The organism is Anaerococcus sp. NML200574, assembly GCF_026131665.1.
Taxonomy (GTDB): domain Bacteria; phylum Bacillota; class Clostridia; order Tissierellales; family Peptoniphilaceae; genus Anaerococcus; species Anaerococcus kampingae.
Genome location: NZ_JAMXSM010000003.1, coordinates 1 through 177458 on the forward strand (window position 1 = coordinate 1; position 177458 = coordinate 177458).

The following is a 177458-nucleotide window of genomic DNA, read 5'->3' on the forward strand; positions in this document are numbered from 1 at the left end:
CAGGAGACAACGCAACATTCAAGATCACACTTCAAAAGCCAATCGCTCTAGAAGAAGGTCTAAGATTCGCTGTTCGTGAAGGTGGTAGAACAGTAGCATCAGGAGTTGTTTCTAAGATAGTTAAATAGTCCCACCATATATAAAGGTTACGGATATATTCGTAATTTCTGAGATAAGGAATGGCCGAGTCCAGAAATTTTATAAGAAGAAGTAAAACTTCTTTAATATGACACCTTGAATAACTAAAAAATAATTTAAATAAGCGGGCCTGTGCTCGCTTTTTTATTTAGGAGAATCTATGATTAAGAAAAAAATTTTTCTTCCATTCTTACTTACTTTAATATTAATACTTACTTCTTGCGGATCTTCTTCAAAAGTTAAAGATGAAAATCCTACAGAAGAAGTAAAAATTGAAGAAAGTAAAAAAATAAGCAAAAAAACTAAGCCTGAAAAAAAGCCAATAGGTGAACCATACGAAATAGGTGTTACCCCTGATGATTATAATATGGATTATGACACCTCTAGACTTTTATCTCTAGAAGATAAAAAAAGTAAGTATTATCCAAAAGATGGGGTAAGGGGCTTATATTTCAACACAGGATCAATAAATATTCCTGAAGTATATGAAGGCATAATGGGAATGATAGAAGAAAGTAACCTAAATGCTGTAGTAATAGATGTCAAAGATGACTGGGGAAATATAACTGTAGATTTTGATACCGATAATGAAGATATACAGTATGCAAATACAAAGCTTATAAATGCTAAAACCTTAATAGATGATCTTCATTCAAGAGGCATATATGTAATTGGTAGAATTACAAGCTTCAAAGACTCAATTATAACCAAAATTCACCCGGAATGGGGCTTTACGAAAGCAGATGGTAGCCTTTGGGCAAATGGCCACCAAGAAGCCTTTATGAATCCATTTTTAAGAGAAGTGCAGGATTACAACATTCATATCGCAGAGCTTGCAGCAGAAGCTGGATTTGATGAAATACAATTTGACTATGTAAGGTTTGCAGAAGGTTTTGAAACATTTGGAGATAGCTTAGATTACTCTAGAGGTGAATATGAGAAAGAAAATATGGATGAAGGAGATAAGAGGGTTGCGGCTATTACAAACTTTGTAAGAAGAGCCAGAGAAAGTATACAAGCTTACGGCATACCAATATCTGTAGACGTATTTGGATATGCTCTACAAGCTGGAAGAGCAAGTGGTATTGGTCAAGATTTCTCTGAAATATCAAATCAGGCTGATATAATGTCATCAATGATATATCCATCCCACTGGGGTCCATATTCATTTGAAATTGAAAAACCTGACTTGGAGCCTTATGAACTAGTTAAAAGATATCTAAAGGAAGAACAAAAAATATTTTCCAAACTTGAGCACAAACCTCAATCCCGTCCATGGATACAAGATTTTACCGCTTCTTGGATAGGAGAGGGAAATTGGATGGAATATGATGCTGATGCTGTACAGGCTCAGATAGATGCGATTTATGAATCAGGTCAAAATGAATATTTGATATGGAATGCAACAAATAAATATTCCAAGGGGGTTGATTATTAAAAAGAGGCTTAGGCCTCTTTTTTAATATAAAAATAAGACTAGTAAACTAGTCTTATAGTCTGTGTTTCTTTCTAAATTGTGAAGGAGTTTCTCCAACTTTTTTCTTAAAAACTTGGTTGAAATAGGACTGAGAATTAAAACCCACTATGGCAGATACTTCTTCCATGGTGTGGTTGGTTGATATAAGAATATTTTTTGAAACTTCAATTCTCTTTAAAATTAAATACTCAATTGGAGTGATTCTATATGATTGCTTAAATTCAGAAATAAGGTGGAACTTATTCATATAAGCCATAGCAGATAGGTCTTCTAATTTGATATCTTCGTGGTAATTAGCATCCATATAAGATTTAATATAGTCAATTTGTCTATTGACTCTCTTATCGTGCTTAACAACTATTTTTTTTCTATATTTTCTGAGTAAATTAATTACTAAAGCACAAGCTAATGAAGAAGCCATAGACCTTGCAAATAAATCGCTTCCCTTATACTCTCTAATTATATCGCTAAATAGTCCTTCAAATTGCAAGGATTTATTTTTATTATCAACGTGGAAATAATTGATATCCATACTTTCATCATTTTTAAGTCCAGCAATTGAAATGCTTTCAATTCCGAAGCCAATAAGCTTGCATGAGCTAATACTTTTATCCACATATAAGGTATGTCCGATATTAGGATTTATTATTACAAGATCACCAGCATTAAAATCTATTACTTCACTTTCTATAGAAAGTTTGCCATATCCTTCAGCTAGATAATAAAAATATGTAAAAGGATGAAACTGAATCCTACTAGCTGCATTTTTGGCAAGAGAATTCTCTTGGGCATCTAATATTCTTATATCAATATTATTTGTTGAATTATCATTTTGTAATAATGGTTGATTGTTATCCATCTTAAACCTCTAATCTTTGATGCAAATTTTATAGAAATTGCGTAAAACACTTCTAAAGTATTAATATTATACTATATTTTTTAGGGATATTTAACAATTTTCATTTCAAAAACCATCACGATTTTAGAAAAAATTAAAATATAAATCATAAAATTTTATAAAAGCCAATTTCTTTAAAATGCTGAAAAAGATAAATTGATATAAAAGCTAATAAAAGTATAGTTTGAATAGGTGATAAGATGAGATTAATATCAGATGATATGGCAAATCAAATAAAGGAAAGTTCAGATATTATAGATATAATTGGCGAATATGTCGACTTAAAAAGAGCGGGCTCCTCCTATAAGGGATTATGTCCATTTCATAACGAGAAAACCCCATCATTTACAGTTGACAAGAAGAAACAATTATTTCACTGTTTCGGATGTGGAGCAGGAGGGGATGTTGTTTCTTTTATAATGCAAAAAGAAGGCCTATCATATCCAGAAAGCTTGGAATTTTTAGCCAATAGAGCAGGAATAAATTTAATTTATCAAAATAACCCTGGGGAAAATAAATATAAAAATCACCTATATGATATCAATAAAGATATAATGATGTTTTTTTATAAAAATTTATTAACCAATAAAGCTCCTCAAGATTATTTAGTAAAGAGGGGATTAAGAAGCAATATAGTTAATACCTTTATGCTTGGCTATGCTAAAGATTCTTGGGATGATTTGCTAAATTATGCAAAATCAAAGGGCTATAAGGAAGAGGACCTTCTATCTTTAGGATTAATAGCTAAGTCTAAAAATGGCAATTATTATGATAAGTATAGAAATAGGGTTATTTATCCTATAATTGATATTTATGGTAGGGTAATAGGTTTTGGTGGTAGGGCAATAGATGATGCCATGCCAAAATATCTAAATTCTCCAGAATCTGAGATATTTAAAAAAAGATATAATTTATATGCTTTAAATAATTTCAAAAAGCAAAATAAAAGAGATTTAATCCTAGTTGAAGGCTATATGGATGTTATAGCTCTCAACAATTGGGGTATAGATATAGCTGTAGCAAGTCTTGGTACAGCCTTTACACTAGATCAAGCAAAACTTGCGAAAAGATATGCTGATAATATCTATGTTTGCTATGATTCTGATGGAGCAGGAATAAAAGCTACTCAAAGAGCTATAGATATTTTTAACCAAGCAGATATAAGCGTAAATATAATTGAGCTTGGAGAGGGTCTAGATCCTGATGATTTTGTAAGAAAATATGGCAAAGAAGCCTTTATCGATAAAATGGATAAGGCCTTAGACCAATATAATTATAGGTATAATCAGATATTAGATTCTTACTCACAAGCAAGTGAGAATGAAAAGTTTGATAAGTTAAATTTATTTATAGAATTTCTTGCAAGCATCAAGCAAGATCTTACACGTGAAATTTTTATTAATAACGTATCAAAGCTATTTGACATTGAAAAATCAACTTTAAAAGAGGCTATTACAAAGTATAATAATAAACAAAATAGAACAAACTTCTTTAATAATAAACCGATTGATAAAAAGGTAATAGTTAAGGAAGAGAAGTTAGATTTTAATCAATATGAATTAGAAATTTTAAGGCTTATTTTTATGCAGCCTGATGATTATAAAGAAGAGTCTGAATATTTTGATAAATTTTTAAAAAATCAAAAATTAATTGATTTTAAAGATTTTTTGATTAATAAAGAACCTAGTAAATTTGACAAGAATGATAAGGATTTTAAATTTATTCTAGCTTATGTTATGAATGATAAGAATCCTATCTTAGTAAATGAGTTAAAAGATAAGATTAGCCTGTATGAAAGGCTCCAAAAGATAAAGAAATTAAGAGAAACTGGGCCTACAATTAGTAAGGGGAGAAATGATGACCAGCGATGATAATAAATTGCTCGAAGATGAAGTTCTTAAAGAAATTGTTGAAGAATTTATCTCGATAAGCGAATCCCAAGATGGGGTAATAACATTTAGTCAGATAAATGAATTCGATGATTTTAATGATTTAGAAATTGAAAATCAAAAGTTTATAATAGAAAAAATTACATCTTCAGGAATAGAAATCGTGGAAAAGTCTGAGACTGAGTTAGACAAAGAGGAAGAAGTTGAAGAAGAAATTGACGATGATGAAGATGAAGATATCGATGAAGAAGAGATTGAAAAGGAAATAGATAAGTCTGTAGATGATTTGGCTGGCCTTAAGCTTGATGATCCCGTAAAAATGTATTTAAAGGAAATTGGTAAAGTAAATCTCTTAACAGCAACCGAAGAAATTATTTTATCAAGAAGGATGGAAGCTGGAGAAATAGCCAGAAAAGCTTTAAATGGTAATAAATTTAACAAGCAAAATAAGACTAAACTTGCCAATGATGTATTTTTTGGTGATTTAGCTAAGATATTGACCAATGCTAGTGATAAGCTATCTATAGGCCAAGAAATAGATTCGGAAACAATCGAAGACTTAGATGGTTTGGTCAATATGGGTCGCTTGTTTAACCAAGTTATGACAGATGACCTTGATAAGGACCAGCTTGAGCAGCTTAATGCGAAAATTTTGATATGCAATATAGCCCAACAATCAGTTAATGATGATGACTTAAGCAAGAGGGAAGCAAATATCTTATGTGACCTTTTCGATTCCTTTGACCATATGTTAAAAATTATCGAAAATTCTGAAGTTGTAAATTTGGTGTACCAATCATTTAATGATTTACTTAAAAAAGCAGCCAACAAGGACTTCATTAAGACAAATGATCAGATGGTAATAGATAATCTAATAAAAATATCAGAACTTGCTGGTCGCCTTGAAAATAAAGATAAGTTAAATGATGATGAATCATCATTTTTAGTCTACATGATAAATAAAAGAGATTTTGCTCTTAAAATGTTAAACAATGAAGAATTTACAAGCCAAGAGATAAGAGAATTAAAAAATCAGATAATAAAGTCACAAAGGGCTAAGGAAAAACTAGCTGAAACAAATTTAAGGCTAGTCGTATCCATAGCTAAAAAATACGTAGGCCGTGGAATGAACTTCTTAGATTTAATTCAAGAAGGAAATATGGGTCTTATGAAGGCAGTCGATAAATATGACTACAACAGGGGTTTTAAGTTTTCAACCTATGCCACTTGGTGGATTAGGCAGGCTATTACCCGTGCTATAGCAGACCAAGCTAGAACAATAAGGATACCGGTTCACATGGTAGAAACTATAAATAAGCTTGTAAGAATTCAAAGGCAATTGGTGCAGGATTTGGGACGTGATCCATCAAATGAAGAAATAGCTGAAGCTATGGGCATAGATGTAGATAAGGTATCAGAGATTAGAAAGATTGCCCAAGAACCTGTAAGTCTTGAAACACCAATAGGTGAAGAAGATGACAGCCACTTGGGAGATTTTATAGAAGATGATAGTGCGATAGATCCAGGCGAGGCAGCAAATTATTCAATGCTAAGAGAGCAACTAAACGAAGTTCTCTCATGCCTGGGTGCTCGTGAGAAAAGAGTCCTACAATTAAGATTTGGCTTAATTGATGGTACCCCACGTACCCTAGAAGAAGTTGGCAAAGAATTTGATGTAACTCGTGAAAGAATTAGACAGATAGAAGCAAAGGCTCTTAGGAAATTAAAATCTCCTAATAAGAGCGAATTATTGAAAGACTTTTTATAAAATGGAAGATAAGAAAAGATTATTAGATATAGTTAAAATACTAGATAAAAATAAAAAAGTCATAGATGTAGGAACCGATCATGGATTGGTTCCTTTATATTTGGCAAAAAATAATATATCAAAAGATATAATAGCAACAGACATCTCAAAACCATCTCTGCAGAAGCTTATAGATAGGTTAGATGATAATACATCAAAGATAATAAAAACTGTCCATACAGATGGTTTTAAGGGTCTTAAAAGCGAACCTAATCAGGTAGCTATTATTGCAGGTATGGGAGCAAACACAATTATTGATATAATAAATGATAGTATAGAATTTGTAAGAAATTTAGATTATCTCATTATAGAATCAAATATTAATACAAGTTTACTTAGAGAATATCTAATGGAAAATGATTTTGATATTGAATTAGACTTTTTAACCTATGAAAAAAGAAAATTTTACGATATTTTAAAGGTTAAAGATAAGAAAACAAGAGATTTGTCATTTGAAGAGTACTATTACGGTTTTACAGATATTGAAAATAAGAGCAAACTTCTTTTAGAAAAGCTAAAAATAGACAAGGATAAAAATAAGAATTTCCTTAATCATATAAAAGAAAATTCTGACGATAAAAAAGCTATTAAAAAGATAGAAGATAGGTTAGAAGCGATAAGAAAGGTGGAAGAAAGGTGCAAATAAAAGATTTAATTAGCAAATTAGAAGAAAAGTATCCTTTTTATTTACAAGAAGAATGGGATAATTCTGGCTTACAAATGGGAAATCCTGAAGATGAATTAAGAGGAGTCGTCTTATCCTTAGATTTAGAAGAGGAAAGTATAGACTTAGCTATTGAAAAGAGAGCGAATTTAATAATTACTCATCATCCTTACTTATTTTCACCAACTAAATCCATTGATTTTAGGAATAGTTTCTATAATAGATTAGAAAAAGCGATTAAAAATGACATCACAATTTTCGCCTTCCATACTAATCTTGATATAGCAGAGGGTGGAGTAAATGATAATCTTGGAGAGATAATTGGCTTAAAAGATATGAAAAGCTTAGAGCAAGGTAAAGAACTTGGCCTTGGAAAGTACGGTAATATTGAAAAAATAAATGCTAAAGATTTTCTTAGTCAAGTAAAAGAAAAGTTGCAAGCCAATGAAATTATTTGCTATGGAGATGTTAACAAAGAAATAGAAAAGGTAGGAATATGTGGTGGTGCAGGTGCCTCCTTATTAGATGATGCTATAAGCCTAAATTGCGACTTATTTATAAGCGGAGACATAAAGTATCATGAAGGTATGGATTATGCAAATAAGGGCCTAATTATTGCCGATTTAGGACATTTTGCAAGCGAGAACCATATAATATACAAATTAGAAAAAGAAATAAAGAAAATAATAGGAGATGAAGTTTTTACCTTTTCAAAAACAGACTCATTTAGAACCTTTATTTGAAATTTTTAAAAATAAAGATAAAATACAATACGGAGTAAATTAGATAATCGCGGGGCTTAGGCCACGAGGAAAGTCCGTGCACCATAGAGCAAGGATGCTTGATAACGTCAAGTAGGAGTGATCTTCAGGCAAGTGCAACAGAAAGTATACCGCCAAAATTTGGTAAGGTTGGAATGGCGAGGTAAGAGCTCACCAGCTGTCCTAGTGATAGGCAGGCTATGTAAACCCCATCCGGTGCAAGAACAAAAGGACGCAAAAGGGCTTGCTCGGTCCTGTCCGCAAAATGGTAGTTCGCTTGAGCTTACTAGCAATAGTAAGCCTAGATAGATGATTATCCACGACAGAACACGGCTTACAGATTTACTCTTTACATAATTACTACAGAATTGGTTACAAAAAACAAAAGAGCTGTAGGAAAAAATTACACTTTAACCGGTTACATTTTATAAATATTGGGTAATTTCGGAATAATCCTCAATAAGTATAAAAAAATCCTTATAAAGTGTAATTTTTTTGTAACTAATTATTGACACTTTTGTAAAAAAGATATAAGATATAGTCAGATTTCAAAATAAAACAATAGATTTAACAATTCATAACAATTATGGAGGAGTTATTAATAATGAATAAGAAAAACATAGGTGCGGCGCTTTCAGTTATAGCTGCATCAGCTGCTGTAGCAACAGCATACGCTACAACAGTTACAGATTTACAAAATGATAAACATACAAATTCTTTAATATCTGAGGAAAACAAAGAAGTTGAAAGCTCATCTTCTTTCGTAAAAAGCGATTATACTAAAGAAGTAAAAAATACAAAAATTGCCGGCCAAAAGAGAAATACAGCTAAGGCTAGCAAAGAAATAAAAGAAAACATACTAATTGAGAAAACTGCTCAAAATTTAGTTAAGCCACAAATTATTAAAGCTGAAAAAATAGCTGAAGAAAAAGCGAATCAAGAAGCAGCTAAAGAAATTGTAAGCTATGACGATAAAGATGAAAATGGTGTAGTTAAATATGATGACTCAGACCTTGACCAAGTAATAGTAGATAATTCTAAAGCTAGCGAAAAAGTAGTAGAATATGATGATTCTGCTATAGAAGAAGATGTCGCAGAAAGCCCAGCTAAAGAAGTAGTTACATATCAAGATGATAACGATGTGGAAACTAAAGAAGAAGCGGTAGAAACACAGTCAACAAAACAAGAAGTTAAGGCTCCAGCCTTAGAAGATAAATTTGTAAATACAAATAGTTTAAATATAAGAACAAGCAAAGATGCTAGTAACAACTCAAATATCCTTAGATCAATCAAGGCTGGGGATAAGATAGTAGGTTATGTAGATGGTGAATGGTTTGTAACAAATGAAGGTTATGTAAACCTAGCTTACCTATCAAACGCATATCCAAGTGCTCTAGTTGAACAAATAAAAGCAGAAGAAGCAAAAGTTGCAGAAGAGGCAAGAAAAGCTGAAGAAGCAAGAAAGGCTGAAGAAGCTAAGAAAGCAGAAGAGGCCAAAGCTCAAGAATCTGCTCAAAAAGCACAAGCACCAGTAGTTAGAGAAGCAATCTCAAATGCTGAAGAAGCTGTAGCAGTAGAATCAACACAAAATACTCCACAAGTTAACCAGAACGCTCAATCAGCAGCAGGAATAGCTAGTCAATACGTTGGGTCTGCTTATGTTTGGGGTTCATCAGATCCAAGTGTAGGTTTTGATTGCTCAGGGCTAACATCTTATGCTTATAGACAAATAGGGGTAAGCTTACCTCACAGCTCACAAGCCCAATTTAACAATGGATATGCAGTAGAATTAGGCAACCTAAAGGCAGGAGACTTAGTATTCTTCTCATTTGGTGGAGGATCTATTGATCACGTTGGAATTGTAACAGGATCAGATGGTACTTTCGTACACGCATCTACTCCAGAAACAGGCGTTAGAGTTGATAATTTATTCAACGGATCATACCAAAGAGCATACAGAGGAGCTAGAAGAATATTCTAGAAAAAATATAAGCATCCAGAAGCAAAAGCTTTTGGATGTTTTTTCATGGAGAAAAATGAATTTATTAAATACTAAAAATTTAAGAGATGAACTTCTTAATAAACTAAAAAATAATAATTTTAAAAATAAAATCCTACTATTAAGTAAAAATCCAAATAAGGAAGCTGTATTTTATAAAAACGTAATAATCAAAAGATGTGAAGAGTTTGGAATATCTTACGTAGAAAAAGAATTTGATAGAGAAAATAATGATGAAATAATTTCCTTTATAAATTCTTTTGACAAAGCGGATGGCTTTATCATCTTAGCACCTTTTGGCTCAGGTGAAGATTTGACATATTTAAAAGAATCAATCAAAATTAGAGACTTAGATAGTTTTACTTTCAAATCTTTAGGCAAGTCTATGGAAGGGTGGATAGATTTTCTTCCTGCTACATCAAGAGCTATTGTAAAATTTTTAGAAAACCAAGAAATAGATTTTAGGGGCAAAAACATAACGATTGCCAATAGGACAAGTGTAATAGGAAAGCCCCTATCTATGTATTTAGCAAGTAGGAGTGCAAATGTAAGTGTAATAAATAGCTCTTGTCAAAATCCTAAAACTTTTATCAAAAACTCTGATATTTTTATATCAGCAATAGGGAGTGCATCTTATTATGATCAAACTTATTTTAAAGATGATAGCTTAATAATAGATGTTGGAACTTCGTATATAAATGGTAAGATAGTAGGAGATGTAGACGTAGAGTCTATAAGTGAAATGAATGTCGATTACCTAGGAAGCAAAAGTGGTATAGGCGCGATTACCACGCTTACCTTGTTGGAGGGAATGATAGATAATGCCAATAGTAAATAATGAAAATGATTTAAAAAGATATAATGAGTTTGTAAGAAATAGTCCTTACGCTAGACCAATGCAAGATACAGCTTGGTCAAAAATTAAAAACAACTGGACAAATGATTATGTATACATAGAAGAAAATAAGCAGATAATTGCTGCAATGTCTGTGATAGGAATCAAAAATACAAACGGTAAACACTTCTTATATGCTCCTAGAGGGCCAGTATGTGATTTTAGGGATACAAAGCTAGTTGAACAATTAATAAAGGAAGCAGAGCCTTTAAAGGACAAATACGATGCCTTTCTTTTAAGAATGGACCCAGAGTTAGTCTTTGATGAGAAATTAGTCTATGATTATAGGAAATTAGGTTATGATTTTAGAAGTGTGGGTCTTGATACTCATTCATTCACCCAACCAAGATACAATATGATAATAGATTTAACTTGTCATAATGAAGATGAAATATTTGAAAGCTTTTCATCAAAGGGAAGGTACAACGTTAGAAAATCAATAAGAGCAGGGATAAAGACAGTTATAAAAACTGACGAAGAAGGCTTAGATATATTCTATGAACTTACAAAAATAATGGCGGAAAGACAAGAAATTGGCCATAGACCAAAAGATTATTACCAAAGGCTAATAGAATATCTAGATGCAGAAATATTTATATCATATTTTGAAGATAAGTCTCTTTCAGCATCCTTATTAATTCCTTATGGAAATAAGGTTTATTACCTATATGCAGCAAGCTCAAACGAGCTCCGCAACAAGATGCCAAACTATAATATGATTTGGGAAGAAATAAAATGGTGTCTAGAAAAAGGTTATGATTATCTAGATCTAGGTGGTACCTTTAGTTTAGATTCAAAAGATGGTCTATATAGGTTTAAGCAATCCTTCTGCTATCCGGATAAGTATTCTAACTTTATAGGTGAATTAGATGTTGTCTATGATAGAGAAAAATACGAAGAATTTTTAATTACAAAATAGAAAAACTCCTCAATGAGAGGAGTTTTTTATGGTTATTATTTACTTAATTGTTTAGCAACCCTAACAGCTTCCTCATATTCAGGAAGATCGGTATTTTGCTCTAAGTATTGGACATATTTTATTGTATTATCCTTATCAACTACAAATACGGACCTATTTAAAAGTTTTAATTCTTCAATTAAGGTTCCATATTTACTTGAAAAATCTCTTGTATTATAGTCTGAAACAAACTTAATTTGGTCAGCTTTCTTATTTTTCTTAAATCTTATTTGGGCAAAAGGTAAGTCATTTGATACTGTTAGGACTATAACATTATCTGGTAAAAACTCAGTTGCTTTTTGAAACATCTTTGTTTGAAGTTCACATACATCCGTATCAAGAGAAGGGACAACAGAAATTATTTTGATTTTTCCATCTTCTTCATCATAAAAATTATAAGGGCTTAGGTCCATCTTATTGGCAACAAAATCAGGTGCCTTATCTCCAACTTTTAGTTCTTCACCTAATACAGTTATATCTACAGTACCGAATTTTCCTCTTCTTGTCATAAAATTCTCCTTCATTTATTCATCCTATTAGCAATATTGTATTACAAGAGCATAAATTATCAATGATTTTAAAATATTAATCTTTAAGTTATTGTAAATAAGGCAAAGATGGAGTATAATTAGCTAGTATGAATTAATAAGGAGGCAAAATGGCTAATTTAGTTTTACAAGCAGAAAAAAGAGAAGCTACTGGTAAAAATAAAGTTAACAAACTTAGAAGTAATGAACTTATACCAGGAGTAGTTTATGCCAAAAATCAAGAAAATGTAAATGTTCAATTCGAAGCTAGAGAATTTGATAAAGTTCTTAGACAAGCTGGAACATCTACAATTATAACACTAGATGTCAATGGAGAAGGTAAAGAAGTACTTATCAAGGATTTCCAAACTCATCCATACAAAAACCAATTTTTACATGTAGATTTTCAGGCTATAGACCAAAATCAAGCAATCAGAGTTACTGTTCCAGTTAACCTAATCGGTAGAGATGACCTAAATGCTGATGCGGGAGTACTAGTACAAAATATAGATGTAGTAGAAGTAGAATGTCTACCAAAATACATCCCACAAACAGCAGATGTTGAAATCAAAGACCTACAAATTGGTGAAAACAAAACAGTTGCTGATCTTGACATCTTCAAAGATGAAAATATCAATGTACTTGCTGATGCAGAAGAAGTTATCTGCTCACTACAAGAAGTATCTGAAGAAGAAATCATTGACGATGAAGAAGAAGCAGCAGATGCAGCTGATGTACCAACAGTTGATGAAACTGAAGAATCTGAAGATAACGAATAATATTTAAAGCCATTGCTCTTTATTATAGACAATGGTTTTTTTATTTGGAAATTTTAAAGAAAAAATACTCCTAGACTTATTTTAGGAAAATATAGTATAATGGATATATGAGCGGAAAATTTATAGTATTTGAAGGACCAGACGGGTCTGGAAAAACAACCATATTAGAAAAAGTTAAGACGATATTAGAAAATGACTCTCATCCTGTAAGCTTCTATAGGGAGCCAGGTGGAACACCCATTTCTGAAAAAATCAGATCAATAATAATTGACAATGAAAATTCCGAGATGTCAGCAAAGACTGAAGCTCTCCTATTTGCAGCAAGTAGAGCTCAGCTTGTGGAAGAAAGAATTAAACCTGATTTAAAAGCAGGAAAAATTGTAATTTGTGATAGATTTGTATTAAGTTCTTTATTATATCAGGGATTAGGAAGAAATTTGGGTATAGATAAGATAAAGAATATAAATAATTTTGCAACAGAAGGTCTTAAGGCTGACTTAAACATATTTTTCAATATTGACTATAAGACAGCTTTAGAAAGAAAAAGAGCCAATTTTTCTGCAGATAGACTAGAAAACGAAGATTTTTCATTTCACAAAAAGATCTTTGATGGCTATATGCAAATGGCTGATCTCTATAAAGACGAAATAGTAAAGGTAGATGCTAGAAAGTCTATAGAAGATTTAACAGAAGATGTAATCAAAATTATTTATGGCTTATTGGAGGAATAAAATGAAATTATTAGTAGCTATAGTACAAGATGCAGACGTTAATTTTTTAATCGATGCCCTAACAGATGAAGGTTATAGGATAACAAAGCTTTCAACAACAGGTGGATTTTTAAAAAAAGGCAACACTACCCTCTTAATAGGTGTGGAAGAAGTTAAATTAGACGAAGCACTTGGAATAATAGAAAAGAATTGTAAGAAAAGAAATACCACTACAACAATAATAAATCCTACAGGTGAAAGCTCACTAATAAGCACAACAGTACCTATAGAAATAAGTGTAGGTGGGGCAACGGTATTTATAATTGATGTTGAAAAATATGTACAAATATGACCATATTAGAAAGGCAATTAGCAAATAATAATTTATCTAATGCCTACATAATAGAAGGAGAGGATGTAGGATATAATTTAAAGTACTCCCTAGATTTTGCAAAGGAAGTATTTGATTCTTACGATGTAAAGTCAAGTATAAATTCTGACTTATCAGTAATAGATAAGGAAATAATAGACATATCTACAATTAGGACGCTAATAAAAGATATGGTAATTAGACCTACAAATGGGAAAATCAAAATTTATATAATCCATAATGCTCAAAATTTGAGGATTGAGGCAGCAAACGCCATGCTAAAAAGTCTTGAAGAGCTTAAGGATTATATACTTATAATTTTCACAACAGATAATAGCGGGAAATTACTTCAAACTATAAGGTCAAGATGTCAAATAATTAGTATATCTAATGGAAATTATAAAAACGATATTGATTTTGAGAGACTTTCCGATATAATTAGAGAGATTTATGAGGGAAATCTCTCCTTTTATTATAAAGAGAGAGATTATTTATTAGCCTATAAGGATAAAAAAGATGAATTAATATCATCAATCCTTGAAATTTATAAAGGATTAATTGATTTAAAATATAAAAGTAAAAAGCCATACAGATCAAGCTATGCATATAATCTAGAAAAACTTAGCCAAATGGATTTAAATGTTATAGAAAGATTAATCAGTAAGCTTGAAGAAATACAAATTGCTTATAGGAATAATATTAATTTTGAATTAAGTATAGAAAATATATTTTTTAATATATATAGAGAAGGCAGGAAAGATAAATGAATGTAGTTGGAATAAGATTTAAAAATGCTGGCAAAATATATTATTTTAAGGCCAATGATTTAAACCTTTGTTTTAAAGATAAGGTGATAGTCGAAAGCTCAAATGGTCTAGAACTAGCAGAAGTAGCGCTTGCAAATATAGATATTGACAAGGATAAGTTTGACAAAGACTTATCAAGTGTAATAAGAAAGGCAAGCTCAAGAGATTTAGAGATAGATGAATCAAATAAAGAAGAAGCCCAAGAAGCAATGGAGCTTGCAAAAGAAAAAGTAAGAGACCATCAGCTAGATATGAAAATTGTAGAAGGTGAATACAGCTTTGATAAAAGCAAAATTACTTTTTATTTCACATCGGAAAATAGGGTAGACTTTAGAGCTCTTGTAAAAGATTTAGCGTCAATATTTAAGAATAGAATTGAGTTAAGACAAATCGGTGTTAGAGACCATGCTAAGCTTAAAGATTTTCATGGCTCATGTGGACAAAAAACTTGCTGCTCTCGTTTTATGACAGAGTTTAATCCTTTATCAATAAAGATGGCCAAAGACCAAGGAATAACCTTAGATCCAAATAAGATATCTGGAGTATGTGGTAGACTTATGTGCTGCTTAGATTTTGAGGAAGATAATTATCTAAAAGCTAAAAAAGAGCATCCTAAAAAGGGCCATAAAGTTTCTACTGTAGATGGAGTAGGTACGGTGGTAGATAATGATTACATTAGAGGTTTGTGTAAGGTTAGGTTAAACCTTGATGAAAGCGATGAGGAAATAGAAGAATTTTATAGGATAGAAGATATAAGCAAAGACAGATGATAATAATTATCATTATGAATAATTAATCAGATTTCTAGAATATTTTAATAAAATTTCATGTTTTACTTGACATATTATGAATATTATTGTATACTAATCATATAATAAACATAGGAGGAAATTATGGCATACAGAATAGATGAAAATACTTGTATTTCTTGTGGTTCATGCGAAGGTGAATGCCCAGTAGGAGCAATCTCTCAAGGCGATGCTGCTTTTGAAATTGATGCAGATGCTTGTATAGATTGTGGTTCATGCTCAGCAGTTTGCCCAGTAGAAGCAATCGACCAAGAATAATTTCATAGTACATAAAGAATAAGAGACCCCTTTGGGGGGTCTTTTTATATGCAAAATATAATTCTTAAATAATCCTTATTTGTAGTAGGTTAAGATAATACTTGAGTAAAGCAAAAATTAAGGTATTATCTATACAAAATATCTTAGTCGAAAAAATATTTTTGATGATTAATATTAAGATACTTTATTTGTAAATTTAAAACTCAAATAATTATATTCAAGGAGTAAGAAGTGAAAAGAGTAGTAGGACTTGCTATACTAGGATATGGTACAGTTGGCCAGGGGATAGTAAAGCTAATTAGAGAAAAACAAGATTCAATTAAATTCTATACTAATGCAGAAATTGAAATAAAAAAAGTTTTAGTTAGAAAAGTTAGAGATTCTTATGGAGTTGATATTGATAAAGATTTACTTACAACAGACTTTGATGAAATAATAAATGATTCATCTATAGATATAGTTGTCGAAGTTACATCATCAGTTGATCAAGCTAAGGATATGATGCTTAAATCTATGAAAAATGGCAAGCATGTAGTATCGGCAAACAAGGCTGCTATTAGTAAATATTTTCCTGAATTAAATGACCTTGCTAGGGATATGAATCTTCACTTCCTTCACGAAGCGGCAGTTGCTGGAGGGATTCCAGTTTTAAAACCCCTTGGGGACCTTGTAATGGAAAATGAAATCACTAGGGTTAGGGGGATTTTAAATGGTACATGCAATTATATTCTATCTAAGATGACTGAAGAAGGACTTGATTATAGCGATGTCTTAAAAGAAGCTCAAGATTTAGGATATGCTGAAGCTGACCCAAGTGCAGATGTTGAAGGTTTTGATACCCATAGAAAGTTAAGAATTCTATCTACAATGGCTTTTAGGCAAGAAGTCAGTGAGGATGATATACTCGTAGATGGTATTTCTAAAATTACAGCAGATGATATTAGAATTCTTAAAGATAATGGCAGGACTATAAAACTAATAGGTGATTCCTATATTGAAGATAACAAGATTAAGGCCTGTGTTGCCCCGATAGGAGTATATTCAGACTCATATTTTGCATCTGTAAGAGGTGCCTTTAACTCTGTTACTGTCTTTGGTGATATGGTAGGAGAACTTAAATTTTATGGCCAAGGTGCAGGCATGCTTCCTACAGCCAATGCTATCATAAATGACATAATAGATATTATTTTTGATAGACAATCCAAGGTAAGACTTGGCGAAGGTCTAAATAGAAAGATAGATAGCAGTGATATAAGGGCTGATTTTTATCTAAGATATGACAGAAATCTTGTAAATTTAGATGATTTTGATGAAGAAGTTATCGATGATAAATTAAAGGCAAGTCTAATAAGGGATGCAAAATATGTTGATTTAAAGGAAAGACTAGATGCTGATCCTAATTCTCTTATAGTTAGACTTGAAGGTAGGAATTACTAATGAAATACGTATCCACAAGAACAGACAGAAGCCAAATAAATCCAAGCCAAGCTATAATTAGGTCTATAGCAGATGATGGTGGCCTGTTTGTGCCAATGAATTTTCCTTCCTTAGGAGACTTATCTAAGCTTATTGATCTAGATTATAGAGAACTTGCTAGCTACATTTTAAAGATGTATTTTGATGATTTAGGAGATAAGCTAGATATCATTGTAAAAAAGGCTTATGATCAAAAATTCCCAGAGGAAGTTGTAAAGATTAAAGAAACAAATGCCTTTATAATGGAGCTATACCATGGTATAACTCATGCTTTTAAGGATATGGCCCTATCAATACTTCCTTTTTTACTTAAGGCTTCATTAGAAGTAAATGGAGATGATAAGAAAGTTTTAATCCTCGTTGCCACATCTGGAGATACAGGAAAGGCAGCCCTAGAAGGATTTAAGGATGTAGATGGGGTAAGGGCAATGGTCTTTTATCCAAAAGATGGGGTATCAGCCATTCAAAAGCTACAAATGATAAGTCAAGAAGGGGAAAACCTAAATGTTTTTGCTATAAAAGGAAATTTCGACAATGCCCAAACAGCAGTAAAAGATGCTTTTAATGACAAGGAATTTAATAAAAAAATCCTAGAAAAAGGCTATGAATTATCATCGGCAAATTCTATAAATATAGGTAGGCTCATCCCACAGGTTGTTTACTATGTTTACACCTATCTAAGACTAGTACAAAATAAAAAAATAAAACTTGGTGAAAAGGTAAATATTGCTGTGCCTACAGGCAATTTCGGAAATGTTCTAGCTGCTTTTTATGCAAAAAACATGGGGCTTCCTATTAATAAATTGATCATAGCTTCAAATGATAATAAAATCTTAACAGATTTTTTTAAAACTGGGTCTTATGATTCAAATAGAAAGTTGATTTTAACATCATCTCCATCTATGGATATATTGATTTCTTCAAATCTTGAAAGACTATTATATCACCTATCTGATGGAAACTATAAAAAAGTGGCCGAAGCCATGGAATCTTTAAACAAAGATAAAATTTATCTTTGGGATAAGAACTATGATGATTTAATCTATGCAAACTTTGCAGGCGAAGAAGATGTAAAAGATGCAATAAAAAGTACTTATGATTCCTACAAATATTTAATAGACCCCCACACAGCTGTTGCTGTAAGTGTTTATGAAAAATATAAAAAAGAAACAGGCGATGATACACAAACAATAATAGCATCAACAGCCAATCCCCTTAAGTTTCCTGACAAGGTTTTAAATTCCCTAGGAATTGATGGAGGAGATGATGATTTTGAGAAGCTTGAAAAAATAGGAGAGCTTATGGCTAATGAAGTTCCTGAAAATCTATCAGCCTTGAAGGATATGGAAGTAATCCATAAGGATATAATCGATCCATCTAAGCTAAAAGAAGAAGTTTTGAGGAAATTAAAATGAAGGGATTTATGATCAAGGTACCTGCAACAAGTGCAAATGTAGGTTGTGGCTTTGATAGTTATGGTTTATCACTTAATCTTTATAATAGTTTTAACTTTAGGGAAGGTGATGAATTTAGAGAGGATAACCTAGTTATAGAAGCCTATAAATATACTTTTTCTTACCTAGGAAAGGAAGCTATTCCTATAGAGGTAGAAATAGATGGGCTAGTGCCAATGACAAGGGGTCTTGGGTCTTCATCAACTTGTATCGTTGCAGGAATTTATGCTGCCCTTTACATCTTAGAAGGAAAAATTGATAAGGATTTAGCCCTTGATATTGCAGTAGAGATAGAAGGCCATCCAGACAATGTAGGACCTGCAATATTTGGAGGACTTTTGCTTTGTGTAAGGGATGGGGAGAGAGTTTATCATAAAAAAATAATACCAAATAAAAATCTTGAATTAATCGGTCTAATTCCTGACTTTAAGCTAAGGACAGAAGATTCCAGAAATGTGATATCTGATAAACTTCTACTAAAAGATGCTATAAATAATATACAAAGAGCGGCTGTTCTTGGCTTTGCCCTAAAAGATTTAGACAAGGATTTAATAAAAATTTGTCTATATGATAAAATCCACCAGCCATATAGGAAATCCTTAATAAAAGGCTATGATAAAATATATAATAAATCATTAGAGCTTGGAGCACTAGGTGTTTACTTAAGTGGAGCAGGTCCTACAATGATGCTAATAGCAGATAAGAGAGATGATATTTTTGATGATATCAAAAAAAATATGGCAAGTGATTTTTCAACTTGGCAGGTAAAAAAACTTAAAATTGACCCAGAAGGGGCATATATAGAAAATTTATAAAAAAGGCTAGCTTTAAATAGCTAGCCTTTGTAGATGGAGCTAGAAACAGGACTTGAACCTGCAACTTCCGGTTTACGATACCGTTACTCTACCATTGAGTTATTCTAGCATAAATACATTTTACTAGTATTTTTTTATTTCGTCTATATAATATATAGTGTTAGAATTAAATAATTAGAATGGAGCAAAAATGGACTATTCAATAATTTTAGAGCAAATTTACAATTTTATAATAAATAATCAATTTATAGGATTTGCAATAGGAGCTTTTCTTGTCCTAATCATTCTATATATTGCATCAAAGACCTTTAGAAAAAGCGGCTTATTTTTACTGACAACAAGCTTTTTAATGGATTTGAGTATAAGGAGTTTGCCATTTGATATATATAACAACTACCCTTATGTTTTCAATATTGTTATAGGCCTTTACATAGCAGCTTTCATAGATTTTTTGATAAGAGTTTTGTTAATTTTAATTAAGCTTAAAAAGAAAGAAAAGCGTGAAGATTCATCCCTAAAGAATTTTGTGAAATTTACTGGGATAAGACCTTTTTTACTTATGCTTATCGTAAATCTTGTTAATTTTAATAATGTCTTACCTAAAAACATTATAAATCTTTTAACAAGTCTTTCTTTTTTGTATATGGTTTTTAAGACCTTATATTCGACTTATCAATATCTGAGCCAAAAAGAAAATATAGTTATAGACGATCAGATGGATTTTTCGGATATAGATGCTTATTTATCATCAGATAATAAAAATTCTAAGAAGCGCCATAGAAGAGTGCTTAAAAATAAAAGTAGTATAGAAGAGGCAAAAGAGAAAATAGATTCAAAAGGGCCTATTCCTATGTCAAATTTCAAAAAGAAATTAAAAGCTGATGAACCAATAGAAAAAATTGAAAAAGATCTCTCTAATACAGATATAATTAATTTGATGGCTAGTTCAAACAACTTAGTAACTACAATGACTCTAACAGATTTGAATACAAAAAAAACAATCTCTTACAAGAGTGAGAAAGCAAAATTTAATTTATTAGAAGATGACTCCTACAGGGTAGATTTAGAATTTGAAGTTATAAATGATTATGACTATGGAAGATTTATGGATATTCTTTTAGCCTATGATGAAGCTAGGGAAAGGTATAAATTCGAGTTAAGTATAGATGATAACAAATCAAGAGAGCTAAAGATGGTTTTCTTTGATCCAAGTCATATTGATAAAGTAAATGAGAAAGATCATAGCTTAGCTGGTAAAACTATATCTTTAATTTTTCCGAAATATAAGATAAACTTCATTAAAGGAAACTACCAATGATAAACAGAGAAGAACTATTAAAATCATGGAAATCTGATAGGAGATTTCTAAGTACAAGTGCTTTAAAGGTAATAGCATCTACAGCCATGCTTCTAAGTCACCTAGCACAATCATTTTTATTATATGGTTTAGGATATATTAAACTTGCAGATACTTTCATGCTAATAGGTAGGATAGCTATGCCAATATTTTCCTTTCTATTAGTCCAAGGGATTATACTAACAAGTGATATTAAAAAATACTTGGCTAGGTTATTAATTTTTGCCTTTATTTCAGAAATATTTTATGACCTAGCCTTTACAGGAACGGTTTTTGACTTTTCAAGGCAAAATGTATTTTTCACCTTATTTTTGGCTGGAACCATGCTTTATATATGGCAAATAGCTGAAGAAATGGATACTTTCAAGAAAATATTACTTATTTGTTTGTCATTTATAAGTGTATCATTAATAGCTATTGCCATAAAAGCTGACTATACTTATAAGGTAATCACAGCTATTGGTCTATTATATTTTGCAAGAAATAGTAAAATAATGACAGGCCTTGCGATTTTATTGTCATTTGCCTTTTCGCGATTCACTAGAGGCTATGCGGTTTATATTCCTTACATGGTTTATTTATCTATACCACTCATATTTTTATATAACGGACAAAAAGGTAAATCTAGCAAGTGGGGATTTTATATATTTTATCCAGCGCATTTATTAATTATATATATATTGAAAATTATTTTATTATAAGGGATTTATGAATATTACAGAAATTTTATCAAAAGAATTAAATATTAAAGAAGACTCAATAGACAATGTTATCAAACTCTTGGATGAAGGCTCAACAGTAGCCTTTATAGCTAGGTATAGGAAGGAAGTTACAGGTAATCTTACAGATGTAGAGATAAGAGATATTGAAAAAAATCTCAACAAGCTAAGAAATATCGAAAAAAGGCAGGAAGAAATAATAAATGCCATTGATAATAAGGGCCAGCTAACAGATGAATTAAAAGAAAAAATCTTAGCAACTAACACCCTTACAATCTTAGAAGATATCTACGCACCTTTCAAATCTAGAAGAAAGACCAGGGCTGATATAGCTAGGGAATTTGGACTTGATAAGTTTTTAGATAAGCTTCTTACAGATATTAGCGATGAAGAAGCAGCCATAAAGGAAGCTATTAATTATAAGCAAGAAAATTTAGAAGATGAAAAGGAAATTATAATAAGAGCTCTAGATATACTTGCAGAAGACATTGCGAATTCAATAGAAGCTAGAAATATTATAAGAAGAGATGGCCTTGTGAGGGCATGTCTAGTGAGCAAGCTTAAGGCAGAAGAAGATAATCTTTACGAAAATTACCATGATTTTTCTAAAAAGCTTAAGGATTTGAAATCTTTTCAAATTTTAGCTATAAATAGGGCTGAAAAAGAAGATATATTGACTGTAAAGATTGAGTTTACTGATGATTATAACAAAAACTTAATCTATAAGCTCATAAGTCAGGATAAGACCTATAATTCTTACCAAGAAGGCTTGGTAAAAGCTACAATCGATGATGCTTACAAGAGACTGATGCTTCCATCAATTACAACTGAACTTAGAAATAAGCTTACAGAAGAAGCTAGCGATGAGTCTATTAGAGTCTTTGGAGATAACCTAAAGCCTTATTTGTTGCAAAGGCCTATCAAAGGTCAGGTTGTAATAGGACTTGACCCAGGCTTTAGGACAGGTTGTAAGGTAGCAGTTGTAGATAAAAATGGAAAATATTTGGATAAGGCAGTAATTTATCCGGTAGAACCCCATAAGAAAGAAAAAGAAGCGATAGCAATTCTTAAAGGTCTAATAGAAAAATACGGGGTAAGTCTTATAGCTCTTGGTAATGCAACAGCATCTAGGGAAACTGAGCTAGTTGTAAATAAACTCCTTAAGGAAGTAGAAGGTGTAAGCTATGCTATAGTAAATGAGGCAGGTGCTAGTGTTTACTCAGCTTCAGCTCTTGGAGAAGAAGAATTTCCAGACCTTGATGTAACAATAAGAGGGGCCATCTCCATGGCAAGAAGACTCCAAGACCCTATGGCAGAGCTTGTAAAAATTGAACCAAAACATATAGGAGTTGGTCAATACCAACATGACCTTGATGGTAAAAAGCTAGATTTAGAGCTTGCCAAGGTTGTTGAAGATGCTGTAAATGAAGTGGGAGTTAGTATAAATAATGCTTCCTATAAGCTTTTATCATATGTATCAGGTCTAAATCAAAATCTTGCAAAAAGAATTGAAGAAGATTTTAAGGATGGAAAGATTAAATATAGGAAGGACCTTTTAGATGTAAAGGGACTTGGAAAGAAAACCTACGAGCTTGCTGCAGGCTTTTTGAGATTTCCATCATCACCCGAGATTTTGGACAATACAGGAGTCCACCCTGAAAGCTACAAGATAGCAAAAAAACTTGAAGGTTTAAACTTAGATGAGATAAACATAGAAGAAACTGCTCAAAAATTAGAGGTAGGAGAACCGACCCTTAGAGATATCATAAAAGAGCTAAAGAAGCCCGGAAGGGACCCGAGAGATGATAATCCCGAGGTTTTGACAAAAAAAGAAGTTATGAGTCTTGATGACCTAAAAGAGGGTATGATACTTAAAGGGAAAGTTAGAAACATAACTGATTTTGGAGCTTTTGTAGATATTGGAGTAGGAACAGATGGTCTAGTCCATATATCAGAAATTTCCGATAAGTTTATAAAAAATCCTCACGATGTTTTGACAAACTCTGAGGTAGTTACTGTAAAAATTATAGAAATAGATAAGAAAAAAGAAAGAATTGGTCTTTCAATGAGGAGTGTTAATTAAATGAGACTATCAAATTATTATATGCCAACCCTAAGAGAAGATCCTGTGGATGCTGAAACAGCAAGCCATAAGCTTCTAACTAGAGGTGCTTTTATCAGACGTCAAGCTTCAGGAATTTATTCCTTCCTACCACTTGGTAAAAAGGTTATAAATAAAATCGAAGCAATAGTTAGAGATGCCATGGATAGCCATGGAGCAATTGAGGTATCAACATCAATCTTACAACCTAGAGAAATTTGGGATGCATCAGGCAGATGGGAAACATTTGGTCCTGAGATGTTTAAAATTAAAGACAGACACGATAGGGAATACGCCCTAGGTCCAACAGCCGAAGAATCTTTCGTAGATTTAGTAAAAGACGAGCTTAATTCTTATAAGCAACTTCCACTTAATATCTACCAAATAGTAGATAAGTTTAGGGATGAGAAAAGACCTAGATTTGGTATAAATAGGTCACGTGATTTCCTAATGAAAGACGCCTACACCTTTGACCAAGACTTTGAAGGACTAGAAAAAGCATATGACAATATGTGGAAGGCTTATGAATATGCCTTTGACAAAATGAAGCTTGACTACAGAATAGTTGAAGGTGATACAGGAGCTATGGGTGGTAGAAAGAGTCACGAATTTATGGCCCTTGCTGAAAGTGGTGAAGGAGTCATCCTTTATACAGAAAATTCTGATAAGGCTTATACAGACGAAAAGGCAAGAAGCATAGTTCCGGTTATAAAAGAAGAAGAAAAAGAATTGGAATTAGTAAAAACTACTGACAAGAAAACCATAGAAGATGTAAGCGAATTCTTAAATGAAGAAAAAATCAAATGTGCAAAGGCAGTAGACCTTTTGGTAGAAGGAGAGCTTGTATTTGTCTTTATCCCTGGTGATAGGGACTTAAATATGGCTAAACTTATTGCCTACCTAGGTGTTCCAGAGCATGAAATTTTCATGGCAGATGATGAAAGTATAGAAAAATATACTGAACCTGGCTATACAGGACCAATCGGCCTAAAGGATGTAAGGGTAATAATTGATAAGTCACTTACAGAAATTAATAACCTTGTAGTGGGAGCTAACAAGGCTGGCTACCACTATATAAATGCAAACTATAAGAGGGATTTTGATGGGGAGATTGCAGAAGATTTAACCCTAGCCAAAGAAGGCGATGATGCTTATGATGGCAGCGGAAAATACTTATCAGCTCGTGGTATAGAAGTAGGAAATATCTTCCAATTAGGAACTAAATACTCAGAAGCGATTGGGGCAAATTTCCTAGACCAAAATGGCGTTTCAAAACCATTCGTTATGGGCTCTTACGGTATAGGTGTATCAAGATCTGTATCAGCAATTGTAGAGCAAAACCACGATGATAAGGGCATAATCTGGCCTACATCTGTAGCACCATTTGAAGCCATAGTTACAATTGTAAATCCAAACAAGGAAGAGCAAAAAGAACTAGGTGAAGAGATTTATAAAAATCTAAAAGATGCTAGGATAGATGTTCTTCTTGATGATAGAAAAGAACGCCCAGGTGTTAAATTTAACGACAGGGACCTAATAGGAATTCCATATAGGATAACAGTAGGTAAGGATGCAAGTGAAGGAATAGTAGAATATTCAAAAAGATCTGATCTTGAAAATATTAACCTAAATAAAGAAGAAGCTGTAGAGACAATTATAGAAAATATCCATAAAGATTTGCAAGACTAAGGCAATAATGGGTATCATAGTAGTAAAGGATATAAATTTTAGGGCATAAGCCCGGAGGAGAAAATAATGTTAGTAAATGCAAAAGAAATGTTAGACTTAGCTTATGAAAATGGTTATGCAATTGGCCACTTCAATACAAACAACCTTGAATGGACAAAGGCAATCCTACTTGCTGCAGAAGCAAAGAAGACTGCAGTTATTATAGCATCAAGTGAAGGTGCTGCAAAATATATGGGAGGCTTCAAAGTTGTAGCTGACCTAGTTAGAAATCTTCACGATGCTCTAAACATAACTGTTCCTGTAGCAATCCACTTAGACCACGGTTCATATGAAGGTGCAAAAGCTTGTATAGAAGCTGGCTTTACATCAGTAATGTTTGATGGCTCACACTTCCCAATAGATGAAAACCTTGAAAAAACAAGAGAAATTGTTAAACTAGCTCACGAAAAAGGCATCTCAGTAGAAGGTGAAGTTGGCGGAATCGGTGGAGAAGAAGATGGAGTTGCATCAGCTGGAGAACTTGCAGATGTTGAAGAATGTAAAAATCTTGCAGCATGCGGCATAGACTTCCTAGCGGCAGGTATCGGTAATATCCACGGTGTATATCCTGCTGATTGGCAAGGACTTAACTTTGAAAGACTACAAGAAATTTCTGATGCAGTTAAAATGCCAATAGTTCTTCACGGTGGTACAGGTATTCCAAGCGATCAAATCAAAAAAGCAATCAGCCTTGGAGTATCAAAAATCAACGTAAATACAGAATGCCAAATCGAATTTGCTAAGGCAACAAGAGCTTATATAGAAGCTGGCAAAGACCAACAAGGCAAGGGCTTTGATCCAAGAAAACTTCTAAAAGACGGTACAGATGCAGTACAAGCCCTAGTAGAAGAAAAAATTGAAATGTTCGGTAGCACAAATAGTGCCAAAAACTAAATAACGATATTAAAAGAAAAAGAATAGGGGCCTTGTGCCCCTTGATTTTTTATAAGACTTATGGATAATTTAAAAGATAAAAAATTAGTTGATTTAAGAGAAATAGCAAAAGACTTAGGCATAGAATCAATTAGTAAATATAGAAAAGATGAACTAATAAAACTTATTGAAGAAGAAAATAAAAATAAGGAAGAAGAAAGCCAAGAGGCAAGAGAAAATGACCTAGGTTCTAAATTTGATTGTGATGGAATACTTGAAATATTACCAGATGGATTTGGATTCTTAAGAACCCAACTTTACGAGTCAGGTGATGATGATATCTATGTCCCACCTAAGCAAATAAAGATGTTTAGGCTAAAAACAGGAGACTACATAGAGGGAATAGCTAGAGAAAAACACGACAAGGATAAGTTTTCTCCTTTAATATTTGTATCAAGTGTAAATGGGATAAAGCCAGGGGATGCCTTTAATAGGCCACCTTTTGAAGACCTAACACCAATTTATCCGAATGAGAGAATAAGTGTGGAGACAGATTCTAAACACTTATCTGGCAGAATAATTGATATAATAAGCCCGATAGGAAGGGGCCAAAGAGGCCTTATAGTTTCTCAGCCAAAGGCAGGAAAGACAACACTAATCAAAGAAATAGAACGAGCCCTAGAAAAAAACTACGATGACCTTAAAATATTGGTCCTTCTAATCGACGAAAGACCAGAAGAAGTAACAGATTTCATAAGATTTGTAAATGAATATAGGGATCCAGAAAATGTCTTGATGAGAACTGAGGTAGCTGCATCGACCTTTGACATGCCACCACAAAACCACATAGACATAGCAGAAATGGTCCTAGAGCGAGCTAAGAGGTTTGTTGAGGAGAAGAAGGATGTAGTGATCCTTCTTGACTCCATCACAAGGCTTGCAAGGGCCTATAATATCATGACACCTCAATCAGGCAGGACCCTATCAGGTGGTCTTGATCCACTAGCCCTTGTTGGTCCAAAGCAATTTTTTGGTGCTGCAAGAAATATTGAAAATGGTGGCTCACTTACAATACTAGCCACAGCCTTAGTAGATACTGGTTCTAGGATGGATGATATGATTTTTGAAGAGTTTAAGGGAACTGGCAATATGGAAATCCACCTAGATAGACGTTTATCAAATAGAAGGATATTCCCAGCTATAAATATCGAAAAATCATCAACAAGACGTGATGATCTTCTTTTATCAAAAAAAGAAATGGAAGCTATTTATAAGCTAAGAAATTCAGACCTAAATACAACAGAATCTATTCTGGAGTTAATCGATTGGATGAAAAGGACAAAATCTAACGAAGATTTTGTTAAACTGATAAATTCATCCCTTAAATAACTTGATTTAAGTATACAAAGCAGGTATAATTTTAATTGCTTATTGAAATGGAAGATAGAGGTGAATTATGAAAAAAGAATTACATCCAGAATATCACCAAGCTAAGGTAACTTGTGTGTCTTGTGGCAACGAGTTTACAGTAGGTTCAACAGAAGAAGAAATCAAAGTAGAAGTTTGCAGCAATTGTCACCCATTCTACTCTGGTAAACAAAGAACTGCTGAACGTGGTGGTAAGGTAGAAAGATTTAACAAGAAATACGGTAGAAAATAATAGAAAGAAATATAAGGTAAGGCAACTTACCTTATTTTTGTGTAAAATAATGAAAATATCAGAATTTTTAAAAAAAGATTACAACACAACACTCATAGCTCTTTCCTATATTTTAGATAAACCCAAATCTTTTATACTCTTAAATCAAAATTTAGACCTAAAAGAAGAAGAATCTAGAAAATTAAACGATATAATAAATATGAGGAAAGAATCTATTCCCCTCCAATACGCCATAGGCTGGTGGGAATTTTATAATTTAAGGCTTAAGGTTGATTCTAGAGCCCTTATACCTAGATTTGAAACAGAGATAATTGTTGATTATATTATAAAATCTAACTTTAATAAGAAAAAAATCCTAGATATAGGAACAGGTAGTGGTGCTATAGCTCTAAGTCTTGCATATAATCTAAAGGACTCTCTTGTCATTGGATCAGATATAGAAGATAAGGCCCTAAGCTTAGCAAATGAAAATAAAGAGTATCTAGATATAAATAATGTCGGCTTTATCAAATCTGACTTATTTGAAAATATTGAAGGCAAATTTGATTTAATAGTATCAAACCCACCTTATATCAATGAAGTAGATTATGAAAGTCTCGATAAAGAGCTTTTTTATGAACCTAAATCAGCCCTTTATGGCGGTGTAGATGGTTTAGATTTCTATAGGCAAATTATAAAAGATGCACCAAATTATCTAAATGATGGAGGACACCTAATTTTTGAAATAGGTTATGATCAAAAAGATGAGATTAATGAATTATTGAAGAATGAAAATTTTATTAAGATAAAAAACATCAAAGATTTTAACGATTTTGATAGATTTATTATTGCACAGAAAGGATAAATTATGTTTGAAAATCTAGAACATGTTAGAGAAAATTACAAACAACTTGAATTAAAACTTGCAGATCCAGCAGTTTTAGCAGATATGGATCAATTTAGAAAAGTTTCTAAAGAATACAATTCACTAAAACCAGTAGTTGAAAAATACGAAGAAATTAAAAACGCAGAAGATACAATAGAAGAAAATCAAGAGCTTCTAAACGAGACAGATGATCAAGATATGATTGCTATGCTCAAAGAAGAAATTGATGAAAACAAAAAAAACCTTGAAGTCTTCAAAGATGAAATGCAAATTCTTCTAATACCAAAGGACCCTAACGATGAAAGAGACGTAATTGTTGAAATTAGACCTGGGGCTGGAGGTGATGAGGCAGGACTTTTTGCTGGAGACCTTTACAGAATGTATAACATGTATGCTGATAAGGCAGGCTTTAAGACTGAAGATATTGAGGTTAACACCCAAGGGGTAGGTGGAATTAAGGATGCTACCTTTGTTGTAAGAGGTGAGGGAGCTTATTCTAAGTTAAAATACGAATCAGGAGTTCATAGGGTTCAAAGAGTACCTGAGACAGAATCTGGTGGTAGGATACATACATCTACAGCAACTGTTGCAGTTCTTCCAGAAGTTGATGAAGTAGAGCTTCACATAGATCCTAACGATATTAGGGTGGATGTTTATAGGTCAAGTGGTAATGGTGGCCAATCTGTAAATACAACTGACTCTGCTGTAAGACTTACCCATATTCCAACAGGCCTAGTTGTAGCCATACAAGATGAAAAAAGTCAGATAAAGAATAAAGACAAGGCCATGAGAGTACTTAGGGCTAGACTTTATGAGTTAGAAGAAGAAAAAAGAAATAAAGAAATAGCAGATAACAGAAAAAGCCAGGTAGGTACTGGTGATAGGTCTGAAAGAATAAGAACATATAACTTCCCTCAAGGAAGAATAACCGACCACAGGATCAATAAGACCGTTTACCAACTAGATGATTTTCTAAATGGAAATATAGAAGATATGATTAACTCCCTAATAGCAGAAGATCAAACTAGAAAGTTAGAAAAAATAGGCGAGGAAGAATAGTTGTTTGATTTCCTCGCTAAAAGATTGGTAAAGGATTATAAAAATACAGATAATCCTGATGTAAGGCTAGATTTAATAAGTGTATCGTCTCTTATTGGCATAATAATGAATATCATACTTTTTATAAGTAAGATTATTTTAGGTTTTGTAAGTAAGTCTACAGCTATCTTAAATGATGCCTTTAACAACCTTTCTGATTCGGTAGTCTCAATAATGGCCTTAGTTGGTTCTAGTTTTTCTAAAAAACCAGCCGATAAGGACCATCCATTCGGGCATGGTAGGATAGAATATGTGGTATCCTTACTTGTTTCGATAGTGATTATCTATGTGGGACTTATGCTTTTTATAAATTCTGCAAAGTCTTTTAATGATAATAACCCCAACGGTCTTAGTTTACTAAGCTTTATAATATTATTTGCCGGTATCTTGATAAAAGTATACATCTATAGGTTAAATGCAAAATTATATAAAGATTTAGAATCAGACCTGAACCTAGGTGTAATGCTTGATGCTAGAAATGATATAATTTCAACCAGCGCAATTATTTTAGGTGTATTTTTGCAAAGATTTGTAAGTTTTAACCTAGATGCTGCAATGGGTATTGTAGTAGCGTTTTTTGTTATAAAGCCTGGTATAGACTTATTTAATGAAACAGTAAAATATTTATTAGGTGAAAGAATTGATGAGCATATAGAAGAAAAGATTTCTGAAATATTATTATCTGGCCAATATATAAAGGGCATGCATCATTTGGATATTCACCAATATGGTAGGGGACAGATAATAGGGTCTTGCCATGTTGAGGTTCCAGGAAATTTGACTGTCAGTGAACTTCATAATGAAATAGACAGGATCGAAAAAATTATTAGGAAGGAAACAGGAGTGATACTTACACTTCACGCTGATCCGACTTATTGTATTTTAGATTAAAGAAGGCTAAATGAAAACAGAAGTTTTAGAGTTAGATAGAAATAACATTGATGAAAAAATAATAAAAAAGGCAGCAAGCTTGATAAATGAGGGAGAACTTGTAGCCTTTCCGACTGAAACAGTCTATGGACTTGGGGCAGATGGCCTAAATGATAAGGCTTGCCAGAAAATTTTTAAGGCTAAACATAGGCCGGCCGACAATCCTTTGATTTTACACATTTCAGATCTAGAAATGCTAGAAAAATTAGTAGATGATATAAAAGAAACGGATAAGGCCCTATTTAAGCTTTGGCCAGGGCCACTAACACTGATTTTTAAGAAATCCAAACTAATACCTGATTCTGTCACAGCAGGAGGGGATACTGTAGCTATAAGATATCCATCAGATAAGATTGCAAATAGGCTAATAGCTACTGCAAATACACCAATTGCAGCCCCATCTGCAAATATATCAGGTAGGCCATCGCCAACTAATGCAGATGATGTATTTTTTGATATGGAAGGCACTATACCTATGATCTTAGATGGAGGAGAGTCCAACATTGGTATAGAATCTACTGTTCTTGACTTATCAGAAGATGTGCCAGTGATACTTAGACCTGGCTTTTATACCTTTGAGTTCCTAAAAGAGATTATCCCTGATGTGAGACTAGATGATAGCCTTGTAGATGCAAGTGTCAGACCAAAATCTCCAGGACAAAAATATAAGCACTACGCCCCAAAGGCTAAGATGAAAGTATTTGTAGGCCAAGGAGCAAAAGATTATATTTATGATCTTGCAAATTCTTATAAAGAAAAATCTTATAGGGTAGGAATATTAGGATTTGGGGATTCTAAAGAAATATTTAAAGATTTTAATTTTATAAGCTTTGGTGATAGGAATGACTTATCTACAATGAGCCATGTTTTATTTTCTGCCTTAAGGCAGATGGATAGGATGGATGTAGATATTATTCTAGCAGAAGGTGTTAAGGAAAATCATTTGGGTAAGAGTATAATGAATAGGATGAAAAAATCGGCAGCAGGCGATGTGAATTATATAGGAGATAAATAACAATGAAAAATGTAAAAGTATTAGACCATCCAGTAATCAAACACAAAATTTCCATTTTAAGAGATATAAATACAGGCTCAAATGAGTTTAGATCTCTAGTTACAGAAATAGCTATGATGTTAGCGTATGAAGCAACATCAGATTTAGAGCTTGAAGAATATGAAGTAGAAACACCAGTTGCAAAGACAACTGGCTATAGACTAACAGGGAAAAAAATCGGTATTGTTCCAATTCTTAGAGCAGGTCTTGGAATGGTTGATGGGGTATTAGAAGTCCTACCAGCAGCTAAAATTGGCCATATTGGTATGTATAGAAACGAAGAAACCCTACAACCTGTAGAGTATTATTGCAAACTCCCTAGCGATGTGGAAAATAGAGACATACTTGTAGTAGATCCAATGCTTGCTACAGGTGGTTCAGCTTGTGATGCTATAGATAGACTAAAAGAATATGGTTGCAAATCTATCAAATTATTAAGTGTAATAGCAGCGCCTGAAGCTTTCAAATTACTTGAAGAAAAGCATCCAGATGTAAAAATATATATAGCTCAATTAGATGAGAAATTAAATGAAAATGGCTATATAGTACCAGGACTTGGTGATGCCGGCGATAGGCTATTTGGCACTAAATAAGGACTTAATATGGCGGGAAAAGAAATTTTAGTAATAAATTCTAATGGACCTCTACAGGGAGAAGTGAATATTTCTGGAGCGAAGAATTCGGCTCTTCCAATACTAGCTGCCTGTGTCTTAGGTACAGAAGAAATAATATTAGATGGTGTTCCTGAGCTTAAGGATGTAGAGATAATGGTCGAAGTCCTTAAGCATTTAGGAAGTGAAGTAAAGTATTTAGACACTAATACCTTAAGCATAAATTCAGCTTCAATTAATACCTGCGAGACACCTTTTGCTTTAATGGATAAGATGAGAGCTTCATTTGTTGTTATGGGTCCACTTTTATCAAGATTTAATGCAGCTTACACAAAGGCTCCAGGCGGATGTAATATAGGAAGCCGTCCAATAGATTTGCACTTAAAGGGTTTTGAGGCTTTAGGAGCATCTAATATAATAAATGATGATGAAATATCTATAGAAGCAAAAGATGGTCTAGTAGGTACAGAGATATACCTAGACTTCCCATCAGTAGGGGCTACACAAAATATTATCATGGCAGCGACTCTTGCAAAGGGTAAGACCACTCTAGAAAACGCAGCCAAGGAACCAGAAATAGTAGACCTTGCTTCTTTCTTATCAAAAATGGGAGCAAATATAAAGGGAGCTGGTACATCAACAATTGTAATTAATGGTGTAGAAAAGCTAAAGGGAACAAGACATACCATAATTCCTGATAGGATAGAAGCAGCAAGCTATATGACAGCTGCAGCAATGACTAGGGGAGAGGTATTGATTAATAATGTTATCGGCAGCCACATCAGACCTGTTATAGCGAAGCTTGTTGAGATGGGCGTTGAAGTAGAAGAGATTGAAGATGAGGATAAGATTATTGTAAGGGCAAATAAGGGCAAGCTTAAGGCTACCAACATCCAAACCCTTCCTTATCCAGGTTTTCCAACAGATGCTCAAGCTCAATTTATGGCGCTAATGACAGTTTGCGAAGGTGAGAGCAGGATTCAAGAAACTGTTTTTGAAAATAGGTTCATGCACGTAAATGAACTATCAAAAATGGGGGCTGTTATCGCAACATCTGGTAATAGGGCGACAATTGCAGGGGTTGAAAAACTTCATGGAGCAGATGTAAAGGCAACAGATTTAAGAGCAGGCGCTGCCCTTGTAATGGCAGGACTTGTAGCTGAAGGCACTACTAGAGTATTTGACATTTACCACATAGATAGGGGCTATTCAAATCTAGTAGAAAAACTTACCAAGCTTGGAGCAGATATTAAGAGAGTTAGAGTAGAATAAATGAAAATAGAAGGCATAGTAACAAACATTAGGTATAGAAATGATGAAAGTGGTTATAGTGTAATGACCCTTGACACTACTGATTCAGATATTACCATTGTTGGTACTATGCCTATTTTTAATGAGGGAGATAGGATAGAAGTAGAGGGAGATTTAACCTATCATGATAAATATGGTGAGCAGATAAATGTTAGAAATGTAAGCCTTAAAAAGCCATCAGATAAAGAATCAATAATTAAATTTTTATCAAATTCAAATATAAGAGGAATTGGACCTAAAACTGCTAAGGCCATCTATCAAAAATTTGGAAATAAGTCTCTGGACATCCTATATGACAATACAGAAAGGCTTATAGAAGTAGAAGGAATTGGCAAGAAAAAACTAAGAGATATAAGCTTATCGGTAGAAGACACTAGAGATTCTAGACAAACTATGGAATTTTTAAATAAGCTAAGGATTTCTTACAATCTTTCTATGAAAATCTATAATAAATATGGTGAAAATACCAGAGATATAATAAGGGCAAATCCTTATAGGCTTATAGAAGATATAAAGGGAATTGGCTTTAATATGGCAGATAGCCTTGCTCGTAGTATGGAGATGCAGGTTAATTCATCATTCCGTATATCAGCAGGACTTTCCTATGTGATTGACTATGAGGCTGATTTTAATGGCCATACAAGCTTAAAATTAGAAGATCTGATAATTAAGACCCAAAATTTATTAAAAGTAGATAAAGACCTAATATCTAGACAAGTTGAAGAAGATTTGCTTTCTGGCAAACTTGAGCTGGTAGTAATAGATGATGTCTCCTATGTATATGCCAAAAGTCTTTATAAGGCAGAAAAATCTGTAGCAATGAACTTAGCCAAAAAAATTGCTGCCTCTTACATATTTGATGTATGTGTAAATGAGGACTTAGATCCATATTCCAAAGAACAAAAAGAAGCAATAAATAAGGCCTTTGAGAATATGCTACTTGTAATAACTGGTGGGCCAGGTACTGGTAAAACAACCATAATCAACGCTATAACAAAGATACTTGATGATAATGATCTATCCTATGCCTTGGCAGCTCCAACTGGTAGGGCGGCCAAAAGAATGCAAGAATCAACAGGTAAGGAAGCTTACACCATCCATAGACTTGTGGGTATCAGGCCAGATATGCCGATAGCTGAATATAACGAAGAAAATCCAATCGAAAAAGACTATATAATCGTCGATGAGATGAGTATGGTTGATATTTACCTAATGAAAAATCTTCTTGATGCGATCGGGGAAAATACTGCTCTAATTCTAGTGGGAGATAGCGACCAGCTTCCATCAGTAGGCCCTGGTAATGTCTTATCAGATATTTTAGAAACCAATATTAATTCAGTGAGGCTTGAAAAAATATTTAGGCAGGCAGGAGAATCTAATATAGTTTTAAATGCCCACAGGATAAATAAGGGTGAATATCCATTTTTAAACCAACCGGGCAAGGATTTTTTCTTTATAAATGCAAATTCTAAAAATTTTAAAGAAAGACTTCTGGAATTAATAAAAGATAGGCTACCAAATTTCTATAAACTTGATCCAATAAATGATATCCAAGTTTTATCTCTATCAAGAAAGACAGCTTGGGGAGTCGATTCTATCAATGAAGCTATCCAAGAAACTATAAATAAGCAAAATATTTTTTTGAAGATCAATAATAAGACTTTTAAACTCTATGATAAGGTCATGCAGGTTAGGAATAATTATGATTTAAAGGCAATAAATATAGTGGAAAATGACGATGGGGTTTATAATGGAGATATTGGCATTATCAAAGAAATAGACACCAATGAAGAAAGTCTTAAGGTTGAGTTTGAAGATGGTAAGGTCATAAAATATAAAAAAGAAGACATAAAAGATCTTGACCTATCCTATGCCATCACAGTTCACAAGTCTCAAGGCTCAGAATTTAAGTGTGTAATAATTCCTATGATGCAGGTGGCACCTATGCTTTTAACTAGAAACTTACTTTATACTGGTATAACTAGGGCTAAGAGCCTTGTAATACTATTGGGTGAGAAGAGATTTATAAAAACAATGGTCGACAATAATAGGTCAAATAAGAGAAATACCAACCTAGCCTATTGGATAGGGGAAATGGAGTCTATACTTGCTGATTGATTTTTTATTTTTAGACCCTAACAAGTGTTATATTTGTAAGGAAGAATATATCTACAAATACCATATCTGTAGAAATTGCTTTGACAAACTAGACTATGTAGACAATGAATTTCTAGTAGGAGATACCAAGGCCTATGCCATGTTTTTTTATGATGATTTTTTTAAAAAACTAATAGGGGATTATAAGTTTGAAAGAAATACATCCCTTTCCAGAGTTTTTTCTGAATTTCTGTATGAATATGGGACTAGGAAAGGCTTATTTGATGCTGATTATATATTGACATCTCCATCTTCAAAATCAACTCTAATAGATAGGGGATTTGATCAAATAAGGATGATTACAGATGACTTTATAGGAAAGATAAGGCCAAGCTATCTGGATGAATTTAGAAAGGTTAAAGACACCAAGACCCAGCATGATTTAGGCAGGGAGGAAAGGAGTCTCAACCTAGTTGATGCTTTTGCTTGCCAAAAAGATTTGACAGGCAAGTCTGTTCTTATTATCGATGATATCTTAACAACGGGAAATACAGCTAAGGAAATCATTAAAGTATTAAAAGCATCTCATGCCAAAGAAATAAAAGTATTGGCCCTTGCTTCAGAAAAAAGGGTAATCTAAAAGCCAAGCACAAGCTTGGCTTTATTTGTGCCCTTAGGCAAGACTTTCTTCTTTTTCAGCTTCCTTAAGGAATTCATAAATTTTTACGGCTAGGGCCATTTCAATTCTTTTTCTAAATAATTTGCAAGAATATTCGTGGGTGTGGTTTAGATCGCCTGTGGCATTGTAGTTATTTGCCGCACAGCCTCCTGAACAATACATATTGGCCCAGCATGACCTACACTCTTCTTTAGAATAGCAGTTGCAGGTTTTAAAGCGATTTACAAGCCCCTTATTTTTTACTCCATCATAGATATTTCCGATTATAAAGTCTTCATTGCCTACAAATTGATGGCAAGGATAGAGGTCGCCTGTAGGGGTTACTGCCATGTACTCTGTACCAGAACCGCATCCAGAAAGTCTCTTGTGGATACAAGGCCCATTTTCAAGATCAATCATATAGTGGTAGAAAATAAATTTATCATCCTTATCGATTGCTTCCATCATTATGTCAGCAAGTTTCTCATATTGATCATAGAGGATATCAAGGTGCTCATCTTTTAGAGCATATTCATTATCAGGTGAACCAACAACAGGTTCAAGGGATGTCCTCTTAAAACCTAGGTCAAGATAAGTCTTGATATCTTCTGTAAAATCAAGGTTATTGGCTGTATAGGTTCCTCTCATGTAATATTCCTTATCACCACGTCTTTCGACAAGTTTTTGGAATTTTGGAACTATAAGGTCAAAGGAACCTGTTCCCTTCATAGTTTTTCTGAAATGGTCGTGCTTTTCGCGTCTTCCATCTAGGGATAAGACAACATTTTTCATGTTCTCATTTAAGTAGTCAATATTTTCGTCGTTTAGAAGTAGGCCATTGGTTGTAAGGGTGAAGTTAAAGTGCTTGTTAAATTCTTCTTCCTTACTTCTAGCATAGTCTACTGTGTATTTTACAACGCTTAGGTTCATCAAAGGTTCACCACCAAAAAAGTCAATATCTAAATTATAGTGGCTTCCAGAATTTTCTAGTAAAAAGTCAATAGCAGCTTTGGCTACTTCCTTAGACATAATCGCATCAGGTCCATGATAGGTTCCACCCTTAGCAAAGCAATAATCGCAGGTAAAATTACAGGTATGGGCTACATTTAGGCAAAGGGCCTTGATAGTTGTAGGTTTTTTTGTTACATCTATGGCAAGGTCCTTGAAATTATCTTCTGTAAACAATTGGCCGCTTTCAATAAGGTCGCTTACTTCATTGAAGGCAGCTTCTAATTCTTCATCTGTCACATTGTACTTAAGGCTTAAATCTGTTTTTAGCTTATCTATGTCAGAATTCTTGTAAGATTCTATTATGTCGTATGTAAGGTCATCTACTAGATGAACAGAACCACTGTATATATCTAAAACAATATTAAAACCCTTAGCTTTATATTGATGTATCATTATTCCTCCTATGGTTTTTTAACCTAATATATTATACTTAATTACTAGGAATATAAAAGTTAAGAATACAAAAAGACCCTCGCAATTACCCAAAAAATCAGATAAGATTTGCAAAGGCCTTCTAATATGTAAGCTCTTATTTATTTTTTTTGCTAACACATTCTTGGTTTGCAACTCCGCAAGATGTTTTGCAAGCAGATTGGCAAGAAGTTTGGCATTCACCACAACCACCATCTTTTTTGCTCTTGTGTAAGTTTCTTGTATTTAATGTAAGAATTCTTTTCATAATACACTCCTTATAATTCATCTTTGTATATAATTATAGCATTTTTATTCACTTTTGTCAATAAGGCAAGAAATTTCATCTTCGATATTTAAAGAACGACCCTTTGATTTCATAAAATCTAGGCAAGCCAAGGTATTTTCATCAATGATTTCTCCTGGTGTAAGGATAGGAATGCCAGGCGGATATGCATAGATAAATTCTCCTGCAATGTGACCTACAGAATTTTCTAGTTTTATCATGATCTTTTCTTTTTCGTAGGCCTCATATAGTTCGTATTTTTTTATAGGCTTTGGATAGGTAAACTTATAAGAATTATTTCCTTTTAAAAGTGCCTTATCAATTTTTATTAAAACTTTTTCTAAATATTTAAAAGCTTCTTCACTATCAAAAATACTTGCTATTAAAAGGGCGTAGGATGGATAGGCCATCTCTATTTCAATTTTATTTTTCCTAAGGATTTCTTGAAGCTCTAAGCCACTTACATTGGCGTCTTTACAGGATATAAGTATTTTTGACCTATCCTTATCCTTATGGTCAATTAGCTTTAAGTTTTTAAGGTCAAGGTCATATAGCTTATCTAAATTTTTATTTAAATCATCCATAAGCCTATAAAATTTTGGGAAATTTTCTATCATTTCATCTATGGATTGTAAAATTAGATAAGATGGGGATGATGTTTGAAAAATCGCCATACTTTCCTTAAGACTTCCTATCAAAGATTCATCATTTACCAAAAGAGCGGCTGATGGGGTAAGGGCTGAGAGATTTTTGTGAAAGGATGTAACAGCTAGGTCAAAGCTATTTTTATAAAGTTCATTTAGGTATAGGTGGCTCCCGTGGGCTAGGTCTACAAAAAGTTTGGTCTCATATTTTTGGCATATGCCATAAATTTTTTCTAAATCTAGTATATAACCTTCATAGGAAGGACTTGTCACCACTACAGCCCCATAGGATTTGTTTTTTAATTTATTCTCTAAAACATTATAATCGATACCTGCTACAGCGCTTACCTCATCTGTTATTATATCGATGTAGTCAAGTTTGCATTTATTTATGAGAGCGGCATTATAAACAGCCTTATGGGATGACCTCTCTATTAGAAGATTTTTATTGTTTTTGCTGAGGCTTCTTATTGCTGCAAGGATGCCATTTGTTGATCCATTTGTAGAAATTATAGCATCTTTTACTCGATAATTTTCGGCAATAGCTATCTGCATTTTTACAAAGATTTCTTTGGGGTCATTGAGGTTATCAAGTCCTTCTATTTCTGTAAAATCTCTTAAATATCCCAGGTCATTTCTTAAAAGCTTCGATCTTTTGTGGCCTGGCATATGGAAGGGATAGGTATTTTCATTTAGATATTCATCAATTTTTTTAATTAACATGATTCCTCCTGTCTTTATTATAGCCTAACTTACAAATATTTTAAGAAAATCTTTTAAAAAGGGTGTAAAATAGTCATAGGTGATAAAATGAAAAATAATATGATAAAAATAATTAAATCGGTACTTGTATTTTTGATGTTTGTAGTGGTTTTTGCTGCAGGTTTTCTCTTACTAAACTTTTTTAAAAATGATGGAGCTGGTGGTGAAATTTTTGATATTTCAAATGACAGAGGGTTTATGTTCTTGCTTGCAGGAGTAGATTCGACTGGAGAAGATACTGGCACAAGAACAGACACGCTTATGCTTGTCAATGTAAATAAGGATAAAAACACCATAGACATGATTTCAATCCCAAGAGATTCCTATGTTTCAATTAGGGGGTCAATGGATAAGATTAATGCAGCCCACTCTTATGGCGGAATTGATTTGACAATGGAAGTTGTGAGAGACTTTCTAGGAATAAATCTGGATAAGTACTTTGTTATTTCATTTGATGCAGTTATTGCAGGGATAAATGCCCTTGGCGGTATGGATGTAGAAGTAAGTAATGAAGTAGCAAGTGCCATGGGCATTAGCCCAGGAATAAGGAAAATGGCAGGTGATGAGGTCTTAGCCTATGTTCGCTTTAGAAAGGGCTATCAAAATGCAGACCTTGGTAGGATAAATACCCAACAAGATTTTATGAAACAGTTTATAAAGGAAGCAACAAAGGCAGAGAATATAAGCAAGCTTCCATCAGTATACAAGGCTATGAAACCATACATTAAGACAAATATAGGTCTTAAAAACCTTTCGTCCTTAGCTTTAGAATTTAAGAGTGTAGACCCTTCAAATATTAATTCTATTCGCCTTGAAGGTGAGCCATTTAATGCAGGTGGTATATCTTATTTTAAGGTTTATCCTAATTCTATAGAAGAAATTAGGCAAAATTATCTAAAATCTTATTTAAGAAATTAATAATAGGGTATAATACAAATGTACAAAGATGGAGGAGATATGGACATAAAATCATTAATCAGGGTTATAGAAGATTATCCAGAAAAAGGTATATCTTTCAAAGATATCACAACCCTACTTAAAAATAGGGAAGGCTTTAAAGAAACCCTAGATAGGTTAGAAGAAGCATTAAAAGATTACGAGTTTGACTATATAGCAGGAGTAGAATCAAGAGGACTTATTTTTGGTGCACCCCTTGCTGATAGACTAAACAAGGGCTTTATTCCAATTAGAAAACCAGGAAAATTGCCTGGAGAAATTGAAAGAGTATCCTATGAGTTAGAATATGGTTCAAACGAGCTTGAAATCCACAAGGATGCCCTAAAAGCAGGGGACAAAATTGTAATAGTAGATGATCTTATAGCCACAGGTGGATCTGCTAAGGCAAGTGCAAAACTAGTTGAAAGCCTTGGAGCAGAAGTTGTATGCTTTGAATTTTTAATCGAACTTACAGGCCTAAAGGGTAGGGAATATCTAAAAGATTACGATGTAATATCAATAGTAGAATACGACCACTAAAATTTGGAGCTTTCTTAGTAAAGCTCTTTTTTATTGGTTAAATTTATATAGAAATTATTGGTCAAAAAGTTATAAATATACTTGAAATGCATATTTAAGTCAGTATAATTAAATTAAGGTCAGAGATGGTCAAACGAAAAAGATGGAGGTAAATATGCAATATAAAGATTACTATGAAGTGCTAGGGGTGGACAAGAAAGCTAGCGCTGATGAGATCAAAAAAGCTTATAGAAAATTAGCTAAAAAATACCACCCAGACCTTCATCCAGATGATGAAAGTGCACACAAAAAATTTACAGAAATAAACGAAGCCTACGAGGTTTTATCAGATCCAGATAAGAGACAAAAGTATGATACCTTTGGTTCAGGAGCCAATTTTACAGGTGGTCAAAATTTTGATCCGAGAGATTTTGGATTTGATTTTGGAAACTTCGGCAATGGCTCATACACATATACAAGTTCAAATGATTCAGGTTTTTCAGATTTTTTTGATACCTTATTTGGAAGCTTTGGATCTAAAAGTCAAAGCACAAGCCACAGTTCAAGGTTTGGGGGTTTTGGCAACGGATTTTCAAAAAAAGAAAAATCGAAGCTAAATACCGAAGTTACTATATCAATAGATGAAGCCATGGAAGGTACATCTAGAAAGATATCTGTTAACTCACAAGGAAGGCTTACCGATATAGATGTTAAGATACCAAAGGGTCTTAAAAACAAAAATAAGATTAGAATTGATGGTTCAAAATACGGCCTTGCAGCAGATATATATGTAAAAGTTAATATAAAAGATGATGAAGACCTTGCTCTTGATGGAATAGATTTAATCAAAAAAATTAAGCTTAGCCCATGGGATGCCTACTTTGGAAAAAAGGTAAAGGTAGATACTAAGTCAGGGGCCTTGCTTGTAAATATTCCAGAAAAGATAACCACAGGCAAAAAAATTAGACTAAAAGATAGGGGCTATGTAGATAGGAAAAATAACAAGGGTGATTTAATCCTTGAAATCCAAATAGATAACCCAGATCTTAATGAAGAACAAGTCGAATTATATAAAAAGTTAAAAGAAATCGAGGGATAATATGGATAACAATAAATTAACACAAAAATCAATAGAAGCAATTAATAATGCAAATTCAATGGCTATAAAAGATGCAAACCCAGAAGTAACTGAGTTTCATCTTGGCCTAGCCCTAGTAGAAAGTTCAGATTCCTATGTATCAATGGTTTTAAAGGACATGAGAGTAGATGTAAATTCTTATAAAAACGATCTAGAGAAAAAGATAGAGTCTTTGCCAAAACAATCAGGTAATGCTAAGACCTATCCATCACAAGTATTTCAAAGAATATTCCTAAAAGCAGAAGATGAAGCACAAGCAATGGGGGATTCCTTTATATCAGTAGAGCACATCTACCTATCACTACTTAAGGAAAAAAGTGAAATCACTGATCTTAACAAGAGATATAATATTACCTATAAGGCCTTCAAAGATACTGTCCTAAAAGTCAGGAATGGTCAAAAAGTTACAAGCGATAACCCAGAAGAAACTTCAAATCCTCTAGAAAAATTCGGTAGAGACCTAACAGCAGAAGCTAGGGAAGGTAAGATTGACCCAGTTATTGGTAGGGATAGCGAAATTAGAAACGCCCTTAGAATTCTAAGTAGGCGTAAGAAAAACAACCCTGTACTAATTGGTCAACCAGGTGTTGGTAAGACTGCTATAGTTGAAGGTCTTGCCCAAAGAATTGTAAATAACGATGTTCCAGAGCCACTTCAAGGCAGGAGGATTTTCTCACTTGACATGGGTGCCCTAGTAGCAGGTGCTAAATACAGGGGCCAATTTGAGGAGAGACTCAAGGCAGTAATTGAAGAAGTCAAAAAATCTGAAGGTCAGATTATAATGTTTATAGATGAGATCCACACCATAGTTGGCGCTGGTAAGAGCGAGGGTGCAATGGATGCATCAAACATCATGAAACCAATGCTTGCCCGCGGAGAAATCAAGGTAATAGGTGCTACAACCCTAAATGAATATAGGGAATACATCGAAAAAGATGGGGCCCTAGAAAGAAGATTCCAAAAGGTAATGGTAGATGAACCATCAGTAGAAGATACAATTTCAATTTTAAGGGGAATCAAAGAAAAATATGAAGTCTACCACGGAATTAGAATTCAAGATAGTGCTGTAATAGCAGCAGCTGAATTATCAGACAGGTATATATCTGATAGGTTTTTACCAGATAAGGCAATAGACCTAATGGATGAAGCTTGTGCTACAGTTAGGACAGAGATAGATACCATGCCTAGCTATCTAGATGAGCAAAAGAGAAAGCTTTTACAATTACAAATTGAAATAACAGCTCTTAAAAAAGAAGAAGATGAGTATTCTAAGAAAAGACTTGAAGAATTAGAAAAAGAATTGGCAGATTTATCTGAAAAATATAATGAAGATTTCCTAAAATGGAAGGAACAAAAATCTGCTATCGATGAAGTTAAGGATATAAAAGAAGAAATCGATAGGGTAAAGATAGAAATTGACCAAGCTGAGAGATCTTACGATTTTGAAAAATTATCAGAGCTTAAATATGGTAAGTTAGTAGCTCTTGAAAATAAACTAAAAGAAGCAAGTGCTAAGTCAGAAAATGAAAATAAAGAAAGCATAAAAGAGGAAGTTACTGATGAAGATGTAGCTGATGTAGTAAGTTCTTGGATAAATATACCAGTATCAAAACTTGTAGAAAGCGAAAGAAGTAAAATCCTCCACCTAGATGAGACTCTTCATCAAAGAGTAATTGGACAAGATGAAGCTATCAAGGCAGTAGCAGATGCTATAATAAGAGCTAGATCAGGTCTTAAGGATGAAAATAGGCCAATAGGATCCTTCATTTTCCTAGGTCCTACAGGTGTTGGTAAAACAGAGCTTGCAAAGAGTCTAACAGAGGCCATGTTTGATGATGAGCATAATATGATAAGGATAGATATGTCAGAATATATGGAAAAATATTCTGTATCAAGACTTATAGGTGCAGCTCCTGGCTATGTTGGCTATGAAGAAGGTGGCCAACTAACAGAGGCTGTAAGACGTAAACCTTACTCAGTAATCTTATTTGATGAGATAGAAAAAGCCCATCCAGATGTCTTTAATATACTTTTACAAGTCTTAGATGATGGAAGGCTTACAGATAGTCAAGGTAGGACTGTAGACTTTAAAAATACCATCATAATAATGACTTCAAACATCGGTAGCCAGTACCTAATTGATGGTCTAAAAGAAGATGGCACAATCAAGGAAGAAAACAAATATCAAGTAGAAGAATCCCTAAGACATTCCTTTAAGCCAGAATTTTTAAACAGGATTGATGATATAGTTATGTTTACACCATTAACTAGCGATCAAGTTTATGAAATAATAGATCTACAAATCGACAATATAAGAAAGAGATTAGCTGATAGGGATATCAAACTTGAAATAAGCCCAGCAGCAAAAGAATATATCCTAGAAAATTCTTATGATGTTGAATATGGTGCAAGGCCAGTCAAGAGATTCCTACAAAGAAACGTTGAAACTATGCTAGGTAAATTGATTATAGAAGGAAAGGTAGCAGAAAAAGATACAGCAGTCTTAGTTCTAGATGAGAATAATAATTTGACCTTTGAAGTTAAATAGCTTAGTTAAGACAAGTAGAAAAATAGACAGAGTGATTTAATAGATTGCTCTGTTTTTTATTTGGCTATTTTGAGCCAAAACTACTATATATAGTATTTAATTGCTATTCGAGCACTATATATAGTGCTAAATATTTTACAGAAAATCTTATTTGTGGTATCATATATACATAAGATTTCGGAGGTAAAAATGTTACAAGTAATAAAAAGAGACGGGACTAAAGTCGATTTTTATAAAGATAAAATTACTCTAGCCATAGAAAAAGCCATGCATTCCCCAAGTGGTATTTATGTGGAAGGTCAAGCGGCTGAGATAGCTAGTGAAATTGAGGAGAGATCTAAAAATAAAAGAGAAATCTCCATTTATGAAATTGAAGACCTAGTTTACTACAAATTAATAGATAGGAAAAACCCTGCAACAGCCAAGGCCTACGAGTCCTACAAGGCAGTTCAAGCCTACAAGCGTGAGCAAAATACATCTGACGATGAAATAATCGGTCTATTAAATCAGACAAATATAGATGTAATGGATGAAAACTCAAACAAAAATCCAATTATTGCCTCAACACAAAGGGACCTAATAGCAGGAGAGGTTGCAAAAGACATAGCAAAGAGAAAACTAATCCCAGCTGATCTTGTAGAGGCTCACGAATCAGGAGCCATACATATCCATGATCTTGATTATCTAATCCAGCCAATTTTTAATTGCTGCCTAGTAGATATGAAAGATATGTTAGACAATGGGACAGTTGTCAACGAAAAGATGATAGAAAGTCCAAAATCATTCCAGGTAGCTTGCAATGTTATGACCCAAATCATAGCCCAAATTGCATCAAACCAATATGGGGGCCAATCAATAAATATATCATGCCTAAGCCCATATCTTAAAAAATCATATGCTAAAAATCTTAAATTATCAAAAGAAATTCTGGCAAATGAGGAAGATATCCAAAAAATGGCCAAGGCTCTTACCCAAAGAGATTTGGAAAGTGGTATACAAACTATCCAATACCAGATAAATACCCTCATGACAAGCAATGGTCAATCACCATTTGTAACCTTATTTATGCATACAGATGAAAATGATCCTTACTTGGATGAGACAGTCCAAATAATAAGAGAAATCCTAAAGCAAAGAATAGAAGGAATCAAAAACGAGCAAGGAGTTTATGTAACTCCAGCCTTCCCTAAGTTAATATATGTCTTAGATGAAAATAATATCCACATAGATTCAAAATATTTTGACCTAACAAAGCTTGCAGCCAAATGTACGGCAAAAAGAATGTATCCAGACTATATTTCAGCTAAGAAAATGCGTGAAAATTACGAAGGCAATGTATTTTCGCCAATGGGATGTAGGGCCTTCCTACCTCCTTACAAGGATGAGTATGGAGATTATAAATTTGATGGTAGGTTTAACATGGGAGTTTGTACAATAAACCTCCCTCAAATTGCAATCCTTGCAGACGGAGATGAGAAGTTATTTTTTGAAATACTAGAAAAAAGACTAGATTTAGTAAAAAGAGTAGGACTCTTAAGATATGAACACTTATCAAAGGTCACAAGTGACTCATCACCAATCCACTTCCAACATGGAGCGATAGCAAGACTTAAAAAACACGAGTCAATAAAACCACTTCTAGAAAATGGTTATGCCACAGTAACCATTGGCTATATAGGAGTCTATGAAGCAACCAAGCTTACAAAGGGAGTATCCCATACCACAAAAGAAGGCTATGAATTTGCCATGAAAATCATGGAACTTCTAAATTCCAAGAAGGAAGAATGGACAGATAAATACCATATAGCCTTTGCAGTTTATGGAACACCAGCAGAAAGCTTAACCCACAGGTTTGCATCAATTGATAGGGAAAGATTTGGAGATATAGCTGATGTAACAGATAAGGGCTATTATACAAACTCCTTCCATGTGGATGTTAGAGAGCATATAACAGTATTTGATAAGTTTGATTTTGAAAGTAATTTCCAAAAATTATCAACCGGTGGTTGTATATCTTATGCAGAAATTCCAAATATGACCAATAACATTGAAGCAGTTCTTACAATGATAGAATATATTTATGACCACATCCAATATGCCGAATTTAATACAAAGAGTGATTATTGTGGCAACTGCGGCTATGATGGGGAAATTCTACTTGATGATGATAACCAATGGTATTGTCCAAATTGTGGTAATCACGATAGGGCAAAACTTACAGTAGTAAGGAGAACTTGCGGATATCTTGGTGAAAATTTCTGGAATGAAGGCAGAACCAAGGAAATAAAAGCGAGAGTGCTCCACATATGAATTACGGTCAAATAAGAAAATACGATGTAGCAAATGGTCCTGGTATCAGGACCACTTTTTTCCTAACAGGTTGTGATAGAAATTGTCCAAATTGTTTTAATAGGGACTATATGGATTTTTCTTTTGGGAAAAAATGGGATAGGGCAGCCGAAGAAGAGGTTATTTCTTATCTTAAACTTAAGGAAGTAGAAGGGCTTACAGTCCTAGGAGGCGAGCCTTTTGAAAATCCCTTAGGCCTTAAAAAAGCTTTAATTAACATAAGAAAAGAAGTAGATAAGTCCATATGGGTTTATACAGGTTTTAAGATAGAAGATCTGATGAATATGAAATTAGCTAGAGAGATTTTAGAGGAGATTGATGTCTTGGTAGATGGTGAATTTATAGAAGATCTCAAGGATCTAAAGCTTAAATTTAGAGGTTCTTCAAATCAAAGAATAATAGATGTTAGGAAAACTTTAGAAAATAATGAGATTATTATCCTAGATGGGTATAAATAGAAAAAGAGTAATTTAGGAGGAAATATGACAGAAAGAAGAAGAGGTTCAGGAAGTAAAGGATTAATTATAGGCATAATTGTAATTATTGCCCTAGGATTATTTATGATCGTTCCAACCTATAACAGACTTGCAGGAAGCAGGGAAAATGTAAATCAAGCCTATGCACAAGTACAAAACGTTGTTCAAAGAAGGGCTGACCTTATACCAAATTTGGTAAACACTGTAAAAGGTTATACAGATCATGAAAATGAAACCCTAACAGCAGTAACAAATGCTAGAGCAGGTATACAAAATGCTAAGAGCCCAGAAGAATTAGCAGAAGCAAATGACCAATTAACAAGAGCTATAGGGGATATTAATGTAGTAGTAGAAGCCTATCCGGAGCTTAAGGCAGATACACAATTTGTTCAGCTTATGGATGAGCTTGCAGGAACAGAAAATAGGATTTCAACAGAAAGAAAGAACTATAACGAAGCAGTTGGTGAATATAATAAAGATATTAGAAGATTTCCAACAAATATCATAGCTAAATTTACAGGCTATGACCCAGCAGAATATTTCAAGGCTGATGCTGGTGCACAAGATGCACCAAAAGTAGACTTTGGTAACTAGGAGAGATATTATGAGAAAGGCAAGATTTAAAAGGCTAGGAATACTAATAGCGGTTCTTTTCTGCCTTTTTCAAATTAAATCTTATGCTAGCATACCAAGCCCAAGCACCGATTATTACCTGGATGAGCTTGGAATACTAGATGAAGCTACAAAAGAAAATATAAATAAGACCAATAGACAGCTAGAAGATAAAACTGGCTCTCAAGTGGTCGTTATAAGCTTAGAGAATCCAGATGGACTCGATGGTTATTCTTATGGAACTGATATCTTTAATGCTTGGAAAATTGGTGATAAGGATAAGGAAAATGGAGTACTAATTTTATTTTTAGGACCAGGACCAAATGGCAAAAGGCAAATAAATATAATTACTGGTTATGGAATAGAAGGTAGGCTTAATGATGGTAAGGTAGGTAGAATAATTGATAACTTCATGCTCGAAAAGCTTAAAGAAGGCGATTATTCACAAGCTCTAAATGAAGGATTTAATGCAGTTGTTGGAGAAATAGCTGCGGAATATGACATTGAGCTTGAAAAGGACTACTCTTCCTACCAGGAAAGACTTGAGCCTGTTGATAGTGACGATGGATTTCCTATTTCAACACTAATAATGCTTTTGGTAATATTTATAATAGTCTCAAATCTTTTAAACAATAATAACAGAAGAGGCGGAGGCGGCTTTAGAAGAAGAGGCCCGGGTGGCTTTGGAGGATTTTATCCAAGAGGTGGAGGCTTTGGAGGCTCATCTTGGGGAGGATCAAGCTTTGGCGGCGGCTCTGGCGGAGGATTTTCCGGAGGAGGAGGATCATCTGGTGGCGGAGGAGCTGGCAGAAGTTTTTAAGGAGAATTAATGAAAGGATATTTAGCAAGTCATTTTTTTAATGATGCTATGTTTAGGTGGACAGAAGATTTAGCCCAGTATATAGAAAAAAATACTAATCTAGAACTCTATGTTCCACAAAGAAATGCAGATATAAATGATAAAAAGACAAATGATGCAATTATCACAGATATAAAAATATCTCAAGCTGATACTGCCAAATTAAAAGAAGCAAATATATTGATAGCCAACCTTGATGGATTGACTATAGATGATGGAGTGGCAGCAGAGATTATGGCCCATGGAGTAATGAGAGAATTTGAAATGGATCATGGAATAGATTTTCCAAGGATGATTATAGGTATAATCACGGATATGAGATACCTAGGCACAGGTGAAAATAAACTATATAGAAATCTCATGGTTGTTGGAAAGGTAAAGGAGCATGGTCACTTGGTAGTAGGCTATGCTGGGGATGATTCCTTCAAAAAAGAAGTAATAACTCATATAAATAAATTTATAGAAGCAAATAAATAAAGGGCTGTTGCAAAACTATGAATAACTATCGTCCCATCATTAGAGGGTTCTCTTAGAAAATTTTTGGCCTAGCCTGCCGGCTCATGGAGGCAAAATTTTCGTGGAGGTTCCTCTAATGATTTGGGACGATTTATTCATTCTGCAACAGCCTCTTATTATTTTAATTTATCTAGTAATTTTGTAGCTATGAAATATAAAAGGAAATAGTTTATTATTCCATCTACTAATACTTTAATAAAACGTGAAACTAACATTGCTTTGTAAGGTGTATTCATCAATTGGCTTAACCATAAGGTATTTAAGAACATATGGCAGATATAAAACACAAAAAAAACCATAAGCCCTACTTGAACCTTCATAGAAATGTTTTTATCCTTTGAGTATTCTGATATTATTCCTGGAATTAGACCAGTCAAAACAGATACTAGGGTAAATCCAAAGTGTGGAGTGCCTCCAGCATTTATAGCAACACCTATTAAGTCGGCTGCAAGTCCAGCAAGAGCTCCAGGTATCGGACCTAATAGCATGCCTGCGACCATCAATGGCAAGTGGCCAAAAGAAAACTTAATTGAAGGTGTGATAAAAATACCAAAAAATCTTGAAAAGATGATTGATAATGCTGTTAGCATAGCAGCTTTCACGAGTGAATCAATACTTAATTTTTTATTCATTTTTTTCCCCTTTCTATCAGAGGGCAGCGGTTGCGATAAAGAATCATGAATCTTCTTCGTCTGGAAACAACAACCCATTTTCCAGCACTTAATGCTCTTTACCTACTCTGATAGAAATATTATAAACTTTTATCTTAAATTTGCAATTATTCTTTTGGGTCTAGGACAAAGCCTTGGTTTTTGAGGGTTTCAAATATCTTATTTCTATTTTTTATAATAGTACCTTGTTTTTTAGGAATTTGTGAAGAAAATGATGCGCTCTTTCTGCCATTTTCCCTAAGGTCGTAATAGGTAGTCATTTCTTTATCATAGTCTGAAATTATATCTAGATATGAGTTATAGGTCTTATAAGAATTTTCAAAAGTTTTTAACTTTATGTCCATTCTTGGTTTGATTTGAGGATTTTGGTTAGGAACTCCAAAGCCAACACCCACTACCGGATAGGTTAATTTTGGCATTTTCAAAAGTTCTATAACCCTGGCTGTGTCATTGTGGATATTTCCAAAATAATTTGCACCTAGACCTAAAGACTCGGCTGCAACTGTAAGGTTTTGGGCAGCTATTACTCCATCAGTAAAACCTTGGATAAATTTATCGAAGCTTATGATATTATCATTTTCAAGATCCATTTCCTTGGCGATTTCATAATTTCTCTTTAGGTCAACTATGAAAATCCATAGCTCAGTAGCCCTTGCCATATAGGCTTGGTTGCCATTATCTGCAAGCTCATCTTTTATTTTTTGGTCTGTAACCCTGATTACAGACATATTTTGCATACCATTGCTTGATGCAGACATATTTACTACATCTAGCAAGGTTTTTATTGTATCTTGATCGATTTTTTCATCAGTAAATTCTCTAATTGTCCTGTGATTTAATAGGTTTTTTATGGTTTCGTTCATACTAGCCTCCTTACCATACCTATACCCAATATGTTATAATATACTTAGGAGAGACTATGAAAATTAAAACATCTGTTAGAAACCTTATTGAATTTGTCATGAGATCTGGCGATATAGACAATAGATTCCGTGATAATACTAGGATGATAGAAGGCATAAGAGCCCACCAAAAAATCCAAGCCCAATATGGTAAAAATTATAAAAAAGAATACAAACTCACAAATACCACTAGCTACAAGGATGTAGAATTTGTAGTTGAAGGTAGGGCTGATGGTGTCGGCAAGAAAGGTGATCTCTACTTAATTGATGAGATAAAATCCACATCTAGAGACCTTGGAGAAATGACAGATAAAAATAAACTCCATTGGGCCCAAGCTAAGTGCTATGCATATTTTTATTCACTTGATAATAATTTAGATAAGATGCTTATCACCCTAACTTATGTTTCCACAGAAGATTATAAGTCAAAGACTTTTGAAAAAGAATTCTCCTTTGATGACCTAAAAGATTTTTATTTTGCCCTATTAGATGATTATCTTGTATTTTCTAAAATATTGGCTAAAAATAGAGAGGCTAGAGATGAAAGCCTAAAAGATTTGGATTTTCCTTTTAGCTCCTACAGGAAAGGCCAAAGAAAGATGGCGGTTGGGGTTTATACCGCGATTCTAGATAAGAAAAATCTCTTTGTAGATGCACCTACTGGAATTGGTAAAACAATTTCAACTCTCTATCCTTCTTTAAAATCTATGCCAAATAATCTGGCAGATAAAATTTTTTACCTCACCAGTAAAAATACCATAGCTAAGGAAGCCTTAAAGAGTTTAAATTTATTGAAGTCTAAGGGAATGTTTATAAAAGCTCTTCAGCTTACAAGCAAGGAGAAGGTCTGTATAAATGATGAAGTTTCCTGCAATCCTATAGATTGTCCATATGCCCTTGGCCATTTCGATAGGGTAAATGAAGCCTTAAAGGACATCCTTTCTGAAAAAGAGATAATGGATTATGACACTATTATTGAATATTCAAAAAAACATTCTGTTTGCCCGTTGGAATTTGAGCTTGATATAAGTTTATATGCAGATGTTATTATTTGCGATTATAATTATGTTTTTGATCCAAATGTATTTTTAAGAAGATTTTTTGATGAAGTTATAGATTCTTATGTATTTTTAATTGATGAAGCTCATAATCTCTTAGAAAGGTCTAGGGATATGTATTCTTTTACGTTTTTAGAGTCAGACTTTACATCCCTAGTTAAAAATTTGGATGAGAAAAAGGAAAAAAAGCTAGTTTCTAAACTTTCTAATATTACAGAAGATTTTTATAAGCTTGGCCAAATTGCAAGAGGTAATACCTATTATTTTACAAGTGATTATATAGACATATTAGATAAGGATTTGATTTCTTTATCAAAAACCATGGAGAAATTTTTGGTAGAAGAAAAGGACCACGCATCTTATGATCAGGTCTTAGACTTATATTTTGATATAAATAAGTATCTTAAGGTGTCAGATTATTTTACAGATGGATTTTATAATATAATATCTTATGATCCAGAATCAATGGAGAGATCTTTTGAGATAAAGTGTGTTGACCCAAGAGAAGTTCTAAAGAATAAGTATAAACTAGCAAGAAGCTCTATATTTTTCTCAGCCACCCTCTCACCGATGCCTTACTTTATAAAGATGCTAGCAGGTGAGGAAGCCTTAAAGTTAAGATTAGATATGCCCTTTAATCCTAATCACCTAATGATTCTTAAAAGTCCTATATCAACTAGGTATAGGGATAGGAACAATAACTTGGCAATCCTTGCTGAGACTATAAATGAATTTGTAAAATCAAAAAGAGGCAATTATTTTATTTTCTTCCCATCTTATTCTTATATGGAAGATGTGGCAGAATATTATAGGGAGAGCTTTGATGATAGTATAATAGTTCAAGAAAGAATTATGGATGAAGCTAAGCGTATCGAATTTCTTGAGGAATTTACAGAAGATTCTGCTAGGGTAGGATTTTTAGTCCTAGGTGGAATTTTTTCTGAAGGAGTTGACTTAAGAGGGGATAGGCTTATAGGGTCTATGATAATATCTGTAGGCATGCCAGGCTTGTCAAACGAAAGAAATCTAATAAAATATCATTTTGACAAAAATCAATACGATGGTTTTGATTATTCCTACACCTACCCAGGCTTAAATAAAGTATTTCAAGCCGCAGGCAGGGTTATTAGGAGTGAAGAAGATAAGGGGATAATTTATCTAGTTGATGATAGGTATTTCTGGCAAAAATATATGAGACTTTTTCCAAAACACTGGAGAAACCAAGCCTTGGTCAATGATAGCCAAAGCTTACAAAGAGCAATAAATAATTTTTGGAGTGATAATGAAAAAAAGACCAACTAAAGAAATAAAAATAAGCGAAATGAAATACCCAAATCTTTCCATAGGATATGATGAAAATGGGAGAAGGGTTGAGTTTAAGGGAGGAATCCTAGGTCAAACTATAAATGTAAAGACTGGCAAGAAAAATAAGGAAAGAATAAGGGCCAAGTACATAAATCTTATAGAGGAATCAAAGCTAGAAAATGCAAGGGAGTATTGCCCACATGCAGGAGTGTGCGGGGGATGTGCCTATCAAAAAATTCCTTATGAAACAGAGCTAATGCTAAAGCATGACATGATCAAGACTCTCTTTAAAGACAGCGGAATCACCTATGATGGAAATATAAAAATAAATAGGTCTGCAGTGACAAAGGGCTATAGAAATAAGATGGAATACACCTTTGGAGATGCTGTAAAGGGTGGTCCGCTTATACTCGGTCTTCACAGGCAGAGGAGGTTTTATGAAATCGTAGATTGCTATGATTGCAACATAGTAGATGATGATTTTAATAAAATTAGGGCTGGAGTTCAAAAATATTTTATGGAGAAAAACACCGACTTTTACCACAAAACTACTAAAGAAGGTCTTTTGAGACATCTTGTAGTAAGAAAGGCCCACCACACAGGCCAAATCATGGTAATACTTGTCACAAGCTCAGATGACAGCTTTGATGATATGAGGTTAAGGCTTTTTATGCATATGCTCCTTGATCTGGACTTGGATGGAAGGATATTTTCAATCTATCACGTCTTAAATGATTCTCTAGCAGATGCGGTAATTCCTGAAAAGATTAAGCTAATCTATGGTAAGGAATATATTACAGAAGAAATGCTTGGCCTATCCTTTAAGATATCACCATTTTCATTTTTCCAACCAAATGTCTTTACAGCAGAAAAACTCTACCAAAAAGCCTTCGACCTTGCTGAAATTAACTCAACTATGAATGTCTTAGACCTATACTCAGGAACAGGAACCATTACCCAGTTAATGGCAACTGTAGCAAATACAGCAACAGGTATAGAAATAGTCGAAGAAGCAGTTGACAAGGCAAGGGAAAATGCTAAGCTAAATGACCTTAATAATGTAAATTTCCTTTGTGGAGATGTCCTAGAAGAGATTGAAAAAGTAGGAGATAAATACGATGTTGTAATCCTTGACCCACCAAGGGCCGGCATAAGTCCAGCATCTCTAGATAAAATCCTAAATATCGATTGCAAGAAATTTGTATACATTTCATGCAATCCAAAAAGTCAAATGGATAACCTAAAGGTATTTTTAGATAAGGGCTATGAGATAAAAGATTATGAAATCTTCGACCAATTTCCAAATTCAAGACATTTAGAGGCAATTGCTTTACTTGAAAGGAGCTAGGAATGGATCTATATAAAATATTATTTTTTGCCTTAATAATTCTTGTTCTGGCTATTTATATTCTTTTAATAGTTAGAAAAAATAAAAATAAAGATCTTATAGCAGCGAGTACAGAAGATAATAATTATATGACTGAAGGCATGACTATAGGAATGTGCTTGGGAATGGCTATCTCAATGCTTATAGATGCTGATAATATGGCGATTGGCTTATCTATTGGTATGATGCTAGGCATGGTAATTGGGATGAACATTAAGAAATGATTTAAGCGAGGTGCGCTTATGTATGATATTTATATTCAATTAGCTATATTTTTGGCCTTTGTCTTTGTCCTTAAAATGTTCTTGCCCAAAATAAAAGGCCACATGGGTGAATCCATAGTTAAAATTAAACTTAATAGCCTAGATAAGGAACAATATAAGGTAATTAATAATCTAGTCTTAGAAAATGCAGGAGGGACTACAAAGTCTACCCAAATTGATCATCTTGTAGTGTCAACTTTTGGGATTTTTTCAATAGAAACTAAAAACTATAAGGGCTGGATATATGGGTCTGAATTTGGAAAAAATTGGACTCAAAATATCTATGGAAATAAGAAAACTTTCATGAATCCAATCTTACAAAATTACGCCCATATAAAGGCTGTAGAAAATATTTTAAAAGATTTGTATCCTAATATGAAATACTTTTCTATTATAGCCTTTTCTCCAGAAGCAGAAATCAAGGTAAAGCTTAAGGAATCTGTAGTTTGTAAGATGTCACAGGTTTCAAAAGAAATAGAAAAATTATCTAATGAAGAGATAATCGGTAAAGATGAATTAGAAAAGATTTTAGAAATAATCCAGGAAAATAGGCTAAATATAAGCAACAGAGACCATGTTAAAAACATAAAAGAAGCTAAGAAAAATAAGCTGAAAAACAAAACAGATTCTACAAGCAAGACAAAAAAATCCCCAAGTAAGAAGATTGAAAAATCGGAAGAATCAAAATCTAAAATAACAAAGGAAGAGGTTAAAGAGAAGGAAGCTAAGCTAGATATGAAAAAAGAAAAGAATGAAAGTATCAAGCTTTGCCCAAAATGCGGAAGTCCTCTTGAAATAAGAACTGGTAGATATGGATCTTTTCTAGGCTGTACTAATTATCCAACTTGTACTTATGTGGAAAGTATTAAGGCATAATTTTTTATAAGATAGCTTGTAATTTTAGTTGTGATACTATTAAATTAAAAAGATTTGTTGACTGAATAAATCCATTTATTCTCAAAAAAACTTTGCAACATATCATATATAAGAAATTTAAGTCCGGTTTTTAAACTGGATTTTTATTTATCTATTTTCGCATACTTTGATGGAAAATGGGTAAACACTAATTGAGATAGTAAATTAATAGGAGGAAAATATGGCAAAAAAGAATGATAAAGGTCAACATGATTTTATTAAAGCACCTTTGACACCAAAAGGAGCTGAAAAGGTAAAACCTGTTAAGGATAATGCCAAGATTAAAGATTTGGAAAAAAATAAGGTTGATAATAAGGGGAAGGCTTTTACAACCAATAAGGGCCTAAAGATGGCTGAAGATGAATTTTCCCTTAAGGCTGGCAGGAGAGGACCTACTCTTCTTGAAGACTTTCATCTAAGAGAAAAAATCATGCACTTTGACCATGAGAGAATTCCTGAAAGAATTGTCCACGCTCGTGGTGTAGGTGCCCATGGGATTTTTAAATCTACCAAGGATATGAGTAAGTACACAAAAGCATGCCTATTTTCAGGCCATAACAAAGAAACCCCATTATTTTCAAGGATATCTACTGTAGCAGGCTTTAGGGGCTCTACAGATACACCTCGTGATGTGCGTGGTTTTGCTATAAAATTTTATACCGAAGAAGGAAATTATGACATAGTTGGAAATAATGTGCCAGTATTTATTATCCAAGATGCAATAAAATTCCCAGATTTTGTCCATGCTGTTAAACCAGAACCAGATACAGAAGTACCTCAAGCCCAATCAGCCCACGATACTTTTTGGGATTTTGTAACTCGTAACCAAGAGTCCGCTCATATGGTTATGTGGCAAATGAGTGATAGGGCAATTCCTTTAAGTCTACGCATGGTTGATGGTTTTGGAGTCCATACTTTTAGATGGATAAATAAAGAAGGCAAGGCATGCTTTGTAAGATATCAATGGAACCCACAACTAGGAGTCCACTCTAGAGTATGGGATGAAACCTTAAAGGTATCTGGTAACGATCCAGACAGTCAAAGAAAAGATATGTATGATGCCATTGATGAAGGCTCTTACCCAGTTTGGGATTTCTGTGTTCAAATTCTTCCTGTTGAAAAAGAGCATGACTTCCCATTTGATATCCTAGATCCAACCAAGGTTTGGCCAGAAGAAGATATTCCAAAGGTAAAAATTGGAGAAATGATCTTTAATAGAAATGTAGATAATTACTTTGCAGAAACAGAGCAAGTTGCCTTTAATCCGGGCAATGTAATACCTGGAATTGATTTTTCAAATGACCCACTGTTACAAGGCAGACTTTTCTCCTACACTGATACTCAGTTATTGAGGCTAGGTGGACCAAACTTTGCACAAATTCCAATAAATAGACCAATAGTTGGAGTTCATAATAACCAAAGAGATGGCTGGCACCAACATATGATAAATAAGGGTCCAGTAGCCTACCATAAATCAACTATAGATGACCAATCTCCATATTATGAAAGCCCAGAAAATGGTGGCTATGAGCACTATCAAGAAAAAATTGATGGTCAAGTAATAAAGGCAAGAGATGATAGTTTTAGAGACCACTTTAGCCAGGCTACAGCCTTCTATAAGTCAGTTAGTAAGGTTGAGCAAGAACATATTATAAATGCCTTTTCTTTTGAACTATCAAAGGTCCAAAGAGAAGAAATTAGGCAAAATGTGGTAGATATGTTTGCCAATGTAGATATGAAAATGGCAGAAGAAATTGCTAAAAATGTTGGAGCAGATAAGCCAGACGCTGATCGTGGTTTTGATCCTGTTGGCATTAAGCCAAGTAAGGAAGCTAAGAAAGTAAAGATGCCAGAATTTGCTCAAGCCAATACAATCTTTAAGCCAGATACCTTAAAAGTTGGTATTTATTCTGATAATGATGATGATTTTGACTTTAAATCTCTAGTAAAGAAGATAAAAGATTCTAAGGCAAAGGCAGAAATTATCCAAGGCAATCTTCAAGATACAAAAGATGGACAAAAGGTAGACCATAGGTATGAGACAATCCATCCAGTTTTAGAAGATGCTCTCATAGTTGTAGTTCCTGAAAAACCTTCTAAAGATTTTAGTAAAAATGTTGGTGAATTTGTAGATGAAACTTTCAAACACTATAAACCAATATGGTTAATAGGAGATCCTGAGGCAATCTTAGATAAGGAGCAACAGAAGGCTCCTGGAGTTATTGTAAGTAAGGACATGAAGGAAATTGATAAGTTTATAGAAAACTTAACTAAGCAAAGATTCTGGGAAAGGGATGGTTCAATATAGCTTATAGGGCTTGGGATTTCCCAAGCTCTTTACATATTTAAATTTTACAAATTATATTAAGATAAGCTGGACAATTAGAAAGGGTAGTATGGTTTTTAAGAATACAGTTAGGAAATTTTTTATAGAAGATGGTAGTCATGACCTTTTTTGCTTTATATTTGGCTTGGTATTTTTATTTATTTTTACATTTTTAATGATGCCTAAATGGATATTCTGTCTGGGAATTGGAGTTCTTACAAGTTCAATTTTTAGATATATTACAACAGATGGTCTTTTTTATAAAGAATTTAAAAATTTAGACAATAGAAATAAAAGATTTGATTACATACTTAGTAAAAATATTTTTACCCTTTTATTTCTTGCGGTTTTTATTTTGATATTATATTTTTTATTGATTTTAGGAGATAAATTTGCCTTGACAAGTTATAGTGATTTTAACTTTAAATTAGTTTTTAAATTTATCATATATATACTAGCTAGCGAAAATATAATTTTAATTTTTAGTCATAACATGATTCCCAATTATAAATCAGGAAATATAAGAAATATTAATAAAGATATAGAAGTTGGAATGAAAAATTTAAAAACTATGATACCTTCTTTGCTTGTAAATATAATCTTACTTATTTTGATTTTTATATACAGAATGAACTTAAATATTGTTGCAGGAATCTTATATTTATTTGTTTCTACAGTTTTATTCAGCATCAATAAAAGATTGAGTTTTTAGTAAATTGATAGTAGGGATATGAAAATGATGAATAAAATAATTAATAAAAAGATAATACTAGAAATAATTTTCTATATACTATCATTTCCTCTTATTTTTTTAATCTTTGTATTATCTGCTAAGCTTGAATTTATACCTATATTTAATAATTTACTTCTTATTTTATCTGAGCTTGGATTTTTTTCTTATCAGATTATTTTTATATACAAATTCACTAATATTAAAATAAATTTTTATGTAAAGATATTTATAAGTTTAGTTTTGATTGGCATAATGCTTTTGTCGGTATACTTTATACTAATAATGAGTATTTTTGCTTTTAAGGACAATGAGCCTTTTTCTTATCAAGGAGAAAAATATTATATCCTGAATGAAGGCTGGCTTGATGATGATTATGAAATTTATAGGAAAAAAATAATCACAATGGATAAGCTTAATTTTGAAGAATCAAAGAAAATTTTTAAGGATATCAGTAATATTTCAAATGATCAAGTAAAAGATAAGTTTGAAATCTATTTTGATAAGGACAAGCAAATTATCAAAGGCCAAAAATCATTAGCATATGACAGGTCCGGGTCTGAACTAAGTGAAAAAGAAATTTTAAAAGATTTTAGCCTAAGAGATGCAAAATTAATAGCAAATTCAGCTTATGGCCTTATTGAAGTAGATAGGGCAGGAGCGAGGTCAAGGTGGTTTTTCATTGAAGTTATAGATAATAAATTAAATTTTATTTCGGAAATTCCAGATACTAGTCCTGAAATTAGCGGGGAAATTTCTGAGGATGGTCTTATTTTACTTAGGTGTGAAGATGTTAATGGAAATATAAATTTTTATAAGTCAGATGACTTAGGCAAAACTTTTAAACTTACTGATTAAAAATATTTGATTTTAAGTTAAATTTGCATATAATTATTTTAGGGAATGAAGTTCTCCCGTGATTATAATCTAAAGAATCTAAAACGCGAAAGCTGATGACTTCTACTTGATTGTAGGGGTGTCAGCTTTTTTTGTTAGGAAATTAAGGAGGTATTATGATTTTATCTTTAGGACTTATCCTACTAGTGGGAATGAGTCTTGCTAGTATTTTTAAGAAAATAGGCTTGCCTGCCATTATTGGTATGCTTTTAACTGGAATTATCCTTGGGCCAGAGCTTTTAAACTTGATTGACCCTAATACATTAGCAATTTCATCAGATTTAAGGACAATTGCCCTTATTGTTATCTTGCTTAAGGCGGGCCTTTCACTAGATATTTCTGACCTTAAGAGGGTTGGTACATCTGCAGTTCTTTTGTCATTTTTGCCAGCATCATTTGAAATATTGGCCTACGCAATATTTGCACCTATGGTTTTAGGCTTGAATCTTATTGATGGACTCCTTATGGGGGCTGTGATGGGAGCTGTTTCTCCTGCCATAGTCGTACCTAGGATGGTTAAGTTGATTGATGAGGGCTATGGTAAAGATAAATCTATCCCTCAGATGATCCTTGCTGGAGCATCTTGTGATGATGTCTTTGTCCTTGTTCTTTTTTCATCATTTTTATCTATGGCTAAGGGTGGAAGTTTTTCAGCTGGATCTCTTATAAAGGTACCTATATCAATAATACTTGGCATAGGAGTCGGAATTTTAATTGGTTTATTGCTTTATTATTTCTTTGAAATGAAATTTAAAAAAGGAGCCTACATCAGAAATTCTACTAAGGTCATTATTATTTTGGGTATCTCATTTTTGCTCGTAAGTATGGAAGGCTTATTAAAAAACCTTGTCCCAATTTCGGGACTACTTGCAGTTATTGCTATGGCTAGCTCCTATAAAATAAAGGCTAGTGATGACCTAGTTAGTAGACTTTCAGATAAATTTGCTAAGTTGTGGATATTTGCAGAAGTGCTTTTGTTTGTCCTAGTTGGAGCTGAGGTTGATATAAAATATATGACTGAAGTAGGATTTTATGGGATAATTTTAATATTTTTAGGACTTATGATAAGGGCTATAGGCGTATTTATTGCTGTAGGATTTTCTGATCTTAATAAGAAAGAAAAATTATTTACCATTTTTTCTTATATGCCAAAGGCTACTGTACAAGCTGCAATTGGATCGGTTGCCCTTGCTAATGGCTTATCATCTGGCCTTGCTATTTTATCTGTAGCAGTGCTTGGGATTTTAATTACAGCACCCCTTGGAGCAATCTTGATAGATAAGACTTATAAAAAACTTTTAGTTAGAGGATAAAATACTGAGTTTTTAAAATGGTATAATAGAATTAGATTAGAAAAGAAAGGTATTTTATGACAGAAGCTAAGTTAAAAGTTAAATTATTAAACTATACACCAAATGGAGAAGAGACAATAGCTCAGGCTGGTAAGCTTTGCTATTCTCCAGTTGGGGTAGATGAAATTTCTAAAAAGCAAGATGAAGAAGCTATCGCCAAATATGTAAAGATGCTTGCGAGCATGGGTCATATGTCTCCAATTGAGCATATTTCCTTTACCTTTGCAGTTGAGGGAGTATCTAGGACTTTAACCCACCAACTCGTCCGCCATAGGCTTGCTTCCTATTCTCAGCAATCTCAAAGATATGTCAAATTAGATGGTTTTGAATACATAATCCCACCCCACATAAAGGAAAACCCTGAAGCAACTGAAATTTATATAAAGGCTATGGAAGAAGATCAAAAAGCCTATGATAAGCTTACAGATATCTTATTTGATAAGCATTTTAAAGATTTTATATCAGAAGGACTGGATGAAAAGACAGCAAAAAGACAAGCTAGCAAGAAGGCTATAGAAGATGCAAGGTATGTATTTCCAAATGCTTGCGAGACTAAAATTGTCTTTACAATGAATGCTAGAACCCTTCTTCATTTTTTCTCCTTAAGGTCATGTAACAGGGCACAGTGGGAGATACGAGAGCTTTCTGATCAGATGATTAAGCTTGTCAAAGGGATTTATCCAAATATCTTTGCCAATGCAGGTCCATCATGCATTGGAGGACCTTGTCCAGAAGGTAAGATGACTTGCGGGAAAATCAATGAAGTTAGAGAAAAATATAAAAATATTTAAGGGCCAGATGGCTCTTTTATATTTGCTAAAAATGGGTATAAATACATATATGATATAGACAGGAAGGAATAATTATGTCTTATATAAGTTTAAAAAATGTGAGCAAAAAATACAAGTCTGGTACCAGCGAGATAGTTGCTAACGACAATATAAGTTTTGACCTTGATGAAGGGAAACTTCTTATAATTGTTGGGGCATCAGGTGCTGGTAAGACTACTCTACTAAATATAATAGGCGGAATGGAGCAAGCAAGTTCCGGAGATATATTAATTGATGGTAAAAACCTATCAAAATTAAATGATAAAGACCTTACCACCTATAGGCGTGATGACGTTGGTTTTGTATTCCAACATTATAATCTTATACCAAATCTCACAGCCCTTGAAAATGTTGAATTAGCTAGCGAATTATCAAAAGATTCCCTAGTGGCAGAAGAGGTCTTAGATGAAGTAGGTCTTAATTCTAGGTATGAAAATTTTCCATCCCAATTATCTGGAGGTGAGCAGCAAAGAGTTGCAATTGCAAGGGCTCTTGCTAAAAATCCTAAGCTTTTATTATGCGATGAGCCTACAGGTGCTCTTGATTATAAAACGGGAAAAAATATCCTAAAACTCTTACAAGATGCTTCAAGAAGGCTTGGAGCAACAGTTATAATAATAACCCACAATTCCCTTATTAAGCCAATGGCTGATGAGGTAATAGAACTAAAAGATGGGAAAATCCTGAAAGCATATAGCAACGAAAACCCAAGACCAGTTGGAGAACTGGAGTGGTAAGATGAATACTTTTTACAAAAATATAATAAGGGATATGAAAACAACCTTAGGAAAGGTATTTTCAATTGGAGTCATGGTTGGTCTTGCAACAATGATAATTGTAGGCCTAAATCTGACAGGCCCATCTATGAGAAAAAGCCTTGACGAGTCACTTAATATCTATAAACATCCCGATATAATAGTAAGGTCAACTTATCCAATGGATTATGAAGATCAGATTCTTTTAGAAAATGACAATGATATTAAGGATATTTCATTTATAAAAATTATTGACTTGGAAAACCAGAATCAGATTATAAGGATAAAATCTTTTGATAAGAATTTTGAAAAAATAGATATGGTCGATGGTCAAAAGTTAAAGGCAAAGAACGAAATAATTCTAGATAAGGCCCTAAAATCTACTTATAAGATTGGTGATTATGTAGATTTTTCCTATATAAATGACAAGCAAAAGGATACTAATAAGCTTAGAAATACAAAATATAAAGTAGTAGGATTTTTTAATACTAGCCAAAGATTTCTTGAAGACATGAAAGAGATTTCTCCAGTTGGCAAAAAAGAAATATCTGGCCTTGCCTTTATTTCAAAAGAAAATTTCGAAAAAGAAGAATTTGATGAAGTAAATATTTCTTATAAAACTACTGAAGATTTAAATAAAACAAGTGACGAATACAAACAAATTGTAAAAGATAAGAAGGATGCTATAGATAAGGTTATCTTATCTAGACCAAAGGAAGTGTTGGAGAAGATAAAAACTGAGGCAAATGATAAGATAAATAAGGCCGAGGGCGACTTATCTGATGCTAGAGAAAAAATATCTGAAACTGAAAAAGAATTAAAAGATGCTAAGATAAAAATTGATGATGGATTTAGTAAATACGGGACAGAAAAAGCGAAGTATCATAGAGAAATTGAAAATGCTAAGGCTAAGCTAACTAAGGCAAGAAATGACTTGATTACAGGTCAAGCAGAGCTTGATAAGGCCAAGCTTGAATTAGAAAATTCAAGAAATAAATATGATGAAGAGATTAAAATAAATGAAGAAAAGTTAAATGAATCCTATCAAAAGATTAAGGCGGGACAAGATGAAATTTCAAGCAAAAGGCAAGAAATAGAAAATGGTCTAAGTCAGATAGATGCTTCTTTTAAGGAATCTTTACAAGTTAATGATCAATTACCAGATTCTAATGAAAATCAGACGGAATTAGGTCTTGATGCATTAGGCCAGGCTAATTCTGATGATTTTGAAGAAGAAATAGCTAAGCAAAAGGCACCCCTACTAGCTGGCCTTGAAGAAATTAAGAAAAAGGAAGTTGAATTAAATAAGGCCCTTGCTTCTTACAAGCAAGGAAAGGCTAAATTTGAAGAAGAAAAAAAATCAGGAGCAGCAAAGCTTGACCAGGCTCTAAAAACAGTAAATAATAAGCAAACAGAAATCAGCAGAGGCTGGACATCATATTATCAAGGCCTTGATGAGCTTGAAAAGAATAGGGTAAAAGGGGCAAATGAATTAGAAAAAGCCTATAAGGACCTTATAAAATCAAAAGCTGATTACGAAAAGGGTCTTAAGGAATTTGAAGATAAAAAATCAGAGTCACTAGATGATATAGAAGAAGGGGAAGAAGAGATAAAAGATCAAAAGGAAACCCTTCTAAAACTTACAGATCCTGAATATAATGTGAGTACAATCTTTGATAATGAGGGCATAGATACTTATTATCAAAACTCCCTAAATATGGACAAATTATCCCTAGTATTTCCTGTGTTTTTCTACATGGTAGCTATGCTTGTAACCCTTACAACCATGAAAAGATATATAGAGGAGCAAAGGCTAATAAATGGTAGTCTAAAATCCTTGGGCTATTCAAATAAATTAATAGCCAGGAGATTCTATATTTATGGTCTGATACCTACCTTGATAGGGTCAATAATAGGTGGGATTTTGGCAAGGTATCTAATAGCAGGGATAATATTTAAGGCCTATTCAACAGGTTTTTCTATAATAAATATGAGCTTCACATCATCGCTTCTTTTGATTATAGGGTCTGTGATTCTTTCAGCAAGTTTAGTAGCCTTAACAGTATTTTTCACCTCTAAGGAAACTGTAAATGAGTCCCCAGCAAGACTACTTCAGGCAAAGGCACCAGAAAAGGGATCTCAAATTCTTTTAGAAAAGATAAAGCCGATTTGGAAGAGACTTTCCTTCATGCAAAAAATAACGGCTAGGAACCTATTTAGGTATAAGTCAAGGATGTTTATGACCCTCTTTGGCGTAGCAGGCTGCACAGCCCTTATATTTTTCGGCTTTGCAATGATTGATTCCTTAAAGGATACATCAGCTATTCAACAAAATGAACTCTTCCATTATCAATCAAAAGCAATCCTAGATCAAAAGTCAGATAGGAAAATTTTCGATGATTTGATAGAAAAAGATAAGAGGCTTGAGATTAGAAATGAAAGTGCAAGCCTAAATAGAAATGGCACAGACCTTGATCTATCAATTATAATACCTAAGGATATGGCTAGGTTTAATGATTTCGTATCTTTAAGAAAAAATATAAATAATCCTATAAATCTAAAAGAAGCTAAGGCTGTAATTACAAAAAATGCTAGCAAAAAGCTTAAATTGAAGGAGAATGACAAGATAAAGGTAGAAGTAGATAAGAAATTAATAGAAATTGAGATAGGATCAATTACAGAAAATTATGTAGGAGATTACCTATATATTTCCAAGGACTATTATGAAGATTTGACCTCTAATAAACTAAGTGTAAATGCTGATTATATAAAGGGGGACCCTGATAAGACTACCCAAAAATTGGAAGATTGCGATGAGGTTCTTGCAGTAATAAATACAAGCGGAGCCTATGAATCAATGGATGCTTTGCTTGCTAATTTAAACTTAGTAATAGTTGTAATAACCTTGGTTTCATCAGTGCTTGCAAGTGTCGTTTTATATAATATAACCGATATAAATGTAAGCGAGAGGAAAAGAGAGCTTGCAACCATAAAAGTTCTAGGCTTTTATCCAAAGGAAGTAACAGCCTATATCTATAGGGAAATATTTATTCTAAGCCTTATAGGCATAGGAGGTGGATATTTGTTAGGTTATCTAATGTTTAGGTATATAATTGACCTGGTTGCCCCAAGAGATATCATGCTTTCTTATAAGCTTCACCCTCTAAGCTTTATAGTAAGTGCGGCCATAACCCTTATCCTATCAATGATTATGCTTATATACGTACACAATAAACTTAAAAATATCGACATGGCTGAGGCCATGAGCAGTGGAGAATAAGGCGGATTTTCCGTCTTTTTTCTTTTTATTCCTAGATAAAATTTGAATCTTTGCTATAATTATAGGGAGGTGAATTATGAAAATTATTTTAGTAAGACACGGATTAACAGAAGCTAATATGAAGATGGTCTACTCTATTGATGAGACAAAATTAGAACAAAGTGGCCTATACATATTAGATAGGACAAAAGAATTACTTAAAAATTATCAAATAGATGAAGTTTACACATCAAACCTTTATAGGGCAAAAGAAACTGCGGACTACCTGGGCTATAAAGATTATAAGAGCGATGGCCGCCTAAATGAGATGAACTTTGGCGACTTTAAGGGCAGAAGCCTTGTTGATGTAAGAGAAAATGAAAAGGAATTTTTTATAAAGGAAAAGTCAGACTATTTTGGCCTAAAATATCCAAATGGAGAATCAAGGCTTGATGTAATAAAAAGAGTAGGAGATTTTCTTGAAGAAAAATCCAAGGAAGATAAGACAATCTTAATAATAAGCCACGGGATTGCCATAAGATCATCACTATTTTGGATATTAAAAGATCTTGATAATTGGCCATCATTTTGGATAGATAATGGATCACTTACAGTTTATAAGATTGAAGATGGCAAAAGACTTATAGAAAGTGTCAACCTAATATGAAATTTATCCATCTAGCAGATGTTCATCTGGCAGATAATTTAAATTTTAAATCAGACCTATCTTCTCTCATCAGAAAGAAAAATAAAGAATCTTTTTATAAAATCTTAGAAGAGAACCAAGATGCTGATTTTATTTTAATTGCCGGAGACCTTTACGAGAGGGATTATTTTACCCTAAATGATTACAAAGACCTATTTGAAAAAATTGGTGCTTTTAAAAAAGATGTCTTTTATGTTGCAGGAAATCACGATTATATAGGAAGGGATAATTATCTTTATCTAAAAAATAAACCAGATAATTTACACATTTTTTGGGACGATGATCTTTCTTATTTTGAGATCGATAATATAAGAGTTTATGGACTTTCATACGTGGATAGGATTTATAATAAGGATTTTCCTTATGATATAGATTTAGAAGATTCATATTTTAATATTTTACTTGTCCACGGGGATGCCTATAATAAAAACTCATCATACTTAAATTTAGATATAGGAAAGCTTAAAAATCTTGGCTTTGACTATGTAGCCTTAGGTCACATTCACAAGAGAGATAAGCTTTATGATAATATTTATTACTCAGGAGCAATCGAGCCTATGGATTATAGCGACCTTTATGACTTTGGTTATATTAAATATGATGAGGGAAAGGTTTCTTATGTAGATTCATCGCTAATGAAATTTTATGATTTAAATATAGACCCAAGTGATTTTAATAATCAAGATGACTTGGTTGATTATATTAATTCTAAGTTAGAAGATAAGATAAATTTTTTAAGACTAAGGACAGACAAGAACATCTCTCTAAATTCTTTTAGAAAAAATGTTAATGCTTACGATATAGATTTAAAAATAAATGAGCAAATTGATTATAAAAAACTTGCAAGTCTTTATCCTAATTCAATTCTTTCAAAATTTTTAGAGAAATTTGAGGGCAAAGATGATGAAATATCTAATAGAGCCTTAGACCTAGGCTTAGAAGCCTTATTTAGGAGCCAAAATGACTGACTTATATATAAAGGAATTAAATATAAAGGCCTTTGGTAAATTTATAAATAAGAAAATTACATTAGATAAGGAATTTAATCTTATTTATGGCCTAAATGAGTCGGGTAAGTCTACTATTAAAAATTTCATTGAGGGGATGTTTTATGGTTTCGATGAGGGCAAGCAGAGAATTAGTTTTTCATCAAAAAGAGAAATATATAGGCCCAAAGAAGCCTATATCTATGCTGGTAGCTTAATTATTTATAAGGATGGGGAGAATTTCAGACTTGATAGGGATTTTGATAGTGGTGCCTACAAGATTTATAACCTTAGCAAAGGATTAGAGCTTGATACTAAAGCCAGTGACCTAGCTTATCCTGGCAAATATTTCTTAAATTTGGATTATGATCTCTATAAAAATTTTATATCTTCCTACCAGATGCAAGTTACATCTGCTGATAGCAAGAAAAAAGTAATAGAAAAGCTAGCAAGCAAGGATATTGACTATAATTTTTCTATTAAAAGCGCTATAGAAATCCTAGATAAAAAGCAAGCAGACCTTGGCACAGAAAGGGCCTACACCAAGCCCTATTACAAAATCAAAGAAAAAATCGCAGAGATTAAAGGGTCCTTAAATGAAATAGGAAGTCTTAAGGCAAAATTTAGAAAAGAATTTCAAAGTTTAGACATAAATAGGGAAAAACTTCAAAAGCTTGAAGTAAAATATAAAAATTTAAAAGATGAGAATGAAATATTCAATTCACTAAGGTCTGACCAAAACTACAAGGACTATAAAAAATGGGCAGATAAGTTATATGAACTTGATCAAGACCTAAAAAAATATGAAGATCTAAAATCCTACAGGAGCGAGGATTTTGAAGACATAGAAATTTATCAAAAAGACCAAGTCTCTATTAGGTATATCTATGTATTTTATATTCTCCTATTATTAATAATCGGTCTTAGTATTTTTACAAAAAACCTCTATTTGCTTTTGCTTATAATTCCTACTTTATTTTTCTTATTTAAGGATAGAAAAGAGAAGGTCGAGCCTGATTTTATACGACTTGGAGTAAATAACTTAGCTGAGTATAATAGGCTAAGGATGAGATTTTTAAAATACAAGTCCTTATTAGAAGAAAAAGAAAAAATAGAAGAAGTTGTATCAATTATAAAAAAACAAGACCTAACAGCTCTAGATCATGACTTAGAATACGATTTTGATTTTGAATCTTACGACAATATAAAAGATCAGGAAGAGATTGATAGCTTAGATAAAGAAATTAAAAACTTAAAAATATTTCTTAACGCTAGGGAGAAAGAACTTTTATTAATAGATGATAAGCTAAGAAAAGAAGTTGATTATAAGGATGAGCTAAAATATTTAGAGGAAAAATTTCAAGAAATTGTAAGAGAAAAAGAAGCAATCGACCTTGCCAAAACTACTATTTTAGCTATAGCTGATGAAAATAAAAATGATATGGCAAAATTAAATAGAAAAATTAATTCTTTAATTACAAGCATTAGCAGGAATAATTTTAAGGTTTCCTATGATTCTGACCTAAATATTGATATTAGAGATAAAAATTTTAATTCTTTTGATCTAAATCAATTATCTCAGGGCTTTTTTGACCAATTAAATCTTGCCCTAAAGCTTAACCTAGTCAACGAGAGCTTTGGACAAGTTTTTATGATATTTGATGATGCCTTTATTAATTATGACATTGAAAGATTGATCAGATTTTTATTCGTTCTTCTTGACATGGCAAGGGATAAGCAAATAGTCTATTTTACCTGCCATAGGAGAGAGGAAGAATTTTTCTTAAATGAAAATATTGAAGTAAAACTAATAAATTTGGAGGATAGATGATATATGCTATCGCAGACTTGCATCTAGACTACACAGAAGAAAAATCTATGGAAGTCTTTGGCGATGCTTGGAAAAATTATCAAGAGAAAATTTTTAATAATTGGAATAAGCTAATAAAAGATGGAGATACAGTCTTAATTCCTGGCGATATTTCTTGGGCAATGGATATTGATCATGCAAAAATTGACCTTGAAAAATTAGAAAAGCTTCCTGGAAGGAAAATTTTAATGAAGGGCAACCACGATTATTGGTGGTCTTCCTTAAATAAGCTCAACCAGCTTGGTTTTTCAACTATCGAATTTTTGCAAAACAATTCCTTTGAAATAGAAGACTATATAATATGTGGTACTAGGGGCTGGATATCAAGAGATTCTAGAGATTTTGATGACCATGATGAGAAGATATTTGCTAGAGAATTATTAAGGCTTCAAAATTCCATAGAATCTTCCAGACAAGATAAAAAGTTAATCATTAACTTTCATTACCCACCAATAAATGGCGATGGAAGTCTTAATGAATTTTTTGATTTGGCAAAAAATTACAATACTGATACAATTATCTATGGACACCTCCATGGAAGTGGTCATAGACTTATAAGAGAAGGGAATATAGATGGCATTAATCTTGTGTGTGCTTCGGGCGATTACATAGATTTTAAGCCAGTGAGGATTAAATAATGCAAAGAGAAATAGAAATAAAGGTATTAGATATAATACCAGAAAAACTTGAACAAGAACTAATTGAATTAGGGGCGGAAAAGATTGTTGAAGAAAAACAAGTAAATTACACTTTTGCTCCAAAAAATTCTGAAGACTTTGACACAGGCTATCTTAGGATAAGGGAAACTTATATTGAAGGAAAGAGAGAATCAATTGAGCTTACCTTCAAAGAGATGAAAGATTCCGAAGATGTAAGGATTAACAACGAATTTACAACAAGAATTGATTCTGTAACTATGATGACCCAAATCCTAGATAGGATTGGCGTGAAGATAAAATATAAGGGCCAAAAGCAAAGAATATCCTATAGATATAAGGGTCAAAGATTTGATATTGACACTTGGGATAAGGCAACCTATCCTCATCCATATCTAGAGATTGAATTTACTAACCAATCAAAAATCGATGAAATACTCGATGATTTAGGCATTGATAGGGATAAGGTCACTACAAAATCAATTTCTGATCTAATAAGCGAGTTATAATTTTGACAGATAAAAATTTCCTGGTATAATTTTAAAAAATCCAAGGAGATGAATATGATTTCTATAAAAAATTTATTAAATTCGCACGATTTGTCAAAAGAAGATTTGCTTGAAATTATAGAACTAGGAAATGATATTTATAAGAGTCCTACCGATTTTTCTCATTATGCAGATGGGAAGATATTGGGGACTCTTTTTTTTGAGCCTTCAACAAGGACAAGACTATCATTTGAATCAGCTATGCTAAGATTAGGTGGTTCTGTAATAGGTTTTTCAGACTCTAGCAATTCTTCAACAACTAAGGGAGAAAGTTTACAAGATACAGTTAGAACTGTAAGCCAATATGCAGATATAATAGCCATGCGCCACCCTCAAGAAGGTGCAGCATATCTTGCTAGTCTTGCTGCTGATTGTCCAATAATAAATGCAGGTGATGGGGGCCACCAACATCCAACTCAAACCCTTACAGACATTCTAACAATTTCAAATTACAAGGAAAGTCTTGATAACCATGTAATAGGTATATGCGGTGACCTTAAATATGGCAGGACTGTTCACTCACTTATCAAGGTCTTAAACCTATTTTCAAATAATAAATTCATCCTTATATCACCTGATGAATTAAAACTTCCTCAATATGTAAAAGAAGAAGTTTTTGATGAAAACAATGAATATGAAGAAGTCAGATCGCTTGATGCTGTAATCGATAAGATTGACATCTTATACATGACAAGGATTCAGAAGGAAAGATTCTATTCAGATGCCCAATATACAAGGCTTAAGGACTCATATCTTTTAAATAAGGAAAAAATGAGCCAAGCAAGAGAAGATATGATAGTCCTTCACCCACTACCAAGGGTTAATGAAATTGCAAAAGAAGTAGATAGAGACCCAAGAGCAGTATATTTTAAACAAGTTAAATTTGGTATGTATGTAAGAATGGCACTAATTATAAAACTTTTGGAGGCAAACAATGCTTGAGATTACTAGTATAAAAGACGGAATTGTAATAGACCATATAAGAGCAGGTCTAGGTATGAAAATCTATGAACTATTAGATTTAGAAGACCTAGATAGCGAAATAGCAATAATATTAAATGCAAGCTCAACCAGATTTGGTAAAAAAGATATTTTAAAGATTGCAAATAATATCAAAATAAATTTAGATGCTGTATCAATAATAGATCCTACAGCCACAGTTAATATCATAAAAGATGAAAAAGTTGTTGAAAAACTTGAATTAAAACTTCCTGAAAAAGCTGTTGATATCTTAACATGTCAAAATCCAAAATGTGTATCAACTAGCGAAAGAGAAGTGTCTAGTGAGTTTATTTTGATAAATAGAGAAGAAAAAACATATAAATGTGCCTTCTGTGGACACATTTACGATGTGGAAGAATAAAATGAAGCAAATTTTTACAAATTTTTATGGATTTGATGATGTAAAGATTACACGTAAAGAAATCTTTGTGGAAGATGGGGTAATCGTAGAAGAATTTGCTAGGGATGAAGCAGATGAAATAATTGACTGCCAAAACCTAGCCCTCATTCCATCTTTTACAGACCTTCACGTACACTTTAGAGACCCAGGTTTTACCTACAAGGAAGACCTAAAGACAGGTTCTCTTGCTGCCCTAAAAGGAGGAGTTACAAATGTCCTCCTTATGGGCAACACCAAGCCTACTGTATCATCAGTTGAAATCTATGAAGATATAATAAAAAGAGCAGAAGAACTTGATTTAATTGGGATAGATCAAGTTTATACCATAACCAAAAATTTTGATGGTAAAAGCTTAGACCATCTTGAAACCATGCCTCACTCAGTTAAGTTTATCTCTGATGATGGCCACGGGGTTGATGATGGGGAAGTTATGTATAAGGCCATGCTTAAGGCAAGAGAGCTTGGAGTAAATATGACTCTTCATGAAGAAGTGGCAGGCGTATCAGCTATAGATTATGAAGTTGCAGAAGAAGCCATGACCCTTAGGGATTGCTATTATGCATATAAGCTTAAAATGCCAGTTCATTTTTCCCACGTTTCAACAAGGGGAGCAATGACAGCTATTAAATATTTTAAGGATTTGGGGGCAAAAATAACTTGTGAAGTAACACCCCATCACTTATACTATAGCGAAAAAGCCAGAGATGAAATGAAGGTTAATCCTCCAATTAGAAAAGAGGAGGATAGGCTATTTTTACTAGAAATGATAAAAGAAGGTTATGTAGATGCAATCGCGACAGACCATGCTCCTCATTCTAAAGAAGAAAAGGAAAATGGAGCCCCAGGCTTTATAGGAATAGAAACATCCTTTTCAACTTGCTATGAAGTTTTGGTAAAATCTGGTCTTATTTCCCTAAACCAACTGATAAAAATTATGTCCACAAGGCCATCAGAAATTTTGGGTATTAAAAAAGGAAAATTAGACCCAGGCTATCTTGCTGATTTTAATCTAATTGATCTTGATAAATCCTATATTTATAAAGAAGAGGATATTAGGTCAAAATCTAAAAATTCACTTATGATTGATAAAAAACTATATGGACAAATTCAAAAAGTCTACAGAAAGGGTATTTTAAAATATGAACATAATTGATAAACTATATGAAAGAATCGACAAATTAGGCTTTGTTTGCGTAGGACTTGACACATCTCTTGATTATATACCTGATGTGATTAAGGAAGGAAAATCAACATCTGATGCCTTGTTTGCCTATAATAAGGAAATTATAGATTCTACAAAGGATGTGTGTGCTATCTATAAGCTTCAAATTGCTTATTATGAATCATATGGCTTAGAAGGCATGCTAGCTTATAAAAATACCCTTGATTACCTAAGGGATAATGATTTGCTTAGCATAGGGGATGTTAAAAGATCAGACATAGCAGCCTCTGCAACAATGTATGCTAAAGCTCACTTTGAAGGAGACTTTGAGGTTGACTTTATAACCTTAAATCCATATATGGGTATGGATTCAATTGAGCCTTACGAAAAATATTTAGCATCCGGCAAAAAGGGAGTTTTTGTTTTACTTAGAACTTCAAATCCAGGAGCCAATGACTTTGAAGTCCTAGATGTAAATGGTGAGGAACTATTTTATACAATTGGCGATAGGCTAAAAGAAATTAATGACAAATATATAGGAGAAAATGGCTACGGACCTGTAGGCCTTGTAGTAGGTGCTACCCATAGCCAAGAGGTAGAAAAAATCAGAGAAAGATATAAAAATATGTTCTTTTTGATCCCTGGTTTTGGAGCCCAAGCAGCTGATTCTATGAATGTATATAAACTTCTAAATGATTTAAATGCAGGAGTTGTAAATTCATCACGTGCCATCCTTAAAAACTGGATGAATTATGATGATGGCAAAACAAATGTAGGCAAATACGCCAGAGAAAAAACAATAGAAACTTATAAGGAAATATCTAAAAATGCAAACATATAGACCATGCAAAGTTATTGAAAATATTGAGATTGCACCAGGTATTTTACAAATTAGCCTAGATGTAAATCTTAAGGGTAAGCCTGGCCAATTTTTTATGTTAAGGGCAGATTCTTTTAGAGATGACCCTATTCTTGCCAGACCCTTTGGCATATGCGACCAAAGGGAAGATAGGTTGGTTTTCCTATGCCAAGTCGTAGGTAAGGCAACTAAGCTTATAGGCCGACTAAAAAAGGGTGATGATGTATCAGTTCTAGGCCCACTGGGAAATGGATTTTCTTTAAGTAGTGAAAAGAAAATCGCCATAGTAGCTGGTGGAATTGGTATTGCGCCACTATTGGAACTTGCTAAAAATCTTGATACTAAAGCAGATTTTTATGCAGGTTTTGCCGATGACCCATATTTTGTAGAAAATTTTAAACCTTTTGTAAATAAAATAGTAACAAGTTCTGAAAGGGATGAAAAAAAGTTTATCTTAGAAAAGATAGATTTAGATGAATATGACATGATTTATGCTTGTGGTCCAAATCCAATGCTCAAGGCCCTTTGGGATCAAAATACCAAGGCTAAAGTCGAAATATCAATGGAAGCTCATATGGCCTGTGGGATTGGGGCCTGCTTAGGCTGTACAGTAGAAAACAGTGAGGGAGCATTTGTAAGAGTTTGTAAAGATGGGCCAGTATTTGATGCAGAAAGGATATATGGATGAGTTTAAAAGTAAATATAGCTGGAGTAGACTTTAAAAATCCTGTAATAGCAGCAAGTGGTACCTTTGGTTTTGGAGAAGAATTTTCTAATTACATAGATATAAATAAGCTTGGCGGCATATCTTCTAAAGGCCTAACTCTTAAGAAAAATCCAGGCAATCCTGGCATAAGAATATATGAAACACCTGCCGGAATTATGAATTCCATAGGCCTTCAAAATCCAGGTGTAGATCATTTTATAGAAAATGAACTTATTTTTATGAGAAAATACCAACCTGTTGTAATTGCTAATCTTGGAGGCCATTCTTATGATGATTATAGAATTGGGGCAAGCAAATTAGAAGATAGCGATGTCGATATGATTGAGCTTAATATCTCATGCCCCAACCTAAAAGAAGGTGGCATGGCCTTTGGAACAGATCCTCACAAAGCAAAAGAAGTCATAAAACAGGTAAGAAAGGCTACAAAAAAGCCTCTAATTGTAAAATTATCACCAAATGTAACAAGCATAGGTGAATTTGCAAAAATTGCTGAAGGTGAGGGAGCTGACAGCATATCCTTAGTAAATACCTTTAATGCAATGGCTGTTGACATAAAAAGGAAAAAATTTGTTTTTAATAACAAAACAGCAGGCCTATCAGGTCCTGCAATTAAACCAATAGCCCTAAGGATGACTTATGAAGTAGTAAATGCTGTAAAACTTCCTGTTATCGCCATGGGTGGAATAATGAATGTAGAAGATGCTCTTGAATTTTTGATGGTCGGAGCCAAGGCCATCCAAGTGGGAACAGCTAATTTTAAAAGACTTGAAACAATGATTGATATAGTAGATGGTTTAGAAAAATATCTTGAAGATAATAAAATATCTGATATAAATGAGATTATAGGAATATTATAGGAGTAAATTATGGATAGAACAGTAGAATTATTAAAAAAATCTGATGCACTTTTAGAAGGACATTTTATTTTATCAAGCGGTAAGCACTCTGATAAATATGTTCAATGTGCAAAACTTATACAAAATCCTGTTTATTGTCAAGAAGTGGCTGAAATAATTGCAGGAAAAATAAAAGAAGCTGGAATTAATGTAGACTTATGTGTAGGTCCAGCTATGGGCGGAATAATTATAGCCTATGAACTAGCTAGAGCACTAGGGGTAGATGCTATATTTACAGAAAGAGAAAACAACGTGATGACTCTTAGACGTGGTTTTGACATCAAAAAAGGCCAAAAAGTAATCATCGTGGAGGATGTAATAACTACAGGTAAGTCTTCTTTTGAAACCGTAGATGTAATAAACAAGTGTGGGGGAGAAGTAGTAGCTCTAACATCCATTGTAAATAGGTCAAATAAGGATGAAATAAATGGACTTGCCTTAATATCAGCTACAAAAATTGAAGTAAATGCATGGGATCCTGATAATATTCCAGAAAATTTAAAGGATATACCAGCTGTAAAACCAGGCTCAAGAAAGTTCTAATCTTGATAATTAGGTCATTAAGGATATAATTTTATTATAATGATATATTAAAGGAGACTTATGATATATAAAAAGAGTATATTTAATAGTTTTATATTTTTAATGGCAATAGTCATATCCTTTATAAATTTTGCAAAAATTTCTTATGCTGATAAGGCTAAAAAGCCTACAAAAGATTCTCTGCTTGATGGTCTTAGGCAAATTTCAGCAGAAACTTACAATCTAAAAGATATGAGAGATATAAGATTTAATAAATTAAAAAAAGACCTTGAAGAATTTAGAGACAAGGGATCAGCAAAAATATCAGAAAAAAATTATTTCTATCTCTTAAATCCTACTAATTTTACAGCCGAAGAATTAGAGTGGGGCCTTGCAGGTACAAACCTAAAATCCTTAGGCAAGGATTTTAAAGAAGTAAGTGAAGATGTAGAAATAAATCCAATACTACTTATGGCCATGGCTAAGCATGAAACTGGAAATGGTACAAGTGAGCTTTACAAGAATAAGAAAAATCTTTTTGGATTCAATGCCTATGATTATGATCCATACAATCAAGCTACAGACTTTGAAAATGATAGAGCATCTATTGATACAGTAGCAAAACATTTAAAAAACGAATACCTCAATAAAGAAGGTAAGTTTTATAATGGTGTTTCTACCTCTGGAATTGGTACACTTTATGCAACTGACAAAGATTGGTCTAAAAAGGTAGATTGGATGATGATAGAAGTAGCCCAGGCTATGATTAAAGCTTATGAAGCTTATGACTGATTATTAAGAAAGGAATAATAATGAATACTAGAGATTATTTAAATGGAATATCTACGGATGGATATGAATTTTTTGGAGCTCATAAGAGAAAATCAAATGATTATATTTTTAGACTTCTAGCACCGAATGCAAAAGAAGCTTATATTGCTGGAGACTTCAATAAGTGGGAGAAGACTCCTATGCGTAAATATAGCACGGGAGTCTTTTCTGTAACAATTGAAAATGCTAAAAATCTTGATGAATATGAATATGAAATTATTGATAAGGATGGTAATTCTTACAAAAAACTAGATCCTTATTCCAAAAAAATCAATCTAGATGAGGGTACATCCTTTATTCTTGATGAAGGCTATAAATTTAAATATAAGAAATCTAAAAATGAAGCTAAAAATATATACCAAATTCATCTAGGAGCTATGTTCAGATCTAACAAGGACAAATCCAAAATCTATGATCAAATAGTTAAACATGCCAAAGAAAATAATTTTTCTCATGTTCAGCTTATGCCAATAAGTGAATATAAAAATTATAAGCAAATGGGATATTCTTCTATAGGGCATTTTGCATTTTCTTCCAGATATGGAGATTTAAAAGACTTTAAAGAATTTGTAGATAAATTACACAAAGAAAAAATCGGAATAATTGTTGAGCTTGATATAGCTGAGTTTGATCCAGACTTTCTTTATCTAGATAGATTTGATGGAACAAACTCATACAACTATGATTATGATAATATCAAATATAATTATTTTGGAGCTATAAATTTTGACCCTACAAAAGAATTGGTAAGATCTTATATTTTATCTTTAGTTGAATATTATACTAAGGTACTAAATATTGACGGAATTTTCTTCCCATCAGCTGAAAATATGATTTTTTGGCAAGGGGACAGGAATAGGGGAATAAATCAAGAGTGGTTAGACCTTATTAACCAAATAAATGATTTAATTAAAGCAAATAAGTCCTTTTCAATAGGTGGAATTAATGGAAGTTATGATGGTTTAGATTTAAGTTTTGATTATATTTTTGATAGTAGATTTAAAAATATGATTGAATTATTTAAAACAGAGCCTATAAATCGAGCAAATTTTCAAGCTTATGTTAGAGCTTTGATAGCAAATGATACTTATAAGATTATCCATGGTTTTTCATATGTAGATAGCATTGTAAATGAAGCTAGTCTTGCAATGAAGATGTATTCTCATGATAGAAAATTTGAACAGCTAAAGACTCTTTTAACCTTCTTATACAGCTTAAAATCCACCAAGACTATCTTTATGGGGGATGAATTAGCAGATTTTGATACTTTTTCAATATATGATGAATTTACTTATGAAAAATTTGACCAATACCAAATCAAATTCAATGATTTTTATAAGGATTTAACACAATTATTTATAAATAATAAATCTTTAAGTAATACAGATTCAGATGTTAATATATTAGATATAGAAGGTTACAGCTTATATGCCTTTGAGAGAACTTATAAGAATGAAATATTACTAGTCATAACAAACTTTACAGATATTGAATATAAGATTAATGCTCCATATGATTTAGAAGAATTGATAAATACTGATGATTTAAAATATATGGGAGATGGCAATACAAATGGGCTTATAAAAAGAGGAGAGGATATCAGGTTAGCTCCTTATAACTCTGCAATTTTCAAAATTAAATAAATTCAAAAACTCCAAATCTCTTTTATTTATATAGAGATTTGGAGTTTATTTTTATAACTTTCTTTCAACTAATTCATATTCTCTTTCTATATTATGAGCAACTTGAGTAAATCTCTCGAGTACAGTTTTTCTAGATATAATTCCTAAAAAATATCCATTTTTAAGGGTCACACATACAAAGTTATTATCTATTAAAAGCGAGATTACATCTTCAAGCTTATAATTATCAAAAACAATTGGTACCTTTTGATTCATAACTTGACTTACCCTAAGTTTATTAAGTTTATCTTCATCAAAAAGAGATAAGTTATCAAAACTAGTTACTATATTTGATATTGAAATAAGACCCCTTACGCAGTTATCATCATCTACAACCGGTATTATTTGGTAACCTGAGTTAGATAAAACAAGAACAGCATGAAGCAAAGTATCTTCTTGATTAACTACTGCTACAAGGGATGAATCTATCATTAAGTTAGGCGTAGGTCTATTAAATAGCTTTTCAAAATTTTTTCCTATCAATTTTCCCTCCTTAGTTTCTTATATAATTATTATATCACTTTTTATGCAAATAAAAAAACTTCAGACCAATCAAAAAGTTTTAGTCTGAAGTATATGTAAGCACACCTAGCATCGAACAATTAACATAATATAGTGTCAAATATATCCGACTCATGATAGGTTGCCTTACGGCACACAGAAGTGGCTGCTTAATGCTGCTAGGTTCCCCTCCTGACATGGTTCGCAGTCTCCTGTTGCGTAAGATCTATCAATCAACACCGCATATATTAGTCTTTTAATCTGCTAAAAGCCCTCCACTAGGAATTAAACCCTGCTGTAGCGGATTGCAGGTTACAAGGCACCGCTAGTTCCCCGTCTAGTGCATGGCGGAGAGCATGGGATTTGAACCCATGATACAAATAAACTGTATACACGATTTCCAATCGTGCTCCTTCAACCACTCGGACAGCTCTCCATACTACAATAACTTACTATACCCCAAAGATCCTACATTGCAAAGTGAAAATATTACCATAAATATAAGAATCTATGGTATAATAAATAAGATAGAAAGGAAAGGTATGGCAAAAGCTTTATATAGACAATATAGACCAAAGACCTTCGATGAAGTTCTTGGTCAAGATAAAGTCGTAAATGTTTTAAAAAATCAGCTAATAAACAATAACTTTTCTCACGCTTATCTTTTTGCTGGAGAAAGGGGTTGCGGAAAAACTTCAGCAGCCAAAATCTTTGCAAAGGCCATAAATTGCCTTCATCCCAAAGATGGTTCTCCCTGCCTAGAATGCGAAAATTGTAAGGCTATAGAAGATGAATCAACACTCGATGTAGTAGAAATGGATGCTGCTAGTAATAGAAGAATAGATGATATTAGAAATCTAAAAGATAATGTGATTTATCCACCTTCTAAACTAAAGTATAAAGTCTACATAATAGATGAGGCCCATATGATTACCAGAGAGGCTTTTAATGCCCTTCTTAAAATTATGGAAGAGCCACCAAAACATTTAGTTTTTATTCTTGCTACTACAGAAATTGATAAGATTCCAAAAACAATTTTGTCGAGGGTACAAAAGTTTGAATTTAACAAGATTGATTCTGTAAAAATAAAAGAACAGATAAATATTATTTTAAAAGATAAAGATATAGAAATGGAAAATGAGGCCATCGACTTAATTATAAGAAAGGCGAAAGGAGCTATGAGGGATGCTTTAAGCATCTTAGACCAGGTCTTATCTTTTAATAATAAAATATTTAAACTAAAAGATGTTGAATTCATTCTAGGGTCTGTAGATTTTAAAAAAATTGATAAGCTGATAAATGAAATTATCATAAAAGATCAAAAATCAAGTTTAAAAACTCTGACACTTATAAGAGAAGATGGAAAATCTAATCTTGATATTCTAGAAGCTCTAATAAACTTCTATAGGGATATGATGATTCTAAAGACTACAGAAGATGAATCTATATTTGAAAATGAAGAAAGGCTTAAATTAATACAGGAAAAGATTGATAAGATTGATCTATCAAGAATTTTAACAAGTTTAGATATCTTAAACGAATATGCTAATAAACTTAGACTTTCATCTAATACTGATATTCTCTTAGATGTGCTTATTTTAAGGCTAATAGATACAGTAGACACTAATAATATAGAAAGCAGAGTGTCAAAACTAGAAAGAAATAGAGAATCAAATATAATAGATTTGGTAAATAATATAATAGAAAATAAATTAAAGAATTATAAACCTGTTATAAAACCTATTGAATCTAGCATAGAAAAACCTACTCTAGATTCTAAAGATGAAGAAAATATTCCAATAACTAATGAAAAAACAGAAGAAAAATCTAATTCTAAATCATATATTAGGCTTTCTAAAGATCAGGAAAATGCTCTGATTGATATCATAGTTGCAAGTTCAGGGACTATGCTAAATACTTTATTTAATCAAGAAGGTCTTAATTATTTGTATATAGGTGAAAAGTTAAGTCTTAATATTAAAGACGAGTTTTATTTTTTCTTTTTAGATAGCAAAAGAGAAGAGATTGAGGAAAAATTAAGAGATTTATTAGAAAAAGATATAAGTTTTAATATTGAAGTAGTTAGTGAACATATTAGCGAAAAAACACAATCTAAAAATCAAGATAAAACTATAGAGAAATTGCAAAATATATTTAATAATGAATTAATAATAAAATAGGAGGAAAATAATGGCAAGAAATTTTAGAGGCGGCATGCCAAATATGAATAACATGATGAAACAAGTTAAGAAGATGCAAGAGGAAATGGAAAAAGCCCAACAAGAATTAGAAGAAAAAGAATTTACTGCAAGCGCAGGGGGCGGGGTAGTAGAAGCTACAGTGACTGGCAAGAAAGTAGTTACATCAATAAAAATTAATCCTGATGTTGTAGATCCAGAAGATGTGGATATGCTTCAAGATTTAATCATGGTTGCTATCAATGATGCAAACAACCAAGCGGATAAATTCAATGAAGAAAATATGGGCAGATTAACAGGTGGCATAAATATACCTGGTTTAATGTAATGGCCATCCTACCCGAATCATTAAACAACTTAATAGAGCAATTTCAAAAATTACCCACAATTGGTAGAAAAAGTGCGGAAAGACTTGCCATGAGTATAGTCGATGAAGATATAAAAAGTGTAAAAGACTTCTCAGACAGCCTTATGGAAGTTAAAAATAGGATTCACCATTGCAAGATTTGCGGAAATTTAACAGAAGATGATGTGTGCTCAATTTGCAAGGATTTTACAAGAGATGAAGAATACTTATGCATAGTAGAAGATGTAAGAAACCTAATAGCAATTGAAAAATCCGGAGCCTATAGGGGAAAATACCATGTTTTAGGAGGACTTATATCGCCATCAGATGATATAGGCCCAGATAAGTTAAACATAGATAAGCTCCTAGAAAGGCTTGATAATGAAGATATTAGAGAGATAATCCTTGCAATTTCTTCAACAATAGAAGGTGAGACAACTATCCTTTTTATCACTAATTTACTTAAAGGTAGAGATATTAAGATAAGTAAGATAGCACAAGGAATTCCAGTCGGTTCACAATTAGAATATTTTGACCAACTGACCCTTGAAAGAGCTCTAGAAGATAGGAGAAATATAAGTGAATAGCTTTAAAAAAATAATAGCACTAATAATTCCTCTTCTAATATTAACATCATGTTTAAAAAAAGATAAGATAGACGAGCAAACACAAAAAGAGATTATAAATGTAGAAAAAAAACCTGTATCAAGCAAGATTGACGTAAAAACCACTAGTTTTGCAGCATCAATAATTTTAGATGACTTGTCAAAGAAAGATAATAATGACTATGCCATTGATCTAGTCAAAGATTATTCATCAATAGAAACACTTGACTTTGATGTAGCTGTCATACCAGCTTATGAACTTGTAAACTTATACAAAAAAACAGATCATTCAATAAAGCTTGCAGCAATTACTTTACTAAATGATATATATATTATAGGTGATAGGCAGGTAAATGGCCCTGCTGATCTTAAAAATTCTACAATAATGATGCCAAATATGAACGAGTCAATGAATAAGATGGTTGAGTCAAAACTTAGTCTAGCGAAGACTTTTTTGAAGGTAAGTGTTGAAACTTACCTAAGTCAGAAAGAGGTACTCAGCAATCTAAAACAAATGGACAAGGTCTTTGCATTCTTATCTGAGCCCTATTATTCAAAGGCTATAGAAGAAAAGAATTATTATCTTTACGATCTAAGACAGATTTTATCTTTCTTACCTAATTCAGATATTGAATCAAGTGGAGATTATTTATCTGAGGTCATTGTTGTAAATAATAATTTCCTAAAAGATAATAAAGAAAGCTTTGATAATTTTCTAAAACAATTTAAGGAAAGTCAAGAAAATATTAGCCAGTCAACAGTTATATCAAAAAATATAATAGACAATTATGATATTACAAATGCTGATGCCATTGATATTTATAATAAAATGGAAAATGTATTTATCACTTCTGATACAATGAAAGGTGTATTCCAGTTATATATGGATAGGCTAGAGGGCCTTGATAAAAATATATTTTCTGGAAATAGACCATCAGATGATATTTATTACTTAAATTAAGACTGCTAGGGATGTAGCTCATCCTTAGCAGTTTTTTAGTTTGAAAATTCCTAAAATAGTGCTTGGAAAGATTTTCCCATAAAAATAAACCTTGAAATTCAAGGTTTAAAATCTTTGGTGGAGATGACGAGAATCGAACTCGTGTCCGTGATAGCCTCACTTAAGACATCTACAAGCTTATTAAGTTTTAAGATTTCGCATAAAAAATAAAAAACTTACAAAAAGCTTTTATGCTAGCTTCATAGTACTAAATATAACTCAAAGCTTTGTTATATCAGTTGTCGTTTAATTATGAAACGAATATTAAACCAACGACAAGCCTAATATTCATTGCTATCCTATTGACTAGGCAGCTAGTGCGAAGTTTGCTTCGCTATTGTTATTTGCGTTTATATTTAATTATCAATTTACGTTTTGATTTACGACTTGCAATCAAAAGCTCTTCAATCACGTCGAAACCAAGGCATCCCCATGTAATACAATTATACTAATAATATAAGTCTTGTCAAAAACAGGGATTTTATGTAAAATATAAGTAGAGAAAAGGTTTTCTAGTTATAATCTTAAAAATTGGGTATAAATAGAAAAAGAACTTAAATCATAAATCTAGGAGGTCTTATGAGAAACGCAAATAATACCGCAGCAATGCTTTTAGCTGGTGGTCAAGGTTCAAGGCTTAAAGCTTTGACAAGGGAAATGGCAAAACCTGTTGTACCTTTTGGTGGTAAATACAGAATTATTGACTTTGCACTTAGTAATTCAACCAATAGTGAGATTAAGGATATCGGTGTTTTAACCCAATATAAACCTCAACTACTTAACGAGCACCTAGGAATCGGTACAGCCTGGGATTATGATAGAAATTTCGGTGGTTTAAGAATCCTAACACCTTACTATACAGAAGAAGGCGGTAGATGGTTTGAAGGAACTGCTTCAGCTATTTATGAAAATATAAATTATCTTGATCAAGTAAATCCGGAATACGTACTTATTTTATCAGGTGACCATATTTATAAGATGGACTATAGAAAACTTCTTGATGTTCACAAAAAGAAGGGTGCAGATGCAACTATAGCTGTAATGGAAGTTGATTGGGATGAGGCTAGCAGATTTGGTATTATGAATACCGATGAAAATGATAAAATTGTTGAATTTGAAGAAAAACCAGAAAATCCAAAATCTAACTTGGCTTCAATGGGTATTTATATTTTCAATTGGAAAGTATTAAGAAAAGAATTAATTGAAGATTACGAAAATAAAGAATCTACAAATGACTTCGGCCATGATATTATACCTAAAATGTTAAACCAAGGATCTCCTCTATATGTTTATAAATTTGACGGATACTGGAAAGATGTAGGTACTGTAAGAAGTTACTGGCAAGCAAACCTAGATCTTATTGACCCAAATAACGAACTAGATATATATGATGATAATTGGAGAATATATACCAAGTCTCAAAACCTTCCACCTCATAGAGTTGGGTTAAAGGCAGAACTAACAGATACACTTGTAAATGAAGCATGTATTATAGACGGAAAGGTTAATCACTCTGTATTATTCTCAGATGTTGTTATAGAAGAAGGTGCAGAAGTTTATAACTCTGTGTTACTTAATGGTGTAAAGGTAAAATCTGGAGTTAAAATATATAATGCTGTTGTAGCGGAAGATATGGAGATTTCTGAAGACATAGGCAAAGAAAACGATGATAAAGTTTATCTAGTCAGCAGTGAAGGCATAGAGGAGGAATAATATGGGAAGCGTTGTAGCATTAGTATATAGTTCAGATTTTAATGAACAAAATTATGGACAGTTGTGTAAATATAGACCTGATTATATGCTACCATTTGGTGGTAGATATAGAATAATTGACTTTGCTTTATCAAACTTAGCAAATTATGATGTAAATAGGGTTGTTCTTTATGCTGGAAGTAAATTAAGAAGTCCTCTAGACCATATAGGCAATGGTAAAAGCTGGGAATTAAATAGGAGAAATGGCGGTTTGATGCTAAATCCAGTAAATCCTGATGCTAAACATCCTTGCAGTGAAGTTGAGACATATTATGACACTATTAAATATTTCCAAGACCATGAGTTTGATTATGTATACATTAAAAATCCTATGTATATATCAAAACCAGATATAAATGATGCAAAGGAAAAGATGGAAGAAGAGAATTTGGATTGTTTAATCTTTTCAAACAAGACAATAGATAAAAATGGTGAGTATTTAAATCAAGCTATTATAAATTCTGACATCGAAGGAAAACCTGAAAATGTGGGTGTGAATTTAGGAATAACCGACGAAATAGATTTATTTTTAGGCTCTATAATGATGAAAAAAGATAGCTTCCTAAGAGTATTAAGACATTCTATGCAAAATAACAGTACAAATTCAATGCTTGCAGCTATCTTTGATTATCCAGGAAAATTAAATATTGATTTCTATAGACAAGAAAAAGAATTTGAAATAATAAAAGATATAAATTCATTCTACGAAGCGAATATGAAATTGCTAAATAAAGAAATTTTTGATAAACTATTCTATGAAGATGGTCTAGTATACACCAAGTCTAAGGATGAGCCATCAACATCTTACACTAAAAATTGCGAAGTTAAAAATTCGTTAGTAGCAAATGGAGCTATAATTGAAGGTGAAGTTGAAAACTCCATCATCTTTAGAGGGGCCAAGGTTGGTAAAGGAGCGATAATTAGAAATTCTATTATTTTCCAAGATACAACTATAGAAGATGGTGCTATCCTAAACTTTGTAATAACTGATAAGGGAACAGAAATTGGACACGATGTAAGGTTATTTGGTAATAGATCAAATCCTTACCTAACAAATAAAAACGAATCACTTGAACTAAGGAGCTAAAAATGAATATACTTTTTCTTACTAGTGAATCAGTACCATTCATAAAAACAGGGGGCCTAGCAGATGTTGCTGGTGCCCTTCCTAAAGAACTTAAGAAAAAAGGCGTAGATATTAGAGTGGTTTTACCTCTCTATAAGAAAATCTCTGAAAGCTACAGAGAAAAGATGGAAAAAATAACTGAATTCTATGTAGATTTAGATTGGAAACACCAGTATGCAGGTGTTTATCAACTTGAATGGGATGGTGTAACATATTACTTTATAGATAATCTTGAATATTTTGATAGGGATGGGCTCTATGGTTTTGGAGATGATGCTGAAAGATTTATATTCTTCTCAAAAGCATGTACCTTATTGCCTAAAGAAATAAACTTCAAACCAGATATTATTCATTCAAATGATTGGCACACAGCCATGGTGAATGTATTTGTAAACGATTATAGAATTGGTGATCCTTATTACGATGATATAAGAACCCTATTTACAATCCACAACCTTAAATACCAAGGTGTATTTGATTCTGAAAACCTAAGATTAGCAGGTCTTGATGGTAGATACTTTAACGAAAATGACCTTAAATTTTATGATGCAATAAACTTTATTAAGGGAGGTATAATCCATGCCACCCATGTAAATACAGTATCTGAAAATTATGCAAGAGAAATCCAATATCCATTCTATGGTGAGGGCCTAGACGGGGTCATAAGACAATATAATTACAAACTAGATGGTATCGTAAATGGAATAGACTTTGATGTTTGGAATCCAAAAACTGACCAAAATCTTGCTAAAAATTATGATGTAGATTCAATTGATGATAAATACGCTAATAAAGCCTATCTACAAGAGCTCTACGGCCTTCCAGTAAGAGAAGACGTTCCAGTTTTAGGGATTGTATCAAGACTTAACGAAATGAAGGGTCTAGACTTAGTAAGGTATATATTAGATGAGTTATTGCAAGAAGATATTCAGCTAGTAGTATTAGGTACAGGTGATTATACTTATGAAGAGATGTTTAAATACTTTGAATGGAAATATCCTGACAAGGTAGCAGCAAGAATATATTATTCTGATAAGGAATCACATGATATTTATGCAGGTTGTGACTTTTACTTGATGCCATCAGTATCTGAACCATGCGGTATTAGCCAGCTCATAGCTATGAGATACGGTACTTTACCAATTGTTAGAGAAGCAGGTGGATTAAAAGATACAGTTATACCTTATAATGAATATACTGGTGAAGGAACAGGATACTCCTTTGAAAATATAAATGCTCATGAGCTATTATTTTCTATTAAAAATGCTATAAATGTTTATAATACAAATAAAGATGCACATAGAAAATTAATAACAAATGCTATGAATCAGAGAAATGATTGGGAGATGTCCTCAGAAAAATACTTAAAACTATACGAAGAGATAAAAGCTTAAGAGAAAAGATGAAAACGAATAAGGAATTAATTATAAAGAGGATACAAAGTTTTTTGTATTCTCTTTATGCGAAAAACATTGAAAATGCAAGAGTTAATGAGGTCTATGATTGCTTATGTAGGTATATGATGGAAGTAATCGGAAAAACTTGGGTTAAATCTAAAAAAATCCAAAAGGATTTAGATTATTATATCCTAAGTTTTGAATACCTACCTGGCAAATTAATCGATAGAAACATTCATAGATTAAAAATTAAAGATGAAATTGTTAAAGCCCTTGATGAAATGGGATTTGATTTTGATGAGGTTCTTGCATGTGAAAAGGAAGCGGATTTAGGTATAGGTGATATAGGAATAGGATCCTCTGCCTTGATAAATGAATTAGCCAACCACAATAAAAGAGCTGTGGCTTATGCACTAAGATATGAAAATGGCAATTTGAAGCAAAAAATTGTAGATGGAAGACAGGTTGAGTATTCTGATTTTTGGCTTGAACAAGGGTCAAACTGGGAACATAAGAAATCTTTCTCCTACATATTAGATATAGATGGTAGAAAGAACAAAACTATTGCTTATGATATGCCAATCTTAAGTGACGATGCAAGTTTTGTAAACACTCTTAGACTTTTTAAGTCAGAGGCGATAGATGCTATAAACATCGAAGATTTTTCTAGAGGTGATTTTTTAAAAGCCTATGATGATTACGTAAATATTAACTCTATAAATAAATTTCTATATATAGATGATTCCACTTATGAAGGAAAACTTCTTAGATTGAAGCAAGAATACTTTTACTCTGTAAGTGCGATTAGAGATATATTTAGAAGGCAAATTAAAAAACACGGTTCTGTTGAAAATATCGAAAAGAATATAAAGATATTTTCGCATGATATACACCCAACTCTTGCTTTGGTAGAATTTATAAGGCTACTTGTAAAAGAATATGACTATTCTTTGGATAAAGCTATAAATATGTCTAGAATAGTTTTTGATCACGTTGCCTTCTCAATTACAGATGATGGGGTTGAAAATTATGATGTAGAAATGCTTAGAAGGGTAAATCCTGAAATAATGGAAATGATTTTTGAGATACAAAAATACCTTCAAATAAAAGATAATGAGGCTAGCATCATAAAGGATGGCAGTGTTAGTTTTAGAAATATTAATAAATATCTATCAAATAAATACAATTACCTTTCAAAAATAATATCTGATAGTAGGAAAAATGATATAAATCATTCTTACCTAAATTATGGGACAGATAGGATATTATATAGTGAGTCCGGCAATACAGACCTTTTATATACATTGAAAGAGTACGGTATTAACTCGCTTTCTTATGAAGAAATCAAGAAAATAAATAAACTTAAAAACAATGAGGACTTCATTAGGTCTTTGGATAAAGTAAAGTATAGTAATAAAGGTAAGCTTGCGAAAATTGCAAAAGAATCAACTTCTGATCTAATTAATCCATACTCTATGGTAGATGTTCAGATATCTCTAATGCATGAAAGTAAAAGACAAATACTAAATTGTTTAGCAATAGCCTACAAGTATTACATGCTAAAATATAATAGCAATTTAAGACTTACACCTACGACCTATGTGTTTTCAGGCAAGGCCAATGAAGGTTATTTCATGGCAAAAGAAACTATAAAATTCATCCTAGCCCTTAAGAAGATGATTGATAAAGATAAATTCATTAGGGAAAAGATAAAGATTGTATTCTTTGAAGATTTGGACGTTGAGAAAGTTAAATTTCTGCTAGCAAGCGCAGATATTTATACTAATCTAACATTAGCAAATCTAGACAATCAGAATTTTCATATATTAAATGCTATATTTAATATGTCAAATATCTTAACTTCAAAGGGAGGCATAGTAGATAATCTTAAACAGAAGAATTCATTTTATCAGTTTGGACCAGAATTTAAAGATTTGGAAAAAATGAATAAAGAAAATTCTTACAATGCAAATGAATTTTATTATAATAGTGAAGTTGTTAAATTTACAATAGATAATCTTCTAAATGAGGACTATTCTAATTTCCCTTATAACTTCAAATTGATCTATGATCAACTTCTTATGTATAATGATTCTTTTAAAATATTTTATGATTTGGAAGAGTTAATAAATACAAGAAAAATCATAGAAAAAGATTATTTGAATGTAAATAAGTGGGTTAATAATGAGCTGGAAAACATATTATGGGCGAATAATTTTAGATTGGATGATGTAATTAATAAAGCCTATGACTTTAACACAAGAAAAAATAAATTTAACTTATGAAGATATAAAAGATATAAAATTAGGAGCAAATTATAATAAATCATACACAGAGTTTAGGGTCTTTGCTCCAAATAGAAACAAGATTGACCTAGTATTAACTGATGATTATAAAAAAGTTAGAAGAGACATTTACCCCTTAAAAAAAGATGATATGGGTGTATTTTCTCTAAGGCTTGAAGGTGATTTTAATGGATATTTCTATAATTATATAATAGAAGATGAATTTGAAGTAACAGATCCATATTCATATTCGGCATCAATAAATTCACTTTATTCAGCTGTGGTTGATTTAAAAGAAACAGATCCCGAAGGATTTAGAAATCTTGATATACCAAATATTGAAGAAAATGATGCTATCATTTATGAGATGAGCATAAAAAACTATACAGCAGATAAGTCAAGTGGAGTTTTTAATAGGGGTAAATATTTAGGACTTACTGAGAGAAGCACTAGCTATAAAAATATTAAAACAGGTCTTGATAATATTCTTGAACTTGGTATAAGTCACGTTCAGATTTTACCTTTTTATGACTTCATAACAGTTGATGAGAGAAGCGATGCATTTTTTGATGACGATAATTACAATTGGGGATATGATCCAGAATTATATTTCGTGCCAGAAGGGTCTTTTGCATCTGGCCCATATGATCCAAAATCAAGAATAAGGGAAGCAAAAAATATGGTTAAATCTTTCCATGAAAATGGAATAGGAGTAATCATGGATGTAGTTTTTAACCACACCTACAAAACCGTAGACTCAAATTTAAATACCCTTGCTCCTAGCTACTACCATAGGGCAAATCCCGATGGATCATTTTCAAATGGATCAGGATGTGGTAATGAAGTTGCAAGTGAGAAACCATTTGTAAGAAAGCTAATAATAGATTCTTTACTTTATTGGGCCAAGGAATATAAGATTGATGGTTTTAGATTTGATTTGATGGCCTTAATTGATTTAGATACAATTAAACTTGCCATTAAAGAACTTAGGAAGATTAATCCAAATATACTAATATATGGTGAGCCTTGGATGGCTTTAGGAACTACTTTAAGCCCTGATTTACAAATCTGGAAGGGGGCACAAAGGTCAAATAAATTTGGTGTTTTTAACGATACTTTTAGGGATGCTATAAAGGGAGATGCAAACTCATACGGTAGAGGCTATATTCAAGGTATCTATTCACTAAAAAAGGAAATTGAATTAGGAATAGCAGGATCAATAAACTATTCAGAAGATAGGATAGGCTTTGCAGATGACGCTAGTGAGACAATTAACTACTTTAACTGTCATGATAATTTAATCCTATTTGATAAATTATCGATATCGCTAGATAGCACAGAAAATATTGATTCTTATGTCAAATTAGCATTGGCTATAGTCATGCTATCTTTTGGCAAACCATTTTTATACGAAGGTAACGAGTTTAATAACAGCAAGAAAAACGACGCAAATTCATATAATTCGCCTTTATCAATAAATGCTATCAACTGGCAAGAGAAGGAAGCCAATTACGACGTATTTAATTACACAAAAGAACTAATAAACTTAAGGAAGTCAATAGATGTATTCTCTCATACAAGTGAGGAATTCATAAGGAAGAAATTAAAGTTCATTGATGATTTAGACGACTCAATTGTTGGCTACCTACTAGATAGTGAGTATTTAATTTTCATTAATGCCAATTGTAATGACATGTATATAAGTGCAGAAACTTTAAAGTCATCTATAGAAGATATAAATTCTAAAAAAATTGAAAAAGTTTTTGATAAAGAGGGTAAGAATAATATAGGTATTGATATAGAAAGTGGACTAAGTTTAGATTCACTATCAGTAAATGTATATAAAATAGGAGAAGCAGATGGACTATAAGAAAAATTTTGAAACTTGGTACAAGGATGATAGGTTTGATGAAGAAACTAGAAAAGAGCTAGAATCAATCAAAGATAATGATGAAGAAATCAAAGATAGGTTTTATCAATCTTTAAAATTTGGTACAGCAGGTCTTAGGGGAAAACTAGGTGCTGGCACTAACAGGATGAATAATTATATGGTAGCTCAAGCAACCCAAGCTTTTGCAGATACAATCTCAGAAGGTGGGGAAGAAGCCAAAAAACGTGGTGTAGCAATTGCTTATGACGTTAGACATATGTCAAAAGAATTTGCGAAGATTACTGCTGAAGTATTTGCTGCTAATGGAATAAAAGTTTATATCCACAAAGAAATTCAACCAACACCAGTATGCTCATTTACTATAAGAGAGCTTAATTGTGTTGCAGGTGTAATGGTAACAGCATCACATAACCCTAGAGAATACAACGGTTATAAGGCTTATAATGAAGAAGGCAGCCAAATAATGGATGAGACGGCTAACAAAATTTTAGGCTATATCGCAGATCACCAAGACTTTTTTGAAATAAAAAGACTAGACTTTGAAAAGGGTCTTGAAGATGGAATAATCGAATATGTAAGTGATGAACTTATAGAAAAATATGTATCACTAATCAAAGATTGTACAATCCATGATGAAGGCATAGATAAAAATATCAGTGTTGTTTATTCTCCATTAAATGGAACTGGAAATAAGCTAGTTAGAAGAATACTTAAGGAAAGAGGATTTACAAATATTCACGTAGTAAAAGAACAAGAAAATCCTGACCCTGACTTTACTACAGTTGGTTATCCAAACCCTGAAGATCCAAAAGCTTTCAAATATTCAGAAAAATTAGGAGTAGAAACTAAGGCAGAATTATTACTTGCCACAGACCCGGATGCAGATAGGTGTGCTGTAGAAGTATTAGATAAAGATGGAAGCTATAAGTTCCTAACTGGTAACCTTATAGGCTCACTACTTACAAATTATGTCTTATCAGGCCTATCTGAAAAAGGCGAACTTCCAGAAAATCCTGCAGTTGTAAAATCAATAGTTACCACAGATTTAGTAGCACCGATTGCTAATAAATATGGAGTTGCTAAATATGATGTTCTAACAGGCTTTAAAAACATTTATGATAAGGCTAACGAACTAGAAAGAGAAAATACAGGTAAATATGTATTTGGTTTTGAAGAATCAATTGGATATAACTACAAAGATTTTGTAAGAGACAAAGATGCTGTTAACTCTGCTATGTTGATAACAGAAATGGCAGCTTACTATAAGAGCCAAGGTAAATCTTTAATTGACGTAATTAATGAAATTTATGAAGAACATGGATATTATTCAAACGAAGTTGTATCAATCACACTTGAAGGTGTAGATGGTCAAGAAAGAATAGCTAGAATAATGTCTGAAGTTAGAGAAAATCCTATCAAAGAAATTGGTGGAGATAAGATTGATAGCCTAATTGATTATCAAAACGATGATACTGGACTACCAAAATCTAACGTATTAAAATACTTCTTCGAAGATGGATCTTGGGTAACACTTAGACCATCAGGTACAGAACCAAAAATCAAAATCTATGTTAACTCTATAGCTTCAAGTATGGATAAGGCAAAAGCTAAAAAAGATACTATTATTAAATTCATGGAAGATATAATAGATTCTATCCATTAAATATAAGGCCTCAGGTTTATCCTGAGGTTTTTTTATTTTATACTTGAAATTAAGATTAAAATATCATAATATATAGCCAAGGAGTATTAAATATATGGAAAACTTTTTTAATCTTATTGATAAAATATTTTCAATAAATGTATTTGGAAATTTAACTTTATATCAATTATTATCAACAATATTAAAGTATCTCTTTGTTTTTGTTGTTTTTTATTTCATATATTCTATTATCAGAATTATATATTACGATGTAAGAACAACACTTAAGAAAGAACAGGAACATGATGCCTATTTAAACCTAATAAATAAATATGATGGCTTTAATTTTGAAGTTCAAGAATATTATTTTTTGGGAGAAAATAACACAATAGGGCGTGATAAGAAAAATACAATAGAAATAAATGATAAATATCTTTCTAAGTTTCACGCTAGAATCTTGCAAGATGAGGATATGTATTTTTTAGAAGATTTAAAATCTGCTAATGGAACATATTTAAATGATGAGAGAATTGAAGATGCCATAGAACTAAAATCGGGAGATGTAATCAGACTTGGCTCCTTAAAATTCTTATTTGAACAGGATGAAAAAGATGTTTAAGAAATTAGATAATCCAGAAAAATCAATGGTACACTCCAGAGCTAAGGCAAACATCTTATTATTTATATTTGAGTTTTTGAGTTTATCTTTGGCTATGATTTTTAATATAGAAAATTTGACTAATATTGATTTTTATACCTATATAGCCATATTGATAGTTACCTTGCTGGTATCATTTTTAGTAGATAAGTTTACAAAGTCTGATAATATATTGTTATTGATTGTAAATATGTTATTTTCAATTGGTGTTGCAATAATTTATAGACTTGACCCAAAGCTTGGTAGAAGACAGTTACAATTTTATTTAGCTGGAGTGGTTTTATTTTTCCTCACCTACTTTATCTTAAAATCATTTAAGTTTTGGGATAAGTTGATTTTGTTTTATGCTGGCGTGTCAATAGTCTTGTTTATTCTAACTCTTGTATTCGGTACTTATTTAGGTGGGGCAAAGAACTGGATTGTTATTAAAAATATAATTACAATACAACCATCAGAGTTTATAAAAGTACCTTTGGCCTTTTTCATAGCTAGTTTTTATGCAAATTTCAATAAAATTAGCTTAAAACCATTTGGAAGATACTTTATGAATTTTATAATTTATGTTTTTATAGGATTTTTATTTCTTCAAAAAGACTTGGGAACTGCGCTTATATTTTTTGGTACACTTATAGTAAGTCAGTTTGTATATGAAAAAGATAGAAGATTAATATTTATCAATATGTTCTTTATGATAATAGGTTCAATAGTGGCTTATTTTCTATTTGGCCATGTTAGGATAAGAGTAAGCACTTGGCTTGATCCTTGGTCAGATATAAATGTTACAGGCTATCAGATAACCCAAGCCCTCTTTGCTACAGCAAGCGGTGGCCTATTTGGTACTGGTATAGGCTTAGGTCATCCTGATTATGTGCCGGTTGCTGAGTCTGATTTCATTTTTTCTGCTATATGCGAAGAGATGGGAATCTTCATGGGTATTGGAGTTGTTTTATTATTTATGATCCTAGTATATAGGGCCTTAAAAATATCCTTAACCCAACAGGTAAAGTTCTACTCGGTCTTAGCTTTTTGCATAGGGGTTTTATTTGCCTTGCAAACCCTAATAATCCTAGGCGGAGTACTTAAGATAATTCCACTTACAGGCGTAACCCTACCGTTTATTAGTCAAGGTGGATCTTCAATGCTTGCAGGTTTTATTCTTTTAGGATGTTTGCAGTATTGTGGGGAAGAAGTAAACATTGGAGGGTCTAAGAATGTCAAATAATAAAAATAATAAGAAAAAAAGATCTTCTAATATATCATTCATTGATAAAATCAAAAAAATAGAGCAAGATCAAAGGATAAAGGATAACTCAAGGTTAAAAGTTTTGTCAAAATCAACCTTAAATAAGAGACTTATTTTTATAATGGTCGTATTTGTCCTATTGTTTATGCTACTGGCCTTATATTTGGTTTATTTTCAGCTGTTTAAGGCGAAAAAAATCGCGGATAATTCTAATAATAGAAGGTTATGGCTAAATGAAGATTTGATTCATAGGGGAAGTATATTTGATAGAAATGAAAATCTTATGGTTTATAGCCAGGATGATGGGCAAGGAAAGCAAGTAAGAATTTATAACTATCCTTTAGCAAGCGCAAGTGTAACCGGCTATTCGTCTAAAACCTATGGAAAGACTGGTATAGAAAAATCATATAATAGACAGTTACTTGCCTTATCTGATGAAAACTTCAGCCAATTTAGAAAAATGGTTGTAAAAAATGACACGGGAAACGACCTTCATTTAAGTTTAGATCAACATATTCAAAATATAGTTTATGCCTATCTTTCAAATTATAAGGCTGCATGTGTAATAATGAAACCTAATACTGGAGAAGTATTAGCAATGGTTTCAACGCCTACTTTTAATCCTAATTCTGTTGATACTGATTGGAATAATTTGATACAAACAGACGATGGTAGACTTATAAATAGGACAACACAGGGCTTATATAGGCCAGGTTCTGCTTATAAAATTATAACCGCAACCTCTATTGTAGATAATAATATAAATCAAGAATATAAAGACACTGGTAGCCAAGAGATTCAAGGCTACGAAATTAAAAACTATGGTGATCAAATATTTGGCAATCTTAATCTAAGAAGTGCTTTTATAAACTCTGCAAATACATATTTTGCTGCCAAAGCACATGATTTAGGTAAAGATAAACTTGCAAAGACGAGTGAAAAATTTATGTTTAATAAACAGTATGACTTTGATATAGACGTAAGCAAATCTATTATACCATTTGATGAACTTAATCAAGCTGACCTAGCTATGACTGGCTTTGGATATGGAAAAACGCAGATGACACCACTTCATATGGCTATGATTACATCTGCTATTGCAAACAATGGGATAATGCAAAAGCCAAGACTTGTGAACCAAATAACAAATAAAGATAAAAAAATAATATTTCAAGCGGAAAACGAAGTTTTATCTAAGGTAACTAGCAAAGATACAGCCGAAAAAATTAGAGATATGATGGTAGGAGTAGTAAATGAAGGAACAGGAACGGCAGCCTATTTAGATTCAATTCAAATCGCTGGCAAGACAGGAACTGCAGATAAGAGCGATGGCAATGTAGATGCTTGGTTTGTAGGTTTCGCTCCAGCATATGACCCAAAGCTTGCTATAGCTCTCTTAATAGAAGATAGCAAGGGCACTGGTGGGGAGACTGCAGCACCCATAGCTAGAAATATCATAAGAGATATTATAAATACAATATCATTTGATTGATCACATAAGCTTATTTTTAATATTAGTCCAATAGTGGTTTTTATTAAGAATAAGCTTGTTTATTTTTTTTGAAGAAACTTTTATCCTAATTTTGTAGTCTTTGGTATTTAATTCCCTACCATCAAAGATAAATATTGTATGGTAGTTGTCTCTTTTAGAAACCACAATATCAATGCTCGCATCATTAGGTAAGACTACTGGACATTTTAGGGAATTGTTAAGATTAGAATATACAGGCGCTACAGGTGTTAGCTGAAAACCATTTAAGGATTGGTGTAATATAGCACCGTTACTAGATAGGTTATAGGCTGTAGACCCATGAGGAGTAGAAATTATTAGGCCATCCCCTGCATAAGATTCTATAAAATTACCATCTATAAAGACCTTAAGTCTTACAATCTGATTTTTATTTGATTTGACAACTACTTCATTAATTGCTTTAAATGATCTATTGTTTACCTTAGATTCTAGAACAGTAAGCTCTTCGATTAAAAAGTCATTTTTGGTATATCTCTTAACAAAATCTTCAATCATGTCTACTTCAATTTCTTGATAGAAACCTAAATGACCAGTATTAATACCAATAAAAGGTATTTCAGAAAATTCTGATTGATGTACAGCACTTAAAAATGTTCCGTCTCCACCGATAACCAAATTTAGAACAGCCCTATCATCGTATGAAGTGCTTACACTATAGCCATATTTTTGAAAAATCTTTTTAGTTTTGTGGAAAATTGCATTACTATATTTTGATTTGTTTTTAAAAATGTTTATAATATTTGTCATATGATGTCCTCTCATATATCATTATAACATAGGAGTAGCCATGATATATATAGAAATTAAGAATATTAACGAAAAAACAATAAAAACCTTATTAAAAAATAATCATTTTTCAAAAAGGGCTATTGATAAGTTGCTAAAAAACGGATTATTACTTAATAATCAAGATATAAAATCAAATGTTAAAATAAAAAAGAATGACCTTATAAAAGTACCGGTTGATAATGAAGAACTCGACTATAAGGCAGTGACAGGAAAACTGAATATAAAATATGAAGATGACAATCTAATAATAATTTCAAAAGACTCTAACATAACGGTAAACTCAAATGGACAAGTAAGTCTTGCAAATTATATTGCTTATTATTTTAAGGAAAATAATATAAAATCAAAAGTAAGATTTATAAATAGACTTGATATGAATACATCGGGTCTAATAATGATAGCAAAAAATTCTTATGCCCAATCCTTTTACCAAAAAGAAATTGAAGATAACAATCTTATAAAAAAATATATTGCTTATGTTGAAGGAGAACTTAATATTAATAAACTCTATAAAATAAAGCTAGCTTATGATGAGAGATCAAAAAGACATGACAAAGCAAAAGATGGAAAACTTGCTATTACTCATTTTAAAACTTTAGAAACAAATGAAAAATATTCAATTATAGAATGCGATATAATGACAGGTAAGACACATCAAATTAGGTCATCTCTTAGATACTTAGGTCACCCAATAATAGGTGATAAATTATATGGTTCAAATTTTGATTATGAAAGATTTTTATTACATTCTTATTATTTAAAATTTAATGTTTTTTTAAAAAAGGAAAGTATTACCATAAAAGATTATCCTGATTTTGAGGGATTTGTTAATAAAATATGAAAATATTTTTCTTGCAAAAAAATTAAAAATATATTATAATAGGGTTATCCTAAGGACAAGGTCCAATTTAAACCTACAGCTTTTATAAGGGATTGCGGAGTTCTAACTTCTATGACAAGCCTCCTTAGAGTGGAAGTCAGATGATTTTAGACAGCTTGCCCACCTTCACATACGGGAAGGTCTTAAAGTAAGGGCCACCTTAGGATAATTTTTTGTTTTAAAAAACTTATATTTGGGTAATAAGTAATAAGACTAAAATACAAAGGAGAATTATATGTCAATAGCAGATTATATTGAAAGCAGAGCGAAAGCTAAACAAAGAGAAATAAAATATGAAATTTGGAAAGCAAAAAACCGTGATAGCAGAATGAGAGGCCAAGGAGCCTTAGCGGGATTATTGGTAGGTGCTGCAGCTGGTTTATTACTCGCTCCAAAATCTGGTAAAGAAACTAGAGAGGATATCAAGGAAGCTTTTAATGATACAGTAGATACTGTAAAAGAAACTACCAGTGATGTTATAGATCAAGCAAAAGATGGATATGAAGATTTAAAATATAGAGCATATACTGATCTTCAACCAATCAAAGATGGTATAGAATATAGCGCAGAAGTAGCTAAAGATACTGGTAGACAAATTAAAGATGCTTCTAAGAATGTGAAAAATTCACTTGCAGAAGGCGCAAAAGATGTTAAAGAAATAGTAAAAGAAAGCGCCGGAGAAATATCAAAAGTTGCTGATGAAAAGAAAGATGAAATCTCTAAAGAAGCATCAGAAACAAAAGAAGTAGTTAAAGAAGACGCTAAAGAAGTAAAAGATGAAGCTAAAGAAACAGCACAAAAGGTAAAAGAAAACGATAAAAAAGCAAGCCAAAACAAGTAAAAAGTCAAGGAGATCATAAATGCAAGTAACGATAGATTTTAATCTTCTCGGCAATATTATCATAACAATCTTAGCTATACTAGCTCTAGTTTTCTTAGTATTAGTACTAGTTAAAGTGAATAAATTGTTAGGAAGCGCTCAAAAAGTTTTAGATAAAAACTCAAATAACATAGATCAAGTAATTGAAAAATTACCTGATTTAACTAACCAAGCACACGATTTAGTAAATAATGTAAATGGCATTGTTACAGATCCTAATCTAAAAATGGCAATAGCAAAAGTAAATGAAACTATGACAAGTGTAAATAGCATAACAGATGATATAAAAGATACCGTCAATTATGTTGGAATAACTGCTGTTGATAGTGTCGATACTTTTGGAGCAGGTGTCGCATCAATTACTGATTATTCATCATTGATAATGGATGTTATCGATATCGTAAGAAACGTAATTGCAGGTTAAGATTTAAGCCATCAAAATTGATGGCTTTTGTGCTGAATGGAGGAGTTATGGGACAACCAACAATTAAAGACGTTGCTAAGCTTGCGGGAGTGTCAATTTCGACAGTCTCAAGAGTAATGAACAATTCAAAACCAGTAAGTCCTGAGGCTAGAAGAAAAGTTGTTGACGCTATTAACAAATTAGACTTTAAACCTAATGAGTTAGCCAGATCTTTAGTAATGAGAAAATCTAATCTAATAGGCGTAATTGTAAAAGACATCGGTATCGAGTATATGGCCCAACTTATTAGAGGTATTGAAGAAATAGGTAGAGTATATAAGTATGATATTATCTTATCATCTTCATATGGAGAGGATAAACAGCTTGAAAACTCTATAGATTTTTTAGCTACTAAACAAGTTGAAGGTTTAGTTATTATAACAGAAGATATATCTACAGAAGTTTTAGTCAAACTTAGGGAAACAAAAATTCCTTTTGTACTTCTAGATAAGTATCATTCTTATAAAAACATAAAAACAGTAAAAATTGATTTTGAATCTGAAGAAAATAGACTAGTACAGTCATTGACTCAACAAGGTCATAAGAAAATATTATTTGTTGCAGATAAGGAACAAAATGTAATTAACGATTCAATGGTAAAAGGTTACGAAAGTGCAGTAGGAGCTGATAATTCTTATATTTTAAGGATTGATGGTATAACAAGCGATGATGGTTATAGAATGGCTGACCAGGCTATAGAATTAATTAAAAAGGAATCTATAACCGCTGTTGCCTGCGTAAATGATGAAATAGCTATTGGATTTATGAACTACTGTGTTGATAATGGAATAAAAGTTCCAGATGACCTATCAGTAGTTGGATTTGGAGACAGTAAAATAGCAAGCGTCTATAGACCAAAGCTTACTACAGTTTCAATTCCTTATTACGATATTGGAGCTATATCTATCAGAGCTCTTATAAAAAGGATAAAGCAAGAAGGTGAGATTCTTGTTGATGATTGGGTAATAGATGCTCAAATACATCAAAGAGAATCATCTAAAGTTATAAATTAATTAATTGTTAAAGTCATAAAATAAAGTACAATATAAATATGAAAAACATTTTAGGAGGATTTTAATGGCAGAAAGAACAGTAGTAGTTACAAATGAAACAGGTTTACACGCAAGACCAGCAGCATCATTAGTACAATTCGTAAAAAACTATCCAGGAGAAGTAACAATCATAAAAGAAGATAAAGAAGCAAATGCAAAGAGTATCTTCAACGTTATGAGCCTAGGCATTGCTAAAGGTACAGAAATCAAACTTGTAGTTGATGGCGATGATGATGAAAAATTCGCTGATGAACTTGTTGAATTTGTAGAAAACTTAGCTGAATAATATAAAATCTATAAAAGGATACTTTCGTAGTATCCTTTTTTTAGAATACGATAAAGGAGAAATAGCATATGACTAAGACATATGAAGGTCTAAAAGCCAGTACAGGCTATGCAATTGGTAATATATACTTATTTACCAGAGAAGAAATTGAAATTGACAAAAGTACTATTAGTGAAGAATTAAAAGCCTCTGAATTTGAAAAGGTTAAGGATGCTATTAATTCATATGTGGAAGAGCTAAGCAATTTAGAAAACCCGACAGAAGCACAAATAAATATAGCAAATGCCCACAAAGAATTACTTCAAGATCCATATTTTTCAGATACAATAGAATCCAAGATAAAAAATGAATTAAAAAATAAAGAACAAGCTCTTGATGAAACCATTAGAGAAATGGTTGAAATAATGAGCGCCTTAGATGATGAATATCTAAAGGAAAGAGCAAGCGATTACCAAGATATTGGATACCAAGTTATGTATAAATTAAAAGGTATAAAACCTAAAGATTTATCTAAGCTTGAAAAACAATCAATAATTATTTCTAAAGAACTAACTCCAAGTGATACAGCTAATATGGATAAAGAAGCAGTGGTAGGTTTTGCAACAGATTTAGGTGGTAAAACAAGTCATACTTCAATAATCGCCCAAACTTTAGACATGCCAGCCTTAGTAGGTATGGGAGATGTTTCTACAAAAGTTGCAGGTGGAGAAAAAGCTATATTAGATGGCAATAAGGGAATTCTTATAGTTGATCCAAGTGATGAAGAGTTGGAAAAATATGAAAGTCTAATTAAAGAACAAGTTGAAAAGAAAGAAAGACTAAAAACTATAAAAGATAAGAAAGCTATCACAAAAGATGGAAAGCATATAGAGGTTTCTGCTAATATCGGAAATATAGAAGATTTGAAACTTGCTATAGAAAATGGTTGTGATGGTGTTGGATTATTTAGAACTGAATTCTTATATATGGAAAATACTAATTTCCCAACTGAAGAAGAACAGTTTGAAGTCTATAAAGAAGCTACTGAAATGCTTGGAGAAAAACCGCTTATAATTAGGACTCTAGACATAGGTGGCGATAAGGGACTTGACTATTTTAAATTCCCTGTTGAAGAAAATCCGTTCTTGGGTTATAGAGCTATTAGACTATGCTTAGATAAAGAAGATATTTTTAAAACCCAACTAAGGGCTCTAGTTAGAGCTTCTGCATATGGAAATCTAAAGATAATGATTCCATTTGTAGTCAATATAGATGAACTTAAGTCATCAATTGAATTAATTGAAGAAATTAAAAAAGACCTAGATAAAGAAGGTACTGCTTATAATAAAGACCTAGATGTCGGAATAATGGTAGAAACATCTGCATCTATAATCATGGCAGATAAATTTATAAAATATGCTGATTTCTTCTCAATTGGTACTAATGACTTAACCCAATATACCCTAGCAGTAGATAGAGGAAATGAAAATATTGCTCATATGTACTCAAACTATAATCCTGCAGTTTTAAGAGCTATAAAACATGTTATAGATGTATCGCATGAAGCAGGGAAATGGACAGGTATGTGTGGAGCCTTTGCTGGTGATACAGAAGCAACAAAATTACTACTAGGTCTAGGTCTAGATGAGTTTTCTGGATCTTCTGCAAAGATTGCAGAAATTAAAGATACTATATTAAAATCAAGTTTATCTGAAGAAGAAGAATTTGCTAAGAAAGCAATTGATCAAGAACTAACAAGCGATGTAGAAAAGATGGTTATTGAACATAATAAATAAATTGAATTAAATGAAGGTGATTTCTCATGCCTAATGATATAAAAAAGATATTAGGGCACACTAATATTTTTAAAGATATAAACAAAGTTGATTATATAGAACAAATAGGATCTAGTAAATATAAAATTATTATAGATGAAAAAGCATATGTATTTTCTCTATATGATTTAGCTGAGTATGACGATATAAATAACGAAACCTTTGTCAATGAAATTTTAGAAAGTGCTGGTTTAAATCCTCTTGATATCTATGAAAAAGGGATTATGCCTGATATTGAAAGATCGTATAAAATATATGAATTTAGGGATGAGGTAGCCCTTAGGGATGTTCTTCAGAATGCAAATAAAGAGTTTAAAGAAGAACTTGGAGAAAAATTTGGAAAGGCCTTAAAAAGGCTACACTCTTTAAAACCTGATCAAAAGATAGATTGGAAGAAGAAGTTTCTAATAAAATCTAACCAAATATTTTATAAGCATGGTCTTGGAGAGATAAAAGATGATGATTATATTCTAACAGATTTTATAAGTGCGAATAGGCATCTTACTGAAAATACAGCCGTTAATTTGCTTTACAAAGATATTAGTGATAAAAATATTAGAGTATACAATAAAGATAATTTAGATTTAAGAGCAATCAAATCTCTAGAATACGGGGATGGAATAGTAGATTTTATTGAAATAAATAAAATTGCAATTAGTCATCCTGAATTTGCAAAAGCTACCTTATATTCATATCACGATTCTAATAAACCACCAAGAAAATTTTTTAGGCTACTAAGTCTATATCAAGCGACTGCTCTTTTAGAAGATTTAATAAACATTAGAAATAATAAAGAATCAAAATTAAAAGATAAAGAGATAGAAGCAATATTCGCTATGTATGATAATTTTAATAATATAGTCCCAAATTGGGCTGTATAAGATAGGTGCTATTGCAAAAAAGAAATAAATAATATCTATAGCAGAAATTTCTAAAAAAGCTTGCTATAAACGATTAAAGTTTAGCAAAGTAAAATGAAAAATGCTTTTAGTCTATTTATTTATCTTGCAGTAGCGCTTTTTCTTATTATTAATTGAATAATTCTTCAATTTGTGATACGATTTTAGTATAATAAATGGAGTTAGAAATGAAAAAATACTTATTAATTTTATTGGGATCATTTTTGATTGCTAGTGGTCTTTATTTCTTTTTATTAAGTAATGATATAGCTGCAGGTGGTTTATCTGGGTTTGCTCTTGTCATATCAACTGCTTTTCCAGTTCTTAACCTTGGTCTAGTCAACTTAATTTTGAATGTCATAGTTTTGATAGCAGGAGTAATATTTATTAGTTTTGACTTTGCTAAAAGATCACTGATTTCATCGCTATCTGTTTCAGGATTCATAATAATTTTTGAAATGTTTATGCCGGATATTTCTTTGAGTGATGACATAATTATTAATATCATATTTGGATCAATAATAGTATCTTTAGGATTGGGTATAGTTTTTCATCACGAAGCATCTTCTGGTGGAACAGATTTAATAGCAGCAATCCTAAATAGAAAATTCGGGTTGGCCTTACATGCATGTTTATTTATGTCGGATTTTGTAGTTGTGTCACTTTCAGCAGTGATATTTGGCACAGAGAGGGCACTATATGCAACTTTGGCAATAATGATTCAATCTGTTGGCCTTGATTATTTTATACAAGGATTCGGAAGAAAAATTGCAATTGTCGTAATTTCTGAAAAATATGATGAAATTAATAATTGTTTAATTAACAAACATGAAAGAGGAGTAACCATATTAAAGGGAGAAGGTGGATTTTCTCATAGAAATCAGGAAGTTATAATGACTGTTACTAATGTCAGACGATTCCCTTCAATTAAAGACGATATATTAACTATTGATGATAGGGCCTTTATATTTACTTATTCAGTTTCTGAAGTACTAGGTGAGGGCTTTACATTTGATTCACTAACATAGGAGAATAATATAAAACAATTTAAAATAAAAAGATTTACAAAAAATAAAGCATATCTTCAGACCAGAAAGGGAGATGCCGTTATTGATAAAGAACAAGTGAAGGGGTTAAAACAAAACGATTCAGTAGAAGCTTTTCTTTATTACGATTTAAATAATGTACTCAGAGCAACAAGAGGTTTAGCCTACAAAATTGATCATATATATTCTTTAAAAGCAGTAGAAATTGATAAAAAAGGGGTCTACTTCGAAATAAAAGGAGGCCACATATTCTTACCATTTGAGGAAAGAACATATAAAATAATTAAGGATATGACTTATCCAGTAGCTTTTAAGGAAAAAGATGGCTATGTTTTTCTGACAAGCAAAATAAGAGACTTATTATCAACCGACCACAATTTTAAAGAAAATGACACAGTGACAGGAAGAATTTACTCAATAAATAAATCAATAGGTGCTTTTGTAGCTATAGATGAAAAATATGATAGTCTCATAAGGATTAAAGAATTATCAGGGGTCTATATAGAAGGTGAGCTTGTTAAAGCTAGGGTAAAAGAAGTAAAAAGTGATGGCAAAATTGAATTATCCTTAAGAAAACGCGCCTATCTAGAAATTGACAATGATAGCGATAAGATATTAGACTATCTGTATGAAAATAAATATGTCTCACTTTCAGATAAGTCATCACCCGAAAAGATTTACTCATATTTTGCTATGAGCAAGTCTTCATTTAAAAGAGCTATAGGTAGGCTTTATAAAAACAAAGATATAATAATATACAAGGATAGGATTGAACTAAACGAAAGGTAAATATGGATAATAATAACAAATTGTTAGCTGAAGTTAATGGCAAAAAGATATATGAGCAAGACGTTTATAACTTCATGGCTAATATCGAACAAAATCAAAGATTTCAAAATGAAGAAGGCATCAAAATTTTAACTGACGAAATGGTTAATCAGGAAATACTATTAGTCGATGCTTATGAAAACAAATTTGAAGAAGATGAAGAATTTAAAAAAGAATTGAACTTAGTAAAAGATAATATGTTAAAAAACTATGCTATGCACAAAATTTTTAGTGATATTAGTGTAGATGAAGAAGAAGTCAAAAAATACTATGAAGATAATAAAAAATTATTTTCTCCCAAAAAGCTATACCAAGCAAGTCATATTTTGATTGATTCTGAGGATAAGGCCAACGACATCTATAGTGAAATCGTAGAAGGTCTTGATTTTAAAGAAGCTGCTAAAAAGTATTCAAAAGATCCTTCAGCAGCTAGTGGTGGCTCATTAGGAAAATTTCCTGAGGGAGTTATGGTTAAGGAATTTCAAGATGGTCTTGATTCATTAGAAGTAGGTGAGATTTCTAAGCCAGTTAAATCTCAATTTGGATATCATATTATAAAACTTGAAGATTTAGAAAATGAAAAAGAAAAATCTTTTGATGAATTAAAAGACCAAGTTTATCAAACATATACTATGATGAAAAGACAAGAAAAATACCTCGAGAAAATAGCAGACCTTGCGAAAAAAGTTGAGGTAAAAAAATATTACTAGGAAGTTCTTATGGGAAACGAAAGTGGAAATTCTAATTTAAAAAATTATATAGATCAATTAAAGGTTGAGATTAAAAACAAAGAAGAACTTCCAAACGTCGTAGATGCAATAATAAAAACGGCTACTGAAAAATTTTGCTCTATTGAAAAAATTGAGGATTCTTATTATATAAAAAAAGGGAATAATCCTCTCGTATTATTGCATCTAAATATAGATAGTTTATCAAAGGTATATTTTGATATTTTTGATGTCGATGATGAGGAATCAATAGTTAGCAAGTCTAATATCAATATAATTACCTCCGCTATATTAATTAATTATTTGCTAATGTATTCAGATGAATCTTTTGATGTCTTAATTACAAAGAATAATATTCAAGATAAGACGTCAGATTATTCTTTGATTAGGAGGTACTTAAGGTGTGATAATATTATAAACCTTAATTTGAGACAGGATGATTGCTTAGCAGATGAATTTTCATCTTTAATTTTATCGGTAATTAAGGTTCCTATAAAAAGATTTAGACCAAGCTATGGATTTATAAGTTATAGATTATCTATAAGTAAGCTCATTGGCGGTAGATCGGGAGAAAACATTAATAAGCTTAGACTTAATTCTATAAAGCTCATTATGAGTATTCTTAGGAAGATGAAGGCGAAAGTTGATCTTGAGATGGTCTCTATATCGGCGGGAGATAGGTATGATAATATCCCATCATATGCAGATATAGATTTTATTATAAATTCTGACTATGAAAATGAGCTGGAAAATATCTTTGATATAATAAAAAATGAAGTTATAGAAAAAAATTTAAGATATGAACCAGATATGCAGATAGAGTGTCAAAAAATTGATGATAAAAATATCGATCCTATTACAACAGAATCTTTTAATCATTTAGCTTCATTAATTGAACTATTACCATCAGGAACTTTTGCTGTAAATAGTATAGATAATCAAACTATATCATCATCAAACTTAGCTACAACTAAATCTTTGAGGCATTCAATAAATATTATTTTGGTATTGAGATCACTTACAGAAGAAAGTATGAATCAGATGCTTGAAAAAACAATTTTAGCCACTAAGATATCAGGATCGAAGTTTAATGAAAAATTGTTAATACCAAGATGGAAAAACTCTAATCACGAACTTAGAGATTGTTTTAAAGAGTCTTACAATGAGCTTTTTGATCAATCATTAGAAGTTGTTAAGACTCAGTATTCGTTAGATTCAAGCATGATATTTGACAAAGTGAATGTGAACATTGTCTCATTAGGGGTAAAATATAAACAAGATGATGAATGTTTTCATAGTCGTATTAATGATATAGAAAAAATCATAGACTTAATTGGAAAAGTGTTATCTAATATGAGAAAAAGTAAGGAGAATGTATGACTGAGGTATTGAATCTTCATGGTCATGAAGTAATCTTTAATAAGAACAAGGGTAAAGCAGTAATTGAAATCGATTTAGGCGATTCTACTGATGAGTGTCTTTTAATAGATATTTTTAGCGTAGATCAAAAAGAATATATAGCTTTATTGTCAGGAGAATCTTCAGATATCTATATATTTAATTATACTGATATATATGATAGCGAGGATATTGATTTATCAATGATTGAAGATGATGATGAAATGGATGAGGTTTATCATTTATTCTCACATTATTGGACAGATGAAATGATTGATGATTTGATTGATGAATATAATGAGGAAATTAACCAAGAAGACGAAGAAAACTAATGGCGAACATTCCTTATTATTCAGTTAGTACTTATTATAAGGATACCTATGGACAAAAAGTATATAAGCTTCCAATTAAGTTATCCTTAACTTGTCCAAATAGAGATGGTGCATGTGGTTTTGGTGGTTGTATCTATTGCTCCGAAAGTGGAGGTTCTTTTGAAAATTTACCCTCATCCATGACTGTAGATGAGCAACTTGAAAAAAACTACAAGTATATAAAAAATAAGTACAAAGCAAACAAATTTATTGCTTATTTTCAAAACTTTTCAAATACTTATATGAGTATTTTAGTGTTTAAAGATATGATTAAGGCTTGCAAAAAAGATTATATCGTAGGAATATCGATAGCTACTAGAAGTGATTGTATAAGTGAAGATAAGCTAAAATTTTTGAAAAGTTTTCACGATGAAACAGGCATTGATATAACATTTGAGTTAGGCTTACAAACAGCAAATTATAGAACTTTAAAAATATTAAATAGGGGTGAGTCCCTGGCAGATTTCATAAGTGCCTGTAAACTGATAGATAAGTACAAATTTAGGATATCAACTCATGTGATTTTGGCAATGCCTTGGGATGATATAGATGATACTATAGAAACTGCCAGAATTTTAAATGCTTTAAATGTTAAAGAAGTAAAAATTCATTCACTTTTTATTATCAAGAATACGAAATTGGCTAAGATGTATGAAAATAATGAAATAAATTTGAAAACAAAAGAAGAATATCAAAAAAACGTAGTTGAGTTTTTAAGATATATTAGCCCTGATTGTGCTATAGCAAGGCTTGTTGGTAGAGCACCTAAAGAAGACTCTATATTTTGTAACTGGGATAGGTCTCGGTGGTTAATAAGAGATGAGATCGTTACTTACATGCAAGATAACAATATTAATCAGGGCGATAAAAGCCAAAAAGAAATTTATAGAAAAATCAAGGAGGAAAATTATGATTTATTTAGTAGTAGGACAACAAGGAATAGGTAAGACAAAATATCTAGTTGAAGAAGCAAACTTAGAAAAAGAAAAAGGTAATTCAAATATAGTATTTGTTGATACTGAAGACAACCAAGTTAGAATACTTGATCATAAAATAAGACTAATTAATGCTAAATCTTACAAGATTAGATCAGTTGATTCTTTAGTTGGATTTATATCAGGTATTTTAGCAAGAGACTATGATATTGGAAAAATTTATATCGATGGTATATATGATATAGTTGATATTAATAATGATAACATTAACGATCTAATTGAAAGATTAAGTAGTCTTTCAGAATATTCTAAATCAGATATTTATCTAGGACTAGATTGGAAAAAAGAAGACGTTCCTCAAGCAGGCCAATCAGAAATCATTGAATTGAAATTAGAGGATTAATTTAGACCGTCTCTTTGAGACGGTTTTTTATTATGTTATTAGAAAAAAACAAATTAGATTTATTTGAAAATTGGAGATTAGACTCAATAGGTTTATTGACAGAAGAAAAAATTGATAAAGACGAGTTTTTAGATAGGAATTATGAATTTATAGTAAAATTAGGTTTAAAGCCTTTTTCTAATATAGTATCACTAGAAGAAGCCGTATATAATTATCAGTACTATAATATAATGGCTAAAATAGCCAACTCCAAGGCTTTTAAATGTCAAAATTCAACTAAAAAGAAAAAAGTATATTCAAAGTTAATTAATGATAGAGAAAATTATTATTATCTCAAAGATCTGGCTACATGTGCTCTACTAGAAATAGTAGGTTATGAAAATATAGATTCTTATTTTATTAATTTAAAATCCAAGAGACTAACAGGTCAAATTTTTGAGATTTCAGTTAAGTGCTGTAAGAATTTAATCCTCCATTCAAAAAGTAAAAAAATACTAGAAGAACTTAGGCGTAATAATGCCTTTGATGAAGAAATTAGGGAATCTTTAATAGATTCTTATGTAAATAAGAGTTATTAGTATGATAGAAATTATTATTAGTAAAAATCAAGGCAATCAAAGGTTTGACAGGTTTTTAAGAAAATATTTTGAAAATGCTCCTTTATCGGTTATATCTAAAAATATTAGAAAGAGAAATTTCAAAATAAATGGCAAAAGAGCGAAGAATAATGATTTTGTATATGAAGGCGATAAGGTTTTAATGTACATTAGCGATGAAAATTATAAAAAATGGCTAAGTAAAACCGATTTTATACCTCAAGATTTTAATTTAGATATAATTTATGAGGATGATAATATAGTGGTTATGGATAAAGAAGCAGGACAATTGACTCACTCTGCTTCTAAGAAAGATTATGGAAATAATCTTGTTGATAATATGCTATCATATCTTTACAAGACAAAATCATTTGATATGTCCGATAAAATATTTAAACCAGCGGTTGTTAATAGACTTGATAGAAATACTGCTGGTCTAGTAATTGGAGCGAAGAATTCAAATGCTTTGAGATTATTAAACAAAGCTATTAAAGAAAATAAATTAGATAAATACTATCTAACAATAGTGGCTGGTGAAGTTAATAAAGATTTTAAAATTGATACAAAAATTTCTAAAAATGAAGATAAAAATAAGGTTAAAAAGTCTTCAGAAGGAAAGGAAATACTTACATATTTTAAGCCGATAAAGTCTAATGGTACTTACTCTCTTCTTGAATGTAAATTAATTACAGGAAGAACTCATCAAATTAGGTTTTCACTTAAAGAAAATAATACACCTATAATTGGAGATCGTAAATATGGAAATCCATCTGTAAATAAGATTTTAAAAGAGAGGTTAAATATAAATAATCAAATTTTATTAGCTTATAAAATAGTATTTCCTAAGATAAAAGGTTTAGAATATTTAGAAGGTTTAGAAGTTGTTTCAAAAAAATATCAAGATATAAAAAAATTATCAGAAAAAATTATGACAATGTGAGGAGAATTATGACAAAAGTAATAGGAATAGATATCGGTGGAACAAAGATAAATACATGCCTTGTTAACGAAGAAGGGATTATTTTAGACATGTATACTACAGATACCCAAGCATCTGAAGGCAGAGAAGTTGTTCTAAATAATATAAAAAAATCAATTTTTGCTATAGACTATAAGCAAGCTAGTGCAATAGGAATTGGCACGCCAGGATTTATTGATTCTGAAAATGGTATCGTAACATTTGCTGGAAATATAACTGGTTGGACAGGTCTTAATCTAAAATCAGCTATAGAAGAATTTGTAGATATACCGGTATTTGTAGAAAACGATGCAAATATTGCCTTGATTGCAGAAAAATGGATTGGTTCGTGTCAATCCTATGATAATGTCGTAATGATTACCTTAGGTACTGGTTTAGGAGGAGCTATTTATACAAAAGAAGGTGGACTACTCTCAGGAGCTCATTTCCAAGGGGCAGAACTAGGCCATATTATGCTTCATCCAGGTGGAAATTACTGTACATGCGGACAATATGGATGTGCAGAAAGTTATTGTGCAGGACCTGCTATAAGTGAGGATTATTTCAGACTTACAGGAAAAAGATTAGATGGTAAAGAGATTTTTTCAAGAATTGAGACGGATGATAAAGCTATGGAAGTTCTTAAAAACTATCAATCAAATCTCGCATATCTGTTAACCTCCTTAAGAAATATTTTTGACCCTGATGCAATAGTAATTGGTGGAGGAATCATCCACTCCAAAGATATTTGGTGGGATGGTATGATAGAGAATTTCAAAAATTACTGCAATAAGCCTTACAACATTGAAATACTCCCAGCTAAGTTTTTAAATGATGCTGGTGTAATTGGTGCAGCAAAAATTGCCTTTGAAAGGATGACAAATGAATAATAAGATACTAATTCTAGATGATGAAGATCCTATTAGACAATTTATGAAAATAAACCTTGATTACCAAGGTTATCAAACTATCGAAGCTTCAAGCGGTGAAGAAGCCTTAAGGTTAGTGGACGAAGAACAACCAGCTGTAGCTATACTAGATATAATGTTACCTGGTATAAGTGGTCTTGAAGTATGTGAAAAAATCAGAGATAAATATCCAATGACTGGAATAATAATGGTATCAGCTAAAAGTCAAGATATAGATAAAATACTTGGCTTAGAAAAGGGAGCAGATGATTATATTATAAAACCTTTTAATCCTCAAGAGCTAATCCTTAGAGTGAAATCCTTAATGAGAAGGGTAAATTTAAATCCAGTTTCAACTGGAAACGAAGATGTCAAAAGTTTAAAGGATGGTCCATTTACTCTTGATATATATTCTAAAACTTTTTACAAAGATGACATTGAAATAGATGTTACTCCGACAGAATTTACTATTTTAGAATATTTTATTAAAAATAAAGGAAAAGCAATGACCAGGGATGAAATAATGAAAGAAACCTGGGGGGATAATTACAGCAATGACACTAAAATTGTAGATGTTAATATTAGAAGAATAAGAGCAAAAATAGAAGAAAACCCTGCTAAGCCAGAATATATTGAGACTGTTTGGGGCACTGGATATAGATGGAAATAGGAAGAAAATTAAAATCAACTAAAGATACAACCAAAGATCTAATTGAATCAAAAAGTATTAAATATACTTTCATAAAGATAATCATGCTTTTTGTCTTAACAACTGTAATAGGATTTGAAATATTTGCCTATAATTCGGTAAAGAATTTTTACGAGTCTTCATTGATTTCATCTATGAAAAATCAAGCTAGGATAAGTCAATTGCAGTATTCATCTTATATGTCAAGATACGATCTTGAGGAAGTAATCATAGGTGATAAAAATCTATTTTATAGACAAAATGACTGCCAAGTACAAATACTTGATAATTCAGGAGTAGTATTATTTGATTCTATAGCATCGTCAATGATTGGCAAAGTTATTGAAAATGAAGACGTAATCGAGGCTAAGGAAGGGTCAACTGGTACTTTTAAAGGGGTAAATGTAGACTCAAAAGAGCAAGTTTTATCTGTTTCTTATCCGCTAAAGGCATCAGATCAGCAAGTAGGCATCCTAAGACTAACAAGTACCATGAATAAAGTAAATAGGCAAATAAATCAGGATATATTGTTTTATTTCTTATTCGGAGTATTCATCAGTGCAGCAGCTTTATTATTGTCATTTTTAGCTGCTAATAGCTTTGTTAAGCCTTTAAAGAAATTAATAGGTGTCTCAGAAGTTTTGGCTCAGGGTGATTACTCTATAAAGGCTGATGATTCTAGTAAAGATGAAATTGGTGAATTAGCCCAAACCCTAAATCTATTAAGTGAAAATATAGTAAAAAGAGAGGATATGAAAAATGAATTTATATCCTCAGTCTCTCACGAACTTAGAACACCTTTAACTTCTATCAAGGGTTGGGCAGTTACCTTACAATCTGAAACTATCCAGAAAGATGCAGACATGGTAAGTCAAGGACTTAAAATTATCGAATCAGAGGGAGATAGGCTTTCAATGATGGTTGAAGATTTATTAGATTTTTCAAGATTATCTTCAAGTAATTTTAAGTATGACAAAGAGAAGATAGACATAGTAGAATTAGTAAAACAAGTCCACACTCAACTATACCCAAGGACACAATCTGAAGGCATTAAATTTACGTTTACCAGTATATACAAGGTCTTATTTGTATACGCTGATAAGAATAGAATGAAAGAAGTTTTTATAAATATAATTGATAATGCTATTAAATTTACAGATTTAGCAGGAAATATTGATATAGTTATCGACCTTAATGGTGATGAAATTGAAATTAGCATAAAAGATGATGGTGAAGGAATCAAGGAAGATGAAATAGCCTTTGTAGCTAGTAAGTTCTTTAAGGGCTCCTCATCAAAGTCCCAAACAGGTTTAGGACTTTCAATTTGTGAAGAAATTGTTAAGGCGCATGATGGTAGATTAATTATTAAGTCTAAATATGGAGTGGGTACTGTTGTAACTGTTGTACTACCGAGGGCAGAAGATGAAAAGAATATTTAAATTTTTATTATTAAGTCTAAGTATGATTTTGCTAAGTTCATGTATAAATTCCAATAAAAATGACCTTTCAGATTTGATTCAAACTCCAAAACAGGATTCACCAATTATTGAAGGAACTTGGCAGGTAGTGGAAATTGCTGGTGAAATATCTGATGATAGTTCGGGAAAAATCAATTTGGGTGATAATTTATATATCAACAAAAACTTAGTTGCTATAAATGGTTCTTATGCTTTTCCACCTAGTTTTAGTTCTAAATTCGTAAAATTATCAGATTATTTAAAAAATAGGGGGATACAAACTAGGCCAGAATTTAAAGATAGGAATGTAATAGTTATAAATGCATCCCAGGGTCAATTATTCTCAAGAGATTTAATAATTACTGATAAAAATAATTTATTTATGATAAAAGATGAAAATCTAATCTCATTAAAGAAAATATCAGATAAAGTAGACTCTAAAGTAGTCGATTCTTACGCTAAATTGGCTTCTAAAGAACGAACCACAACTGAGACAGGGGAAGATATAGCTGAAGATTTATCCTTGCTTCTAGGAGTAAGAGAAAGGATAGATCCAGAAAGTGATAAACCCTTATATAAGTATTACACTTATTTAATAAGAGTAGAACCAGATGAAACAATAAAATACATGAAGTGTGAGGATATTTTTATCAAAAACCAAGATGAATATTGGACAGTAAGCTCTGATATAAATAATTTTACTGATTTATACGATGAGATAAAATCTTATCCTATTAAGTTAGAAAAAAACGAAAATGTTGATGATGTTTTAAAGAAATATACTTTTAAAGATATAAACTTTAATACACGATTAAATTTTGTATCTAAAGATTTCATATCAATTGATTATACTGATAAAAATAACGAAAACCCAATCAGAAAATACGCACTAATGGAAACTGATAACATATCGACGAAGCAGTTTATATCTCTTGAAGAATTTACTGGAGAGGAACAAAGTGATCAGATATTTAGGGAGAAAGTAAAAGAAGAGCTTAAAAAGGCAATCCCTAATGCTAATCCAGAAAAATTTGCATTTGATAATACAAACTTTGGTATAATCAGAAATCAGGGATACTGGGCTTTCCAATCATCAATATTTGCAGGCAAAGGCGATAGCTTTATTCAAAATTTTTTCAATGTGGATATTGCAATTGGAGACTCACTACTTAATCCTACAAATGCTATTATTACAAGAGATCAAGTGTATAATATAAATACACAATTTAAGGACTATGTGGTATTAGCTAATCAAAGGTATATTGCTATTCAAACACCAGATGAAATTTTAATTCACAGGATTAAAGATGGATTAATAGAAAAATCACCAGTATATGCAATTGCAACAAGGATGCCAGCCACAATCATTAGCATTGACCAATACTTAGGTTCAAATGCTCTAGATTTGGAAGAAGCTTTTACTAAATATAACTTAATTATAGAAAAATAAATTTTGACTTAAACTAATGATATTTGTTATCATGTTAATAGGAGATTATATGGAACTATTATTTGCAAGCAATAATGCTAATAAATTAGAGCAAGTTAAATTATTGCTAGATCATGAAAATGTCCTTCTACCAAAAGATATAGGAATCTTGGACTTTAATGTAGTAGAAGATGGAAACACTCTTAGAGAAAATGCTTATAAAAAAGCATACGCTCTTTTTAAGCTATCCGGAAAGAAAGTTTTTTCTGATGATACGGGTCTTTTTGTAAAAAACTTAGATGGAAGGCCAGGTCTTTACTCTCATAGATATGCTGGAAATGATGCTAGTGATAAGGATAATAGAGATAAGCTTTTATCCGAGCTAGAAAATAACGCCGATAGACAAGCTCACTTTTTAACAGTCGTTTGTTTCATAGATGAAAATGGCAGAGACTATTATTTTGAAGGTAGGCTTGATGGAAGAATTGCCGATAAAGAATATGGGACAGGTGGTTTTGGATATGATAAAATATTTTATGTCGATGAATATTCAAAAACTCTTGGACAAATGGATATAGAATTTAAAAATACAATAAGTCATAGGGCAAAGGCAGTGCTAGCATTTAAGAAGTTCTTGGTTGATAATTATGAAAATATTAATTACTAGTGATAGTCATGGAAATTATAATAAAATTTCAGATTTTATACTAGAAAGTGGAGATATTGATCTTATGCTACATGCAGGAGATGGTGTAGAAGATTGCAAATATATTTCTTATGAAACTGGTATAAAATACTATGTAGTTAAAGGGAATAATGATTTTTTTACAAATGAAGCTTATACAAAAATTCTAGATTTAGATGGTGTTAAAATTCTTTTAACACATGGGCATAAATATGGAGTAGATTTCTCTCTCGATGGACTTATGAGAAAAGCTGTTGATAATTCTTGTGATGTAGTTATTTTTGGTCATACTCACACATACACACAAGCAAATAAATCGGGTATATTATTTTTAAACCCAGGTTCTGTAAGCCTGCCTAGAGATGGAAAAGCAAGCATGATGCTAATGACCCTTGATAATGAAAATATTAATATCGAGAAGATATATGTACAATAAGGAGAGACAATGTCTGGTCTAATTAATTTAATAAGCGAATTTTCTTCAAGCCTATTTATCCTACCCATTTTGGTATTGATGAATGTTATTATAACTATAATTATTTACTTTATAAATGATAAGAAGGTTTTAAAATATTTGCCTTCAATTATAATAGGGGTTATATCGATTTTGATAGGGATATATTCAATAATTATCTTTACAACACCTAGAGGATTGAATACATCGTGGATTGCTATATTTTTAATGACAACGGCAATTGTTGGTATAGTGACCGGATTTATAATAGATTTATTTGTATCCTTAAGAAGGGATTTGGGTATTAATAAGGGCAATGTTAAAATAAACACAAGAAAAAATAAAACATTCAAAGCTAAGAGACGAAGAGAAAAGGAAAACTTAAATGACTAAGAATAAAGCAGCCTTTTTTGATATAGATGGAACACTTTTTAGAAATTCACTTCTAATAGAGCATTTTTTAAAGTTAGTTGAAGATGGAATTTTAGATAAAAAAATTTGGACAGATGAGATTGGACCTCTTTACAGTAAATATGAAAACAGACAGGGTGCTTATGAAGATTATTTAGACAAATCTGCTTTAGCCTACCAAAAATCCATGCGAGGTCTTGATAAAAAAATTATAGATAAATATTCTCAGATAGTAATAGAGGAAAATAAAAATAAGGTTTATAATATTACAAAAAATGCTGTAAATAAGCATTTAGAAGATGGATTTTTAATTTTCTTTATATCAGGGTCACCAGACTTTTTAGTAGGTGATTTTTCTAAGCTTTACAGTGCCACCGAGTCTATTTCTACTATTTATGAATTTGATGAAAATAATAAATTTACTGGTAAAGTATTACCTATGTGGGATGGCAAGAGTAAGTTATCAGCGGTAACAATTCTTAAGGATAAATATGACATAGATCTTAATAATTCCTATGCCTATGGTGATACAAATGGAGATATCACCATGTTTCAAATGGTAGGAAATCCACATGCTATAAATCCATCATATGAATTGATAGAAAAATTATATGAAGATGAAGATTTAAGAAAAAAGTCAGTTATTAATATCGAAAGAAAAGATGTAAATTATTCTTTTAAATTAAATGATTTAAAAGTTGACTTTACAAAATTTTAAAAAAAATCCTTTGAATTTTTTTTAATATGATATTTTTAAAAAGCTAAAACAACAAGACATATATACAATAATTAGTTAGTTATGTATATTTTTACTATATTTTTAGCTTTTTTTATTTTCGAGAAAAATATATCTAAATAAAAGACTTTTAATTTGTGGTAAAATAGTAACTGAGGTAAGACAATGAAGGCAGAATTAAGTAAATCTTTTCCAATAATTGAAAAACTTGAATATAATTATCTTGTTGATAAAGATGTATACTCACTTAATACACTTATGTCTTTATTGTATGACAGATGTCTAGCTAGTTTTTCTAAGCATTCTTATTATGCAAAAGATTATTGCTTTAAGAATCTTAAGAAATATTTTTGGAATTTAGTAGATATTGATGAGATAATCAACAGCTTAAGTAGAAATATTGGTAAAGATATAGATAGGTATGAATATTTAATATCAATTAAGGCTCAATATAGGGCGTTTAATTCCAAAAAAGATGTAGATAAATTAGAGCTACTAATGATAGAAACACTAGGGGTTGAATATCTGGTAGAAGGCAGGAATTATTTTTATAATAGAGAAGATAAAAGAATGCTTGAAATAGGAGATAATTTGAAATCTTCTATATTGGATGATAAATTATTGCTAGCTAAACTAAAAGAAGATGTTTATAATTTTTCTGATATAGTTTTAAAGAATAAGATATATGGCATCGATTTATCTACAAATAAACAGCTCACTTTTAATAGAGAAAGTATTTTCACAGAAGACATTACAATAAAACAAACCCAAAAGATATATGAAAAAACTATCAGCTACCTTTCTAGGTCCATAGTTGATATTTATGCTGAGTATTATTATAGGGGTTTGATAAGAGAAGTATTTGAAAGGTATCAATAGGGCTTAATTAGCCCTTTTTATTTTGTTTATGATAGTTTTAGGAATAGATCCAGGTATAGCCATTATGGGCTATGGTGTGATTGAATTTAATGGAAATAAAGTTAAAGTATTAGAAAACGGAGTAATTACTACTTCGTCAAAGACAGAGACTCCAAAAAGATTAGAGATTCTCTATGATAATTTAGATAATATTATAAAAGAATATAAACCTGATGAGTTTGCAATTGAGGAATTGTTTTTTAATCAAAATGTTAAGACTGCTATAACAGTAGGACATGCAAGGGGAATTCAAGTACTCTGCGCTCAGCAAAACAATATTGATATCTACGAATATACTCCTCTCCAAATAAAGCAGGCGATTACTGGTTATGGTAGGGCAAGCAAAAAGCAGATGCAAATGACAATAACAAGCTTACTAAATCTAAGGTCTATACCCAAACCAGATGATGCTGCTGATGCTTTATCAGTAGCTCTCTGTCATGTACTTAGTCAAAGATTTAAAGAACAGTTTAGGATGAAATAATGATTTCTTATATAAAAGGTGATGTAAGAGCTATTAGTGAAGAAGGCTTTATTTTAGAAGCAAATAACATAGGTTATTTTATAAATTCATCACTTACAACTCTTGCTAATATTAAAATAAATAATGAGTATAAAATATATACTTCAATGCAAGTAAGAGAAGATGATATATCTCTTTTTGGCTTTGAATCTGAGGAAGAATTAGAGATGTTCTTACTCTTGATATCTGTATCAAGTATTGGGCCAAAGATTGCTATTGGAATGCTTTCATCGATATCTTCAGATGAAATAAAACTTGCGATAGTAAATAATGACATTGACAAGTTAACAAAAGCTAAGGGAATTGGCAAAAAGACTGCATCAAGAATTATCTTAGAGTTAGTTGATAAGGTTAAGAAAATGGCAATTCCAGAAATACCTGATAGCAAAACTGAAGATAATTTTACTAATGATTATGAAGTAGCAAGACAAGCTCTTAAGAACTTAGGCTATCTCGATAATGAAATTGCAAGAGTTTTAAGAGAATTAAAAGATGAGAACTTAAGTCTTGAAGCATTGATAAAAGAGAGTTTAAAAAGGCTAATATAGGTGATTTTGTATGTATGATGAAAATCAAAGGATTGTAGGAAGTAACGAGCAGATTGAAGATATAGGCCTTGAAAATTCTATAAGGCCTAAATGGCTAAGTGATTATATCGGGCAAGATAAGATAAAAGAAAAGTTAGATATTTTTATAAAATCTTCTTTATCAAGAAAAGAGCCTCTTGACCACGTACTTTTACAAGGACCTCCAGGACTTGGTAAAACTACTCTGTCGACAATTATTGCCAATGAACTTGGTGTAAATCTTAGAGTGACAAGTGGTCCGGCTATTGAGAGGCCATCAGATCTAGCAAGTATACTTACAAATCTCCAACAAGGTGATGTACTATTTATAGATGAGATTCACAGGATTAATCGCTCTGTTGAAGAGATACTTTATTCTGCTATGGAAGACTTTGTTTTAGATATAATAGTAGGTAAGGGTCCTAACGCCCAATCTATAAGGATAGATTTAGAGAAATTCACCCTAATAGGAGCTACAACTAGAGCAGGTATGCTATCAGCCCCTCTCCGTGATAGGTTTGGTGTTTTACTTGCTTTAAACTTATACGATAGTAAAGATTTAACAACTATTGTAAAAAGATCAGCAAATATACTCGATATACCGATAGATGATGAGGGAGCTGTAGAGATAGCTAAAAGATCTAGAGGAACTCCTAGGATTGCAAATAGGCTCTTAAAAAGAGTAAGAGATTATGCGATAGTAAAGGCAGATGAAAAGATCGACTACGAAACAAGTAAAAAGGGTCTTGAGTTACTTGAAATAGATCCGATGGGCCTTGATAATATGGACAAGAAAATTATCTACACCATGTATGATAATTTTGGGGGTGGACCAGTTGGCGTGGATACAATAGCAGCATCAACTGGTATAGAAAATGTAACGATAGAAGATGTTTATGAGCCTTATTTATTACAAATAGGTTTTATTTCACGAACACCTAGAGGAAGAGTTTTAACAAGAAAAGCCTACGAGCACTATGGCTTAAAATATGAGGATTAAATGAAAACAAGCGAATTTGATTATTACTTACCAGAAGAATTAATAGCCCAACATCCTTCAGCTAAAAGAGATGAAGCTAGGATGATGGTTTTAGATAGAAAAAGCGGAAAGACTTGCGATAAATATTTTTATGACATTATCGATTATCTCAAGGAAGGTGATGTCCTTGTAATGAATGATACAAGGGTAATACCAGCTAGATTATTTGGATCAAGACCAGGAAAGTCTGAGAAAATTGAGGTATTTTTACTAAACAACACAGAAGGTGCTAAGTGGGAAGTCTTGGTTAGACCAGGCAAGAAGATGAAAATAGGAACAGAGGTAGTATTTTCCGACGAATTATCATGCAAGGTGATAGATATAAAGGACGATGGAAATAGGATTGTAGAATTTTATTTCGAAGGAATATTTAATGAAATCCTAGATAGACTTGGCAATATGCCACTTCCTCCTTATATAAAGGAAAAACTAAAAGATAATGAAGATTATCAGACAGTTTACGCTAAAAACCCTGGTTCTGTAGCAGCACCAACAGCCGGTTTACATTTTACTAAAGATCTTCTTAAAAGAATAGAAGAAAAGGGCATAAAATTAGCTTATCTTACCCTAAATGTAGGCTTAGGAACTTTTAGACCTGTAAGCGAAGATGACCCAACAAATCATAAGATGCACTCAGAATTTTACACAATCTCACAAGATACTGCGGATATCATAAATGATGCAAAGGATAAAGGAAACAGAGTTATAGCGGTAGGAACAACATCTATTAGGACTCTAGAATCAGTTTATCAGAAGAATAATAAAGTTTGTGAGGACTCTGGTTGGACAGATATCTTTATATATCCAGGTTTTGAATTTAAGGTAGTAGATGCGATTATAACAAATTTTCACCTACCTAAATCAACTCTCATTATGTTAATAGCAGCCTTCACAAGCAGAGAAATTATACTAAACGCCTACAATGAAGCAGTTAAAAAAGAATATAGATTCTTCTCATTCGGCGATTGTATGTTCATAAAATAGGGGGAAAGATGCCTTTAAAATACGAATTAATTAAAAAAGATAAATACACAAATGCAAGGGTTGGTGTGATTCATACAGCCCATGGAGATATTCCTACTCCTATCTTTATGCCAGTAGGAACTCTTGGCACCGTAAAAACAATGACTGTAGATGACTTAAAAGAAATGAAAGCAAGGATCATCTTAGGTAATACCTATCATTTATACTTAAAGCCAGGTATGGATATAATGGAAAAAGCAGGTGGCCTTCATAAATTTATGAATTGGGATAGGCCAATCCTTACTGATTCTGGTGGATTTCAAGTTTTTTCTCTAGCTGATAATAGAAAAATTAGTGAAGAAGGAGTTATGTTTAGGTCTCATATAGATGGATCAAAACACTTCTTTACACCTGAAAAAGCAATAGAAATTCAAAATACTATACATTCTGATATCATGATGAGCTTTGATGAATGTGTAGATGCGAGGGCTGATTACGATTATGTGAAAAATTCAATGGAGAGAACTCTAAGATGGGCAAAACGAGGGCTTGATTATCATAAAGAACATTCTCATCCTGACCAATCACTATTTGGTATAGTACAAGGTGGAATGTTTAAGGACTTAAGAGAAATATCTGCAAGAGAAACAACAGCAATGGATTTTGACGGATATTCTATAGGCGGCCTATCTGTTGGTGAAACAAAAGAAGAGATGATTGATATCTTAAATTTTACAACTCCTTTATTACCAGAAGACAAACCAAGATATAATATGGGAGTAGGTACACCTGATTATTTATTTGAATCATTCCAAGCTGGCATTGATATGGCAGACTGTGTTCTTCCAACAAGAATAGCAAGAAATGGTACAGCAATCACATCTAGAGGCAGACTAGTTGTGAAAAATGCAACCTATAAGGAAGATTTTTCAAAATTAGATCCTGATTGTGATTGTTACACTTGCTCAAATCATTCAAGGGCTTATATAAGACACCTTATAAATGCCAATGAAATCTTAGGGGCAAGACTTCTATCCTACCATAACCTATATTTTTTACTAAAAATGTGCGAAAATATAAGGGAAGCTATAATGAATGATTCTTTCTTAGACTATAAAAAAGAATTTTATAGTAAATATGGTTACTAATGAAATTAGAATATATAATCTTAATTCTCTTAGCTTCAGGATTTTATTATACAAATATAAAAGAATACAGGAAAGAAAGAGAAAAAAATAGGTATATAGAAAATAATTTGAAAGAATCTAATAAAATTATCACTAAATCTGGAATAATAGGTTACGTTACAAATATTGATAAAAATGTTATTACAATAATTACTGGTGAAGGAGCAAAAACATCCTATATCACCATAGAAAAATCATATATCGAAGACATTTTAGATTAAGGGCCAGGGGCCCTTTTCTTTATATAAAGCAATTAAAGAGTATAATTTCTATGAAAGGATTTTATGGCAAACTGGTTTATATACAATAAAAAACAAAATTATATTAATAATTTAAAAATAGAAGATATTACAAAATTGCAGGCATTAATATTAGGAAATAGGGATATAATCGACCCTAAAATAGTAGATATGTTTATAAGGCCAAGTCTTGACAAATTACACGACCCTTTTCTACTAAATGATATGGACAAGGCAGTCGATTTGATTATAAAGACAATGCAAGAAGGTGGAGAAATAAGAATTTTTGGAGATTATGACCAAGATGGTATAGCATCTGTTATGACCTTGATGGATGGAATGTTGTTTTATTACGATAATATATCTTATGATATTCCTCACAGGGTAGATGAAGGCTACGGCATATCTTCAAAGATGAGTGATAAGGCTACAGATGATGGGGTATCTTTGGTAATAACTTGTGATAATGGTATAACAGGTTTTGAACAAATAGATAATTTAAGGGCTAATAATATAAATGTCATAGTGACAGACCACCATCAAATTGAAAAAAAAGAAAATGATGAATGGGTAGAACAAGTTCTTCCAAAGGCCAATGCAGTCATAAATCCTAAAAGATTAGATTCTAATTATCCTTTTGATGATTTATGTGGGGCAGGAGTTAGCTTTAAACTTATGCAAGGTCTTTACCAAAAGCTAGATGGAGATATGTACTATTTGTATTCTTTGCTTGAATATGTAGCCATGGGAACAGTTTGTGATGTCGTCTCCCTAACTGATGAAAATAGGATATTTGTAATTGAAGGACTCAAAAGGCTAAATCAAACAGAGAAAATTGGTATTAAAGCCCTCTTAGATGAAGCAGGTTGGGAAAAAGAAGTAGATGAATACACTCTAGGCTTTATTTTAGGTCCTCTAATGAATACTACAGGCAGGCTTAAATCAGCCAAAATGGCCATCGACCTTTTGATAGAAGAGGATATAGATGATATTTATGATAAAGCTCGTGAATTAGTCAAGCTTAACAACGAAAGAAAGTCGCTGACTGAATCTGCTTATAAGAGAGCGTGTGAAATAATAGAAGAAAATTCCTATGACAAGGATGATGTAATAGTAGTCTATGATGAAAATTTCAATGAATCAATCTGTGGGATAGTAGCTGGTAGGATAAAGGAAAAATACTACAGACCTACAATAGTTTTAACCAAATCTAAAGATGAAAATATAGCAAAAGGTTCGGGTAGATCAATAGAAGCTTATAATATTTATGAAGAAATTTTACCCTTTAAAGACAAATTAGCTTCATTTGGAGGTCACCCTATGGCCTGTGGACTTTCAATAGAAATTACTAATATTGATGAATTTAGAAAATTTTTAAACAAAAATTCAAAGCTTACCGCTAAGGAAAAAGAAAAATCAATCAATGTAGATAGTCAAATAAATATCTCTAACCTATCATTAGAATTTGCCGAAAGCCTTTTAAAATTAAAGCCTTTTGGTAAAGAAAATGAAAAGCCTTTATTTGCAAATAAGGATGTTTCGATTGCAAGCCTTTCAATGATAGGCAAGGATAAAAATACTATGAGGCTATCACTGTTTCAAAATGGCTCCTACTATAATGCTATAAAATTTGGAGCTGAGAAAGAATTTCAGTATTTAAAAGATAAGTTTAATGGCCAAATAGTTGGACAAAAAATAGATATAGTTTATTATCCAGATATAAACGAATTTAGGGGTCAAAGATCCCTACAACTTAAATTAATAGATATCAGGTGATTTTATGGCAACAGATTTTAACAAAGAATTTATAAAATTTAAAGAAATTATACTAAATAATAATCCAAAGGCTGACATTGATCTTATTAAAAAAGCCTATGATTTTGGTGTGAAAAATCATGATGGACAGAAGAGAAATTCTGGAGAAGACTATTTTATCCACCCAATAGCTGTTGCCGAGAATTTATCTAATATGAAATTAGATGATCAAACTATATGTGCAGGTTTGATGCATGATGTTTTAGAAGACACTCCTGTAACAAGAGATGAAATGAAAGAAATCTTTGGCGAGGAAATAACCTTCTTAGTTGATGGTGTAACTAAGCTAAAAAACTTAAATTACAACTCTCGTGAGGAAAAACAAGCTGAAAATATTAGAAAAATGGTAATGGCTATGGCTAGCGATGTTAGGGTTGTTCTAATAAAGCTAGCAGATAGGCTTCATAATATGAGAACTCTTGAGTATATGACAAGAGAAAAACAGATCCAAATAGCTAATGAAACTATCGAAATTTACGTACCTCTAGCCCACAGACTTGGAATTTATTCATTAAAATGGGAATTAGAAGATTTGTGTTTTAGATACCAAGAGCCTGATAAGTATTATGAACTTGCTGAGATGGTAAGTGTAAAAAGACGAGAAAGAGAAGCATATATCAATGAAATAATTGATACTTTGACAAAATCACTTGCTAATACAAAAATAAACTTTGAAATTTCAGGCAGGCCAAAGTCTCTATATTCTATCAACAAGAAGATGGAAAGAAATAAAATTGCCTTTGAGGAAATTTACGATTTGACAGCTATTAGGGTACTAGTGGATACAATTGCTGAATGTTACGCTGTTTTGGGAAAGGTTCACTCAATCTGGAGACCTATACCTAATAGGATTAAGGATTATATAGGTCAACCGAAACCAAATGGATATAGGTCCTTACACACAACTGTATTTGGCGATGATTCAAGACCTTTTGAGGTACAAATCAGAACAAGGCAGATGCATAGAGAATGCGAATTCGGTGTAGCTGCTCATTGGAGATATAAGGAAAATAAAAATACCAAATCAGACTTTGATGATGCAATGAGCTTTTTAAGGCAAATTGTAGAATGGCAAAAAGAAGGTGGCAGAGAGCAAAATAACCAAGAATTTATGGAAACTTTGAAAAACGACTTCTTCTCAAGAGAAATTTATGTTTATTCTCCTGCAGGTGAAGTTTATTCATTGCCAATAGAGTCTTGTACAATAGATTTTGCCTATAAAATCCATACCGAAGTTGGTAATTCTTGCGTAGGGGCCAAAGTCAATGGCAGGATGGTGCCCCTAACCCATAAGCTAAAAACAGGAGACCTTGTTGAAATAATCACAAGCAAAAATTCTCAAGGGCCAAGCAGGGATTGGCTTAATATTGTACAATCAAACCAAGCCAAATCAAAAATAAAACAATACTTTAAAAGGTATGATAAAGAAGAAAATATTGAAATAGGAAAAAGTTCTGTAATAAAGGAGCTTAAAAAATATAAGCAACATTACAAAAGCCTCTTAAAGCCAGAATGGCTAGACGAGATATCTACAGACTTAGGGTTCCCATCAGAGGATGAAATGTATGCATCTGTAGGCTATGGAAGGACAACACCAGAGCAAATAAGCCAAAAACTTATTAGAAGAGAAAAAGAGCTTGAAAACCAAGAAAAAATAGATAAGTCTTTTGAAATTAACAATAGGGAGATTAAAACTCAGGTTACAAACGAGATTAGAGTTTCTGATTTAACGGAAGATGTTGAGGTTAAATTTGCAAAATGTTGTACACCAGTTCCAGGGGACCCATTAGTCGGCTTTATAACCAAGGGTAATGGTATATCAGTCCACGTAAAGACTTGCCCAAATATAATAAATTCTAAGTCACCAGAAAGACTCATAGATGTTTATTGGCAAAATCTAACCACTGACAAATTCCCTGTTAAGATTCAAATAATTTCTCTAAATAGTCCATCAACTTTATTTGAGGTATCAAAGATAATTTCGACATTTGATGTCAATATTCTAAGCATAAATGCGAGAACAGATTCTGATGAAGGAATAATGGATCTTATAATTGAGGTTAAAAGCACGCAAGAATTAGAAGATGTAATAAAAAAATTAAAGACGATAAAAACAGTATCGGATGTATTTAGGGTGAAAAATTAATGAGAGCAATTATACAAAAAGTTACACAAGCTAGTGTTGTAGTGGATGAGGAAAAGATATCTGAGATAAACGATGGTTACTTAATTTTATTAGCTGTTAAAGAAACAGATACAGATGAAGACCTTGCCTATATACAAAGAAAAATAAGCAATTTAAGAATATTTGAAGATGAAGAATGTAAGCTTAACCTAAGTCTCAAGGATAAGGGAGGAGAAATTTTATTAGTTAGCCAATTTACTTTATATGGAGATGTAAGAAAAGGCAATAGGCCATCCTTTACCCAATCAGCAAATTTAGAAAAAGCAAATGATTATTATTTAAAATTAAGGGATAATTTAATTGGAGAGGGATTTAAGGTAGAAACTGGCAAATTTCAAGCCCATATGCAAGTATCTCTTATAAATGATGGTCCAGTAACCATAATATTAGATAGTGAGAGGATTTTTTGATGAAAGTTAAAAGATTTACCCTAGGGCCAGTTATGACAAATATGTATGTGGTTTCAGTAGATGGTAAGGGCTTTCTAGTAGATTGTGCTTATCCATCTCCTGCCGTAGATAAGTATATCGAGGATAATAATATTAAGATTGAATTTATCCTTCAAACCCATACTCACTTTGACCACGTAACAGGACTTAAGTATTATAAAGATAAGTATGGTGTTCCAGTGTATGCTAGCGAAGATGCAAAAGATATAGCTGAAGATAAAAATTATAACCTAGGACATCATTTAGGGAATCTAGAAGTTCCAATTGATATTTATCTAAAAGATAATGATGTATTTATTAAATATAATATTAGAGCAGTTAAAACTCCGGGCCATACGATTGACTCAATGTGTTTTGTAATAGATAAGGCAATATTTACAGGCGATACACTTTTTAGGTTGTCAATAGGAAGGACAGATTTTCCTGGCGGTTCAATGGTAGAAATAATAGATTCTATCAAAAATAAACTTGCAAGCTTTGATAGGGATTATATAATTTATCCTGGACATAACGAAGAAAGCCTTTTGGGCTTTGAACTAGATAACAATCCATTTTTAAATTAATGGGAGGAAATATGGAATTTAAAAGAACAAATATGTGTGGAAGCCTAAGAATTGAAGACTTAGGTAAAGAAGTAGTTTTGATGGGCTGGGTTGGCAAAAAACGTAACCTTGGATCTCTTGTATTTATAGATTTAAGAGATAAGACTGGTATTAGCCAAATTGTGGTCAGAGAAGAAGATGCTGATAACTATCAGATAGCAAAAAGCTTAGCTCAAGAATATGTAATAGAAGTTAAGGGAAAGGTTTTTGAAAGAGAAAGCAAAAACTCTGAGATTCCAACAGGTGATATTGAAATAATCGCTGATAAGATCAATATCCTTGATAAGGCTAAGACACCACCAATTTATATCAAGGATGATGATGATGTTAGCGAAAATTTAAGGTTAAAATATAGATATCTTGATATGAGAAAACAATCTGTTCAAAGAAATCTAAAGCTTAGATCTGATATTGTTAGAACAATGAGAGAATATATGTATGACAATGATTTTACAGAAGTTGAAACTCCTTTTCTAACAAAACCAACCCCAGAAGGCGCTAGGGACTATCTTGTACCATCAAGAATAAACTCAGGTAAATTTTATGCTCTTCCACAATCACCACAGTTACTAAAACAAATTTTGATGATTGGATCTCTAGATAGGTATTTCCAAGTTGTAAAATGTTTTAGGGACGAGGACTTAAGGGCGAATAGGCAACCAGAATTTACTCAGCTTGACCTTGAAATGAGTTTTTCAAACCAAGATGATGTAATAGCAATGAATGAGGGTTTACTAAAGACTTTATTCGATAAGTACACAGACTATGACTTAAAACTACCAATAGCAAGGATGGATTATAGTGAAGCAATTGAGTCATACGGTTCAGACAAGCCAGATTTAAGGTATGGTTATAAAATTCAAAATGTATCTGATATATTTGTAGATAGTGACTTTAAAGTATTTTCAGACAATACATCAGACGGTAGATCTGTAAGGGCCATAAATTTTACAGGTTTAGAAGATAAATATTCAAGAAAACAGCTTGATAAATTAACAGATTTTGTAAAAGATTATGGACTTAAAGGTCTATCTTATGTTAAATTTAACTCAGATATGCAATCATCAATCAAAAAGTTCTTAACTGATGATATTATAGAAGGATTGAAAAATAAACTAGGAGCAAAAGAAGGCGATTTAATATTCCTAGCAGCCGATAAGGATAAAACAGTTCTAGAAGCCTTAGGAGCTCTAAGAGTAAAGATTGCCAAAGATAATAACCTTTACGAAAAAGAATATGCCCTAACATGGGTAGTAAACTTCCCAATGTTTGAATATAGTGAAGAAGAAGATAGGTATGTTGCACAGCACCATCCTTTCACTATGATGAACGAAGAGGACATAGACTTACTTGAAACTCAACCAGAAAAGGTAAGAACCCAAGCGTACGACATAGTTATAAATGGTGATGAGATGGGTGGAGGCTCAGTAAGGATTAATAATTCAGACCTACAAGAAAGAGTCTTTAAAGCTTTAAAACTAAGTAAGGAAGATATAGAAAATAAATTTGGTTTCTTTATTGAAGCCCTACAATATGGTACACCACCACATGCAGGACTAGCTTATGGTCTTGATAGGTTATTAATGCTATTTGCAAAAACTGATAATATCAAAGACATAATTGCATTCCCTAAGACACAATCAGCAACTTGTCCTTTAACAGAAGCACCATCAATCGTTGATGATAAGGCTTTAAATGAGTTAAATATTAAATTGAGGTGATAAGAAATGTCAATGACTAAAGAAGGTTTAGTTCTTGAAAATAATAATGGAAATCTTAAAATTCAAGTTGATAGGAATAGCGCGTGCGGCTCTTGTGCAGCAAATGGCTCTTGTGCAGAAAGAAAATCAACTATAATTGAAATGTTTTCAGCGGATGATATAAAAAAAGGAGATACAGTACTATTAGAAAGTGATGCGAATGAAATCAATAAACTTTCTGCTATTGTATATATATTTCCAGTAATAATGGTGATGATTGGAGCTATAGGCCCATCATTACTATTTAAAAATTCTAACTTGGATTTAAATCTTATTTCTTTATTAAGCGTATTAGTATTTTTAGCTATTTCAATCTTAATAATAAGAGGGATAGATAAGAATTTTAAAAAAGAACAATTAATGAAGATAAGAAAATTATGATAAGCGATATTGAATATTCAATATCAAACAATGGAGTGATAAAATGGCCTTACCAATAGTAACCCTAGTAGGTAGAACAAATGTAGGTAAATCTACGCTTTTCAATAGACTAGTTGGCAAAAGAAAATCAATTACTGAAGATATATCAGGAGTTACAAGAGATAGGATTGTCGATAAAGTAGAATGGCAAAATAATGAATTTCAGCTTGTTGATACTGGCGGTATAGATATATCAAGTAAAGAGATGATGAATGTCGAAATCAGAGGGCAAGTAGAAAAAGCTCTTCTTGAGACAAATTTAATACTATTTGTAGTCGATGGTAAAGAAGGAGTCAATCCTCATGATGTCGATATTGCAAATGAAATAAGAAAATATAATAAGCCAGTTATAATCGTAGCAAATAAAGTCGATAACATGATAATGCCAGATGATATTTATGATTTTTATCAATTTGGATTTGATGATTTGAAAATTATATCAGCAGAACAAGCAAAGGGACTAGGAGACCTATTAGATGCAGTTACGTCTTATATTGACTTTTCTCAGTTTGATTCACCAGAAGACGAGACAAGAATTGCCATAATAGGTAAACCAAATGCTGGTAAAAGTTCTCTTGTCAATCTGCTTTTGAATGAAGATAGGATGATAGTAACAAACATCGCTGGTACAACTAGAGATGCTGTAGATTCTTATTGGCAATACAATGACAAAAACTACGTCTTAATTGATACTGCTGGCTTAAGGAGAAAGGCAAAAGTTAAAGAAAACATAGAATATTATGCCAATCAAAGGACTTTTGATGCTGTAGATAGTGCAGAAATTTGCTTGTTTTTGATAGATGCTACAGTAGGAGTTACAGAGCAGGATGCAAAGATAGCCGGTTATGCTCACAACAATAAAAAAGCAATAATAATTGCAGTAAACAAGTGGGATTTGGTTGAAAAAGAGACTAATACAATGGCTGATATGGAAAAAAAGATCCGAGAGACTCTATCTTTTGCAATGTATGCACCAATTGTCTTTATGTCAGTTAAGGATAATAAAAGAATAGATACCCTATTAGATATGATAGAAGCTGTAGATAATAACTATAGAATGAGAATTAAGACTGGTGTTTTAAATACAATCTTACAAGATGCAATGCTATTAAATCCACCTCCACAAGATAAGGGGAAGAGACTCAAGATTTACTACATGAGCCAGGTAGGAACTATGCCACCAAAATTCTTGTTGTCAATAAATGATAGAGATTTAATTCACTTCTCCTATACTAGATATCTAGAAAATCAAATCAGACAAAATTATGCATTGACTGGTGTACCTTTTAGTTTTGTATTCAAAGAACATAAGGCAAAATCATGAAATATATATTAGTAATTCTGCTATCCTACCTAATAGGATCAATACCAGCTGGTTATGTGATTGGAAAAATATTTTTTAAACAAGATATAAGGAAAATGGGTTCTGGCAATGTAGGAAGTACAAATGCCTTGAGAAATTTCGGGAAATTAGCAGGTTTAGGAACATTTCTATTTGATTTTTCAAAGGCTATTGTTGCTTGCATAATTGGTAAAAAATTTGCTGGGGAAGAAGGAATTTATCTAGCGATGTTTTTTGTCGTCATTGGGCATATGTATAGCTTTGTCCTTAATTTTAAGGCAGGAAAAGGGATAGCAACAATTTTTGGAGCTTTAGTATATATCAATCCTGTATTTGCCCTAACTCTATTTACTGTTTTTTTAGTGGTGATGTTTGCAAGTAGAATAGTATCTCTTGCTTCTATGAGTGCTGCTCTTGTAGCTATTGTATATGGTATATATAAGTTTGGAATTAATAGCTTTACTATATGTTTATCTATTTTGGCATTGATGATAATTTATAAACATAAGGATAATTTTAAAAGACTTATCAAGGGTGAAGAGAAAAAAATATTTTAGGTGATTAAATGACAATATCAATTTTAGGAGCTGGTTCTTGGTCGACAGCTATAGCAAATATTCTAGCAGAAAAAGATGATGTTTTGATATATGCTAGAGATCAAAGATTGGCAGATTCCATAAATTCAAACCATATAAACTGTAAATATTTTCCAGATATAAAGATTAATGAAAAGATAAGAGCTACTTCTGATTTAAAAGAGATTTATGAAAATAAATATATAATCAATGGTATACCAACCCAAAATATAAGGTCAGTCTTGGAAAAATCTAGAGATTATCTATGCAGCAATCATGTTATTATCAACTTATCAAAAGGTCTGGAGCTAAACACTCATAAGAGAATATCAGAAATTTTTAATGATTTTAATAAGGATATTAAATTTGCAGTATTAAGTGGCCCATCACATGCTGAAGAAGTTATTTTTAAGATGCCAACAACAATAGTTTGCGCTTGTGAAGATGAAAGTTTAGCAAAAGAATTACAACAGCTATTTGTTAGAGACTATTTTAGAGTCTACTCATCACAAGATGTAGTAGGTGTTGAATTAGGTGGTGCTATTAAAAATATACTCGCTTTTGGAATAGGTCTGTCAAGTGGATTAGGATATGGTGATAATGCGAAGGCAGCCCTCATCACAAGGGGGATTCACGAAATGAATAGATTTGCGAAAGCATTTGGTGCAAACCCTAAAACTATAAATGGTTTAGCAGGAGTTGGCGACTTGATAGTGACAGCTACTAGTAGACATTCTAGAAATAATAGGGCTGGTATTTTAGTAGGTCAAGGTCTAGGCATAGAAGAACTTGAAAAAGAAATCCATATGGTTGTTGAAGGTATACCTACAACAAAGGCAGTTTATGAATTAGCTAAGGAAAAAAATGTTGAGCTTCCAATAACAAATGAGATATATGATGTTCTTTTTAAAGGTAAAGATTGTGACCAATCGGTTAAAGATTTAATGAATAGAGAAATTAAGAGCGAATATTAATTTTTACATATATTAAAATTAGGATATAATAAATGTAAGAATGAAAAAGAAAAAGGGTGGTTTATATGTTAGATAGGTTTAAAGAATTCATTGGAATTGATGATAATTACGATGATTATGATGATGAGCAAATGTATTATGATGACGAAGATACTAAAGAGGAAAAAAGTGAGCGTAAAACTTATAGTAATCTATTAGATGAAGATAAGACTTCATCATATTCATCAAACACATTTTCATCAGTCTCTTATGGTAAAAATGATACTAATACTTATAAAAGCTCATATACAAATAGTAAGGATGATAATGTAGTTAACATGAACAGCAATAATTTTTCTAGGAGTAATAACTTGAGAATATCAATTCAAGAACCATTAGATTATGATAATGATGGTCCAGTAGTAATAGAAGAAATCCTAAAAAATAGAGTAGTAGTTCTTAATTTAGAAATGGTTGACAATGACCTCAGAATGAGGATATTTGACTTTGTTAGTGGAGCAGTATATGCTCTCAAAGGTAATATGAAGAAAGTTACAAAAGGAATATTTGTAATTACCCCTAATGGTGTTGAGATAGATTCTTTTGTAGCAGATCAAATATCAGAAGGCAATTATAACCAATTATAGATCGATTAATTTCGATCTTTTATTTTTATGGCTTTAATATATAATCTCGACCATATTTTAGATAAACAGACAAAAACAAATATAAGGAAAGCCTTGGCTTTTTTAGAAAAAGCTTATTATAGAAAAGTCGAAACAACAAGCTTTTTCTTAGATCCCTATGAACAAAAAGTGATAAGTGATATTGCTACTAAAAATAATATCGATATTGCCTTTATTGGTGGTAACCCTGATTCTGAAAGAAAGATATTTGTTGCAAACTACTACTATCTACCTCTATATGAGCCTAATTATCTAAGTGTATTAGAATTTGATTCATGCGAAATAAGCCATCCTGATGTACTTGGAGCTTTATTAAGTTTAGGTGTGGATAGAAATCAGATAGGTGATATTTCTATACTAGGTGGCAGGGTAGAATTTGTTATCGATAAGGGCATAGCTTCTTTTGTAGAATTCAATTTAACAAAAATTAAAAATGAAACAATAAAATTAAAAGAAAAAGAGGATGCTCAAATTTCTTTAATTCCTTTAGAGTATGAGTATCACAAAGGCTTTATCTCAAGCATAAGGCTTGATAATCTCGTGGCAGAATTTATTTCTACCTCAAGAGCTAAGGCTAAAGAACTAGTTGCCAACAGGATGGTTAAGGTTGATTTTCAGACTATAGATAATCCATCATATAGAGTAAATGAATCTTCCCTGATTTCTATTAGAAAAAATGGAAGATTTATATATGATTCCATAAGCGGTTTAAGTAAAAAAGGAAACTACCACATAGAATATAGGAGAATTAAATGATATATATATTTATAATAATAGCTGGTCTAATTTTAGATAGACTTAGCAAAATTTACGCAATTAATAATTTTATAGCTAACCCAATCGAAGGTCCAATAATAAATCTCACTTATTTAGAAAATAGGGGAGCAGCTTTTGGGATTTTACAAGATAGGAGGATATTTTTCCTGCTTATTACGGTAGGAATAGTTTGTTATTTAATATATTATTTTATTAAAAATTATAAAAATAATCCTCTCATATTAAATGTAGCCCTATCATTTATTATATCAGGAGCTTTGGGTAATTTTTATGATAGGGCCTTTAATGGATATGTTGTAGATTTTATAGAGATCTCTTTTGTAAATTTCCCAATATTTAATATTGCAGATATCTTTGTCACAATAGGTTGTGCCTTATCAATAATATATATACTTTTTATTCATGAAGAAAATTAAAAACATTATAGGAAATGATTGGGATGAAATATTAGAAGCTGAATTTGCTAAGTCCTATTTTAAAGAAATAACTGATTTTTTAGAAGAGTCTTATAAAGAAAACACTATATTTCCTCCAAAAGATGAAATCTTTAATGCTCTTAGACTATCCTCTTATGAAGATACTAAGGTTCTTATTTTGGGCCAAGATCCTTACTATAATTTTGGCCAGGCAAATGGATTAGCTTTTTCAGTTAATGCAGGTGTAAAGATACCGCCTTCACTTAAAAATATTTATAAGGAATTAAAATCAGATTTAGGCATTCCAATCGCTGATACTGGTTCACTAGTTTCTTGGGCTAAACAAGGAGTGCTTTTACTTAATACAAGTCTAACAGTTGTGGAAAAGAAACCTAATTCTCATAAAAATATTGGTTGGCAAATTTTTACAGATGAAATTATTAAGATACTAAATAAGAAAGAAAGTCCATGTGTTTTCATTCTTTGGGGAAATAACGCCATAGCTAAAGAAAAATTCATAACGAATCCTAAACACTTAATTATAAAATCATCACATCCTTCGCCTTTATCAGCAAGGAGAGGATTTTTTGGATCAAAAGTTTTTTCAAGAACAAATCAATTTCTAAAAAAGAATAATGAAAAAGAGATTGATTGGAAAATAGAGACTCCAGATAGTTTATAGGCTATCGAGAGTCTCTATTATTTTTTTCGCTAAAGCTAAGAGATTTTTATAATTATATAAAAAATCTTGTCTGATAATTAAGAGATTTTCGTTAATTTCAGTATTTGAATTATTTGTAATATTTAAAGTATTAATTGCAACATGACCATTTGACCCATCTGGGAAATTTCCGTATAGGACGAATAGGTTGAGTCTTATCAAATTATCTTTTATTACTATTTGATAGTTGTCTTTAACCAAATATGTTTCATTCAGATTTTTATCTGATATAAATTCTATATTTGCTATGTCTTTATTAATATTAGCATTAGAGATGTAAATATTACCAAACTTTGTAGCAATTCCTAATTTTTCTTTAAGTATTTCTTTTATATCGGCAAGCTCGGCCGTAGCTATTAAATCATTCTCATTGTGCTTTAATATAGGATAAGGCTTATCTCTTTTTTTAAGGTCATCTTTTAGTTTAGAAATTACCTTGTATCTACTTGGATCATTTCTATTAATACCGATTAGTTTTTCTATATCGATAAGCTTCATAGAATCAAAATAGATAAATTTTGAACTTCTTTTAATTATCCTATAAATGTCGAAACTATCATCTACTATTATTGGAAATTTCTCATGAGCTAATAAACGTGAATTTAAAAATTCGAAGTCAAATATTTCCCCATTAAAGCTAATAACTCTTTTATCTTTAATTTCTCGTAAATATATGTTAAGTAATCTTTCTTCCTCACTATCATCTTCTGCAAAATATTGAAAGATATATGTTTTATTATTTATAAGTTTCACAAGACCAAGCAAAACAAGCTTATCCCTTTTAAAATCTAAGCCAGTAGTTTCAATATCCAAAACAAGGTCGTGACTTGTTATTTTATTTGATTTTAAATATTTTTTAATTGTAATCATAACATTATTATACTATAGATTTGTAATCTAACTTACTTCTAATATAATAGAAATATTAAGGAGTATGTATGATCTATTTAGATAATGCTGCGACTACAAAGATGTATGATGAGGCAATAAAAGCGTATGTAAAAGCTCAAGAAGAGACCTTTGCAAATCCAAGTGCCCTCCATTCATTTGGTATGGAAGCAGAAAATTTAATAAAAAAAAGTAGGAAATATATAGCTAGTGTTATCTCGTCTGCCGAGAGTGAAGTATTTTTTACAAAATCAGCTAGTGAATCAAATAATATAGCCATCAAATCTTTTGATGGGGTGGCGTTAACAAGTAAAATAGAGCACTCTTCAGTGTACGAAGCTTTTAAAAAATCTGATTTTGATAAAGTCATTTACCTAGATAACGATAAATATGGTTTTATTGACCTTAATGATTTAAAAAAACAATTAAACAATGATATCAGTTTTGTATCAATAATATATGTAAATAATGAAATAGGTTGTATTCAAGATATTAGAAAAATTTCTAAAATTATAAAATCTTATAACAAAAATATTATTTTACATGTTGACGCAACGCAAGCTCTAGGGAAGATAAACTGTGATGTTAAGTCACTAGGTGTTGATATGATGAGTTTCTCCGCCCATAAATTTCACGGTCCGAAACAAATGGGTGGACTTTATATAAAGAAGGATATAACCGCAAAGGTTAAACCTATTTTGGATGGAGGCTATCAAGAAATAATATCATCTGGAACAAGCGATGCCCCATCAATATATGCTATGGCGATTGCCCTAAGAAAACAAATTGAAGCTAATGAGTATGAATATATTAAAGAAATTAACTTATATTTTAGATCTTTAATAAAAGATAGTATTGATGATTACTATATAATTTCTCCAGAAGAAAATTGTTCTGCATATATTCTAGATGTTGCTTTTGCAAATATTAAGGCTGAGGTTTTACTCCATATGCTGGAAGAAGAGGAAATTTATGTATCAAGCGGCTCTGCCTGCTCAAAGGGTGATGATAGCAGGATTTTATCTGCTATAGATTTAGATGAAAAATATATGGATGGGGCAATTAGATTTTCTTTCAGTGGAGAAATAAGCAAAGAAGACCTTGATTTTACAATAGATATTCTAAAAAGAAGTATTGAACTAATAAGGATGGTAATATAATGGAATGGATGATTGCGGTTAGCTTTGGCGAAATATTTTTAAAGGGTAAAAATAGAAATATTTTCTACAAACAAGCAATTAATAATATAAAAAGAAATATAAGAGAAATCAAACACGGAAAGATTTATACAGAATCTTCAAAACTCTATATTGAAGCTGATAGGCAAGATTTCGACAAATTAAAGGAAAATATCTTAAAGGTATTTGGGATTTCTTATCTTGCCTATGTTTTAAAAACAAATAAAGATCTTGATTCTATATATGAAGCAACAAAAGAGGTTGTTGATAACTCATATGCTGACAATAAATACACTTTTAAGGTAGAAAGTAGAAGAACTGATAAAACTTTTAAGCTAAAAAGTCCTGAATTAAGTGCGAAAATAGGTGGATTTATGCTAAGGGATTTCCCAAACTTAAGGGTGGATGTTCATAATCCTGATTTTAAGCTTTATATAGATGTAAAAGAAAATGTTTATGTATATGCCGATAGGTTTGAGGGCTTAGGAGGCCTTCCAATTGGTTCTTCAGGAAAGGGTCTATTGCTCTTATCCGGTGGAATTGATTCACCAGTGGCTGGGTTTATGGTAGCAAAAAGAGGAATGAAGATTGACTGCTTACATTTCCATTCATATCCTTTTACTTCAAAAAGAGCCTTGCAAAAAGCGATTGACCTAGGAGAAATTTTATCTGCATATACAGGCAAAATGACAATATATTCGATAAATTTAGCTGATATTTATAAGGCAATAAATCAAAACTGTGATAGGAGGGAAACGACCATCTTATCCAGGAGGTTTATGATGAGGATAGCCAATAAAATTGCTGAAAATAAGGAGTATCAAGCTTTAATTACAGGTGAAAGCTTAGGCCAAGTAGCAAGTCAGACTATAGAATCTATTTCTGTAATAAATGATTCATCAGAAAGGCCGATTTTAAGACCACTAGTTGCTATGGATAAGAAGGATATTATTGATATATCATATAAGATAGGTTCTTATGAAAAATCTATAGAACCATATGATGATTGTTGTTCAATATTTGCCCCTGATTCTCCACTCACAAAACCTAAGTTAAAATATATAAAGATGTCTGAAGAAAATCTAGATATAGAAAAGTTAGAGAATGAAGCTATTGAGAAGATGGAAATAATAGAAATATCTTGACAAAACTATTAAACAGAAGTAGTATATATGAGTAGACCGCTCAGCTAGGGCTCTGATCCCCGAATGCTGGCGAGAATTTAAGAAATAGGAGGATTTCCATGTACGCAATAATCAAAACAGGTGGAAAACAATATAAAGTATCAGAAGGTGACTTGGTAAGAGTTGAAAAACTTAATTACGAAGTTGGTGAAACTGTTGATTTTGAAGAAGTTTTATTAGTATCTAACGATGGAGATATCAAAGTTGGTAGCCCAGTTGTTGAAGGTGCAAAAGTATCTGCAACTGTTGAAGATCAAAATAAAGCTAAAAAAATCGTAGTGTTTAAATATAAACCTAAAAAACAATATAGAAAAAAACACGGTCACAGACAACCTTATACTTTAGTAAAAATTAATAGCATAAGTCTTTAATGATTAATGTTGATTTATTAATCGATAATAAGGACGAAATAGTAGGATTTGAAATCAAAGGTCATGCTGAATACGATGAATATGGCAAAGACCTTGTATGTTCAGCTGTAACCATACTTGCCTATACTTGTGTAAATAGTCTTGATAAATATGCTGATGATGTGATTTTTACAGATGATGAAGTTATGATGTCTGTAAATATTACTAGTCCAAATAGGGATACAGATGTTATATTTGATTACTTTAAGACTGGCATAGAGACACTTTTAGGTAATTATAGCAGCTATGTAAAATTAAAATATAAGGAGAAATCATGATATTAAATATTAATTTACAAAGATTTTCAAGTAAAAAGGGAGTTTCATCTTCAAAGAACGGTAGAGACTCAAGAGCTAAAAGACTTGGCGTTAAAAGAGCTGATGGTCAATTTGTAAACGCTGGAACAATCATTGTTAGACAAAGAGGAACAAAAATCCACCCAGGTAACAACGTTAAAAGAGGTGCTGATGATACTCTTTATGCATCATGTGAAGGTGTTGTAAAATTTGAAAGAAAAGGCAAAAGCAGAAAACAAGTATCTGTTTATGCACAATAATTAAGAAAAATTAAGCTTGCCTTTGGCAAGCCTTTTTTTATGAAAGGATAAATATGATAGATTTAGCAAAAGTAAGCTTAAAGGCAGGCGATGGTGGTAATGGCGCAGTAGCCTGGAGAAGGGAAAAATATGAACCAACTGGCGGACCAGCTGGTGGTGATGGAGGAAATGGTGGCTCAATAATTATAAAAGCCACAAGGAACCTCTCAACCCTTGATGAATTTAGATATAAGAAAAAATTCCATGCAGAAAATGGTGAACAAGGCGGAAAAAATAAGAAATTTGGGAAAAAGGGTGAAAATTTAATAATCCCAGTTCCAGTAGGAACCATTATAAGAGAAGAAGAATCAAATATTATAATAAAAGATTTAAACAAAGATGGTGAAGAATTTTTAATTGCCAAAGGTGGTAGAGGTGGTAGAGGTAACGTCCACTTTAAAAACTCTATTAGACAAGCTCCAAGGTTTGCTGAGTCAGGAAGAAAAGGTCAAGAAATCAATGTAATCTTTGAGTTAAAAGTACTAGCTGATGTAGGACTTGTAGGCTTACCAAATGTAGGTAAATCAACTCTTTTATCCGTAATAAGTAAAGCAAAACCAAAGATTGCTAATTATCATTTTACAACAATTGATCCTAATCTTGGGGTAGTCCAAGTTGATAGTGAGAGAAGTTTTATAGTTGCAGATATTGCTGGTCTAATCGAAGGTGCAAATGAAGGACAAGGTCTAGGTCATGATTTTTTAAAGCATGTAGAAAGATGCAGGATACTAATTCATGTTGTAGATATAGCAGGACTTGAAGGAAGAAATCCAATTGATGATTTTAAGCTAATTAATAAAGAATTAGAACTTTATAATGACGATTTAGCTAAAAAACCAATGATAATCGCCCTTAATAAATCAGAATTAGATTCTAATAATAATGCCGAAGAGTTTATAAAAGAATTTGGAAATTCTTATAAAATTTTCAAAATATCAGCTGCTACCACTCAAGGTATAAAAGATATGATTGATTATGTAGCTTTTGATCTAGATAAGAGAAAAGAAGAAGAGTTTGCTCTTATGGAAGAAGTAGACGAAAACTTCTTAGATGAATTTTATAATAAAGAAATTGAATACGATCTTAACTTTACAAAAGAAGATGATATTTATATAGTTTATGGTAAAAGAATTGATAATCTAATAAAAAAAATAGATATAGATGATTATGATTCAAGAATGTACTTTGAATCAACTTTAAGAGAGATGGAAGTATTTGATAAACTAAAAGAAATGGGAATAAAAGATGGAGACAGTGTTGCAGTAGGCGATATTGTTTTTGAGTACTATGAATAGGAGGAAAAATGTTAACAGGAAAGCAAAGAGCTATGCTTAAGCAAGAAGCTCATGATTTTAAACCAGTGATAAATATAGGTAAATTTTCAGTGACAGATCAATTACTAGAAGCAATTGATGAAGCTTTAGAAGCTAGAGAACTAATAAAAATTAAAATATTAAATAATAATCTAGATGATGCTGATGAAATTATTGATACTATAATTAACAAATTAAATTGTGAGTTTATTTCACATATAGGATCAATAATTACAATTTACAGAAAAAACGAATCAAATTCTTATAACTTATAATGAGGATAGGACTTTATGGAGGAACATTTGACCCAATACATTTAGGTCATCTAATAGTGATGGAAAATGTGATTAATTATATGAATCTTGATAGAATTATCATATTACCGTCATCTAATCCTCCTCATAAAAAAGATAAGAAGATTACAGAAGTCAATACTAGAGTTGAAATGGTAAGCGAGGCTATTAAAGACAATGATAAGATAATCTTATCTACCTTTGAATCTACTGATCAGGTAATCAGGTACACCCACGATACAATAAAATATTTTACAGATTCTCTAAAGGAACATGAAATATTTTATATAATGGGTGAGGACTCATTTATGACTATAGATACTTGGAAGAATTATAAATATATATTAGACTCAAATATAATTGTTTTTTCCAGGGAGGGTATAGATCCTCATAGCAAACTTGTTGACAAAGTAAAAAACATTAGGAAAGATAATCCGAATATATTCCTAGTAAATAGTTTAAGTATCAATATATCCTCAACTCTAATAAGGTCTTTAGTAAAGGATGAGAAAAGTATTAAATATCTTGTAAAAGATGAAGTTGACTACATTATAAAACAGAGGAATTTGTATGCATAATCTTGATCATATTAAAGAAAAAATATTAGAAGATATAGGCGAAAAAAGATACAACCACAGTCTAAGAGTAGCTAAAACAGCAAGTAATTTAGCAAGGGTCTTTGGAGTAGATGAAAACAAAGCTTATCTTGCAGGAATCCTACATGATTGTGCAAAATACAATGAAAAGAGAATTATAAATAAGCTAGGAATTGATATTAAAAAGTATCCAGTTAGTTCAGAAAATGACCCAGTTCTTCATTCGTTTTTAGGAGCAGAATTAGCAAAAAAAGTGTATAATATTAACGATGAGGATATATTATCAGCAATAAGTTTTCATACTACTGGCAAAAAAAATATGACCAAATTAGAGAAAATAGTATTTATTGCTGATGCTATAGAACCTAATAGGGATTTTAAAGGAATTGAAGATATTAGAAGAAAATCGGTTGTTGATTTAAACGACACTATGCTTATGCTGCTTGACAGCAGTATAAAGTTTTTAATATCAAAAAAATCAATTATAAATCCACTAAGTATTGAAGCAAGAAATTACTTAATAGAGGAGAAAAATGCAAAAACTAGACATAATAGTTAAAACACTTGAAGACAAATTAGCCGATGATATAAATGTAATAAAATTAGAGGACTCTTCTGTAGCTGATTATTTTGTTGTAGCCACAGGTAACTCTGTAAATCAAACTAGAGCCTTAGCTGATTATATAGAAGAATCTTTGGCAAAAGAAGGCTATGATGTCTTATCGAACGAAGGATTAAGAGAAGGTGAATGGATTTTAATAGATGTAAGTGATGTTATTGTCCATATATTCACTCATAAACAAAGAGAGTTCTATGATATAGATAATCTATGGGAGAATTAACCCCATAGATTATTAGGAGTAAGTATGCCTAAAGATAGAAAAGACAAATTTATATTTGCAGCTATCATAGCTTTAGCCTTTTTAGTAGCCAATGTTTTTTCAGATAATAGTATAATTGATAAATTTACTAAAAAGGAAGAAAGCATAATTGTAAAAGAACCTGACCAGAAAAATAAAAATCAAAAAGAAAATGAAAAAGATGTAGACTCAGATTTAGAAAATCTTGATAAAAAAGTATACATATCTGGAGAAGTATTACATTCTGGTGTTTATGCTATAGAAGATGGTGATAGATTAGATGATTTAGTAAAAAAGGCAGGTGGGCTAACAGAAAGGGCAGATATAAATGCGATAAATCTAGCCTTAAGGTTAGAAGATCAGATGAAAATATACATACCTAATATTGATGAGAATCAAAACATAAATGCTGATAACCCACAAACATTAGGGCAAAGTCAATCTATTTCCAATCAAAGCTTACAGGCTAAAATTAATATAAATATAGCTAGTAAAGAAGAACTTATGACCCTACCTAACATAGGTGAAAAAAGGGCGGATGCTATTATAGAATATAGGAAGCAGAAGCGATTTGAGAAGATTGAAGAGATAAAAAATGTTAGTGGCATAGGTGATAAATATTTTGAGGCAATGAAAGATTTGATAACAGTATAGGGGTATATATGAAATTATCAACAAGAGGCAGGTATGGGCTTAGAGCAATATGCTATATAGCAGAAAATGAAAATAAGGGCTATATACCTGTTTCTGAAATTAGTGAGAATTTAAACTTATCAGAAAATTATTTAGAACAATTAGTAAGAATGCTAAGAAAAGATGACTTGATAAAATCAAGCCGTGGTCCAAAGGGCGGATACAAGATAAGTAAGCCACTTAAAGAAATTTCCATTGGTCAAATTCTAAGGAGCTTAGAGGGTGACTTAACAATGAGTGAATGCGTAAGTGGAAAAGTTGAGTGCGCTGAAAAATGTGATGCATATGATGTATTTACAAAATTAGACAGTCTAATAAATGAGGCTGTAGATTCCATAACTTTGGATAATATTGTCAAACATGAAATTTAAGGAGAACAGATGAAAAACTTAGGAATGAATGAGCTTAGAAAAAGCTACTTAGAATTTTTTGCAAATGAAAAAAAACATACACTTTTAAAATCATTTCCATTAACACCAATTGATGATGATACTCTTTTATTAATAAATGCTGGTATGGCACCTCTAAAGAAATACTTTACAGGTGAAAAAAAGATGAAGAATAACAGAGCCACTTCATCTCAAAGATGTGTTCGTACTGGTGACATAGAGAGAGTAGGAAAAACTGAGCGTCACGGTACATTTTTTGAGATGCTAGGTAACTTCTCTTTTGGTGATTATTTTAAGAGAGAAGCAATTAGCTGGGCTTATGAATTTCTAACTGATAGATTAGGTATAGACAAAAATGATTTATGGGTAACTGTATATAAAGACGATGATGAAGCCTATAATATTTGGCATGATGAAATAAAAATGCCAGCTGAAAGAATTCTTAGACAAGGCAAAGAGGATAACTTCTGGGAATTAGAAGTAGGACCTTGTGGACCATGCTCAGAAATCTTTGTTGATAGGGGAGTTGAAAGAGCTATTGATGAAAATGACAACATGCCTGGCAACGATGATTCAGATAGATTTATGGAAGTATGGAATCTTGTATTTACACAATTTAATAAAGATAACCAAGGCAATTATACAAATTTAGCACATCCAAATATCGATACAGGCATGGGTCTAGAAAGAATTGCAATGGTTCTTCAAGGAAAAGATAATATTTTTGAAATTGATGTAATGACAGAGATAATATCTGAAATTGAGAAATTATCTAACAAAAAATATAAAGAAAATAAAAAAGACGATGTATCAATCAGAGTTATAGCAGATCATGCTAAGGCAATGACATTTTTAGTTTCAGATGGGGTTATTCCATCAAATGAAAAACGTGGATATGTTCTAAGAAGACTTATAAGAAGAGCTTACAGACATGGTAAATTATTAGGTATTGAAGGCTCATTCTTAAATAAAATTGTTGACAAGGTAGTAGAAACATATAAGGCTGAATATGATGAATTAGTAGATAATCAAGATAATATTCATAAAGTTATAAGTGATGAAGAAAATAGATTCCAAAAAACAATAAACCAAGGATTGGATATACTTAATGATCTTATAGCTACAACAAAAGCAAACGGACAAAAGGTATTAGATGGGTCAGATGCTTTCAAATTATATGATACTTATGGATTCCCACTTGATCTTACAAAGGAAATACTTGAGGAAGAAAATCTTGAAGTAGATGAAAAGAAATTTGAAGAAGAGATGGAAAAGCAAAGAAATCTTGCAAGAAATGCTCGTAAGGTTGACAAGGGTTCAAACCATGATAATCTAATTACAGATCATATTGAAAAGACAGAATTTGTTGGTTATGATGAATTTGACGTCAATGCTAAAATAATAGCAATATTTGTAGATAATGAAGAAAAAGAATCGATAAAAAATTCTAACAAAGGTATAGTAATAAGTAATAAAACTTCGTTTTATCCAGAAGGTGGCGGACAAGTAGCTGATACCGGATATATATTAACAGATAATGGTAAGGCAAAAGTCATAGATGTACAAAAGAAAAATGATATAATTTTCCACTATGTTGAAATTGTAGAGGGTGAGCTTGTTGTTAATGACGATGCAGAATTCAAAATTAATTTGGAAAGAAGATATGATATTCAAAGAAATCACTCTGCAACACACTTACTTGATCAGGCATTAATCGATGTTTTAGGAAAGGATATAAAACAAGCGGGTTCTTTAGTTGATCAAAATAAACTTAGATTTGATTTTTCACATAATAAAGCATTAAGCAATGAGGAAATTTTACAAATAGAAAAAATAGTTAACGAAAAAATTAGAGCTGAACTTCCTGTTAAGAAGGAATACATGGATTATAAAAAATCAGAAGAAATCGGTGCTATTGGACTATTTGAAGATAAGTATAAAGAAACCGTAAGAGTTGTATCTATGGGTGATTATTCTAAAGAGCTATGTGGTGGTTGTCATGTTAATAATACATCTGAAGTCTTAATCTTTAAGATAGAATCTGAATCATCTGCAGCAGCTGGTGTTAGAAGAATCGAAGCTATCACAGGAAGAGCTGTTTATGATTTAATATTAGCTCAAGAAAATAAATTAAAGAGTATTGCTGATAGCTTAGATACTAAGGTTAATAATATTGAATCTAAAATAAAATCTATTAAAAATGCTCTGGATAACAAAGATGATGAGATTAAGAGATTAAAATCTCAATCAAATAAAGATTTATTTGGAGAGTTAAAAGAAAAAATCGAAGAAGTAAATGGCATTAACCTATTAGTAGCTAAATTTGATAATGTAAGCGTAGATGAATTAAGAGATTTGGAAAATAGGATTAAAAACCAATATTCTAATTTAGTCATTGTATTTGCAACTGTTACAGATAAGATCATATTCACTGTATCAGTAGATGATAATTTAACAGACAAATATAATGCAGGTCAAATTGTAAAAGAAATGGCAAAAGTTGCCGGCGGTAATGGTGGAGGAAGGAAAAACTTCGCACAAGCTGGTGGAAATGACATATCTGCATTAGATAAAGCCTTAGACAAGGCTTGTGAATTAATCAAGGAGTAATTTTATGACTGATAATAATAAGTTTAATGAAACTATGCTCTTTAAGAGAGAAGATGTAGAGAAAAATGATATTAGAGAAATATTAACTACAGTATATAAAGCTCTTGAAGAAAAGGGTTATAAGCCAAATTCTCAAATAGTTGGATACCTATTATCTGGTGATCCTACTTATATAACAGCACACAACGGCGCTAGAAAGCTTATTAGAGCAGTTGATAGAGATAAGATATTAGAAGAATTATTGAATAATTACATCAATGACTAGAATAATGGCTTTAGATGTTGGAGATAAGACCATTGGGATTGCTCTAAGTGACCCAATGCTTATTACTAGCCAACCATTAGAAACAATAAAAAGAACAAAAGTAAAATTCGATATCGATAGGATAGAAGAGCTTGTTAACGAAAATGAAGTTTCTACGTTAATAGTAGGACTTCCTAAAAATATGAACAATACTATTGGCCCTCAGGCTATGCGAGTTATAAGCTTTGTTGATCTTATCAAGAAAAGATTAGATATAGAGATAATATATCAAGATGAAAGAATGACAACGTTAGAATCTGAGGCAGTTCTTATTGATATGTCTGTAAGACGTGAGAATAGAAAGAAACATATTGATAAAATCGCTGCTAGCTTTATCTTACAAAGCTATTTGGATAGGAGAAATAATGGATAGCATCTTTTTACTGGATGAAAATAATAATGAAGTTGAATTTAATATAGAAGACACTTTCGGAATTGATGATAATAATTATGCAGCTTTAAAAAATCCAATAGACGATATGATATTAATTGTAGAAGTAATAAATGAAGCTGATGAAGTTATATTTAAATCCATAGAAGATCAGAATCAATTAAATGAAATAATTGAATTTTATGAAGAGATGAAAAGAGAAATTAATGAACATTGAACAAGTAAAGAAGATTTTTGAGAATAACAACCAAAAATTTACTAAACAAAGACAGCTGATATTTACTGTTTTGAAAAATTCTTCACAAAAGCATTTAACACCCGAAGAACTTTTCTCTATTGTTCATCAAGACCATAAGCAGGTTGGAATTGCAACTATTTATAGAACTTTAAATATATTTGAAGAGTTGGGTATAGTTAATAAACAAGAATTTACCGACCAAGCTTATACTTATGAATTAATAGACCCAGAAAGTGATCACCATGATCATATCATTTGTACAAAATGTGGGAAAATATTAGAAGATGAGTTTTTATCCGTGGATGAAGTAAAAAACTCATTGAAAGAAAATTATGACTTTGATTTGTCTTATTATTCTTTGAGGATTTATGGAGTATGTTCCGATTGTCAGAAAAATGAGGAGAAATAATGACAAATGAAAAGAAATTAAGAATAATCCCAATGGGGGGATTACACGAAATAGGAAAAAACTGCACAGTGGTAGAATATGGAAATGACATGATTATGATTGACTGCGGTCTAACATTCCCAGACAGCGAAATGTTAGGTGTTGACATAGTTATTCCAGACTTTACCTATGTAGAAGAAAATAAAAATAAATTACGAGGTATATTTGTAACCCATGGTCACGAAGACCATATAGGTGCAATCCCATACTTTCTTAAAAATGTTGATACAAATGTCTATTGTTCTAAGTTGACTAAAGGACTTTTAGGAAACAAATTTAAAGAGCACGGCTTAAATACAAACAAGATTAAAATGGTAAATGTAAATAATACAGTTAAGGCAGGAAGCCTAAGTGTAGAATTTATAAGAGTAAGTCACTCTATACCAGATGCTTGCGCTATAGCTGTTAAGTCACCAGTAGGAACAGTAATCTTTACAGGGGACTTCAAGATGGATTTCACTCCAATTGATAACGATCCAACAGATATACAAAGGCTTGCTGAACTTGGAAGAAAAGGTGTATTAGCCCTATTTGCTGACTCAACAAATGTTGAAAGAGAAGGATTTTCTGTAAGTGAAAAGACAGTAGGAGAAACCTTTATAAAAATATTTGGCCAAGCTAAGTCAAGAATTATAGTGGCTACCTTTGCATCAAACCTTCACAGAGTCCAACAAATCATTACAGCAGCAGAAAAATACAATAGAAAAGTTGCCCTATCAGGTAGGTCAATGTTAAATAACGTCAAGATTGCAACTGAGTTAGGTTTCCTTAAGATTAAAAAGAACACCTTAATAGATATGAAAGCAATTAAAAAATATGCTGATGATGAGCTTGTAATCCTATCTACAGGAACCCAAGGTGAACCTCTCAGTGCCCTAACAAGAATGGCAAATAAAGAACACAGACAGATTAGTTTAAACGAAACTGACACAGTTATTCTATCTTCATCACCTATTCCAGGCAATGAGATGGCAATTAATACAACAATTAACAACCTTACAAAAATTGGGTGTAAGATAATATATTCTTCTCTAGCTCAAGTCCATGCATCTGGGCACGCTTGCCAAGAAGAAATTAAACTTATGTACCAGTTAGTTACACCAAAGTATTTAATCCCTGCTCACGGTGAGATAAGAATGCTTAAAAAACATGCTGATATCGCAGTAGATATGGGCCAACCAAGGGAGAACATCTTTATAGTTGAAAATGGGGATGTAATCGAATTTAGTAAAAAATCTGCCCAAATAAAAGGTAAGGTTCAAGCAGGAAATGTACTTGTTGACGGATCAGGTATAGGTGATGTTGGAAATATTGTATTGAAAGATAGAAAGCATCTATCTGAAGATGGGCTAATGGTTGTATCCATAACCTTTGATAAACATACACAAGAATTACTGGCAGGACCTGAGATAGTATCACGTGGTTTTGTTTATGTAAAAGAAAACCAAGATATAATCGAAAATGCAAGAGATATCGTGTTAAGATCTATAGACAAATGTAAAAAAGACGATATTAAGGCCTTAAGTCAAATAAAATATCAGATTAGAGAAGACCTAAAATCATATATTTACAATGAACTAGGTAGGGATCCAATGATATTACCCGTAATATCTGGAATAGAAAATGGGAAATATTAACTATAAATACAGCTCCCAATTTATAGAAGATTTGCTTGAAGATGTAGATTTTATTGAATTAAGAAAATATGCCAAGGAAAATAGAGTTCCTATTATGAATAGCCAGACAAAAGAATTACTGGTAAGTCTAATAAAAATTGCTAAGCCTAAAAAAATACTTGAAATAGGTACAGCTATAGGATATTCTTCCTTAATATTTTCTAAGTATTCTGATGCACAGATTACAACAATAGAAATAGATGAAGAGACTGCAAAAATAGCAAATAATAATTTTAAGAAATATAAAACAAGCATCAACTTGATAAATAATGATGCTATGAAAGCCTTGAGAAGTATTGATCAAGGCTTTGATTTTGTTTTCATAGATGCTAATAAGTCTAGATACCTAGACTATTTTAAAATAACAAGCAAATTATTAAATGAGGGAGGGATCATTGTTGCAGATAATGTACTTTTTAGAGGTGAAGTTTGTAATGATGATCTGATAGAAAAACGAAAGATAACTTTAGTTAAAAATTTAAGAAAATTTTTAGCCTATATAACAAATAACGAGGATTTCATAAGTTCAATTATCCCCATAGGTGATGGACTTACAATCAGCGTAAGGAGATAAAATGGAAAATAAAAAAGTAGAACTACTTGCCCCCGCGGGAGATTTTGAAAAACTACAGACTGCTATAAAATTTGGGGCGGATGCAGTTTATCTTGCCGGAGATAACTTTGGTTTAAGGGCAAATGCAAAAAACTTTAATGATGAAGAATTAAAAAAAGCTGTAGAATATGCTCATTCTAAGAATGTCAGAGTGCATGTTACTATGAATATAATGCCCCATGATGGTGATATGACAGGTATTGTCCAATACCTTGAACACTTAAATACAATCGGTATTGATGCCTTAATAATATCTGACCCAGGTATATTTAATTTAGCTAAAAAACATACAGATATTGATTTACACATTTCAACCCAGGCTTCTGTAACAAACTCAGCTACTGTTAATTTTTGGTACGAAATGGGTGCTAAAAGAGTAATTTTAGCTAGAGAACTATCTTTAAAAGAAATAACTGAGATTAGAGCGAATACTCCAAAAGATATGGAAATTGAATGTTTCATACATGGGGCAATGTGTATATCTTATTCGGGAAGATGCTTATTATCATCATATATGACTGGAAGAGATGCTAATAGGGGAGATTGCGCCCAACCATGTAGGTGGAAATACTCTCTTCAAGAAGAAACCAGACCTGGTGAATATTATCCAATAGAAGAAGATGGTAATGGTGGTACTTTTATCATGAATTCTAAAGACCTATGCCTAATTGAGGAAGTAGATAAATTAATAGAAGCTGGTATAGATAGCTTTAAAATAGAAGGAAGAATGAAGACGCCTTTTTATGTTGCAACCGTAATTAGGTCATATAGACAGGTAATTGATGCATATTATGATGGCAATTTTTCAAAAGAATTAGCAGAAAAATATTTTAAAGAAATAAACAAAGCAAGCCATAGGCACTTCACTAAAGGATTTTTCTATAATAAACCAGATGAAAATGATCAAATTTATGGTACATCTTCTTATATAAGAAATTATGATTTTATAGGTCTTGTCAAAGCTTATGATAAGGATACTAAAATTGCAACAATTGAACAAAGAAATAGGTTTTTCAAAGGTGATCATATAGAAATATTTGGTAATAGTAAGGATTTCTATGATTTTGAAATTGATTATATGGAAGATGAAAATGGCGAAGAAATTGAAGTTGCAAACAAGCCAAAACAGTTAATTAGAATTAAAATCGACTTACCTTTAGAAGTAGGAGATATTTTAAGAAAAGAGATAGAAAAATAAGATAATTTTCATATAAACATTAAAAAAGACGAGGTTTTGTTTCCTCGTCTTTTTAATAATAAGTATCCGCTATTAATCTTCAGAAGGATTTTCTGAAAAATCTGCTCTTGTTCTTCTTGCTTCAACACCAACGTTTGAATTTTCATCAGCTTCATCAGAAATTGATCTAAGATTTTCTTGGTCAGGACTTAGTTTTTTATCTAAAGATTCACCACCGGTTTCTTTGTTTTCTTCTCTAACTTTTTTATCTAGTTCTTTGTTGCCTTTGTATTGGTTGTCATTTGTAACTTTGTTATCTGCCATAATATCTCCTTTTTTATCTACATTAAGCATTCTTATATTAATATGATAACACATTTAAGAAAATTTTACAATCATTTTCCTAATATGACTTCTCTATTAATTTAATAATTTCGACTATAACATCACTTGCTTTTTGCATATGTTCAATTGGTATAAGCTCATAAATGCCGTGAAAATTCATGCCACCAGTGAAAATATTAGGTGTTGGTAGTCCCATAAAAGAAAGTTTAGATCCATCCGTACCGCCTCTTATTGGACTAACAAGTGGAATGATATCTAGATTTTCCATGGCATTTTTAGCAATATCTACTATATCCATATGATTTTTTATAACATCACCCATATTATAATAAGAGTCTGATAGATTTACATCGATAATATTACCATATTTCTTGTTTAGGTAAGAAGCATTATCTTTAATTTCTTCCTTCATTTTTTCAAAAGTATCTCTATCGTGATCACGAATAATATAGTGCAGTTTAGTAATTTCTGTTTCACCCTTTATATCTAATAAATGGAAGAAGCCCTCATATCCTTCAGTATGCTCAGGACGTCTAACATCACCTAATAGTCTATCAAATTCATTTGCAACGCTTATAGAGTTAATCATAGTGTTTTTAGCAGAACCAGGATGTATAGATTTACCTCTTATAGTAATTTTTGCGTCTGCAGCATTAAATGATTCGTATTCTAATTCACCTAAAATTCCACCATCAATAGTATAGGCAAAATCAGCTCCAAACTTTTCTACATCAAAAGAATCACAACCAGTACCTATTTCTTCATCTGGAGTAAAGGCGATTTTTATATCACCATGTTTAATATCAGGGTTACTTAAAATATAATCAATAGCATGCATTATTGCAGCAATTCCCGCCTTATCATCAGAACCTAAAAGAGATTCACCCCTAGTTGTAATTAGGGTAGTACCTACTAAGTCATTTAAGTAAGGGAAATCTTCAACTTTTATAGATTTTTCTTCATTTAGTTTTATATCTCCACCTTCATATTTGATAATTTGTGGATTGTCAATTTTTCCATACATTTCTGGTGATGTATCCATATGTGATATGAAACCAACTTTTGGTAAATCTTTCTCTGAATTGGATTTTATCTCAGAAAATACAAAACCTTCTTCATTAATTTCTGCAACAAGACCCAGGTCTTCAAGTTCTTTTTTTAATTGCCTTGCTAAAACTAATTGGCCTTCTGTAGAAGGTTTTTGAATTTCTCCTTTTTCTGGGTCGCTTTTGGTATCAAAACTTATATAATTTAAAAATCTTTCTTCTATTTTTTTCATAGCATCTCCTTTGTCACTATTATACTTGCAATTGTAAAATGAGCTAAAATTGGTATACTAAATAAGGAAGGTGATAGGATGAAATTAAAGATTATAACAGACAATCAAGTACCAGCTTATGCTACAGAACATGCCGCTGGTATTGACTTATATTGTAAGACTAAGGATGACATTACCATTAAACCTAATGAAACTGTTAAGGTACATACTGGGTTAAAAGTAGAGATACCTGAAGGATTTTTTGGTGCAGTTTATCCAAGATCATCTACAGGAGTAAAAAGACAGCTTATGCTCGCCAATACATTGGGTGTAATTGACTCTGACTATAGGGGAGAATTAATGATGTTTTTTTATAATTATGGTAAGGAAGAACAAATTATTAAAAACGGAGAAAGACTTGCTCAGTTAGTAATTCAACCTTATTTAAGATGTGAAATTGAAGAAGTAGAAAATTTATCAGCAAGCCAAAGAAATGAAGGCGGATTTGGTTCTACAGGAAGATGATGAATAAGTATTATAAATTATTTAAAAAGAATAAATACAAACTATTTCTATTGGGATTATTTGCTATAGTACTAGTCTTTGTTGCCATATTTATTAAGAAAAAGTATGAAGATATGACAATGTCAAAATATAATAATAATATTGTAATAATAAAGGGAAATGGCGATGAACTAAAGTCTTTTTCGATCAAAGAATTGAAATCTTTAGGCTCGAACAAGACTGAAGTATACATTAATAATGGTCTAGAAAAAGTAGAGATTGAAGGTATATCCTTAGAGAAGCTAATAGGAAACTTAGATTATAACTTTAGAGATAGACCAACTATAGAAATAGAAGACACCAACGGGAGTGCAACAAGATATCCTATGTCAGTAGCGCTTGAAGTAGATAGAATATATTTAGTTTATAAAATAGAGGGACAGCCTCTGCTTGAATTTAATCCTTCATATGGCACTTTAGCAATAATCGATACAAACTCTAAGAGTGCAAGTAGCTGGATAACAAATGTTAAAACCTTAAACTTACAATAACTAAGCTCATGATAATTCATGAGTCTTTTTTCTTAAGAGGTATAGTAGAATAGAGAGGTATAAGATGAAAAGCAAGTTTAAATATGAAAAGTTAACTCCAATGTTAAAGCACTATGTAGATATGAAAAAAGATTTTAAAGATGCCTTACTCCTTTATAGAGTAGGTGATTTTTATGAAACTTTTTTTGATGATGCTATAATAACTGCTAAAGTATTGTCTTTGACCTTGACAGGAAAAGAATGTGGTCACGAGGATAGGGCGCCTATGTGTGGTGTACCTCATCATGTAGTTGATTCTTATGTAAATAAACTTGTGAAAAAAGGATATAAGGTAGCCTTATGTGATCAGGTAGAAGATCCAAAAGAGGCTAAGGGCCTTGTAAAGAGAGCTATAACTAAGGTAATAACTCCAGGAACTTTAACCGATATAGAGTCTCTTGATAGAAAAGAAAACAACTATCTTTTATCAATTTTCGAAAATGAATATGGTATAGCTATGTCTTATTGCGATATATCTACAGGAAAGCTTGTATGTCTTGAAATAAAAGCCTTAAGCAAGAGCTTAGGTAAAAAAGCGATTGATCAAATTGAAAAGATAAATCCAGCTGAACTAGTTATAAATTCAAATTATTCCAATCAAGATTTAAAACAATACTTTAATTTAAATAACAATATTTTTCTTAATTACATTAATTTTACTAGTGATTTTGAAAATAGGATAAAAACCATAGTCAAATATTTGGGTAAGGAAAATTTAGAAAAGATATCAGATAAGAGACTTGCAATAATTTCTTTAGCAAATCTACTTGACTATATATATAAGTACTACAATGAAAAATTAGAACATATTAATAATATTGAACTTTTAAAGATCAATGAATATATGGAAATAGAAGCTAATACGAGAAAAAATCTAGAGCTTACTAGAAACCTAAATAACAACAGCAAGGAAAATACATTAATCTCCCTGTTAGATGAGGCAGATACAGTAATGGGATCTAGGCTAATTCACGATTGGTTAGAAAGACCCTTAATAGATAGAGATAAGATACAACGTAGGCTTGACTTAGTGGATGGATTTTATAAGGATAATATTTTATCTAGGAATGTGTCTAATATTTTTGATAGCATATATGATTTAGAAAGAATACTTGCTAAAATCTCTTATAAAAGAGCAAATGCAAGAGATTTAATTTCCTTAAAAAATTCATTGAAGGATATACCTAAATTAAAGGATATACTAAAAAATTCAAATAATAAGCTAATATCAGCCCTAGGTATAAATTTACCGGATATAGATGATATTTATAATTTAATAGATAAGTCAATAGTAATTGAGCCGCCTATAACAATAACTGAGGGCAATCTTATAAAAGAAAAATATAGCCAAGACCTAGATGATCTTAAAAATTTATCAAATAGCGCAGAAGAAAGACTTTTAACTTACGAGAAGGAACAAAGAGAATTAACTGGAATTAAGAATTTAAAAGTTATTTACAACAAAAATAATGGTTATTCTATTGAGGTTACCAAAGCAAATACAGACAAAGTTGATAAGTCGTATATTAGAAAGCAAACATTAAAAAATCAAGAAAGATACACTACAGAGGAGTTGGAAAATATTAGCTCTATAATTCTTAATGGAAAAGATAAGATAAATACCCTTGAATACCACTTGTTTAATGAAATTATAGATAAAATATTAGAATCGACTTCAAGACTTCAAGCTTTATCAAAACTTATAGCAAATGTTGACTCTCTAAATTCATTTGCAAAAATTGCTTTAAAATACAATTATGTAAAACCGATAATAAATGATGAACCAGTAATAAATATAAAATCTGGAAGGCATCCAGTAATAGAGCGAAATCTTAAAGAAAATGAATTTATAGCAAATGATACAGATATAGGTCAAGATGATAATTTAATTCAGATAATAACTGGTCCAAATATGGCGGGTAAATCGACATATATGAGACAAACAGCCCTTATAATAATAATGGCACAAATCGGTTCGTTTGTACCTGCGAGTAAGGCCCAAATAGGCATTTGCGATAAGGTATTTACAAGGATTGGAGCAAGCGATAATATATCAAAAGGTCAGTCTACTTTTATGCTTGAGATGAATGAAGTTTCCAATATTTTAGAAAATTCAACAGATAGATCATTTGTGATATTAGATGAAGTTGGAAGGGGAACAAGCTCTGATGATGGCCTAAGCATTGCTATGGCCTTGGTTGAATACTTGTCAAAGCATAAAAAGGTTAAAACTGTTTTTGCTACTCATTTTCATGAATTAACTATTCTAGAAAATGAACTTGATAATGTAACAAATCTTAAAATAGAAATACTTGAAGAAAATAATAACTTAGTGTTTTTAAGAAAGATAAGTAAGGGAAAATCTGACAGGTCCTATGGTATAGAAGTCGCTAAACTAAGCGGGTTACCTGATGAGATAATAGATAATGCAAATAATATAATGAATAGGTTATCAAATGAGGATTTCTACGAGGTAGACAAGCAAAAAGAGCTTAAAAATTCAATTGATGAAATAAAGGATAAAAAATTAGAAGATTTAAGAAATCTATCAGAGGAGATAAATATTAATGAACTTACTCCTCTAGAAGCACTAAATAAACTTAACATATTAATAGAAAGAATAGGTGAATTATAGTGCCCATAATTAGACTCGACAAGGATACAATAGAAAAGATCGCAGCAGGAGAGGTAATAGAATCTCCACTTTCTGTTGTCAAAGAACTAGTTGAAAATTCGATTGATGCAAATAGTAAAAATATAACCATTGAAATAAGAAATGGTGGCAAGTCATATATAAGGGTTACTGATGATGGTTCTGGCATCGAAAGTGATCAGCTGGAACTTGCCTTTAAAAAACATGCTACAAGTAAAATTACTGGTTTTGATGATTTATATAGGATTGACTCTCTAGGTTTTAGAGGAGAGGCTCTACCAAGTATAGCAGCTGTAAGCAAACTTACAGCAATCTCTAAAACTGAGCTTGCACCTATAGGTAGTAAGTTAACATTTTACGCAAAGGAAACTAATAAGAGCTCCATAGCAACAAATAAAGGCACAAGTATTATCGTGGAGGATTTATTTTATAACATGCCTGCAAGGAGAAAATTCTTAAAATCTGACCTAGCAGAGTCAAATAAAATTACAAAGCTTCTATATGCTTTTGCTATAGGTTATCAAGATATATCATTTAAATATATAAAAGATGATAGATTACAATTTAGATCAAGTTCAAATACATCATTCAAGTTAAGTATTGCAGACCTTTTAGATAGTTTACTTGAAGAAAATTTGATAGAATTAAGTGATAATAATGATATTTTTAAGATAAAAGCATATATATCAAACTCAAACTATTATCGTGGAAACAGATCGATGCAATATATATTTGCAAATAAAAGGTTGATTGAAAATGATGAAATAAATTGGGCAATAGAATATCAATATCAAGGCTTGATTCCAAGTGGAAGGTACCCAGCCTTCTTCTTATTTATAGATACCAATCCCAAAAATATAGATGTAAATATTCATCCTAATAAAAAAATAGTTAAATTCTCCTACGAGGCAGAACTTATTGATCTCATAACTAATTCAATTAATAAGACTTTTCAAAAAAATAAAGATATAAAAACCATTAGACAGGAAAGTCCCAAGGAAAATAAAAGTCTTGATTTTAGTGATTATAAGGCTATACTTGACAAATACTCTCCAGTTGAAAATTTAATTAGAGAAAGTCCGAGGGATTATTCGACTGAATATTCTGATAACTTTTTTGATGAATCTTTACCATTGGATTTAGGGGATTTAGAAGATAATAATGATTTTCATGAAGAAGTTATCGAAGAGAAATTTATAGACGATATACCAACTTATAAGACAAGTTTATTTTCAAGGTATTCAATCTTTGAAGAAAAAGGTAAAGCCTATATACTCGATCATAGAAGAGCGGATGAGAAAGTTAGGATGTCTAAATATATTAGGGAATTTAAAGAAGGGAATATAGCAAAACAGGTTCTCACAGATCCAATAGTCATAGAACTTAAAGTCGATGATGTAAAAAGAGTTAAAGATAAGGTCCAACTTTTTGAGAATATGGGTTTTGATTTAGATTTTATTACGAATAGTAAATTAATAATAAGAGAAATGCCTTTGATATTTGATTTACCAGAAAATGGAGATTTCTTTTATGATTTGCTAGATCTAGATTATGATGACTCAAATAAATTTTTATATAAAAAATTTAGAAAATTAGCAAAGGCTTTATCATTTAGAAAAGGCCACACAATAAACGAAGAAGAGGCTTTATCACTTTATAAAAAGCTTATGGACGAGGAAAATCCATATAAAAATTACGATGGACAAGCTACTTTAATTATGATAGAAAGTAAAGATTTGGAGAAATATTTTGAAAGATAAACTTATAATAATAACAGGTCCTACTGCAAGTGGAAAGAGTGATATAGCTATAAATTTAGCTAGAAAAATAAACAGCCAAATAATTTCTTCTGATAGTCAACAAGTCTACAGATATATGGATATAGGAACAAACAAGGTTGATGATTTCACGGTGGATCATCATCTAATAAATCTTGTTAATCCAGATGAGAATTTTACAGTTGAAGATTTTAGAAATGAGGCCCTTAACATTATTAGAAAATTAAATGATAATGGTCTTACCCCGATTATGACAGGTGGAACTGGATTTTATATAGATTCTATTTTATTTGATATGAATTATGGGAATGTTAGTAAAAATCAAGAATTAAGAGATAAGTTAGATTCTGAAGCAGATGAATTTGGAAATGATTATTTATTTGAGAAACTAAAGGAGGTTGATCCAGAAAGTGCAAGTAAATATCATCCGAATGAGAGGAATAGAATAATAAGAGCTCTTGAAATTTATAAGGAAACAGGTGTAAAGGCTTCAGTTCAAAGGACTGGAGAAAGAGTCCTAAATAATGATATAGACCCTATTTTGTTTTTCTTAAATTACGAGAGTAGAGATATATTGTATAAAAAAATCAACATTAGAGTTGAGCAAATGATTGACCAAGGCCTTATTGAAGAATTTAAATATTTGATTGAAAGGTTTAATCTTACACCTGATAACCAGTCTATGTCTGCAATAGGATACAAGGAAATATTTCCATATATAAATGGAGAAATAAATAAGGATGAGTTAATAGAAACTATCGCTCAAAATACAAGACGATACGCCAAAAGACAAATAACATGGATGAAAAGATATAAGAATTATCCATTTTGCCACGAGATACTAATGGACAAACTTAGTAAAGAAGACGCAGAAATGATAATAGAAAGCATAATAAAGGATGTTTATGGACTATAATGATATTTACAATAATTATAATTTAGATGATTCTTTTGATAAAATTATAGAAGACTCAGAGAAAGAATTAAGAGAAATATTTGAAAAGCACGAGGCTATTAGTGAATTTAACCAAGCTAAGGTTCTGAGTGCTTTTAATAAGAATGCTTTACAAACAAGTGATTTTAACTCTTCCACAGGTTATGGATATGCAGATACTGGTAGGGATACTATAGAAAATATCTTTTCAAGTATCTTTAAGGCTGAGGATAGTTTGGTAAGACCCTCTATTGTATCAGGTACTCATGCTCTATCTATTGTTTTATTTTCACTATTAAACTATGGTGATAAACTTTTATCTATAACTGATGATCCATATGATACAATGCAGCAAGTAATAGGTATAGCTGGAAATAAAAAAGGAACCTTGCTTGAAAAGGGAATCTTGTATGATAAACTTGACTTAAATGATGATGGATCAATCAAATATGAAGAGATTAAAGATAAAATAGATGATAAGACTAAGGTCATTCTAATTCAAAGATCGACTGGTTACAGCCAAAGAAGAGCCTTTACAATAGAAGAGATAAAAAAGGCTATAGATGAGATTAGAATATCCAACAAAGATGCTATTATTTTTATTGATAATTGTTATGGAGAATTTACTGAAGATAAGGAACCTATAGAAGTTGGCGCTGATATAATAGCAGGATCATTAATTAAAAATCTTGGTGGGGGAATAGCGGTGACAGGAGGTTATATAACTGGGAAAAGTGATCTCATAGAATATTGTTCAAACACCCTTACAGCCCCAGGCATTGGTAAGGATGAAGGGTTAAGTTTTGGAACAAATAGATTGGTTGCAGAAGGTTTATATTTTGCCCCTCATGTGGTGAAAGAATCAATAAAGGTAGCATTATTATTTGCATCTGTATTTACTAAATTAGGCTATAATGTAACTCCTAGATTAGAGGATCCAAGGTCTGATATAATATTGGCTATAAGGCTAGAAGACCCAGACAAACTTAAAACTTTCTGCAAGGCAATCCAAGAAGCTTGCACTGTTGATTCAACCTTTGTACCTGAAGCCTATCCAATGCCTGGATATGAAGATCCGGTTATAATGGCAGCAGGTGGCTTTGTCGAAGGTGCCACATCTGAATTGTCAGCAGATGGACCATTAAGAGAGCCATATATGGCTTATTTGCAAGGTGGACTTAATTACTATCATGGGAAATTAGCTCTAAAGATAGTCTTAAACAGATTAAAAAATAATAATTTAATATAAATTTTATCGCCCAAAGAGCTTCTTGCTTATAAGGGCGATTTTTATTATAAGTTCAGTTTAGATAAAGGGTTCTTATTAATTGCATTCTTAAGATCTTCATCATCTAGGTGGGTGTAAATTTGTGTGGTAGATACTGAGACATGTCCTAAAATATCTTTTAGGGCTCTTATGTCAACATCTCCATACTTATACATTAGAGTTGCAGCGGTGTGTCTTAACTTATGGGTTGAGTATATACTTGTGTCAAAGCCGGATTTCTTGAGGTATTTGTCTATTGTAGCCTGGACAGCTCTATTTGAAATTCTCTTTTTCCTAGTAGATATAAATAGTGCATTTATATTATCGTCTTTAAGATAATCAGACCTAATTATAATATAGGAATTGATGAGGTCTAAGCAATTTTTGGTTAAATAAACCGTGCGCTCTTTATTCCCTTTTCCTATAATATTGAAACTATCTTTATTAACATCAGATAAGTCTATACTTACTAACTCTGATAGACGCATGCCGGTGGTTAAGAAGGTAAAAACCATAGCAAGATCTCTAGATCTTAAAAATTCATTCTTTTCTTTATTTATTTCGTTAAGTAAGACCTCAGTCTCTGCAAGAGTTAAATAAACAGGTTGTCTTTGGCTGATTTTAGGGTTTGTGAGTTTGATGGCGTTGTTAGTATCTATGATTTCAATTTCATTGTACATATATTTATAGAAAGATTTGATAGCTGAAATTTTTCTTGACCTAGTGGTAGCTGAATCATTTTTATCATTGTCTAGATAAGAGAGGAATGCATAGAAATCTTGCATGGACATCTGTTCGAAAAACTTACTATCTATATAGGAATTTATTTTGGTAAAATTAAAATTTTTAATGTAAGAGTCTTTGTCTCCAGAATATATTTTTCTTATAATTTCAAATTCGATAAACATCATAAGATCATATTCATATTCCTTAATGGTAGATACAGAAAGACCTTTAATGGATTTTAAATAGTTTAGGTAATCTATAAGTATAAGGGGTTTAACAAATTTTTCCATAATTACTCCTGATAATATTTATAAAAATCTTAAAAATGACTTCACATTAATATTTATATAGGTATTATACTCAAAGTTTAATCAAAAACAAATTATTGCACAAAATTGTTATTTTGTGCAATAATTATTCGGCTTAAGTACATCCTATTCTCAGACTTTTTTGAAGAAATGTTTCATTGGATAAGGTGATTTTCATGATGCACTTCTACGGATTTTTTAGTATGATTGTATCATTTGTAATTTAAACTTTGATCAAGTTGGAACTTAGATTTGAATTTTTTTATTTTTTCAAGTTAAAATCCTTAAAACTAATTTTCATTAGAGATTGAAAATATACACGCTCTATTTTGACTTCTAAGCGATTTTAAATTTTTAATGGTGTATTTATACCTTTAAAATTCCACTAAAAAACTGCCAAATCACTTGGCAGTTTGTTTAAATAATTAATTAAACATTATTTTGCAAAATCTATCGCTTTGGACTCTCTTAATAAGTTCACTTTGATTTCACCTGGATACTCTAATTCATTTTCGATTTTCTTTGCAATATCTCTAGCTATTACAACCATTTCGTCATCTGATACCTTGTCTGGTTTGACTAATATTCTTAGCTCTCTACCAGCTTGTAGAGCAAATGATTTTTCAACACCATCGAATGAATTTGCAATTTTTTCTAGATTCTCAAGTCTCTTGATATAATTTTCAAGACTTTCACGTCTAGCACCTGGTCTAGCAGCGCTTATTGCATCTGCTGTTTGAACTAGGATTGATTCAACGCAATTTGGTTCAACATCTCCATGATGTGATTCTATAGCGTTAACTACGTATTTGTTTTCGCCGTATTTAATAGCTGCTTCCACACCCAGTGTGATGTGTGTACCTTCTTGTTCTTGGTCTATAGCTTTTCCAAGATCGTGTAGCAACCCACCACGTCTAGCTAATTGAGCATCGGCACCTATTTCTTCAGCTAGCATTCCAGCTAAGAGCGCTACTTCTACAGAGTGATTCAAGATATTTTGACCGTAGGATGTTCTAAATTTCATCTTGCCCACCAGCCTTATTAACTGTGGATGAAGATTCATTATTCCTACTTTTTCTGCAGCTGCCTCACCATCTTCTATGATTCTAGCTTCTACTTCGTCTGTAGCCTTTTGAAGCATTTCTTCAATTCTAGATGGATTTATTCTTCCATCTTGAATTAACTTCTCTAGTGCAACTTTGGCTATTTCGCGTCTTACAGGTTCAAAACATGATATCACTACTGCTTCTGGAGTATCATCTATTATAAGGTCTACTCCTGATGCTTGTTCGAAAGCTCTTATATTTCTACCTTCACGACCTATAATTCTACCTTTCATTTCATCTTTTGGAAGGGAGATTACAGATACTGTATTCTCTGAAACTTGCTCTGGGGCAAATCTTTGGATAGTGGTAGCTAATATTTCTGTTGCAATCTTCTTACTTTCAGATTTAATTCTTTCTTCAGCTTCCTTTATCATTCTAGCTGATTCGTGAATTGTCTCTGATTTTACTCTAGCTAATATAATTTCTTTAGCTTCATTGTTGGTTAGTCCAGCGATATTTTGTAGCTCCAACTCTTGTTGTTCTATTAACTTGTCAATTCTTTCTTCTTTTTGTTTCAATTTTTTCTGATCACTAGAGATTTGATCAGACTTCTTGTCAATCAATAAAGATCGATTGTCTAAACTTTCTTCTTTCTTTATCAAACGTGCTTCTCTTTTGTTAAGTTCGGCTCTTGTTTGATTTAGCATTTCTTCATTTTCAGATTTCAACTTTGATATTTCATCTTTAGCATCGATTAGAGTTTCTCTTCTTAATGCTTCTGCTTGTTTATTAGCGTCATCTATGATTTGCCTACTTAAATTTTCGGCACTACCAATCTTAGATTCACCAATTTTCTTACGATAAAGATAGCCAAAATAAAAAGCTAACAATACGAAGGCGACAACTATGATGAGAACAACTATTGGATTTAAATTATCAAACATCATATCACCTCCAATAATATGGAAAATTCATTCCAATAATTATTATACCCGATTTTTATAATTATACGAAATAGTTTTCATTTGAAATAAAAAAAGCAGCCTAAGCTACTTTTTGTGAGGTATTATCCTTGCAGGAGAGCCAACTGCAGTTGAATCATTTGGAACATCAGTAAGAACAACAGAGTTTGCCCCAATCATGCTGTTATCTCCTATGTGAATATTGCCTAGCAATACAGCACCAGCTCCTATCATTACATTGTTACCGATAGTTGGATGCCTTTTAACTTTTTTATTTGTAATTGCGCCTAGAGTTACTGAATGATATATTAAGACATCATCACCAATTTCAGCTGTTTCTCCAATAACTGTTGCCATTCCATGGTCTATGTAACATCTGCGTCCTATTTTAGCTCCTGGATGGATTTCAATACCAGTTTCCATTCTAGCTTTATAGGCGGTTTCCTCTGCCTCATACAATTTACCCTCTAGATATAAATTATGAGCAATATAATGGGCTAGTAGAGCCTTAATTCCAGCAGAGAAGAGGACTGCCTCCTCTTTACTCTTTAATGCTGGATCTTTTTTTAGGGCGTTTTCTATTAATTCTTCTTTATATTGGTTATAATTTAACATTTCCGTATAACTCAGTTGATAGATATCTCTCACCCGTATCAGGTAGAACAGTTACCACAACTTTCCCCTCTCCTAATTTATCTGCTATCTCTATAGCGCCTTTAACATTGGCACCCGATGATATACCAACAGCTAATCCTTCATTATTTGCTAAAAATCTAGACATTTCTATTGCATCATCACCTTTTACATCTACTATTCCATCGACTATATCAAAATCAAGGTTCTTTGGTATGAAGTTACCACCTATACCTTGGATCTTATGGCCGCTGGCCTTGCCTCCTGATAAAAGTGGACTTTCAGCAGGTTCTATAGCGTATATTTTAGTGCTTGGATTTACTTCTTTTAATTTTCTACCAACTCCTGTTACAGTTCCTCCTGTACCTACTCCTGCTATAAAGGCATCTGGACTAATTTCAGCTAGAATTTCAGGCCCAGTTGTTTCATAGTGTGCTTTGATATTAGCAGGATTTGAAAATTGGTCCGGCATGAAATAGCCGTTTTCTTCAGCTAATTCTTTAGCTTTATCAACGGATCCTTGTAATGCGCCTTCTGTAGTTCTTATGACTTTAGCGCCATATGCCATAGCAAGTTTTGCTCTTTCTATACTCATAGATGCAGGCATAGTTAGGATTAAGTTGTAACCTTTTGCAGCTGCTAGAGCAGCAAGGGCTACACCAGTGTTACCGCTAGTAGGTTCTACAATTGTTCCGCCTTTTTTTAATTCTCCACTTTTTTCTGCTTCTTCTATCATGTAAAGAGCAATCCTATCCTTGATTGAACCAGCTATATTGTTTTTTTCTACCTTTACATAAATATCAGCTCTTCCCTCTTTTTTAAGAGAATTAAGCTTTAGTAATGGTGTGTTACCTATTAGTTCTGTTGGATGATTTTTAATAGTCATAAATATCCTTTCTTTTTATATATAATCATTAACAAATGATTTAAAGTGTTATTTCTTACATTTTTACTATACTTTAAAAAGCAATCTTTTAAAATTTTTATAAAAAAAGAGAGCACAAGGCTCTCTATATTAAGTATTTTAATTTAATTGAGGTGCTTTCCCAGTTTTTCTTAATTTATCTAACTGTTCCAAGGCGAATTTTAATGAGTCTTCAGGTGCTTTTGCTATTTTTTTCATTTTTGTTTTACCAAATAGGTTTGTATAAGAACCATCTGCCCAAAAGATATTTCTTTTAAACATTGCTGTAATTAGAGCATAAATTGGATTTAGAAGATTTACAAATGCAAAAGGGAAGAAGTTTATAGGGCTTACACCTAGAGTTTTCATTTGGTATGCACCGCAAGCAGTCCAAGGAAACATTACAGCCCATAGGGTGCCTGCATCTTCTAGAGTTCTTGATAACATATTACGAGAAAGTCCAAGTTCATCGTACTTATCTTCGTATAAAGGAGCTGGTACTCCAATTCCTAAAAATTGGTCACACATGGTAGCATCACAGAAAATTGATGTAAGCATGGTTAAACCTACTAGACCACCAACTGTATCAATTTTTTCTTTTAAGTGAGAGAAAAGTTTCTCAATTATACCAGCTTTTTCTAATGCTCCTCCAAATGAAACTGCCAGGAGTATGAGATTAACTGTCCACATTTGATTATCCATTCCTCCTTTTGCAAGTGCCTTGTCTACAAAGTCGTTTCCCGTTTCTATACTTGGTCCGTAGTGAAGGATAGTAAATATTTCAGCAAGTGATCTTTGCTTTTGAAAAATCATTGAAAATACTAAGCCAACGCATACAGAAATAATTACTCCAGCAAGACCTTCAATTCTTAAAACACAAAGTAAAATAATTAATAATATTGGCAAAAGAACTAGTGGATTTAAATTAAAATTGCTTACGAGTGCACTTTTTATTCCTTCAGCTATATTTGGATCATAGTTTACAACATTAGCCCTAAGTCCTATTAGGCTATAAAGGATAAGGGAGATTATAAATACAGGGCCTGTTGTAGAAACCATTGCTGTTACGTGATCAAATAATCCTGTCTTAGCAACACCAGCTGCAAGGTTCGTTGTATCTGATAATGGAGAAAATTTATCTCCAATGTAAGCTCCTGATATTACCATGCCAGCAGTTATTGCAGGATTTATTCCAAGGCCTTGGCCTATAGTCATAAAGGCTATACCTATTGTAGCTGTTGCAGTCCAAGATGATCCACATGACAGACTGACAAGAGCTGTTATTATACACCCAATTGGTAGAAAAAGTTTTGGATTTAATAACTCTAAACCATAGTAGATTAGGGCAGGTATCGTTCCAGAAATCATAAAGGATGATATTAATAAACCAACAGTTAATAATATTAAAATGGCATCTAGAGTTGTTCTAATTCTATCTATCATTCCATCAAGCATTTCTCTAAAGCTTCTTCCACACATTAGACCTACAAGAGAAGCTACCATAATTCCGCAGATAAGTGGAAGGTGGGCTGCATCATAAATATATTCCTCACCATTTTTGGCGATTACAAAGACATAAATCATTAGACTTACCATGGTAAATATTGGAAGGAGTGCTTCAAATAAATTTGGAAGTCTAATTTTACTTTCGTTTTTCATAATAACTCCTTAAATACATTATCGTAATAAATTATATATATATATACTACACTTTATTGATAAAAAAATCAACTATTAATTTAATTTATCATTTAAATAATTCGTTACTTAGATTGGTGAAGATCAACGGTCATAAGATTCTTATACTATTTAGGCTGAATTTAGAGGCCTAAGCTTATATTATTTAATAAAAAAATCTCTCACAAGGCATTATTCTACACCTTATGAGAGATTTATTAGAGATATAATCTCCTAATATTAAATTATAGGTTCATTTGACCTGCTACTTCTGCTGCGAAGTCTTCTTCTTTCTTTTCAAGACCTTCGCCTACTTCAAATCTAGCAAATCTTCTAATTTTGATGTTTTCTCCAACACCATTAGCTGTATCTCTTAGTAATTGTTCTATTGTTTGATCAGGATTTTTAATGAATGCTTGATCTAGTAGGCATACTTCAGAGAACCATTTTTTAAGTCTTCCTTCAACCTTTTTCTCAGCTATCATTTGTTTTTTATCTTCTGGCATATTTTCATTTGCCTCATTCATAGCTTGTTTGATTAGGATTTCTTTTTGTTCAGCTACATCTGCTTCGTCAGCATCTGCTTCTGATATATATTTAGGATTGCTTGCAGCAATGTGCATAGCAAGGTCTTTAGCAAATTGCTTAACAGAATCTGTGTTTGCTGAGAAATCAGTTTCAGTATTGATTTCTACAATTACACCAATTTTATCATTGTGGATGTAAGAACCAATAACACCTTCAGCAGCAATTCTACCTGCTTTTTTGTCTAGTGTAGCTTGACCTTTTTCTCTAAGGATTTTTTGAGCCTTATCGATGTCACCGCCGGCTTCTTCAAGGGCCTTTTTACAGTCCATCATTCCAGCGCCAGATCTCTCTCTTAATTCTTTTACTAATTTTGCACTAATTGCCATCTTTTACCCCTTTATTATTCTGCTTCGTTTTCTTCGAAAGCTTGTGTTTCAATTTCTTCAGCTGCTTCTTTTAGTTCTTCTTCAGAAACTTCTTCTTTAGTTTCTATAGAATCATCAGCTTCTTCAGCATCGTCTTCAAATGCTTCCTCGTCTGCTGATGGGTCAAATTCGTTACCTTGATTAGCTTCTATTACAGCATCTGCCATAACTGATGTTATAAGCTTTACAGCTCTTATTGCATCATCGTTTCCTGGTATTGCAATATCAACTAAATCTGGGTCACAGTTTGTATCGACAATTGCAACTACTGGGATTCCAAGAATTTTAGCTTCATGTACAGCTATAGATTCTTCACCTGGATCAACTACGAATAATACATCTGGTAGTTCAACCATATCTTTGATACCGCCAAGGTTTCTTTCTAGTTTATCCATTTCTTTTTGATATTGTAGAACTTCTTTTTTAGGTAGAAGATCAAATGTTCCATCTTCTTCCATCTTTTCATATCTTTGAAGTTTTTCTACACTTTTTCTTATTGTTTTGAAGTTTGTAAGCATTCCACCTAACCATCTGTGAGATACATAGTATTGACCAGATCTCTTTGCTTCAGTTTGGATAGAGTCTTGTGCTTGTTTTTTTGTACCTACAAATAGAACCTTACCTCCATCAGCTACTATATCTCTAATAGCTTTGTAAGCATCTTCTATTTGGTTAGCTGTCTTTTGAAGATCAACTATATAGATACCATTTCTTTCTGTGAAGATGTATTTTGCCATTTTAGGATTCCATCTTCTAGTTTGGTGTCCAAAGTGTACACCGGCTTCTAATAATTTTTTCATTGAAACTACTGCCATATTTACCTCCGTTTGTTCTTCCACTTACTTCAACTGCTTATATAACCTAATAGGCAACGATATAAGCATCCCTAAGTGTGATTGTTGTAGTACTGATATAATATACCCCTAAAAACCTATATTTCAACATTAAAACATAGCTTCTACAAAAGATTTTGAATCAAATTTTTGTAAGTGGTCTATTCCTTCACCAACTCCTATATATTTGACTGGTACTTTAACTTCTACTTGTAGAGGAAATATTACTCCTCCTTTGGCTGTACCATCAAGTTTTGTTAGGATAAGACCAGTTATATCCGTAACATTTTTAAATTCTCTTAGCTGACTTACTGCGTTTTGGCCAGTTGCTGCATCTAGAACCAAAAGATTTTCCCTATGGGCATTGACCGCGTGGGTGTCAATAGTTCTATTTATTTTATCAAGCTCCTGCATAAGATTTTTCTTATTATGAAGCCTACCAGCTGTATCGCATATAAGAACATCCACATCATTGCTTCTTGCAGATTTAATAGCATCAAATATTACTGCAGATGGATCAGCCCCTTCTTTATCAGCAATCATCTCTACATTAGCTCTTTGAGCCCATTCACCCAATTGCTCAATTGCAGCTGCTCTAAATGTATCAGCAGCGGCAAGCATTACGTTTTTGCCTTCTTTTTTGAAATTATTAGCGAGTTTGCCTATTGTTGTTGTTTTACCTACTCCATTTACTCCTATGACTAGGATAACAGTTAAATCACCTTCCTTATAGGTGATTGAATTATCAAGATTGTTCTCATCTAGTTTGCTAATCATTATTTCTTTAAGAAGAGGATAGATTTGCTCACTTTCTTTTATTGATCTTTTCTTTATTTCATCCCTTAGTGTATCAACAATATCAACTGTTGATGTCATTCCAATGTCAGCAGATATTAAAATTTCTTCTAGGTCATCATATAAATCATCGTCGATTTTAACATTCCTTGTGAATAAGTTTTTCAGATTTGATGTGAAATTATCTCTTGTTTTTGTAAGACCTTTTTTTAGCCTTTCAAAGATTGATTCACTTTTTTCTGTAGGTTCATTATCTCCTATAGAATCTGATACTTTCTCATCTTCGTTGGAATTTGAAATGGATTCTGATGTTTTCTCATCTTTTGTTAAATCAATGAATCTTCCTGACTTTTCTTTATCCTCAGTCTTTTTCTCTTGGTTTTGAATTTCTTCTTCAGTATTGAATTTGTTGTATTCATTATAAGAATTATAGGCATTGAAATCATCATTATCTAGATTATTACCAATGGTTTCAGATTCTTCATTATCAGATTTATCCTCAATGGATTCTAACTCTGATTTTTCATCTATTATTTCTTCTTTTTTTTCAATTTTATCTTTTTTCTTTTTTCTTCTTAAAAAATCAAACATTTATACTCCTTAATTTATATTAGCCGGATTGATAGAAACTATAAAAGATGTATCTTTATATTCGTTTATAAAATCATTTCTTATCCACTTTATATGGTCTCTAACTTCATCAAGGTCCTTATCTGAGGCCTTTATAAGAATATTATACCTGAATTTATTATTTATTCTTGATATCTTACATGGGTTAGGTCCGATTATTTCAACATCTAAAAGTTGTTTGTTTACGTCTCTTAGTGTATCAGTCATTTGTTTTGAAATTTCTACTGCTCTTACCCTATCGCTATTTACTACCCTAATAGATATCAAATTTTTATAGGGTGGGTAGGCAAAGGCATTTCTTATATTTAGCTCGCTTTTTAAAAAGCTTGAATAGTCATTATTTTTAACAGCTTGTATAACGAAATTATCTGGTTTATAGGTTTGAATTATCGCTCGTCCTAATTTAGATGACCTTCCTGCCCTTCCAGATACCTGGGTTAGGAGCTGGAAGGCTGTTTCTTGAGCAGAAAAATCTCCTACATTTAAGGAAAGATCAGCTGCTATTATTCCTACTAAGGTTACATTTTCAAAGTCAAGACCTTTAGCTATCATTTGCGTTCCAAGAAGTATATCAATATTACCATTTTTCATATTTTTATACATTTGATCGTATTTGGCTCTGTTGGTTGCAACCATAGAGTCCATTCTGAGGATATTTGCCCCCTTAAATAAGGACCTTACTTCCTCTTCTAGTTTTTCGGTACCAGCTCCAAATTCTTTGATTTTTTTTGAGTGGCAATTTGGGCAAATAGTAACTTGGTTTTTTGTTCGACCGCAATAATGGCAGACAAGTTTATTAACATTTTTATGATATGTCATTGCGACATCGCAGGCTTCACACTTTACGACATAACCGCAAGATCTACAAAAAGTAAAGGAATCATGTCCTATTTTATTTAGAAATAAAATTGTTTGTTCATGGTTTTCTAGATTTTTTCTTATTTCTTCTTGTAATCTCAATGAAAGCATAGAATAATTAGAATTTTTAAGCTCTTCCCTCATATCGATAATTGATAATTCAGGCATGACTTTATTTACCCTTTGTTTGAGAGTTAAGATTTCATATTTTCCATCCATAGCATCTTTCATCGTATTTATCGATGGTGTAGCTGATGCTAGTATTAGTTTGGCATTTTGGTAGTTTGCTCTAAAGTTTGCTATATCACTTGTATGATACTTTGGATCTTGGGCTGATATATATGATTTGTCATGTTCTTCATCTATTATTATGGCGCCCAAATTATTAAATGGAGCAAAGATTGCTGATCTGGCTCCTATGGCTATTTTTACTTCACCATTTTTTATCATTCGCCATTGGTTAAATCTTTCTTTTGGAGTTAGCCTTGAGTGCATAATTGCTATTTTTTGTTTAAATCTACCCACAAATCTCTCTATGGTTTGAGGTGTTAGGGAAATTTCCGGGACCAAAATGATGGCTTCTTTACCTTCTTTAATAGTTTCTTCTACAACTTGTAAAAATATTTCTGTTTTACCAGATCCTGTTACACCGAATAACAAATATTTACCACTAGCTTTTGACTCTATTTTGTTAAAAGCCTTTGCTTGCTCTTCATTTAAAACATGGCTTTTGTAGTCTTCGTGGTCGACTATTAGGGATTTTTCACTTTCTTTTTCAAATTTTTCAATAATATTTTTATCTTCTAGAGATTTTATCGATGAATTACTTGCAGAGGTGGCCTGTAAAAGGATTTTTTGTTCACTTGTACCATTTTCCTTAAGATATGATACAATTTCTATTTGTTTTTTAGCATTTTTAGGCAGTGAAGCTTTATTATCTATAAGCTTAATAAAGGTATCGTAGGATACTTTATGTTTATCTTTAGCATCATATATAAGCTTTACCATATCTTTTTCTAAATAGGAGTAAAGTTTATCTAATTTATCTGGAAACTTTTTGACAAATTCTTCTTTAGATCTTTTGCGTGATAAAAATTTTAGTATTTCATCATCGCTGCTTTTTTTTGTTTGGAAATAAGTGTTTATTTTATCGATCCTAGTTGGTGGCAAAACTTGCTTTAAAGATAGCTGAATTGGAGAAAGATATGTCTTTGACATATAGAAAGCTAGGTCGATTAATTCATCTTCAATTAGCTTATTTTCATCAATGATAGATATAATATCTTTTGTCTTAAAATCCTCATCAAGTTTATCAACAATCTCATAAACAAAAGCAACGCTAGTCTTATTGCCCTTACCGAATGGCACTAAGACTCTCATTGCTCTTTTTAATTTATTATTTAATTTTTCTGGTATATGATAGGTAAAAGACCTATTTAAAAATCGGCTCTTACTATCAATAATTACTTTTGCGTACAATATATCACCTTAACAAATCCAGTATTTTATTTGCTAGCTCACTTTTTGGCATTATATCTAAATTTTTGATTTCATCCTTAGATATAATAGATGCAACATTTGTATCTACATCAAATCCTGCCCCCCATTTTGTTAAGTCATTAGCTATTATATAATCAAGATTTTTCTCATTTAATTTTTTACTAGCATTTTCAATTAAATTATCTGTTTCTGCTGCAAAACCTATAATTGCTTGTTTATCCTTAATTGAACCAAAATATTTTATGATGTCTTGATTTTCAACCAATTCAAGATTGAGGCTATTACCAGTTTTCTTTAATTTTTTATTGCTTACATACTTAGACCTATAATCTACTGGAGCAGCTGACATGATAAGAGCATCTGAATTGCTAAAATCTCTTTCGATTGCATTTTTCATTTCTAAATTTGTTTTTACTTCTATTCTCTTTATGCCATTAACTTTAAAGGGATTTACGGGTCCTGATATAAGTACTACATAGGCTCCACGTTTTCTAGCTTCATTTGCTATATTATAGCCCATTTTACCACTAGAATTATTCGATATGTACCTTACAAAATCTATTGGTTCGATGGTAGGTCCTGCCGTAACTATTATTTTTTTACCTGCTAGATCTTTTTTTGTAAAATAAGAATCTAAGTAGTCAACGATTTCGGATGGCTCTTCCATTCTTCCATCTCCTACAGTATTACATGCTAGTAGACCTGGCTCAGTTTTAATTATCTTTACTCCATCATCTTCTAAGGTCTTTAGATTTCGCTGTGTAGCCTTTGCCTTAAGCATATTGGTGTTCATTGCTGGTGCAATAATTACATCCTTATCACAAGCTAAATAAGATGAGGTAAGAAAATTATCAGCAACACCATTTGCCATTTTTGCTATAGTATTTGCACTTGCAGGAGCTATGAGCATTAAATCAGCCCATTTTACTAATTCTATGTGGTGGACAATTTCGTGGTGGCCTTCAAATAAATCGGTATATACCAAGCATCTTCCCATTGTTTCGAAAGACAAGGGACTTATAAACTCAGTAGCAGATTTTGTCATTATTATTTTAAGATTTACATCTCTCTTTTTTAGCTTTGAGCAGAGGTCTAAAACTTTATACGCTGCTATTCCTCCGCTTACTCCTAAAAGTATATTTTTGCCCTTAAGCATCTTATCTATTTTTCTTAGTAACTTTGCCTTCAATTATTTCATGAAGTGCTTGGGTAACCGGTTTTGCTTCGACTTCTTTTGTAAGTAGAGCAGAACCGTTTACTATTCTTCTTGCTCTTTTTGCGCACATCATACAAATTTCATATCTACTTGGGCTTACTTCTGATAATGTTTTAAATGATGGGTTTTTCATTAATTCTCCTCAAATTCAATATTTTCTTCTCTAAAAACTTTGTGTTTTTCAGCATTGATTATTTCATTTACTGAAGTAATTGCTGAGTTTAAGTGATCGTTTACTACTAAGTAGTCGTAATCTTTGATATGTTCAAGTTCTTTTCTTGCATTAGTCATTCTGATATTTATATCTTCGTCTGTCTCTGTACCCCTACCTACAATTCTTCTTTTAAGTTCTTGCAAGCTAGGCGGTGCCAAAAAAATAAAGACTCCATTATCAGTATTCTTCTTGACATTAAGAGCTCCTTGGACATCTATTTCTAATATTACTATTTTTCCTTCGTTAATTTTATTTTCCACAAATTCTCTGGGAGTACCATAGTAATTGTTATGGACATGAGCGTATTCAAGGAAAGCACCTTTTGAAATCATATCTTCGAATTCTTCATGCGTCTTATAAAAGTAGCTGACTCCTTCAATTTCACCATCTCTTTTTTTTCTTGTGGTTGCTGATACTGAATAAACTAAATTACTTTGTGTATTCATCAAGTCATGAAGGACAGTTCCCTTTCCTACTCCTGACGGACCTGATATTACCAATAAAAATCCCTTTTTCATCGCTCCCCCTTGTTTAAATTATTTTACTTTTATATAGATTTACTTCAAGTATGATGTTATCTTAGTGTATAATATAAATGAGGTGAAAATATGAGTTTTGATGGAATAGTTACAAGAAAAATTGTAAACGAATTAAAAAAAGAGATTCTAGGAGGAAAGATTCAAAAAATTTCTCAGCCTTCTAGATATGATTTAGTTTTAGATATATATTCAATGGGTAAATCTTATAAATTATTGATAAGTGCTAATAATAATGAGGCAAGAATTAATTTTACAAATAAAAAATATGAGAATCCCGAAGTTCCTGATAATTTTTGCATGGTTTTAAGAAAACACCTAAAACAAGGCAAGATTCTAGATATTAAACAAATAGGTCTTGATAGAATTGTAGAAATATCTGTAGGATCTATTGATGAAATGGGATTTGACACTAGCAAGAAGATTATTATTGAAATTATGGGTAGACACTCAAATATTATTTTGACTAACGAATCCTATAAGATAATTGATGCAATAAAAAGAGTAAACCAGGAAATGTCTTCTATTAGAGAGATATTCCCGTCTTTAGAATATCAAAGAATACCAAGTGACAAGATTGATATAACCGATGATAACTTTAATCTAGATATCCTTAGCCTAGATAAAAATATTCCTGATAGCCAAGTACCTTTTAAATTATTTTATCAAAACTACGAGGGTTTTTCTCCTATAGTTGGAAAAGAATTAATTTATAGGGCGGGTATTGACCCTAGAATAAATTGGGGTCTTGTAAGTGAAGATGAGAAAAGTAGGCTAAACACATTGTTTTTAGAGCTTAGAGATGATATTATTAAGGGAAATTTGTTAGCTTTTGATTATAGGGATGATAAAAAAATTAAAGAATTTCATTGTCTGAAATTAACACAATTAAATTTTAAAGAAAATGAATATGAATTTATGAGCCAAGCTATAGATGATTTTTATTCTTTAAATAAAGCGAATGATAGGTTAGATCAGATGAAGTCTGAATTGTTAAAGAAAGTTTCTAGTCATAAAAAATCAGTCAATAAAAAAATTAATATTCTGAATAATAATATCTCAAAGTTACAAAGTGCTGATGAAGCTAGGAAAAAAGCTGACTTACTAGCAGCTAACCAATATAGGATTGAAGAAAAATCTAAAGAAGTAGTCTTGCAGGATTTTTATAACGATAATAAAGCTATTAAAATTAGTTTAGATCCTATGAGATCTCCATGGGATAATATTAATGATTATTATAATAGAGCTAAGAAAATAAAATCGTCTGTAAGCTATGCAAAAAAAGATTTACCAAAACAAGAAGAATTATTAAATTATCTAGAACAACTTTATGATTTCATTAATAGAACTAGCTCAATATCTGACTTAAATGAAATCAGAGAAGAAATGATTGATAATAAACTTATTAAAAGAAAGACTAAAAAGAAGAACAAAGTTAAGTTGTCAAAACCTATGCATTTTAAGACTATAATTGGATCTGATATATATGTTGGTAAAAACTCTAAACAAAATGATTATATAACTCTTAAACTTGCTAGAAAAGATGACTTATGGTTCCACGTAAAAGACCTTCCAGGTTCTCATGTGATTTTAAAAGCTGATAAGATCAAACAAGAGGATATAATAGTTGCTTCCTATCTAGCTGCACTAAACTCCTCGGTTGCTAGTGAAAATAAGGTGGATGTAGACTATACTGAGAAGAAAAATGTTAATAAAGCTAAAGGTGCTAAAGAAGGAATGGTTTATTATGAAAACTTTAAAACTATAACAGTAGACATGAGTTTTGACATAAGTCAAAAAGTTGAAAAATTGGCATAAAAAAAGCGGTTCTTTATGAACTGACCCCCAAAAGTTAGACTAAAAAACTAACTAAAGGAGGTCAGTTTTTAAATGGCAAAATATAGTACAGAATTTAAAATGAAAGTAGTAAAGGAATATTTAGAATCAAGTATCTCATATAA

The 177458-nt window shown here is 31.8% G+C and carries 174 protein-coding genes, 2 tRNA genes, 3 other RNA genes, 1 pseudogene and 2 riboswitches; of the genes and pseudogenes, 152 read left to right on the top strand and 28 right to left on the bottom strand.

The genetic code is table 11. From position 1 onward, the window contains the following. Nucleotides 1-128 (top strand): annotated as a pseudogene (gene tuf / locus NH286_RS01890) (elongation factor Tu); the annotation flags it as partial. Between the two features lie 170 nt (nucleotides 129-298). Next, nucleotides 299-1576 (top strand): putative glycoside hydrolase, encoded by a 1278-nt coding sequence (locus NH286_RS01895; protein ID WP_106460582.1) that lies wholly within the window; start codon nucleotides 299-301, stop codon nucleotides 1574-1576. 52 nt (nucleotides 1577-1628) lie between these two features. Here the strand turns inward: NH286_RS01895 and NH286_RS01900 are convergent, their stop codons facing one another. Next, nucleotides 1629-2474 carry an AraC family transcriptional regulator gene (locus tag NH286_RS01900; protein WP_106460581.1) on the bottom strand — a complete coding sequence of 282 codons (846 nt, stop codon included), beginning with the start codon at nucleotides 2472-2474 and terminating at the stop codon, nucleotides 1629-1631. A gap of 239 nt (nucleotides 2475-2713) precedes the next feature. Here NH286_RS01900 and dnaG point away from each other — a divergent pair, with 239 nt between their 5' ends. From dnaG to NH286_RS01940, 8 genes are all read left to right on the top strand, one after another. Further along, complete coding sequence (dnaG, locus tag NH286_RS01905) at nucleotides 2714-4384, top strand: DNA primase (protein WP_265236473.1); 1671 nt, start codon at nucleotides 2714-2716, stop codon at nucleotides 4382-4384. Further along, a complete protein-coding gene (rpoD, locus tag NH286_RS01910; RefSeq protein WP_265236475.1) occupies nucleotides 4371-6170 on the top strand; it encodes an RNA polymerase sigma factor RpoD in 1800 nt (599 codons plus the stop codon). Before dnaG ends, rpoD begins: the two co-directional genes overlap by 14 nt. Nucleotide 6171: 1 nt before the next feature. Next, on the top strand, nucleotides 6172-6855 hold the full coding sequence (locus NH286_RS01915; RefSeq protein WP_265236477.1) for a tRNA (adenine(22)-N(1))-methyltransferase: 684 nt from the start codon (nucleotides 6172-6174) through the stop codon (nucleotides 6853-6855). Continuing rightward, nucleotides 6846-7616 (top strand): Nif3-like dinuclear metal center hexameric protein, encoded by a 771-nt coding sequence (locus tag NH286_RS01920; RefSeq protein WP_265236480.1) that lies wholly within the window; start codon nucleotides 6846-6848, stop codon nucleotides 7614-7616. Before NH286_RS01915 ends, NH286_RS01920 begins: the two co-directional genes overlap by 10 nt. A gap of 31 nt (nucleotides 7617-7647) precedes the next feature. Beyond that, nucleotides 7648-7987: RNase P RNA component class A (rnpB, locus tag NH286_RS01925), an RNA gene on the top strand. 251 nt (nucleotides 7988-8238) lie between these two features. Continuing rightward, complete coding sequence (locus NH286_RS01930; RefSeq protein WP_265236484.1) at nucleotides 8239-9615, top strand: NlpC/P60 family protein; 1377 nt, start codon at nucleotides 8239-8241, stop codon at nucleotides 9613-9615. A 55-nt stretch (nucleotides 9616-9670) separates the two neighbouring features. Continuing rightward, nucleotides 9671-10471, top strand: coding sequence for a bifunctional 5,10-methylenetetrahydrofolate dehydrogenase/5,10-methenyltetrahydrofolate cyclohydrolase (locus NH286_RS01935; RefSeq protein ID WP_265236486.1), 801 nt, complete (start codon nucleotides 9671-9673; stop codon nucleotides 10469-10471). Beyond that, on the top strand, nucleotides 10455-11447 hold the full coding sequence (locus NH286_RS01940; protein ID WP_106460574.1) for a lipid II:glycine glycyltransferase FemX: 993 nt from the start codon (nucleotides 10455-10457) through the stop codon (nucleotides 11445-11447). The genes NH286_RS01935 and NH286_RS01940 overlap by 17 nt, the downstream gene beginning before the upstream one ends. A gap of 35 nt (nucleotides 11448-11482) precedes the next feature. Here NH286_RS01940 and tpx read toward each other — a convergent pair whose 3' ends face one another. Then, nucleotides 11483-11995 (bottom strand): thiol peroxidase, encoded by a 513-nt coding sequence (gene tpx, locus NH286_RS01945; RefSeq protein WP_106460573.1) that lies wholly within the window; start codon nucleotides 11993-11995, stop codon nucleotides 11483-11485. A 149-nt stretch (nucleotides 11996-12144) separates the two neighbouring features. On the opposite strand from tpx, the gene NH286_RS01950 reads away from it, so the two are divergent. The 9 genes from NH286_RS01950 to thrB all read left to right on the top strand — a co-directional run bounded on the left by NH286_RS01950 (nucleotide 12145) and on the right by thrB (nucleotide 19490). Then, entirely contained in the window at nucleotides 12145-12792 is a 648-nt protein-coding gene (locus NH286_RS01950; RefSeq protein WP_106460572.1) for a 50S ribosomal protein L25, read from the top strand. 107 nt (nucleotides 12793-12899) lie between these two features. Continuing rightward, nucleotides 12900-13523: a dTMP kinase gene (gene tmk, locus NH286_RS01955; RefSeq protein ID WP_106460571.1), complete on the top strand. Its 624-nt coding sequence runs from the start codon at nucleotides 12900-12902 to the stop codon at nucleotides 13521-13523. Between the two features lies 1 nt (nucleotide 13524). Beyond that, nucleotides 13525-13854, top strand: a complete 330-nt coding sequence (locus NH286_RS01960; RefSeq protein WP_106460570.1) for a cyclic-di-AMP receptor — start codon at nucleotides 13525-13527, stop codon at nucleotides 13852-13854. Next, entirely contained in the window at nucleotides 13851-14639 is a 789-nt protein-coding gene (locus NH286_RS01965; protein ID WP_106460569.1) for a DNA polymerase III subunit delta, read from the top strand. The genes NH286_RS01960 and NH286_RS01965 overlap by 4 nt, the downstream gene beginning before the upstream one ends. Then, nucleotides 14636-15448, top strand: a complete 813-nt coding sequence (locus NH286_RS01970; protein WP_106460568.1) for a stage 0 sporulation family protein — start codon at nucleotides 14636-14638, stop codon at nucleotides 15446-15448. The genes NH286_RS01965 and NH286_RS01970 overlap by 4 nt, the downstream gene beginning before the upstream one ends. 123 nt (nucleotides 15449-15571) lie before the next feature. Continuing rightward, nucleotides 15572-15745 carry an indolepyruvate ferredoxin oxidoreductase subunit alpha gene (locus NH286_RS01975; protein ID WP_106460567.1) on the top strand — a complete coding sequence of 58 codons (174 nt, stop codon included), beginning with the start codon at nucleotides 15572-15574 and terminating at the stop codon, nucleotides 15743-15745. A 231-nt stretch (nucleotides 15746-15976) separates the two neighbouring features. After that, nucleotides 15977-17182, top strand: coding sequence for a homoserine dehydrogenase (locus NH286_RS01980; RefSeq protein ID WP_265236488.1), 1206 nt, complete (start codon nucleotides 15977-15979; stop codon nucleotides 17180-17182). After that, nucleotides 17182-18636, top strand: coding sequence for a threonine synthase (gene thrC, locus NH286_RS01985; RefSeq protein WP_106460565.1), 1455 nt, complete (start codon nucleotides 17182-17184; stop codon nucleotides 18634-18636). The genes NH286_RS01980 and thrC overlap by 1 nt, the downstream gene beginning before the upstream one ends. After that, complete coding sequence (thrB, locus tag NH286_RS01990) at nucleotides 18633-19490, top strand: homoserine kinase (RefSeq protein ID WP_106460564.1); 858 nt, start codon at nucleotides 18633-18635, stop codon at nucleotides 19488-19490. The genes thrC and thrB overlap by 4 nt, the downstream gene beginning before the upstream one ends. Before the next feature lie 34 nt (nucleotides 19491-19524). Here the strand turns inward: thrB and NH286_RS01995 are convergent. Then, nucleotides 19525-19599: transfer RNA gene (locus NH286_RS01995), tRNA-Thr, on the bottom strand. A gap of 81 nt (nucleotides 19600-19680) precedes the next feature. On the opposite strand from NH286_RS01995, the gene NH286_RS02000 reads away from it, so the two are divergent. From NH286_RS02000 to NH286_RS02070, 15 genes are all read left to right on the top strand, one after another. Further along, nucleotides 19681-20808, top strand: coding sequence for a hypothetical protein (locus NH286_RS02000; RefSeq protein WP_265236492.1), 1128 nt, complete (start codon nucleotides 19681-19683; stop codon nucleotides 20806-20808). Next, nucleotides 20805-21548: a conjugal transfer protein TraX gene (locus NH286_RS02005; protein WP_265236494.1), complete on the top strand. Its 744-nt coding sequence runs from the start codon at nucleotides 20805-20807 to the stop codon at nucleotides 21546-21548. Before NH286_RS02000 ends, NH286_RS02005 begins: the two co-directional genes overlap by 4 nt. A gap of 7 nt (nucleotides 21549-21555) precedes the next feature. Then, nucleotides 21556-23649, top strand: coding sequence for a Tex-like N-terminal domain-containing protein (locus tag NH286_RS02010; RefSeq protein ID WP_265236496.1), 2094 nt, complete (start codon nucleotides 21556-21558; stop codon nucleotides 23647-23649). Then, nucleotides 23650-25356, top strand: a complete 1707-nt coding sequence (locus NH286_RS02015; protein WP_265236498.1) for a proline--tRNA ligase — start codon at nucleotides 23650-23652, stop codon at nucleotides 25354-25356. 66 nt (nucleotides 25357-25422) lie between these two features. Next, entirely contained in the window at nucleotides 25423-26289 is an 867-nt protein-coding gene (fba, locus tag NH286_RS02020; RefSeq protein ID WP_265236500.1) for a class II fructose-1,6-bisphosphate aldolase, read from the top strand. A 60-nt stretch (nucleotides 26290-26349) separates the two neighbouring features. Continuing rightward, nucleotides 26350-27657 (top strand): transcription termination factor Rho, encoded by a 1308-nt coding sequence (gene rho, locus NH286_RS02025; RefSeq protein WP_265236502.1) that lies wholly within the window; start codon nucleotides 26350-26352, stop codon nucleotides 27655-27657. Nucleotides 27658-27724: 67 nt separating this feature from the next. Beyond that, on the top strand, nucleotides 27725-27928 hold the full coding sequence (gene rpmE / locus NH286_RS02030; RefSeq protein WP_106460557.1) for a 50S ribosomal protein L31: 204 nt from the start codon (nucleotides 27725-27727) through the stop codon (nucleotides 27926-27928). 49 nt (nucleotides 27929-27977) lie between these two features. Continuing rightward, nucleotides 27978-28772, top strand: coding sequence for a peptide chain release factor N(5)-glutamine methyltransferase (gene prmC / locus NH286_RS02035; RefSeq protein ID WP_265236504.1), 795 nt, complete (start codon nucleotides 27978-27980; stop codon nucleotides 28770-28772). A gap of 3 nt (nucleotides 28773-28775) precedes the next feature. Next, complete coding sequence (prfA, locus tag NH286_RS02040) at nucleotides 28776-29852, top strand: peptide chain release factor 1 (RefSeq protein ID WP_106460555.1); 1077 nt, start codon at nucleotides 28776-28778, stop codon at nucleotides 29850-29852. Next, complete coding sequence (locus NH286_RS02045) at nucleotides 29853-30782, top strand: cation diffusion facilitator family transporter (protein ID WP_106460554.1); 930 nt, start codon at nucleotides 29853-29855, stop codon at nucleotides 30780-30782. 10 nt (nucleotides 30783-30792) lie between these two features. Then, the gene (locus NH286_RS02050) at nucleotides 30793-31836 is read left to right on the top strand and encodes an L-threonylcarbamoyladenylate synthase (RefSeq protein WP_265236507.1); all 1044 of its coding nucleotides are present in this window, start codon (nucleotides 30793-30795) and stop codon (nucleotides 31834-31836) included. Between the two features lie 2 nt (nucleotides 31837-31838). Next, nucleotides 31839-32468 (top strand): uracil phosphoribosyltransferase, encoded by a 630-nt coding sequence (upp, locus tag NH286_RS02055; RefSeq protein WP_106460552.1) that lies wholly within the window; start codon nucleotides 31839-31841, stop codon nucleotides 32466-32468. Nucleotides 32469-32477: 9 nt separating this feature from the next. Further along, nucleotides 32478-33758 carry a UDP-N-acetylglucosamine 1-carboxyvinyltransferase gene (murA, locus tag NH286_RS02060; protein ID WP_265236509.1) on the top strand — a complete coding sequence of 427 codons (1281 nt, stop codon included), beginning with the start codon at nucleotides 32478-32480 and terminating at the stop codon, nucleotides 33756-33758. Next, nucleotides 33759-35915, top strand: coding sequence for an ATP-dependent RecD-like DNA helicase (locus tag NH286_RS02065; RefSeq protein WP_265236511.1), 2157 nt, complete (start codon nucleotides 33759-33761; stop codon nucleotides 35913-35915). After that, nucleotides 35905-36534 carry a ComF family protein gene (locus tag NH286_RS02070; RefSeq protein WP_265212415.1) on the top strand — a complete coding sequence of 210 codons (630 nt, stop codon included), beginning with the start codon at nucleotides 35905-35907 and terminating at the stop codon, nucleotides 36532-36534. The genes NH286_RS02065 and NH286_RS02070 overlap by 11 nt, the downstream gene beginning before the upstream one ends. A 33-nt stretch (nucleotides 36535-36567) precedes the next feature. Here the strand turns inward: NH286_RS02070 and scfB are convergent, their stop codons facing one another. The 3 genes from scfB to NH286_RS02085 all read right to left on the bottom strand — a co-directional run bounded on the left by scfB (nucleotide 36568) and on the right by NH286_RS02085 (nucleotide 39627). Next, complete coding sequence (scfB, locus tag NH286_RS02075; RefSeq protein ID WP_265212414.1) at nucleotides 36568-37956, bottom strand: thioether cross-link-forming SCIFF peptide maturase; 1389 nt, start codon at nucleotides 37954-37956, stop codon at nucleotides 36568-36570. Between the two features lie 136 nt (nucleotides 37957-38092). After that, nucleotides 38093-38242, bottom strand: coding sequence for a six-cysteine ranthipeptide SCIFF (gene scfA, locus NH286_RS02080; RefSeq protein WP_106460548.1), 150 nt, complete (start codon nucleotides 38240-38242; stop codon nucleotides 38093-38095). A 44-nt stretch (nucleotides 38243-38286) separates the two neighbouring features. Further along, nucleotides 38287-39627: an aminotransferase class I/II-fold pyridoxal phosphate-dependent enzyme gene (locus NH286_RS02085; RefSeq protein WP_265236513.1), complete on the bottom strand. Its 1341-nt coding sequence runs from the start codon at nucleotides 39625-39627 to the stop codon at nucleotides 38287-38289. Between the two features lie 87 nt (nucleotides 39628-39714). Here NH286_RS02085 and NH286_RS02090 point away from each other — a divergent pair, with 87 nt between their 5' ends. The 9 genes from NH286_RS02090 (at nucleotide 39715) to NH286_RS02130 (ending at nucleotide 49580) form a co-directional block, all read left to right on the top strand. Continuing rightward, nucleotides 39715-40584: an LCP family protein gene (locus NH286_RS02090; protein WP_265212412.1), complete on the top strand. Its 870-nt coding sequence runs from the start codon at nucleotides 39715-39717 to the stop codon at nucleotides 40582-40584. 39 nt (nucleotides 40585-40623) lie between these two features. Continuing rightward, entirely contained in the window at nucleotides 40624-41142 is a 519-nt protein-coding gene (locus NH286_RS02095) for an adenine phosphoribosyltransferase (RefSeq protein WP_265212410.1), read from the top strand. Nucleotides 41143-41296: 154 nt separating this feature from the next. Next, nucleotides 41297-42220, top strand: coding sequence for a DnaJ domain-containing protein (locus NH286_RS02100; RefSeq protein ID WP_265212408.1), 924 nt, complete (start codon nucleotides 41297-41299; stop codon nucleotides 42218-42220). Nucleotide 42221: 1 nt separating this feature from the next. After that, complete coding sequence (gene clpB / locus NH286_RS02105; RefSeq protein ID WP_265236515.1) at nucleotides 42222-44807, top strand: ATP-dependent chaperone ClpB; 2586 nt, start codon at nucleotides 42222-42224, stop codon at nucleotides 44805-44807. 189 nt (nucleotides 44808-44996) lie between these two features. Further along, a complete protein-coding gene (nrdD, locus tag NH286_RS02110; protein WP_265236517.1) occupies nucleotides 44997-47117 on the top strand; it encodes an anaerobic ribonucleoside-triphosphate reductase in 2121 nt (706 codons plus the stop codon). Then, nucleotides 47114-47614, top strand: coding sequence for an anaerobic ribonucleoside-triphosphate reductase activating protein (gene nrdG, locus NH286_RS02115; RefSeq protein WP_265236519.1), 501 nt, complete (start codon nucleotides 47114-47116; stop codon nucleotides 47612-47614). Before nrdD ends, nrdG begins: the two co-directional genes overlap by 4 nt. Nucleotides 47615-47638: 24 nt before the next feature. Beyond that, on the top strand, nucleotides 47639-48226 hold the full coding sequence (locus NH286_RS02120) for a LemA family protein (protein WP_265236521.1): 588 nt from the start codon (nucleotides 47639-47641) through the stop codon (nucleotides 48224-48226). A gap of 10 nt (nucleotides 48227-48236) precedes the next feature. Beyond that, nucleotides 48237-49064, top strand: coding sequence for a TPM domain-containing protein (locus tag NH286_RS02125; RefSeq protein ID WP_106460539.1), 828 nt, complete (start codon nucleotides 48237-48239; stop codon nucleotides 49062-49064). A gap of 9 nt (nucleotides 49065-49073) precedes the next feature. After that, nucleotides 49074-49580: a nucleoside 2-deoxyribosyltransferase gene (locus NH286_RS02130; RefSeq protein ID WP_265236523.1), complete on the top strand. Its 507-nt coding sequence runs from the start codon at nucleotides 49074-49076 to the stop codon at nucleotides 49578-49580. Between the two features lie 155 nt (nucleotides 49581-49735). On the opposite strand, the gene NH286_RS02135 is transcribed toward NH286_RS02130, so the two are convergent. Both NH286_RS02135 and NH286_RS02140 read right to left on the bottom strand, forming a co-directional pair. After that, nucleotides 49736-50251, bottom strand: coding sequence for a folate family ECF transporter S component (locus tag NH286_RS02135; RefSeq protein ID WP_265212403.1), 516 nt, complete (start codon nucleotides 50249-50251; stop codon nucleotides 49736-49738). Between the two features lie 22 nt (nucleotides 50252-50273). Then, nucleotides 50274-50363, bottom strand: a riboswitch (THF riboswitch). A gap of 34 nt (nucleotides 50364-50397) precedes the next feature. Next, on the bottom strand, nucleotides 50398-51153 hold the full coding sequence (locus NH286_RS02140) for a nitroreductase family protein (protein ID WP_265236525.1): 756 nt from the start codon (nucleotides 51151-51153) through the stop codon (nucleotides 50398-50400). A gap of 56 nt (nucleotides 51154-51209) precedes the next feature. Between NH286_RS02140 and NH286_RS02145 the strand changes: the two genes are divergently transcribed. The 25 genes from NH286_RS02145 (at nucleotide 51210) to NH286_RS02265 (ending at nucleotide 79077) form a co-directional block, all read left to right on the top strand. Further along, nucleotides 51210-53552 (top strand): ATP-dependent DNA helicase, encoded by a 2343-nt coding sequence (locus tag NH286_RS02145; protein ID WP_265236526.1) that lies wholly within the window; start codon nucleotides 51210-51212, stop codon nucleotides 53550-53552. Beyond that, nucleotides 53533-54903, top strand: coding sequence for a 23S rRNA (uracil(1939)-C(5))-methyltransferase RlmD (gene rlmD / locus NH286_RS02150; protein WP_265236529.1), 1371 nt, complete (start codon nucleotides 53533-53535; stop codon nucleotides 54901-54903). Before NH286_RS02145 ends, rlmD begins: the two co-directional genes overlap by 20 nt. A gap of 2 nt (nucleotides 54904-54905) precedes the next feature. Beyond that, nucleotides 54906-55166, top strand: a complete 261-nt coding sequence (locus NH286_RS02155) for a DUF2700 domain-containing protein (RefSeq protein WP_265236531.1) — start codon at nucleotides 54906-54908, stop codon at nucleotides 55164-55166. An 18-nt stretch (nucleotides 55167-55184) separates the two neighbouring features. Continuing rightward, complete coding sequence (locus tag NH286_RS02160; RefSeq protein ID WP_265236533.1) at nucleotides 55185-56081, top strand: NERD domain-containing protein; 897 nt, start codon at nucleotides 55185-55187, stop codon at nucleotides 56079-56081. 220 nt (nucleotides 56082-56301) lie between these two features. Then, complete coding sequence (locus NH286_RS02165) at nucleotides 56302-58428, top strand: catalase (RefSeq protein ID WP_265236535.1); 2127 nt, start codon at nucleotides 56302-56304, stop codon at nucleotides 58426-58428. Nucleotides 58429-58516: 88 nt separating this feature from the next. Then, entirely contained in the window at nucleotides 58517-59158 is a 642-nt protein-coding gene (locus NH286_RS02170) for a hypothetical protein (protein ID WP_265236537.1), read from the top strand. A gap of 24 nt (nucleotides 59159-59182) precedes the next feature. Next, complete coding sequence (locus tag NH286_RS02175) at nucleotides 59183-60034, top strand: hypothetical protein (protein ID WP_265236539.1); 852 nt, start codon at nucleotides 59183-59185, stop codon at nucleotides 60032-60034. Between the two features lie 32 nt (nucleotides 60035-60066). Beyond that, a riboswitch (Fluoride riboswitch) is annotated at nucleotides 60067-60146 on the top strand. A 43-nt stretch (nucleotides 60147-60189) separates the two neighbouring features. Then, nucleotides 60190-61386 carry a cation:proton antiporter gene (locus tag NH286_RS02180; protein ID WP_265236541.1) on the top strand — a complete coding sequence of 399 codons (1197 nt, stop codon included), beginning with the start codon at nucleotides 60190-60192 and terminating at the stop codon, nucleotides 61384-61386. Nucleotides 61387-61442: 56 nt separating this feature from the next. Then, nucleotides 61443-62216 (top strand): FAD-dependent thymidylate synthase, encoded by a 774-nt coding sequence (gene thyX, locus NH286_RS02185; RefSeq protein ID WP_106460101.1) that lies wholly within the window; start codon nucleotides 61443-61445, stop codon nucleotides 62214-62216. A 74-nt stretch (nucleotides 62217-62290) separates the two neighbouring features. Continuing rightward, a complete protein-coding gene (locus tag NH286_RS02190) occupies nucleotides 62291-62992 on the top strand; it encodes an ABC transporter ATP-binding protein (protein ID WP_106460102.1) in 702 nt (233 codons plus the stop codon). Nucleotide 62993: 1 nt separating this feature from the next. Further along, entirely contained in the window at nucleotides 62994-66290 is a 3297-nt protein-coding gene (locus tag NH286_RS02195) for an FtsX-like permease family protein (RefSeq protein ID WP_265236543.1), read from the top strand. Nucleotides 66291-66366: 76 nt separating this feature from the next. Continuing rightward, on the top strand, nucleotides 66367-66936 hold the full coding sequence (locus NH286_RS02200; RefSeq protein WP_106460104.1) for a histidine phosphatase family protein: 570 nt from the start codon (nucleotides 66367-66369) through the stop codon (nucleotides 66934-66936). Further along, nucleotides 66933-67943: a metallophosphoesterase family protein gene (locus NH286_RS02205; protein WP_106460105.1), complete on the top strand. Its 1011-nt coding sequence runs from the start codon at nucleotides 66933-66935 to the stop codon at nucleotides 67941-67943. Before NH286_RS02200 ends, NH286_RS02205 begins: the two co-directional genes overlap by 4 nt. After that, nucleotides 67936-69792: an ATP-binding protein gene (locus NH286_RS02210; protein WP_265236546.1), complete on the top strand. Its 1857-nt coding sequence runs from the start codon at nucleotides 67936-67938 to the stop codon at nucleotides 69790-69792. The genes NH286_RS02205 and NH286_RS02210 overlap by 8 nt, the downstream gene beginning before the upstream one ends. Beyond that, the gene (locus NH286_RS02215; RefSeq protein ID WP_106460107.1) at nucleotides 69789-70469 is read left to right on the top strand and encodes a metallophosphoesterase; all 681 of its coding nucleotides are present in this window, start codon (nucleotides 69789-69791) and stop codon (nucleotides 70467-70469) included. The genes NH286_RS02210 and NH286_RS02215 overlap by 4 nt, the downstream gene beginning before the upstream one ends. Beyond that, nucleotides 70469-70996, top strand: coding sequence for a class IV adenylate cyclase (locus NH286_RS02220; protein WP_106460108.1), 528 nt, complete (start codon nucleotides 70469-70471; stop codon nucleotides 70994-70996). The genes NH286_RS02215 and NH286_RS02220 overlap by 1 nt, the downstream gene beginning before the upstream one ends. Before the next feature lie 54 nt (nucleotides 70997-71050). Next, nucleotides 71051-71977, top strand: a complete 927-nt coding sequence (gene pyrB, locus NH286_RS02225) for an aspartate carbamoyltransferase (protein ID WP_265236549.1) — start codon at nucleotides 71051-71053, stop codon at nucleotides 71975-71977. Next, nucleotides 71970-72398: an aspartate carbamoyltransferase regulatory subunit gene (locus NH286_RS02230; protein ID WP_106460110.1), complete on the top strand. Its 429-nt coding sequence runs from the start codon at nucleotides 71970-71972 to the stop codon at nucleotides 72396-72398. Before pyrB ends, NH286_RS02230 begins: the two co-directional genes overlap by 8 nt. Nucleotide 72399: 1 nt before the next feature. Next, nucleotides 72400-73590: a dihydroorotase gene (locus NH286_RS02235; protein WP_265236551.1), complete on the top strand. Its 1191-nt coding sequence runs from the start codon at nucleotides 72400-72402 to the stop codon at nucleotides 73588-73590. After that, a complete protein-coding gene (gene pyrF, locus NH286_RS02240) occupies nucleotides 73577-74440 on the top strand; it encodes an orotidine-5'-phosphate decarboxylase (RefSeq protein WP_106460112.1) in 864 nt (287 codons plus the stop codon). The genes NH286_RS02235 and pyrF overlap by 14 nt, the downstream gene beginning before the upstream one ends. Continuing rightward, nucleotides 74427-75146, top strand: coding sequence for a dihydroorotate dehydrogenase electron transfer subunit (locus tag NH286_RS02245; protein WP_106460113.1), 720 nt, complete (start codon nucleotides 74427-74429; stop codon nucleotides 75144-75146). The genes pyrF and NH286_RS02245 overlap by 14 nt, the downstream gene beginning before the upstream one ends. After that, the gene (locus NH286_RS02250) at nucleotides 75143-76042 is read left to right on the top strand and encodes a dihydroorotate dehydrogenase (protein ID WP_106460114.1); all 900 of its coding nucleotides are present in this window, start codon (nucleotides 75143-75145) and stop codon (nucleotides 76040-76042) included. The genes NH286_RS02245 and NH286_RS02250 overlap by 4 nt, the downstream gene beginning before the upstream one ends. A 9-nt stretch (nucleotides 76043-76051) precedes the next feature. Next, complete coding sequence (gene pyrE / locus NH286_RS02255) at nucleotides 76052-76624, top strand: orotate phosphoribosyltransferase (protein ID WP_106460115.1); 573 nt, start codon at nucleotides 76052-76054, stop codon at nucleotides 76622-76624. 60 nt (nucleotides 76625-76684) lie between these two features. Further along, nucleotides 76685-77395, top strand: coding sequence for a glucosaminidase domain-containing protein (locus tag NH286_RS02260; RefSeq protein ID WP_265236558.1), 711 nt, complete (start codon nucleotides 76685-76687; stop codon nucleotides 77393-77395). Between the two features lie 20 nt (nucleotides 77396-77415). After that, nucleotides 77416-79077 (top strand): GlgB N-terminal domain-containing protein, encoded by a 1662-nt coding sequence (locus NH286_RS02265; RefSeq protein WP_265236560.1) that lies wholly within the window; start codon nucleotides 77416-77418, stop codon nucleotides 79075-79077. Nucleotides 79078-79128: 51 nt separating this feature from the next. On the opposite strand, the gene cbpB is transcribed toward NH286_RS02265, so the two are convergent. The 3 genes from cbpB to NH286_RS02280 form a co-directional block, all read right to left on the bottom strand. Next, on the bottom strand, nucleotides 79129-79599 hold the full coding sequence (gene cbpB / locus NH286_RS02270; protein ID WP_106460118.1) for a cyclic-di-AMP-binding protein CbpB: 471 nt from the start codon (nucleotides 79597-79599) through the stop codon (nucleotides 79129-79131). A 97-nt stretch (nucleotides 79600-79696) separates the two neighbouring features. After that, nucleotides 79697-79963: signal recognition particle sRNA large type (gene ffs, locus NH286_RS02275), an RNA gene on the bottom strand. Beyond that, nucleotides 79963-80053 (bottom strand) — tRNA-Ser (locus tag NH286_RS02280). Before NH286_RS02280 ends, ffs begins: the two co-directional genes overlap by 1 nt. A gap of 106 nt (nucleotides 80054-80159) precedes the next feature. Here NH286_RS02280 and dnaX point away from each other — a divergent pair. The 4 genes from dnaX to NH286_RS02300 are packed head-to-tail and all read left to right on the top strand — an operon-like array spanning nucleotide 80160 to nucleotide 83727. After that, complete coding sequence (gene dnaX, locus NH286_RS02285; protein ID WP_106461111.1) at nucleotides 80160-81797, top strand: DNA polymerase III subunit gamma/tau; 1638 nt, start codon at nucleotides 80160-80162, stop codon at nucleotides 81795-81797. Between the two features lie 10 nt (nucleotides 81798-81807). Next, nucleotides 81808-82143: a YbaB/EbfC family nucleoid-associated protein gene (locus NH286_RS02290; RefSeq protein WP_106460119.1), complete on the top strand. Its 336-nt coding sequence runs from the start codon at nucleotides 81808-81810 to the stop codon at nucleotides 82141-82143. Continuing rightward, the gene (recR, locus tag NH286_RS02295; protein WP_106460120.1) at nucleotides 82143-82748 is read left to right on the top strand and encodes a recombination mediator RecR; all 606 of its coding nucleotides are present in this window, start codon (nucleotides 82143-82145) and stop codon (nucleotides 82746-82748) included. Before NH286_RS02290 ends, recR begins: the two co-directional genes overlap by 1 nt. After that, a complete protein-coding gene (locus NH286_RS02300; protein ID WP_106460121.1) occupies nucleotides 82741-83727 on the top strand; it encodes a hypothetical protein in 987 nt (328 codons plus the stop codon). Before recR ends, NH286_RS02300 begins: the two co-directional genes overlap by 8 nt. A gap of 115 nt (nucleotides 83728-83842) precedes the next feature. On the opposite strand, the gene ssrA is transcribed toward NH286_RS02300, so the two are convergent. Further along, nucleotides 83843-84198, bottom strand: a transfer-messenger RNA (tmRNA) gene (gene ssrA / locus NH286_RS02305). Between the two features lie 147 nt (nucleotides 84199-84345). Here ssrA and NH286_RS02310 point away from each other — a divergent pair. The 9 genes from NH286_RS02310 (at nucleotide 84346) to NH286_RS02350 (ending at nucleotide 97252) form a co-directional block, all read left to right on the top strand. Continuing rightward, the gene (locus tag NH286_RS02310) at nucleotides 84346-85479 is read left to right on the top strand and encodes a glucose-1-phosphate adenylyltransferase (protein ID WP_265236564.1); all 1134 of its coding nucleotides are present in this window, start codon (nucleotides 84346-84348) and stop codon (nucleotides 85477-85479) included. A 1-nt stretch (nucleotide 85480) separates the two neighbouring features. Continuing rightward, complete coding sequence (glgD, locus tag NH286_RS02315) at nucleotides 85481-86605, top strand: glucose-1-phosphate adenylyltransferase subunit GlgD (protein WP_265236566.1); 1125 nt, start codon at nucleotides 85481-85483, stop codon at nucleotides 86603-86605. 2 nt (nucleotides 86606-86607) lie between these two features. Beyond that, nucleotides 86608-88038, top strand: a complete 1431-nt coding sequence (gene glgA / locus NH286_RS02320) for a glycogen synthase GlgA (protein ID WP_106460181.1) — start codon at nucleotides 86608-86610, stop codon at nucleotides 88036-88038. Nucleotides 88039-88046: 8 nt separating this feature from the next. After that, complete coding sequence (locus NH286_RS02325) at nucleotides 88047-90326, top strand: glycogen/starch/alpha-glucan phosphorylase (RefSeq protein ID WP_265236568.1); 2280 nt, start codon at nucleotides 88047-88049, stop codon at nucleotides 90324-90326. Then, nucleotides 90289-92196, top strand: a complete 1908-nt coding sequence (pulA, locus tag NH286_RS02330) for a type I pullulanase (protein ID WP_265236570.1) — start codon at nucleotides 90289-90291, stop codon at nucleotides 92194-92196. The genes NH286_RS02325 and pulA overlap by 38 nt, the downstream gene beginning before the upstream one ends. Next, nucleotides 92186-93880, top strand: coding sequence for a phospho-sugar mutase (locus NH286_RS02335; protein WP_265236573.1), 1695 nt, complete (start codon nucleotides 92186-92188; stop codon nucleotides 93878-93880). The genes pulA and NH286_RS02335 overlap by 11 nt, the downstream gene beginning before the upstream one ends. 94 nt (nucleotides 93881-93974) lie before the next feature. Next, on the top strand, nucleotides 93975-94478 hold the full coding sequence (locus NH286_RS02340; protein WP_106460185.1) for an FHA domain-containing protein: 504 nt from the start codon (nucleotides 93975-93977) through the stop codon (nucleotides 94476-94478). Beyond that, a complete protein-coding gene (locus NH286_RS02345; RefSeq protein ID WP_106460186.1) occupies nucleotides 94471-95739 on the top strand; it encodes an FtsW/RodA/SpoVE family cell cycle protein in 1269 nt (422 codons plus the stop codon). The genes NH286_RS02340 and NH286_RS02345 overlap by 8 nt, the downstream gene beginning before the upstream one ends. Then, nucleotides 95729-97252, top strand: coding sequence for a peptidoglycan D,D-transpeptidase FtsI family protein (locus NH286_RS02350; RefSeq protein WP_265236577.1), 1524 nt, complete (start codon nucleotides 95729-95731; stop codon nucleotides 97250-97252). Before NH286_RS02345 ends, NH286_RS02350 begins: the two co-directional genes overlap by 11 nt. Here NH286_RS02350 and NH286_RS02355 read toward each other — a convergent pair whose 3' ends face one another. Continuing rightward, on the bottom strand, nucleotides 97253-98038 hold the full coding sequence (locus NH286_RS02355) for an NAD(+)/NADH kinase (protein WP_106460188.1): 786 nt from the start codon (nucleotides 98036-98038) through the stop codon (nucleotides 97253-97255). A gap of 40 nt (nucleotides 98039-98078) precedes the next feature. Between NH286_RS02355 and NH286_RS02360 the strand changes: the two genes are divergently transcribed. From NH286_RS02360 to NH286_RS02575, 44 genes are all read left to right on the top strand, one after another. Then, nucleotides 98079-98921 carry an RluA family pseudouridine synthase gene (locus NH286_RS02360; protein ID WP_265236580.1) on the top strand — a complete coding sequence of 281 codons (843 nt, stop codon included), beginning with the start codon at nucleotides 98079-98081 and terminating at the stop codon, nucleotides 98919-98921. A 274-nt stretch (nucleotides 98922-99195) separates the two neighbouring features. Continuing rightward, nucleotides 99196-99801 (top strand): YtxH domain-containing protein, encoded by a 606-nt coding sequence (locus NH286_RS02365; RefSeq protein WP_106460190.1) that lies wholly within the window; start codon nucleotides 99196-99198, stop codon nucleotides 99799-99801. 19 nt (nucleotides 99802-99820) lie between these two features. Continuing rightward, nucleotides 99821-100264, top strand: coding sequence for a DUF948 domain-containing protein (locus tag NH286_RS02370; RefSeq protein ID WP_106460191.1), 444 nt, complete (start codon nucleotides 99821-99823; stop codon nucleotides 100262-100264). A gap of 47 nt (nucleotides 100265-100311) precedes the next feature. Then, nucleotides 100312-101316 carry a LacI family DNA-binding transcriptional regulator gene (locus NH286_RS02375; protein ID WP_106460192.1) on the top strand — a complete coding sequence of 335 codons (1005 nt, stop codon included), beginning with the start codon at nucleotides 100312-100314 and terminating at the stop codon, nucleotides 101314-101316. 64 nt (nucleotides 101317-101380) lie between these two features. After that, nucleotides 101381-101641, top strand: coding sequence for an HPr family phosphocarrier protein (locus NH286_RS02380; protein WP_265212348.1), 261 nt, complete (start codon nucleotides 101381-101383; stop codon nucleotides 101639-101641). A gap of 68 nt (nucleotides 101642-101709) precedes the next feature. Next, complete coding sequence (ptsP, locus tag NH286_RS02385; RefSeq protein ID WP_265236582.1) at nucleotides 101710-103416, top strand: phosphoenolpyruvate--protein phosphotransferase; 1707 nt, start codon at nucleotides 101710-101712, stop codon at nucleotides 103414-103416. A gap of 26 nt (nucleotides 103417-103442) precedes the next feature. Continuing rightward, complete coding sequence (locus NH286_RS02390) at nucleotides 103443-104336, top strand: kanamycin kinase (RefSeq protein ID WP_106460195.1); 894 nt, start codon at nucleotides 103443-103445, stop codon at nucleotides 104334-104336. Between the two features lie 206 nt (nucleotides 104337-104542). Next, nucleotides 104543-105382, top strand: coding sequence for a YitT family protein (locus NH286_RS02395; RefSeq protein ID WP_106460196.1), 840 nt, complete (start codon nucleotides 104543-104545; stop codon nucleotides 105380-105382). Nucleotides 105383-105391: 9 nt separating this feature from the next. After that, complete coding sequence (locus NH286_RS02400; RefSeq protein ID WP_106460197.1) at nucleotides 105392-106189, top strand: S1-like domain-containing RNA-binding protein; 798 nt, start codon at nucleotides 105392-105394, stop codon at nucleotides 106187-106189. Between the two features lie 2 nt (nucleotides 106190-106191). Beyond that, a complete protein-coding gene (locus tag NH286_RS02405) occupies nucleotides 106192-106938 on the top strand; it encodes a peptidylprolyl isomerase (protein ID WP_106460198.1) in 747 nt (248 codons plus the stop codon). Nucleotides 106939-106947: 9 nt separating this feature from the next. Continuing rightward, nucleotides 106948-108336 (top strand): hypothetical protein, encoded by a 1389-nt coding sequence (locus NH286_RS02410; protein WP_265236586.1) that lies wholly within the window; start codon nucleotides 106948-106950, stop codon nucleotides 108334-108336. Then, complete coding sequence (locus NH286_RS02415; protein WP_106460200.1) at nucleotides 108333-108686, top strand: DUF1292 domain-containing protein; 354 nt, start codon at nucleotides 108333-108335, stop codon at nucleotides 108684-108686. The genes NH286_RS02410 and NH286_RS02415 overlap by 4 nt, the downstream gene beginning before the upstream one ends. Next, entirely contained in the window at nucleotides 108686-109672 is a 987-nt protein-coding gene (locus NH286_RS02420; protein WP_106460201.1) for a TIGR01212 family radical SAM protein, read from the top strand. Before NH286_RS02415 ends, NH286_RS02420 begins: the two co-directional genes overlap by 1 nt. Further along, complete coding sequence (locus NH286_RS02425) at nucleotides 109635-110063, top strand: hypothetical protein (RefSeq protein ID WP_106460202.1); 429 nt, start codon at nucleotides 109635-109637, stop codon at nucleotides 110061-110063. Before NH286_RS02420 ends, NH286_RS02425 begins: the two co-directional genes overlap by 38 nt. 32 nt (nucleotides 110064-110095) lie before the next feature. After that, a complete protein-coding gene (locus NH286_RS02430) occupies nucleotides 110096-110641 on the top strand; it encodes a DUF6648 family protein (RefSeq protein ID WP_106460203.1) in 546 nt (181 codons plus the stop codon). 1 nt (nucleotide 110642) lies between these two features. Further along, nucleotides 110643-111599, top strand: a complete 957-nt coding sequence (locus NH286_RS02435) for an RluA family pseudouridine synthase (RefSeq protein ID WP_265236590.1) — start codon at nucleotides 110643-110645, stop codon at nucleotides 111597-111599. An 8-nt stretch (nucleotides 111600-111607) separates the two neighbouring features. Continuing rightward, the gene (locus NH286_RS02440; RefSeq protein ID WP_106460205.1) at nucleotides 111608-112507 is read left to right on the top strand and encodes an ROK family protein; all 900 of its coding nucleotides are present in this window, start codon (nucleotides 111608-111610) and stop codon (nucleotides 112505-112507) included. Beyond that, nucleotides 112500-113195, top strand: a complete 696-nt coding sequence (locus tag NH286_RS02445) for a response regulator transcription factor (protein ID WP_106460206.1) — start codon at nucleotides 112500-112502, stop codon at nucleotides 113193-113195. The genes NH286_RS02440 and NH286_RS02445 overlap by 8 nt, the downstream gene beginning before the upstream one ends. Then, nucleotides 113186-114652, top strand: a complete 1467-nt coding sequence (locus tag NH286_RS02450; RefSeq protein WP_106460207.1) for a sensor histidine kinase — start codon at nucleotides 113186-113188, stop codon at nucleotides 114650-114652. The genes NH286_RS02445 and NH286_RS02450 overlap by 10 nt, the downstream gene beginning before the upstream one ends. Then, nucleotides 114636-116120 (top strand): hypothetical protein, encoded by a 1485-nt coding sequence (locus NH286_RS02455; protein WP_265236593.1) that lies wholly within the window; start codon nucleotides 114636-114638, stop codon nucleotides 116118-116120. Before NH286_RS02450 ends, NH286_RS02455 begins: the two co-directional genes overlap by 17 nt. A 49-nt stretch (nucleotides 116121-116169) precedes the next feature. Further along, on the top strand, nucleotides 116170-116766 hold the full coding sequence (rdgB, locus tag NH286_RS02460; protein WP_265236595.1) for an RdgB/HAM1 family non-canonical purine NTP pyrophosphatase: 597 nt from the start codon (nucleotides 116170-116172) through the stop codon (nucleotides 116764-116766). After that, nucleotides 116747-117220 (top strand): metallophosphoesterase, encoded by a 474-nt coding sequence (locus tag NH286_RS02465; protein ID WP_265236597.1) that lies wholly within the window; start codon nucleotides 116747-116749, stop codon nucleotides 117218-117220. Before rdgB ends, NH286_RS02465 begins: the two co-directional genes overlap by 20 nt. Nucleotides 117221-117229: 9 nt before the next feature. Then, on the top strand, nucleotides 117230-117631 hold the full coding sequence (locus NH286_RS02470) for a hypothetical protein (protein ID WP_265212329.1): 402 nt from the start codon (nucleotides 117230-117232) through the stop codon (nucleotides 117629-117631). After that, the gene (locus NH286_RS02475) at nucleotides 117624-118367 is read left to right on the top strand and encodes an HAD family hydrolase (RefSeq protein ID WP_106460212.1); all 744 of its coding nucleotides are present in this window, start codon (nucleotides 117624-117626) and stop codon (nucleotides 118365-118367) included. Before NH286_RS02470 ends, NH286_RS02475 begins: the two co-directional genes overlap by 8 nt. Before the next feature lie 183 nt (nucleotides 118368-118550). Beyond that, nucleotides 118551-119264, top strand: a complete 714-nt coding sequence (locus tag NH286_RS02480; protein WP_265236599.1) for a hypothetical protein — start codon at nucleotides 118551-118553, stop codon at nucleotides 119262-119264. Between the two features lie 28 nt (nucleotides 119265-119292). After that, nucleotides 119293-119787, top strand: a complete 495-nt coding sequence (gene ruvC / locus NH286_RS02485; protein ID WP_106460214.1) for a crossover junction endodeoxyribonuclease RuvC — start codon at nucleotides 119293-119295, stop codon at nucleotides 119785-119787. Then, nucleotides 119787-120374: a Holliday junction branch migration protein RuvA gene (gene ruvA, locus NH286_RS02490; RefSeq protein ID WP_106460215.1), complete on the top strand. Its 588-nt coding sequence runs from the start codon at nucleotides 119787-119789 to the stop codon at nucleotides 120372-120374. The genes ruvC and ruvA overlap by 1 nt, the downstream gene beginning before the upstream one ends. 10 nt (nucleotides 120375-120384) lie before the next feature. Continuing rightward, complete coding sequence (gene ruvB / locus NH286_RS02495; RefSeq protein WP_265236602.1) at nucleotides 120385-121392, top strand: Holliday junction branch migration DNA helicase RuvB; 1008 nt, start codon at nucleotides 120385-120387, stop codon at nucleotides 121390-121392. Next, nucleotides 121393-122415: a tRNA preQ1(34) S-adenosylmethionine ribosyltransferase-isomerase QueA gene (gene queA / locus NH286_RS02500; protein WP_265236604.1), complete on the top strand. Its 1023-nt coding sequence runs from the start codon at nucleotides 121393-121395 to the stop codon at nucleotides 122413-122415. It begins immediately after the preceding gene. An 8-nt stretch (nucleotides 122416-122423) separates the two neighbouring features. Further along, on the top strand, nucleotides 122424-123542 hold the full coding sequence (tgt, locus tag NH286_RS02505) for a tRNA guanosine(34) transglycosylase Tgt (protein WP_106460218.1): 1119 nt from the start codon (nucleotides 122424-122426) through the stop codon (nucleotides 123540-123542). Beyond that, complete coding sequence (gene yajC, locus NH286_RS02510) at nucleotides 123542-123802, top strand: preprotein translocase subunit YajC (RefSeq protein ID WP_106460219.1); 261 nt, start codon at nucleotides 123542-123544, stop codon at nucleotides 123800-123802. The genes tgt and yajC overlap by 1 nt, the downstream gene beginning before the upstream one ends. 63 nt (nucleotides 123803-123865) lie before the next feature. Beyond that, nucleotides 123866-125596, top strand: a complete 1731-nt coding sequence (gene recJ / locus NH286_RS02515) for a single-stranded-DNA-specific exonuclease RecJ (protein ID WP_265236607.1) — start codon at nucleotides 123866-123868, stop codon at nucleotides 125594-125596. Between the two features lie 4 nt (nucleotides 125597-125600). Beyond that, nucleotides 125601-127781: a RelA/SpoT family protein gene (locus tag NH286_RS02520; RefSeq protein ID WP_265236609.1), complete on the top strand. Its 2181-nt coding sequence runs from the start codon at nucleotides 125601-125603 to the stop codon at nucleotides 127779-127781. Next, nucleotides 127781-128230, top strand: coding sequence for a D-aminoacyl-tRNA deacylase (dtd, locus tag NH286_RS02525; RefSeq protein ID WP_265236611.1), 450 nt, complete (start codon nucleotides 127781-127783; stop codon nucleotides 128228-128230). Before NH286_RS02520 ends, dtd begins: the two co-directional genes overlap by 1 nt. Then, complete coding sequence (locus NH286_RS02530) at nucleotides 128230-128832, top strand: MBL fold metallo-hydrolase (protein WP_265236613.1); 603 nt, start codon at nucleotides 128230-128232, stop codon at nucleotides 128830-128832. Before dtd ends, NH286_RS02530 begins: the two co-directional genes overlap by 1 nt. Nucleotides 128833-128843: 11 nt before the next feature. Beyond that, on the top strand, nucleotides 128844-130592 hold the full coding sequence (aspS, locus tag NH286_RS02535) for an aspartate--tRNA ligase (RefSeq protein WP_265236615.1): 1749 nt from the start codon (nucleotides 128844-128846) through the stop codon (nucleotides 130590-130592). Nucleotides 130593-130598: 6 nt separating this feature from the next. Then, nucleotides 130599-131012, top strand: a complete 414-nt coding sequence (locus NH286_RS02540) for a SoxR reducing system RseC family protein (protein ID WP_106460225.1) — start codon at nucleotides 130599-130601, stop codon at nucleotides 131010-131012. A 43-nt stretch (nucleotides 131013-131055) separates the two neighbouring features. After that, complete coding sequence (der, locus tag NH286_RS02545) at nucleotides 131056-132375, top strand: ribosome biogenesis GTPase Der (RefSeq protein ID WP_106460226.1); 1320 nt, start codon at nucleotides 131056-131058, stop codon at nucleotides 132373-132375. After that, complete coding sequence (gene plsY / locus NH286_RS02550; RefSeq protein WP_265236618.1) at nucleotides 132372-132950, top strand: glycerol-3-phosphate 1-O-acyltransferase PlsY; 579 nt, start codon at nucleotides 132372-132374, stop codon at nucleotides 132948-132950. The genes der and plsY overlap by 4 nt, the downstream gene beginning before the upstream one ends. 8 nt (nucleotides 132951-132958) lie before the next feature. Further along, a complete protein-coding gene (locus NH286_RS02555) occupies nucleotides 132959-133942 on the top strand; it encodes an NAD(P)H-dependent glycerol-3-phosphate dehydrogenase (RefSeq protein ID WP_265236620.1) in 984 nt (327 codons plus the stop codon). Nucleotides 133943-134007: 65 nt separating this feature from the next. Next, on the top strand, nucleotides 134008-134568 hold the full coding sequence (locus NH286_RS02560; RefSeq protein ID WP_265236622.1) for a cell division protein SepF: 561 nt from the start codon (nucleotides 134008-134010) through the stop codon (nucleotides 134566-134568). 93 nt (nucleotides 134569-134661) lie between these two features. Next, nucleotides 134662-135363: a YlmH/Sll1252 family protein gene (locus tag NH286_RS02565; protein WP_321160843.1), complete on the top strand. Its 702-nt coding sequence runs from the start codon at nucleotides 134662-134664 to the stop codon at nucleotides 135361-135363. Next, complete coding sequence (gene lspA / locus NH286_RS02570; protein WP_265236626.1) at nucleotides 135360-135800, top strand: signal peptidase II; 441 nt, start codon at nucleotides 135360-135362, stop codon at nucleotides 135798-135800. Before NH286_RS02565 ends, lspA begins: the two co-directional genes overlap by 4 nt. After that, the gene (locus NH286_RS02575) at nucleotides 135787-136482 is read left to right on the top strand and encodes a uracil-DNA glycosylase (RefSeq protein WP_414826863.1); all 696 of its coding nucleotides are present in this window, start codon (nucleotides 135787-135789) and stop codon (nucleotides 136480-136482) included. Before lspA ends, NH286_RS02575 begins: the two co-directional genes overlap by 14 nt. Here NH286_RS02575 and NH286_RS02580 read toward each other — a convergent pair. Then, entirely contained in the window at nucleotides 136477-137391 is a 915-nt protein-coding gene (locus tag NH286_RS02580) for a ribonuclease H-like domain-containing protein (RefSeq protein WP_265213174.1), read from the bottom strand. The genes NH286_RS02575 and NH286_RS02580 overlap by 6 nt on opposite strands. 68 nt (nucleotides 137392-137459) lie before the next feature. Between NH286_RS02580 and NH286_RS02585 the strand changes: the two genes are divergently transcribed. The 20 genes from NH286_RS02585 (at nucleotide 137460) to NH286_RS02680 (ending at nucleotide 152398) form a co-directional block, all read left to right on the top strand. Further along, nucleotides 137460-138569 (top strand): cysteine desulfurase family protein, encoded by a 1110-nt coding sequence (locus tag NH286_RS02585; RefSeq protein WP_265213175.1) that lies wholly within the window; start codon nucleotides 137460-137462, stop codon nucleotides 138567-138569. Then, on the top strand, nucleotides 138569-139732 hold the full coding sequence (gene thiI / locus NH286_RS02590) for a tRNA uracil 4-sulfurtransferase ThiI (RefSeq protein ID WP_265236628.1): 1164 nt from the start codon (nucleotides 138569-138571) through the stop codon (nucleotides 139730-139732). The genes NH286_RS02585 and thiI overlap by 1 nt, the downstream gene beginning before the upstream one ends. 98 nt (nucleotides 139733-139830) lie before the next feature. Beyond that, nucleotides 139831-140142 (top strand): 50S ribosomal protein L21, encoded by a 312-nt coding sequence (rplU, locus tag NH286_RS02595; RefSeq protein WP_265213177.1) that lies wholly within the window; start codon nucleotides 139831-139833, stop codon nucleotides 140140-140142. Continuing rightward, nucleotides 140142-140459, top strand: a complete 318-nt coding sequence (locus NH286_RS02600) for a ribosomal-processing cysteine protease Prp (protein ID WP_106460236.1) — start codon at nucleotides 140142-140144, stop codon at nucleotides 140457-140459. Before rplU ends, NH286_RS02600 begins: the two co-directional genes overlap by 1 nt. After that, the gene (rpmA, locus tag NH286_RS02605) at nucleotides 140456-140737 is read left to right on the top strand and encodes a 50S ribosomal protein L27 (protein WP_072537410.1); all 282 of its coding nucleotides are present in this window, start codon (nucleotides 140456-140458) and stop codon (nucleotides 140735-140737) included. Before NH286_RS02600 ends, rpmA begins: the two co-directional genes overlap by 4 nt. Nucleotides 140738-140790: 53 nt before the next feature. Continuing rightward, entirely contained in the window at nucleotides 140791-142071 is a 1281-nt protein-coding gene (gene obgE / locus NH286_RS02610; protein WP_265236629.1) for a GTPase ObgE, read from the top strand. Nucleotides 142072-142079: 8 nt separating this feature from the next. Further along, nucleotides 142080-142364 (top strand): ribosome assembly RNA-binding protein YhbY, encoded by a 285-nt coding sequence (gene yhbY / locus NH286_RS02615; RefSeq protein WP_106460238.1) that lies wholly within the window; start codon nucleotides 142080-142082, stop codon nucleotides 142362-142364. Then, on the top strand, nucleotides 142364-142960 hold the full coding sequence (nadD, locus tag NH286_RS02620; RefSeq protein WP_265236630.1) for a nicotinate (nicotinamide) nucleotide adenylyltransferase: 597 nt from the start codon (nucleotides 142364-142366) through the stop codon (nucleotides 142958-142960). Before yhbY ends, nadD begins: the two co-directional genes overlap by 1 nt. After that, on the top strand, nucleotides 142953-143537 hold the full coding sequence (gene yqeK, locus NH286_RS02625) for a bis(5'-nucleosyl)-tetraphosphatase (symmetrical) YqeK (protein ID WP_265236631.1): 585 nt from the start codon (nucleotides 142953-142955) through the stop codon (nucleotides 143535-143537). The genes nadD and yqeK overlap by 8 nt, the downstream gene beginning before the upstream one ends. Further along, nucleotides 143512-143820 carry a ribosome silencing factor gene (gene rsfS / locus NH286_RS02630; protein ID WP_106460241.1) on the top strand — a complete coding sequence of 103 codons (309 nt, stop codon included), beginning with the start codon at nucleotides 143512-143514 and terminating at the stop codon, nucleotides 143818-143820. The genes yqeK and rsfS overlap by 26 nt, the downstream gene beginning before the upstream one ends. Nucleotides 143821-143844: 24 nt before the next feature. Continuing rightward, the gene (locus NH286_RS02635) at nucleotides 143845-144492 is read left to right on the top strand and encodes a DUF655 domain-containing protein (RefSeq protein WP_106460242.1); all 648 of its coding nucleotides are present in this window, start codon (nucleotides 143845-143847) and stop codon (nucleotides 144490-144492) included. Nucleotides 144493-144500: 8 nt separating this feature from the next. Further along, nucleotides 144501-144902: an RrF2 family transcriptional regulator gene (locus tag NH286_RS02640; protein ID WP_106460243.1), complete on the top strand. Its 402-nt coding sequence runs from the start codon at nucleotides 144501-144503 to the stop codon at nucleotides 144900-144902. Between the two features lie 9 nt (nucleotides 144903-144911). Next, complete coding sequence (alaS, locus tag NH286_RS02645) at nucleotides 144912-147530, top strand: alanine--tRNA ligase (protein ID WP_265213192.1); 2619 nt, start codon at nucleotides 144912-144914, stop codon at nucleotides 147528-147530. 4 nt (nucleotides 147531-147534) lie between these two features. Then, nucleotides 147535-147795 carry an IreB family regulatory phosphoprotein gene (locus NH286_RS02650; RefSeq protein WP_106460245.1) on the top strand — a complete coding sequence of 87 codons (261 nt, stop codon included), beginning with the start codon at nucleotides 147535-147537 and terminating at the stop codon, nucleotides 147793-147795. Then, nucleotides 147788-148207, top strand: coding sequence for a Holliday junction resolvase RuvX (ruvX, locus tag NH286_RS02655; RefSeq protein WP_265213194.1), 420 nt, complete (start codon nucleotides 147788-147790; stop codon nucleotides 148205-148207). The genes NH286_RS02650 and ruvX overlap by 8 nt, the downstream gene beginning before the upstream one ends. After that, nucleotides 148200-148442, top strand: coding sequence for a DUF1292 domain-containing protein (locus tag NH286_RS02660; RefSeq protein WP_265213196.1), 243 nt, complete (start codon nucleotides 148200-148202; stop codon nucleotides 148440-148442). Before ruvX ends, NH286_RS02660 begins: the two co-directional genes overlap by 8 nt. Next, nucleotides 148432-148872: a Fur family transcriptional regulator gene (locus tag NH286_RS02665; RefSeq protein ID WP_106460248.1), complete on the top strand. Its 441-nt coding sequence runs from the start codon at nucleotides 148432-148434 to the stop codon at nucleotides 148870-148872. The genes NH286_RS02660 and NH286_RS02665 overlap by 11 nt, the downstream gene beginning before the upstream one ends. Beyond that, on the top strand, nucleotides 148872-150548 hold the full coding sequence (locus NH286_RS02670; protein ID WP_265213199.1) for a ribonuclease J: 1677 nt from the start codon (nucleotides 148872-148874) through the stop codon (nucleotides 150546-150548). The genes NH286_RS02665 and NH286_RS02670 overlap by 1 nt, the downstream gene beginning before the upstream one ends. Beyond that, on the top strand, nucleotides 150535-151161 hold the full coding sequence (locus NH286_RS02675) for an O-methyltransferase (RefSeq protein ID WP_265213201.1): 627 nt from the start codon (nucleotides 150535-150537) through the stop codon (nucleotides 151159-151161). Before NH286_RS02670 ends, NH286_RS02675 begins: the two co-directional genes overlap by 14 nt. Before the next feature lies 1 nt (nucleotide 151162). Beyond that, nucleotides 151163-152398 (top strand): peptidase U32 family protein, encoded by a 1236-nt coding sequence (locus tag NH286_RS02680; RefSeq protein ID WP_265213202.1) that lies wholly within the window; start codon nucleotides 151163-151165, stop codon nucleotides 152396-152398. A gap of 72 nt (nucleotides 152399-152470) precedes the next feature. On the opposite strand, the gene NH286_RS02685 is transcribed toward NH286_RS02680, so the two are convergent. Together NH286_RS02685 and pepT are read right to left on the bottom strand one after the other, a co-directional pair. Then, nucleotides 152471-152701: an elastin-binding protein EbpS gene (locus NH286_RS02685; RefSeq protein ID WP_265213204.1), complete on the bottom strand. Its 231-nt coding sequence runs from the start codon at nucleotides 152699-152701 to the stop codon at nucleotides 152471-152473. Between the two features lie 79 nt (nucleotides 152702-152780). Beyond that, entirely contained in the window at nucleotides 152781-154001 is a 1221-nt protein-coding gene (gene pepT / locus NH286_RS02690; RefSeq protein WP_265236632.1) for a peptidase T, read from the bottom strand. Nucleotides 154002-154079: 78 nt separating this feature from the next. Between pepT and dut the strand changes: the two genes are divergently transcribed. From dut to NH286_RS02720, 6 genes are all read left to right on the top strand, one after another. Next, complete coding sequence (dut, locus tag NH286_RS02695; protein WP_265213207.1) at nucleotides 154080-154505, top strand: dUTP diphosphatase; 426 nt, start codon at nucleotides 154080-154082, stop codon at nucleotides 154503-154505. Then, nucleotides 154505-155035, top strand: coding sequence for a hypothetical protein (locus NH286_RS02700; protein WP_106460255.1), 531 nt, complete (start codon nucleotides 154505-154507; stop codon nucleotides 155033-155035). The genes dut and NH286_RS02700 overlap by 1 nt, the downstream gene beginning before the upstream one ends. A 64-nt stretch (nucleotides 155036-155099) precedes the next feature. Then, the gene (mutS, locus tag NH286_RS02705) at nucleotides 155100-157709 is read left to right on the top strand and encodes a DNA mismatch repair protein MutS (RefSeq protein ID WP_265236649.1); all 2610 of its coding nucleotides are present in this window, start codon (nucleotides 155100-155102) and stop codon (nucleotides 157707-157709) included. Further along, nucleotides 157709-159487 carry a DNA mismatch repair endonuclease MutL gene (gene mutL, locus NH286_RS02710; RefSeq protein ID WP_265236651.1) on the top strand — a complete coding sequence of 593 codons (1779 nt, stop codon included), beginning with the start codon at nucleotides 157709-157711 and terminating at the stop codon, nucleotides 159485-159487. The genes mutS and mutL overlap by 1 nt, the downstream gene beginning before the upstream one ends. Continuing rightward, a complete protein-coding gene (miaA, locus tag NH286_RS02715; protein WP_106460258.1) occupies nucleotides 159477-160421 on the top strand; it encodes a tRNA (adenosine(37)-N6)-dimethylallyltransferase MiaA in 945 nt (314 codons plus the stop codon). The genes mutL and miaA overlap by 11 nt, the downstream gene beginning before the upstream one ends. Continuing rightward, nucleotides 160411-161688, top strand: coding sequence for an aminotransferase class I/II-fold pyridoxal phosphate-dependent enzyme (locus NH286_RS02720; RefSeq protein ID WP_106460259.1), 1278 nt, complete (start codon nucleotides 160411-160413; stop codon nucleotides 161686-161688). Before miaA ends, NH286_RS02720 begins: the two co-directional genes overlap by 11 nt. A 44-nt stretch (nucleotides 161689-161732) precedes the next feature. On the opposite strand, the gene NH286_RS02725 is transcribed toward NH286_RS02720, so the two are convergent. The 12 genes from NH286_RS02725 to gmk all read right to left on the bottom strand — a co-directional run bounded on the left by NH286_RS02725 (nucleotide 161733) and on the right by gmk (nucleotide 175479). Then, nucleotides 161733-162722 (bottom strand): tyrosine recombinase XerC, encoded by a 990-nt coding sequence (locus NH286_RS02725; protein ID WP_106460260.1) that lies wholly within the window; start codon nucleotides 162720-162722, stop codon nucleotides 161733-161735. A 454-nt stretch (nucleotides 162723-163176) separates the two neighbouring features. Then, nucleotides 163177-164733, bottom strand: a complete 1557-nt coding sequence (rny, locus tag NH286_RS02730; RefSeq protein ID WP_106460261.1) for a ribonuclease Y — start codon at nucleotides 164731-164733, stop codon at nucleotides 163177-163179. 102 nt (nucleotides 164734-164835) lie between these two features. Then, on the bottom strand, nucleotides 164836-165363 hold the full coding sequence (gene epsC / locus NH286_RS02735) for a serine O-acetyltransferase EpsC (protein WP_106460262.1): 528 nt from the start codon (nucleotides 165361-165363) through the stop codon (nucleotides 164836-164838). Next, nucleotides 165350-166267, bottom strand: a complete 918-nt coding sequence (gene cysK / locus NH286_RS02740) for a cysteine synthase A (protein ID WP_106460263.1) — start codon at nucleotides 166265-166267, stop codon at nucleotides 165350-165352. Before cysK ends, epsC begins: the two co-directional genes overlap by 14 nt. Before the next feature lie 138 nt (nucleotides 166268-166405). Further along, entirely contained in the window at nucleotides 166406-167944 is a 1539-nt protein-coding gene (gene nhaC / locus NH286_RS02745) for a Na+/H+ antiporter NhaC (protein WP_265236657.1), read from the bottom strand. Between the two features lie 263 nt (nucleotides 167945-168207). Beyond that, entirely contained in the window at nucleotides 168208-168876 is a 669-nt protein-coding gene (gene tsf / locus NH286_RS02750; RefSeq protein ID WP_265213226.1) for a translation elongation factor Ts, read from the bottom strand. Between the two features lie 14 nt (nucleotides 168877-168890). Further along, nucleotides 168891-169730 (bottom strand): 30S ribosomal protein S2, encoded by an 840-nt coding sequence (rpsB, locus tag NH286_RS02755; RefSeq protein WP_265236659.1) that lies wholly within the window; start codon nucleotides 169728-169730, stop codon nucleotides 168891-168893. A 129-nt stretch (nucleotides 169731-169859) separates the two neighbouring features. Further along, nucleotides 169860-171134, bottom strand: coding sequence for a signal recognition particle-docking protein FtsY (gene ftsY / locus NH286_RS02760; protein ID WP_265236661.1), 1275 nt, complete (start codon nucleotides 171132-171134; stop codon nucleotides 169860-169862). Nucleotides 171135-171143: 9 nt separating this feature from the next. Then, nucleotides 171144-173510, bottom strand: coding sequence for a primosomal protein N' (priA, locus tag NH286_RS02765; protein ID WP_265236663.1), 2367 nt, complete (start codon nucleotides 173508-173510; stop codon nucleotides 171144-171146). A 4-nt stretch (nucleotides 173511-173514) separates the two neighbouring features. Beyond that, entirely contained in the window at nucleotides 173515-174687 is a 1173-nt protein-coding gene (gene coaBC, locus NH286_RS02770; RefSeq protein ID WP_265236669.1) for a bifunctional phosphopantothenoylcysteine decarboxylase/phosphopantothenate--cysteine ligase CoaBC, read from the bottom strand. 1 nt (nucleotide 174688) lies between these two features. Further along, nucleotides 174689-174880, bottom strand: coding sequence for a DNA-directed RNA polymerase subunit omega (gene rpoZ / locus NH286_RS02775; RefSeq protein WP_265236665.1), 192 nt, complete (start codon nucleotides 174878-174880; stop codon nucleotides 174689-174691). Beyond that, nucleotides 174880-175479 (bottom strand): guanylate kinase, encoded by a 600-nt coding sequence (gmk, locus tag NH286_RS02780; protein WP_106460270.1) that lies wholly within the window; start codon nucleotides 175477-175479, stop codon nucleotides 174880-174882. Before gmk ends, rpoZ begins: the two co-directional genes overlap by 1 nt. A gap of 90 nt (nucleotides 175480-175569) precedes the next feature. On the opposite strand from gmk, the gene NH286_RS02785 reads away from it, so the two are divergent. Continuing rightward, a complete protein-coding gene (locus NH286_RS02785; protein WP_265213233.1) occupies nucleotides 175570-177315 on the top strand; it encodes an NFACT family protein in 1746 nt (581 codons plus the stop codon). Nucleotides 177316-177458: the final 143 nt, after the last annotated feature.

What these genes read in the sequence shown, in the direction of transcription:
- NH286_RS02310 (WP_265236564.1), top strand. Translation starts at nt 84,346, where the DNA reads ATGAGAAACGCAAATAATACCGCAGCAATGCTTTTAGCTGGTGGTCAA.
- NH286_RS02090 (WP_265212412.1), top strand. Translation starts at nt 39,715, where the DNA reads ATGAAAAATAATATGATAAAAATAATTAAATCGGTACTTGTATTTTTG.
- NH286_RS01940 (WP_106460574.1), top strand. Translation starts at nt 10,455, where the DNA reads ATGCCAATAGTAAATAATGAAAATGATTTAAAAAGATATAATGAGTTT.
- rpmA (WP_072537410.1), top strand. Translation starts at nt 140,456, where the DNA reads ATGATATTAAATATTAATTTACAAAGATTTTCAAGTAAAAAGGGAGTT.
- NH286_RS02195 (WP_265236543.1), top strand. Translation starts at nt 62,994, where the DNA reads ATGAATACTTTTTACAAAAATATAATAAGGGATATGAAAACAACCTTA.
- NH286_RS02555 (WP_265236620.1), top strand. Translation starts at nt 132,959, where the DNA reads ATGACAATATCAATTTTAGGAGCTGGTTCTTGGTCGACAGCTATAGCA.
- rpmE (WP_106460557.1), top strand. Translation starts at nt 27,725, where the DNA reads ATGAAAAAAGAATTACATCCAGAATATCACCAAGCTAAGGTAACTTGT.
- nrdD (WP_265236517.1), top strand. Translation starts at nt 44,997, where the DNA reads ATGTTACAAGTAATAAAAAGAGACGGGACTAAAGTCGATTTTTATAAA.
- NH286_RS02370 (WP_106460191.1), top strand. Translation starts at nt 99,821, where the DNA reads ATGCAAGTAACGATAGATTTTAATCTTCTCGGCAATATTATCATAACA.
- NH286_RS02650 (WP_106460245.1), top strand. Translation starts at nt 147,535, where the DNA reads ATGACTGATAATAATAAGTTTAATGAAACTATGCTCTTTAAGAGAGAA.
- NH286_RS02050 (WP_265236507.1), top strand. Translation starts at nt 30,793, where the DNA reads ATGAAAACAGAAGTTTTAGAGTTAGATAGAAATAACATTGATGAAAAA.
- NH286_RS02190 (WP_106460102.1), top strand. Translation starts at nt 62,291, where the DNA reads ATGTCTTATATAAGTTTAAAAAATGTGAGCAAAAAATACAAGTCTGGT.
- NH286_RS02345 (WP_106460186.1), top strand. Translation starts at nt 94,471, where the DNA reads ATGTTTAAGAAATTAGATAATCCAGAAAAATCAATGGTACACTCCAGA.
- NH286_RS02585 (WP_265213175.1), top strand. Translation starts at nt 137,460, where the DNA reads ATGATCTATTTAGATAATGCTGCGACTACAAAGATGTATGATGAGGCA.
- NH286_RS02180 (WP_265236541.1), top strand. Translation starts at nt 60,190, where the DNA reads ATGATTTTATCTTTAGGACTTATCCTACTAGTGGGAATGAGTCTTGCT.
- yajC (WP_106460219.1), top strand. Translation starts at nt 123,542, where the DNA reads ATGAAATTAGAATATATAATCTTAATTCTCTTAGCTTCAGGATTTTAT.
- rho (WP_265236502.1), top strand. Translation starts at nt 26,350, where the DNA reads ATGGATAATTTAAAAGATAAAAAATTAGTTGATTTAAGAGAAATAGCA.
- alaS (WP_265213192.1), top strand. Translation starts at nt 144,912, where the DNA reads ATGAAAAACTTAGGAATGAATGAGCTTAGAAAAAGCTACTTAGAATTT.
- NH286_RS02230 (WP_106460110.1), top strand. Translation starts at nt 71,970, where the DNA reads ATGCTTGAGATTACTAGTATAAAAGACGGAATTGTAATAGACCATATA.
- NH286_RS02175 (WP_265236539.1), top strand. Translation starts at nt 59,183, where the DNA reads ATGATGAATAAAATAATTAATAAAAAGATAATACTAGAAATAATTTTC.
- NH286_RS02365 (WP_106460190.1), top strand. Translation starts at nt 99,196, where the DNA reads ATGTCAATAGCAGATTATATTGAAAGCAGAGCGAAAGCTAAACAAAGA.
- NH286_RS02380 (WP_265212348.1), top strand. Translation starts at nt 101,381, where the DNA reads ATGGCAGAAAGAACAGTAGTAGTTACAAATGAAACAGGTTTACACGCA.
- NH286_RS02660 (WP_265213196.1), top strand. Translation starts at nt 148,200, where the DNA reads ATGGATAGCATCTTTTTACTGGATGAAAATAATAATGAAGTTGAATTT.
- NH286_RS02405 (WP_106460198.1), top strand. Translation starts at nt 106,192, where the DNA reads ATGGATAATAATAACAAATTGTTAGCTGAAGTTAATGGCAAAAAGATA.
- NH286_RS02005 (WP_265236494.1), top strand. Translation starts at nt 20,805, where the DNA reads ATGATAAACAGAGAAGAACTATTAAAATCATGGAAATCTGATAGGAGA.
- NH286_RS02350 (WP_265236577.1), top strand. Translation starts at nt 95,729, where the DNA reads ATGTCAAATAATAAAAATAATAAGAAAAAAAGATCTTCTAATATATCA.
- NH286_RS02265 (WP_265236560.1), top strand. Translation starts at nt 77,416, where the DNA reads ATGAATACTAGAGATTATTTAAATGGAATATCTACGGATGGATATGAA.
- rpsB (WP_265236659.1), bottom strand. Translation starts at nt 169,730, where the DNA reads ATGGCAGTAGTTTCAATGAAAAAATTATTAGAAGCCGGTGTACACTTT.
- thyX (WP_106460101.1), top strand. Translation starts at nt 61,443, where the DNA reads ATGACAGAAGCTAAGTTAAAAGTTAAATTATTAAACTATACACCAAAT.
- NH286_RS02015 (WP_265236498.1), top strand. Translation starts at nt 23,650, where the DNA reads ATGAGACTATCAAATTATTATATGCCAACCCTAAGAGAAGATCCTGTG.
- NH286_RS02785 (WP_265213233.1), top strand. Translation starts at nt 175,570, where the DNA reads ATGAGTTTTGATGGAATAGTTACAAGAAAAATTGTAAACGAATTAAAA.
- NH286_RS01965 (WP_106460569.1), top strand. Translation starts at nt 13,851, where the DNA reads ATGACCATATTAGAAAGGCAATTAGCAAATAATAATTTATCTAATGCC.
- NH286_RS02220 (WP_106460108.1), top strand. Translation starts at nt 70,469, where the DNA reads ATGCAAAGAGAAATAGAAATAAAGGTATTAGATATAATACCAGAAAAA.
- mutS (WP_265236649.1), top strand. Translation starts at nt 155,100, where the DNA reads ATGAAAAGCAAGTTTAAATATGAAAAGTTAACTCCAATGTTAAAGCAC.
- NH286_RS01970 (WP_106460568.1), top strand. Translation starts at nt 14,636, where the DNA reads ATGAATGTAGTTGGAATAAGATTTAAAAATGCTGGCAAAATATATTAT.
- NH286_RS02085 (WP_265236513.1), bottom strand. Translation starts at nt 39,627, where the DNA reads ATGTTAATTAAAAAAATTGATGAATATCTAAATGAAAATACCTATCCC.
- ruvC (WP_106460214.1), top strand. Translation starts at nt 119,293, where the DNA reads ATGATAGTTTTAGGAATAGATCCAGGTATAGCCATTATGGGCTATGGT.
- NH286_RS02155 (WP_265236531.1), top strand. Translation starts at nt 54,906, where the DNA reads ATGGATCTATATAAAATATTATTTTTTGCCTTAATAATTCTTGTTCTG.
- yqeK (WP_265236631.1), top strand. Translation starts at nt 142,953, where the DNA reads ATGCATAATCTTGATCATATTAAAGAAAAAATATTAGAAGATATAGGC.
- yhbY (WP_106460238.1), top strand. Translation starts at nt 142,080, where the DNA reads ATGTTAACAGGAAAGCAAAGAGCTATGCTTAAGCAAGAAGCTCATGAT.
- coaBC (WP_265236669.1), bottom strand. Translation starts at nt 174,687, where the DNA reads ATGCTTAAGGGCAAAAATATACTTTTAGGAGTAAGCGGAGGAATAGCA.
- NH286_RS02235 (WP_265236551.1), top strand. Translation starts at nt 72,400, where the DNA reads ATGAAGCAAATTTTTACAAATTTTTATGGATTTGATGATGTAAAGATT.
- NH286_RS02720 (WP_106460259.1), top strand. Translation starts at nt 160,411, where the DNA reads ATGGACTATAATGATATTTACAATAATTATAATTTAGATGATTCTTTT.
- ruvX (WP_265213194.1), top strand. Translation starts at nt 147,788, where the DNA reads ATGACTAGAATAATGGCTTTAGATGTTGGAGATAAGACCATTGGGATT.
- tgt (WP_106460218.1), top strand. Translation starts at nt 122,424, where the DNA reads ATGCCTTTAAAATACGAATTAATTAAAAAAGATAAATACACAAATGCA.
- dnaG (WP_265236473.1), top strand. Translation starts at nt 2,714, where the DNA reads ATGAGATTAATATCAGATGATATGGCAAATCAAATAAAGGAAAGTTCA.
- upp (WP_106460552.1), top strand. Translation starts at nt 31,839, where the DNA reads ATGAAAAATGTAAAAGTATTAGACCATCCAGTAATCAAACACAAAATT.
- NH286_RS02680 (WP_265213202.1), top strand. Translation starts at nt 151,163, where the DNA reads ATGGAAAATAAAAAAGTAGAACTACTTGCCCCCGCGGGAGATTTTGAA.
- NH286_RS02145 (WP_265236526.1), top strand. Translation starts at nt 51,210, where the DNA reads ATGAAAATTAAAACATCTGTTAGAAACCTTATTGAATTTGTCATGAGA.
- NH286_RS01975 (WP_106460567.1), top strand. Translation starts at nt 15,572, where the DNA reads ATGGCATACAGAATAGATGAAAATACTTGTATTTCTTGTGGTTCATGC.
- NH286_RS02455 (WP_265236593.1), top strand. Translation starts at nt 114,636, where the DNA reads ATGAAAAGAATATTTAAATTTTTATTATTAAGTCTAAGTATGATTTTG.
- nadD (WP_265236630.1), top strand. Translation starts at nt 142,364, where the DNA reads ATGAGGATAGGACTTTATGGAGGAACATTTGACCCAATACATTTAGGT.
- NH286_RS02635 (WP_106460242.1), top strand. Translation starts at nt 143,845, where the DNA reads ATGCCTAAAGATAGAAAAGACAAATTTATATTTGCAGCTATCATAGCT.
- prfA (WP_106460555.1), top strand. Translation starts at nt 28,776, where the DNA reads ATGTTTGAAAATCTAGAACATGTTAGAGAAAATTACAAACAACTTGAA.
- rpoZ (WP_265236665.1), bottom strand. Translation starts at nt 174,880, where the DNA reads ATGAAAAACCCATCATTTAAAACATTATCAGAAGTAAGCCCAAGTAGA.
- clpB (WP_265236515.1), top strand. Translation starts at nt 42,222, where the DNA reads ATGGATAACAATAAATTAACACAAAAATCAATAGAAGCAATTAATAAT.
- NH286_RS02120 (WP_265236521.1), top strand. Translation starts at nt 47,639, where the DNA reads ATGACAGAAAGAAGAAGAGGTTCAGGAAGTAAAGGATTAATTATAGGC.
- NH286_RS02290 (WP_106460119.1), top strand. Translation starts at nt 81,808, where the DNA reads ATGGCAAGAAATTTTAGAGGCGGCATGCCAAATATGAATAACATGATG.
- NH286_RS02000 (WP_265236492.1), top strand. Translation starts at nt 19,681, where the DNA reads ATGGACTATTCAATAATTTTAGAGCAAATTTACAATTTTATAATAAAT.
- queA (WP_265236604.1), top strand. Translation starts at nt 121,393, where the DNA reads ATGAAAACAAGCGAATTTGATTATTACTTACCAGAAGAATTAATAGCC.
- NH286_RS02390 (WP_106460195.1), top strand. Translation starts at nt 103,443, where the DNA reads ATGCCTAATGATATAAAAAAGATATTAGGGCACACTAATATTTTTAAA.
- dnaX (WP_106461111.1), top strand. Translation starts at nt 80,160, where the DNA reads ATGGCAAAAGCTTTATATAGACAATATAGACCAAAGACCTTCGATGAA.
- NH286_RS02410 (WP_265236586.1), top strand. Translation starts at nt 106,948, where the DNA reads ATGGGAAACGAAAGTGGAAATTCTAATTTAAAAAATTATATAGATCAA.
- NH286_RS02475 (WP_106460212.1), top strand. Translation starts at nt 117,624, where the DNA reads ATGACTAAGAATAAAGCAGCCTTTTTTGATATAGATGGAACACTTTTT.
- ptsP (WP_265236582.1), top strand. Translation starts at nt 101,710, where the DNA reads ATGACTAAGACATATGAAGGTCTAAAAGCCAGTACAGGCTATGCAATT.
- NH286_RS02340 (WP_106460185.1), top strand. Translation starts at nt 93,975, where the DNA reads ATGGAAAACTTTTTTAATCTTATTGATAAAATATTTTCAATAAATGTA.
- NH286_RS02725 (WP_106460260.1), bottom strand. Translation starts at nt 162,722, where the DNA reads ATGGAAAAATTTGTTAAACCCCTTATACTTATAGATTACCTAAACTAT.
- NH286_RS02210 (WP_265236546.1), top strand. Translation starts at nt 67,936, where the DNA reads ATGACTGACTTATATATAAAGGAATTAAATATAAAGGCCTTTGGTAAA.
- rsfS (WP_106460241.1), top strand. Translation starts at nt 143,512, where the DNA reads ATGCAAAAACTAGACATAATAGTTAAAACACTTGAAGACAAATTAGCC.
- NH286_RS02160 (WP_265236533.1), top strand. Translation starts at nt 55,185, where the DNA reads ATGTATGATATTTATATTCAATTAGCTATATTTTTGGCCTTTGTCTTT.
- glgD (WP_265236566.1), top strand. Translation starts at nt 85,481, where the DNA reads ATGGGAAGCGTTGTAGCATTAGTATATAGTTCAGATTTTAATGAACAA.
- NH286_RS02445 (WP_106460206.1), top strand. Translation starts at nt 112,500, where the DNA reads ATGAATAATAAGATACTAATTCTAGATGATGAAGATCCTATTAGACAA.
- rplU (WP_265213177.1), top strand. Translation starts at nt 139,831, where the DNA reads ATGTACGCAATAATCAAAACAGGTGGAAAACAATATAAAGTATCAGAA.
- pyrF (WP_106460112.1), top strand. Translation starts at nt 73,577, where the DNA reads ATGAACATAATTGATAAACTATATGAAAGAATCGACAAATTAGGCTTT.
- NH286_RS02135 (WP_265212403.1), bottom strand. Translation starts at nt 50,251, where the DNA reads ATGAATAAAAAATTAAGTATTGATTCACTCGTGAAAGCTGCTATGCTA.
- NH286_RS02540 (WP_106460225.1), top strand. Translation starts at nt 130,599, where the DNA reads ATGTCAATGACTAAAGAAGGTTTAGTTCTTGAAAATAATAATGGAAAT.
- NH286_RS02480 (WP_265236599.1), top strand. Translation starts at nt 118,551, where the DNA reads ATGAAGGCAGAATTAAGTAAATCTTTTCCAATAATTGAAAAACTTGAA.
- tsf (WP_265213226.1), bottom strand. Translation starts at nt 168,876, where the DNA reads ATGGCAATTAGTGCAAAATTAGTAAAAGAATTAAGAGAGAGATCTGGC.
- rpoD (WP_265236475.1), top strand. Translation starts at nt 4,371, where the DNA reads ATGACCAGCGATGATAATAAATTGCTCGAAGATGAAGTTCTTAAAGAA.
- NH286_RS02375 (WP_106460192.1), top strand. Translation starts at nt 100,312, where the DNA reads ATGGGACAACCAACAATTAAAGACGTTGCTAAGCTTGCGGGAGTGTCA.
- obgE (WP_265236629.1), top strand. Translation starts at nt 140,791, where the DNA reads ATGATAGATTTAGCAAAAGTAAGCTTAAAGGCAGGCGATGGTGGTAAT.
- NH286_RS02430 (WP_106460203.1), top strand. Translation starts at nt 110,096, where the DNA reads ATGTTATTAGAAAAAAACAAATTAGATTTATTTGAAAATTGGAGATTA.
- aspS (WP_265236615.1), top strand. Translation starts at nt 128,844, where the DNA reads ATGGAATTTAAAAGAACAAATATGTGTGGAAGCCTAAGAATTGAAGAC.
- rdgB (WP_265236595.1), top strand. Translation starts at nt 116,170, where the DNA reads ATGGAACTATTATTTGCAAGCAATAATGCTAATAAATTAGAGCAAGTT.
- NH286_RS02170 (WP_265236537.1), top strand. Translation starts at nt 58,517, where the DNA reads ATGGTTTTTAAGAATACAGTTAGGAAATTTTTTATAGAAGATGGTAGT.
- der (WP_106460226.1), top strand. Translation starts at nt 131,056, where the DNA reads ATGGCCTTACCAATAGTAACCCTAGTAGGTAGAACAAATGTAGGTAAA.
- nhaC (WP_265236657.1), bottom strand. Translation starts at nt 167,944, where the DNA reads ATGAAAAACGAAAGTAAAATTAGACTTCCAAATTTATTTGAAGCACTC.
- NH286_RS02685 (WP_265213204.1), bottom strand. Translation starts at nt 152,701, where the DNA reads ATGGCAGATAACAAAGTTACAAATGACAACCAATACAAAGGCAACAAA.
- NH286_RS01935 (WP_265236486.1), top strand. Translation starts at nt 9,671, where the DNA reads ATGAATTTATTAAATACTAAAAATTTAAGAGATGAACTTCTTAATAAA.
- NH286_RS01930 (WP_265236484.1), top strand. Translation starts at nt 8,239, where the DNA reads ATGAATAAGAAAAACATAGGTGCGGCGCTTTCAGTTATAGCTGCATCA.
- scfB (WP_265212414.1), bottom strand. Translation starts at nt 37,956, where the DNA reads ATGATACATCAATATAAAGCTAAGGGTTTTAATATTGTTTTAGATATA.
- NH286_RS02415 (WP_106460200.1), top strand. Translation starts at nt 108,333, where the DNA reads ATGACTGAGGTATTGAATCTTCATGGTCATGAAGTAATCTTTAATAAG.
- NH286_RS02670 (WP_265213199.1), top strand. Translation starts at nt 148,872, where the DNA reads ATGACAAATGAAAAGAAATTAAGAATAATCCCAATGGGGGGATTACAC.
- NH286_RS02425 (WP_106460202.1), top strand. Translation starts at nt 109,635, where the DNA reads ATGATTTATTTAGTAGTAGGACAACAAGGAATAGGTAAGACAAAATAT.
- NH286_RS02205 (WP_106460105.1), top strand. Translation starts at nt 66,933, where the DNA reads ATGAAATTTATCCATCTAGCAGATGTTCATCTGGCAGATAATTTAAAT.
- NH286_RS02440 (WP_106460205.1), top strand. Translation starts at nt 111,608, where the DNA reads ATGACAAAAGTAATAGGAATAGATATCGGTGGAACAAAGATAAATACA.
- NH286_RS02465 (WP_265236597.1), top strand. Translation starts at nt 116,747, where the DNA reads ATGAAAATATTAATTACTAGTGATAGTCATGGAAATTATAATAAAATT.
- cysK (WP_106460263.1), bottom strand. Translation starts at nt 166,267, where the DNA reads ATGACTATTAAAAATCATCCAACAGAACTAATAGGTAACACACCATTA.
- NH286_RS02580 (WP_265213174.1), bottom strand. Translation starts at nt 137,391, where the DNA reads ATGATTACAATTAAAAAATATTTAAAATCAAATAAAATAACAAGTCAC.
- nrdG (WP_265236519.1), top strand. Translation starts at nt 47,114, where the DNA reads ATGAATTACGGTCAAATAAGAAAATACGATGTAGCAAATGGTCCTGGT.
- lspA (WP_265236626.1), top strand. Translation starts at nt 135,360, where the DNA reads ATGATATATATATTTATAATAATAGCTGGTCTAATTTTAGATAGACTT.
- NH286_RS02010 (WP_265236496.1), top strand. Translation starts at nt 21,556, where the DNA reads ATGAATATTACAGAAATTTTATCAAAAGAATTAAATATTAAAGAAGAC.
- NH286_RS02675 (WP_265213201.1), top strand. Translation starts at nt 150,535, where the DNA reads ATGGGAAATATTAACTATAAATACAGCTCCCAATTTATAGAAGATTTG.
- NH286_RS02435 (WP_265236590.1), top strand. Translation starts at nt 110,643, where the DNA reads ATGATAGAAATTATTATTAGTAAAAATCAAGGCAATCAAAGGTTTGAC.
- glgA (WP_106460181.1), top strand. Translation starts at nt 86,608, where the DNA reads ATGAATATACTTTTTCTTACTAGTGAATCAGTACCATTCATAAAAACA.
- NH286_RS02165 (WP_265236535.1), top strand. Translation starts at nt 56,302, where the DNA reads ATGGCAAAAAAGAATGATAAAGGTCAACATGATTTTATTAAAGCACCT.
- NH286_RS02200 (WP_106460104.1), top strand. Translation starts at nt 66,367, where the DNA reads ATGAAAATTATTTTAGTAAGACACGGATTAACAGAAGCTAATATGAAG.
- NH286_RS02520 (WP_265236609.1), top strand. Translation starts at nt 125,601, where the DNA reads ATGGCAACAGATTTTAACAAAGAATTTATAAAATTTAAAGAAATTATA.
- NH286_RS02140 (WP_265236525.1), bottom strand. Translation starts at nt 51,153, where the DNA reads ATGAACGAAACCATAAAAAACCTATTAAATCACAGGACAATTAGAGAA.
- NH286_RS01960 (WP_106460570.1), top strand. Translation starts at nt 13,525, where the DNA reads ATGAAATTATTAGTAGCTATAGTACAAGATGCAGACGTTAATTTTTTA.
- scfA (WP_106460548.1), bottom strand. Translation starts at nt 38,242, where the DNA reads ATGAAAAGAATTCTTACATTAAATACAAGAAACTTACACAAGAGCAAA.
- recJ (WP_265236607.1), top strand. Translation starts at nt 123,866, where the DNA reads ATGGCAAACTGGTTTATATACAATAAAAAACAAAATTATATTAATAAT.
- plsY (WP_265236618.1), top strand. Translation starts at nt 132,372, where the DNA reads ATGAAATATATATTAGTAATTCTGCTATCCTACCTAATAGGATCAATA.
- NH286_RS01895 (WP_106460582.1), top strand. Translation starts at nt 299, where the DNA reads ATGATTAAGAAAAAAATTTTTCTTCCATTCTTACTTACTTTAATATTA.
- pyrE (WP_106460115.1), top strand. Translation starts at nt 76,052, where the DNA reads ATGGATAGAACAGTAGAATTATTAAAAAAATCTGATGCACTTTTAGAA.
- NH286_RS02215 (WP_106460107.1), top strand. Translation starts at nt 69,789, where the DNA reads ATGATATATGCTATCGCAGACTTGCATCTAGACTACACAGAAGAAAAA.
- NH286_RS02325 (WP_265236568.1), top strand. Translation starts at nt 88,047, where the DNA reads ATGAAAACGAATAAGGAATTAATTATAAAGAGGATACAAAGTTTTTTG.
- pepT (WP_265236632.1), bottom strand. Translation starts at nt 154,001, where the DNA reads ATGAAAAAAATAGAAGAAAGATTTTTAAATTATATAAGTTTTGATACC.
- NH286_RS02395 (WP_106460196.1), top strand. Translation starts at nt 104,543, where the DNA reads ATGAAAAAATACTTATTAATTTTATTGGGATCATTTTTGATTGCTAGT.
- dut (WP_265213207.1), top strand. Translation starts at nt 154,080, where the DNA reads ATGAAATTAAAGATTATAACAGACAATCAAGTACCAGCTTATGCTACA.
- NH286_RS02360 (WP_265236580.1), top strand. Translation starts at nt 98,079, where the DNA reads ATGATATATATAGAAATTAAGAATATTAACGAAAAAACAATAAAAACC.
- ruvB (WP_265236602.1), top strand. Translation starts at nt 120,385, where the DNA reads ATGTATGATGAAAATCAAAGGATTGTAGGAAGTAACGAGCAGATTGAA.
- NH286_RS02335 (WP_265236573.1), top strand. Translation starts at nt 92,186, where the DNA reads ATGGACTATAAGAAAAATTTTGAAACTTGGTACAAGGATGATAGGTTT.
- thiI (WP_265236628.1), top strand. Translation starts at nt 138,569, where the DNA reads ATGGAATGGATGATTGCGGTTAGCTTTGGCGAAATATTTTTAAAGGGT.
- dtd (WP_265236611.1), top strand. Translation starts at nt 127,781, where the DNA reads ATGAGAGCAATTATACAAAAAGTTACACAAGCTAGTGTTGTAGTGGAT.
- NH286_RS02095 (WP_265212410.1), top strand. Translation starts at nt 40,624, where the DNA reads ATGGACATAAAATCATTAATCAGGGTTATAGAAGATTATCCAGAAAAA.
- NH286_RS02245 (WP_106460113.1), top strand. Translation starts at nt 74,427, where the DNA reads ATGCAAACATATAGACCATGCAAAGTTATTGAAAATATTGAGATTGCA.
- murA (WP_265236509.1), top strand. Translation starts at nt 32,478, where the DNA reads ATGGCGGGAAAAGAAATTTTAGTAATAAATTCTAATGGACCTCTACAG.
- thrB (WP_106460564.1), top strand. Translation starts at nt 18,633, where the DNA reads ATGAAGGGATTTATGATCAAGGTACCTGCAACAAGTGCAAATGTAGGT.
- epsC (WP_106460262.1), bottom strand. Translation starts at nt 165,363, where the DNA reads ATGTTAAATTATAACCAATATAAAGAAGAATTAATAGAAAACGCCCTA.
- recR (WP_106460120.1), top strand. Translation starts at nt 82,143, where the DNA reads ATGGCCATCCTACCCGAATCATTAAACAACTTAATAGAGCAATTTCAA.
- NH286_RS01915 (WP_265236477.1), top strand. Translation starts at nt 6,172, where the DNA reads ATGGAAGATAAGAAAAGATTATTAGATATAGTTAAAATACTAGATAAA.
- ruvA (WP_106460215.1), top strand. Translation starts at nt 119,787, where the DNA reads ATGATTTCTTATATAAAAGGTGATGTAAGAGCTATTAGTGAAGAAGGC.
- NH286_RS02065 (WP_265236511.1), top strand. Translation starts at nt 33,759, where the DNA reads ATGAAAATAGAAGGCATAGTAACAAACATTAGGTATAGAAATGATGAA.
- prmC (WP_265236504.1), top strand. Translation starts at nt 27,978, where the DNA reads ATGAAAATATCAGAATTTTTAAAAAAAGATTACAACACAACACTCATA.
- NH286_RS02700 (WP_106460255.1), top strand. Translation starts at nt 154,505, where the DNA reads ATGAATAAGTATTATAAATTATTTAAAAAGAATAAATACAAACTATTT.
- NH286_RS02640 (WP_106460243.1), top strand. Translation starts at nt 144,501, where the DNA reads ATGAAATTATCAACAAGAGGCAGGTATGGGCTTAGAGCAATATGCTAT.
- tpx (WP_106460573.1), bottom strand. Translation starts at nt 11,995, where the DNA reads ATGACAAGAAGAGGAAAATTCGGTACTGTAGATATAACTGTATTAGGT.
- NH286_RS02530 (WP_265236613.1), top strand. Translation starts at nt 128,230, where the DNA reads ATGAAAGTTAAAAGATTTACCCTAGGGCCAGTTATGACAAATATGTAT.
- NH286_RS02260 (WP_265236558.1), top strand. Translation starts at nt 76,685, where the DNA reads ATGATATATAAAAAGAGTATATTTAATAGTTTTATATTTTTAATGGCA.
- thrC (WP_106460565.1), top strand. Translation starts at nt 17,182, where the DNA reads ATGAAATACGTATCCACAAGAACAGACAGAAGCCAAATAAATCCAAGC.
- gmk (WP_106460270.1), bottom strand. Translation starts at nt 175,479, where the DNA reads ATGAAAAAGGGATTTTTATTGGTAATATCAGGTCCGTCAGGAGTAGGA.
- NH286_RS02125 (WP_106460539.1), top strand. Translation starts at nt 48,237, where the DNA reads ATGAGAAAGGCAAGATTTAAAAGGCTAGGAATACTAATAGCGGTTCTT.
- NH286_RS02450 (WP_106460207.1), top strand. Translation starts at nt 113,186, where the DNA reads ATGGAAATAGGAAGAAAATTAAAATCAACTAAAGATACAACCAAAGAT.
- fba (WP_265236500.1), top strand. Translation starts at nt 25,423, where the DNA reads ATGTTAGTAAATGCAAAAGAAATGTTAGACTTAGCTTATGAAAATGGT.
- pulA (WP_265236570.1), top strand. Translation starts at nt 90,289, where the DNA reads ATGACTTTAACACAAGAAAAAATAAATTTAACTTATGAAGATATAAAA.
- NH286_RS02560 (WP_265236622.1), top strand. Translation starts at nt 134,008, where the DNA reads ATGTTAGATAGGTTTAAAGAATTCATTGGAATTGATGATAATTACGAT.
- NH286_RS02600 (WP_106460236.1), top strand. Translation starts at nt 140,142, where the DNA reads ATGATTAATGTTGATTTATTAATCGATAATAAGGACGAAATAGTAGGA.
- ftsY (WP_265236661.1), bottom strand. Translation starts at nt 171,134, where the DNA reads ATGTTTGATTTTTTAAGAAGAAAAAAGAAAAAAGATAAAATTGAAAAA.
- NH286_RS02355 (WP_106460188.1), bottom strand. Translation starts at nt 98,038, where the DNA reads ATGACAAATATTATAAACATTTTTAAAAACAAATCAAAATATAGTAAT.
- NH286_RS02130 (WP_265236523.1), top strand. Translation starts at nt 49,074, where the DNA reads ATGAAAGGATATTTAGCAAGTCATTTTTTTAATGATGCTATGTTTAGG.
- tmk (WP_106460571.1), top strand. Translation starts at nt 12,900, where the DNA reads ATGAGCGGAAAATTTATAGTATTTGAAGGACCAGACGGGTCTGGAAAA.
- NH286_RS01950 (WP_106460572.1), top strand. Translation starts at nt 12,145, where the DNA reads ATGGCTAATTTAGTTTTACAAGCAGAAAAAAGAGAAGCTACTGGTAAA.
- pyrB (WP_265236549.1), top strand. Translation starts at nt 71,051, where the DNA reads ATGATTTCTATAAAAAATTTATTAAATTCGCACGATTTGTCAAAAGAA.
- NH286_RS01900 (WP_106460581.1), bottom strand. Translation starts at nt 2,474, where the DNA reads ATGGATAACAATCAACCATTATTACAAAATGATAATTCAACAAATAAT.
- NH286_RS02665 (WP_106460248.1), top strand. Translation starts at nt 148,432, where the DNA reads ATGAACATTGAACAAGTAAAGAAGATTTTTGAGAATAACAACCAAAAA.
- NH286_RS02100 (WP_265212408.1), top strand. Translation starts at nt 41,297, where the DNA reads ATGCAATATAAAGATTACTATGAAGTGCTAGGGGTGGACAAGAAAGCT.
- rny (WP_106460261.1), bottom strand. Translation starts at nt 164,733, where the DNA reads ATGATGTTTGATAATTTAAATCCAATAGTTGTTCTCATCATAGTTGTC.
- rlmD (WP_265236529.1), top strand. Translation starts at nt 53,533, where the DNA reads ATGAAAAAAAGACCAACTAAAGAAATAAAAATAAGCGAAATGAAATAC.
- NH286_RS02250 (WP_106460114.1), top strand. Translation starts at nt 75,143, where the DNA reads ATGAGTTTAAAAGTAAATATAGCTGGAGTAGACTTTAAAAATCCTGTA.
- NH286_RS02470 (WP_265212329.1), top strand. Translation starts at nt 117,230, where the DNA reads ATGTCTGGTCTAATTAATTTAATAAGCGAATTTTCTTCAAGCCTATTT.
- NH286_RS02420 (WP_106460201.1), top strand. Translation starts at nt 108,686, where the DNA reads ATGGCGAACATTCCTTATTATTCAGTTAGTACTTATTATAAGGATACC.
- NH286_RS02575 (WP_414826863.1), top strand. Translation starts at nt 135,787, where the DNA reads ATGAAGAAAATTAAAAACATTATAGGAAATGATTGGGATGAAATATTA.